Origin of the sequence: Brevundimonas balnearis (assembly GCF_042434805.1) — a bacterium.
In the GTDB taxonomy this organism is placed as follows: Bacteria; Pseudomonadota; Alphaproteobacteria; order Caulobacterales; family Caulobacteraceae; genus Brevundimonas; species Brevundimonas balnearis.
The window spans coordinates 109,798-334,020 of the sequence record NZ_JBHLSW010000005.1 but is presented as its reverse complement, the minus strand read 5'-3'; the positions used below and the strand labels follow the sequence as shown (position 1 = coordinate 334,020).

Annotated in this window: 204 protein-coding genes, 4 tRNA genes and 2 pseudogenes (2 of these 210 cut by a window edge); 118 read left to right on the top strand and 92 right to left on the bottom strand. The window is 70.5% G+C overall.

The genetic code is table 11. The features are described from left to right. Positions 1-267: the end of an isopenicillin N synthase family dioxygenase gene (locus tag ACFFGE_RS08730; RefSeq protein ID WP_376835926.1), read on the top strand. 696 nt of this gene lie to the left of the window's left edge; the window shows 267 of its 963 coding nt (coding positions 697-963); its start codon lies off the left edge, out of view; its stop codon occupies positions 265-267. On the opposite strand, the gene ACFFGE_RS08725 is transcribed toward ACFFGE_RS08730, so the two are convergent. The 4 genes from ACFFGE_RS08725 to ACFFGE_RS08710 form a co-directional block, all read right to left on the bottom strand. After that, positions 268-1,923, bottom strand: coding sequence for a pilus assembly protein TadG-related protein (locus ACFFGE_RS08725; RefSeq protein WP_376835925.1), 1,656 nt, complete (start codon positions 1,921-1,923; stop codon positions 268-270). 134 nt (positions 1,924-2,057) lie between these two features. After that, positions 2,058-2,804 (bottom strand): monofunctional biosynthetic peptidoglycan transglycosylase, encoded by a 747-nt coding sequence (gene mtgA, locus ACFFGE_RS08720; protein WP_376835924.1) that lies wholly within the window; start codon positions 2,802-2,804, stop codon positions 2,058-2,060. Positions 2,805-2,847: 43 nt separating this feature from the next. Further along, positions 2,848-3,759, bottom strand: coding sequence for a lipid A-modifier LpxR family protein (locus ACFFGE_RS08715; protein WP_376835923.1), 912 nt, complete (start codon positions 3,757-3,759; stop codon positions 2,848-2,850). A gap of 142 nt (positions 3,760-3,901) precedes the next feature. Continuing rightward, complete coding sequence (locus ACFFGE_RS08710; RefSeq protein WP_376835922.1) at positions 3,902-5,788, bottom strand: ribonucleoside-diphosphate reductase subunit alpha; 1,887 nt, start codon at positions 5,786-5,788, stop codon at positions 3,902-3,904. A gap of 275 nt (positions 5,789-6,063) precedes the next feature. Between ACFFGE_RS08710 and ACFFGE_RS08705 the strand changes: the two are divergent. Then, a pseudogene (locus ACFFGE_RS08705) lies at positions 6,064-6,905 on the top strand (oxygenase MpaB family protein). A gap of 129 nt (positions 6,906-7,034) precedes the next feature. Here ACFFGE_RS08705 and ACFFGE_RS08700 read toward each other — a convergent pair. Further along, positions 7,035-8,336 (bottom strand): PQQ-dependent sugar dehydrogenase, encoded by a 1,302-nt coding sequence (locus ACFFGE_RS08700; RefSeq protein ID WP_446680617.1) that lies wholly within the window; start codon positions 8,334-8,336, stop codon positions 7,035-7,037. Between the two features lie 11 nt (positions 8,337-8,347). Then, complete coding sequence (locus ACFFGE_RS08695) at positions 8,348-8,809, bottom strand: DUF2231 domain-containing protein (protein WP_376835920.1); 462 nt, start codon at positions 8,807-8,809, stop codon at positions 8,348-8,350. 66 nt (positions 8,810-8,875) lie between these two features. Here ACFFGE_RS08695 and ACFFGE_RS08690 point away from each other — a divergent pair, with 66 nt between their 5' ends. Both ACFFGE_RS08690 and ACFFGE_RS08685 read left to right on the top strand, forming a co-directional pair. Next, entirely contained in the window at positions 8,876-9,049 is a 174-nt protein-coding gene (locus ACFFGE_RS08690) for a hypothetical protein (protein ID WP_376835919.1), read from the top strand. Positions 9,050-9,108: 59 nt separating this feature from the next. Next, positions 9,109-10,134: a sugar kinase gene (locus ACFFGE_RS08685; RefSeq protein WP_376835918.1), complete on the top strand. Its 1,026-nt coding sequence runs from the start codon at positions 9,109-9,111 to the stop codon at positions 10,132-10,134. A 2-nt stretch (positions 10,135-10,136) separates the two neighbouring features. On the opposite strand, the gene ACFFGE_RS08680 is transcribed toward ACFFGE_RS08685, so the two are convergent. Further along, the gene (locus ACFFGE_RS08680) at positions 10,137-11,432 is read right to left on the bottom strand and encodes an SLC13 family permease (RefSeq protein WP_376835917.1); all 1,296 of its coding nucleotides are present in this window, start codon (positions 11,430-11,432) and stop codon (positions 10,137-10,139) included. Positions 11,433-11,502: 70 nt separating this feature from the next. On the opposite strand from ACFFGE_RS08680, the gene ACFFGE_RS08675 reads away from it, so the two are divergent. Continuing rightward, positions 11,503-12,321, top strand: a complete 819-nt coding sequence (locus ACFFGE_RS08675; protein WP_376835916.1) for a hypothetical protein — start codon at positions 11,503-11,505, stop codon at positions 12,319-12,321. Here the strand turns inward: ACFFGE_RS08675 and ACFFGE_RS08670 are convergent. Then, a complete protein-coding gene (locus tag ACFFGE_RS08670) occupies positions 12,302-12,763 on the bottom strand; it encodes a MarR family winged helix-turn-helix transcriptional regulator (RefSeq protein ID WP_376835915.1) in 462 nt (153 codons plus the stop codon). The two genes, ACFFGE_RS08675 and ACFFGE_RS08670, sit on opposite strands and share 20 nt — an antisense overlap. A gap of 125 nt (positions 12,764-12,888) precedes the next feature. Here ACFFGE_RS08670 and ACFFGE_RS08665 point away from each other — a divergent pair, with 125 nt between their 5' ends. From ACFFGE_RS08665 to ACFFGE_RS08655, 3 genes are read left to right on the top strand one after another with little or no spacing between them, the layout of a single operon-like run. Then, positions 12,889-14,664 (top strand): N-acetylglutaminylglutamine amidotransferase, encoded by a 1,776-nt coding sequence (locus tag ACFFGE_RS08665; protein WP_376835914.1) that lies wholly within the window; start codon positions 12,889-12,891, stop codon positions 14,662-14,664. Next, positions 14,654-16,423, top strand: coding sequence for an N-acetylglutaminylglutamine synthetase (ngg, locus tag ACFFGE_RS08660; RefSeq protein WP_376835913.1), 1,770 nt, complete (start codon positions 14,654-14,656; stop codon positions 16,421-16,423). Before ACFFGE_RS08665 ends, ngg begins: the two co-directional genes overlap by 11 nt. Before the next feature lie 8 nt (positions 16,424-16,431). Further along, on the top strand, positions 16,432-17,565 hold the full coding sequence (locus tag ACFFGE_RS08655) for an osmoprotectant NAGGN system M42 family peptidase (protein WP_376835912.1): 1,134 nt from the start codon (positions 16,432-16,434) through the stop codon (positions 17,563-17,565). A gap of 339 nt (positions 17,566-17,904) precedes the next feature. Here the strand turns inward: ACFFGE_RS08655 and ACFFGE_RS08650 are convergent. Next, positions 17,905-17,981 (bottom strand) — tRNA-Arg (locus ACFFGE_RS08650). Between the two features lie 79 nt (positions 17,982-18,060). Then, positions 18,061-18,582: a hypothetical protein gene (locus tag ACFFGE_RS08645; RefSeq protein ID WP_376835911.1), complete on the bottom strand. Its 522-nt coding sequence runs from the start codon at positions 18,580-18,582 to the stop codon at positions 18,061-18,063. A 192-nt stretch (positions 18,583-18,774) separates the two neighbouring features. Between ACFFGE_RS08645 and ACFFGE_RS08640 the strand changes: the two genes are divergently transcribed. After that, positions 18,775-20,508 carry a gamma-glutamyltransferase family protein gene (locus tag ACFFGE_RS08640; RefSeq protein WP_376835910.1) on the top strand — a complete coding sequence of 578 codons (1,734 nt, stop codon included), beginning with the start codon at positions 18,775-18,777 and terminating at the stop codon, positions 20,506-20,508. Between the two features lies 1 nt (position 20,509). On the opposite strand, the gene ACFFGE_RS08635 is transcribed toward ACFFGE_RS08640, so the two are convergent. Both ACFFGE_RS08635 and ACFFGE_RS08630 read right to left on the bottom strand, forming a co-directional pair. After that, positions 20,510-21,955, bottom strand: coding sequence for a sensor histidine kinase (locus ACFFGE_RS08635; RefSeq protein ID WP_376835909.1), 1,446 nt, complete (start codon positions 21,953-21,955; stop codon positions 20,510-20,512). After that, positions 21,952-22,674: a TVP38/TMEM64 family protein gene (locus tag ACFFGE_RS08630; protein ID WP_376835908.1), complete on the bottom strand. Its 723-nt coding sequence runs from the start codon at positions 22,672-22,674 to the stop codon at positions 21,952-21,954. The genes ACFFGE_RS08635 and ACFFGE_RS08630 overlap by 4 nt, the downstream gene beginning before the upstream one ends. A 116-nt stretch (positions 22,675-22,790) precedes the next feature. On the opposite strand from ACFFGE_RS08630, the gene rpmH reads away from it, so the two are divergent. From rpmH to ACFFGE_RS08590, 8 genes are read left to right on the top strand one after another with little or no spacing between them, the layout of a single operon-like run. After that, the gene (rpmH, locus tag ACFFGE_RS08625) at positions 22,791-22,925 is read left to right on the top strand and encodes a 50S ribosomal protein L34 (RefSeq protein ID WP_122465063.1); all 135 of its coding nucleotides are present in this window, start codon (positions 22,791-22,793) and stop codon (positions 22,923-22,925) included. A gap of 33 nt (positions 22,926-22,958) precedes the next feature. Continuing rightward, positions 22,959-23,363: a ribonuclease P protein component gene (rnpA, locus tag ACFFGE_RS08620; protein WP_376835907.1), complete on the top strand. Its 405-nt coding sequence runs from the start codon at positions 22,959-22,961 to the stop codon at positions 23,361-23,363. Continuing rightward, complete coding sequence (yidC, locus tag ACFFGE_RS08615; RefSeq protein ID WP_376835906.1) at positions 23,360-25,180, top strand: membrane protein insertase YidC; 1,821 nt, start codon at positions 23,360-23,362, stop codon at positions 25,178-25,180. The genes rnpA and yidC overlap by 4 nt, the downstream gene beginning before the upstream one ends. Beyond that, positions 25,177-25,818 (top strand): ribosome biogenesis GTP-binding protein YihA/YsxC, encoded by a 642-nt coding sequence (gene yihA / locus ACFFGE_RS08610; protein ID WP_376835905.1) that lies wholly within the window; start codon positions 25,177-25,179, stop codon positions 25,816-25,818. Before yidC ends, yihA begins: the two co-directional genes overlap by 4 nt. A gap of 48 nt (positions 25,819-25,866) precedes the next feature. After that, positions 25,867-26,796 carry an acetylglutamate kinase gene (gene argB, locus ACFFGE_RS08605; RefSeq protein ID WP_376835904.1) on the top strand — a complete coding sequence of 310 codons (930 nt, stop codon included), beginning with the start codon at positions 25,867-25,869 and terminating at the stop codon, positions 26,794-26,796. Next, positions 26,793-27,461, top strand: coding sequence for a pyrimidine 5'-nucleotidase (locus ACFFGE_RS08600; protein ID WP_376835903.1), 669 nt, complete (start codon positions 26,793-26,795; stop codon positions 27,459-27,461). Before argB ends, ACFFGE_RS08600 begins: the two co-directional genes overlap by 4 nt. Next, on the top strand, positions 27,458-28,312 hold the full coding sequence (dapD, locus tag ACFFGE_RS08595; RefSeq protein WP_376835902.1) for a 2,3,4,5-tetrahydropyridine-2,6-dicarboxylate N-succinyltransferase: 855 nt from the start codon (positions 27,458-27,460) through the stop codon (positions 28,310-28,312). Before ACFFGE_RS08600 ends, dapD begins: the two co-directional genes overlap by 4 nt. Beyond that, on the top strand, positions 28,309-29,055 hold the full coding sequence (locus tag ACFFGE_RS08590) for a prepilin peptidase (protein ID WP_376835901.1): 747 nt from the start codon (positions 28,309-28,311) through the stop codon (positions 29,053-29,055). Before dapD ends, ACFFGE_RS08590 begins: the two co-directional genes overlap by 4 nt. A gap of 1 nt (position 29,056) precedes the next feature. Here ACFFGE_RS08590 and ACFFGE_RS08585 read toward each other — a convergent pair whose 3' ends face one another. From ACFFGE_RS08585 to ACFFGE_RS08555, 7 genes are all read right to left on the bottom strand, one after another. Next, positions 29,057-29,524, bottom strand: a complete 468-nt coding sequence (locus ACFFGE_RS08585; RefSeq protein ID WP_376835900.1) for a type II secretion system protein M — start codon at positions 29,522-29,524, stop codon at positions 29,057-29,059. Further along, complete coding sequence (gene gspL, locus ACFFGE_RS08580) at positions 29,521-30,618, bottom strand: type II secretion system protein GspL (protein ID WP_376835899.1); 1,098 nt, start codon at positions 30,616-30,618, stop codon at positions 29,521-29,523. Before gspL ends, ACFFGE_RS08585 begins: the two co-directional genes overlap by 4 nt. 10 nt (positions 30,619-30,628) lie before the next feature. After that, on the bottom strand, positions 30,629-31,078 hold the full coding sequence (gspG, locus tag ACFFGE_RS08575; RefSeq protein ID WP_376835898.1) for a type II secretion system major pseudopilin GspG: 450 nt from the start codon (positions 31,076-31,078) through the stop codon (positions 30,629-30,631). Positions 31,079-31,087: 9 nt separating this feature from the next. Then, positions 31,088-32,302, bottom strand: a complete 1,215-nt coding sequence (gene gspF / locus ACFFGE_RS08570; RefSeq protein ID WP_376835897.1) for a type II secretion system inner membrane protein GspF — start codon at positions 32,300-32,302, stop codon at positions 31,088-31,090. After that, positions 32,299-33,795 (bottom strand): type II secretion system ATPase GspE, encoded by a 1,497-nt coding sequence (gspE, locus tag ACFFGE_RS08565; RefSeq protein ID WP_376835896.1) that lies wholly within the window; start codon positions 33,793-33,795, stop codon positions 32,299-32,301. Before gspE ends, gspF begins: the two co-directional genes overlap by 4 nt. Continuing rightward, positions 33,792-35,882, bottom strand: a complete 2,091-nt coding sequence (gspD, locus tag ACFFGE_RS08560; protein ID WP_376835895.1) for a type II secretion system secretin GspD — start codon at positions 35,880-35,882, stop codon at positions 33,792-33,794. Before gspD ends, gspE begins: the two co-directional genes overlap by 4 nt. Positions 35,883-36,068: 186 nt before the next feature. After that, complete coding sequence (locus tag ACFFGE_RS08555) at positions 36,069-36,899, bottom strand: tetratricopeptide repeat protein (RefSeq protein ID WP_376835894.1); 831 nt, start codon at positions 36,897-36,899, stop codon at positions 36,069-36,071. Between the two features lie 101 nt (positions 36,900-37,000). Between ACFFGE_RS08555 and ACFFGE_RS08550 the strand changes: the two genes are divergently transcribed. Both ACFFGE_RS08550 and ACFFGE_RS08545 read left to right on the top strand, forming a co-directional pair. Next, positions 37,001-38,392, top strand: a complete 1,392-nt coding sequence (locus ACFFGE_RS08550) for a leucyl aminopeptidase family protein (protein ID WP_376835893.1) — start codon at positions 37,001-37,003, stop codon at positions 38,390-38,392. A 71-nt stretch (positions 38,393-38,463) separates the two neighbouring features. After that, positions 38,464-39,297, top strand: coding sequence for a C40 family peptidase (locus ACFFGE_RS08545; protein ID WP_376835892.1), 834 nt, complete (start codon positions 38,464-38,466; stop codon positions 39,295-39,297). A gap of 84 nt (positions 39,298-39,381) precedes the next feature. On the opposite strand, the gene ACFFGE_RS08540 is transcribed toward ACFFGE_RS08545, so the two are convergent. Then, positions 39,382-40,125 carry a c-type cytochrome gene (locus ACFFGE_RS08540; protein WP_376835891.1) on the bottom strand — a complete coding sequence of 248 codons (744 nt, stop codon included), beginning with the start codon at positions 40,123-40,125 and terminating at the stop codon, positions 39,382-39,384. Between the two features lie 152 nt (positions 40,126-40,277). On the opposite strand from ACFFGE_RS08540, the gene ACFFGE_RS08535 reads away from it, so the two are divergent. Continuing rightward, positions 40,278-40,997 (top strand): 3-deoxy-manno-octulosonate cytidylyltransferase, encoded by a 720-nt coding sequence (locus tag ACFFGE_RS08535; RefSeq protein ID WP_376835890.1) that lies wholly within the window; start codon positions 40,278-40,280, stop codon positions 40,995-40,997. Here the strand turns inward: ACFFGE_RS08535 and ACFFGE_RS08530 are convergent. Both ACFFGE_RS08530 and ACFFGE_RS08525 read right to left on the bottom strand, forming a co-directional pair. Then, a complete protein-coding gene (locus tag ACFFGE_RS08530; RefSeq protein ID WP_376835889.1) occupies positions 40,994-42,037 on the bottom strand; it encodes a ribonucleotide-diphosphate reductase subunit beta in 1,044 nt (347 codons plus the stop codon). The two genes, ACFFGE_RS08535 and ACFFGE_RS08530, sit on opposite strands and share 4 nt — an antisense overlap. Before the next feature lie 128 nt (positions 42,038-42,165). Then, positions 42,166-43,323, bottom strand: a complete 1,158-nt coding sequence (locus ACFFGE_RS08525; protein WP_376835888.1) for a serine hydrolase domain-containing protein — start codon at positions 43,321-43,323, stop codon at positions 42,166-42,168. A gap of 99 nt (positions 43,324-43,422) precedes the next feature. Here ACFFGE_RS08525 and ACFFGE_RS08520 point away from each other — a divergent pair, with 99 nt between their 5' ends. From ACFFGE_RS08520 to ACFFGE_RS08480, 8 genes are all read left to right on the top strand, one after another. Then, positions 43,423-44,202: a nucleotidyltransferase family protein gene (locus ACFFGE_RS08520; protein ID WP_376835887.1), complete on the top strand. Its 780-nt coding sequence runs from the start codon at positions 43,423-43,425 to the stop codon at positions 44,200-44,202. Beyond that, positions 44,186-44,962, top strand: coding sequence for a metallophosphoesterase family protein (locus ACFFGE_RS08515; protein WP_376835885.1), 777 nt, complete (start codon positions 44,186-44,188; stop codon positions 44,960-44,962). Before ACFFGE_RS08520 ends, ACFFGE_RS08515 begins: the two co-directional genes overlap by 17 nt. 35 nt (positions 44,963-44,997) lie before the next feature. Then, a complete protein-coding gene (locus ACFFGE_RS08510) occupies positions 44,998-45,273 on the top strand; it encodes a hypothetical protein (protein WP_376835884.1) in 276 nt (91 codons plus the stop codon). Between the two features lie 91 nt (positions 45,274-45,364). Continuing rightward, on the top strand, positions 45,365-46,555 hold the full coding sequence (gene sucC / locus ACFFGE_RS08505; RefSeq protein ID WP_376835883.1) for an ADP-forming succinate--CoA ligase subunit beta: 1,191 nt from the start codon (positions 45,365-45,367) through the stop codon (positions 46,553-46,555). Between the two features lie 29 nt (positions 46,556-46,584). Then, entirely contained in the window at positions 46,585-47,487 is a 903-nt protein-coding gene (gene sucD / locus ACFFGE_RS08500) for a succinate--CoA ligase subunit alpha (RefSeq protein ID WP_376835882.1), read from the top strand. A gap of 177 nt (positions 47,488-47,664) precedes the next feature. Then, the gene (locus ACFFGE_RS08495; RefSeq protein ID WP_376835881.1) at positions 47,665-50,661 is read left to right on the top strand and encodes a 2-oxoglutarate dehydrogenase E1 component; all 2,997 of its coding nucleotides are present in this window, start codon (positions 47,665-47,667) and stop codon (positions 50,659-50,661) included. A gap of 75 nt (positions 50,662-50,736) precedes the next feature. Further along, the gene (odhB, locus tag ACFFGE_RS08485; protein ID WP_446680616.1) at positions 50,737-52,281 is read left to right on the top strand and encodes a 2-oxoglutarate dehydrogenase complex dihydrolipoyllysine-residue succinyltransferase; all 1,545 of its coding nucleotides are present in this window, start codon (positions 50,737-50,739) and stop codon (positions 52,279-52,281) included. Positions 52,282-52,293: 12 nt separating this feature from the next. Further along, positions 52,294-52,695 carry a hypothetical protein gene (locus ACFFGE_RS08480; protein ID WP_376835880.1) on the top strand — a complete coding sequence of 134 codons (402 nt, stop codon included), beginning with the start codon at positions 52,294-52,296 and terminating at the stop codon, positions 52,693-52,695. Here the strand turns inward: ACFFGE_RS08480 and ACFFGE_RS08475 are convergent. Beyond that, positions 52,692-53,873, bottom strand: coding sequence for a CaiB/BaiF CoA transferase family protein (locus ACFFGE_RS08475; protein WP_376835879.1), 1,182 nt, complete (start codon positions 53,871-53,873; stop codon positions 52,692-52,694). The two genes, ACFFGE_RS08480 and ACFFGE_RS08475, sit on opposite strands and share 4 nt — an antisense overlap. 76 nt (positions 53,874-53,949) lie before the next feature. Between ACFFGE_RS08475 and ACFFGE_RS08470 the strand changes: the two genes are divergently transcribed. The 5 genes from ACFFGE_RS08470 (at position 53,950) to trmB (ending at position 57,744) form a co-directional block, all read left to right on the top strand. Further along, positions 53,950-54,579: a LuxR C-terminal-related transcriptional regulator gene (locus tag ACFFGE_RS08470; protein WP_376835878.1), complete on the top strand. Its 630-nt coding sequence runs from the start codon at positions 53,950-53,952 to the stop codon at positions 54,577-54,579. A gap of 127 nt (positions 54,580-54,706) precedes the next feature. Further along, entirely contained in the window at positions 54,707-55,537 is an 831-nt protein-coding gene (locus tag ACFFGE_RS08465; RefSeq protein WP_376835877.1) for a bacteriorhodopsin-like, read from the top strand. Positions 55,538-55,543: 6 nt separating this feature from the next. Beyond that, on the top strand, positions 55,544-56,464 hold the full coding sequence (locus tag ACFFGE_RS08460; protein ID WP_376835876.1) for a Brp/Blh family beta-carotene 15,15'-dioxygenase: 921 nt from the start codon (positions 55,544-55,546) through the stop codon (positions 56,462-56,464). A gap of 54 nt (positions 56,465-56,518) precedes the next feature. Beyond that, positions 56,519-57,007: an RNA pyrophosphohydrolase gene (locus ACFFGE_RS08455; protein ID WP_376835875.1), complete on the top strand. Its 489-nt coding sequence runs from the start codon at positions 56,519-56,521 to the stop codon at positions 57,005-57,007. 38 nt (positions 57,008-57,045) lie between these two features. After that, positions 57,046-57,744 (top strand): tRNA (guanosine(46)-N7)-methyltransferase TrmB, encoded by a 699-nt coding sequence (gene trmB / locus ACFFGE_RS08450; RefSeq protein WP_376835874.1) that lies wholly within the window; start codon positions 57,046-57,048, stop codon positions 57,742-57,744. On the opposite strand, the gene ACFFGE_RS08445 is transcribed toward trmB, so the two are convergent. Further along, positions 57,731-58,255 carry a biotin transporter BioY gene (locus tag ACFFGE_RS08445; protein WP_376835873.1) on the bottom strand — a complete coding sequence of 175 codons (525 nt, stop codon included), beginning with the start codon at positions 58,253-58,255 and terminating at the stop codon, positions 57,731-57,733. The two genes, trmB and ACFFGE_RS08445, sit on opposite strands and share 14 nt — an antisense overlap. Positions 58,256-58,434: 179 nt before the next feature. Here ACFFGE_RS08445 and rimP point away from each other — a divergent pair, with 179 nt between their 5' ends. The 11 genes from rimP to ACFFGE_RS08390 all read left to right on the top strand — a co-directional run bounded on the left by rimP (position 58,435) and on the right by ACFFGE_RS08390 (position 71,424). Next, positions 58,435-58,998: a ribosome maturation factor RimP gene (gene rimP, locus ACFFGE_RS08440; RefSeq protein WP_376835872.1), complete on the top strand. Its 564-nt coding sequence runs from the start codon at positions 58,435-58,437 to the stop codon at positions 58,996-58,998. A 10-nt stretch (positions 58,999-59,008) separates the two neighbouring features. Further along, positions 59,009-60,769 carry a transcription termination factor NusA gene (gene nusA / locus ACFFGE_RS08435; RefSeq protein WP_376835871.1) on the top strand — a complete coding sequence of 587 codons (1,761 nt, stop codon included), beginning with the start codon at positions 59,009-59,011 and terminating at the stop codon, positions 60,767-60,769. Between the two features lie 18 nt (positions 60,770-60,787). Further along, positions 60,788-61,465 (top strand): RNA-binding protein, encoded by a 678-nt coding sequence (locus ACFFGE_RS08430; protein WP_376835870.1) that lies wholly within the window; start codon positions 60,788-60,790, stop codon positions 61,463-61,465. Positions 61,466-61,557: 92 nt separating this feature from the next. Continuing rightward, the gene (gene infB, locus ACFFGE_RS08425; protein ID WP_376835869.1) at positions 61,558-64,530 is read left to right on the top strand and encodes a translation initiation factor IF-2; all 2,973 of its coding nucleotides are present in this window, start codon (positions 61,558-61,560) and stop codon (positions 64,528-64,530) included. 204 nt (positions 64,531-64,734) lie between these two features. Next, positions 64,735-65,802, top strand: a complete 1,068-nt coding sequence (gene obgE, locus ACFFGE_RS08420; protein WP_376835868.1) for a GTPase ObgE — start codon at positions 64,735-64,737, stop codon at positions 65,800-65,802. A 132-nt stretch (positions 65,803-65,934) separates the two neighbouring features. Beyond that, the gene (locus ACFFGE_RS08415) at positions 65,935-66,516 is read left to right on the top strand and encodes a nicotinate-nucleotide adenylyltransferase (RefSeq protein WP_376835867.1); all 582 of its coding nucleotides are present in this window, start codon (positions 65,935-65,937) and stop codon (positions 66,514-66,516) included. A gap of 134 nt (positions 66,517-66,650) precedes the next feature. Beyond that, positions 66,651-67,007, top strand: a complete 357-nt coding sequence (gene rsfS, locus ACFFGE_RS08410; protein WP_376835866.1) for a ribosome silencing factor — start codon at positions 66,651-66,653, stop codon at positions 67,005-67,007. A 4-nt stretch (positions 67,008-67,011) separates the two neighbouring features. After that, the gene (gene rlmH / locus ACFFGE_RS08405) at positions 67,012-67,476 is read left to right on the top strand and encodes a 23S rRNA (pseudouridine(1915)-N(3))-methyltransferase RlmH (protein WP_376835865.1); all 465 of its coding nucleotides are present in this window, start codon (positions 67,012-67,014) and stop codon (positions 67,474-67,476) included. After that, complete coding sequence (locus ACFFGE_RS08400; protein ID WP_376835864.1) at positions 67,476-68,543, top strand: murein hydrolase activator EnvC family protein; 1,068 nt, start codon at positions 67,476-67,478, stop codon at positions 68,541-68,543. The genes rlmH and ACFFGE_RS08400 overlap by 1 nt, the downstream gene beginning before the upstream one ends. A 150-nt stretch (positions 68,544-68,693) precedes the next feature. Beyond that, positions 68,694-70,133, top strand: a complete 1,440-nt coding sequence (locus ACFFGE_RS08395; protein WP_376835932.1) for a S41 family peptidase — start codon at positions 68,694-68,696, stop codon at positions 70,131-70,133. Between the two features lie 103 nt (positions 70,134-70,236). Beyond that, positions 70,237-71,424 carry a divergent polysaccharide deacetylase family protein gene (locus tag ACFFGE_RS08390; protein ID WP_376835863.1) on the top strand — a complete coding sequence of 396 codons (1,188 nt, stop codon included), beginning with the start codon at positions 70,237-70,239 and terminating at the stop codon, positions 71,422-71,424. Positions 71,425-71,486: 62 nt separating this feature from the next. Here the strand turns inward: ACFFGE_RS08390 and pnp are convergent, their stop codons facing one another. From pnp to glmS, 7 genes are all read right to left on the bottom strand, one after another. Next, positions 71,487-73,721 carry a polyribonucleotide nucleotidyltransferase gene (gene pnp / locus ACFFGE_RS08385; RefSeq protein ID WP_376835862.1) on the bottom strand — a complete coding sequence of 745 codons (2,235 nt, stop codon included), beginning with the start codon at positions 73,719-73,721 and terminating at the stop codon, positions 71,487-71,489. Positions 73,722-73,949: 228 nt separating this feature from the next. Further along, complete coding sequence (gene rpsO, locus ACFFGE_RS08380) at positions 73,950-74,219, bottom strand: 30S ribosomal protein S15 (RefSeq protein WP_327447107.1); 270 nt, start codon at positions 74,217-74,219, stop codon at positions 73,950-73,952. A 91-nt stretch (positions 74,220-74,310) separates the two neighbouring features. Beyond that, positions 74,311-75,243 carry a tRNA pseudouridine(55) synthase TruB gene (gene truB / locus ACFFGE_RS08375; protein ID WP_376835861.1) on the bottom strand — a complete coding sequence of 311 codons (933 nt, stop codon included), beginning with the start codon at positions 75,241-75,243 and terminating at the stop codon, positions 74,311-74,313. A 145-nt stretch (positions 75,244-75,388) separates the two neighbouring features. Then, positions 75,389-75,844: a 30S ribosome-binding factor RbfA gene (rbfA, locus tag ACFFGE_RS08370; RefSeq protein ID WP_376835860.1), complete on the bottom strand. Its 456-nt coding sequence runs from the start codon at positions 75,842-75,844 to the stop codon at positions 75,389-75,391. Positions 75,845-75,900: 56 nt separating this feature from the next. Further along, a complete protein-coding gene (locus tag ACFFGE_RS08365) occupies positions 75,901-76,566 on the bottom strand; it encodes a DUF2459 domain-containing protein (RefSeq protein WP_376835859.1) in 666 nt (221 codons plus the stop codon). A gap of 2 nt (positions 76,567-76,568) precedes the next feature. Continuing rightward, positions 76,569-77,093, bottom strand: a complete 525-nt coding sequence (locus ACFFGE_RS08360) for a hypothetical protein (protein ID WP_376835858.1) — start codon at positions 77,091-77,093, stop codon at positions 76,569-76,571. A 44-nt stretch (positions 77,094-77,137) separates the two neighbouring features. Further along, positions 77,138-78,970 carry a glutamine--fructose-6-phosphate transaminase (isomerizing) gene (gene glmS / locus ACFFGE_RS08355; protein WP_376835857.1) on the bottom strand — a complete coding sequence of 611 codons (1,833 nt, stop codon included), beginning with the start codon at positions 78,968-78,970 and terminating at the stop codon, positions 77,138-77,140. Positions 78,971-79,114: 144 nt separating this feature from the next. On the opposite strand from glmS, the gene glmM reads away from it, so the two are divergent. Beyond that, positions 79,115-80,479: a phosphoglucosamine mutase gene (gene glmM, locus ACFFGE_RS08350; protein WP_376835856.1), complete on the top strand. Its 1,365-nt coding sequence runs from the start codon at positions 79,115-79,117 to the stop codon at positions 80,477-80,479. Here the strand turns inward: glmM and ACFFGE_RS08345 are convergent. After that, a complete protein-coding gene (locus tag ACFFGE_RS08345; RefSeq protein WP_376835855.1) occupies positions 80,463-81,761 on the bottom strand; it encodes an FAD/NAD(P)-binding protein in 1,299 nt (432 codons plus the stop codon). The genes glmM and ACFFGE_RS08345 overlap by 17 nt on opposite strands. Positions 81,762-81,839: 78 nt before the next feature. Then, positions 81,840-83,339, bottom strand: a complete 1,500-nt coding sequence (locus ACFFGE_RS08340) for a phosphomannomutase/phosphoglucomutase (RefSeq protein ID WP_376835854.1) — start codon at positions 83,337-83,339, stop codon at positions 81,840-81,842. A gap of 156 nt (positions 83,340-83,495) precedes the next feature. On the opposite strand from ACFFGE_RS08340, the gene gpmA reads away from it, so the two are divergent. The 3 genes from gpmA to ACFFGE_RS08325 all read left to right on the top strand — a co-directional run bounded on the left by gpmA (position 83,496) and on the right by ACFFGE_RS08325 (position 86,195). Beyond that, on the top strand, positions 83,496-84,209 hold the full coding sequence (gene gpmA, locus ACFFGE_RS08335) for a 2,3-diphosphoglycerate-dependent phosphoglycerate mutase (protein ID WP_376835853.1): 714 nt from the start codon (positions 83,496-83,498) through the stop codon (positions 84,207-84,209). Further along, on the top strand, positions 84,206-84,826 hold the full coding sequence (locus ACFFGE_RS08330) for a bifunctional diaminohydroxyphosphoribosylaminopyrimidine deaminase/5-amino-6-(5-phosphoribosylamino)uracil reductase RibD (protein ID WP_376835852.1): 621 nt from the start codon (positions 84,206-84,208) through the stop codon (positions 84,824-84,826). Before gpmA ends, ACFFGE_RS08330 begins: the two co-directional genes overlap by 4 nt. Before the next feature lie 88 nt (positions 84,827-84,914). After that, positions 84,915-86,195, top strand: coding sequence for a pentapeptide repeat-containing protein (locus tag ACFFGE_RS08325; RefSeq protein WP_376835851.1), 1,281 nt, complete (start codon positions 84,915-84,917; stop codon positions 86,193-86,195). A 58-nt stretch (positions 86,196-86,253) separates the two neighbouring features. On the opposite strand, the gene ACFFGE_RS08320 is transcribed toward ACFFGE_RS08325, so the two are convergent. After that, positions 86,254-86,706 carry an Hsp20 family protein gene (locus ACFFGE_RS08320; RefSeq protein ID WP_376835850.1) on the bottom strand — a complete coding sequence of 151 codons (453 nt, stop codon included), beginning with the start codon at positions 86,704-86,706 and terminating at the stop codon, positions 86,254-86,256. 255 nt (positions 86,707-86,961) lie between these two features. Here ACFFGE_RS08320 and ACFFGE_RS08315 point away from each other — a divergent pair, with 255 nt between their 5' ends. The 3 genes from ACFFGE_RS08315 (at position 86,962) to ACFFGE_RS08305 (ending at position 89,765) form a co-directional block, all read left to right on the top strand. Beyond that, complete coding sequence (locus tag ACFFGE_RS08315; protein WP_376835849.1) at positions 86,962-87,711, top strand: class I SAM-dependent methyltransferase; 750 nt, start codon at positions 86,962-86,964, stop codon at positions 87,709-87,711. 117 nt (positions 87,712-87,828) lie between these two features. Further along, a complete protein-coding gene (locus ACFFGE_RS08310) occupies positions 87,829-88,755 on the top strand; it encodes a class I SAM-dependent methyltransferase (protein WP_376835848.1) in 927 nt (308 codons plus the stop codon). Then, the gene (locus ACFFGE_RS08305) at positions 88,752-89,765 is read left to right on the top strand and encodes an alpha/beta fold hydrolase (RefSeq protein ID WP_376835847.1); all 1,014 of its coding nucleotides are present in this window, start codon (positions 88,752-88,754) and stop codon (positions 89,763-89,765) included. The genes ACFFGE_RS08310 and ACFFGE_RS08305 overlap by 4 nt, the downstream gene beginning before the upstream one ends. A 13-nt stretch (positions 89,766-89,778) precedes the next feature. Here ACFFGE_RS08305 and hisN read toward each other — a convergent pair whose 3' ends face one another. Together hisN and ACFFGE_RS08295 are read right to left on the bottom strand one after the other, a co-directional pair. Continuing rightward, positions 89,779-90,564 carry a histidinol-phosphatase gene (gene hisN / locus ACFFGE_RS08300; RefSeq protein WP_376835846.1) on the bottom strand — a complete coding sequence of 262 codons (786 nt, stop codon included), beginning with the start codon at positions 90,562-90,564 and terminating at the stop codon, positions 89,779-89,781. A gap of 67 nt (positions 90,565-90,631) precedes the next feature. Then, complete coding sequence (locus ACFFGE_RS08295; protein WP_376835845.1) at positions 90,632-91,009, bottom strand: helix-turn-helix domain-containing protein; 378 nt, start codon at positions 91,007-91,009, stop codon at positions 90,632-90,634. A gap of 173 nt (positions 91,010-91,182) precedes the next feature. Between ACFFGE_RS08295 and ACFFGE_RS08290 the strand changes: the two genes are divergently transcribed. Further along, positions 91,183-94,032, top strand: coding sequence for a M16 family metallopeptidase (locus tag ACFFGE_RS08290; RefSeq protein WP_376835844.1), 2,850 nt, complete (start codon positions 91,183-91,185; stop codon positions 94,030-94,032). Positions 94,033-94,076: 44 nt separating this feature from the next. Here ACFFGE_RS08290 and ACFFGE_RS08285 read toward each other — a convergent pair. Together ACFFGE_RS08285 and ACFFGE_RS08280 are read right to left on the bottom strand one after the other, a co-directional pair. Then, positions 94,077-94,152, bottom strand: a tRNA-Ala gene (locus ACFFGE_RS08285). A 130-nt stretch (positions 94,153-94,282) separates the two neighbouring features. Next, positions 94,283-94,738, bottom strand: a complete 456-nt coding sequence (locus ACFFGE_RS08280; protein ID WP_376835843.1) for a TIGR02300 family protein — start codon at positions 94,736-94,738, stop codon at positions 94,283-94,285. Positions 94,739-94,883: 145 nt separating this feature from the next. Between ACFFGE_RS08280 and aroA the strand changes: the two genes are divergently transcribed. The 6 genes from aroA (at position 94,884) to mscL (ending at position 100,046) form a co-directional block, all read left to right on the top strand. Beyond that, a complete protein-coding gene (aroA, locus tag ACFFGE_RS08275; protein ID WP_376835842.1) occupies positions 94,884-96,194 on the top strand; it encodes a 3-phosphoshikimate 1-carboxyvinyltransferase in 1,311 nt (436 codons plus the stop codon). Beyond that, on the top strand, positions 96,191-96,841 hold the full coding sequence (cmk, locus tag ACFFGE_RS08270; RefSeq protein ID WP_376835841.1) for a (d)CMP kinase: 651 nt from the start codon (positions 96,191-96,193) through the stop codon (positions 96,839-96,841). Before aroA ends, cmk begins: the two co-directional genes overlap by 4 nt. Positions 96,842-96,995: 154 nt before the next feature. Then, positions 96,996-98,705, top strand: coding sequence for a 30S ribosomal protein S1 (gene rpsA, locus ACFFGE_RS08265; protein ID WP_376835840.1), 1,710 nt, complete (start codon positions 96,996-96,998; stop codon positions 98,703-98,705). A 122-nt stretch (positions 98,706-98,827) separates the two neighbouring features. Next, positions 98,828-99,118 carry an integration host factor subunit beta gene (locus ACFFGE_RS08260; protein ID WP_376835839.1) on the top strand — a complete coding sequence of 97 codons (291 nt, stop codon included), beginning with the start codon at positions 98,828-98,830 and terminating at the stop codon, positions 99,116-99,118. Then, positions 99,099-99,599 carry a GNAT family N-acetyltransferase gene (locus ACFFGE_RS08255; protein WP_376835838.1) on the top strand — a complete coding sequence of 167 codons (501 nt, stop codon included), beginning with the start codon at positions 99,099-99,101 and terminating at the stop codon, positions 99,597-99,599. The genes ACFFGE_RS08260 and ACFFGE_RS08255 overlap by 20 nt, the downstream gene beginning before the upstream one ends. Before the next feature lie 27 nt (positions 99,600-99,626). Beyond that, positions 99,627-100,046: a large-conductance mechanosensitive channel protein MscL gene (mscL, locus tag ACFFGE_RS08250; protein WP_376835837.1), complete on the top strand. Its 420-nt coding sequence runs from the start codon at positions 99,627-99,629 to the stop codon at positions 100,044-100,046. A 4-nt stretch (positions 100,047-100,050) separates the two neighbouring features. On the opposite strand, the gene ACFFGE_RS08245 is transcribed toward mscL, so the two are convergent. The 4 genes from ACFFGE_RS08245 to ACFFGE_RS08230 all read right to left on the bottom strand — a co-directional run bounded on the left by ACFFGE_RS08245 (position 100,051) and on the right by ACFFGE_RS08230 (position 104,532). Further along, the gene (locus tag ACFFGE_RS08245; protein ID WP_376835836.1) at positions 100,051-101,208 is read right to left on the bottom strand and encodes a GNAT family N-acetyltransferase; all 1,158 of its coding nucleotides are present in this window, start codon (positions 101,206-101,208) and stop codon (positions 100,051-100,053) included. 91 nt (positions 101,209-101,299) lie between these two features. Continuing rightward, positions 101,300-102,685, bottom strand: a complete 1,386-nt coding sequence (locus tag ACFFGE_RS08240; RefSeq protein WP_376835835.1) for a mechanosensitive ion channel — start codon at positions 102,683-102,685, stop codon at positions 101,300-101,302. 100 nt (positions 102,686-102,785) lie between these two features. Further along, entirely contained in the window at positions 102,786-104,078 is a 1,293-nt protein-coding gene (locus ACFFGE_RS08235) for an MFS transporter (RefSeq protein WP_376835834.1), read from the bottom strand. Further along, a complete protein-coding gene (locus ACFFGE_RS08230) occupies positions 104,062-104,532 on the bottom strand; it encodes a cupin domain-containing protein (protein ID WP_376835833.1) in 471 nt (156 codons plus the stop codon). Before ACFFGE_RS08230 ends, ACFFGE_RS08235 begins: the two co-directional genes overlap by 17 nt. A 41-nt stretch (positions 104,533-104,573) precedes the next feature. On the opposite strand from ACFFGE_RS08230, the gene dapE reads away from it, so the two are divergent. Continuing rightward, complete coding sequence (gene dapE / locus ACFFGE_RS08225) at positions 104,574-105,755, top strand: succinyl-diaminopimelate desuccinylase (protein ID WP_376835832.1); 1,182 nt, start codon at positions 104,574-104,576, stop codon at positions 105,753-105,755. Here the strand turns inward: dapE and ACFFGE_RS08220 are convergent. Further along, a complete protein-coding gene (locus tag ACFFGE_RS08220) occupies positions 105,752-107,083 on the bottom strand; it encodes a hypothetical protein (protein ID WP_376835831.1) in 1,332 nt (443 codons plus the stop codon). The genes dapE and ACFFGE_RS08220 overlap by 4 nt on opposite strands. Before the next feature lie 116 nt (positions 107,084-107,199). Here ACFFGE_RS08220 and ACFFGE_RS08215 point away from each other — a divergent pair. The 5 genes from ACFFGE_RS08215 (at position 107,200) to ACFFGE_RS08195 (ending at position 112,116) form a co-directional block, all read left to right on the top strand. Beyond that, positions 107,200-107,276 (top strand) — tRNA-Arg (locus ACFFGE_RS08215). 336 nt (positions 107,277-107,612) lie between these two features. After that, positions 107,613-108,602 (top strand): DNA-methyltransferase, encoded by a 990-nt coding sequence (locus ACFFGE_RS08210; protein ID WP_376835830.1) that lies wholly within the window; start codon positions 107,613-107,615, stop codon positions 108,600-108,602. Then, the gene (locus ACFFGE_RS08205; RefSeq protein WP_376835829.1) at positions 108,602-110,179 is read left to right on the top strand and encodes an ATP-binding protein; all 1,578 of its coding nucleotides are present in this window, start codon (positions 108,602-108,604) and stop codon (positions 110,177-110,179) included. The genes ACFFGE_RS08210 and ACFFGE_RS08205 overlap by 1 nt, the downstream gene beginning before the upstream one ends. Before the next feature lie 3 nt (positions 110,180-110,182). Further along, on the top strand, positions 110,183-111,331 hold the full coding sequence (locus ACFFGE_RS08200) for a DEAD/DEAH box helicase (RefSeq protein WP_376835828.1): 1,149 nt from the start codon (positions 110,183-110,185) through the stop codon (positions 111,329-111,331). After that, positions 111,328-112,116, top strand: coding sequence for a hypothetical protein (locus ACFFGE_RS08195; RefSeq protein WP_376835827.1), 789 nt, complete (start codon positions 111,328-111,330; stop codon positions 112,114-112,116). The genes ACFFGE_RS08200 and ACFFGE_RS08195 overlap by 4 nt, the downstream gene beginning before the upstream one ends. A gap of 278 nt (positions 112,117-112,394) precedes the next feature. Here the strand turns inward: ACFFGE_RS08195 and ACFFGE_RS08190 are convergent, their stop codons facing one another. Continuing rightward, positions 112,395-112,970, bottom strand: coding sequence for a hypothetical protein (locus tag ACFFGE_RS08190; protein ID WP_376835826.1), 576 nt, complete (start codon positions 112,968-112,970; stop codon positions 112,395-112,397). 63 nt (positions 112,971-113,033) lie between these two features. Here ACFFGE_RS08190 and ACFFGE_RS08185 point away from each other — a divergent pair, with 63 nt between their 5' ends. From ACFFGE_RS08185 to ACFFGE_RS08160, 6 genes and pseudogenes are all read left to right on the top strand, one after another. Then, complete coding sequence (locus ACFFGE_RS08185; protein WP_376835825.1) at positions 113,034-113,258, top strand: helix-turn-helix domain-containing protein; 225 nt, start codon at positions 113,034-113,036, stop codon at positions 113,256-113,258. An 81-nt stretch (positions 113,259-113,339) separates the two neighbouring features. Next, complete coding sequence (locus ACFFGE_RS08180) at positions 113,340-113,753, top strand: hypothetical protein (RefSeq protein ID WP_376835824.1); 414 nt, start codon at positions 113,340-113,342, stop codon at positions 113,751-113,753. A 141-nt stretch (positions 113,754-113,894) separates the two neighbouring features. Then, positions 113,895-114,500 carry a GIY-YIG nuclease family protein gene (locus tag ACFFGE_RS08175; RefSeq protein WP_376835823.1) on the top strand — a complete coding sequence of 202 codons (606 nt, stop codon included), beginning with the start codon at positions 113,895-113,897 and terminating at the stop codon, positions 114,498-114,500. A 68-nt stretch (positions 114,501-114,568) separates the two neighbouring features. After that, positions 114,569-114,727: pseudogene (locus ACFFGE_RS08170) on the top strand (excisionase family DNA-binding protein); the annotation flags it as partial. Positions 114,728-114,758: 31 nt separating this feature from the next. Next, positions 114,759-115,817, top strand: coding sequence for a site-specific integrase (locus tag ACFFGE_RS08165; RefSeq protein WP_376835822.1), 1,059 nt, complete (start codon positions 114,759-114,761; stop codon positions 115,815-115,817). 78 nt (positions 115,818-115,895) lie between these two features. After that, complete coding sequence (locus ACFFGE_RS08160; RefSeq protein WP_376835821.1) at positions 115,896-116,141, top strand: hypothetical protein; 246 nt, start codon at positions 115,896-115,898, stop codon at positions 116,139-116,141. A gap of 44 nt (positions 116,142-116,185) precedes the next feature. On the opposite strand, the gene ACFFGE_RS08155 is transcribed toward ACFFGE_RS08160, so the two are convergent. The 8 genes from ACFFGE_RS08155 to ACFFGE_RS08120 all read right to left on the bottom strand — a co-directional run bounded on the left by ACFFGE_RS08155 (position 116,186) and on the right by ACFFGE_RS08120 (position 129,580). Then, positions 116,186-117,595 carry an MFS transporter gene (locus tag ACFFGE_RS08155; protein ID WP_376835820.1) on the bottom strand — a complete coding sequence of 470 codons (1,410 nt, stop codon included), beginning with the start codon at positions 117,593-117,595 and terminating at the stop codon, positions 116,186-116,188. Next, positions 117,592-118,638 (bottom strand): LacI family DNA-binding transcriptional regulator, encoded by a 1,047-nt coding sequence (locus ACFFGE_RS08150; RefSeq protein WP_376835819.1) that lies wholly within the window; start codon positions 118,636-118,638, stop codon positions 117,592-117,594. Before ACFFGE_RS08150 ends, ACFFGE_RS08155 begins: the two co-directional genes overlap by 4 nt. A gap of 79 nt (positions 118,639-118,717) precedes the next feature. Then, the gene (locus ACFFGE_RS08145) at positions 118,718-120,247 is read right to left on the bottom strand and encodes a tryptophan halogenase family protein (RefSeq protein ID WP_376835818.1); all 1,530 of its coding nucleotides are present in this window, start codon (positions 120,245-120,247) and stop codon (positions 118,718-118,720) included. A gap of 2 nt (positions 120,248-120,249) precedes the next feature. Then, positions 120,250-121,764, bottom strand: a complete 1,515-nt coding sequence (locus tag ACFFGE_RS08140) for a tryptophan halogenase family protein (RefSeq protein ID WP_376835817.1) — start codon at positions 121,762-121,764, stop codon at positions 120,250-120,252. Between the two features lie 83 nt (positions 121,765-121,847). After that, positions 121,848-124,979, bottom strand: a complete 3,132-nt coding sequence (locus ACFFGE_RS08135; protein WP_376835816.1) for a TonB-dependent receptor — start codon at positions 124,977-124,979, stop codon at positions 121,848-121,850. Between the two features lie 267 nt (positions 124,980-125,246). After that, entirely contained in the window at positions 125,247-127,733 is a 2,487-nt protein-coding gene (locus ACFFGE_RS08130) for a glycoside hydrolase family 3 protein (protein WP_376835815.1), read from the bottom strand. Positions 127,734-127,928: 195 nt separating this feature from the next. Then, positions 127,929-128,654 carry an ABC transporter permease gene (locus tag ACFFGE_RS08125; protein ID WP_376835814.1) on the bottom strand — a complete coding sequence of 242 codons (726 nt, stop codon included), beginning with the start codon at positions 128,652-128,654 and terminating at the stop codon, positions 127,929-127,931. Further along, complete coding sequence (locus ACFFGE_RS08120) at positions 128,654-129,580, bottom strand: ABC transporter ATP-binding protein (protein ID WP_376835813.1); 927 nt, start codon at positions 129,578-129,580, stop codon at positions 128,654-128,656. The genes ACFFGE_RS08125 and ACFFGE_RS08120 overlap by 1 nt, the downstream gene beginning before the upstream one ends. Positions 129,581-129,666: 86 nt before the next feature. On the opposite strand from ACFFGE_RS08120, the gene ACFFGE_RS08115 reads away from it, so the two are divergent. After that, entirely contained in the window at positions 129,667-130,161 is a 495-nt protein-coding gene (locus tag ACFFGE_RS08115) for a DUF2975 domain-containing protein (protein ID WP_376835812.1), read from the top strand. After that, positions 130,161-130,400, top strand: coding sequence for a helix-turn-helix domain-containing protein (locus ACFFGE_RS08110; RefSeq protein ID WP_376835811.1), 240 nt, complete (start codon positions 130,161-130,163; stop codon positions 130,398-130,400). The genes ACFFGE_RS08115 and ACFFGE_RS08110 overlap by 1 nt, the downstream gene beginning before the upstream one ends. 7 nt (positions 130,401-130,407) lie before the next feature. Here ACFFGE_RS08110 and ACFFGE_RS08105 read toward each other — a convergent pair whose 3' ends face one another. Both ACFFGE_RS08105 and ACFFGE_RS08100 read right to left on the bottom strand, forming a co-directional pair. Beyond that, positions 130,408-131,079 carry a redoxin domain-containing protein gene (locus ACFFGE_RS08105; RefSeq protein WP_376835810.1) on the bottom strand — a complete coding sequence of 224 codons (672 nt, stop codon included), beginning with the start codon at positions 131,077-131,079 and terminating at the stop codon, positions 130,408-130,410. Positions 131,080-131,107: 28 nt separating this feature from the next. After that, a complete protein-coding gene (locus ACFFGE_RS08100; protein ID WP_376835809.1) occupies positions 131,108-133,231 on the bottom strand; it encodes a protein-disulfide reductase DsbD family protein in 2,124 nt (707 codons plus the stop codon). A 147-nt stretch (positions 133,232-133,378) separates the two neighbouring features. Here ACFFGE_RS08100 and ACFFGE_RS08095 point away from each other — a divergent pair, with 147 nt between their 5' ends. The 3 genes from ACFFGE_RS08095 to ACFFGE_RS08085 are packed head-to-tail and all read left to right on the top strand — an operon-like array spanning position 133,379 to position 138,943. After that, on the top strand, positions 133,379-134,161 hold the full coding sequence (locus tag ACFFGE_RS08095; RefSeq protein ID WP_376835808.1) for an ImuA family protein: 783 nt from the start codon (positions 133,379-133,381) through the stop codon (positions 134,159-134,161). Then, a complete protein-coding gene (locus ACFFGE_RS08090) occupies positions 134,055-135,617 on the top strand; it encodes a Y-family DNA polymerase (protein ID WP_376835807.1) in 1,563 nt (520 codons plus the stop codon). The genes ACFFGE_RS08095 and ACFFGE_RS08090 overlap by 107 nt, the downstream gene beginning before the upstream one ends. After that, entirely contained in the window at positions 135,614-138,943 is a 3,330-nt protein-coding gene (locus ACFFGE_RS08085; protein WP_376835806.1) for an error-prone DNA polymerase, read from the top strand. The genes ACFFGE_RS08090 and ACFFGE_RS08085 overlap by 4 nt, the downstream gene beginning before the upstream one ends. A gap of 4 nt (positions 138,944-138,947) precedes the next feature. On the opposite strand, the gene ACFFGE_RS08080 is transcribed toward ACFFGE_RS08085, so the two are convergent. Genes ACFFGE_RS08080 through tsaD form a run of 3 tightly spaced genes read right to left on the bottom strand, consistent with a single transcriptional unit; the run spans position 138,948 to position 141,471 of the window. After that, a complete protein-coding gene (locus tag ACFFGE_RS08080) occupies positions 138,948-139,328 on the bottom strand; it encodes a Rieske (2Fe-2S) protein (RefSeq protein WP_376835805.1) in 381 nt (126 codons plus the stop codon). Then, positions 139,325-140,326, bottom strand: coding sequence for an NAD(P)H-dependent glycerol-3-phosphate dehydrogenase (locus ACFFGE_RS08075; protein ID WP_376835804.1), 1,002 nt, complete (start codon positions 140,324-140,326; stop codon positions 139,325-139,327). Before ACFFGE_RS08075 ends, ACFFGE_RS08080 begins: the two co-directional genes overlap by 4 nt. Before the next feature lie 17 nt (positions 140,327-140,343). Next, entirely contained in the window at positions 140,344-141,471 is a 1,128-nt protein-coding gene (tsaD, locus tag ACFFGE_RS08070) for a tRNA (adenosine(37)-N6)-threonylcarbamoyltransferase complex transferase subunit TsaD (RefSeq protein ID WP_376835803.1), read from the bottom strand. A gap of 58 nt (positions 141,472-141,529) precedes the next feature. On the opposite strand from tsaD, the gene hemC reads away from it, so the two are divergent. The 3 genes from hemC to ACFFGE_RS08055 all read left to right on the top strand — a co-directional run bounded on the left by hemC (position 141,530) and on the right by ACFFGE_RS08055 (position 143,249). Then, positions 141,530-142,465 (top strand): hydroxymethylbilane synthase, encoded by a 936-nt coding sequence (gene hemC / locus ACFFGE_RS08065; RefSeq protein ID WP_376835802.1) that lies wholly within the window; start codon positions 141,530-141,532, stop codon positions 142,463-142,465. Position 142,466: 1 nt separating this feature from the next. Continuing rightward, the gene (locus ACFFGE_RS08060) at positions 142,467-143,153 is read left to right on the top strand and encodes a uroporphyrinogen-III synthase (protein WP_376835801.1); all 687 of its coding nucleotides are present in this window, start codon (positions 142,467-142,469) and stop codon (positions 143,151-143,153) included. A 20-nt stretch (positions 143,154-143,173) separates the two neighbouring features. After that, positions 143,174-143,249: transfer RNA gene (locus tag ACFFGE_RS08055), tRNA-Thr, on the top strand. Positions 143,250-143,345: 96 nt separating this feature from the next. Here the strand turns inward: ACFFGE_RS08055 and ACFFGE_RS08050 are convergent. Beyond that, positions 143,346-144,263: an alpha/beta hydrolase gene (locus tag ACFFGE_RS08050; protein ID WP_376835800.1), complete on the bottom strand. Its 918-nt coding sequence runs from the start codon at positions 144,261-144,263 to the stop codon at positions 143,346-143,348. 103 nt (positions 144,264-144,366) lie between these two features. Here ACFFGE_RS08050 and ACFFGE_RS08045 point away from each other — a divergent pair, with 103 nt between their 5' ends. Together ACFFGE_RS08045 and metK are read left to right on the top strand one after the other, a co-directional pair. Beyond that, entirely contained in the window at positions 144,367-147,006 is a 2,640-nt protein-coding gene (locus ACFFGE_RS08045; RefSeq protein ID WP_376835799.1) for a glycoside hydrolase family 3 protein, read from the top strand. Positions 147,007-147,112: 106 nt separating this feature from the next. After that, positions 147,113-148,303 (top strand): methionine adenosyltransferase, encoded by a 1,191-nt coding sequence (gene metK, locus ACFFGE_RS08040; protein WP_376835798.1) that lies wholly within the window; start codon positions 147,113-147,115, stop codon positions 148,301-148,303. A gap of 440 nt (positions 148,304-148,743) precedes the next feature. Here the strand turns inward: metK and ACFFGE_RS08035 are convergent, their stop codons facing one another. From ACFFGE_RS08035 to ACFFGE_RS08015, 5 genes are read right to left on the bottom strand one after another with little or no spacing between them, the layout of a single operon-like run. Next, on the bottom strand, positions 148,744-149,010 hold the full coding sequence (locus ACFFGE_RS08035; protein ID WP_376835797.1) for an ATP synthase F1 subunit epsilon: 267 nt from the start codon (positions 149,008-149,010) through the stop codon (positions 148,744-148,746). Then, entirely contained in the window at positions 149,011-150,546 is a 1,536-nt protein-coding gene (gene atpD, locus ACFFGE_RS08030) for a F0F1 ATP synthase subunit beta (RefSeq protein WP_376835796.1), read from the bottom strand. It lies immediately after the preceding gene. Between the two features lie 43 nt (positions 150,547-150,589). Beyond that, positions 150,590-151,468: a F0F1 ATP synthase subunit gamma gene (locus ACFFGE_RS08025; RefSeq protein ID WP_376835795.1), complete on the bottom strand. Its 879-nt coding sequence runs from the start codon at positions 151,466-151,468 to the stop codon at positions 150,590-150,592. Positions 151,469-151,503: 35 nt separating this feature from the next. Continuing rightward, positions 151,504-153,036 (bottom strand): F0F1 ATP synthase subunit alpha, encoded by a 1,533-nt coding sequence (gene atpA / locus ACFFGE_RS08020; RefSeq protein ID WP_376835794.1) that lies wholly within the window; start codon positions 153,034-153,036, stop codon positions 151,504-151,506. A 53-nt stretch (positions 153,037-153,089) separates the two neighbouring features. Next, complete coding sequence (locus ACFFGE_RS08015; RefSeq protein ID WP_376835793.1) at positions 153,090-153,644, bottom strand: F0F1 ATP synthase subunit delta; 555 nt, start codon at positions 153,642-153,644, stop codon at positions 153,090-153,092. Positions 153,645-153,893: 249 nt separating this feature from the next. Between ACFFGE_RS08015 and ACFFGE_RS08010 the strand changes: the two genes are divergently transcribed. Further along, a complete protein-coding gene (locus tag ACFFGE_RS08010; RefSeq protein ID WP_376835792.1) occupies positions 153,894-154,697 on the top strand; it encodes a TerC family protein in 804 nt (267 codons plus the stop codon). A 48-nt stretch (positions 154,698-154,745) separates the two neighbouring features. Here ACFFGE_RS08010 and ACFFGE_RS08005 read toward each other — a convergent pair whose 3' ends face one another. Continuing rightward, complete coding sequence (locus ACFFGE_RS08005) at positions 154,746-155,321, bottom strand: hypothetical protein (RefSeq protein WP_376835791.1); 576 nt, start codon at positions 155,319-155,321, stop codon at positions 154,746-154,748. A gap of 203 nt (positions 155,322-155,524) precedes the next feature. Here ACFFGE_RS08005 and sdhC point away from each other — a divergent pair, with 203 nt between their 5' ends. The 4 genes from sdhC to ACFFGE_RS07985 are packed head-to-tail and all read left to right on the top strand — an operon-like array spanning position 155,525 to position 159,003. Next, positions 155,525-155,986: a succinate dehydrogenase, cytochrome b556 subunit gene (gene sdhC / locus ACFFGE_RS08000; RefSeq protein WP_376835790.1), complete on the top strand. Its 462-nt coding sequence runs from the start codon at positions 155,525-155,527 to the stop codon at positions 155,984-155,986. 35 nt (positions 155,987-156,021) lie between these two features. Continuing rightward, positions 156,022-156,390 (top strand): succinate dehydrogenase, hydrophobic membrane anchor protein, encoded by a 369-nt coding sequence (gene sdhD / locus ACFFGE_RS07995; protein ID WP_376835789.1) that lies wholly within the window; start codon positions 156,022-156,024, stop codon positions 156,388-156,390. Between the two features lie 8 nt (positions 156,391-156,398). Next, positions 156,399-158,186: a succinate dehydrogenase flavoprotein subunit gene (gene sdhA, locus ACFFGE_RS07990; RefSeq protein ID WP_376835788.1), complete on the top strand. Its 1,788-nt coding sequence runs from the start codon at positions 156,399-156,401 to the stop codon at positions 158,184-158,186. A gap of 13 nt (positions 158,187-158,199) precedes the next feature. Next, positions 158,200-159,003: a succinate dehydrogenase iron-sulfur subunit gene (locus tag ACFFGE_RS07985; RefSeq protein ID WP_376835787.1), complete on the top strand. Its 804-nt coding sequence runs from the start codon at positions 158,200-158,202 to the stop codon at positions 159,001-159,003. 1 nt (position 159,004) lies between these two features. Here ACFFGE_RS07985 and ACFFGE_RS07980 read toward each other — a convergent pair whose 3' ends face one another. From ACFFGE_RS07980 to ACFFGE_RS07970, 3 genes are all read right to left on the bottom strand, one after another. Next, positions 159,005-159,772 (bottom strand): dienelactone hydrolase family protein, encoded by a 768-nt coding sequence (locus ACFFGE_RS07980; protein ID WP_376835786.1) that lies wholly within the window; start codon positions 159,770-159,772, stop codon positions 159,005-159,007. A 40-nt stretch (positions 159,773-159,812) separates the two neighbouring features. Then, positions 159,813-162,194: a DNA translocase FtsK gene (locus tag ACFFGE_RS07975; RefSeq protein ID WP_376835785.1), complete on the bottom strand. Its 2,382-nt coding sequence runs from the start codon at positions 162,192-162,194 to the stop codon at positions 159,813-159,815. A gap of 97 nt (positions 162,195-162,291) precedes the next feature. Beyond that, a complete protein-coding gene (locus ACFFGE_RS07970) occupies positions 162,292-163,674 on the bottom strand; it encodes a M23 family metallopeptidase (RefSeq protein WP_376835784.1) in 1,383 nt (460 codons plus the stop codon). Positions 163,675-164,055: 381 nt separating this feature from the next. On the opposite strand from ACFFGE_RS07970, the gene ACFFGE_RS07965 reads away from it, so the two are divergent. From ACFFGE_RS07965 to ACFFGE_RS07930, 8 genes are all read left to right on the top strand, one after another. Beyond that, positions 164,056-167,163, top strand: a complete 3,108-nt coding sequence (locus ACFFGE_RS07965; RefSeq protein WP_376835783.1) for an intermembrane phospholipid transport protein YdbH family protein — start codon at positions 164,056-164,058, stop codon at positions 167,161-167,163. A 96-nt stretch (positions 167,164-167,259) separates the two neighbouring features. After that, a complete protein-coding gene (locus tag ACFFGE_RS07960; RefSeq protein WP_376835782.1) occupies positions 167,260-167,448 on the top strand; it encodes a YnbE family lipoprotein in 189 nt (62 codons plus the stop codon). A gap of 15 nt (positions 167,449-167,463) precedes the next feature. Continuing rightward, positions 167,464-167,823, top strand: coding sequence for a DUF1318 domain-containing protein (locus ACFFGE_RS07955; protein ID WP_376835781.1), 360 nt, complete (start codon positions 167,464-167,466; stop codon positions 167,821-167,823). A 13-nt stretch (positions 167,824-167,836) separates the two neighbouring features. Beyond that, positions 167,837-168,106, top strand: coding sequence for a hypothetical protein (locus ACFFGE_RS07950; RefSeq protein ID WP_376835780.1), 270 nt, complete (start codon positions 167,837-167,839; stop codon positions 168,104-168,106). Between the two features lie 50 nt (positions 168,107-168,156). Then, on the top strand, positions 168,157-168,603 hold the full coding sequence (locus ACFFGE_RS07945; RefSeq protein WP_376835779.1) for a COG3650 family protein: 447 nt from the start codon (positions 168,157-168,159) through the stop codon (positions 168,601-168,603). A gap of 36 nt (positions 168,604-168,639) precedes the next feature. Next, the gene (locus ACFFGE_RS07940; protein WP_376835778.1) at positions 168,640-169,752 is read left to right on the top strand and encodes an acyltransferase family protein; all 1,113 of its coding nucleotides are present in this window, start codon (positions 168,640-168,642) and stop codon (positions 169,750-169,752) included. Between the two features lie 56 nt (positions 169,753-169,808). Further along, complete coding sequence (locus ACFFGE_RS07935; RefSeq protein ID WP_376835777.1) at positions 169,809-170,312, top strand: CHAP domain-containing protein; 504 nt, start codon at positions 169,809-169,811, stop codon at positions 170,310-170,312. Positions 170,313-170,334: 22 nt separating this feature from the next. Then, positions 170,335-171,288 (top strand): magnesium transporter CorA family protein, encoded by a 954-nt coding sequence (locus ACFFGE_RS07930; protein ID WP_376835776.1) that lies wholly within the window; start codon positions 170,335-170,337, stop codon positions 171,286-171,288. Here the strand turns inward: ACFFGE_RS07930 and ACFFGE_RS07925 are convergent. After that, the gene (locus tag ACFFGE_RS07925; protein WP_376835775.1) at positions 171,285-172,166 is read right to left on the bottom strand and encodes an alpha/beta fold hydrolase; all 882 of its coding nucleotides are present in this window, start codon (positions 172,164-172,166) and stop codon (positions 171,285-171,287) included. The two genes, ACFFGE_RS07930 and ACFFGE_RS07925, sit on opposite strands and share 4 nt — an antisense overlap. A gap of 58 nt (positions 172,167-172,224) precedes the next feature. Continuing rightward, the gene (locus tag ACFFGE_RS07920) at positions 172,225-172,707 is read right to left on the bottom strand and encodes a Fur family transcriptional regulator (RefSeq protein WP_376835774.1); all 483 of its coding nucleotides are present in this window, start codon (positions 172,705-172,707) and stop codon (positions 172,225-172,227) included. Positions 172,708-172,807: 100 nt separating this feature from the next. Here ACFFGE_RS07920 and ACFFGE_RS07915 point away from each other — a divergent pair, with 100 nt between their 5' ends. Beyond that, positions 172,808-174,856 (top strand): TonB-dependent receptor, encoded by a 2,049-nt coding sequence (locus ACFFGE_RS07915; protein WP_376835773.1) that lies wholly within the window; start codon positions 172,808-172,810, stop codon positions 174,854-174,856. Positions 174,857-174,929: 73 nt separating this feature from the next. After that, on the top strand, positions 174,930-175,724 hold the full coding sequence (locus ACFFGE_RS07910) for a SapC family protein (protein WP_376835772.1): 795 nt from the start codon (positions 174,930-174,932) through the stop codon (positions 175,722-175,724). A gap of 4 nt (positions 175,725-175,728) precedes the next feature. Here the strand turns inward: ACFFGE_RS07910 and ACFFGE_RS07905 are convergent, their stop codons facing one another. Both ACFFGE_RS07905 and ACFFGE_RS07900 read right to left on the bottom strand, forming a co-directional pair. Further along, positions 175,729-176,157, bottom strand: coding sequence for an acyl dehydratase (locus ACFFGE_RS07905; protein ID WP_376835771.1), 429 nt, complete (start codon positions 176,155-176,157; stop codon positions 175,729-175,731). After that, positions 176,157-177,179, bottom strand: coding sequence for an NADP-dependent oxidoreductase (locus tag ACFFGE_RS07900; protein ID WP_376835770.1), 1,023 nt, complete (start codon positions 177,177-177,179; stop codon positions 176,157-176,159). Before ACFFGE_RS07900 ends, ACFFGE_RS07905 begins: the two co-directional genes overlap by 1 nt. Before the next feature lie 321 nt (positions 177,180-177,500). On the opposite strand from ACFFGE_RS07900, the gene ACFFGE_RS07895 reads away from it, so the two are divergent. Continuing rightward, positions 177,501-177,866 carry a hypothetical protein gene (locus ACFFGE_RS07895; protein ID WP_376835769.1) on the top strand — a complete coding sequence of 122 codons (366 nt, stop codon included), beginning with the start codon at positions 177,501-177,503 and terminating at the stop codon, positions 177,864-177,866. 27 nt (positions 177,867-177,893) lie between these two features. On the opposite strand, the gene phyR is transcribed toward ACFFGE_RS07895, so the two are convergent. Further along, complete coding sequence (gene phyR / locus ACFFGE_RS07890) at positions 177,894-178,685, bottom strand: anti-anti sigma factor/receiver protein PhyR (protein WP_376835768.1); 792 nt, start codon at positions 178,683-178,685, stop codon at positions 177,894-177,896. Between the two features lie 191 nt (positions 178,686-178,876). Here phyR and nepR point away from each other — a divergent pair, with 191 nt between their 5' ends. The 6 genes from nepR (at position 178,877) to ACFFGE_RS07860 (ending at position 184,903) form a co-directional block, all read left to right on the top strand. Further along, a complete protein-coding gene (gene nepR, locus ACFFGE_RS07885; protein WP_376835767.1) occupies positions 178,877-179,074 on the top strand; it encodes an anti-sigma T factor NepR in 198 nt (65 codons plus the stop codon). After that, a complete protein-coding gene (locus tag ACFFGE_RS07880) occupies positions 179,074-179,670 on the top strand; it encodes a sigma-70 family RNA polymerase sigma factor (RefSeq protein ID WP_376835766.1) in 597 nt (198 codons plus the stop codon). Before nepR ends, ACFFGE_RS07880 begins: the two co-directional genes overlap by 1 nt. A 1-nt stretch (position 179,671) precedes the next feature. Next, complete coding sequence (gene phyK, locus ACFFGE_RS07875) at positions 179,672-181,441, top strand: sensor histidine kinase PhyK (protein ID WP_376835765.1); 1,770 nt, start codon at positions 179,672-179,674, stop codon at positions 181,439-181,441. A gap of 72 nt (positions 181,442-181,513) precedes the next feature. Further along, positions 181,514-181,651: an entericidin A/B family lipoprotein gene (locus ACFFGE_RS07870; RefSeq protein ID WP_376835764.1), complete on the top strand. Its 138-nt coding sequence runs from the start codon at positions 181,514-181,516 to the stop codon at positions 181,649-181,651. A gap of 107 nt (positions 181,652-181,758) precedes the next feature. Continuing rightward, complete coding sequence (locus tag ACFFGE_RS07865) at positions 181,759-183,414, top strand: MFS transporter (protein WP_376835763.1); 1,656 nt, start codon at positions 181,759-181,761, stop codon at positions 183,412-183,414. A gap of 37 nt (positions 183,415-183,451) precedes the next feature. Further along, positions 183,452-184,903 carry an NAD-dependent succinate-semialdehyde dehydrogenase gene (locus ACFFGE_RS07860; protein WP_376835762.1) on the top strand — a complete coding sequence of 484 codons (1,452 nt, stop codon included), beginning with the start codon at positions 183,452-183,454 and terminating at the stop codon, positions 184,901-184,903. A 4-nt stretch (positions 184,904-184,907) separates the two neighbouring features. Here ACFFGE_RS07860 and ACFFGE_RS07855 read toward each other — a convergent pair whose 3' ends face one another. Further along, positions 184,908-185,909 carry an aldo/keto reductase gene (locus ACFFGE_RS07855; protein ID WP_376835761.1) on the bottom strand — a complete coding sequence of 334 codons (1,002 nt, stop codon included), beginning with the start codon at positions 185,907-185,909 and terminating at the stop codon, positions 184,908-184,910. Between the two features lie 97 nt (positions 185,910-186,006). Here ACFFGE_RS07855 and ACFFGE_RS07850 point away from each other — a divergent pair, with 97 nt between their 5' ends. Next, on the top strand, positions 186,007-186,906 hold the full coding sequence (locus ACFFGE_RS07850; RefSeq protein WP_376835760.1) for a LysR family transcriptional regulator: 900 nt from the start codon (positions 186,007-186,009) through the stop codon (positions 186,904-186,906). Here the strand turns inward: ACFFGE_RS07850 and ACFFGE_RS07845 are convergent. Further along, entirely contained in the window at positions 186,881-187,357 is a 477-nt protein-coding gene (locus ACFFGE_RS07845) for an Lrp/AsnC family transcriptional regulator (RefSeq protein ID WP_376835759.1), read from the bottom strand. The genes ACFFGE_RS07850 and ACFFGE_RS07845 overlap by 26 nt on opposite strands. A gap of 119 nt (positions 187,358-187,476) precedes the next feature. On the opposite strand from ACFFGE_RS07845, the gene ald reads away from it, so the two are divergent. The 4 genes from ald to ACFFGE_RS07825 all read left to right on the top strand — a co-directional run bounded on the left by ald (position 187,477) and on the right by ACFFGE_RS07825 (position 191,725). Continuing rightward, on the top strand, positions 187,477-188,595 hold the full coding sequence (gene ald, locus ACFFGE_RS07840; protein ID WP_376835758.1) for an alanine dehydrogenase: 1,119 nt from the start codon (positions 187,477-187,479) through the stop codon (positions 188,593-188,595). 76 nt (positions 188,596-188,671) lie between these two features. Beyond that, on the top strand, positions 188,672-189,550 hold the full coding sequence (galU, locus tag ACFFGE_RS07835) for a UTP--glucose-1-phosphate uridylyltransferase GalU (protein ID WP_376835757.1): 879 nt from the start codon (positions 188,672-188,674) through the stop codon (positions 189,548-189,550). 82 nt (positions 189,551-189,632) lie between these two features. Next, entirely contained in the window at positions 189,633-190,856 is a 1,224-nt protein-coding gene (locus tag ACFFGE_RS07830; RefSeq protein WP_376835756.1) for an NAD-dependent epimerase/dehydratase family protein, read from the top strand. A 5-nt stretch (positions 190,857-190,861) separates the two neighbouring features. Continuing rightward, complete coding sequence (locus tag ACFFGE_RS07825; RefSeq protein ID WP_376835755.1) at positions 190,862-191,725, top strand: Rossmann-fold NAD(P)-binding domain-containing protein; 864 nt, start codon at positions 190,862-190,864, stop codon at positions 191,723-191,725. Positions 191,726-191,815: 90 nt separating this feature from the next. Here the strand turns inward: ACFFGE_RS07825 and ACFFGE_RS07820 are convergent, their stop codons facing one another. The 7 genes from ACFFGE_RS07820 to ACFFGE_RS07790 form a co-directional block, all read right to left on the bottom strand. Further along, on the bottom strand, positions 191,816-192,424 hold the full coding sequence (locus tag ACFFGE_RS07820; RefSeq protein ID WP_376835754.1) for a DUF1134 domain-containing protein: 609 nt from the start codon (positions 192,422-192,424) through the stop codon (positions 191,816-191,818). A 117-nt stretch (positions 192,425-192,541) separates the two neighbouring features. Then, a complete protein-coding gene (pheT, locus tag ACFFGE_RS07815) occupies positions 192,542-194,953 on the bottom strand; it encodes a phenylalanine--tRNA ligase subunit beta (protein WP_376835753.1) in 2,412 nt (803 codons plus the stop codon). After that, entirely contained in the window at positions 194,950-195,339 is a 390-nt protein-coding gene (locus ACFFGE_RS07810) for a hypothetical protein (RefSeq protein WP_376835752.1), read from the bottom strand. The genes pheT and ACFFGE_RS07810 overlap by 4 nt, the downstream gene beginning before the upstream one ends. 8 nt (positions 195,340-195,347) lie before the next feature. Then, positions 195,348-196,463 carry a phenylalanine--tRNA ligase subunit alpha gene (gene pheS / locus ACFFGE_RS07805; protein WP_376835751.1) on the bottom strand — a complete coding sequence of 372 codons (1,116 nt, stop codon included), beginning with the start codon at positions 196,461-196,463 and terminating at the stop codon, positions 195,348-195,350. 88 nt (positions 196,464-196,551) lie between these two features. After that, the gene (gene rplT, locus ACFFGE_RS07800) at positions 196,552-196,905 is read right to left on the bottom strand and encodes a 50S ribosomal protein L20 (RefSeq protein ID WP_376835750.1); all 354 of its coding nucleotides are present in this window, start codon (positions 196,903-196,905) and stop codon (positions 196,552-196,554) included. Between the two features lie 109 nt (positions 196,906-197,014). After that, positions 197,015-197,212: a 50S ribosomal protein L35 gene (gene rpmI, locus ACFFGE_RS07795; protein WP_376835749.1), complete on the bottom strand. Its 198-nt coding sequence runs from the start codon at positions 197,210-197,212 to the stop codon at positions 197,015-197,017. A gap of 111 nt (positions 197,213-197,323) precedes the next feature. Next, positions 197,324-198,586, bottom strand: a complete 1,263-nt coding sequence (locus ACFFGE_RS07790; RefSeq protein WP_376835748.1) for an MFS transporter — start codon at positions 198,584-198,586, stop codon at positions 197,324-197,326. A gap of 174 nt (positions 198,587-198,760) precedes the next feature. Between ACFFGE_RS07790 and ACFFGE_RS07785 the strand changes: the two genes are divergently transcribed. Further along, positions 198,761-200,371, top strand: a complete 1,611-nt coding sequence (locus ACFFGE_RS07785) for an ATP-binding protein (protein ID WP_376835747.1) — start codon at positions 198,761-198,763, stop codon at positions 200,369-200,371. A gap of 7 nt (positions 200,372-200,378) precedes the next feature. On the opposite strand, the gene infC is transcribed toward ACFFGE_RS07785, so the two are convergent. Continuing rightward, positions 200,379-200,900: a translation initiation factor IF-3 gene (gene infC / locus ACFFGE_RS07780; RefSeq protein ID WP_376835746.1), complete on the bottom strand. Its 522-nt coding sequence runs from the start codon at positions 200,898-200,900 to the stop codon at positions 200,379-200,381. Positions 200,901-201,044: 144 nt separating this feature from the next. Further along, complete coding sequence (locus tag ACFFGE_RS07775) at positions 201,045-202,001, bottom strand: glycosyltransferase family 9 protein (RefSeq protein ID WP_376835745.1); 957 nt, start codon at positions 201,999-202,001, stop codon at positions 201,045-201,047. Positions 202,002-202,045: 44 nt separating this feature from the next. Between ACFFGE_RS07775 and ACFFGE_RS07770 the strand changes: the two genes are divergently transcribed. Together ACFFGE_RS07770 and ACFFGE_RS07765 are read left to right on the top strand one after the other, a co-directional pair. Further along, positions 202,046-202,810: an alpha/beta fold hydrolase gene (locus ACFFGE_RS07770; RefSeq protein WP_376835744.1), complete on the top strand. Its 765-nt coding sequence runs from the start codon at positions 202,046-202,048 to the stop codon at positions 202,808-202,810. A 17-nt stretch (positions 202,811-202,827) separates the two neighbouring features. Further along, the gene (locus tag ACFFGE_RS07765) at positions 202,828-204,090 is read left to right on the top strand and encodes a UbiH/UbiF/VisC/COQ6 family ubiquinone biosynthesis hydroxylase (RefSeq protein ID WP_376835743.1); all 1,263 of its coding nucleotides are present in this window, start codon (positions 202,828-202,830) and stop codon (positions 204,088-204,090) included. A 140-nt stretch (positions 204,091-204,230) separates the two neighbouring features. On the opposite strand, the gene ACFFGE_RS07760 is transcribed toward ACFFGE_RS07765, so the two are convergent. Then, on the bottom strand, positions 204,231-204,686 hold the full coding sequence (locus ACFFGE_RS07760; RefSeq protein ID WP_376835742.1) for a MaoC family dehydratase: 456 nt from the start codon (positions 204,684-204,686) through the stop codon (positions 204,231-204,233). Continuing rightward, positions 204,683-205,669, bottom strand: a complete 987-nt coding sequence (locus tag ACFFGE_RS07755; protein ID WP_376835741.1) for a threonine ammonia-lyase — start codon at positions 205,667-205,669, stop codon at positions 204,683-204,685. Before ACFFGE_RS07755 ends, ACFFGE_RS07760 begins: the two co-directional genes overlap by 4 nt. Before the next feature lie 44 nt (positions 205,670-205,713). Here ACFFGE_RS07755 and glpK point away from each other — a divergent pair, with 44 nt between their 5' ends. From glpK to lpdA, 6 genes are all read left to right on the top strand, one after another. Continuing rightward, positions 205,714-207,219 carry a glycerol kinase GlpK gene (gene glpK / locus ACFFGE_RS07750; RefSeq protein ID WP_376835740.1) on the top strand — a complete coding sequence of 502 codons (1,506 nt, stop codon included), beginning with the start codon at positions 205,714-205,716 and terminating at the stop codon, positions 207,217-207,219. Further along, the gene (locus tag ACFFGE_RS07745) at positions 207,216-208,292 is read left to right on the top strand and encodes a phosphotransferase family protein (RefSeq protein WP_376835739.1); all 1,077 of its coding nucleotides are present in this window, start codon (positions 207,216-207,218) and stop codon (positions 208,290-208,292) included. The genes glpK and ACFFGE_RS07745 overlap by 4 nt, the downstream gene beginning before the upstream one ends. A 148-nt stretch (positions 208,293-208,440) precedes the next feature. Continuing rightward, a complete protein-coding gene (locus ACFFGE_RS07740) occupies positions 208,441-210,678 on the top strand; it encodes a TonB-dependent receptor plug domain-containing protein (RefSeq protein ID WP_376835738.1) in 2,238 nt (745 codons plus the stop codon). A gap of 174 nt (positions 210,679-210,852) precedes the next feature. Further along, positions 210,853-212,601 carry a PAS domain-containing sensor histidine kinase gene (locus ACFFGE_RS07735; protein WP_376835737.1) on the top strand — a complete coding sequence of 583 codons (1,749 nt, stop codon included), beginning with the start codon at positions 210,853-210,855 and terminating at the stop codon, positions 212,599-212,601. A 62-nt stretch (positions 212,602-212,663) separates the two neighbouring features. Beyond that, complete coding sequence (locus tag ACFFGE_RS07730) at positions 212,664-213,140, top strand: hypothetical protein (protein WP_376835736.1); 477 nt, start codon at positions 212,664-212,666, stop codon at positions 213,138-213,140. A 148-nt stretch (positions 213,141-213,288) separates the two neighbouring features. After that, positions 213,289-214,698 carry a dihydrolipoyl dehydrogenase gene (gene lpdA / locus ACFFGE_RS07725; RefSeq protein WP_376835735.1) on the top strand — a complete coding sequence of 470 codons (1,410 nt, stop codon included), beginning with the start codon at positions 213,289-213,291 and terminating at the stop codon, positions 214,696-214,698. 127 nt (positions 214,699-214,825) lie between these two features. Here the strand turns inward: lpdA and ACFFGE_RS07720 are convergent, their stop codons facing one another. Both ACFFGE_RS07720 and ACFFGE_RS07715 read right to left on the bottom strand, forming a co-directional pair. After that, positions 214,826-215,851, bottom strand: a complete 1,026-nt coding sequence (locus tag ACFFGE_RS07720; protein WP_376835734.1) for a hypothetical protein — start codon at positions 215,849-215,851, stop codon at positions 214,826-214,828. Positions 215,852-215,888: 37 nt separating this feature from the next. Next, on the bottom strand, positions 215,889-217,565 hold the full coding sequence (locus ACFFGE_RS07715) for an FAD-dependent oxidoreductase (protein ID WP_376835733.1): 1,677 nt from the start codon (positions 217,563-217,565) through the stop codon (positions 215,889-215,891). 65 nt (positions 217,566-217,630) lie between these two features. Between ACFFGE_RS07715 and ACFFGE_RS07710 the strand changes: the two genes are divergently transcribed. Next, positions 217,631-217,990 (top strand): hypothetical protein, encoded by a 360-nt coding sequence (locus tag ACFFGE_RS07710; RefSeq protein WP_376835732.1) that lies wholly within the window; start codon positions 217,631-217,633, stop codon positions 217,988-217,990. A 1-nt stretch (position 217,991) separates the two neighbouring features. On the opposite strand, the gene ACFFGE_RS07705 is transcribed toward ACFFGE_RS07710, so the two are convergent. The 3 genes from ACFFGE_RS07705 to fsa form a co-directional block, all read right to left on the bottom strand. Then, positions 217,992-218,921, bottom strand: a complete 930-nt coding sequence (locus ACFFGE_RS07705; RefSeq protein ID WP_376835731.1) for a tyrosine recombinase XerC — start codon at positions 218,919-218,921, stop codon at positions 217,992-217,994. Next, positions 218,903-219,535, bottom strand: coding sequence for a DUF484 family protein (locus ACFFGE_RS07700; RefSeq protein ID WP_376835931.1), 633 nt, complete (start codon positions 219,533-219,535; stop codon positions 218,903-218,905). Before ACFFGE_RS07700 ends, ACFFGE_RS07705 begins: the two co-directional genes overlap by 19 nt. Before the next feature lie 89 nt (positions 219,536-219,624). Next, complete coding sequence (gene fsa, locus ACFFGE_RS07695; protein ID WP_376835730.1) at positions 219,625-220,278, bottom strand: fructose-6-phosphate aldolase; 654 nt, start codon at positions 220,276-220,278, stop codon at positions 219,625-219,627. 228 nt (positions 220,279-220,506) lie between these two features. Between fsa and ACFFGE_RS07690 the strand changes: the two genes are divergently transcribed. Further along, the gene (locus ACFFGE_RS07690) at positions 220,507-222,669 is read left to right on the top strand and encodes a primosomal protein N' (RefSeq protein ID WP_376835729.1); all 2,163 of its coding nucleotides are present in this window, start codon (positions 220,507-220,509) and stop codon (positions 222,667-222,669) included. A 203-nt stretch (positions 222,670-222,872) separates the two neighbouring features. Here ACFFGE_RS07690 and ACFFGE_RS07685 read toward each other — a convergent pair whose 3' ends face one another. Further along, positions 222,873-223,334, bottom strand: a complete 462-nt coding sequence (locus tag ACFFGE_RS07685; protein ID WP_376835728.1) for a YbjN domain-containing protein — start codon at positions 223,332-223,334, stop codon at positions 222,873-222,875. Positions 223,335-223,378: 44 nt separating this feature from the next. Further along, positions 223,379-224,223 carry the 3' portion of a cell division protein ZapE gene (gene zapE / locus ACFFGE_RS07680; protein WP_376835727.1) on the bottom strand. The gene runs 253 nt beyond the window's last position, so 845 of the gene's 1,098 nt are visible here — the last part of the coding sequence; its start codon lies off the right edge, out of view — the gene reads right to left on this strand; its stop codon occupies positions 223,379-223,381.

The following is a 224,223-nucleotide window of genomic DNA, read 5'->3' as shown; positions in this document are numbered from 1 at the left end:
GGCGCGCTGGTGGTCAACATCGGCGACATGCTGCAGCGGCTGACGAACCACGTCCTGCCGTCGACGACGCACCGGGTCGTCAATCCCGCGCCCGAGCGGCGAGGCTTCGCCCGTTATTCGACGCCCTTCTTCCTGCACTTCAACCCGGACTTCGAGATCGCGACCCTGCCGTCCTGCGTCAGCACCGACCGGCCGAACCGCTATCCGGAGCCGATCACGGCGCAGGACTACCTGTTGCAGCGGCTGCGCGAGATCCGACTGCTCTGATCAGCGGGTGATCCTGAGGTTCTCGATCGAGCCGGCGATGCGGTCGAAGGCGTCGCCGATCGCCGAGGCGCTGTTGACGTTGAAGTAGTGGTCGTCGGAGGTCGCGCAGCGACGCATCAAGGCCTGGGCCTGGGAGTCCACCTGCACCGCGACGGTGTAGATGATGATGCCCTGGGCCTTCATGTTGCCGCACAGGTCCTCGCGCCCGGCGGTCGGGTGATCGAGCCGATTGTCCAAAGCCGTTCGGCGCTGGGCATTGCTGCCGCCGGTGATCCCAAGCCGTCCCTGCCAGACGTAGCCCTGGGCGTTGTATGTGGAATCGTTCGGGTTGCTGGTGTCGCTAAGGACGTTCTCGCCGTCGGTCATCAGGATCATGATCTTCAGCAGCCGCTCCTCGCCATAGGGGCGGCCGTCGCTGAAGGGCGCGTTCGGCGACAGGGTGTGCCAGCCCCACATGGCGCCCAGCGGCACCTGGGTGTTGCCGGTCGCGGTCATGTTGTTCACGGCGGTGCGCAGCGCCGCGTAATCGTCCGTCAGACGGATCAGCGGCTGTAGATCGCAGCCCCGATTGGGGCCGAACGAGGTGGTCAGGGCCCCCCTCGGCGAGTTGTCGTACTTGTGGTGGTATTTCAGCCGGTTGAACCAGGCTTCCGTCCTGGCCGTGCTGTTGTTGAACTTGTCAGATCCGTTGTTGCTGACGCCGTCGTCGACATAGTCGTTGGCCTCGACGTTGCGCCAGTTCTTCCAGGTGTTGTCCTTGGAGTAGTCGTTGTCGGGAATGTCCGGCGCGAAGTACGGCACGAACATCGTGGCGAGGTTCGCCGTCGAGGGAGCCGTGTCGCGGATGTCGAAGGGCTGGGCCCGCGCCTCCACACAGCCGCCCCATCGGGTGCCCAGGTCGTCGAAAAGGTCGAACCGGCCGACCGCCCCGTTGAAGATGCCGTACTGACCATGCCCGCCGGTGTGGTTCCCGTCGTTGGTCATCCAGCTGGGCCGCGCGCCGTTATTTGTCGGCACACGGACGGTCATCGAAAAGGGTACGAGCGAGATGCGCACCGCGTCGTCCTCGACGGTGCGGGCGTCCGCCGCGGCCAGGCGATCGATCAGGTCGATCGCGGCGGCCTTGGTGTTGGTGAGCTTGGTGCCGGCCATGGAGCCGGTGTTGTCCAGCACCAGCGCCACCTCGACGCGGTTGTTGGACCTCATGACCTCGCTGCTCGCGGTGACCGGCAACTGGTCGTCCAGCACCTGGCCGTAGGGCGGCAGGACGATGTCGGCGATCACGGCGTCCACGTTGGCCTTGGCGCGGGCGGTGACCACCCCCTCTTCCGACAGGGTGAAGCTGGTCGCCGTCTCTTCGAGCGTCACACCCTCGAAATTCTGCATGTTGGCGCGCAACGAGGCCATCCCGACGCGGGTCACCCCTTCGGCGTCGATATACTGGGACCGCGCCGCCGCCAGGGCCGCCGCATCCAGGGCGTCCTGCAGACTGGCGCGAACGGTCGCGGCGCGGTGGATGTCCACGCCCGCGACGGTCATCATCATCAGCGGCGGCAGCGCCAGCCCGAACATCATGGCCACGCCGCCGTCCCGCGCCTTCGCCAGACGTCCTAGCAGGCCGCCGCGTCCGGCCCGATCCTTCGCCCTGCGAACCATCGTCCTCGTCCCCTTGAGCCGTCGGTGACGGGCGCACGACCACGCGCGCTCCGGCCCGGAGGAGGAGTTTGCCGACCCCACGCTTAAGGAATGACCAGCGAGGCGGGTTAATCCGGGTTTACCCCGGCGCGCCCTTACCGGAGCACGCAGGCGTCCAGGCCGTCGCGCGCCACAGTGTTCGCCGCCGCCTGGATCCGCCCGGCGCGGCGACGGACGTAGGGCCCCGGCCGGGCGGCGTCATAGCGGCGGGGGCTGGGCAGCACCGCGGCGAGCCGCGCGGCCTCGCGGGCGGTGAGTTCGTCGGCTGATTTGCCGAACCAGTGCCGGGCCGCCGCCTCGGCGCCGTAGACCCCCGGCGCGAACTCGGCGACGTTGAGATAGACCTCCATGATCCGCCGCTTCGGCCAGAAGGCCTCGATCAGCACCGTGTAGCCGGCCTCGAGCCCCTTTCGGACCCAGTCGCGGCCGGGCCACAGAAACAGGTTCTTGGCGGTCTGCTGGCTGATGGTGGAGCCGCCTCGCATCCGCCGACCGTCGGCGTTGGCGTCCAGCGCCTCGCGGATCGCCTCGAAGTCGAAGCCTTCATGGCGACAGAAGTTGGCGTCTTCGGCGGCGATGGCGGCGCGGACCAGACGGGGCGAGATCCGGTCCAGCGATCGCCAGCGATAATCCTGGGGACGCCCCTTGAAGGTCTGCTCGACCATCAGCACCGTCGTGAGGGGAGGCACGAAGCGGTGAACGACGACGCCCCCGAGCGGCAGGAAGACGGCCGCGGCCAGGGCGATCGACAGCCACCGCCGCAGGCCTGGGCGGCGGCGCGCGGGCGGTGGCGTTTCAGGACGCGGCTCGGGACGAACGTCGGGCGCTTCGGGCGCGGTCATGGTCAAGCTTTGGCGCGGCGACGCGCGCGAGGCAAGTCGGCCGCTATTCCGGCTTGATCGAGAACTGGAAGGCCAGCAGACCTTCGCTGACGTCCTTGTCGAAGCCCTCGCCGCGAAGCTCCGAGGCGTCGATCTCGCGATAGACCACGCCGACCGAGCTCTGCACCGCGCCTCGCCGCCAGGCCATGCCGATCGATGCGTCGCCGAGGAAGGCGCCCGAGTCGTGGCTGACGCCGGAGCGGGCGTAGTCGCCGTCGCGCGTGCGGGCCCAGTTGTAGCCCACGGCGCGGCCCGAGCCGGCGGCGTACAGATACCAGCGCGAGCGGTCCCCGAACGCCTCGCCGCCGTCGCGCACCATGTCGTCCAGGTTCTCGCCGATGCGCAGCGTGGCCCCGGCTTCCAGCGCGCCCTGCCCGTCGCTGAAGTCCACCCCGGCGTGGGGCGTCAGCGTCACCTCCAGGCCGGATGGGGTCTCGCCGCGCGCGGCGTCCCAGCCGCGACGATAGTTCAGCGCCACCCGCTCATCATCGATCGCGCCCGCGAATTGCGGCGTCGGCGGCAGGGGCGACCCGTCGGCCCGGCGGAAGGCGCCCTGGCTGGTCAGGCGCAGGCGATCGGTGAAGCCGTCGCCGCCCAGGAACACCTCGCGCGTGCGGGTCGCGGTCGCCAGGCCGTCCGATCGGGGGGTCATGGGCGACAGGGGTTCGATCGGGGCCCCGAACGGCGCTCCGGCGCGGGCGATGTAGGTCGGTTCGACGTCCAGCCGCACGATCAGGTCCGCGACCGGGTCGCCCGACGGGCGGGCCGGGCGGCGCGGCGCCCCGTCGTCGAAATCATTGCTGATCCGGGCCGCGCTTCCGAAATAAGGCCGTGCGCCGTCCGCGGACTGAGCCGCGGCGCCCGTCGCCGCCAGGGCGACGACCCCTCCCAGAACTGCCGTCCACACGGCGCGCATGCGGCCTCCCCAGTCCGATGGCGTCAGGTGATCCTAACCCGTTAATGGGCCGCCGTCATCTGACGCTTTCACGACAAGCTTTCACCGCATTCCGAACGTCGCGCCCGGCGGGGAGGTTCCGCGCGCGTCAAAACGGATCGGCCTACTGACAGGCGAGGCACTCGTCATAGTCGGTGCGGGCGACCGAGAAGAGGTCCGGCTGGTTCGGATCGACCTCGGGCTCGTCGCCCTTGGCGTCCGCGCCGGCGAAGGCCGCGCGCTGCACCGACTTGGACCGCAGGTAGTAGAGCGACTTCACGCCCTTCTCCCAGGCCGACCAGTGCAGCATGTGCAGATCCCACTTGTCGATGTCGCCCGGCAGGAAGACGTTGATCGACTGGGCCTGGCAGATCTCAGGCGTGCGATCCGCGGCGAGCTCGATGATCCAGCGCTGGTCCAGCTCGAAAGCGGTCTTGAAGAGCGCCTTCTCCTCGTCGTTGAGGAAGTCCAGGTGCTGGACCGACCCCTCGTGCTCCAGGATCGAGGACCAGACCACGTCGGTGTTCTGTCCCTTCTCGTCGAGCAGGCGCTCCAGATAGGGGTTCTTGACCGCGAAGGAGCCCGACAGGGTCTTGTGGGTGTAGATGTTGGCCGGGATCGGCTCGATGCCCGCCGAGGTGCCGCCGCAGATGATCGAGATCGAGGCCGTCGGCGCGATGGCCAGCTTGTGGCTGAACCGCTCCATGACGCCGCGCTCCTTGGCGTCCAGGCACGGCCCCTTCTCCTCGGCCAGCAGGCGGCTCGCCTTGTCGGCCTCGCGGCGCAGGTGCTTGAACAGGCGCATGTTCCAGCTCTTGGCCATGGCGCTCTCGAAGGCCACGCCCTGCTGCTGCAGGAACGAGTGGAAGCCCATCAGCCCCAGACCCACCGAACGCTCCCGCTGGGCCGAATAGACGGCGGCGCGCATCTCCGGCGGCGCCCGGCGGATGAAGTCCTCGAGCACATTGTCGAGGAAGCGCATCACGTCCTCGATGAAGCGCGGCTCCTCGCGCCACTCCAGGAAGGTCTCGGCGTTGACCGACGACAGGCAGCAGACGGCGGTGCGGTCGATGCCCAGGTGGTCGCGTCCGGTGTGCAGCATGATCTCCGAGCAGAGATTCGACTGCTTGACGCTGAGCCCCAGCTCGCGCTGGTGGGCGGGCATCTGGCGGTTCACCGTGTCGGAGAAGATCAGGTAGGGCTCGCCGGTCTGGAGGCGGATCTCGAGGATCTTCTGCCACAGGGTGCGGGCGTCCACGGTCTTCATCGTCTCGCCGGTCTTGGGCGAGACCAGCGCGAAGGGCTTGCCGTCGCGAACCGCCTCCATGAAGGCGTCGGTGATGTTGATGCCGTGGTGCAGGTTCAGGGACTTGCGGTTGAAGTCGCCCGAGGGCTTCCGGATCTCCAGGAACTCCTCGATCTCCGGATGGTGGACGTCCAGGTAGACCGCCGCCGAGCCCCGGCGCAGCGAGCCCTGGCTGATCGCCAGCGTCAGGGAGTCCATCACCCGGATGAAGGGGATGATGCCCGAGGTCTGGCCCGCGCCCTTGACCTTCTCGCCGATGGAGCGGACCCCGCCCCAGTAGGTGCCGATGCCGCCGCCGTTCGACGCCAGCGCCACGTTCTCGTTCCAGACCGACTGGATGCCTTCCAGGCTGTCGCCCACCGCGTTCAGGAAGCACGAGATCGGCAGGCCGCGGTTGGCGCCGCCGTTCGACAGCACCGGCGTCGCCGGCATGAACCACAGACGCGAGATATAGTCGTAGATCCGCTGCGCGTGGTCGGCGTCGTCCGAGAAGGCGGTGGCCACCCGGGCGAACATGTCCTGATAGCTCTCGCCCGGCAGCAGGTAGCGGTCCTCAAGCGTCTTCTTGCCGAAGTCCGTCAACAGCGCGTCGCGGCTGCGGTCGATCTGCACCGACCGAACCACCGCCAGATGCGGCCTTTCGGGGGCGAGCGCCTCGCGCTCCGTCCCGAATTCCACCGACTTCAAAGCCTCGCCGCCAGCCATGTTCGTCCCGATTCCTGAACTCAATCCGGTGATGATCCCCGCGCCGAAACCACATCATCTAGTGGCCGAAGCGCTGCCCGAGCCCACATATGGGGCGCAGATGGTGAACGGGGCGTCAACGGCTTGACGTTCGTTTTCCGGGCGAATCATCGTCGCGGCGGGGGATGAGCCTGTGGACAGGCCGTGACGGCCGCGCGACGCCCGATCTCACGAAGGCGTGATCCGCGACGACGGGGCAGCGGCGGGACGGCGGGGGACCGCCTATCCTCTCCGCCATGCTGGCCTCCGTGCGCCGCCGCCTGGCGGCCGAGATCGTCGCCGTCTTCAACGACTCCTCGCGGGGCGAGCGGCCTGTGGCGCGCCGGACCGACGGTCTGTTCGGCCCGGACTCCGTCGCCTGGAGGGTGCACGGCGACGTGGTCGCCATGTTGGCCGGCGGGGTCGCGGGCCTGTTGCTGCAGATGCTGCATCCGCAGGTGCTGGCCGGCGTGTGGGACCACTCCAACTTCCGCGAGGATCTGGCCGGACGACTGAGGCGCACCGCCCGCTTCATCGCCCTGACCACCTATGGCGGTCCGGAGGAGGCCGAGGCCGCGATCGCCCGGGTGCGGTCTATCCACGGGCGGGTGCGGGGTACGCTGCCGGACGGGAGCGCCTACGCCGCCGACCGGCCGGACCTGCTGGCCTGGGTGCACGTGACGGAGACGACCAGCTTTCTCGCCGCCTACCGCCGCCTGGTCGACCCGCGGCTCAGCGCCAACGATCAGGATCGCTATTTCGCCGAGATGGCGGAGGTGGGGCGCGGCTGGGCGCCGATCCCGTCCCTCGGTCCACAAGCGAGGCGCGGGCGCTGATCGCGACCCTGAAGCCGGCCCTGAGGGTGGACGAGCGTACCCGGGAGGTGGCGCGGCTGATCCTCGACCCGCCGCCCATGAAGCCCGCGCTGCGGCCCTTCCAGCGCCTGACGCTGGACGCGGGCGTGGACCTGCTGCCCGACTGGGCGCGGCGGATGCACGGGATCGCGCCGCCGGCGCTGACGCGACCAGGCACGCGGGCGGCGGCCATGGCCTTGGGAGGCGTGGTGCGCTGGGCTTTCGAACGACCCGACGCGGCCTGACCGTCAGGGCCTGATCGGCCTATGTGAGTCGCTTTGCGATTCCGCTTGAGGCGTGAATCAGGCTCTCGCTTGAAACTGGACCGAAATCCGAGCCCAGTTGGACCTGCGTCCAACTGAACCGATTTCGGTCTAGGGTCGCGCCGGCGCCTCCGGCGCGCGGGGGGCGACGCGCCAGACGGTGTTGGACAGGTCGTCCGCGACCAGCAGGATGCGCCGCTCCGGATCGAACAGCACGCCCACGGGGCGGCCGCGCGCCTGCCCGTCGTCCGTCAGGAATCCGGTCAGGAAATCGACCGGGTCGCCGTTCGGGCGGCCGGCCGAGAAGGGGACCCACGTCACCTTGTAGCCGGACAGATTCCGGCGGTTCCAGCTGCCATGCTCGCCGATGAAGGCGCCCTCGGCGAAGCGGCCGCCGAAGCCGCCGTCCCTTGCGAACGACAGGCCGAGCGCGGCGACGTGCGAGCCCAGGGCGTAGTCCGGCGTGATCGCGCGGGCGACCAGATCGGGTCTCCGGGGCCGGACGCGCGGGTCGACGTTCCGGCCCCAGTAGCTGTAGGGCCAGCCGTAGAAGCCGCCTTCGCGCACCGTGGTCAGGTAGTCGGGCGAGGCCTGCGGTCCGATCTCGTCGCGTTCGTTGACCACCGCCCACAGGGCGCTGGTCTGAGGCTCGATGGCCAGGGCGGTGGGATTGCGCAGCCCGCGCGCCACCGTGCGGTGGGCGCCCGTCGTCGGATCGACGGCCCAGACCACCGCGCGCTCCTCCTCAGCCGCCATGCCGCGCTCGCCCACATTGCTGTTCGAGCCGATGCCGACATAGAGCGTCAGCCCGTCGGCCGAGCGGGTCATGGCTTTAGTCCAGTGGTGATTGATCTCGGCGGGAAGCTTCGTGACCTCCTCGGCCGCCGCCGTGATGCGGGTCTGGCCGTCCTGGTACGGAAAGCGGACCACCGCGTCCTGATTGGCGACGTAGACATAGCCGTCGATGAAGGCGAGGCCGTAGGGCGCGTTCAGATTGTCGATGAAGACGGTGCGCACCTCCGGCCGACCGTCGTTGTTCGCGTCACGCAGCAGGGTGATGCGGTCCCCGCTCTCGACCTGGGTGGTCCCCCGCTTCTTGATCAGCCCGGCCAGAACGTCCTTGGGGCGGAGCGCGGGCGCATTCCCGCCGCGCCCCTCGGCGATCAGGATGTCGCCGTTGGGCAGCACCAGCATCTGGCGGGGGATCCGAAGATCCGTGGCCATGGCCGTGACGGTGAAGCCCTCCGGCGCGACGGGGGTCTGGTCGCCCCAGCCCGCCGGCCGGGCGATGTTCATCGACGGGACCAGACTTTCCCGGATGTCGGGGATGGTCGGGTTCGGCCCGGTCTCCACCAGCCTTTCCTCGCCGCCGCAGCCGGCAAGCATCAGGACCGCGCAGGCCGCCGGGATCATCGCCGCGCGGATCATCGGCCCGGCTCCCGCGCGCCGGGCGCCCAGAAGGCCAGAACCCCGGCGACGAGGGCCAGGAGCGCCGACAGGATGGACAGCATCAGGCCGAAGGCCTCGACCGAGCTCCAAGCGTCCTGGCTGTGCTTGAAGGCGTTGATCAGGCCGATCACGAACAGCAGAAGCAGCACGGCGGCGTAGACCAGACGCGCCCGACGCTCGGCTCCGCGCCAGCCTGCCGCCGCGGCGAGAAGCGCCCACGCCAGCGTCAGGCCGGTGAACAGCAGGCCGCCCGCGATCAGCCAGGACGAGAAGTTCGTCCACTGCACCTCGGCCGTCCGGAGATAGGCGATGTCCGTGGCGACCGCGCTGGTGAACAGGGCGATCGGAAAGGCGAGCAGGACGGCGTGGGCCGGATGGGGGCCGCGCGCGGTCACCACGTCCCGCAACGAGGCGGTGGCTGTCTGGAAGCTTGGCATGAGGGCCCAATCCGCTGGAGACGGATTGGTTGCCAGGGCGAAGCCTGCCCAGGTCCAGTGCGCACCTTGAGCTCGCCGCCGCTGGACCAGGCCCGACGCGTGGGGTCCTTCATCGGCGCCGTCCCGATGATCGAGACGATGAAATCGACCGGGTCGTTCTATCCCGCTTGCGTCGGCGCGCTTAAGCTGGTCGTGGTCATCCCCGAACTCTCGCTCCGGCCGCCCACGCTCCTGAAATGACCCTCTCGCTCCGCCCCGCAGACCTTTGCCGCTTCGACTGCGCGGCCCTGGGGGAGGTCATGCTCCGTCTTGACCCGGGCGAGGGCCGGATCCGTACGGCCCGGTCCTTCGAGGTCTGGGAGGGCGGCGGCGAGTACAATGTGGCGCGCGGGCTGAGGAAGACGTTCGGACGTCGCACAACCGTGGTCACGGCCCTGCCCCGGACTGAACTCGGGGCGCTCGCCGAAGACCTGATCCTGGCCGGCGGCGTCGATATCTCGAACATCCTGTGGCGCGAGGCGGACCCCATCGGCCGAGACGCGCGCATGGGACTGAACTTCACCGAGCGCGGCTTCGGCGTGCGCGGGGCGCTGGGCGTCTCGGACCGGGCGCGCTCGGCCGCCGCGCAGCTGGCGCCCGGGGAGGTCGACTGGGACCGGCTGTTCGACGAGGTCGGGGTCCGCTGGCTCCACACCGGCGGCATCTTCGCGGCCCTGTCGGAAGAGACGGCCGCGACGACCCTGGAGGCCGTCCGCGCCGCCAAACGACACGGCGTGGTCGTCAGTTATGACCTCAACTATCGCCACAGCCTGTGGGCCGCCCACCCGGATCCCGACGCCGGGCGTCGGGTCAACCGCGAGATCGCGGGCCTCGTCGACGTCCTGATCGGCGACGAGTACGCCTACGCCTCCTGCCTGGGACTGGACGCCGGCCCGGCGCGGACCCACCCGGCGGACCCGGCGCCCTTCGACGCCCTGGTGAAGCGGTTGACGGGTGAGCTTCCGAACATCTCAATCTTCGCGGCCACGATGCGCGATCCCCTGTCGGCCTCGCGAAACCGTTGGGGCGCGGTGGCGTGGAGCGACGGCGAGCGGGCCGAGGTCGAGGCGCGCGAGATCGACATCCTGGACCGCGTCGGCGGCGGCGACGGTTTCGCCGCGGGCCTGATCGAGGGCCTGATTGCGGGCTGGGACATCCATGCCGCCGTCCGTCTGGGCTGGGCCCACGGCGCGCTGGCCATGACCACGCCCGGCGACAACGCCATGACCACGGCCGCCGAGGTCCGCGCCCTCGCCGACGGCGGCTCGGCGGCGGCGATCCGCTGAACTCAGAACGGGAAGAAGACGGGGATCGCCAGGCCCGCCGCCACCCAGCTGATCAGGTTCAGCGGCACGCCGATCCTGAGGAAGTCCATGTAGGTGTAGCCGCCGGTCTCGTAGACCAGCACGTTCGTCTGATAGCCGAAGGGCGTGGCGAAGGCGGCGCTGGCCGCCATCATGATCGCGACCAGGAAGGGGCGGGGGTCGACCCCCAAACTCTCCGCCAAGGCCACCGCGATCGGCGTCAGCAGCACCGCCACCGCGGCGTTCGACAGGATCTCCGTGGCGAACAGGGTCACGCCGTAGAGGATGATCAGGGCCCCCAGCGGCCCCAGCGGCCGGATCACCTCGATCAGCGCCGAGGCTCCGGACTCCGCCAGCCCCGTCAGCTCGATCGACAGGCCCACAACCACCATGCCGGCGATCAGCAGAAGCACCTCCGGCCTCAGGCCCGCATAGGCCTCGTCCGGGGTGATGACCCCCACCAGGATCAACAGGACCGCGCCCGCGAAGGCGGCCGCCGCGATCGGCGCCCAGCCCATGGCGGCGGCGGTCACCACGGCGATGAACACCCCGACCGAGACCAGCGCCTTTCGCCGATCGAGCGGCTTGTCGACCTTGAACAGCTTCAGGTCGCCCAGAAGACCGTCTCCGGTCTGGACCCGGTTCGGCGTGGGGTGGGCGTCCTCGCTCGCCCGCGCCAGAAGTCGCCCGCCGAAGACGTAGAGATAAATCCCGCCGAACACGGCGATCACCAGCCCGACCGGGGTGATCTCGAACATGCCGAACACCGGCTGGCCCGCGCTTCTGGCCATGTCGTTGACCAGCAGGTTGGTCGAGGTGCCGATCAGGGTGCAGGCGCCGCCCATGATCGTGACGTAGGACAGCGGTATCAGGAACCGCTTCGGGTCCAGGTTCAGCGAGCTCGCCACATCCTTCACCACCGGCGCGGCCAGCACCACGATCGGGGTGTTGTTGAGGAACGCCGAGGCCCCGCCCGACAGGCCGATGACAAGCCACAGCCCCGCCGCGCCGATGCGCGCGCACAGCCGAGCTCCCATGCGGATCAGCAGGCCCAGAAACCCCGACAACTCGATGGCGTAGGCCAGGACGAAGAGGGATGCGAGGGCCACGATGGCCGGCGAGGCGAAGGCCTCCTGCACCTCCACCGGGCGCACCACGCCGGTCACCAGCAGCACGGCGGCGCCGGTCAGGGCCACGACGTCGGAGCGCAGCCGCCCCTGGATCAGCCCGAAGACCACCGCCGTGAGAACGCCAAGCGCAGCCATTTGCTCGAAAGTCATGCCCGATAGTCCGCGCGCCCGCGTCTTCGTCAACCGGTTCACACGAGGGCGCCACGTGTTAGGCTGGCGCATGCTCGCCTCACGGACCTCCGCCACGGCCGCTGTCGCCCTCGTTTCCACGCTCTCGCTCGCCGCCTGCGACCGGACGCCCGAAACCCCGCCCGAGCCCGAGCCCGTACCGGTCGAAACGCCGGAGCCGGCGCCCGCGCCGATCGTCCAGATCGCCCCAATGTCGCGCGCCGACCTCATTCGGGCCTTCGACCAGGCGGCGTCCGACTTCGCCGAGGGCCGGACCGAGGCCCCTTCCCCGCGCCTGGCCGGGCGACAGTTCACCCTGGTTCAGGCCTTCGGCTGCGGCGCGCCCGCCAGCGCGGCGTCGGCGCCTGGGCTGCCCGGCGTCACCCGCGCGGCCGACGGCGCCCTGACCCTGGCCCTCACCCCGGCCGATTGGGCCGAGACCGCGTTGATCCGTCAGGCGGCTCCGGACGCGGAGGCGGTGGAAGGCGTCTGGCTGACCCGGCCCTGGCTGCGGACGCCGGCCTGCCCGTCCGTGCGCCCCGATCCGCTGGCTCCGGCCGGCGCCAGTCCCCAGACCTACGGCCTGGCGGTGGTGTTTCCCGAGGGCGGATCGCGGGTGAACCGGCGCGAGGGCCGGGCCTACTCCCACGTCATCCGCGCCGAGGACGAGGACGCCGCGGCCCCGACCATCCCGGCGGCGGGTTATCGGCTGGTGGTGGCGGGCCGCCTGGCGAGCTTCGCCGACGGCCGGGCCATTCGCTGCTCGGCCTCGGGCCCCGACCAGCGGCCGACGTGCGTGGCGGCGGTGGAGATCGATCGCGTCGCCTTCACCGACGCCGCCGGCGCCACCCTCAGCGAGTGGCGGAGCTGACCGGCTCGACCGGCGGCGGCGCCATCAGCATCGCCACCCGGCTGACGGCCTCGGCCAGCGCCTGACGCTCGCCTTCGGGCAGGGCGCGGAAAGCCGCCATGAATCCCGGCTGAAGAAGGTCCGGCGCGGCCGCCAGCGCCTCTTCACCCGCCGCCGTCAGCCGCGCGTGCACGACCCGGCGGTCCTTCGTCGAGCGATAGCGCGCGATCAGCGCCTTGGCCTCCAGCTTGTCCAGCACCGCCACCACCGTGGGCGCCGACATCGCCGCCTCGCGCGAGATCTGCTGGGTCGTGACCTCGCCCAGGGTGCGGATCGCCTGCAGCACGATCAGCTGCGGCAGGGTCAGCCCGGTCAGCCGGGCGATCTCGCGTGAGCGCACGTCGATCGCCTGGGCGACCCGGCGCAGCGAGCGCAGCAGCGTCACCGAGGGATCGATCTGCACGGGCGTCCGTTCAGTTTCGGCGTGTTTTTCCACGGCGGCGGGCGAACCAGGCGCGACCATTCGGGTTGTAATCCTTAGTGTGCAAACTATTTGTGCACGCAACTTCCACAACACAAGGATGGCCTATGTGCGGCTTGAGCGGCGAGATCAATTTCGACGGCCGCGCGGCGGACGCCGGCGCGCTGCAACGTATGACGGATGCGCTCTCGCCGCGGGGACCTGACGGATCGGGCGTGGTGCTGCGCGGCCCCGTGGGCCTGGGTCACCGCCGCCTCAAGATCATCGACCTGTCGGAAAAGGCGCAGCAGCCCATGGTCGACGCCGACCTGGGTCTGACGGTCGCCTTCAACGGCTGCATCTACAACTATCCGGAGCTGCGCGAGGAGCTTCAGGCGCTCGGCCACCGCTTCTTCTCGCACGGCGACACCGAGGTGATCCTGAAGGCCTGGGCCCAGTGGGGCGACCGCTGCGTCGACCGCTTCATGGGCATGTTCGTTTTCGTCATCCACGAGCGCGACACCGGCCGCGTCGTGATCGCGCGCGACCGCTTCGGCATCAAGCCGCTCTACATGGCCGCGCAGGGCAAGCGGCTGCGCTTCGCCTCCAGCCTGCCGGCGCTGGTGAAGGCCGGCGACGTCGACACCTCGATCGATCCGATCGCGCTTCACCACTACATGAGCTTCCACGCCGTCGTGCCGCCGCCGCGCACGATCCTGAAGGGCGTGACCAAGTTCCCGCCGGCGACAATCCGCGTCTATGAGCCCGACGGTGCGTTCAAGGACCGGCTGTACTGGTCGCCGCCGCATGCGCGGGGGCCGGGCGATGCGCAGACCTCCTTCGAGGACTGGCGCGACCAGGTGCTGGACAGCCTGCGCATAGCGGTGAAGCGGCGCATGGTGGCCGACGTGCCGGTGGGCGTGCTCCTGTCCGGCGGCGTCGACTCCAGCCTGATCGTCGGCCTGCTGGCCGAACTGGGCCAGCACGAGCTGATGACCTTCTCCGTCGGCTTCGAGGCGGCCAACGGCGAGAAGGGGGACGAGTTCGTCTATTCGGACCTGATCGCCAAGCACTACGGCACGCGGCACCACCAGATCTTCGTGCCCCACGACAGGCTGATGGAGGCCCTGCCCGGGACCATCGCGGCCATGTCCGAGCCGATGGTCTCCTATGACAACGTCGGCTTCTACCTGCTCAGCCAGGAAGTCTCGAAGCACATCAAGGTGGTGCAGTCCGGCCAGGGCGCCGACGAGGTGTTCGCCGGCTATCACTGGTACCCGCCCATGCAGGGCGCGAACGACGCGACCGAGACCTATTCGAAGGCTTTCTTCGACCGCTCGCACGCCACCCTGGCGACCCAGCTGAACCCCCGCTGGCTGGCCGACCACGACGCCAGCCGTGCGCTGGTCGAGGCCCATTTCGCCCGCCCCGGCGCCGAGACGCCGGTCGACAAGGCGCTGCGTCTCGACAGTCAGGTGATGCTGGTCGATGACCCGGTGAAGCGGGTCGACAACATGACCATGGCCTGGGGTCTGGAGGCCCGTGTGCCGTTCCTGGACCACGAGCTGGTCGAGTTGGCCGCCCGCATCCCGCCCGAGCACAAGCTGGCCCACGGCGGCAAGGGCGTGCTGAAGGAGGCGGCCCGCAAGGTCATCCCCGCCGAGGTCATCGACCGGCCCAAGGGCTACTTCCCCGTGCCGGCGCTGAAGCACATCGAGGGCCCTTACCTGGAGATGGCGCGCGACGCCCTGACCAGCCGGGCGGCCAAGGAGCGCGGCCTGTTCCAGGACGCTTGGCTGGACCGGCTGTTCGCCGACCCGAAGGCCCACATCACCCCCTTGCGCGGGTCGGAGCTTTGGCAGGTCGCGCTTCTCGAGATGTGGCTGCAGACCCATGGCCTCTGACGTCCGCCTCGGCCGGTCCAAGGCCCACCGCCTGAAACGCCTGCGCCACGAGGGGCTGAAGCCCGTCTTCGGCGGCGCCCCGAGGGTGGAGAACGCCACGCTCGACTGCGGCTGGGGGCGGCTGCTGTTCGCCCAGACCTTCCCCAAGGCCGAGCCCTTGATCGACGCCTTGCGCGCCGAGGGACCGGACCGGCGCGACATCGCCTTCTACGTCCGCAACCCGCACGTGCTTCTGGCGGGCGCGCCGCAGGAGGTGTTCCTCGATCCGTCCCACACCTTCCGGCTGGACCTCGCGACCTATCGCGCCAGCCGGCGCCAGCCGCGCGGCTTCCTGGTGCGGCGTCTGGTGTCGGAGGCCGACGCCCAGGCCATCAACGAGATCTACGCCAAGCGGCGCATGGTGCAGGCGCCGCCGGACTTCGTCTGGACCCACCGCGACGACCGCAGCCTCGTCTATCTGGTGGCCGAGGACTCAGCGACCGGCCGCATCATCGGGACCGTCACCGGCGTGAACCACGGCCGCGCCTTCGAGGACCCGGAACAGGGCTCCTCGCTCTGGTGTCTCGCCGTCGACCCCCAGGCCACCCAGCCGGGCGTCGGCGAAGCCCTGGTCCGGCGCCTGGCCGAACACTTCAAGACCCACGGGCTGGCGTTCATGGACCTGTCGGTCATGCACGACAACGACCAGGCCATCGCGCTCTATGAAAAGCTCGGCTTCCGGCGGGTCAGCTTCTTCGCGGTCAAGCGCAAGAACCCGATCAACGAGGCGCTGTTCGTCGGTCCGGCCGACGACGCAGGCCTGAACCCCTATGCCCGCATCATCGTCGACGAGGCGCGCCGGCGCGGCATCCACACCGAGATCATCGACGCCGAGGGCGGCCTGTTCCGCCTAAGCTGGGGCGGCCGTTCGATCCGCTGCCGCGAGAGCCTGTCGGAGCTGACCTCGGCCGTGGCCCTTTCGATCTGCGACGACAAGCGCATGACCCGCCGCATGGTCGAGGCGGCGGGCGTGGCCGTGCCCGAGCGCATCGACCCGGAGGACGAGGGGGCGCTGAAGGCCGCGCTCGACCGCCACGGCGCCCTGGTGGTCAAGCCCGCGCGCGGGGAGCAGGGCAAGGGCGTCTTCGTCGGCCTCACCACGCTCGAGGCCGTCGCCGACGCCATCGACGCCGCCCGCGCCCTGTGCCCCGAGGTGCTGGTCGAACAGCAGGTGAAGGGCGACGACCTGCGTCTGGTCGTCATCGACTTCAAGGTGGTCGCGGCCGCGCTGCGTCGTCCGCCCCGCGTGATCGGCGACGGCCGCTCCACGCTCCGCGCCCTGATCGAGCACCAGAGCCGCCGCCGCGCCGCCGCGACCGGCGGCGAATCCCGCATCCCCGTCGACGCCGAGACCGAACGCACCCTCGCCGAGGCGGGCTACACGCTGGACGACGTCGCGCCCGAGGGCGAGGAGATCCAGGTCAGGAAGGCCGCCAACCTGCACCTCGGCGGCACCATCCACGACGTGACGGACGAAGTTCATCCCGCCCTGATCCGCGCCGCCGTCGCCGCCGCCCGCGCCATCGACATCTCCGTCACCGGCATCGACCTGATGGTCAGGCACCCGCGGGAGCCCGACTACGCCTTCATCGAGGCCAACGAGCGCCCAGGCCTCGCCAACCACGAGCCGCAGCCCACGGCCGAGCGCTTCATCGACCTGTTGTTTCCCCTGTCCATACCCACCTCGGCCCGCGCCGCCGTCCAGAACCGCGACACCTGACGAGACATATGCCGCTGCCCCCGATCGACCCCGACTACCTGACCGACCAGCTGAAGGCGCTGCTCGCGATCGCCAGTCCCACCGGCTACACCGACGAGGCCGTCTGGAGCCTGTGCCGGGAGCTGAACGCGCTCGGCGTGGACTATGAGCTGACCCGTCGGGGCGCCATCCGTGCACGGATCAAAGGAGAGACCCAGGGCTCCGCCCGCGCGCTCGTGGCCCACGTCGACACCCTCGGCGCCCAGGTCAAGCGCATCAAGCAAACCGGGCGACTTGAGCTCGTGCCCATCGGCCACTGGTCGTCCCGCTTCGCCGAGGGCGCCCGCGTCACCGTCTTCGGCGAGGAGACGCGGGTGCGCGGCACCATCCTGCCTCTCAAGGCGTCCGGCCACACCTTCAACGAGGAGGTGGACGCCCAGCCCGTCGCCTGGACCCAGGTCGAGCTGCGCCTGGACGCCCCCGTCTTCAGCCGCGACGACGTGCTCAAGCTCGGCCTCGACGTCGGCGACATCGTCGCGATCGACCCCCAGCCGGAGTTCATCGACAACGGCTTCATCGTCTCGCGCCACCTGGACGACAAGGCGGGCGTCGCCAGCCTGATGGCCGCGCTCAAGGCGCTGAAGACCCATGAGGTCAACGGCCGCCCGCCGGTCGATCTCTATTTCCTCATCACCATCGCCGAGGAAGTGGGCCTGGGCGCCTCGTCGGTGCTCGTGCCCGACGTCGCCTCGATGGTGACCATCGACAACGGCACGACCGCGCCCGGCCAGAACTCGTCGGAGTTCGGCGTCACCCTGGCCATGGCCGACCAGACGGGTCCCTTCGACTGGCACCTGACGAACAAGCTCGCGCGGCTGGCGCGCGAGCAAGACATCCCGTTCCAGAAGGACGTGTTCCGCTACTACCGCTCCGACTCCGCCTCGGCGCTGGAAGCCGGAGCGGACATCCGCACGGCCCTGATCACCTTCGGCGTCGACGCCAGCCACGGCTATGAGCGCGTTCACCTCGACGCCCTGGTCTCGGTGGCCCGTCTCGCCGTCGCCTACGCCCTCAGCCCGGTCGAGATCGAACGGGACCGCGAACCCGTCTCCGGCCCCGAGGGCTTCACTCACCAGCCCCTGGACGACAGCGGCCCCGAGTGACCATCCCGCCCGACCGGCCGGCGGCCGCGGGAACGGTCCTCCGCGCCGATCAGGCGACCGGCGGAAGCGTTAGCGTGTCCCCGGCTCACGCCGCCCACCGTGGAGGCGGTCAGCTCGTTCAGGGCGTTGAAGCCGTGGATCGCGCCGCGCCGCTGACGGCCGCCCCGCAATCCGGCCCCCGTCATGGACATGGGTCCCGCCGGCCGTGCCGGTCGTAGCGTAGAGCCGGCTCAGCGGATCATGGGCGAGAGTGATTGGTCGCCCGGCCGAGAGCGGACCCGACCCCCTCCCGAGCCGGGAGCTCCGCTGAGGGGACGGGACTGGCGGAGAGAAGATAGATGGCGCGCCCGGAACGATTCGAACGTCCGACCCTCAGATTCGTAGTCTGATGCTCTATCCAGCTGAGCTACGGGCGCGCACTGGCCTTGACGGCGAGGGCGGGTGCATAGCGGAGGGCGGCGGCGGGGGCAAGCCCCGAAAGCGGCGCGCTCGGCGTCATTGCGGAAGCAGGCCCGCGGGGGCCTCGCCGCCCGGCGGGATGGACGCCCAGGTTATGGCGATGACCCAGAACCGCCGACCGTCGTCATAAAGGTGGATGGCGTTGACGCCGCGATCGAACGGTTCGCCGTCCTCGGTCGCGCGGCTCTCGTAGCCGGACAGCAGCGCCACCACCGGGCCGATCCGCTCGCCGCGCCGCCCGGTCTCGGTCTCGAAGAAGCCCCGCTCGGTCAGGACCGGCCCATTGCGGGCGATATAGTCCTCCACCGTCATCGTCCGCGCGCGCGCCACGCCGTCCGGACCTCGTCCCGTGCCGGTGAGGACGGCCCCGGGGCGGAACAGGGAGCGGAAGCGATCCCAGTCCCGAACCTCGCCCGCCGGACCGGAGATGACGTCGTAGAGCGCCGCGATGATGGCGTCCTCGGAGCCGACGTCCGCGGGCGCCGCCTGTGGGGCCTCCGCGACGGGCGTCTGGGCCCGGGCGCCGCCGGGGGCGGCGGCGACGGCGGCGAGGCACAAGACGGCGAGGCATGGGGTCACGAGGCAGGGGGCCGCGAGAAGAGCGGACGGACGGCGAGCGCGCATGACATCTCCCTGGACGGTCCGCACAGCTTGTCGCGTCCCGGACCTTTCGTCGAGCGGCGCCAGCGTCCACATTGCCGGGTCCCGGTCCCTATTGCCGGGTCCCGGTCCCTCCCCCAAGGTCGATCCATGTCGAAGTTCGCCTCCGTGCGCCGCTGGGCGGCGCTCCCGTCGCTGATGATGACGCTGGCCCTGGCGGGCTGCGCCGCCCTCGGCATGACCGGCTCGGGCGGCGCCGTCCCGAGCCAGGCGGCGGCCCCCGCGCCGACGCCCGTGGCGCGGGGGCCGCTGGTCGCCGCCGCCAATCCCCTGGCGGTGGAGGCCGGGATGGAGGTGCTGCGTCGCGGAGGTTCGGCGGTCGACGCCGCCGTCGCGATCCAGGCGGTGCTGGGCCTGGTCGAGCCGCAGTCCTCGGGCCTCGGCGGCGGCGCCTTCATGATGCATTACGACGCCTCCACCGGAGAGGTGACCGCCTATGACGGGCGCGAGACCGCGCCGGCCGCCGCGTCCGCCGAACTGTTCTTCGAGGACGGGCGCCCGCTGGACTTCGCCGCCGCCGTGCTGTCGGGCCGGTCCACCGGCGCGCCGGGCGCCGTGCCGATGCTGGCGCTGGCGCAGGGCGAGCACGGCGAGCTGCCCTGGTCCGAGCTGTTCGGCGCGGCGGAACGGCTGGCCGAGGAGGGTTTCGTCGTCAGCCCGCGCCTGGCCGGCATGATCGCCGGCCGTTTCCCGCAGACGTCGACGCCGGACGCCCGCGCCTATTTCACCAAGGCCGACGGCGAGCGGCATCAGGCGGGCGACGTGCTCAGGAACCCCGCCTACGCCGAGACGGTGCGGCGCATCGCCGAGGGCGGCTCTGAAGCCTTCCAGACCGGGGCCATAGCCGAAGCCGTGGTGGCGGCGGTGCGGCGGGAGCCTCGCCCCGGCGCGCTGACGCTTGAGGACCTGGCCGCCTACGAGCCGATCGAGCGCGGGGCGCTGTGCCGGCCCTACCGGATCTATGTCGTGTGCGTGCCGCCGCCGCCGTCCAGCGGCGTGGCGGTGCTGCAGCTGCTGGCCATGGCGGAGCGGACCCCCGCGGTGCTGGAGGGGCCCGATGACGCGGACGCCTGGGTCGCCTTCGCCCAGCTGCAACGGCTGATGTACGCCGACCGCGACCGCTACGTCGGCGACCCGGCCTTCGTCGGCGTGCCCGTGCAGGGACTTCTGGACGAGGACTATGTGGCCGAGCGCGCGGCCCTGGCGCCCGGCCTGACCGGCGCCGCGGAGCCGGGCGCGCCGCCCGGCGGCCGCTTCACCGCGCCGGACGCCACCGCCGAGCCCGGCGGCACCTCGCACTTCGTGGTCGTGGACGCCGAGGGGAACGCGGTCAGCATGACCACCACGGTGGAGAGCATCTTCGGCTCCGGGCGTATGGCGGCGGGCTTCTTCCTGAACAACCAGCTGACCGACTTTTCGCGCAACGGCGAGGGCGCTAACGCGCCGGCGCCCGGCAAGCGGCCCCGCTCCTCGATGTCGCCGGTCCTGGTGCTGGACCGCGAGGGCCGCTTCATCGGCGCCTTCGGCTCGCCGGGCGGACCGTCGATCCTGGCCTACAACGCCAAGGCCCTGATCGCGGTTCTGGACTGGGGTCTGCCGGTCCAGACGGCGTTCGACCTGCCCAATCTGGTGGCGCGGGGCGACGGCTTCGGCGCGGACACCGAGCGCTTCTCGCCGGAGCTGCGCGAGGCGCTGGCGGCGCGCGGAGTCGCACTGGCCCCGAACGCGTCGGAGACCTCGGGCCTGCACGGCGCGATCTGGCGGAACGGGAGATGGGACGCCGGCGCCGACGACCGCCGCGAGGGCGTCGTGGCGACGCGATAGCTCAGTCCGGCAGACGCAGCTCGAAGGTCGCGCCCGGCCCGTCGGCGTCGAGCAGCCTGAGCTCCCCGCCGTGGGCCTCGGCCAGCTCGCGGGCGATGGCCAGGCCCAGGCCGGTGCCGTCCTTGGCGCCGGTGACGAACGGCTGGAACAGACGCTCGCGCAGGCGCGGCGGGATTCCCGGCCCGTCGTCGGCGAGGGTGACGACGCAGGTCTCCCCCTCCCTGCGGACCGAAACCTCCACCCGCCCGCGCCCGTCGCGCTCCGGGTCGTTCAGGATCGCCTGGCGGGCGTTGCGCATCAGGTTGACCAGGATGCGGTGCAGCTGGTCGGGGTCGGCCTGGACGGCAGCCCTGGCGGGGATGGTCGTGGCCAGCCGCACGCCGGCGGGGTCGAGATCGGCGTCCTCGCCCGCCGCCAGCACGGCGGCCTTGAGCGGCACACGACGCCGCTCCGGAGCCGGCTCCTCGCTCTTGCCGTAGTCCAGCACATTGGTCGCCAGCGTCGAGGCGCGGCTGAGCGCCCGCTCCAGCCGCGGCAGGGCGCGCGCCACCTGGGGATCGGCCGACGACGCCAGCCGGTCCGACGCCATCTGGGCCGAGGTCAGCATGTTCCTGAGGTCATGGTTGATCCGCGCCACCGCCTCGCCCAGCGCCACCAGCCTCTGGCGCGACTGCAGCGACTGTCGCACCTCGGTCTGCATGCGGGCGAGCTCGCGCTCCACCCGGCCGATCGCGTCCGCCCGGTCGCTGGGCGGTTCGGTGGGGCCGTGCGGATCCTCGGCGAAGCGCTCGATCGAGCGGGTCACCCGGCCCAGCGGGCGCAGCACCAGCATGGCGAGGGCGGCGTAGAGCAGACCGCCCGCCGCCGCGGAGATGACCAGCGAGAGCAGCAAGGTGTTCAGAAGATAGGTCCGCAGCTCCGCCTTCAGCGGTTCGGCCGAGGCCACGATCTCTATGTAGTCGCCCGAGCGGTAGCGAGGCGCCGCCCGCACGCGGATCGATCGGTCGGGATGGCCGACGAGGGTGCGCCAGGGGTCCAGCAGGCGCGCGCCGACACCCTGATTCCTCAGGTCGATGAAGTCCGGCGTGCGGGGCAGCTGCGGCGCCTGCAGCAGCAGGCGCAGCACGCCCTGGTCGCTGACCGCGACCGCCTGCACGCCGCCGATGGCCAGAAGCTGTTCGGCGGTCTCGGGCTCCACGGCGGAGTACGGCAGGGCCTCCACCCCGACCGAGGCCAGCTCAGCCGACTGGATGCGGTCGCGCAGCCAACGCTCGTGGAACGAGGCGGCGCTGGGCGCCAGGATCAGGATCTCCACCGCCGCGGTGAAGGCCACCGTCAGCATCAGCAGGCGCGTGGCGAGAAGGTCTGGCCCCTTCGCCGGCCGGGCCCCAGCGAGCCACGCGCGGAGCCGCGCCACGCCGTCACGGGCCCTTTCGACCGGACTCATGTCGACGACCGCCGGACCAGCGCCCGCTGGCCCCAGCGCATCAGGAAGGGCAGCACGACGGCCAGCACGAACACCCCCGCCATAGGGGCCCAGAACTGGTTGAAGAGCGCCTGCACGTCGGGCGTCGGATCGCTCTGCAACAACTCATCCAGCCGCGAACCGATCCAGCAGTAGATGATGTGCGCCGGCAGCAGGCCGATCACCGTGGCGAGGAGATAGGGCGGCAGCCTGACCGCCATGACGCCGGCCGCCACATTGATCATGTGGAACGGTACGACCACCGCCAGCCGGCTGGCCAGCACGTACCAGAAGGTGTCCCGGTCGATCGCCTCGCAGACCCTGGCGAGCAGACCCTGGTCGCGCGCCGCCCTGGCCCTGAGCGCCTCCCCCAGGGCGGTGCGCGCGACGCCGTAAACGGCCAGAGCGCCCAGCGTCGCCGCGATGGACGTGACGACGCCGCCCACCCAGGGGCCGAACAGATACCCCGCCGTGATCGTGACGAAGAAGACCCCCGGTACGACGCTGGCGGTCAGCAGCGCGAACACCGCCGCCAGGATCAGCAGCGCCAGCAGGGAGTTGGCCTGGGCGAAGGCCTGCAACGCCTCGCCGTGCCGCTGCAGCGTCTCCAGCGACAGATAACGGTTGAGGCCGGTCGCGAAGACGAGCACGAGGCCCCCCAGGACGAGGATCAGCGGCCAGACGCGCTTTAGTCGGTCCATTCTCGCTCCAGCGGCGGCTCCGCCCTTGACGGCGCGGGCCCTCGCCCGTATAGGCCCGCCCTTCCTGAGCGCCGGACCCGTCCGTCGCCTTAACGCCTAGCCAATCGGAGCCGACCGTGAAGCGGACCTATCAGCCGTCGCGACTCGTGCGCAAGCGCCGTCACGGCTTCCGCGCGCGCATGGCCACCAAGAACGGCCAGAAGATCGTCGCGCGTCGCCGCGCCAAGGGCCGTAAGAAGCTCACGGCCTGACGCCGTCTTCGCCTGCCCCTCGCGGGGAGGACAATGACGGACCCTGTCGATATTCAACGCCTGAAACGGCGGCCCCAGTTCCTGGCGGCCGCCAAAGGCCGTTCCGAGGCCCGGGGCGCGGTGGTCGTCCAGCGTCTGGAGCGCGGCGACGGCTCAGGCCACGTCGGCGCGGGCTTCACCGCCACGAGGAAGATCGGCGGGGCGGTGGTGCGGAACCGCGCCAAACGCCGCCTGCGCGAAGCCGCCAGGGCGCTGCTGCCGAGGCTGGGGCAGCCGGGCAGCGACTATGTCTTCGTGGCGCGCATGGGCACGGCGGATCGGCCGTGGGCGCGCTTGCTTGACGATGTCGCCTCGGCCCTTACAAGGCTCGCGACCCCCAGGGACCCGGCCTCTACGCCGCGCCGTCCCGACCCGGCCAGGACACCCGACGCCCCATGAACAAGAAGAACAACCGCAACACGATCTTCTTCGTGGTGATCACGGCGGCGATCCTGATCCTGTATCAGATTTTCTATCTCGGTCCCCAGGCGGAGCTTCGTCAAGCGGCCGAGGCCGAGCGCGCCAACCAGGCGGTGGCGGCGGGGCTGGCCAATCCCGAGGACGCCCCGGTCCAGGGCCGCGCCCCGATCGAGGACCGCACCGAGGCCCTGGCCGCGTCCGAACGCGTGCCGATCCAGACGCCGACGCTGAGCGGCTCGCTCTCGCTCCTCGGCGGCCGGATCGACGATCTTTTCCTGACCAACTACCGCCAGACGCTGGACCCGGACTCCCCGCCGGTCGAGCTGTTCCGGCCGCAGGGCATGGAGCACGCCTACTTCGCCCAGTTCGGCTGGACGGCCGAGAACATCCCCGGCGGCGTGCCCGGCCCGAACACCGTCTGGCGGCTGACCTCGGGCCAGCGCCTGACGCCGCAAACGCCGATCACCCTGACCTGGGACAACGGGGCGGGCCTGCGCTTCACCCGCGTGATCAGCGTGGACGACCAGTACGTCTTCACGGTCGCGGACACCGTGGCCAATCTGTCTGGCCAGGCCATCACGCTCGCCCCCTACGGCATGGTCGAGCGGGACGGCATCCCGGAGGACCTGGGACGGCAGTTCATCCTGCACGAGGGCGCGATCGGCACCTTCGTGGACGGCGGCGCCACCACGCGCCAGATCAAGTACGGCGACTGGGCCAAGCGCCCGCGCGAGGAATTCGAGTCCACAGGCGGCTGGCTCGGCATCACCGACAAATACTGGCTGGCGGCGGTGCTGCCGGAACAGTCCGAACAGGTCACCGGCCTGCTCACCGTGCGGGGCGAGGGCGCGGAGGCGATCTACCGCGCCCGCATGCAGGCCGAGGCCGTCACCATCAACCCCGGCCGCCAGATCACCGAGACCCAGCGCCTGTTCGCCGGGGCCAAGCGCGAGGAGATCCTCGCCGGCTATGAGGACGCGCTGGGCCTGCCGCGCTTCGTCTACGCCATCGACTGGGGGATGTTCTGGTTCCTGACCCGGCCGATCTTCCTGACGACGGAATTCTTCTTCGGCATCCTGGGCAACTTCGGCCTGGCGATCCTGGCCCTGACCGTGGTGGTCAAGCTGATCATGTTCCCGTTGGCCAACAAGGCCTACGAGAGCATGTCCAAGATGCGGACCCTCTCGCCCAAGCTCGAGGAGATCAAGAAGAAGCACGGGGCCGACCCGCAGAAGCAGCAGCAGGAGATGATGGCGCTGTATCAGCGGGAGAAGATCAATCCGCTGGCGGGCTGCCTGCCCATCCTGGTGCAGATCCCGGTCTTCTACGCCCTCTACAAGGTGCTGTTCGTCACCATCGAGATGCGGCACGCGCCCTTCTTCGGCTGGATCCAGGACCTGTCGGCGCGCGATCCGTCCAACATCTGGAACCTGTTCGGCCTGATCCCCTGGGATCCTGACTCCGCGCCGATCATCGGCGGCCTGATCGGCAGCGACGCGACCGGCGGCTTCACGCTGGGTCTGTCGGTGCTGGCGATCGTCTACGGCCTGACCATGTGGCTGCAGCAGGCGATGAACCCGCCGGCGCCCGATCCGGTGCAGCGCCAGATCTTCGCCTTCATGCCGATCCTGTTCACCTTCATCATGGCCCCGTTCGCGGCCGGCCTGCTGATCTACTGGACCTGGAACAACGTCCTCTCGATCCTGCAGCAGTACATCATCATGCACCGCTTCAAGGCCGAGAACCCGATCGACACCTTCATCGAGCGCCTCAAGGCCCGCGGCGCCAAGGCGTGAGCGAGGTCGACCCCGAGCATCTGGAGGCCGCCCGCGTCCTGTTCGCGCGCCAGGCGACCTTCATGCTCGGCTGCGCCAAGATCGAGCAGTTGCCCGAGCCGGACCTGCCGGAGATCGCCTTCGCGGGCCGGTCGAACGTCGGCAAGTCCAGCCTGATCAACGCGCTGGTCGGGATGAAGGGGCTGGCGCGCGCGTCCAACGAGCCGGGCCGCACGCGCGAGGTCAACTTCTTCGACCTCGACGGCAAGCTCCGGCTGGTCGACCTGCCGGGCTACGGCTGGGCCAAGGCGTCCAAGGGCGAGGTCAAGCGCTTCCAGAACCTGGGCCGCGACTACCTGCGCGGCCGGGTCACGCTGAAGCGGGTCTATCTGCTGATCGACGCCCGCCACGGGCTGAAGGCGGTGGATACGGAGGCCCTGGACGCGCTCGATCTCGCGGCCGTGTCCTACCAGATCGTCCTGACCAAGGCGGACAAGCTCAAGAAGGGCGAGGGCGAGCGCATGCGCGAGGCGACGCTGAAGGCCGTCTCCAAACGCCCGGCGGCCTTTCCCGAGGTCGCCCTGACGTCGTCGGAGGACGGCGACGGCATTCCCGAACTGCGTGCCGCGATCATGACCGCCACGGGCGTCGAGCCCTGACGGCCTGAAGGCGTGACAGGGGCGGGCGTCCCCTATATCTGCCCGCCCATGAGCGAAGAGAACCGCGCATCCGAAGAACGCGGCTGGGCCACCGCCCGGACGCTGGCCGAGGCCCTGCCCTATATCCAGGTCTATGACCGCGAGACCGTCGTCATCAAGTACGGCGGCCACGCCATGGGCGAGGAGTCCGTCGCCAGACAGTTCGCCGCCGACGTGGTGCTGCTGAAGCTCATGGGCGTGAACCCGGTCGTGGTGCACGGCGGCGGCCCCCAGATCAGCGCCATGCTGGACCGGGCCGGGGTGAAGTCGAACTTCGTCGACGGCCTGCGCGTCACCGACGCCGACACCATGCAGGTGGCCGAGATGGTCCTGTCCGGCGCGGTCAACAAGGAGATCGCCCACTGGATCACCATGGCGGGCAAGGAGGCGGACGTGCGCGGCGTCGGCCTGTCGGGCAAGGACGCCGGCCTGCTGACCGTCGAGAAGACCACCCGGACGAAGAAGGATCCCGACAGCCTGATCGAGCACGAGGTGGACCTGGGCTTCGTCGGCGAACCCACCAAGGTCGATTCCAAGCTGATCAAGGGCCTGATCGCCTCGGAGTCCGAGGACTGGGTGCCCGTGGTGGCCCCCATCGGGGTGGCGGCCGACGGCCGCACCTACAACGTCAACGCCGACACGGTGGCGGGCGCTCTGGCCGGATCGCTGAAGGCCAAGCGGATGCTGCTGCTGACCGACGTGCCCGGCGTCAAGGGCGCGGACGGCGAGATCATCCGCCAGATGACCGTCGGCGACGCCTCGCGCCTGATAGACGACGGCGTGGCCACCGGCGGCATGATCCCCAAGCTCCAGACCGCCATGGCCGCCGTGCGCGCCGGGGTCGAGGCCGTGGTCATCCTGGACGGCCGCCGCCCCCACGCCATGCTGGTGGAGCTGTTCACCGAGACCGGCGCCGGCACGATGGTGAAGGCGCGATGAGCCCGCGCCCGAACCTGTCGCACGTCGAGGCCTGGATCTTCGACATGGACGACACCCTCTATCCGCCCGAACAGGGGGTGATGCGACTGGTTCAGGAGCGGATCAACGCCTTCATGGTCGCCGCCGTCGGCCTGCCGACCGACGAGGCGCGCACGCTCCAGCGCCAGTTCCTGGACGAGCACGGCACGACCCTGGCCGGCCTGATGGCCAACTATCAGGTCGATCCCGAGGCCTTCCTGCGCGAGGTCCACGACGTGCCGCTGGACAGCCTGGAGCCGCATCCGGAGTTGGCCGAGGTGCTGAACGCGCTCCCCGGCCGCCGTTTCGTCCTGACCAACGGCGCGCGCTGCCACGCGGACCGGGTGCTCGGCCGGATCGGCGTCACCGACAGCTTCCACGGCGTCCACGCCATCGAGGACATGGAGCTGACGCCCAAGCCCGCGCCCTCGACCTTCCGCCGCTTTCTCGAACGCTTCGATATCGCGCCGCATCGGGCCGTGTTCTTCGAGGACACGCCGAGGAACCTCGAGCCCGCCAAGGCCCTGGGCATGACCACGGTCCTGGTCGGCGACGGGCGGGGCCACGAGGTCGGCGACTGGATCGACCACGTCACGCCCGACCTGATCTCATTCCTGACCCCGCACGCCCTTGAGGACGCCGCATGAGCCACGACCTTGTCTCCGTCATCGAGGCCGCCTGGGAAGACCGCGCCAACGTCTCCGCCGCGACTCATGGCGAGGTGCGCCAGGCCGTGGACGCCGCCCTGGATCAGCTGGATTCCGGCCAGGCCCGCGTGGCCGAACGCGACGCCGACGGGCGCTGGGTCACCCATCAGTGGCTGAAGAAGGCGGTGCTGCTGTCTTTCCGGCTGAACGACAACCAGATCCTGCGCGCCGGCGACCGGGGCATGAACAGTCCGGCGCCGGGCCTCGGGCCCTTCTGGGACAAGGTGCCCAACAAGTTCGGCGACATGACCGCGACCGAGTTCCAGACCGCCGGCTTCCGCGCCGTACCGGGGGCCATCGTTCGCCGGGGCGCCTTCATCGGCCGGAATGTCGTGCTGATGCCCAGCTTCGTGAACATCGGCGCCTGGGTCGGCGAAGGGACCATGGTCGACACCTGGGCCACGGTCGGCTCCTGCGCCCAGATCGGCAGGAACGTGCACCTGTCCGGCGGCGCCGGCATCGGCGGGGTGCTGGAGCCGCTCCAGGCCAATCCGACCATCATCGAGGACGGCTGCTTCATCGGCGCCCGCGCCGAGGTGGCCGAGGGCGTGATCGTGCGCGAGGGCGCGGTCCTGGCCATGGGCGTCTATCTGTCGGGTTCGACCAAGATCGTCGACCGCGCCACCGGCGAGGTGTTCCGGGGCGAGGTGCCGGCCTATTCGGTGGTGGTGCCCGGCGCCCTTCCCGACCCCAACGGCGGTCCGTCGCTGTACTGCGCCGTGATCGTCAAGCGCGTGGACGCCCAGACCCGGGCCAAGACCGGCGTCAACGAACTGCTGCGCGACGGATGACCGTCGCCCTGCTGCTCGCCGGGTTGGGACTGATCCTGGGCAGCTTCATCGGGCTGGTCGCGGACCGCTTGCCCAAAGGCGAGGACGTGGTGCTGGCGCCGTCGCGCTGCGACGCCTGCGGCGCGCGGCTGAAGCCGTGGAACCTGATCCCGGTGGTCAGCTGGGTCGTCCAGCGGGGCCGCGCGGCGGACTGCGGGGCCCGTCTGTCGCCCCGGCTGCCGCTGATAGAGCTGGCGGCGGCGGGGGTCGGGCTGTGGGCCGGACTGCATCACGCGGGCGAGCCGTGGCCCGCGCTGGCGACCGCCGTGCTCGGCTGGCAGCTCCTGCTGATCGCCGTCGTCGACGCCGAGAACTTCTGGCTGCCCGACATCCTCACCTGGCCCCTGGCGATCACGGGACTGGTCGCGGCCTGGCTGCTGGCGCCCGAGACGCTCGGCGGACGCGTCATCGGCGTCGCGGCGGGTTTCGTCCTGCTCTGGCTCGTCGGCTGGCTCTACGCCGTGGTCCGCCGGCGTCAGGGCCTGGGCGGCGGCGATCCGTTCCTGTTCGGCGCGGCCGGAGCCTGGGTCGGCTGGATCGGGCTGCCCAGCGTGCTGCTGTACGGGTCGCTCGCGGGATTGAGCCTGGTGCTGGCGCGCGTCGCTCTGCGCCGCCCGGTGGACATGGCCGACCGACTGCCGTTCGGGACTTTCCTGACCGCTGGAGTCTGGCTGACCTGGCTCTACGGGCCCCTGGGGCTTTAGCTCAGCCCAGGATCACGCCCTCGGCCTTGAGGGTCGCGTCGGCGTTCTCGGTGACGCCCAGTTCGCGCACGGTCAGGCCGTCCCGCTCCATCTGCGCCAGCCAGCTGAACAGCGGACCCGTGCGCGCGCCGGTCACGGCGAAGCGGACCGAACCGTCCTCCTCCGGCGTGAAGCTGGCCACGACGCCGGCGCCCGAGGCCCCCGCGCCCGCGACGTTCTGGATCTCGGCCGCCGAGCGCCCGCCGGCGTCGCCCGCGCCGCGCCCCGACAGGCTGGACAGCAGGGCGTGGTCCGCGCGTGCCCGAGCGAGATCGCGCGCGGCGTCGGCGCGGAAGTTCAGGATCGGCGCCGCGACGCCGAACCAGGCGACGAACAGGGCCAGCGCGATCGCCATCCCGGCCAGCATGCGCTGCTCGCGGACGGACCGCCCGGCGAACCAGCTCCGCGCGCGCGCGATCAGCCCCGTCATGAGGCTCCCCCGATGATGACGTCGGCGACGATCCGGCCGGAGCCGTCGTCCACATTCTCTTCGGTCAGGCCGTAGCCGCGCGCGGCGAGCCCCGCCCTGACCCGCTCCAGGTCGGTGGGCGAGGCGTAGGTCAGGGTCGCCCGGAGCGTGCCGGCCCGGTCGCTGACCAGGGCGTCGAGGTCCGCGTCGGACACCGCCTCCATGGCTCCGAACAGGGCGGCGGCGGCGGCGGCCGGTCCGCCGGGCGGCGGCAGCTCGGCGGCGCGACGTCCGGCCTCGGCGGCGGGATCGACCTCGGGCGGCAGCCCGGGGAACAGCGCCTCGGCCATCGCCCGCGTCTCCCGGTCCAGCCGCCGCGCCTCGGCCGCGTCGTCCAGCCCTTGCGCCAGGGCGATGACGAGGGGCGACGCGACCAGCGCCGCCGCGAGCGCGATCGGCAGCCGCCAGTCGCCCCTGGCCGCCGCGCGCGGCGCCGGGCCGGGCCTGAGGTTGAGCGGCGGGTTCAGCGCCGCGGCGATCAGCAGCCGCTCCACGTCCTCGGCCCGCTCGATCAACCGGACCTCGCGTCCGGCGGCGACCCAGTCGATCAGGTCAGGCTCGACCGAGGCGGCGAAGTCGCGGCCACGCAAGGCCACGCGCGGCCCGAAGCGGACGGCGTGCAGGACGCCCTCTTCCTCCGGCTCCGTCGGCACGAGACTGTCCGGAAGGATCACGTCGGCCGCCAGCCCCAGGTCCCCCGACCAGTCGATCCAGGTCTGCAGCGTCAGCGCCGCCGTCGCCGCCACCAGCCGGGGCGCCTCGTCGGCCCGTCCCAAAGCCGCGTTCAGCCGCTCCGGCTCCCCGGCCAGCTGGTCCTTGAGGTTCAGGAGGGCGACCGTGCGCGCCTGGGCGTCGGTGCGCGCCTCCAGCGCCAGTCGCCGCACCACGACCTCGCTGCCGGGGACGACCAGGACATTCCGCATCTCGCCGATCGGGGCGGGATCGCCGATGCCGATCTGGCCACGCTCCAGCACCCGGCCGTCGGCGTCGACGGCCAGCCACGGGGCGGGATCGCCCGCGACCGGCGGCAACAGGATCAGGCGGGTGCGGTCCATCCGGTTCGCCCTATTCGGCGGCCCAGTTGCCGATGTCGGCGTCGTTGCCCTCGCCGCCCTCGCGACCGTCCGCACCCCAGGACCAGACGTCGAACTGGCCACCGTGCGCCGAGGGGTGACGGTACTGGTAGGGGTTGCCCCACGGATCCTCCGGCAGCCGGCGGATGTAGCCGCCCTGGCGGTAGCGCTCCGGCTGGGCCAGGTCCGACGGCGCGCTGACCAGCGCCTGCAGCCCCTGCTGCGCCGTGGGGAAGGTCAGGTTGTCCAGGCGATAGGTCTCCACCGCCTGTTCCAGGGTCGCGATGTCGGCGCGGGCCTTGCCGACCATGGCGCGATCCTGGCTGGGCAGGACGTTGATGGCGACCACCGTGGCCAGAAGGCCGATGATGACGATCACCACCATCAGCTCCACCAGGGTGAAGCCGTCGCGGCGGGCGGGTCTTGGGGACGTTCGGAACATGACGCGTCTCTAGCCTAGGGTCAGGGTGTTGATCTGGAGGATCGGCAGCAGGATCGACAGCACGATCAGGGCGACGACGCCGCCCATCACCACGATCACGCCGGGCTCCAGAAAGCTCAGCATCACGGCGGTGAAGGTCTGGAACTCCCGCTCCAGATAGTCGGCCGCGCGGTCCAGCATGGTCTCCAGCCGACCGCTGCTCTCGCCCGAGGCCGTCATGTAGACCAGGATCGGCGGGAAGACGTCGGCGCGCCGCATGGCGGCGGACAGACCGCCCCCCTCCCGCACCGCCTCGGCCATGGCGTGGGTCGAGGCCTTCAGCACCGTGTTCGAGACCGTGCGCGCGGTGATGGTCAGGCCCTCCAGGATCGGCAGGCCGGACGCCAGCATGATCGACAGGGTGCGGGCCATGCGCGCGGCGTGAAGATCCCTCGTCAGGCGACCTACGACGGGCGCCTTCAGCACCCAGCCGTCGACCTTCAGGCGCGTGTCCGGGTTCCGCATCGCCACGGCGGCGGCGACGCCGCCCAGCGCCATCAGCAGGATCAGCAGCCAGCCCCAGTCACGCAGGCCCTCGGACAGGGCGATGACGATGCGGGTGAGCAAGGGCAGGCGCTGGCCCATGCTCTCGAACTGCTCGACCACGCGCGGTACGACGAAGGCCATCAGCACGCCGACGACGCCCAAAGCCACGATCGCCAGCACCGCCGGATAGACCAGCGCGGTGATCACCTTGCCCCGGATCATCTGCTGGCGCTCCAGAAGCTCGGCCAGCCGTTCCAGGATCGGCGACAGCGCCCCCGAACCCTCGCCCGCGGCCACCATCGCGCGGTAGAGCGGCGGAAAGGCCTTCGGCTCCCGCCCCATGGCGTCGGACAGGCGATAGCCCTCCAGCACGCCGGTGTGCACGTTCGACAGGATCGCCTTCAGCGCCGGTTTCTCGGTCTGGAGGGTGAGGGTGCGCAACGCCTCCTCGACCGGCGAGACGGTGACCAGGGTGGCCAGCTGGCGGGTGACCAGCGACAGGGCGCCTGTGCTCATGCGGCCGCCGCCCTTGCGGGCGCCCGCCGCGGCGGCGGCGCGGGCGGCCGGGGCGATCTCGACCGGCGTCAGCCGGCGGCGGCTCAGCTCGGCGCGGGCGGAGGTCTCGTCCGGGGCCGTGACGACGCCTGTGCGGGTGCGGCCCGCGACATCTACGGCGGTGAAGGCGAACCCCGTGCTCACGCCGCCGCCTCGCGCCCGTCGTCGGCGGTCTCCTGCCGCGAGACACGCACGGCCTCCTCGACGCTGGTGACGCCCTCGAGCACCAGCGCCCGCGCCTGGCCCGAGAGGCTTTCGCCCGGCTTCAGGGCGGCGGCGACCAGCGCGTCCTCGCCCGCGTCCTCGGCGATCAGACGACGCGCGGCGTCGTCGACCCGGATGACCTCATAGACCCCGATCCGGCCGACGTAGCCGGTCTGGTTGCACTCGGCGCAGCCCTGGGGCCGCCAGACGGTCTGACCCGTCTTCACGCCGATCAGCTTCGCCGTCGCCGCGTCGGCGGGCTCGGCCCGGCGACAGGTCGGGCACAGCCGCCGCACCAGCCGCTGGGCCGCGATCAGCCTGAGCGTGGAGGCCAAGAGGAACGGCTCCACCCCCATGTCGCGCAACCGCGTCACGGCGCCCGCCGCGTCGTTGGTGTGGACGGTCGACAGCACCAGATGGCCGGTCAGGGCCGCCTGCACGGCGATGCCGGCCGTCTCCGCGTCCCGGATCTCGCCGACCATCACCACATCCGGGTCCTGCCGGAGGATTGCGCGCAGGCCCGCGGCGAAGGTCATGCCGACCTTGGCGTTGACCTGGGTCTGGCCCACCCCGTCCACGGCGTATTCGACCGGATCCTCGACCGTCAGGATGTTGCGCTGACCGTCGTTCAGGCGCTGTAGGCCCGCATAGAGGCTGGTGGTCTTGCCCGAGCCGGTCGGCCCCGTGACCAGGATGATGCCGTTCGGCTCCCGGAGCGCGCCCTCGAAGGCCGACAGCGCCCGATCGCCCATGCCCAGGTCCTTCAGGCCCAGCCCCGCCTGGTCCTTGTCCAGGATCCGCAGCACGACCCGTTCGCCCGCCCGCGACGGCAGGGTGGAGACCCGCACGTCCAGCGTCTTGCCCCCCAGCGTCAGGGGGATGCGCCCGTCCTGGGGCACGCGCCGTTCGGCGATGTCCAGCCTGGCCATCACCTTGACCCGGCTGACCAGCAGCGGCGTCACGCGCGGATTGAGGTTCAGCACCTCGCGCAGCACGCCGTCGACGCGCAGCCGCACGACCAGCGCCTGCTCGTAGGGCTCGATGTGGATGTCGGACGCCCCGACGCGCACCGCCTCGGCGATGACGCCGTTGATCAGGCGGATGATCGGGGCGTCGTCGGTGGTGTCCAGAAGATCGGCGGCGGCGGGGATGTCGTCCACAAGACCGTCGAGGCCCGAGGGCATGTCCAGGTCATCGCCCCTGGAGAAGCCGTCGTCGGCGTAGACCTCCGACAGCCGCCGGTCGAAGGCCGCCCGCTCCAGCACCTCGATCGACAGCGGCCGGCCGATCACCCGGCGCGCCTCGACGACGGCCAGGGGATCGGCGCCCTGCCGCAGGGCCACGCGCGCCACGGCGTCGCCGGCGTCGATCAGGATCACGCCGTGCCGCTTGGCGAACCCATAGGGCAGGGTCGGATCGACCAGGGTGATCACGGGATCGAACGACCCTCGACGGGGGCGACTGGCGCCGTCGCCCCCTGCGGCGGGGCGTCGATCGTCGTCGGGGCGACGGGCGGCTGGGCGCGGATATAGTCCCTCAGCATCGCGTCGATCGACGGCTCGGCCTCGGGATCGATGGCCAGTTGCTGCCCGCGCAGATAGTCGTAGCGGTTCGCCGACACGCGGCGCGCGTCGGCCGGCGACCGCAGGATGGTCGGGCGGATGAAGATCACCAGATTGGTCCGCTCGTTCGACCTCGACGTGGAGCGGAACAGCACGCCCAGGCCGGGAATGTCGCCGAAGAACGGCACCCGGTCGGCGCTGATCGTCTCGGTCTGCGACAGGAGCCCGCCCGCGACCGCGATCTCGCCGTCGCCGATGACCAGGGTGTTCTCCAGCTCGCGCTTGTTCAGCACCAGATCGGTCGCCGAGGCGGTCAGCGACCGGTTGATGGAGGACACCTCCTGGCGGACGTTCAGGGTGATCGACCCCCCGGCGTTGATCTGGGGCCGGACCGTCAGCTTCACCCCGATGTCCTGGCGCTCGGTGGTGGTGAAGGGGTTGGACTGGCCGTCCAGGAGCGTCTGGCCGGTGGTGATCGGGATCTCCTGGCCGACCAGGATCTCCGCCTCCTCATTGTCCAGGGTCACCAGCGACGGGGTGGACAGGATGTTGGAGCCCGTGTCGGATTTCACCGCGTTGACGATGGCGCTCAGCAGCACGTCGCCGATCTGGACCCCGCCGCCGCCCGCGAAGCCGTTGAGGTTCAGGAGGCTGTTCAGCGCGGCTTCCTGGACGCCCTGGCGCACGGGATCATCCTCGTCCAGCTCGTTCGCGCCCACCGCGCCGCCGATCACCGTCAGGGGCGTGGACGAGTTGGCGTAGCTGGTGGCGAACAGGGGATTGCCGTCCTCGCCCGCCGCCGCCCACTGGACGCCGAGCTCGCGCAGCGCCTGGTCGGTCAGCTCGACCACGATGGCCTCGACCAGGACCTGCTGGCGCGGGCTGTCCAGGCGACGGATCACCTCGGCCAAAGTCCGCTGCATTTCCGGCGAGGCGGAGATGACGAGGGCGTTGGCGCCCGGCACCCGCGCGACGGTCGCGCGGCGCTCGCCGTTCGGGGCCTGGGGAGTCGCCGCGGCGACCACGGCCTGACCGCCCTGGCTCGCCGGCGTCTCGGCCGACACCGAGGACTCCCCGGCCCCGCGCTGGGTGACCGGCTGGCCCACGATCTCCTGCAACACGGGCAGCAGTTGCTGGGCGTCGGCGTTCTCCAGGAAGACCACCTGCACGTCCTGGGCGTTCGAGGCGCGCACGTCGAGGTCCCGGGCCAGCCCCGCCACCCGCGCCACCGCCGCCGGATCGCCGCGCAGAACGATCGAGTTGGAGCTGAGCACAGGCGTGATGTTGACCAGGCCCGGCGTGCCGCCCGGCCCCGCCATCGCCTCGTCCAGCACCCCCGCGATCTCGCGCGCGGAGGCGTTGTCCAGGGTGATGACCTCGAAGGCGGCGCGATCCACGTCGATGCGGCCGATCAGGGCGCGGATGCGCGCCAGGTTGTCGGCGAAGTCGGCGACCACCACGCTGTTGCCCGCGGGGTTGGCCAGCACCTGGCCCTGCGGCCCGACCAGCGGCCGGATGGTCTCGGCGGCCGAGGAGGCGTCGATGTGTCGAAGGGCGAAGACCTCGGTGGCGAACCGCTCCGCCCCGACCGTCGCCGGGCCCTGGGCCGCGCCCGCCGCCGGGCTGATGCGGTAGGCGCCGGACGAGGTCGGCGTCACCACCAGCCCATTGGCGCGCAGGGTCGACAGGAACACTTCGAACAATTCGCTCCTGGTCAGGGCCCGGTCGCTGGTGACCGTCACCGTTCCGGTCACCGCCGGATCGACGATGAAGGTGCGGCCGGTCGAGCGCGCGATGTCCTGAATGAAGGCGCGGATGTCGGCGCCCTGCACGTTCAGCGTCTGACGCGCCTGAACGAGGGCCAGGGCCGGGGCCGTGGACAGCGGCGCGGCGGCGGCGATCAGCGCGGCCATGCCGGCGGCCAGCGGGCGTCGGGCGGCGGTCGGGAGCTGGATCAAGGGCCGGTCCTTCTGCCGGCGCGCGACCCGTACGGTCAGCCGGTCTCTTCCGACTGCGGACGGATTCGCCGCCATGTCGCCCCCCATGGGCTGGAGCCGCTCATTAGCGCAGGCGCGGCGCAAGAGGCCTCACGGCCCGGTGACGGATCGGCGACAGAGATGTGACGCAGGCGCAGAAACCGGCGATCAACCGCCCTGCAACGAGTCCCAGGTACGCGGCCGCTGCGGTCCGGTCGCGCCGGTCTGGGCGCGGAGCCAGGCCAGGTTCGCGTCGGCCTGGTCGGGCGGCAGGTTGCGGCGCAGCAGCTGCTCCGCCTCGCCGGTCTTGCCCTGAAGGCCCAGGACCAGAGCCAGGTTCTGACTGACCTTGAGGCCGGCGCCCGGCTGGGCGACCGCGCGCCGCAACAGCGCCTCGGCCTCCACCGGATCCCCGGCCGTCAGCCGCGCCATGGCGACATTGGCCAGGAGCGTGGGATTGTCCGGCGCCAGAACGAGACCCTGCGCCCAGGCGGCCTCCGCGTCGGCGGAGCGCCGCACCTGCTGATAGGCCACGCCCAGAAGCGACCAGGCCCGCCAGTCCGACGGCTCCAGGTCCCGCGCGCGCTCCAGGGAGGCGACCCCGTAGAAGGCCTGGCCCCGGGCGATGTGGGCCCGGCCGGCCATCAACAGCAGATCCCGGTGGTTCGGCAGGGCCAGCAGGGCCGCGTCCGCGACGGCGGCGGCCTGCTCGGCCTGTCCCAGGGCGATCAGGGCGTCGGCCAGGTTCAGCGCCGCCTCGACGTCGGCCGGATTGGTCTCCAGCTCGCCGCGCCAGAACACCGAACGGGTCAGGGCGTCCGCGCGCTGCATCTCCGCGCGGCGCTCGGGCGACGCGGGCGCGGGCGGGACCCGGGGAGCGACGCCCGGCGCCTGAGGCGGAGCCGGGTCCTGAGCTTGGGCCTGGGCGACGCCGGGGGCCGCGAGGATCGCCACGGCGGCGACGAGGGTGGTTGCGGCGTTGACGGGGCTGCGCGACATGGGTTCCGCTCGGATCGGACGACGGCCGATGGTTCGTCGTCGAGAATCGCGCGCCGCCGTCAATCGACGGTTAACGGAACAGGTCTCGCCGATAGGACGCCATGCCCGCCCACGACCCCTTCGTCCCCTCGACCCCCGACGCCCGCCCGATCCGTCTCGTCGGTCCCGACGCGGCGTTGGACGGGACGCTGGCCGGGGCGACCGCCGTCTGGGCCGAGGCGAACGGCTTCAAGGGCAAGGCGGGGCAGCTGCTGATCGCGCCCGGCCCCGACGGCGCGCCCGTCGAGGCCCTGTTCGGGATCGGAGACCGGTTCGAGCCGGCGTCCTGCCGCGCCCTGGCCGCGCGACTGCCCGCGGGCCCCTGGCGTCTCGAGGGGCTGAAGGCCGCCGAAGCGACCCGGGCGGCGACCGCCTTCGCCCTCGGCGCCTATCGGTTCGATCGCTACAAGGCCCGGGCCGACGCCGCGGCTCCGCGGCTGGTCGCCCCGGACGGCGTGGACGCCGACGAGGTCCGGCGCGTCGCCGCCGCTGCGACCCTGGTGCGGGAGATGGTCGATACCCCGGCCGCCGACATGGGCCCGCTGCAGATCGAGACCATCGCCCTCGAGATCGCCGAGGCGCACGGCGCCGACTGTTCCGTCACGACGGGCGACGCCCTGCTGGAGGCGAACTATCCGGCGATCCACGCCGTCGGCCGCGCCGCCGACGCCCGACGGGCCCCGCGCCTGATCGAGATCGGCTGGCGGCTGGACCGGACCGAGCGTCCGCTGGTGGCGCTGGTCGGCAAGGGGGTGGTGTTCGACACCGGCGGCCTGGACATCAAGCCGGCCGCCGGCATGCGCAACATGAAGAAGGACATGGGCGGGGCCGCCCATGTGCTGGGCCTCGCCCGGCTGATCATGCAGGCCGACCTGCCCGTGCGACTCGTCGTGATCATCCCGGCCGTGGAGAACGCCATCTCCGGCGACGCCTTCCGGCCGGGCGACATCCTCGCCACCCGCCGGGGGCTGACGGTGGAGGTCGGCAACACCGACGCGGAAGGGCGCCTGATCCTGGCCGACGCCCTGACGCGGGCGGGCGAGCACGCGCCGGACCTGACGCTCGACTTCGCCACCTTGACCGGGGCGGCCCGCATCGCGCTCGGGCCCGAACTGCCGCCGCTCTACACCGACGACGAAGCCCTGGCGGCGGCGTTGCTGTCGGCGGCCGCTGAGGTCGATGATCCCGTGTGGCGCATGCCCCTGTGGCCGGGCTACCGCGCGGCGGTGGAGGCCGAGATCGCCGACCTGAGGAACGATCCGGCCGGCTGGGCCCAGGCCGGATCGGTGACCGCCGCCCTGTTCCTGCAGCGGTTCGCGCCGACGACCGGCGCCTGGGCGCACCTGGACGTCTTCGCCTGGAACCCGCGCGGGCGCCCCGGTTGGCCCGAGGGCGGCGAGGCGCAAGGGATGCGCGCGGCCTATCAGATGCTGAAGGCCCGTTATCCCCGCTGATCGGGGCGGCCGTTAACGCGCCCTTCGGCTTCGGCGCGTAGCAGGAGAGTCCGAGACCCCGAGCCGCGCCGTTGATCCCAGAGCCCATCCCCGACCCGGAGACGATCCTGGCCCGCGACGGCCTGGCCGCGCTCGAGCTGGAAGGCGTGCTGCCCGCGCAGGCCTATCGCGCGCCCGAAGCCATGCAGGCCTCCGTCGCCGCCGCCCCGGTGCGGGAGGCGCCCGAGGACGACGGTCGCCAGCGGGATCAGCTGATCTTCGGCGAGCTGTTCGACGTGCTGGAGGAGATCGACGGCTGGTGCTTCGGCCGCGCCCGTCGCGACGGCGTCGTCGGGTGGATCGAGGCCGCCGCCCTGTCCGCGCCCGTGATCGCCCCGACCCACCGCGTCGCCGCGATCCGCACCTACGCCTGGGCCGAGCCGGACGCGCGAAGCCAGCCGACGATGCTGCTCAGCCTCAACGCGCTCGTGACCGCGCGCGCCGAGGCCGGCGAGTTCATCGAGGTGGAACGGGCCGGGTTCATCGCCCGCGCGCACCTGAAGGACTTCCTCGAGTTCGAGCGCGACCCCGCCGAGGTGGCCGAGCGCTTCGTCGGGGCGCCCTATCAGTGGGGCGGGCGCGAGAGCCTGGGCCTCGACGACGCCGCCCTGGTTCAGCAGGCGCTCTACGCCTGCGGCTTGGGCTGTCCGCGACACGCCGAGGCGCAGGCGCGCGAGTTGGGCCGTGCGGTCCAGCGCGGCGACCTTCGGCGCGGCGACCTGATGTTCTGGAGCGGCCAGGCGGGCGTACTGGTCGACGGTGAGCGGGTGGCGCACGCCAGCCCCACGGCCCTGGCGGTCACCGTCGAACCGCTGGCGGGACTGCTGGGCGCGACGACCGAGGCGCCGGTCTTCCGACGCGTCTGACCCGCCTCCGCGTCAACCACGCGGCCACCTGAAAAGGGCGACCCGGTCGGATCGCCCTTCTGAACATCGGATTTTCAGAGCCGATCAGCCGCCGCGCGGGGCGCTGTCCGACGCCGGCGGCGCGACGTCCTGCTCGAGGGTCGGAGCCGCGCCCGGACCGGCGACCGGCGCCTGCGGGCCTGTGCCGGTGGTCGGCGCGCCGGCCTCGACCGCCGCGCCCTCGGCGGCGCCTTCCGCCGGGACCTCGCCCTCGGCCGGAGCGGCGCCGGGCTGGCGGCTGGGGTCGGGCGCCGGGATCGCATAGCCCGTCGAGCCCTGAGCCCGCAGGTAGGCGATCAGGTTGACGCGGGTTTCGGTGTCCCGAATGCCCGCGAAGGACATCTTGGTGCCCGAGATGTGCCGCTGCGGCGCGGTGATGAAGGCGTCGAGCTCGTCGTAGGTCCAAGTCGGAGCCTCGCCCCTGTGGGCCTGGAACGCGTCGGAATAGGCGAAGCCTGCGGCGTGCATGACCGGCCCGCCGACGACGCCATAGAGATTGGGGCCGATGCCGTTGGCGCCGCCCTGGTTGATCGTGTGGCACGCCTGGCAGCGCGCGAAGGCCGCTTCGCCTGCGGCGAGATCCGCGACCGGAAGCACCGTGCCCCAATCCGGCGGCAGCTCCTCTTCAGCGCCGCCCGCGGCCTCTTCCGGCGCGTCGATGAAGTAGCCCATCTTCTCGGGCGGCTCGGAGGCGTAGAGGGCGCTCGTGACCTGCTGCACGCCGACGATCGCGAGAGCCGTCGCCAGGCCCGCGCCGAAAATCTTGTTCCACTTCAGATCGCCGCTCATCCGCGTCGTCGCTTCCCGTCATGACTGATCCGGCCGGACGTTCCACGCGCGGCCTGTTGCGTGGGCGTCTGTTGCACGCTAGCGCGGCCTTCGCAACCGGTCGGAAGGCGCCCCGGCGCCGCACGCCCGGCCCCGCTCCTCCGGAGGTCCATATGAACCCCATCGTCGTGATCCCCGCGCGGATGGCGGCCACCCGTCTGCCGGGCAAGCCGCTCGCCGACATCGGCGGCAAGCCGATGATCCTGAGGGCCCATGAGCAGGCCGCCGCCTCCGGCCTGCGGGTCGCGGTCGCCGCCGGGGACGCCGAGATCGTCGAGGTCGTGCGCGCGGCGGGCGGCGAGGCTATCCTGACCGATCCCGCCCTGCCGTCCGGCTCGGACCGGGTCCGGGCGGCGCTCGACGCGCTGGACCCCGAACGCCGCCACGACGCCGTCGTGAACCTTCAGGGCGACATGCCGTTCGCCGATCCCTCGACCTCGACCCTGTGCGTGGAGCTGCTCGCCGAGGGCGGCGACATCGCCACCCTTGTCGCCGCCGAAGCCGATCCCTCGGACCGCGCGAACCCCGACGTGGTCAAGGCGGTGCTGGCCCTGCCGGAAGGCGCCGACCGCGGCCGCGCCCTCTATTTCACCCGATCGACGCTCTACGGCGACGGTCCGGTGTGGCGCCACATCGGGGTCTACGGCTACCGCCGCGAGGCGCTGGACCGTTTCTGCGCCGCCCCGCCCTCGCCGCTCGAGCGCCGCGAGAAGCTGGAGCAGCTGCGGGCGCTGGAGATGGGCCTGACGATCCGCGCCGCCGTCGTCGCCGACGCGCCCCTGTCCGTCGACAATCCCGCCGACCTGGAGGCGGCGCGGGGGTTGGTGGTTTAGGCCTCCGCCGTCTCCGCGCGCTTCTTCATCAGGGCGTCGAAGCTGTCCCACACGCCCTCGGCGCCGTGCCAGGCGCCCTTGGTGGCGGCCTTGGAGTATTCGGTCGCGCGGGCCTCGAAGAAGTTGGCGTGCTCGACGCCCGACAGCAGGGCCTGAAGCCAGGGCAGCGGGTTCTCGGTCACGCCGAACACCTCCGGCAGCTTCAGCTGGCGCAACCGCCAGTCGGCGATGAAGCGGATGTAGGCCTTGATGTCGTCCGGGGTCATGCCCTGCACCGGGCCCTGCTCGAAGGCCAGGTCGATGAACTTGTCCTCCATCGTGATGACGTGCTTGCAGCAGTCCACGATGTCGTCGGCCACGGCCTTGGTGACCGCGCCCGTCTCCTTGTTGAAGGCGTGGTAGAGCTTGATGATGCCCTCGCAGTGCAGGCTCTCGTCGCGCACCGACCAGCTGACGATCTGGCCCATGCCCTTCATCTTGTTGAAGCGCGGGAAGTTCATCAGCATGGCGAAGCTGGCGAACAGCTGAAGCCCCTCGGAGAAGCCGCCGAACATCGCCAGCGTCCGGCAGATGTCGGCCTCGGTCTCGACCCCGAACTGGCCCATGTAGTCGTGCTTGTCCTTCATGGCTTCGTATTCCATGAAGGCGCCGAACTCCGCCTCGGGCATGCCGATGGTCTCGAGCAGCAGGGCGTAGGCCGCGATGTGGATGGTCTCCATGTTGGCGAAGGCCGCCAGCATCATCTTGACCTCGGTCGGTTTGAACACCCGACCGTAGCGCTCCATGTAGTTGTCCTGGACCTCGATGTCGGCCTGGGTGAAGAAGCGGAAGATCTGGGTCAGCAGGTTGCGCTCGCCGTCGTCCAGCTTGGCCGCCCAGTCCTTGCAGTCCTCGCCCAGGGGCACCTCCTCGGGCATCCAGTGGACCTGCTGCTGCTTCTTCCACATGTCGAAGGCCCAGGGGTACCGGAACGGCTTGTAGGCGGCCGACGGCGTCAGCAGGCCGGGCAGGGCGGGCGTGATCGGGGTGATGGCGTTCATGGCTGGAACCGTGGCGAAGCGGGGACTCGGCCACTGAACCGCAAAACGCCGACTTTGGCTACAGGTAGATGTCGCCGCACCCACAGCATCAACATCTTGTGTCGATCTGGGGATAAGCCGAAGCCGGGTCAGTCGCCGGGCTGGGCGTCCAACGCCGCCTTCAGCTGGTCCAGGAACGCGGTCCGGGCCTCGGAACGCGCCGATCCGATCGCCGTCGGCCACGACGAGAGAAGCACCACCACCAGCCTGCGGTCCGGGTCCACGTGGATCATCTGGCCGAAGATGCCCACGGCCTCGAAGTCCCCGGCCCGCGTCCACCACTGGGCGCCGTAGCCCCGCTCGGAGTCCGGAAAATCGACCATCTCGGAGGTCGCGCGCTCGAACCAGCGGCGGCTGGCGATCTGGCCGCCGGGCACGGCCCCCTGCTCCAGCGCCATCTGCCCGACGCGGCCCCAGTCCCTGAGCGTGGCCGAGACGCAGCAGCCGCCCGACTCGCGACCCTGGGCGTCCAGCATCCAGAAGGCCGCGCTCTCCATGCCGGCGGGGTCCCAGATCTTGGCCTTGAGATACCGGGCCAAGGGCTGCCCGGTCGCTCGCGCCACCAGCACCCCGATCAGGTTCGTCTCGCCGGTGTTGTAGTGCCAGCGCTCGCCGACCGGATGGGCCCGCTCCAGCCCGCGCAGATAGGCGACCGTGGCGTCCATCTCGGCGGGGGGCGGCGTCAGATAGAAGCGGGCGATGTCGGACGTCGGGTCGGTGTAATCCTCGTTCCACCGCACGCCCGAGGTCATGGTCAGCACGCTGGCCAGGGGCACGCCCTCGTAGACGCTGCCCGCGAGCTCGGGGACATAGCGATCGATCGGATCGTAGGCGCTGTCGATGAAGCCGTCCTCGATGGCCGCGCCGACAAGGGTCGAGGTCAGCGACTTGGTCATGGAGAAGCTGTCCCAGACATCCTGGGGCGTCATGCCCAGTCCGTAGCGCTCCATCCGGATGCGACCATCCTGGAGCACCAGGAGCCCGGCCACCCGCTCGGCCTGCATGTAGGGCTCCGGATCGAAGTCCAGCGGCGCGCCCGGGGGCAGGGGCCGGGGAATGGGCGAGGGCTCGATCCGCGCGTGCGGAATCAGCTCGGGCATGCGCCGCAGGTCGCGCTCGCGCCGCTCGGCGGGCCAGAACAGCACCTGCATGTCCGCCGGGATGGCGGTCGGGGTCGTCTGGGCGAGCGCGGGGGCGGCCGACCACAGGCCGGCGGCGGCGGCGAGGGCGGCGAGGGGCGTGCGCATGGGGAGCGTCCTTCCGTCTGGCGGCCAAGCTGAAGCGGGGCGGAACCGGAGCGTCAAGCCGTCCGTTCCCGAACCCTTCCCGGAACAGAGACTTCACCGATGTCGGACGTGCTCGCGGACCCCACCTTCGAACCCCCGCCCGAGGCGCTCGACTTCTACGAAGAGTCCCTCCGCCTGCTGAAGGAGTCGGGCATTCCGTTCCTGCTGTCCGGCACCTATGCGGTGGCCGCCTACACCGGCATCCGGCGGCCGACGAAGGACCTGGACGTCTTCTGCAAGCCCGGGGACTACCCCCGCATCCTCGCCTTCTTCAAGGCGCGCGGGTACCGCACCGACGTCGAGGACGAGCGCTGGATCGCCAAGGTCTGGAAGGACGAGAAGCACTTCTTCGACGTCATCTTCGCCATGTCCAACGGCACCATCGCGGTCAACGACAGCTGGTTCGGCGGCGACCGGATCACCGTCTACGGCCATGAGGTCGAGATCACGCCGCCGACCGCGCTGATCCTGTCCAAGGCCTTCATCCAGGACCGCTATCGCTACGACGGCGCCGACGTGAACCACGTCATCCTGAAACAGGCGGAGTCGATCGACTGGAGGAGCCTGCTGAACCAGATGGACCTCTACTGGGAGGTGCTGATGGCGCACCTGCTGAACTTCCGCTTCGCCTATCCGACCGAGCGGGACCGGGTGCCCGGCTGGCTGATGACCGAGCTCGCGGAGCGGCTGGCCGCGCAGGTCGCCCTGCCGCCGCCCCGGGTCAAGGTCTGTCGCGGCCGGCTGTTCAGCCCGCGCGACTACATCGCCGACATCTCCGAATGGGGCTTCGGCGACGTGGTGGGCAAGGGGCTGGAGGAGCGCCATGACCCCGTCCACTGATCCCCAGACGCCCCAGCCGGGGCTGGGCGCCGGGCCGGACCGCAAGCTGCGCGTCGCCGCCGTCGGCGACCTTCACGTAGGCGAGGGCTCCGGGCCGCATCCCTTTCGCGACCTGTTCGAGCGGGTGCATGAGGACGCCGACGTGCTGTGCCTGTGCGGCGACCTGGTCAACTTCGGCAAGACCCGCGAGGTCGAGATCCTGGCCGAGGACATCCGCCGCTGCCGCATCCCGATGGTCGGCGTCATGGGCAACCACGAGCACGAGTGCGGCCAGCCTGAAGTGGTGATGGAGATGCTGTGCGAGGCGGGGGTGAGGATGATCGGCGACGGCCGCGCCCATGAGATCGAGGGGGTCGGGTTCGCCGGCGGCAAGGGCTTCGTCGGCGGCTTCGGCCGCTACATGCTGAGCGCCTTCGGAGAGTCCTCGATCAAGACCTTCGTCCAGGCGGCGGTCGAGGACGCCAACCAGATCGAGACCTCGATCCGGACGCTGCGGACGGAACGGGCCGTGGTCCTGCTTCACTACGCCCCGATCGCCGAAACGGTCATCGGCGAACCGCCCGAAATCCACGCCTTCCTGGGCTCGTCGAGGCTGGCGGAGACCATCGACCGCTACGACAACGTCAAGTTGGTGGTGCACGGCCACGCCCACCGCGGCGCCCCCGCCGGGACCACCAACCGCGGCGTGCCGGTTTATAATGTCGCCCTGCCGGTGCTGAGGACGCTGGGCGAAACCCCGTATCGCGTCTTCGAGGTCTGAGCGGAACCGGCCCCGCTCCGCGGGGTTCGAACAGGATGGCGAACCTCCTGACCGACAAGGACGATCACTGGCGCGACCGGCCGAACGCCGCCACGCCCGTCGCGGACCCGGGCCTGGCGCCCCTCGGGGTCGATGAAGAGGCGGGCGGAGCCTCCTCGCCGTCGCGCGCCGACCCGGGCGAGGGACGCCGCCCGCTGCCGACCCAGCCGGATTCCGGCGGCATCGGGGTGCGACTGACCCCCGCGGTCTGGTACGGCGTCGGGGCCGTGCTGCTCGTCGTCGTCCTGGTCGCGATCGGCGCCTCGCTCTGATCGGCGGCTGATCGACCGGCGGTGTTGCGTCGCCGAAGGCGCGCCGCCTATAAGCGCCCGCGACCTTCCTCCCCACGATCGGGCGACATCCATGAACATCCACGAGTACCAGGCCAAGCAGGTCCTGAAGGGCTATGGCGCGCCGGTGGCCCAGGGCGTGGCCATCACCTCCGTCGACGAGGCCGAGGCGGCCGCCCGTCAGCTTCCCGGACCGCTCTATGTGGTGAAGTCCCAGATTCACGCCGGCGGCCGCGGCAAGGGCAAGTTCAAGGAACTGGGCCCCGACGCCAAGGGCGGCGTGCGGCTGGCCAAGTCGATCGAGGAGGTCGTCGCCCACGCGAAGGACATGCTGGGCAACACGCTCGTGACCGCCCAGACCGGCGAGGCCGGCAAGCAGGTCAACCGCCTCTACATCGAGGACGGCGCCGACATCGCCCGGGAGCTGTACTGCTCGCTGCTGGTCGATCGTTCGGTCGGCCGCGTGGCCTTCGTCATCTCGACCGAGGGCGGCATGGACATCGAGGCGGTCGCCCACGACACGCCCGAGAAGATCGTCACCCTGGCCATCGACCCCGAAGCCGGCGTGACGGACGCCGATGTGGCTCAGATCGTCGCCGCCTACGGTCTGGACGGCGCGGCGGCCGAGGACGCGAAGTCGCTGTTCCCGGCGCTCTACAAGGCGTTCGTCGACACCGACATGAGCCTGCTGGAGGTCAATCCGCTGATCGTCATGACCGACGGCCATCTGCGGGTGCTGGACGCCAAGGTCTCGTTCGACGGCAACGCGCTGTTCCGCCACGACGACATCAAGACCCTGCGCGACGAGACCGAAGAGGACGCCAAGGAGATCGAGGCCTCGAAGTGGGACCTCGCCTATGTCGCGCTGGACGGCAACATCGGCTGCATGGTCAACGGCGCCGGCCTGGCCATGGCGACGATGGACATCATCAAGCTGTACGGCAAGGAGCCGGCCAACTTCTGCGACGTCGGCGGCGGCGCGTCGAAGGAGAAGGTCGCGGCGGCGTTCAAGATCATCACCGCCGACCCGCGCGTCGAGGGTATCCTGGTCAACATCTTCGGCGGCATCATGCGCTGCGACGTCATCGCCGAGGGCGTGGTCGCGGCGGTGAAGGAGGTCGGGCTGCAGGTGCCGCTGGTCGTACGCCTGGAGGGCACCAACGCCGAGCTGGGCAAGAAGATTCTGAACGAATCCGGCCTGCGCATCACCGCCGCCGACGACCTGGACGACGCGGCGCAGAAGATCGTCGCCGCCGTCGCCTGAGCCCAGACCAAGGAACCTGAGAACTCGACATGTCCATTCTCGTCGACAAGAACACCAAGGTCCTGGTCCAGGGCCTGACCGGCAAGACCGGCACCTTCCACACCGAACAGGCGCTGGCCTATCACGGCACGCAGATGGTCGGCGGCATCCACCCGAAGAAGGGCGGCGAGACCTGGACCGGCTCCAAGGGCGAGACCCTGCCGATCTTCGCCTCGGTCGCCGAGGGGCGCGAGAAGACCGGCGCGGACGCCTCGGTGATCTATGTGCCGCCGGCGGGCGCCGCGGACGCCATCATCGAGGCCATCGACGCCGAGATTCCCTTCATCGTCTGCATCACCGAGGGCATCCCGGTGCTGGACATGGTGCGGGTCAAGGCGCGCCTGGACCGCTCGAACTCGCGGCTGCTCGGCCCCAACTGCCCGGGCATCCTGACGCCGGACGAGTGCAAGATCGGCATCATGCCGGGCTCGATCTTCAAGAAGGGCAACGTCGGCATCGTGTCGCGCTCGGGCACCCTGACCTATGAGGCGGTGTTCCAGACCACCAACGAGGGCCTGGGCCAGACGACCGCCGTCGGCATCGGCGGCGACCCGGTCAAGGGCACCGAGTTCATCGACGTGCTGGAGATGTTCCTGGCCGACGACGCCACGGAATCCATCATCATGATCGGCGAGATCGGCGGCAGCGCCGAGGAAGACGCCGCCCAGTTCCTGATCGACGAGGCGAAGAAGGGCCGCAAGAAGCCGATGGCCGGCTTCATCGCGGGCCGTACGGCGCCCAAGGGCCGCACCATGGGCCACGCCGGCGCGGTGGTCTCGGGCGGCAAGGGTGACGCGGAGTCCAAGATCGCGGCCATGGAGGCGGCGGGCATTCGGGTCTCGCCCTCGCCCGCGCGCCTGGGCAAGACCCTGGTCGATGTGCTGAAGGGCTGAGACGAAGCCGCGCTCGCGGCTCAATTGTCAGACATTTGGGCCACAGCGCGGCTGGAACGTCGCAATTGGACGATTTCGCCTCCATTCGGTCATGACCCATAAGGAAACAGCGCCTATATGGGCCGGTCGCCTCCGCGCGGACGTGCGCGCGCGACCCGAAGGGACTGACGAAACAAGATGGCTGACGACGCCGGCCGGCTGAACCAGGTCTTCGCCGAGACCTCCTTCCTCTACGGCGCGAACGCCGCCTTCATCGAAGAGCTCCACGCCAAATGGGCCGACGATCCCGCGTCGGTCTCGGCGGAATGGCGCGCCTTCTTCGACCAGCTGCGCGACCACGCCGAGGTGGTGCGCCAGAACGCCCGCGCCGGCGCCTGGGGCCGCTCCACCGCGACCGAGCCGACCGAGGCCACCGCCGTGTTCGACGGCCGCTGGCCGCAGCCGCCCGCCCCCAAGGGCAAGCCCGCCAAGGCCGAGGCCGCCGCCGCCCCTCAGCCCCAGGGGCTGGGCGCCGCCGACGTGCGCGCCGCCGCGCACGACTCCATCCGGGCGCTGATGCTGATCCGCGCCTATCGCATCCGGGGGCATCTGCAGGCGAACCTCGACCCGCTGGGCATCGAGCCGCCGGTCCAGAACGCCGAGCTGACGCCGGAATTCTGGGGCTTCACCGCCGCCGATCTCGACCGCCCGATCTTCCTGGACGGCGTGCTGGGGCTGGAGACCGGCACCATCCGCGAGGTGCTGGAGATCCTGCGCCGCACCTACTGCGGCAACCTCGGCATCCAGTACATGCACATCGCCGAGCCGGAGGAGAAATCCTGGCTCCAGGAGCGGGTCGAGGGGCCGGACAAGCTCCAGGCCAACGCCTTCACCCGGGAAGGCAAGCTGGCCATCCTGAACAAGCTGATCGAGGCCGAGACCTTCGAGCGCTTCCTGCACAAGCGCTTTCCCGGCACCAAGCGCTTCGGCCTGGACGGCGGCGAGGCGATGGTTCCGGCGCTGGAGCAGGTCATCAAGCGCGGCGGCAACCTGGGCGTCGACGAGATCGTGCTCGGGATGGCTCACCGGGGCCGTCTGAACGTCCTGGCCGCGGTCATGGGCAAGCCCTACCGCGCCATCTTCCACGAATTCCAGGGCGGCTCGACCGTGCCGTCGGACATCGAGGGCTCGGGCGACGTCAAATATCACATGGGGGCCAGCTCGGACCGCACGTTCGACGAGAACAAGGTCCACCTGTCGCTGACCGCCAACCCGTCCCACCTGGAGATCGTCAATCCGGTGGTGCTCGGAAAGGCCCGCGCCAAGCAGGCCTTCGACATCCGCGAGGCCAATGCGGGCAAGCCGGAGGCCGAATGGGCGCTGGACCGTTCCAAGGTGCTGCCCCTGCTGATTCACGGCGACGCCGCCTTCGCGGGCCAGGGCGTGGTGGCCGAATGCTTCGCCCTGATGGGGCTGAAGGGCTACCGCACCGGCGGGACCCTGCACTTCGTCGTCAACAACCAGATCGGCTTCACCACCAGCCCCCGGAACAGCCGCTCCTCGCCCTATCCGTCGGACGTGGCCCTGATGGTCCAGGCGCCGATCTTCCACGTCAACGGCGACGATCCCGAGGCCGTGGTCTTCGCCGCCAAGGTGGCCACCGAGTTCCGCCAGAAGTTCAACAAGGACGTGGTGGTGGACATGTTCTGCTACCGCCGCTTCGGCCACAACGAGGGCGACGATCCCACGTTCACCCAGCCGATCATGTACGCCAAGATCAAGGCGCAGCCCTCGACACGCGAGATCTACGCCCAGCGCCTGATCGACGAGGGCGTGATCACCGCCGAGGAGGTGGAGGCCGAGGTTCAGCGCTTCGAGGCCTTCCTCGACGCCGAGTTCGACGCGGGCAAGACCTTCAAGGCCGACAAGGCCGACTGGCTTGACGGTAAGTGGCAGGGCCTCAGCCTGCCCGACAACGAGGAGCGCCGCGGCGACACCGCCGTGCCGCTGGCCAAGCTGAAGGACTACGGCAAGCGCCTGACGACCATTCCGAACGACGTCGATGTGCACAAGACCCTGAAGCGGGTCCTGGAAGGGCGTCGCGAGGCGATCGAGGCGGGCGAGGGCCTGGACTGGGCCACCGCGGAGAGCCTGGCCTTCGCCTCGCTGCTGGACGAGGGTTTCCCCGTCCGCCTGTCCGGTCAGGACTCGGTACGCGGCACCTTCAGCCAGCGCCACTCGGCCATCATCGACCAGACGACCGAGGCCCGCTACGTCCCGCTGAACAATCTGCGTGAGGGCCAGGCCCAGTTCGAGGTGATCGACTCCGCCCTGTCCGAAGAGGCGGTGCTGGGCTTCGAGTACGGCTACGCCCTGTCCGACCCGAACACGCTGGTCCTGTGGGAAGCCCAGTTCGGCGACTTCGTGAACGGCGCCCAGGTCGTGATCGACCAGTTCATCAGCTCCGGCGAGCGCAAGTGGCTGCGCATGTGCGGCCTGACCATGCTGCTGCCGCACGGCTATGAGGGACAGGGGCCGGAGCATTCGTCGGCGCGCCTCGAGCGGTTCCTGCAGGCCTGCGCCGAGGACAACATGCAGGTCGCCAACTGCACGACGCCGGCCAACTACTTCCACATCCTGCGTCGTCAGATGCACCGGCCGTTCAGGAAGCCGCTGGTCCTGATGACGCCGAAATCGCTGCTGCGTCACAAGAAGGCGGTGTCCACACTCGCCGACTTGGCCGAGGGCAGCTCGTTCCACCGGGTGCTGCACGACGACGCCCAGACCCGCCCCGAGGTCGCGGGCGTCCGCATCAAGGCCGACAAGGACATCCGCAAGGTCATCCTGTGCTCGGGCAAGGTCTATTACGACCTCCTGGACGCGCGGGAGAAGGCGGGGATCGACGACATCTACATCCTGCGGCTGGAGCAGTTCTATCCCTGGCCCATGAAGTCGATGATGACCGAGCTGGCCCGCTTCCCGAAGGCCGACCTAGTTTGGTGCCAGGAGGAGCCCAAGAACATGGGCGGGTGGACCTTCGTCGATCCGTGGCTGGAGCTGACGCTCGAGAAGATGGACCTCAAGGCCAAGCGCGCCCGCTACGTCGGCCGCCCCGCCTCGGCGTCCACGGCGGCCGGCCTGATGAGCCGCCACCTGAAGGAGCTCGAGGCCTTCCTCGCCGAGGCCATGAGCTGAGCCCGCCGGGCTTGACGTGACTGACACACCCGCCGACTAGACCTGCCGAACGCCACAGCTGAACCGGACCGCGACATGGCCGACATCCTGACCCCGACCCTCGGTGAATCCGTCACCGAGGCCACCATCGCCAAGTGGACCAAGAAAGTCGGCGATCCGGTCAAGAAGGACGAGATCCTGGTGGAGCTGGAGACGGACAAGGTCTCGCTGGAAGTGGCCGCCCCCGCCGACGGCGTGCTGTCCGAGATCAAGGCCGCCGCCGGCGACACGGTCACGCCCGGCGCCGTGCTGGGCGTGGTCGGCCAAGGCGCCTCGGCGCCGGCCTCGACTCCGGCCCCCGCCGCCAAGGCCGCGCCCGAGCCGGTGAAGGCCGCCGCCCCGGTCGCCTCGGGCTCGGGCGGCGACAGCCTGCCGATCGCCGTGCCGACGATGGGCGAGAGCGTGGCCGAGGGCACGATCGGCAAGTGGCTGAAGAAGGCCGGCGATCCGGTGAAGAAGGACGAGGTCCTGGTCGAGATCGAGACCGACAAGGTGGCCGTCGAGGTGGCCTCGCCCGCCGACGGCGTGCTGACCGAGATCAAGGCCGACAGCGGCGCGACCGTCACGCCGGGTCAGGAGATCGGCCGGGTCAGCGGCTCGGCCGCCGCCGCGTCGTCTCCGGCGGCCCAGGCCCCCGCCCCCGAGGCGGCGCCCGCCAACTCCGGTTCGGCCCAGATCCCGCTGTCGCCCTCGGTCCAGCGCATCGTCGCCGAGAACAACCTCGATCCGGCCCGGATCCAGGGCTCGGGCAAGGACGGCCGCATCCTCAAGGGCGACGCCCTGGCGGCCGCCTCGGCCCCGGCGCCGCAAGCGGCCGCGGCGGCCCCGGCCGCTCAGCCCGCCGTCGCGCCCCAGTCTCCCGCCGCCCCCCGGGCCGTCGGCCCGCGCGAGGAGCGGGTGAAGATGACGCGCCTGCGCCAGACCATCGCGCGCCGGCTGAAGGAATCCCAGAACACCGCCGCCCAGCTGACCACCTTCAACGAGGCGGACATGTCGGCGGTCATGGCGCTCCGCGCCCAGTACAAGGACGCGTTCGAGAAGCGCCACGGGATCAAGCTGGGCTTCATGTCCTTCTTCGTGAAGGCGGTGGTCGCCGCCCTGAAGGAGATCCCCGCCGTCAACGCCGAGATCGACGGCACCGACATCATCTACAAGAACCACTACGACATCGGCGTGGCCGTCGGCACCGACAAGGGCCTGGTCGTGCCCGTGCTGCGTGACGCCGATGCGCTGTCGCTGGCCGCGATCGAGAAGGGCATCGCCGACCTGGGCAAGGCCGCCCGCGACGGCGACCTGACGCTGGACCAGCTGCAGGGCGGCACCTTCACCATCACCAACGGCGGCATCTACGGCTCGCTGATGTCGACGCCGATCCTGAACATGCCGCAGTCCGGCATCCTGGGCATGCACAACATCGTCCAGCGGCCGGTCGCGCTGGACGGCCAGGTGGTGATCCGGCCGATGATGTACCTGGCGCTCAGCTACGACCACCGCATCGTCGACGGCAAGGAGGCCGTGACCTTCCTCGTGCGCATCAAGGAGCACCTGGAGGACCCGCAGCGGTTCCTGCTGGATTTGTGATCGAGATCGCCGATGCGCGACGAACTGGAGGTCGCGCGCTTCTCCACCCTGCCCGAGGGTGAACTGGCGGTCGCGCTGCTGCGCAATCACGGTGTGGCCGCCCGCCTGCCCGACCGCGACATGGCGACCATGAACCCGGACCTGCTGATCGCCATCGGCGGTGTCCGCGTGGTCGCGCCCGATCACCAGATCGTCGAGGCCCGGCGGCTGGTTGAGCGGATACGGGCGGGCGAGTTCATCGACGACAGCGACGACTGGGCGATCGACGCCGTTCCGGGCCGCATCGGTGAAATGGACGAGGCCGAGGTCGCCGGCGTCATGAAGTGGGCGAAAAAGGCCGGAGCCGTCATCATCGTGCTGGCCTTCGTGGTCTTCCCGCTCGCCGGCTGCGTTTTCGACCTAGCGCGCGTCTAACCGTCCCGTCCGCCCAGCACCGCCTGCGTGTCCGCCCCCAGCGCGGGCGGGGGGCGGTCGTAGGCGACCGGGGTCTTCGACAGGCGGATCGGGCTGGCGACGGTGCGGACGGGCGCCGACAGGTCCTCGCGGGTCTGTTCGACCTGAAGCCCCCGCGCAAGCGCCTGCGGTTCGGCGAAGACCTGATCCACCGTGTTGACCGGGCCGCAGGGCACGCCCGCCGCCTCTAGCACACTCATGAGCCCGGCCATGTCGTGCCCGACGGTCAGGGCGGACAGCTCGGCGCTCAGGGCCGCGCGGTTCGCGATCCGGTCGGCGTTGGTGGCGAAGCGCGGGTCCATCCCCATACCCGGCGCGCCCAGCGCCGCGCACAGCTGGCGGAACTGGCCGTCGTTGCCGACCGCGATGACGACCATGCCGTCCGTGCAGGGAAAGGGCTGATAGGGAGCCAGGTTGGGGTGCGCGTTGCCCATGCGCGTCGGCGCCTGGCCCGACACGAACCAGTTGCTGGCCTGATTGGCCAGCATCGCCGCCTGAACGTCGAACAGGGCGATGTCCACGTGCTGCCCCTCGCCGGTCGCGCGGGCGTGCATCAGCGCCGCCAGGATGCCGTTCGCGGCGTAAAGGCCGGTGAACAGGTCCGCCACCGCCACCCCGACCTTCATCGGCTCGGCGCCCGGCGCGCCGTCCGGCTGTCCGGTGATCGACATCAGCCCGCCCATGGCCTGGATCATGTAATCGTAGCCCGCCTGGGCCGCGCGCGGTCCGGTCTGGCCGAAGCCGGTGATCGAGCAATAGACCAGCCGTGGATTGACCGCCGCCAGGCTGTCGTAGTCCAGCCGGTACTTCTTCAGGCCTCCGACCTTGAAGTTCTCCACCAGCACGTCGCAATGGGCCGCCAGCCGCCGCACCATCTCGGCGCCCTCAGGCGTCGCGATGTCCAGCTCGACCGATTTCTTGCCCCGGTTGGCGCACAGGAAATAGGCCGCGTCGCCGCGCGAGCCGTCGGTCCTGGTGGTGAACGGTGGGCCCCACAGGCGGGTGTCGTCGCCCACGCCGGGCCGCTCGACCTTGATCACCTCGGCGCCCAGATCCGCCAGGGTCTGGGTCGCCCACGGTCCGGCCAGCACCCGCGACAGGTCGAGAACACGCACGCCGGACAGAGGGCCCTGGGACATCGGCCCCGCCTACCCTCTGGGGGGCGCGCCGTGAAGCCGCTTTGACATCGCCCGGGCGCGGAGTCAGCCTGCGATCATGCGTAGCGACCCGGACGTCGAGCATGACCTGACCGGCGCCAGGCTGCTGGAATCGATCCTGTGCAGCCCCATCGCGTCGGTCGTCAGCGACCCGCGGCTGCCCGACAATCCTCTGGTGGCGGTCAACGAGGCCTTCTGCGCCCTCACCGGCTATGCGCGAGAGGAGATCGTCGGGCGCAACTGCCGCTTCCTGGCCGGGCCGGCCACCGAGCCCTGGCTGACGGAGCGCATCCGCGAGGGCACGCGGGCCCACCGTCCGGTGCTGGTCGAGATCCTGAACTACAAGAAGGACGGCACCCCGTTCCGCAACGCCGTCCTGGTGGCGCCCTTGTTCGACGCGGAGGGCGAACTGGAGTTCTTCGTGGGCACCCAGGTGGAGCTGATGGACGACGACCCGGCGCCGGGCTCCAACCGTCGCCATCAGGCCGTGGAGCTGGTCAAGCAGTTGTCACCCCGTCAGCGCGAGGTGCTGCAACAGATCGCCGCAGGACTCCGCAGCAAACAGATCTCGCACCGCCTCAATCTCAGCGAGAAGACGGTCAAGATGCACAGGTCGTTGATCCTCAGCAAACTGGGCACCTCCAATGTCGCGGACGCCATTCGCGTGGCGGTTCAGGCCGGACTTTGAACCGATACCTGCGGCGTCCGACCACGGCCCAAAGGCCGTATGGCGAACACTGATGCTCGGGCCCTAACTTCCCGCCCCGGCTACGACCGAAGCCGGTCCAAGAGCTTGAGGAGCCCAGGAAATGACAATGACCAGCGAAGCCGCCTCGGGTGCGGCCGCAGCCGTCGCCCAGTCGGGCGGAGAAGCGACGCTCAGCGTCTTCCAGTATCTGCTTGTCTACAACGCGTTTTCTTTCACCTTCGCCACCATGGCCGCCGCCACCCTGTTCCTGTGGCTGGGCCGCTCGCAGGTCGCGCCCGCCTACCGCACGGCGCTGACGATCTCGGGCTTGGTGACCGCCATCGCCGCCTATCACTACTGGCGGATCTTCGAGAGCTGGGAACAGGCCTACTCGCTCCAGAACGGCGTCCTGACCGTCACCGGCTACGCCTTCAACGACGCCTATCGCTACGTCGACTGGCTGTTGACGGTCCCGCTGCTGCTGATCGAACTGGTGCTTGTGATGCGCCTGTCGCAGCGGGAGACGACGTCCAAGTCCATCACCCTGGGCTTCGCCGCCGCGCTCATGATCGTCTTGGGCTACCCGGGCGAGATCGCCGACGACAACACCACCCGCGCCATCTGGGGCACCCTGTCGACGATCCCCTTCCTGTACATCGTCTGGCAGCTGTTCGTCGGCCTGGGCAAGTCGATCGACAACCAGCCCGAGAGCGTGCGCGGCCTGATCAAGCAGGCGCGTCTGCTGACGTTCGCGTCTTGGGGCTTCTATCCGATCGTCTACATGATCCCCTACACCAGCCTGGGCGGGGGCGCCGTCGAGACGGGCGTGCAGGTCGGCTACACCATCGCCGACATCATCGCCAAGGCGGGCGTGGGCGTCCTGATCTACGTGATCGCGGTGCGCAAGTCGCAGGCGGAGTATGGCTCGACCTACGGCGGCGAACCGGCCAGGGCCTGACGCCCCATGACGCGAACGGCGTCGACTCCGGTCTATTCCGCCGCGTCGGCGGCCGCCCCGGTCCTCGCGACCGGGGCGGCGCTCGCCGTTCTCGCCCTGGGTCTGCCCTTGGCGGGCCCGGCGGCGACGCTCGGGGCCTGCGCCGCCATCCTGCTGTTCGGCCTGCCGCATGGGGCCCTCGACCTGCGCCTGCTCACGCAGAAGGCGCCCGTGGCGCGGCTGGCGCTCTATCTCGGCCTCGCGACGGCGATGCTGCTTGTCTGGCGCGCCGCGCCGGTGATGGCGCTGGTCCTCTTTCTGGTCATGGCGGTCGTTCATTTCGCCGAGGACTGGGCCGCGCTTGACGAACCCTTCCTCGCCCACGGCTTGGCCGGCGGTCTCCTGGCGGCGCCGGGTCTTCTGCATCTGGACGAGCTGCATGGACTGTTCGCCGCGCTCGCGGGCGAGGCTGAAGCCGCCCTGCTGGGCGATGCGCTCCGACTGGCGGCGCCGGTCGGACTGGCGCTGGCGCTGGTCGGACTGGCCGCCCTCGTCCGACGCGGCGAACAGGCGCTGGCCGCGGCCACGGGCGCGGCGCTCACGGGCCTGGTCGTCCTGCCGCCGGCCGTCGGCTTCGCCCTCTACTTCGGCCTGCTGCACTCTCCGCTGCACCTGGCCGCCGAGATGCCGGGCGAGGCGGCCGCGCGCCGGCGGGTCTGGATGGGGGCGATCCTGCCCATGACGGGTCTTTCTCTGTTGATCGCGCTGGCCCTGGCCAGGCTGGAGACGCGGCCGACGGTCGGCGAGACCGCGATCGCCGCCACCTTCATGGTGCTGTCGATCCTGACCACGCCCCACATGCTGGCCCCGCGCCTGATCGCGCGCCTGGAGGTTCTGCGCCCGAAGCTCGGCGGCGATACCCCGCTGGTCCGGCGCACCAGACGCTGAACGCCGCCGACGCCCCCCCTGATCCCTTGGCCCGGGTCATGCTAAGGCGCGGCCATGACCACGCGGGACCTCAGCCTGTATCGCCCCAACGTCGGGGTCGTCCTGTTCCATCCGGACGGCCGGGTCTGGCTGGGGCGCCGCGTCGGCGCGTCCGAGCCCTTCTGCTGGCAGTTTCCGCAAGGGGGCGTCGATCCTGGCGAGGACCTGGAAGCCGCCGCCCGGCGTGAGTTGCTGGAGGAGACCGGCGTCGTCTCCGTCGAACCGCTGGAGCGCACCGACGCGCCCATCGTCTACGACTTCCCGCCCGAGGTGCTGGCCCAGGACGCCGCGCGCGGTCGCAAGGGCTGGCGCGGCCAGCGCCAGACCTGGTTCGCCTATCGCTTCACCGGCGACGAGGCCGAGATCGATCTCGCGGCGCACGGCGAGGTGGAGTTCGAGGCCTGGCGCTGGGCGACGCTGGATGAGGCGCTGGAGCTGATCGTGCCCTTCAAGCGCGAGGCCTACGCCCAGGTCGTCGCGGCTTTCCGCCACCTGGCGGCCTGACCTTCCCGACACCCCTTCGACCGGCTAGACCGCGCGCCATGTCGACCCCTGTTCCGCCCCCGACCTGGGGCCCGTTGCGCAGCTTCGGGCGCATCAAGTCCCGCACGTTGAAGCCGCGCCAGGCCGCGCTGTTCGACAGCCTGCTGCCGACCATCGCCGTGCCCGATCCGGCCGAGGGTCCGTTCGACCCGCGCGCCCTGGCGCCCGACGGCGCGGAGATCTGGCTGGAGATCGGCTTCGGCGGGGGGGAGCATCTGGCCGAACAGGCGGCGCGACGACCCGACGCCCTGATGATCGGGTGCGAGCCCTTCCTGAACGGCGTGGGCTCGGCGCTGCGGCATATCGAGGAGCGGGGCCTGAAGAACGTGCGCCTCCACGCCGGCGACGCCCGCGAGGTGATGGCCGCCATGCCGGACGCCGCGCTGGACCGCGTCATGATCCTGTTTCCCGACCCCTGGCCCAAGGCGCGCCACGCCAAGCGCCGGCTGGTCCAGGCCGATACCGCCGCCGAATTCGCCCGCCTGCTGAAGCCCGGCGGGCGTCTGCGCTTCGTCACCGACTGGAAGGACTACGCCGACTGGGCGCTGGAGCGGTTTCTCAAGACGCCGGGCCTCGCCTGGCGGGCCGAAGCGGCCGACGACTGGCGCGTCGCACCGTCCGACCACGTCACCACCCGCTACGAGGAGAAGAAGCTCGGCGACACCGCCCCGGTGTTCCTGGAGTTCAGCCGCCTCTGAGCCACGACGGCCACAGCCGCCAGGCGGCGAGGACCAGCAGCGACTTGACCGCCGCACCGACCAGGAAGGGCTCGACCCCGACGGTCCAGGCGTCCGCCGCCCCGATCTCCAGGGCGAGCCAGGCGCCGCCCACGCCCAGCAGCAGGAGGTGCAGACCGAACAGGGCGGCCGCGCCGCCCCCCCAATGAGACAGGACGCCCCGACGCGCGGCCAGGCCGGCCCCGGCGGCGGCGAGGGGGAAGGCGAACAGATACCCCGCCGTCGGGCCCAGGAAGGGCTCGGCCCCGCCGGCCCCCTCCGCCAGAACCGGCAGCCCCAGAAGCGCCAGGCCCAGATAGAACAACACCGCCGCCGCGCCCCGGACCGACCCCAGCACCGCCCCGGACAGAAGCACCGCGAAACTCTGCATGGTCATGGGCACGGGCCGCATCGGGACGTCGATCTGGGCCCCGACCGCCGTGAGGGCGGCGAAGGCGAGGACCAGCAGCGGGGTGCGGAGACTAGGACTCATGGATCCCGCCCAACCACGCCGCCAACGGCGCCGCAAGGACCGACCGCCGAAACGGGGCTGACAAGCCCGATCACATGGCCTATATGGCCGCCCACATCGTTATCGACGGGGCGTCGGACGGCGCCTCGAAGAGGCGGCGGCCGGCAGGCCCGCCGCCTTTGTCTTTTCCGGAGCCACCCGTGCGGGCCAAGACCGCCGAGGATCGTCAGCTGCTCGAGCTCATCGAGCCCGTGGCCGAGAGCCTGGGCCTCGACGTCGTGCGCGTGCGCCTGATGGGCGGGACCCAGCGCCGCCGCCTGCAGATCATGGCCGAGCGCGCCGCCGACCACGACATCTCGGTCGAGGAATGCGCCCGCCTGTCGCGCGCGGTGTCGGAGGTGTTCGACGCCGCCGACCCCATCGCCGGAGAGTATCTGCTGGAGGTGTCGTCCCCCGGCATCGACCGGCCGCTGACCCGCCTGACCGACTTCGACCTGTTCGAGGGCCATGAGGCGAGGCTGGAGACCGACCGGCTGGTCGAGGGCCGCCGCCGTTTCCGCGGTCTGATCGCCGGGACCGAGGACGCCAATGTGCTGATCGACCTCGAGGGCGAGGACGAGACCGCGCTGATCCCCTTCGACTGGCTGGCCGACGCCAAGCTGGTCCTGACCGACGCCCTGATGAAGCGAGGCGCCGAGCTGCGCGCGCAACGCGGCGAACCTTCCGACGACGGCCTTCCGGCCGAACAAGACCCCAACGACTGAGGACCCGACCATGGCCGCCACCGGCGTTTCCGCCAACCGCCTCGAGCTTCTCCAGATCGCCGACGCCGTCGCGCGCGAGAAGAACATCGAGAAGGAGATCGTGATCGAGGCGATCGAGGAGGCGATCCAGAAGGGGGCCAAGTCCCGCTACGGCGCCCACCACGACATCCGCGCCAAGATCGACCCCAAGACCGGCGAGCTGGCCCTGACGCGCCACGTCACTGTCGTCGAGGACGACTGGCGGCCGGAAGACGAGCTCGAGGAGTTCAACGATTCCGCGCTGGTCCGGCTGAAGGACGCCTCGAAGCGGGACCCCGAGGCCTTCGTCGGCAAGGAGTACATCGAGGAGCTGCCGCCGTTCGAGTTCGGCCGCGTCCAGACCCAGATGGCCCGCCAGGTCGTGATGGGGAAGGTCCGCGAGGCCGAGCGCGAGCGCCAGTACGAGGAGTTCAAGGACCGCGTCGGCGAGATCGTCAACGGCACCGTCAAGCGCGTCGAATACGGCAACGTCATCGTCGATCTGGGCCGGGGCGAGGGCATCATGCGCCGCGACCAGTCGATCCCGCGCGAGATCTTCAACATCGGCGACCGCATCCGGACCTACATCTACGACGTCCGGCCCGAGGCGAAGGGCCCGCAGGTGATGCTCAGCCGCGCCCACCCCGGCTTCATGGCCAAGCTGTTCGCCCAGGAGGTGCCCGAGGTCTATGACGGCGTCATCGAGATCCGCGCCGCCGCCCGGGACGCCGGCTCGCGCGCGAAGATGGCGGTGCTGTCGAACGACTCCTCGATCGATCCCGTGGGCGCCTGCGTCGGCATGCGCGGCTCGCGCGTCCAGGCGGTGGTCGCCGAGCTGCAGGGCGAGAAGATCGACATCATCCAGTGGAACAACGACGAGCCGACCTTCATCGTCAACGCGCTCGCCCCGGCCGAGGTGTCGAAGGTGGTGCTGGACGAGGAGGCCGACCGCGTCGAGGTGGTGGTGCCCGACGAGCAGCTGTCGCTGGCCATCGGCCGTCGAGGCCAGAACGTGCGCCTGGCCTCCCAGCTGACCGGCTGGCAGATCGACATCATCACCGAGAGCCAGGACTCCGAGCGTCGCCAGAAGGAGTTCGCCGAGCGGACCCAGCTGTTCCAGGACGCCCTGGACGTCGACGAGGTGATCGCCCAGCTGCTGGTCACCGAAGGCTTCGCCACGGTCGAGGACCTGGCCTATGTCGAGGCCTACGAAATCTCCGACATCGAGGGCTTCGACGAGGAAACGGCCGAAGAGCTCCAGGCGCGGGCCCGCGACTTCCTGGACCGTCAGGCGGCCGAGCAGGACGCCAAGCGCAAGGAGCTGGGCGTCGAGGACGGCGTGCTGGAGGTTCCCGGCGTGACCCTGCCGATGGCGGTGGCGCTCGGCGAGGGCGGCGTGAAGACGGTCGAGGATCTGGCCGATCTCGCGACCGACGAGGTGCGCGGCGGCTTCGAGGTGCGGAACGGCGAGCGCGTGCGCGTGCCGGGCGTGCTGGAAAGCTTCAACCTGAGCCAGGAGGACGCCGAGATGCTGATCCTCCAGGCCCGCGTGGCCGCCGGCTGGATCGACGCCTCGGAACTGCCGCAGCCCGAGCCGGAGGAGGCCTATGAGGAGGGCTTCGAGGGCGAGGACTACATGGCCGAGGCCGAGCAGCTGTTCGAAGGCTCGAGCGACGCCGGGGCCGAAGCCGCCGACGACGCGTCCGACGCCTCCGGCGAAGAGGCGGACGACGCCTCGGCCGAAGACCGGTGATGGAGGACCGCGCCGCCCATGGGAGCCTTCGCGGCCGCGGATAGGGAACGTCGGGACCTGGTCACCCGCCAGGTCATGGATGAATCCTGCCTGATCCGCTTCGTCGCCGGCCCCGACGGCTCGGTCGTTCCTGATCTCGCCCGCAATCTTCCCGGCCGCGGCCTGTGGGTCGCGGCCGATCGCGCCTCCGTCTCCGAGGCCGCGGCGAAGAACCTGTTCGCGCGGGCGGCCAAGGCGCCCCTGAGGGCCCCGTCCGACCTCGCGGATCTGGTGGAGCGGCTTCTGGTTCGGCGGGTTCTAGACCAGCTTGGACTTGCCCGGCGCGAAGGCGTGCTTATCTCCGGCTTCGACAGTTGCGCCGATGCGATCCGGGGTGGACGCGTCGCCTGGATGATCGAGGCGGCGGACGGTTCCGCCGACGGCCGCGACAAGCTTCTTCGCCTCGCCCGCCATCAGACGCCCGTCCCGCCGGTCTGCGGCGCGTTCGGCGCCGACGATTTGGGTTTGGCCCTGGGGCTGGAAAATGCGATACACGCCGTCCTGCTCAAGGGCGGGCGCGCCGAACGATGGGGCCAGGAGGTCCGGCGTCTGGCGGGATTTCGACCGATCGCACCCGACGGCTGGGGCCTGCCCCCCGTGGCCGGGCGCGACCGGGGACCTACGGCAGAGGCCGACGGGCGGGGGCCTGCTCCCTGATCAGGGGGCGGGGCCGCGCGCGGCTTTTTGCGTTTTGACGACGACACGACGACCATGGCGGGATAGGCCCGCCGGACCAGTAAAGCGACCGGATGACCGACGAGAACGACAAGACCCAGGACGGCCAGAAGAGCGGCGGAACCCCCTCGCAGACGGGACCGCGCGCGCCGCTCAGCCTGAAGCCTCGCCAGACGGGCTCGGTTTCGACCGGCACCGTGCGCCAGAGCTTCAGCCACGGCCGGACCAAGACGGTCGTGGTGGAGACCAAGCGCCGGGTCGGCTCGCCGCCGGCCGGCGGCCACCAGCGCCCTCAGGGCTTCGACGTCGCTCGTCCGCGTCCTGAGTCCGCTCCGGCGCCCCAGGCCCCGCGCCCGGCCCAGCCGCGCGGCGCCGGCGGTCTGTCGAACGAGGAGCAGGAGGCGCGTCGTCGCGCCATCGAACTGGCCACCCGCCAGCAGGCCGAACGCGAGCGCCAGGCCGCCGAGGAGCGCGCCCGTCGGGACGCCGCCCAGCGCGAACAGGCCGCCAAGGCCGCCGAAGCCGCGAGGGCCGCCGAAAACGAGGCCGCCGCGGCCCGCGCCGCCGCCGAGGCCGCGCGCCAGCAGGCGTCCAAGCTGGGCGCGCCCGCCACGCCGGCCGCCGCCAAGCCGGCGGAGACCAGGCCCGTCGCCGAGGCGCCGCGCGCCGCCGAGCCGGCTCCGACTCCCGTTCCGCCCCCCCGCCCGGCCGCGCCCGCGCGCCCGCAGGTCAACTTCGGCCAGCGCGCGCCGCGTCAGCCTTCGGGCCGCGCGCCGATCGAGCGTCCGGCCTTCGGCGGCCGCTCCGCGCGCGAGCAGGCGCTGGAAGGCGGTCCGCGCGGCCGCGACGGCGACCGTCCGCAAGGTGATCGTCCGCAGCGCCCGACCCGTCCGGGCGAAACCGTCCGCTACTCGGCCCTGGCCCCACGCCCGGCGCCCGGCGCCGCGCGTCCCGGCGGCCCCCGCACCGGCCTCGGCGCGCGTCCCGCCCCGAACCAGCCGCCGGCCCAGCCCGAGGTGGCCCGACCCAGCCGCGCCGGCTTCGGCCGTCCCGGCGGCAGCCGCGCCGAGGAGGATCGTGATCGCCGCTTCTCCGACGCCGGTCCCGGCAAGGCCGTCAGCCGCACGCGCGGCGAACCCAAGCGGCGCGAAGGCCGCCTGACCATCCAGGCCGTGGCCGGGGGCGACGAGGACGCCGCCGAACGGATGCGCTCGCTCGCCTCGGTCCGCCGGGCCCGGGAGCGCGAGAAGGAGAAGCGCAAGGGCGGCTCGACCGAGACCCCGAACCGCCCGCGCGAGGTGGTCATCCCCGACGTCATCACCGTCGGCGACCTGGCCAACCGGATGGCCGTGCGCGGCGTCGACATCATCAAGTTCCTGATGCGTCAGGGCATGATGATGAAGATCAACGACGTGATCGATTCCGACACCGCCGAGCTGGTGGCCGACGAGTACGGCATGAGCGTGCGCCGGGTGTCGGAGTCCGACATCGAGACCGGCTTCCTGGCCGAGGCGGACGACGCCGACGCCACCACGCCGCGCGCGCCGGTCGTGGCCGTCATGGGCCACGTCGACCACGGCAAGACCAGCCTGCTCGACGCCCTTCGCACCACCGACGTGGCGGCGGCGGAGGCCGGCGGCATCACCCAGCACATCGGCGCCTATCAGGTGCGCCTGAAGGACGGCCAGCGCGTCACCTTCCTGGACACGCCCGGCCACGCGGCCTTCAGCGCCATGCGCGCCCGCGGCGCCAACGTCACCGACATCGTCATCCTGGTGGTGGCGGCCGACGACGGCGTGATGCCCCAGACGGTCGAGGCCATCCAGCACGCCAAGGCGGCGGGCGCGCCCCTGATCGTGGCGGTCAACAAGATCGACAAGCCGGACGCCAATCCGCAAAAGGTCGTCAACGAGCTCTTGCAGCATGAGGTGATCGCCGAGAGCCTGGGCGGCGACACCCAGGTGATCGAGGTCTCGGCCAAGGCCCGCACCAACCTCGACGGCCTGCTCGACGCCATCCTGCTGCAGGCGGAGGTCATGGACCTGCGCGCCAATCCGGACCGGTCGGCCGAGGGCGTGGTCATCGAGGCCAAGCTGGACAAGGGCCGCGGCCCGGTCGGCACCGTGCTGGTCAAGCGCGGCACCCTGCGTCGCGGCGACATCGTCGTGGCCGGCTCCGCCTGGGGCAAGGTCCGCGCCCTGCTCGACGAGCGCAACGCCCAGCTGGAGGAGGCCGGCCCCGCCATGCCGGTCGAGATCCTCGGGCTGGACGAACCGCCGTCGCCCGGCGAGGTCTTCGCCGTCGTGGACAGCGAGGCCCGCGCACGGGAGCTGACCGAATACCGTCATCGCGTGAAGCGCGAGAAGACCCAGGCCGCCGGCGGCGCCGTTTCGCTCGCCGACATGATGGCCAAGCTCCAGACCAAGAAGGTCAACGAGCTGCCGGTCGTCATCAAGGCCGACGTCCAGGGTTCGGCCGAGGCCATCGTCGGCTCGCTCGACAAGATGGGCAACGACGAGGTGCGCGCCCGCACGGTCTATTCCGGCGCCGGCGGCATCACCGAGTCGGACGTCAACCTGGCCAAGTCGGCCGGCGCGCCGATCCTCGGCTTCAACGTCCGCGCCTCGAAGCAGGCCCGCGACCTGGCCGAGCGCGAGGGCGTGGAGATCCGCTACTACTCGATCATCTACGACCTTCTGGATGACATGAAGGGCGTGCTCTCGGGCATGCTGGCGCCTCTGCAGCGCGAAACCTTCCTGGGCAACGCACAGGTTCTCCAGGTCTTCGACATCACCAAGGTGGGCAAGGTCGCCGGCTGCCGCGTCACCGAGGGCGTGGTCCGGAAGGGCGCGCGCGTCCGCATCGTCCGCGACGACGTCGTGGTGCTGGAGCTGGGCGTGCTCAACACGCTCAAGCGCTTCAAGGACGAGGTCAACGAGGTGCCCTCCGGCCAGGAATGCGGCATGCAGTTCCAAGGCTTCCAGGACATCAAGGAAGGCGATTACATCGAGTGCTTCACCGTCGAAGAGGTCAAGCGCACCCTCTAGAGCCTGATCGCCTCATGCGGAGTCGCTTCGCGATTCCACATGAGGCGTGAATCAGGCTCTCACTTGAAACGAGACCGAAATCCGAGCCCAGGCGGACGTGCGTCCAACTGAACCGATTTCGGTCTAGGATGTGCTCGCCCTCGGCGGCGGGGAGTGCGGCTCGACCTCCCCTCTGCCCGCCCCAGCACGGCGCAAGAACACGCGATGAAGTTCCTCGACCAGGCCAAGATCTACATCCGCTCCGGCAACGGCGGCGGCGGCTCCGTGTCGTTCCGGCGTGAGAAGTTCATCCCGCAGGGCGGGCCGGACGGCGGCGACGGCGGCCGCGGCGGCGACGTCTGGATCGAGGCGGTCGAGGGGCTGAACACCCTGATCGACTACCGCTACCAGCAGCACTTCCGCGCCCAGACCGGCCATCACGGCCAGGGCCGCCAGATGCACGGCGGCAAGGGCGACGACGTGGTGCTGAAGGTCCCGGTCGGCACCCAGGTGCTGGACGAGGACAAGGAGACGGTGGTCGTTGACATGGACCACCCCGGCAAGCGCGTGCGCCTGCTCGCCGGCGGCAACGGCGGCTGGGGCAACACCCGCTTCAAGGGGCCGGTCAACCAGGCGCCGACCCACGCCAATCCCGGTCAGGAAGGCGAGGAGCGCTGGATCTGGCTTCGGCTGAAGCTGATCGCCGACGTCGGTCTGGCGGGCCTGCCGAACGCGGGCAAGTCGACCTTCCTGTCGGCGGTGTCGGCGGCCCGGCCCAAGGTCGCGGACTATCCCTTCACCACCCTGACGCCCAACCTCGGGGTGGTCGATCTGAGTTCGACCGAACGGTTCGTCATCGCCGACATTCCCGGCCTGATCGAGGGCGCCAGCGAAGGCGCCGGGCTGGGGACGCGCTTCCTCGGGCACGTGGAGCGGACCGGCTGTCTGATCCACCTGATCGACGCGACGCAGGACGACGTGGCCGAGGCCTGGCGCATCATCCGGGGCGAACTGGAGGCCTATGGCGAGGGCCTGGGCGAGAAGCCGGAAATCCTGGCGCTCAACAAGATCGACGCCCTGACGCCCGAGCTGCGGGACGAGAAGGCCGAGGCGCTGGCCGCCGTGGCCGGCCGCCGCCCCCTGCTGGTGTCCGGCGTGTCCGGCGAAGGCGTGACCGAGGTCCTGCGCGCCGCCTGGGCCGAGGTGCGGCGCCAGAGGGGCGAGCTCGACGTCGATGCGCTGGACGCCGAGGACGAGACGGTCGTCGAGACGCCCGGCGGCTGGTCCCCCTGAGGATCGCGTGTTAGGGCGCTGCTGAGCAAAAGCCCCGGGACCTCTCGCTTGCCCCTGTTTCACGCCGGTCCCGCGCCCCGCCGCTCTGGTCCCCGCCCCGGGTCTCTGAAGGGCCTGCCGCTCGCGCCCGGCATGCGGGTCGGTCTCCTGGGGGGCTCGTTCAACCCCGCCCACGAGGGGCATCTGCACGTCGCCGAGACCGCGATGAGGCGCATGGACCTCGACCGCGTCGTCTGGCTGGTCTCGCCGCAGAACCCGCTGAAGGACGCCGCCCAGACCGCGCCGCTGGACCAGCGGATGGCCGGGGCTCGGGCGATCGCCGCCTCGCCCTCCATGTTGATCTCGGACTTCGAGACCCGCGCCGGGACGCGCTGGACCGTCGATACGCTGAGGGCGCTGAAGGCGCGGCACCCGGCCGTGGACTTCGTCTGGCTGATGGGGTCCGACAACCTGGCGGGCTTTCATCGCTGGCGGGGCTGGACCGACATCTTCCGCCTGATGCCGATCGCTGTGGTCGCGCGCCCCGGCTCGTTGCTGGAGAGCCGCACGGCGCCGGCGGCCGCGCGCTTCGCCACCTTTCGCGTCCCCAGCCGGAAGGCGCGGTTGATGCCGGGAGGGGCGACACCCGCCTGGACCTATCTGCGGGCTCCGCTGAACCCCGAGAGCTCCACCGCCCTGAGGGCCGCGCGGGCGGGCCACGACGCCGCCCCGTGACGCCCGCGGCCCCCGATGCTATAGGAGACGGCCTATATGGTTTCCGCTGGAGTGCTCCGCTGACCCCCTCGCCCGCGTCCGACGCGCCGTTTGAAGACCAGGACCCTTCGAGTCCCTCCGTCGCCGCCTCGCCCATGCCCGTCGGCGGCACCCCCGTCGAGGAGGCGCTGCTCGCCAAGCTCGACGACGACAAGGCCCAGGACGTCGTGCTGATCGACCTGCGCGGCAAGAGCTCCATGGCCGACAGCATGATCATCGCGTCGGGCCGCTCCCACCGCCACGTGGGCGCCATCGCCGACCACCTGCTGCGCACGCTGAAGGACCTCGGACTGGGCAAGGCCCGCGTCGAGGGGTTGCCGCACTGCGACTGGGTGCTGATCGACGCCGGCGACGTGATCGTGCACCTGTTCCGGCCCGAGGTGCGCAGCTTCTACAACATCGAGAAGATCTGGTCGGTGGACTCCGGCGGCCACCGCGCCGCCAGCCACTGACCCCGTGCGCCTGGCGATCGCCGCCATCGGCAAGCCGGGGCGGGGGCCGGAAGCGCAGCTCGCCGACGACTACGCCCGCCGCGCCACCCTCGCGGGGCGTCCGCTGGGGCTGGGCCCGGTCGAGCTGGTTGATCTGGACCCGAAGAAGCCTGGCATGGGGGCCGAGGCCGAGCTGATCCTTTCGGCGGCCGAGGGCGCGCATCTGATCGCCTGCGACGAGCGGGGCCGCGCCTTCGCGTCGCGGGACTTCGCCGCCCACCTCGCCGAGCTGAGGGACCGGGGCGAGCGGCGCCTGGTCTTCGCCATCGGCGGCGCGGACGGGCTGGACCCCAGCGTGCGACGGGCGGCGCGGTCCACCCTGGCCTTCGGGCCCCAGACCTGGCCGCACGCCCTGGCGCGCGCCATGCTGGCCGAGCAGGTCTATCGAGCGGTGACGATCCTGGCCGGATCGCCCTATCACCGCGACTGATGCGCCGGCTCCTTCCGCCCCTGCTGATCCTCCTAGCCGTCGCCGCGGGGCCCGCGGTCTCGCGTCAGGAGCCTCCATCCCCCGACGCGGCGAGGCTTCAAGCCGAGCAGAGGGACGCCCAGGTGCGCGCGCGGCGGCTGCGGGCGGACGCCGCCCAGGCGCGCGGCGAACTCGCGGCGCTGGAACGTCGCCTCGCCGCGCTCAACGCCGAGACCGGAGCCGAGGACGCCCGCATCGAGGGCCAGCGCGCCCGTCTGCGGGCGCTCAACGCGCGAGAAGCCGCCCTCGCCGCCCGCATGGCCGAGGCCCGAGGGGCCCAGGGCCGGGTCCTGTCCAGCCTCGTGCGGCTCAGCCGCGACCCGCCCCCGGCCCTGCTGATCCCCGCCGAAGAGGCCATAGACACCACCCGCGCGGCCATCCTGCTCAAGGCCATGGCGCCTGAGCTCGAGCGCCGCGCCGCCGCCGTCGGCGCCCGGCAGCGGGAGCTGGCGCGGGTGCGCCGCCTCGCCGCCCTCTCCAGCGCCGAGCTCTTCGCGCTGGAAAGCCGTCGCGTGGATCGTCGCGCAGAGATCGACGCCATGAGCGCTCGACGCCTGCAACTCGTCGCCGTGCTCGACGCCGAGGCCGCGGAGGCGGAGCGCGCCGTTCGCGCCCTGTCGGCCAGGCTTCGGACCCTGGGGGTCGAGCCCCTGCCCGTCGAGACGGCCGAGCCGATCTCTCGACTGCCCGCCGGTCGCGAGCGGCTGGCCGCCCCGCTGGCCGAGGCGCCCATCGCCCGCTACAGCGCGCGCGCCCCCGGCTGGCGCTGGGCGGCCGACGGGGCCGAGGCGTCGAGCCCGGCGCCGGCGACGGTCGCCTTCGTCGGCGAGGTCGACGGCTTCGGCCCGGTGATCGTTCTGGATCTGGGCCCCGGCTGGCGCGCGATCGTCGGCGGCGTCACCGATCCGGCTGTCGCGGAGGGCGCTCGCGTTCAGGCGGGTCAGGCCCTGGGCCGCGCGGATCAGGACCTCTATCTGGAGCTGAGGCGTGACGAGCGGCCGGTCGATCCGGCGCCCTGGCTGGAGTGACGTGCGCTCGCCCCGCACGCGCGGGCCTTTGCACCGGCGGCGGGGCCTGCTCATATCGTCGCGGGGCGTCGCCTCGTCACGGTTTGGCCGTGGGCGGGCGCCAGACCTCGTGTGAGCATCAGGCTCTGGAAGGACGACGACGTGACGGGTATTCGCAGACTTCTGGCGGTGGGCGTGGGCGCGCTGGCGATCGGCGCGGGCGGCGCGACCATGGTCGTCAGCCAGACGCCGCGCGGCGAGACCTTCCGGATGCTCGAGCTGTTCGGCGACGTCCTGTCGATCGTCGAGCAGGCCTATGTGGTGCCCACCGACAACCAGAAGCTCATCGAGGCCGCGCTCGACGGGATGATGACGGCGCTGGACCCGCACTCGAACTATCTCGCGCCCAGCGACTTCGACGACCTGCAGGAGCGGACCGAGGGCCAGTATTCCGGCATCGGCCTGACGATCACCTCCGAGGGCGGGCTGATCAAGGTGATCTCCCCCATGGACGGCGGCCCCGCCGCCCGCGCGGGCGTGCAGGCGGGCGACGTCATCTCCTCCATCGAGGGACAGAGCACCGGCGGCATGAGCGTCTCGGACGTGTCGGACCGGCTGAAGGGCGCGGTCGGCACCGAGGTGAAGGTCACCTTCCTGCGCGACGGCGAGGAGCCGCGCGAGGTCGTCCTGACCCGCGAGATCATCCGCATCGAGGCGGTCACGGCGCGCATGGAGGGCGATTTCGGCTATCTGCGCATCTCCACCTTCAACGAGAACACCGGCCGCGAACTGCGCGAGGGCATCGAACGGCTGAAGCGCGAGAACCCGAACATCCAGGGCTATGTCCTGGACCTGAGGAACAACGGCGGCGGGCTTCTGACGGCCGCGATCGAGGTCTCCGACGCCTTCCTCGAGCGCGGCGAGATCGTCAGCCAGCGCGGCCGCCGCCCGGATCAGATCGAGCCCTATTTCGCCCAGGCGGGCGATCTGACGGACGGCCTGCCGCTGGCGGTGCTGATCAACTACGGGTCCGCCTCCGCCTCCGAGATCGTGGCCGGCGCGCTGAAGGACCACCAGCGGGCGACGATCGTCGGCCTGACCAGCTTCGGCAAGGGGTCGGTCCAGACCGTGATCCCGCTTCGCGGCGGTCGCGACGGCGCGTTGTCGATCACCACCGCGCGCTACTACACGCCGTCGGGCGGCTCCATCCAGAAGATCGGCATCGAGCCGGACCTGGAGGTCGCGCGCTCGGCCGCCGAGGCGCGGATCGTGTCGCGCTCGAACTTCATCTATTCCGAGGCCGCCTACTCCAACGCGCTGGACGCCTCGATCGGGACCGAACGCAGAGGCCCGCACACGCCCTTCGAGGCGCCCGGCGAGGCGTATGACGCCGAGGCGGACTACCAGCTGCAGCGGGCTCTGGACGTGCTGCGCGCGCGGGGCGACCTGACGCAGCTGGCGGCGGCGCCGGAAGGGATCGTCACGACGCCGCCCGGGACCGAGCTGGCCGAAGCGGCCACCCCGCCTCGGATCGAGGTGACCTCGCCGGAGGATGACGCGCCTCGCATGGGGCCGGAGATCACGCCGGACAACGTGCCGGACGCCGACTGAGGATCATGGCTAACGGGCCGTTAGGGTTTCTTAACCGGCCCGGGCGAAGCTGAGCGCGAAGGAGTCCGCCCCGGGCTCCGCTGAAGCGTCCGTTCATTTTCGCATGTTCGCCAAACGCCAGTCCGCGCTCGCCGCCTCCGCCGGCCAGGCGCCCAAGGCCGGAGGGGTCCGGCCGAACCTGAAGCCCGTCGCGGCCCTGCTGCGCCGTCCCGCCGTCGCCGTCGGCGCGGCCGGGCTTCTGACGCTGGCCGCCGGGGCCCTCTTCGTCACGGTGTTGGGCGACCCGCGCGCGGGCGTGCCTTCCGCCCGGGTGGCCCTGAAGCGGGAACCGGTCGCCGAGGCCCCGGCGCCGACCGGCTTCGACGCCTTCTCCTCGGACGCCTTCGGCGTCTATCAGGACCTCGCCGCGCCCGGCGAGGGGCTCGCGCCCGACGCCGCCATCATCACCCTGCCGGACGGGACCCAGGCCGCGGGCGGCGCGGGCGTCACCGCGCCGCGTCTGGCGGCCCAGCCGCTGACGCCCGCCCCCATCGCCGGCCTGTTCCAGCAGGGTCCCGAGGGCCCCCTGCCGGTGATCGCGCCGGACGGCCGCACGCCGGCGGTGGCCTACGCCCGCCCGTTCCGGGCCGATGGACGTCCGCGCGTGGCCCTGATCGTCGGCGGGCTGGGCCTCAACGCCGCCACCACGCGCGCCGCCATCGAGCGGCTGCCGGCCGAGGTCACCCTGAGCTTCGTCCCCTACGCCGAGGGTCTTCAGGGCTGGATCGACCTGGCCCGCGCCCAGGGGCACGAGGTGCTGATCGAGATCCCGATGGAGCCGACCGGCTATCCGGACAACGATCCCGGCCCCTACACGCTGCTCGCTTCCGAGGGGCCCGAGGACGTCCAGGCCAAGATGGGCTGGCTGCTGTCGCGCGCCCAGGGCTACTTCGGCGTGACCAACTATCTGGGCGACCGCTTCACCGGTTCGGATGCGGCGACCGGCGCCTTTCTGCAGATCCTGCGCCAGCGCGGCCTCGCCTTCATCGACGACGGCGCGCTGGCCCGCCGGCCCGGCGCCTTCACCCGCGCCACCGCGAACACGGTGATCGACGAGACCCAGACGCCGGCCGCCATCATCGGACGGCTGAACGCGCTGGAAGCCGCCGCCAAGACGCGCGGTCAGGCGCTTGGGACCGGCTTCTCCTATCCCGTGACGGTCGAGGCGGCCGCCCGCTGGGCCGCCGGCCTCAACGCGCGCGGCGTGCAGCTGGCCCCCGCCAGCGCCATGGCCCAGCGACCGGGCCGGTAGCGGCGACCCATGAAAAAAGGCCCCGGAGCGAACCCCGGGGCCTTGTTCAGCTCTCAGCCGGATCAGTCGCGGCGGCGACGGCCGCGATCCCGCCCACCGCCGTCGCCGTCCCGCTTCGGACGGCCGCCGGTGTCGTCCGACAGGGGCGGCTCGCCCCGCTCGGCGCGCTCGGCGTTGATCTTGTCGGTCAGGTCCTCGCCCGTGGTCTGGTCGACGACCTTCATCGACAGCTTGGTCTTGCCGCGATCGTCGAAGCCCAGGAACTTGACCTTCACTTCCTGACCCTCGGACACGACGTCGGCGGGGTTGGCGACCCGCTCCAGCGCCATCTGCGAGACGTGCACAAGGCCGTCGCGCGCGCCGAAGAAGTTCACGAAGGCGCCGAAGTCGACGACCTTCACCACCTTGCCGGTGTAGATCGTGCCCACTTCCGGCTCCGCGGCGATGGAGTTGATCCAGGCCTTGGCGGCTTCGATCTTCTCCTGCTCGTTGGCGGCGATCTTGATGGTGCCGTCGTCCTGGATGTCGACCTTGGCGCCGGTCTTCTCGACGATCTCGCGGATCACCTTGCCGCCCGAGCCGATCACTTCACGGATCTTGTCGACCGGGATCTTGATGGCCTCGATCTTGGGCGCGAACTCGCCGAGCTCGGTGCGCGGCGCGTCCATGGCCTTGGACATCTCGTCGAGGATGTGCAGGCGACCGGCCGAAGCCTGGGTCAGGGCCTTGCGCATGATCTCCTCGGTGATGCCGGGGACCTTGATGTCCATCTGCAGCGAGGTGATGCCCTCGCTGGTGCCGGCGACCTTGAAGTCCATGTCGCCCAGGTGGTCCTCGTCGCCCAGGATGTCCGACAGGATCGCGAACTCGCCCGTCGGCTCCAGGATCAGGCCCATGGCGATGCCCGACACGGGACGGGCCAGCGGCACGCCCGCGTCCATCAGCGCCAGCGACGAACCGCACACGGTGGCCATCGACGAAGAGCCGTTGGACTCGGTGATCTCCGACACCAGACGGATGGTGTAGGGGAACTCCTCCTTGGTCGGCAGCATCGGCCGGATCGCGCGCCAAGCCAGCTTGCCGTGGCCGATCTCGCGACGGCCGGGCGAGCCCATGCGGCCCGCCTCACCCACCGAGTAGGGGGGGAAGTTGTAGTGCAGCAGGAAGCTTTCCTTGTAGGTGCCCTGCAGGCTGTCGATGTACTGCTCGTCCTCGCCCGTGCCCAGGGTGGCGACGACCAGCGCCTGGGTCTCGCCGCGGGTGAACAGGGCCGAGCCGTGGGTGCGCGGCAGGACGCCGACCTCCGAGACGATGGCCCGGACCTTGTCGAGCGCGCGGCCGTCGACGCGATGGCCGTTCTCGATGATGTCGCGGCGCAGGACCTCGGCCTCGCACTCCTTGAAGGCCGTGCCGAACTTGGTGGCGTCGAAGCCGTCGGGGTTGGCCTCGGAGACGACCAGCTTTTCGGCGGCCTTCTTCTTGGCGGCGACCACGGCGTCGCGGCGGTCGTGCTTGCCGGTCAGGGCGTAGGCGGCCTTGATGTCCTCGCCGACCAGACCCTTGATGGCGGCCACGGCGTCCGAGACGTCCTCGGGCTGGAAATCGAACGGCTCCTTGGCGGCGTGCTCGGCCAGCTCGATGATCGCGTCGATCACCGGCTGCATGCCCTGGTGCGCGAACATCAGCGCGCCCAGCATCTTGTCCTCCGACAGCTCCTTGGCTTCGGACTCGACCATCATCAGGGCGTCCTGGGTGCCGGCCACGACCAGGTCGAGGTCGGACCCCTCCATCTGCGCGAGGGTCGGGTTCAGCACGTACTCGCCGTCGATCACGCCGACGCGGGCGCCGCCGATCGGGCCCATGAACGGCACGCCCGAGATGGTCAGGGCGGCCGAGGCGCCGACCATGGCGACGATGTCGGGGTCGTTCTCCATGTCGTGCTGCAGCACGGTGACGACGACCTGGACCTCGTTCTTGAAGCCCTTGACGAACAGCGGACGGATCGGACGGTCGATCAGGCGGCTGACCAGCGTCTCCTTCTCGGTCGGCCGGCCTTCACGCTTGAAGTAGCCGCCCGGGATCTTGCCGGCGGCGAAGGTCTTTTCCTGATAGTTGACCGTCAGCGGGAAGAAGTCCTGACCGGGCTTCGGCTGACGGGCGTAGACGACGGTGGCCAGGACCACGGTCTCGCCGTAGGTGGCCAGCACCGACCCGTCGGCCTGGCGGGCCATGCGGCCGGTCTCGAGCGTCAGCGGCCGTCCGGCCCACTCGATCGTCTTTCTCTTGATGTCGAACATGATGTCTTTCTCTCGTCCCGCGGCCGGATTGCCTGCGGGGGCGGGCGGTCAGGGGGTCTTACGTCCTTCGGTCCCAGATAGGCGACGCGTCCGGATGACGTGCCGCCGGCGTGTGTGGAGACCGGTTTCGGCCCCCGTGCGGTTCGCGTCTTCAAACGCCCGGACGCGGTCGGGCCGATAAGGCAAGGGGCCCCCGTTCCGGAGGCCCCTGCCCGAAGCTGGCGGCGCTTAGCGGCGCAGGCCCAGCTTTTCGATGAGCGCGGCGTAGCGCGGCTCGTCGGATTTCTTCAGGTGGTCCAGAAGGCTCCGGCGCTGCGAGACCAGCTTGAGCAGGCCGCGGCGGGAGTGGTTGTCCTTCTTGTGGGTCTTGAAGTGCTCGGTGAGGTTCGAGATGCGCTCCGAAAGGATCGCGACCTGGACCTCGGCCGAACCGGTGTCGCCCTCGGAACGGGCGTTGTCGGCGATGACCTGAGCCTTGCGCTCGGCGGTGATCGACATCGTAAGTACCTTTCTTGCCCTACCGCTCGGCCTGCGAGGCCTCGCTGCTTGAGGGCGTTGGGCGCTCCGTCCGGGTCGCCTTGGCGACGCGTCAGGAGAGGTTGAAAACGCGGTCGGGTTCGAGTCGACCGGCCCGCAACTGACAGAGCGCGACGAGCGTCCCGTCCGCGACGGCGGAAACGGTTCGCGAACCCTCCCGGAGGCGGGCCTTGAGCGTTTCGACCTGTCGGGGAAGCAGAACGATCGGCCGTCCCTGCCGAAGCAAGAAGGCGTCTTGATCCGTCACGGCCAGGTCCGGGATGTCGTCCAGAGCGGTCGCGACGGGAAGCAAGCCTTCCGAGGCGCGGCCCCTATGCACCAGATCGGCCAGAAAATCCAGCGTCACCGCAGTCTCGAGGCTGAACGGCCCGACCCGCTCCCGTCGCAGCGCCGAGACGTGCCCTTCGGCGCCCAGTTCGGCGGCCAGGTCGCGGGCGAGCGAGCGGATATACACGCCCTTGCCGGTGCGCACCGTGATCTCGACATGGTCGGCGTCGGGCGCCGCGGTGACCGCCGCCTCGTGGATCGTCACCGGCCGGGCCTTCAACTCCACGACCTCGCCGTCGCGGGCCAGGTCATAGGCCCGCTGGCCGTCGACCCGGATGGCGGAGAAGGCCGGCGGAACCTGTTCGATCGCGCCGACGAAGCGCGGCAGCGCCGCCTCCACCGCCTCGACCGACGGGCGCACGTCCGACGTCGCCACGACCTCCCCCTCCGCGTCCTGGGTCGTGGTCGAGGCGCCCCAGCGTAGCGTGAAGCGATAGACCTTCTCTGCGTCCATCAGGTGCGGGACGGTCTTGGTCGCCTCGCCCAGCGCGATGGGCAGGATGCCCGTCGCCAAAGGGTCCAGGGTGCCCGCATGCCCGGCTTTCTGGGCGTCGAACAGACGACGCACCCGGGTGACGGCCTCGGTCGAGCCGACCTCGTAGCCCTTGTCCAGGCAGACCCAGCCGTGGATCGCCTGACCGCGCTTGCGGCGGCTCATGGCATGCTCCTCCCCCGCGCGCGGGGGAGGGGGACCACGCGCAGCGTGGTGGAGGTGGCAAGGGACAAAGCGCGGCGTTTGAACACGCCCCCTCCACCGCTTCGCGGTCCCCCTCCCCCGTTCGCTTCGCTCCAGGGGAGGAGCGTCATTCTTCGCCCTCGTCCCGCTCCAGGTCGGCGCGGACGCGGGGGTCGTTGAACAGCCGGTCCATGCGACTGGCGGCGTCGAAGCTCTCGTCGTGGCGGAAGCGCAGGTCCGGCGTGAACTTCATGTCGATGTGGCGGCCCAGGAGCCCGCGCAGGAAGCGCGCGTGGTCGTTCAGCGCCCGGACCACCTCGGCCTCGTGACCGGCCGTGGGCGCGGAGGCGACGCCCGCCCCCAGCGGCTCCACGAAGCATGTGGCGTGCTTCAGGTCCGGGCTGAGCCGCACCTCGGTGACGGTGACCGACACCCCCTCCATGGCCGGATCGTGAATTTCTTCCTCGCGCAGGATCTCTACGAGCGCGTGGCGGATGAGCTCTCCGGCGCGCAGCTGGCGCTGGGAGGGCCCCGGAGACCCGCCATGGGAGGCGGCGGAACGGTGGTTCGGCTTGCGGCTCATGGCCTGCTCCTCGGCGCGCCGGGATCGGACCGGCGGATCGGCGAAAGGCGCGCGGTCTAGTCCCGCACGGCTCGGCTGTCCACCCGTGCGGCGGCCAGCACCTGGCCCGACAGGATGGACGCGGCGGGCCGGATCGTCACCCCGCCCGCGCTCAGGACCTCCGCGGTCCAGTGGTTGCAGAGCCGGAGGACGGAAAAGGTTTCCCGCCCGGCGTAGAACCGCGCGCCCGCGCCGGGGCGGGCCTGGGTCAGCCGCGCCCGACCGTCGCTCAGGGCCAGCGCCCCCTCGACCCGGGCGGCCAGGGCGTCGAAGGCGGCGTCGGACAGCGCGAGGGTGACCCGCCGATCGGCGTAGCGGCGCGGATCGACGTCCTCCGGGTCCAGCATGACCACCGACGGATTGCCCGGGGCGAAAAAGGCCCGCGCCCCGTCGGGCAGCCGCTCGTGGATCGGGCTCTGGTCGACGAAGAAGCGCGCGTCGCCCCAGCCCAGACGGACCCAGCGCCCCGGCGGCAGGGTGCGGACCGCGTCCGCCAGCGGTCCCGTCCGCGCCTCCAGCGCGTCGCGGCGCACCGCCAGATCGGTATGGAAGCCGTTGTCGAGCACATGCACCTCGACCGCGGGCGGGCCGTCGAAGGCCCCGCCCGGCCGGACCCAGGTCCACACCCCCGCGGCCAGACCCAGCACGGCGGCCAGGGTCAGTCGGATCAGCCCCCCAGCCATGATCAGGGCTCCGTCATCGGCGCGGCGGGCAAGGCGGACCACTCGCCCCGGAACGTCCAGCTCAGCTGGGCGCACTCGCGGAACCGCCCGTCGCTCCAGCGGCCGACGGCGCGGGCGGTCACGGGTCGCGCGGCCCGGATGGGCGCGAAGACCAGCCAGGCCTCGTCCGACCCCGGGCACAGCGCCCGGCCCAGCGGTCGGCCCTGACCCTCGGGGCGGATGGCGTAGACCGAGGTCTCCGCCGCCTCCGGACCCAGGGTGCGGCGCACCTCGGCCGGTCCTCCCGACCTGACGTCGGCATAGCCGGTGCGGGAGGTCGAATAGATGCGCCGCAACGTCGTGCGGCCGAACAGGCCGAGATCGACCTGAAAGGTCAGCCCGCCCGTCAGCGCGCGCGTCAGCCGGTCCGCCGGGTCGTAGGAGAAGAAGCGGGTCTCCGCGCTCGCCGGCGTGGCCGCGGCGAGGAACAGGGCGGCGAGACCCGGCATGGCGAGTCTCGGGGCGGCGAGGAGGGCGGTCAGGCGCATCGGGTCATCCCTCGCCGCTCAAGCGGGCGAAAACGCGGCGAGGATCACTCCACGGTCACGGACTTGGCCAGGTTGCGCGGCTGATCCACGTCCGTGCCCTTCTGGACGGCGGTGTAATAGGCCAGGAGCTGCATCGGCACGGCGTAGACAAGCGGCGCGATCAGCGGATCGCAGTCCGGCGCCGCGATGCGCGTCATCGCCGCGCCGTGGGGCGTTTCAGCCGCCTCGGGCGCGATCATCACCACCGGCCCGCCCCGGGCGGCGACCTCCTGAAGGTTCGACGCGGTCTTCTCGAACACGTCGTCGAGGGGGGCCAGGGCGATCACCGGCGTCGCCTCGTCGATCAGGGCGATGGGGCCGTGCTTCAGCTCGCCAGCGGCATAGCCCTCTGCGTGGATGTAGCTGATCTCCTTCAGCTTCAGCGCGCCCTCCAGAGCCAGGGGGAACATGGCGCCCCGGCCGAGGAACAGCACGTCGGTCGCCCTGGCGATGTCGTGAACCACCGACTGGATGGCGTGACCCATGTTCAGGGCCTCGGCGATCAGGCGCGGCGCCTCGAACAGGGCCTTCACCAGACGGGCCTCTTCTTCGCGGTCGATCCGCCCGCGCTGGACCCCGGCGGCGACGGCGAGCGCGAGCAACGCCGCGACCTGGGCGGTGAAGGCCTTGGTGGAGGCGACGCCGATCTCCGGGCCGGCGTGCGTGGGCAGCAGGTGATCCGCCTCGCGCGCCATGGACGAGGAGTGGACGTTGACGACCGCGGCGGTCCTGAAGCCCTCGGCCTTGCACCACTTCAGGCTGGCCAGGGTGTCGGCGGTCTCGCCCGACTGGCTGACGGCGACCGCCAGCGTGCCCGGCATCAGCGCGGGCGAGCGATAGCGGAACTCCGAAGCGATCTCGACGTCGCAGGGCAGGCCGGCGACGCGCTCGAAGGCGTAACGGCCGATCATCCCGGCGTAGTAGGCGGTGCCGCAGGCCACGATCTGCAGACGGCTGATCTCGGCGAAATCCAGGCCTTCGGGGGGCCGGGCGCGCGCGTTCACGAGGTCCAGATAGGCCGTCAGGGTGTTTCGCACGCTGTCGGGCTGCTCGTGAATCTCCTTTTCCATGAAGTGGCGGAACTCGCCCTTTTCGACCAGGGCGGCGGAAGCCGACACCTGCACCACGGGCCGGTTGGCGCGGCGCCCGGCGGTGTCGAAGATGGTCGCGCCGGAACGGTCGATGCGGACGTAGTCGCCGTCCTCCAGATAGCTGATCTTCTGGGTGAAGGGGCCGACCGCCAGCGCGTCCGAACCCAGATACATCTCGCCCTCGCCCCAGCCGACCACCAGAGGGCTGCCGTGGCGGGCGCCCAGGATGACCCCGTCCTCGCCCTCGATCAGCACCGCCAGGGCATAGGCGCCGCGAAGCCGATCCAGCACCGCCTTGAAGGCGTCCAGCGGCTCCCGCCCGTCGTTCAGTCCCTGGTCGATCAGGTGCGCGACCACCTCGGTGTCGGTCTGGCTCTCGAAGGCGTGGCCCGCCGCCTGGAGCTCGGCCTTCAGCTCGGCGAAGTTCTCGATGATGCCGTTGTGAACCAGGGTGACGCGCCCGGCCTTGTGCGGGTGGGCGTTCTCGGTGTTCGGGGCTCCGTGGGTGGCCCAGCGGGTGTGGCCGATGCCGACCGTCGGCTGCCCGCTTTCACCCCGCAGAGGGTGATCCAGCAGCACGGTCTCCAGCTCGACGATCTTGCCCTTGGCGCGCCTGCGCTCGGTCCTGCCGTCCACCGTCGCGGCCACGCCGGCGGAGTCGTAGCCGCGGTACTCCAGCCGCTTCAGACTGTCGATCAGGCGAGGAACCGCCGGTCCCTGACCGGTGATGCCGATGATCCCGCACATGGATGGATGCTCTCCGCTTTGCGCGCGCCCGCGTTCGGGGCTAAGCCGAGCTCGCGCTCTAGGGGAAGTTTAAGGCCCGGGCAGCTAAAAAGGGGTTTCGCCGGATTACAGCGGCGGTTCGTCCCCATACGGAGGATCACGGGCATGACGGCGAAGGGCGAGGTCAAGCGGCGCTATTTCGGAACCGACGGCATCCGGGGCCGGGCCAACACGCGGCCCATGACCGCCGAGGTCGCCCTGCGCGTCGGCCTGGCGGCGGGGCGCTTCTTCATGTCGGCGGACGACCGGCGTCACCTGGTGGTCATCGGCAAGGACACGCGGTTGTCGGGCTACATGATCGAGCCGGCGCTGGTTGCCGGCTTCGCCTCGGTCGGCATGGACGTGCGCACCTTCGGCCCGATCCCGACGCCGGGCGTCGCCATGATGACCCGCTCCATGCGCGCCGACCTGGGGGTGATGATCTCGGCCTCCCACAACGACTATGCGGACAACGGCATCAAGCTGTTCGGGCCCGACGGCTACAAGCTGTCCGACGAGATCGAGAGCCGGATCGAGGCGATGATGGACCGCGATTTGGCGGAGGACCTGGCCGCGCCGGATCGGCTGGGCCGGGTCAAGCGCATCGACGACGCCCAGGCCCGCTATGTCGAGATCGCCAAGAAGGCCTTCCCGAAACGGCTGAGCCTCAAGGGCCTGCGGGTCGCGGTCGATTGCGCCAACGGGGCCGCCTACAAGGTCGCGCCGACCACGCTCTACGAACTCGGCGCCGAGGTCTTCACCGTGGGCGTCCAGCCCAACGGCATGAACATCAACCAGGAATGCGGCTCCACCCATCCGCAGAAGCTCATCGAGGCGGTGAGGACCTATCGCGCCGACATCGGCATCGCCCTGGACGGCGACGCGGACCGGCTGATCGTCGTGGATGAGAAGGGCCAGATCGTCGACGGCGATCAGATCATGGCGCTGATCGCGCTCGACTGGGCCGCGCACGGCCTGCTGGCGGGTGGGGGCGTGGTCGCGACCGTCATGTCGAACCTGGGCCTGGAACGCCGCCTTCAGGCCGAGGGGCTAACGCTGGAGCGCACCAAGGTGGGCGACCGCTACGTCATGGAGCGGATGCGGGAAGGCGGCTTCAACCTGGGCGGCGAGCAGTCCGGGCACCTGATCCTGCACGACCACGCCACCACCGGCGACGGCCTGATGGCGGCGCTTCAGGTGCTGGCGGTGCTGGTGGACTCGGGCCGGCCCATGAGCGAGCTGGCGCGCCAGTTCGATCCGGTCCCCCAGCGGCTGGAGAACGTCCGTTTCACCACAGGCAGCCCGCTCGACAGCGCCAAGGTCACGGCCGCCATCGCCGAGGGCGAGCGGGCGCTGGCCGGTTCAGGCCGCGTGTTGGTGCGCCCGTCCGGCACCGAGAAGCTGATCCGCGTCATGGCCGAGGGCGACGACGCGGCTCTGGTGAAACGGGTGGTGTCCGAGATCGCTGAGGCGGTCAGGACGGCGGGCTGAGCGCCCGCGCCATCGCCTCGATCCGCTCGCGGATGTCCGGCACGGCGATGGTCTCCCAGAAGGCGGCGCGGGCCGGCGGGCCGAGCACGTACAGATCAGGATGCGCGAGGCCCTGGGCGTTCAGCACCCTTCCGAAAGGATCCAGGTCGAGGCCTAGACCGTTGGCGTGGAGCCGCGCCGCGCCGGCGGCGATCAGCGGGCCGGTCAGCGGGTCCTTGCGCGGATCGTGCCCCGGCCCAGAGCAGTCGATCAGCCAGTCGGTGACCAGCTTCGCCTCGCGCGTCTGGCTGCGCGGGCGGAAGCTCAGCTCGATCCGACCGGCGGCGGGACGCGCGGTCAGCAGCCGACCGGCCATCACGCTCAGGCGATCCTGCCGGATCAGGCTGTCGATGCGGGCCGCGACCTCCGGCGCCAGCCGATGGCGGTGCACGTCCCACCAGGGGCGCAGGTGACGCAGCAGACGGCGCTGGCCGCGGGCGTCGAGAGAGGCCCACAGCTCGGCGGTGATCGGACGATAGGCCTCCATCAGGGACCGCCAGCCGTCGCCGGGCGGGGCGGCGTCTCGGGCGGCCTTGACCGAGCCTGCGAGGCTGCGACCGACCCCGGGCGCCGGCTCCAGCCTCGGGTCCGGACGCGGCCCATGACTGCGGGGAAGAAGACCCCGGCGCGACAGGGCGAAGGCGCGGCCGAACCAGCCGCGCCGCTCCAGGGTCGCCAGCACATCCACCATCGTCAGACCCGTGCCGATCAGCACGACGTCGTCCGATGGCCGCACGCCCTCCAGCGCCCCGAGCGCCCAGGGGTCGGCGACGGCCCCGGGCAAAGCGGACGCGGCCGCGGGCGGCGGATTGCCGGTCGACAGCACCACCGCCCGGCCCTGCAGACGACGGCCGTCGGCCAGGTCGACGCCGTCGCCCCCGATCGCCGTGGCGACGCCGGACATGGCTTCGATCGCCTGCGGGCGCTCGCGCCGGATACGGTTGAGCCGATCCTGAACATAGCGGCCGAACACCACGCGCGGGGCGAACCCGTGCGGATCGGAATGCTCCGGCGCATGGAGCCGCAACCAGTCCACGAAATCGTCCGGCCGGTCCGCGACCGCGCTCATCCGGGCCGAACGGACGTTCAGCAGGTGCCAGGGTTCCGCCGCACCATAGGCGACCCCCAGACCGAAGCGGTCATCGCGGTTGATCAGCGTCGAGGCGGCGCCGCGCTCGGCCAGGCGGGCCGCCAGCATGGCCCCGGAAAATCCGCCGCCGATGATCAGAACCCGATCGGACACGCAAAGCCCCCGCGGCGGGAGCCGCGAGGCCTTATTCGCCTGACGCGCGCATTCGTCAAACGCCCCGGAGGGCGTTCATCAGATTTCCTGGTTGTACGCGCCGACCTCGGGATGGGCCGCCAAGCGCGGCTTGACCTCCTGGCGGAACAGGGCGCGCATGTCGTCTTCCGACACTTGGCTTTCGACCACCACCACCAGCTCCGGCTTGTTCGAGGAGGCGCGCACGAGCACCCAGGAGCCGTCCTCCAGATGAACCCTGGCGCCGTTCACGGTGATGACCTCGACGATCCTGCGCCCCAGGATCGATCCGCCGGAGGCGGCCAGGTCCTCGTACTCCCTCACGACCTTGGCCAGCACATCGTACTTCAGCTCATCGTCGCAGTGCGGGCTCATGGTCAGGCTGGTGTAGGCGTTGGGCAACGCCCGCTTGAGCTCGGACAGGGACTTGTCCGGATTGCGATCCAGCATGGCCAGGACCGCGCCCGCCGCCACGATCCCGTCGTCATAGCCGCGCCCGATCGGGGCGTTGAAGAAGAAGTGGCCGGACTTCTCGAAGCCCGCCAGGGCCTTGAGCTCGGCGGTCTTGCGCTTGATGTAGCTGTGGCCGGTCTTCCAGTAGACGGTCTCGGCGCCGTTGGCCTTCAGCACCTCGTCGGTCTTGTAGAGCCCCGTCGACTTCACATCGACGACGAAGGTGGCGTTCGGATGCAGCGCCGACAGGTCGCGGGCCAGCATCAGACCGATCTTGTCGGCGAAGATCTCCTCGCCCGTCTCGTCCACCACGCCGCAGCGGTCGCCGTCGCCGTCGAAGCCGAGCGCCAGGTCGGCGCCGGTTTCCTTCACCCGCGCCGCCATCTGCTTGAGCATGGCGTGGTCTTCCGGGTTCGGATTGTATTTCGGGAAGGTGAAGTCGAGCTCGGCGTCCATCTCGATCACCTCGGCGCCCATGCGGCGCAGCGCCTCCGGCGCGAAGGCGCCGGCGGTGCCGTTGCCGGTGGCGCAGACCACCTTCAGCGGCCGCGTGAGCCTCACGGGCGCGCTGACCTCCTCCAGATAGCGCTCGCGGAAGTTCTCGACCCGCTCCAGCCGTCCTCCCGGCCGAGCGACGCCCTGGCCGCCCAGCACGATCTCCTTCAGACGGCCCATCTCGTCGGGGCCGAAGGTGAGCGGCGCCTGGGCGCCCATCTTCACACCGGTCCAGCCGTTCTCATTGTGGCTGGCGGTGACCATGGCGACACAGGCGGCGTCCAGCGCGAACTGGCCGAAATAGGCCATCGGCGACAGGGCCAGTCCGACGTCGAGCACCTCCATGCCGCCTTCCAGCAGGCCCAGGATCAGCGCCTGTTTCACGCTCAGCGAATAGGAGCGGAAGTCATGGCCGGTGACGATCCGCGGCCTGACCCCGATCTCGTGGACGTAGGTGGCCAGACCCAGCCCGAGCGCCTGCACGCCCAGAAGGTTGATCTCCTTCTCCAGGATCCAGCGGGCGTCGTACTCGCGGAACCCCGTCGGCTTGACCAGCGGGATGGTCTCGTACTCGGGCGAGTTCGGCCGGATGTCCTGGCGGGGCGTCTGCATGGCGGTCCTGAAGGTTGGGTGCGGGTGGCGACTTGAAGGCTATAGGGCGCCCCCAAGGTTCCTCACAATCTCGGAACGGCGGTATTTGTGCGGACGCGAACGCTTGACCCTGGAGGGCGCCGGTCCTACCCCGGAAGTCTGTCTTCGGAGCTTTCGATGCCGCGTCTGATCCTGCTGCGCCACGGCCAGAGCCAGTGGAACCTCGAGAACCGTTTCACCGGCTGGGTCGACGTCGACCTGACCGAAAAGGGCGAGGCCGAGGCCGACAAGGCGGGGATGCTGCTGGCCGAGGCCGGCTTCCATCCGGCGGTGATGTTCACCTCGGTGCTGAGGCGCGCCCAGCGGACCGGGGCGGCGGCGCTCGAGGCGGCGGGGCTGTCGGACGTGCCCGTCATCGCCGACTGGCGGCTGAACGAGCGGCACTACGGCGGGCTGACGGGCCTGAACAAGGCGGAGACGGCCGAGAAACACGGCGACGAACAGGTGCTGATCTGGCGGCGCAGCTACGACGTGCCGCCGCCGCCGCTGGCGCCCGGGGGCGAGTACGACTTCACCGCCGATCCGCGCTACGCGGGGCAGCCGATCCCCGATACCGAAAGCCTCAAGACCACGCTGGACCGGGTTCAACCCTACTGGGACGCCGAGATCGCGCCGCGTCTGAGGGCGGGCGAGGACGTTCTGATCGCCGCCCACGGCAACTCGCTCCGCGCCATCGTCAAGCTCCTGTTCGCGGTGCCGGACGACCAGATCGTCGGCGTCGAGATCCCGACCGGCAACCCGCTGGAGATCGAGCTGGACGGCGATCTGAGGCCGACCGCCGCCCGCTATCTCGACGCCGCGCGCGCCGAGGCCCTTCCGGCGCTGCCGTGAGCGACGACGCCCGCCACATGCGACGCGCCATCGACCTGGCGCTTCGGGCCATGGGCTCGACCTGGCCCAATCCGGCGGTGGCCTGCGTGATCGTGAAGGACGGCGTCGTGCTGTCCGAGGCGGCCACGGCTCCGGGGGGACGCCCCCACGCCGAGGAGCAGGCGGCGCCGGAGGCCGGCGAGGCCGCGCGGGGCGCGACGGCCTATGTCACGCTCGAGCCGTGCGGCGCCCGCTCGTCCGGGCGCAAGTCCTGTTCGCATTTCCTGGTCGAGGCCGGCGTGGCGCGGGTGGTCATCGCGGCCCTGGACCCCTCGCCCTTCGCCTCGGGTCGCGGCGTCGAGCGTCTGCGCCAGGCCGGGCTGGAGGTGGTGACGGGCCTGCTCGCCGACGACGCGCGGGTGCTCTACGAAGGGTATCTGCATCGGCTGGAGACCGGCCGGCCCATGGTGCGGGTGTCCGAGACCGGCGAGGGCTTCGACGCCCGGTTCGCGGCCTCGCCCCGAGCCGATCTGAAGGGCGAGCTGACCCGCCTGGGCGAAGCCGGGTACACGCGCCTGTGGACCGCGCCCGGCGAGCTGGCCGACGCGCTGCGCGAGCAGGGGCTGCTGACCGTCTGATGTCGGTCTGACCCTCGGCGCTGCGCACGCGGGGCGGGCGCGGCGCGAGAGAACTTCCTTAATCGACGGTCTTTAACGTTCGCGGACCATGACCGCGGCCGAGGTTCACGCCAGCGACAACCCCCAGCCGATCCGGCGCAAACTGGATCAGGCCGAGGTCGACGCTGTCTGCGCCCGGCACGAGCGACTGTTTCGCTGCATCAACGGCGGCGCTCGGGCGGTGTTCGCCTGGTGCGACCTGTCGGGCCTGTCGCTGAAGGGCCGGCATCTGGCCGACGCGGACTTCGCCGGCGCCTTTCTGACCGGCTGCGACCTGACCGGGGCCCGGCTGGACAACGCCAATCTGTTCGGAGCCGATCTGACCGACGCCGTTCTGGAGGAGGCGAGCCTGAGGCGGGCGGATTTGCGCGGGGCGAGCCTGCGCGGGGCGGACCTGACCGGCGCGGACCTGTTCGAGGCCGACCTGCGGGAGGGGACCCTGGCGGCGGCGGACGCGCGACTGGGCTTCCGGATCATCGAGCCGCGCGCGGCATACGACACCGACGCCGTCGGCGCGAACCTTTCCGGCGCGAACCTGCAGCGCTCGCGCCTGTCCGGCGTCATCGCCATCGCGGCGGACTTCTCCGACGCCGTCATGAAGGACTGCAAGCTGGTTCGCGCCAACCTGAAACAGGCGAACTTCCGGGGCGCGGACCTGGCGGGGGCGGACCTGTCCGGCGCGGACCTGACGGGCGCGGATCTGCGCGACGCGGTGCTGGTGGGCGCCCAGACGACGATGTGGCGAGCCGACGGAGCGGATATGGAGGGCGCGCTGACCGACAACCGCTCGCCCGGCCAGGCCATGAGCCAGATGCCCGCCGCAGAGATGCTGCGCGACCATGCGCGCTGGTGCGAGACCGGCGGCGCCGAGGGCAAGCCCTCGGTGTTCGACGGCGTCGACCTGCGGCCGCTGAAGTCCATCGTCGGCCTGAACCTGACGGCCCTGTCGGCGAAGCGGGCGGTGTTCTACGGCCTGGACATGGACGGGGTGCAGCTACAGGGCGCCCATCTGGAGGGCGCGGACCTGCGGTCCTGCCGGCTCAGACGCGCGGACCTGCGCGGGGCCCGGCTGAGGGGGGCGCGGATGGGGGGCGCCGACCTGCGCGAGGCGCAGCTCGGACCCTTGCTGATCGGGCCCGACCGCCTGCTGCCGGCGGACCTGTCGGGCGCGAAGCTGAGGGGCGCGGACCTGTCGGGCGCGGACCTGAGCCGCGCCAACCTTTCGGGCGCGGATCTGACGCGGGCGCGTCTGCACGGGGCGCAGACCCGGAACGCGGAACTCGCCGGCGCGGTGGTGACCGCGGCGCTCGGTCTGCCTTGGTCGAGCTGACGCGAAAAGGGGCGACGCTCGCGCGCCGCCCCCCGAAGTCACCCGCGATCCGAGACGATCAGGCCGCCTTGCCTTCGATCAGGCCGGCCGGCGTGGCGATCTCGATCCGCCGCGGCTTCAGCGCCTCGGGCAGCTCGCGCTTCAGCTCGATCGACAGCAGGCCGTTCTCCAGCTTGGCGCTGGTCACGACGACATAGTCGGCCAGCTGGAAGCGGCGCTCGAAGTCGCGCTCGGCCAGGCCGCGATGCAGGTAGTTGCGCTGGGCGTCGTCATTGGCGGTCTTGCGGCCGGTGACGGTGAGCAGGTTCTCCTTCACCTCGACATTGAGCTCGTCGGGGGTGAAGCCCGCCACCGCGATTTCGACCCGATAGGCGTTCTCGCCGGTCGTTTCGATGTTGTAGGGCGGCCAGCCGCCGCTTTCGCTGGTGCGCGCGGCGCTCTCCAGCAGGGTGGCCAGACGGTCGAAGCCGACGGCCGAACGGTAGAGCGGCGAGAAGTCGATGGTACGCATGTCAATCCTCCTGACATCAGCAAGGTTGAGCCGCCCCAGCGGTTTGCCCGGGACGGTGGGGATCGAGGCGGCGGTCCCCGTGGGGCCCCGAAGCCTCGCGAGACGCCCTGTCGGCGCGTCTCGAGCCGGGAGATCGTGAGCGGCGCCCTCGGCGTCAAGAGGTCGCTTCCCGACAAGGCGGCTTGCGGTCCGGGGGGCCGCCGGGCCAGATGTCGCGGCCCGCGCAGACGGGCGAACAGGGAGATCTCGACGACCATGCGCACTCCGCTCCTCGCCGCCGCCCTTCTGGCCTTCGCCGCGCCCGCCGGGGCCGAACCCGCGCCACGCGTCGCCGCCGTTCAGCAGGCGGACGCCGCCTTGCGGGCGGCGATCGCGTCCGACGCGCGCCCCGAGGCGGACCGGGCCCGCGATCAGTATCGGCATCCGTATGAATCGCTGACCTTCTGGGGGCTCGCGCCCGGCATGACGGTCGTCGAGATTCAGCCGGGCCAGGCCGGCTGGTGGTCGAACATCCTGCAGCCGTATCTGGCTCAGAGCGAAGGGACCTACGTGGCGGCCAACAACGGTCAGCAACTGTCCGGCGTGGCCGACGGTTCGGCCGACATGGTGCTGGTGGCGCGCGCCTTCCACAACTGGCACCGCGGCGGCCAGACCGACGCCTTGATGGGACAGTTCGCGCGCGTGCTGAAGCCGGGCGGCGTGCTGGCGGTCGAGCAACACCGCGCCCCGGAAGGCTCCGATCCGGACCAGACCGCCCCGACAGGCTACGTCTCCGAAGCCTATGTGATCGCGGCGGCCGAGCGCGCCGGTCTGGTGCTGGACGGCCGTTCGGAGATCAACGCCAACGCCCGGGACGATCGCGATCACCCGTTCGGAGTCTGGACGCTGCCGCCGGTGCGGCGGTCGGAACAGAATGGCCGCAGCCTCACGGCCGAAGAGCGCGCCCAGTTCGACGCGGTCGGGGAGAGCGACCGCATGACGCTGCGTTTCCGCAAGCCGGCCTGAGGCCGCGGCAGGGCGACGACAGACGCCCGGTTCGGCTTTGACGCCCGCGGGGAACACCGTTAATCCCGAACCGCCGCGGCGCCCCGGCATCGAGCGGGCGCCGCCTCGGGAGCGTTCATGTCCGACCGGCCGCCGGTATCCCTGGTCCTGACCTCGCGCCGTCGTCTGCTGGCGGCGGGCGGCGCGCTCGCGTCCGTCGTGTCGCTCGCGGCTTGCGGCCGGCCGGACGCCGCGCCCGAGACCGACGCGCCGACCGAGGACCCGGCCGTGGGTCCTCCGGAGGGCTCTCTGGAATGGGCGATCGAGGGGCCCTGGCGCGCGGGCGACCGGGCCCGCGACGAATGGCGCCATCCGCTGGAGACCCTGCGCTTCTTCGGCCTGCAGCCGAACATGCGCGTCGTCGAGTTCTGGCCCGGCAGCGGCTGGTACACCGAGATCCTGGCGCCCTATCTGGCGCGGGGCGGCGGCAAGCTCTACGCCGCCGGCTTCCCCGTGGGGCCCGGATCGGACCCGGCCCAAGCCGCGCTGAACACCGCCTACCAGAGCCGCTTCTCGGCGGACCGGCGCCTGTACGGCGAGATCGAGTTCACCAGCTTCGGCCCGAGCAGCGGTCCCGTGGCTCCCGCCGGAACCGCGGACCTGGTTCTGTTCATGCGCACCATCCACGCCTGGATGGCGGCGGGCATCGTGGAGAAGGCGTTCGCCGACGCCTTCGCCGCGCTCCGGCCCGGCGGCGTCCTGGGCGTCGAACAGCACCGCCTGTCGCCGGACGCCGACCAGGATCCGGCCGCCGCCAACGGCTATGTGCAGGAGGCCTTTGTTCAACAGGTCGCCGCCGAAGCGGGTTTCGCCTTCGTCGCGGCCTCGGACGTCAACGCCAATGAGCGGGACACCAAGGATCACCCGTTCGGCGTCGACACCCTGCCGCCCATCAGCCTGACCGCCCGGCCCGGCGAGCCGCCGGATCCGACCTTCGACCGCGCCCGCTATCTCGCCATCGGCGAGAGCGACCGCATGACCCTCAGATTCAGGAAGCCCGAGTGAACCGCGCCGCCGCCTTCGCCGCCCAGGCCCCGCTGATGGGCGTGCCCGGGGCCGCCGCGCCGCCCGGCGGCGTGGGCGAGTGGTTCCGTGGCGCCGGCGGCCTGCGTCTGCGCGCCGCCTTCTGGACGCCGTCCAACCTGATCGCACCGACGCCCCGCGGGACGGTCATCGTCAGTCCGGGGCGGACCGAGCCGATCGAGAAGTATTTCGAGGTGATCGGAAACTTTCTGGCGCGGGGGTTCTGCGTCCTGGCCCACGACTGGCGCGGCCAGGGGCTGTCCGCACGGCTTCTGCCGGACCGGCTGAAGGGGCACGCCCGCGCCGTCGAAGAGTTCCTGGACGACTATGCGCGCCTGCTGGAGGCTTTCGAGGGGCGCGCGCCCAAGCCCTGGATCGCGGTCGGCCACTCGATGGGCGGGGCGCTGAACCTGCTGACGCTGCAACAGGGCGAGGCGCGGATCGCCGGAGCCCTGTTGTCCAGCCCGATGCTGCGCATCCGCACCGGCAAGCGGTCGATGTGGTCGGTCAAGCTGGCGGTGCGCTGGAACCTGCGCCACGGCCGGGCCGGCGATTATGTCCTGGGCGACATGGACGATCCCTTCGAGCACACCTTCGAGGATGACGCCCTGACCACCGACGAGACTCGCTATGAGCTCTGGCGGCAACAGCTGTACGCCTGCCCGCACCTGGCGGTGGGCGGACCGACCTGGGGCTGGCTCGCCTTCGCCCTGGAGGTGGGGGAGCGCGCGCTGAAGCCGAGGGCGCTCAAGTCGGTCGGCGTGCCCGTGGCGATCGTCCAGGCCGACGACGACGACCGGGTGTGGAAGCAGACCAGCCGCTGGGCCGCCAAGCGGCTGGGCCGAGGCCGCTACGTCGAGGTTCCGGGGGCCAAGCACGAGGTGATCATGGAGACCGACGACCGCCGTGCGGTGTTCCTGTCTGAGTTCGACGCCCTGACCGACTACCTGGCTCCGCCAGGCGCTGCGCCGACGGTCGAGAACGTCGCCTAGAGCCGGATCCGGTCTAGATCGCCGAACGCCTCAGGGTGACCAACGCCTGCTCGATCAGGGCCACGTCGCCCACCGCGAGCACCTGACCGCCGGCGTCCGGCGCCTCGCCCCGCCAATTGACGAAGCCGCCGCCGGCGGCCCGCACGACCGGCGCCAGGGCGGTCCAGTCCCAGGGCTTCAGGCCGGACTCCACCACGATGTCGATCCGGCCCGCCGCCACCATGGCGTAGGCGTAGGCGTCGCAGCCCAGCCGGGTGAGCCGCGCGGCGGCCCTGACCTGGGTGAAGGCGCCCAGTTCGGCGCCGGTGAAGATGTCGGGATCGGTCGTGGCGAGCACGGCGTCGGTCAGCCGCTCGCAGGGCCGGCTGCGCAGGGTCGTCTCGCCGCCGCTCCACAGCAGCCGCGCGCCGGAGGGGCCGCCCGCGAAGACCTCGTTCAGATAGGGCTGTCCGATGGCGCCGACCTCGGGCCGTCCCTCCACGGTCAGTCCCACGAGACAGGTCCAGAGCGGCAGGCCCGCCACGAAGGCGCGGGTGCCGTCGATCGGGTCCAGAACCCAGACATGCTCCGCGTCCGGACGATCCTCGCCGTACTCCTCGCCGATCACGCCGTGATGCGGGTAGCGCTCGCCGATCAGCCGGCGCATCGCCGCCTCCGCCGCGCGGTCGGCCTTGGTGACCGGATCATAGGCGCCGGCGGCGCCCTTGTCCTCGATGGCGTAGGCGCCCCGGAAGTAGGGCAAGGCCGCCGCGCCGCCCGTGCGGGCCAGCTCGACGGCGAAGGATTCGAGATCGGTCATGGCCCAGGCCTATAGCCCAGGCCTCGCACCGCCCTAAACCCCGTTCCTCGCATCCTGCATGCGGAATTCAGGCCGCGTCGCCCTCGGCGTGCAGGGACTTCGCCAGGTCCAGCAGGCGGCGGCGCGGACGCTCGCCGAGCTGGTAGTAGGCCTGGATCAGGTCCAGCGTCTCCTTGCGCGAGAACACCTCGCCGGATCCCGAACCGGAATCGCGGCGATCCAGCGCCTCGGTCAGACCATCGTAGAAGTAGCTGACCGGGGTCTCCAGCGCCTCCGCCAGCTGCCACAGGCGGGCGGCGGAGATGCGGTTGGCGCCGCACTCGTACTTCTGGATTTGCTGAAAGCGGATGCCGACCTGCACGGCCAGTTGCTGCTGCGTCAGGCCGAGCAGCCGCCGACGACGGCGCAGGCGACGGCCCAGGTGAAGATCGATATCTGAGGCCATGGCCTTGAAGTCCCCTTCTTCAACGCCGTCCCGAAACGGAACAGCTCGCCCGTCTCGACGCAAGCACCATGCCCGGATCGCGTGACGGGCGAGCGACGAAGGTTAACGACCCTTAATCTTGCGGCGCCGCGCTTCGGTGCTAGCGTCGCGGCCTGTCTTCAGGGGGTCGCCACATGTCGCTTCGCAAACTTCTGCTCGCCGGCGCCGCCGGGCTCGTACTCGCCGCCGGTGCGGCCGGCCCCATCCTGGCCCAGGACGTCGACCCGCCGACGCGGGTCCGGACCACCGAGGGCCTGATCCCGACCCAGGAGTATGTTCTCGACAACGGCTTGCGGGTCATCTTCCACATCGACCGGTCCGACCCCGTCACCGCCGTGGTGCTGGCCGCCCGCGTCGGGTCGGCGCGCGAGGAGCCGGGCCGCACCGGCTTCGCGCACCTGTTCGAGCACCTGTTCTTCCTGGACTCCGAGAACCTGGGGCCGGGCGGCCTGGACCGGATGAGCGCGCGCATCGGGGGCTCCGGGGCGAACGGCTCCACCAGCTTCGACCTGACGGACTATCTGCAGACCGTCCCGAACGACGCGCTCGAGAAGATGATCTGGGCCGAGGCGGACAAGCTGGGCTACTTCATCAACACCGTCACCGACGCCGTGCTCGCCAAGGAGAAGCAGGTCGTCAAGAACGAGAAGCGCCAGTCCGTCGACAACCGGCCATATGGCCACACCTACGGCGTCATCCTCGAGAACATGTTCCCCGAGGGGCACCCCTACAGCTGGCCGGTGATCGGGTCGCTGGCCGACCTGGACGCGGCGACGCTTCAGGATGTCCAAAACTTCTATCGCCGCTGGTACACGCCGAACAACTCGACCCTCGTGATCGCCGGCGACTTCGATCCGGAACAGGCGCTGGGGTGGGTCCAGCGCTATTTCGGCGAGATTCCGCGCGGCGCGGAGGCGCCGGATGTCCAGCCGCAGTCGGCGAACCTGACCGCCACGCGTCGCCTGATGCACGAGGACAACTACGCCCGGCTGCCGCAGCTGACGCTGGCCTTCCCCACGGTGGCGCGGGGCCATCCCGACGAGGCGGCGCTGGACGCCCTGTTCATCCTGCTGACCGCCGGACGCGACGCGCCCCTGACCCAGGTGCTGGTCGACGAGTTGCAGGTCACCGACGAGGTGGCGGGCTTCAACCAGTCCCAGCAGATCGCGGGGCTGGGCATGATCCAGGCGACCGCCTTCGACGGCGTGGATCTGGACCGGGTGCAGGCGGGCGTCACCCAGGCGCTGGAGCGGTTCGAGGCCGAAGGCGTCGACGCCGCAGCGCTCGAGCGCGTCAAGACCCAGGCCGAGGCCGAGTTCTACAATGGCCTGGGCAGCGTGCTGGGCAAGGGCTCGGCGCTGGCGCGCTACGACCTCTACGGCACGACGGCGGACGCCGATCTGGCGGCGCTGCGGGCGCTCACGCCCGACGACCTGATGCGGGTCTACCGCGCCTACATCAAGGACCGGCCGCACGTGGCGACCAGCTTCGTGCCGCGCGGTCAGGCCGGACTGGCGCTGGAGGGCTCCGAGGTCGCCGAGGTCGTGGTCGAGCCGATCGTCCAGGGCGCCGAGGCGCCCGTCGATCCGCGCGCGGGCGATGTGGCGTACCAGCGCACGCCGTCGTCCTTCGACCGGACGGTGGAGCCCCCCTACGGCGAAGCGCCGGTGATCACGCCGCCGACGATCTGGAATGCGGAGCTGGGCAACGGGCTGGACGTCTCCGGCATCCAGAACGATGAGCTGCCGGTGGTGGCCTTCGAGCTGTCGGTCGACGGCGGGCGTCTGTTCGACGATCCCGAGCGGCCGGGGGCGGCGAACCTCCTCGCGCGGATGATGAGCCGGGGCACCCGGACCAAGACGCCGGCCGAGCTCGAGAACGCCTTCAAGGCCCTCGGCGCCCAGGTGAACGTCCAGGCCGGCGACGAGCGGTTCATCGTCTCGGGCACGACCCTGTCACGCAACCTGACCGCCACGCTCGACCTGGTCGAGGAGATGCTGTTCGAGCCGCGCTGGGACGAAGGCGAGCTGACCCTGGCCAAGGCGGCGGTGACCGCGCAGATCCAGGGCCTGCGGGCCCAGCCGACGGCCATCGCCGCGCTGCTGTACGACGCCGTGGCCTATGGCGAGGATCACATCCTGTCGGCCTCCCCCTTGGGCACCGAAGAGGCGGTGGCGGCTCTGAGCATGGCCGATCTGCAAGCCATGCTGGCGCGCTGGTCGCCGGCGAACGCCCGCTTCCGCGTCGTGGGCGATGTCGATCAGGCCGAGGCCCTCGCCGCGCTGGACGGCATGGGCACGCGCTGGTCGGACCGGGAGGTGGAGATCCCCGCCTATCCGCGCCCACGGCGGCCGGAACAGGCGCGGGTCTATTTCTACGACGTGCCCGGCGCGGCCCAGTCGGTGTTCAACTTCGGCTATCCGGCGCTGACCCGCGACGATCCGGCCTACTATCCGTCCGTGGCCATGAACTACCGGCTGGGCGGGGGCGGCTTCGCCTCACGCCTGACCCAGCAGCTGCGCGAGGGCCAGGGCTACACCTACGGCGTCTTCACCAGCTTCTCGGGCGGCGAGACCTTCGGCGACTTCAACCTGGGCAGCTCGGTGCGCTCGAACGTGACACTGGAGGCCGCGACCCTGGCCCGCGACATCCTGCGCGACTACGGCGCGACCTTCACCGAGGAGGACCTGGAGGTGACCCGCAGCGCCCTGTCCAAGAGCCGGGCGCGCGCGTTCGAAACCGCGGGGGCCAAGCTGGACGTGCTGGAGGCCATCGGCGACTACGGACTGCCCGCCGACTACCTCGCTCGGGAGTCCGCCGTGATCGAGGGGCTGACGGTGGACCAGGTCCGTCGCCTGGCGGCCGAGCGGATCGACACCGATGCGTTGATCTATGTGGTGGTGGGCGACGCGGCCACGCAGGAGGCCCGGCTGGAGGCGCTGGGCTACGGCGCGCCGATCCGCGCCAACGACCTGCTGGACTGAGACGAAGAAAAAGGGCCCGGCGTCGCCGCCGGGCCCTTCGAAACTGGTGGAGCTAAGCGGAGTCGAACCGCTGACCTCTTGAATGCCATTCAAGCGCTCTACCAACTGAGCTATAGCCCCGAGCCTTTCGGCCGGATCGCGTCCTGGCCGGGTGGCCGGTCGCGAGGCGGCGGAACCTATGTCAGCCCCGACCGGCGATCAAGCGGGCGGCGAAGATTTTTTCCGCCGTCCCGCATGACCTTGAAAACAATCAGTCTTCGTCCTTTTCAGGCTTCAGGATCTCGTCCTCGAAGCTGTCGTCGTCCTCGTCCTCGATGAAGGGAACGGAGTCGTCGTCATCGTCGCTGACATCGTCGTCGCCGTCGGTTGTGCCGATGCCGGCGTCGTCGCCCGAGGTGTCGTCGTCATCGTCGTCAGGCGTGAGGATCGGCTCGTGACCTTCCTGGTCGATTTCGGGCGCGGAGACCTCCTCCTCGTCCTCGTCGTCACCCTCGGCCTTGCCCTTGACCTGGTCCTCGACCTCCTCGTCGTCGCCGGGCGCATAGCCCGCGCCGACGCGACCGCGGCCGCGACGGTTCTTCAGCGCGTCCTCGGGATCGAACTCGGTGCCGCACTTGGGGCAGTGCGCCGGACGGCGGTTCAGGTCGTAGAATTTCGCCTGGCAGTTCGGACAGATCTGCTTGGCGCCCAGTTCGGGATTGGCCACGGTTCGTATGCCTTCGCGCGTGGGGGGGAAATCGGGCGGCTCCCTTGCCACCACGGAACGCCGCTGTCAAAACCGTTCGATGCGCCCGCCTACCCGGCCGCGCGATCCCCGAGACCACGGAGGCTTTTCGCGGGTGACATCGTCCGTGCCGCAGAGCCTGACCGCCCGCCCCTCCGGGCCGCTGCACGGCCGCGCGCGGGCGCCCGGCGACAAGTCCATGTCGCACCGCTCGCTGATCCTCGGCGCGATGGCCGAGGGGGTGACCGAGATCGAGGGCCTGCTCGAGGGCCACGACATCCTGGCCACCGCCCGCGCGGCGGCCGCGTTCGGCGCGAAGGTCGAGCGGCTGGGCGAAGGGCGCTGGCGGATCGAGGGGCGTGGCGGCTTTCAGACCCCGGCCGACGTCATCGACTGCGGCAACGCCGGCACGGGCGTACGCCTGCTGATGGGCGCGGCGGCGGGCTATCCGATCCAGGCGACCTTCGACGGCGACGCCTCCCTGAGGAAGCGGCCGATGAAACGGGTCACGGCGCCGCTGGGGCTGATGGGCGCGCGCTTCGATTGGGGCGGGTCGGAGGACCGGCTGCCGGTGCGGGTGTCCGGCGGCGCCCTGCAGGGCATCGACTACGCCCAGACCGTCGCCTCGGCTCAGGTGAAGTCGGCGATCCTGCTGGCGGGGCTGAACGCCCGTGGCGAGACCTTCGTGCGCGAGCCCGAGAAAAGCCGGGACCATACCGAGCGGATGCTGACGGCCTTCGGCGCCGAGGTGAAAGTCGAGCCGGACGGCGACGGCTGGATCATCCGTCTGGCGGGCGGTCAGCGGCTGACGGGAACCGCCGTCGCCGTGCCGGGCGACCCCTCTTCGGCGGCCTTCCCCCTGGCCGCGGCCCTGATCGTCCCAGGCTCGGACGTGACGGTCGAGGGCGTCATGCTGAACCCGCTGCGCACGGGTCTGTTCGACACCTGGCGCGAGATGGGCGCCGACCTGACCATCTCGAACCGCCGGACGTCCGGCGGCGAGGAGGTGGGCGACGTCACCGCGCGGCATTCGGCGCTGACGGGCGTGATCGTGCCCGAAGGCCGGGCCGCCTCGATGATCGACGAGTACCCGATCCTCGCCGCCACCGCCGCCTTCGCCGAGGGCCGGACGGTGATGCGCGGGGTCGGAGAGATGCGCGTCAAGGAAAGCGACCGCATCCGCCTGATGGTCGATGGCCTGCGCGCCTGCGGCGCGGCGGTCGATGAAGAGCCCGACGGCTTCACCGTCGCCGGCGGTCCGGTAGCCGGCGGCGCGGTCGTTGACACCGCTCATGACCACCGCATCGCCATGAGCCACCTGGTGCTGGGCCTTGCGGCCGAGGCGCCGGTTTCGGTCCGCGACCCCGAGATGATCGCGACCAGCTTCCCCGGATTCGTGCGCATGATGCGCGAGCTCGGCGGGGAGATCGCATCATGAGCGGGTCGCTCATCATCGCCGTCGACGGCCCGGCCGCCTCGGGCAAGGGAACGATCGCGTCCCGGCTCGCGGCGCACTACGGCCTGCCCTACCTCGACACTGGTCTGCTCTATCGGGCGGTCGGACGCGGAGTCATCGCCGCGCGCGGGTCGCTGGAGGACGCCGGCCTGGCGGAGGAGGTGGCGCGGGCGCTCAACGCCGAGGCGGTGGTCGCCAGCGACGACCTGACCGGCCGGGGGGCGGGCGAGGCGGCCAGCCGCGTGGCGGGCCACCCGGGCGTGCGCGCCGCGCTGCTGGACCTTCAGCGGGCGTTCGCGGCCCAGCCCGGCGGCGCCGTTCTGGACGGCCGCGACATCGGCACGGTGATCGCGCCGGACGCAGCGGCGAAACTCTTCGTCACCGCCTCGCCCGAGGTCAGGGCGCGCCGCCGCTGGCTGCAGCTCACCTCGCGCGGCGAGGCGATCGCCTTCGACGAGATGCTCGAGGACATCCTGCGCCGGGACGCCCGGGACGCCGGCCGAGGCGCCGCGCCGATGGTGCAGGCGGCGGACGCGGTCTTGCTGGACACCAGCGATCTGGATATAGAGGCCGCCTTCGATGCGGCCCGCCGCATCGTCGAGGCGGCGCGCGTCCGATCCGGGGTCTGAACCCCTAAAGGACAAATCCAACGCGCCGGGCTCGATCGCCGCGGGCTTTCAGGATCAGCGGTCCCGCATCCCGACGACCTCGACATCCACCTTAAACCCGGCCTGTCCGGCGTGGTTCGCCCGCGCGCGTTCGGCCTTTCGACAAAGACCCTTCATGACCGATACCCAGACCCTCAACCCCACGCGCGACGATTTCGCCGCCCTGCTCGACGAGAAGCTGTCGGGCCGCGACCTCGGCGAAGGCCAGGTCGTCCACGGCCGCGTCGTCGGCATCGAAAAGGACATCGTCATCATCGACGTGGGCCTGAAGACCGAAGGGCGCATCGCCATGCGCGAATTCGGCCAGGGCGAGGGCGCCGTGCTGCCGAAGGTCGGCGATACGGTCGAGGTCTATCTGGAGCGCGTCGAGAACGCGATGGGCGAGGCGGTCATCAGCCGCGACAAGGCCCGCCGCGAGGAAGCCTGGACCCGCCTTGAAAGCGTGTTCGCCGACGGCCAGCCGGTCAACGGCGTGATCGTGGGCCGCGTCAAGGGCGGCTTCACCGTCGATCTGGGCGGCGCCTCGGCCTTCCTGCCGGGCAGCCAGGTGGACATCCGTCCGGTGCGCGACGTCGCCCCACTGATGGGCAAGGAGCAGCCCTTCGCGATCCTGAAGATGGACCGCCCGCGCGGCAACATCGTCGTCTCGCGCCGCGCCATCCTGGAAGAGGCCCGCGCCGAGCAGCGCACCGAGCTGGTCGGCCAGCTGGCCGAGGGCGAAGTCCGCGAGGGCGTCGTCAAGAACATCACGGACTACGGCGCGTTCGTGGACCTTGGCGGCATCGACGGCCTGCTGCACGTCACCGACATGAGCTGGAAGCGCGTGTCGCACCCGAGCCAGGTCCTGGCCGTCGGCGACACCGTCAAGGTGCAGATCGTCAAGATCAACCCGGACACCCAGCGCATCAGCCTGGGCATGAAGCAGCTGCAGGCCGACCCCTGGGACGGCGTGGAGGCCAAGTATCCGGTCGGCGCCAAGTACACCGGCCGCATCACCAACATCACCGACTACGGCGCCTTCGTGGAGCTGGAGGCCGGGGTCGAGGGCCTGGTCCACGTCTCGGAGATGTCCTGGACCAAGAAGAACGTCCACCCGGGCAAGATCGTCTCCACCTCTCAGGAAGTGGACGTCATCGTCCTGGACGTCGACTCGTCCAAGCGCCGGATCTCGCTGGGCCTGAAGCAGGCGCAGGACAACCCGTGGGACGCCTTCGTGGCCGCCCATCCGATCGGCTCGACGGTCGAGGGCGAGGTCAAGAACGCCACCGAGTTCGGCCTGTTCATCGGCCTGGAGAACGACATCGACGGCATGGTGCACCTGTCGGACCTCGATTGGTCGGTGTCGGGCGAGGAGGCCATCCAGCGCTACCGCAAGGGCGACACCGTCAAGGCCAAGGTGCTGGACGTCGACGTGGAGAAGGAACGCATCTCGCTGGGCATCAAGCAGTTGGGCGGCGATCCGATCGGCGAAGGCGACACCTATCGCAAGGGCCAGCAGGTCACCGTCACCGTGACGGCGATCGAGTCCGGCGGCATCGAGGTGAAGTTCGGCGAGGATGACGCCCCGGTCACCAGCTTCATCCGCAAGTCGGACCTGTCGCGCGACCGCAACGAGCAGCGCCCGGAGCGTTTCTCGGTCGGGGATCGCATCGACGCCATGGTCACCAACGTCGACAAGGCCTCGCGCCGCATCTCGGTGTCGGTCAAGGCGCTGGAGATGAAGGACGAGCAGGAGGCCATCGAGCAGTTCGGCTCATCGGACTCGGGCGCCTCTCTGGGCGACATCCTGGGCGCGGCGCTGCGCGAGCGGTCCGGCAAGGAGTGATCGAGGGCCGGTAATGTCGGCTTAACGACGAAAAGCCCCGGTCGAGCATCGGCCGGGGCTTTTTCGTGCGCCGCGCGAAGGTTAGGGTGGTTCTCGGGCTTCAAGCTGGGCGGGACCACCACGTGATCAAATCGCAACTGATTGAGAAGCTTGCCGCCGAGAACCTGCACCTGACCCACGCGGAGGTGGAGCGGGTGGTGAACATCGTGCTCGACCGCATGACGGACTCCCTGTCCCAGGGCGGGCGGGTCGAGCTGCGCGGTTTCGGGGCCTTCTCCGTGCGGTCCCGTCCGGCGCGCTCCGGCCGCAACCCCCGCACCGGAGAGACGGTGGAGGTCCCGGCCAAGTCGGTGCCCTTCTTCAAGAGCGGCAAGGAGCTGCGCGAGCGGCTGAATGCGTCCGGCGACGCCTGAGGCCCGCTTGGCCGCCCAGGCGCGGATCGTCGCGGCGGACTTCGAGGACCATAAGGTCCGCGAGCTGCTGGCGCTGCATTTCGCCCAGATGCGGGACCAGTCGCCGGCCGACGCCTGTCACGTCCTGAGTATCGACAGCCTCAAGGCCCCGGACATCTCGCTCTTCTCGCTCTGGGAGGAGGACGACCTGCTGGGCGTCGGCGCGCTGAAGGCGCTCGGCGACGCGACGGGCGAGATCAAGTCGATGCGGACACACCCGGACGCGATCGGTCGCGGCGTCGGCGGCCGGATCCTCGAACACCTCATCGCGGAGGCGACCCGGCGCGGCTATCGCCGCCTGAGCCTGGAGACCGGCTCGGGCCCCGCCTTCGAGGCGGCGCTGGCGCTCTATCGCCGCCGGGGCTTCGTCGAGGGCGAGCCGTTCGGCGGCTATCCCCCGACCGACTTCACCGTCTTTCTGCATCTGGACCTGCCCGCCTGAGCGCGGGCCATAAACACGGAGGCCGCCATGGGTCTGTTTCAGGAGTTCAAGGAGTTCGCCGCGCGGGGCAATGTCGTCGATCTGGCGGTCGGCGTGATCATCGGCGCCGCCTTCGGCAAGATCGTCACGAGCCTGGTCGAACAGGTGGTGATGCCGCCGATCGGACTGGTGCTCGGCCGCGTCGACTTCTCGGAACTGGAGTGGGTGCTCGCCCCCGAGGATCCGGCCACCGAGGCGATCGAGAAGGTGGCCATCCAGTACGGCGCCTTCATCAATACGGTGATCCAGTTCCTGATCGTCGCCTTCGTCGTGTTCCTGCTGGTCAAGGGGATCAACAATCTGCGCCGCAAGGAGGCCGAGAGCCCCGCGCCGCCCGCCGCCCCCACGCCGACGGAGGCGCTGCTGGCGGAAATCCGGGACGAACTGAAGGCCCGACCGAAGGTCTGACCGGTCAGGCCCGGCGCGCGGCGACGGCGCCCCGCGCGGCGCCGGCCGCGCGGACGGACGCGACGCCCCTTGGCGCCGGACGCAGGCAGAAGCCGTAGTCGCCGTCGAAGGCCGTCGGGCGCCATAAGGCCCGGCGCGGGTCGGCGGGGTCCGCCCAGCGCTCGAACCCATGTCCCCACCCGCCCTCGCGCCGAGCGCGCTCGGCCCAGGGCCCCAGGGCGTCCAGTACGCCGGGGCCGACCACGGACAGTCGCATCTTGGCCGCGCCCTGGGCTCGACCGATCGCCGTGAGCGCCGCCATCAACCGGGGAAAGGCGTCCACCGCTTCGCCTTGCAGCGCCTGGAGGTCGAGAATCTCCAGCACGGCAGGATCGACGGGCCTCTGCTTGGCGAGGAGCGCGATCGCCACCGCCGCCAGGTCACGCCCGCGCCACGCGCCGAGGAGGATCGGTCGACGGGTCAGGTCAGGGTCGGCCAGCCGCCAGCGGATGACCTCGGGGCCGCGGTCGGCGATGAGCTCGCTGCGCGCCTGCAAGGCCGACCAGAACCGGCCGTAGGCGCCGTCGTCGGAGAGATCGAGCACAGGCTTCACGCCGGCCGGGAGGGTCGGCAGGTCCTCCCGGCGCAGGCGCGACGAGGCCAGCCACTCTCGCCCGTCGGCGAACAGGGCGGGCGCCGCCTCCGCCGCGATCCTCAGGGCGCGGGCCGCGACCGCCGCCACCGGATCCAATCGCCAGGACAGCTTCAGGCGGAACACGGGCTCGCGCACCGGTTCGAAGCCGAGGCGCGGATAGATGGGCGACGACAGGCGGTTGGCGTTCAGCGTCGTGACGAACGCGACGCCGGGCTGGTCCAGCAGCGCTCGCACCAGCGGCCGAGCGGCCCCCTTGGCGTGCGGCGAGACGATCAGCGAGAAGCCGTTGAGGAAGCTCGCGGGCCCGGCCGCGCCCTTCAATCTCTGGTGGAAGGCGCCGAGGAAGGCCTGGGGTCGCCCGTCGGGCCCGTCGATGACCCAGCCCAGCGGCGAGCTGTCGCTCGGGCGGGCCGGGTTCTCCTCCAGCCAGCGCCAACCGCCGAACGACCGGTCGGGCCAGCCGACGGACCTGTGCAGCGCGTTGACCGCCTCCTGGTCGGCGCGGGTGAAGGGGCGAGGCGTCGCCATGATCGTCTCATTCCGGGAGCCTTGAACGGCTCACGGGGGATGCGCGTGCATCCCCCGTGCCAGAGACAACCATAAGTTGGTGCGCTTTGCGTTAAATCCCGTCAGACGGGGGCGCGGCGTTGAACGGCCGGGGTTCAGGCTCGACGCCGCCGACCCCGCGACCGCGCTGGGCCCGGCTGGGCTGCACGTCGCCGCTCGCCGAGACGGCGCGCTGAGGCGTCAAGCGCTCCAGCATCCGGCCCGCCCACTCGCGGCCGCCGAGGCCGAAAGCCAGCGCGGCGGCGACGGCGGCCGAACCCAGGATCAGGCCGAACGCCAGGGTCACGATCTCGTCGGCGATGCCCATGAAGCTGAGCCCCATGGCGGTGGCCAGGGCGATGGTGGCCCACCGGACCAGCGTCGAGGCGAACCGGTCCGCGCCGCGTGTCGACCGATCGATCAGATTGGCCAGGACGTCGGCCAGCAGAACCCCCACCGTGATGATGATCCCGCCGACCAGCACCTGGCCCGCCAGGGTGACCACGCCCGTCAGGATTGCGGCGAAGGCCCCGAACTCGACCAGCCGGGCCGCCTCGATGGCGGTGAACAGGATGATGGCGGTCATGGCGATGTAGCCGACGACCCGCGACGGCGTCAGCGGAGCGACGGCGGCGGGGGCCTCCGCGGAGGCCTGGGCGGCGTAGGCCGTATCCACCCCCGCCGGGGGCTGGGCCGAGGCCGTGGGCCGCATCGAGCTGAGACCGACCAGGCTCGAGATCGAGCGGTCGAAGCCGGTGGCCGGCAGGATCCGCTCGATCAGGTTGGCGACCCACTTGCCGATGAAGACGCCGATGGCCAGCACGATGCCCGCGGCGATGATGCGCGGCAGGGCGTCGAACACGGTCGACAGCACCGCCACGGCCGGCTCGGTGATCACCGAGATGTCCAGCTTCTCGAGCGCCGCGATGGTCACGGGAATGAGGATCAGGACGAAGACGAGGGTGCCCAGCGCGTCGGAGACGCCCGTGGCCCCGGTCGACCGGGACACGCCCGCCCGGTTCAGCCAGCCGTCGGCGTTCGCCGCCTGCAGCGCCGTCGCGGTCACCCGGCGCGCCAGGGTCGCGACGATGAAGCCGACGAAGAAGATCAGGGCCGCGGCGACGATGTCGGGCACCGCGCCCGCCACCTGGGTCAGCAGCGAATTCAACGGCTGGACCGCGCCGCCGAGGTTCAGCACGCCCAGCGCCGCCACCACGCCGAAGAGAAGCACGGCCCAGTGAGCCACCTCGCCGATGCGGGCGCCCACGGTCTGACGGCGTTCCAGACCCTCGTTGTGCTTCTCCGCGCCGGGCAGCTTGTCGACGCTCTTGGCGATGGCCCATTTCACCGCCCGGCCGATGAACCAGGCGGCGATCAGGATGATGGCGGCGCCCACGACCCGGGGCAGCCAGACCTGCAACAGGGCTTCCCACCCGATGAACTCATATCCCGGCGACATCGACGCTCCTCCGTTTCAGACCGGCGCCGCGAAAGCGGCGCTTCGGCCCGGCAACGCAAGGGGCGCGCCGATGTTCCCGTGACGCTCCGTCGCGGTCGGCTTAGGCCAGACGGTCGGCCTTTCTCAGGCCGGGAAAGGCGCGAGCCCAGACGCCGGTGGCGACCAGGGCCCCGATCCCGCCGAACACCGCCGCCCCGATCGGCCCGAGGATGCGGACCATCACGCCGGAATAGGCCTCGCCCAGCTCGTTCGAGGCGCCGATGAACAGCATGGAGACGGAGCTGACCCGGCCGCGCATCTCGTCCGGCGTGGCGATCTGGATGAGCGTCTGACGGATGTTCACGCTGATCATGTCGGCCGCCCCGCCGATGAACAGCATGACCGCAGAGAGCCAGACGATCTTCGACAGGCCGAAGACCAGGGTGCAGACGCCGAACACCGCCACGGCCGCGAACATCCAGGTCCCGCCGTGGCGCAGGATCGGAAAGCGGGCCAGGTAGAGCGCCATGGCCAGCGCGCCCGCCCCGAAGGCGGCGCGCAGGAAGCCGAATCCCTGCGGGCCCACGTCCAGCACGCCGGCGGCGAAGACCGGAACCAGCAGCGCCACCCCCGCCAGCATGACGACGACGAGGTCCAGCGAGATGGCGCCGATCACCACCTTGGTGGTCCAGACATAGGCCAGCCCCTCCTTCACCGCCGCCCAGCGGCTCTGGACCGCGCGGAGGCGGGGGCGGCCGTCGGTGCGGATCAGCAGGAAACAGGTCAGGCCGGTCAGGAACAACACCAGCGAAGCCCCGTAGGCGAAGGGAGTCGAGACCGCGAGCAGCAGGCCGCCCACCGTGGGCCCGGCGATGGCCCCGGTCTGGAACGCCAGGCTCTGGGCCACGATGGCGCGCGGCAGGGCCTTCATGCCCACCACCATCGGCAGCAGCGCCTGGCTGGCCGGCGCCAGGAAGGCGCGACAGGCCCCGAACAGGGCCGCGACCGCCAGCAGCGCCCACAACGGAGGATGCCCGATCAGCGCCAGCGACAGGAAGGCGGCGGCGCAAACCAGTTCGCCGCCGATGCAGGCCGCGACCGTCAGCTTGCGGTTTCGCCGGTCGGCCATCTCTCCGGCGGGCAGGGTCAGCAGCAGCAGGGGGATGAACTGCACCAGCCCGACCATGCCGGCGTAGAGGCTGGCCTGTTCGATCGGATGGTCGCGCCGGGCGATCTCCAGCACCTGCCAGACCAGGGCGGTGGACTGGATCTGGATGGCCAGGACAGCCGTCAGCCGCCCGACCCACAGCAGGCGGAAGTCGCGCAGCCGCCAGGGATTGCTCCCGTGGGCGTCCAGCGCCGCCTCGGCGACGGGCGGGGTGACGGGCGGCGGCGCCTCAGGTGCGTCGGTCATGCTTTGGGTACGGCGTCCCGTCCTTGTGGGAGAAGACCCCCGAGGCGAAGGTCATGTCGATGTCCGGGTACTCGCCCCTGTCGCCGCCGGGTTTGCGGGTTCCGACTTCCAGCAGAACGGCCTCGGCGTCCGAGCGGTTCTGAAGGCAGTGGCCGTTTCGCACGCCGGCCTTCCAGCCCGCGCAGTCGCCGGCGCGAAGCACGGTTTCCCCTTCGTCCTCGACCAGCACGACCTCGCCTTTCAGCACCCAGACGAACTCGTCCTCGCCCTCGTGCCAGTGACGCTGGCTGGACCAGGCGCCGGCGGGCAGACGCAGCAGATTGACCCCGAACTGGTCAAGGCCGACCGCGTCGCCCAGCCGCCAGCGGCGCCGCGCCTTGCAGGGATCGGCGTAGGGGTCCGGATAGCTGGTCCCGTGACCCGTTGGCGCGCTGTCGATGTCGATCTTCGGCATGGGCTTCTCCGGCGCTTCGCCAGCCCCTAAAGCACGAGTCCATGAGCGCCGCGAACCCCCGCATCATCGATCCCGTCGAGCTGACCCGCGAGCTGATCGCGCGGCCCTCGGTCACGCCCGCCGACGAGGGCGCGATGGACGCGCTTCAGCGTCGTCTGACGGCGCTCGGCTTCACCTGCCGCCGCCTCGCCTTCGAGGGACCGGGCGGAGAAGGCGTGCACTCGCGGATCGAGAACCTCTACGCCCGGCGCGGGACCGAGGGGCCCAACCTCTGCTTCGCCGGACACACCGACGTGGTGCCGACAGGCCGGGCCGAGGCCTGGTCGTCGGGCCCGTTCGACGCCGAGGTGAAGGACGGGGTGCTGTACGGCCGGGGCGCGGTGGACATGAAGGGCGGGATCGCCGCCTGGGTCGCCGCCGTCTCCCGCATCCTGGCCGAGGGCGAACCGAAGGGGTCGCTCAGCTTCCTGATCACCGGGGACGAGGAGGGCCCGGCGCTGCACGGCACCAAGCGGGTCGTCGAGACCCTGATGGCCGAGGGCGAGGTCATCGACGCCTGCGTGGTCGGCGAGCCGTCCTCGCAGCAGGCGCTGGGCGACACCATCAAGATCGGCCGGCGCGGCTCCCTGAACAGCTGGATCACCGTGCACGGCAAGCAGGGCCACGTCGCCTATCCCCACCGCGCCGCCAATCCGGTCCCGGTGCTGGTCCGGCTGCTGTCCCGGCTGGACGGCCACGTGCTGGACGACGGGTACGAGGCCTTCCAGCCGTCGAACCTGGAGCTGACCACCATCGACGTCGACAATCCGGCCTCCAACGTCATCCCGGCCGAGGCGAAGGCGCGGCTGAACATCCGCTTCAACCCCGCCCAGACCGGCGACGGCCTGATCGACTGGCTGAACCGCGAGGCGGGCGCGGTGCAGGCCGAGACGGGGCTGCGGATCACGCTCGAACATCTCTGCTCGGGCGAGGCCTTCCTGACGCCCGAGGGCGACTTCACCCGTGCGGTGCAGGACGCGGTCGAAGCCGTGACCGGCCGCAGGCCCGAGGCGTCCACCACCGGCGGCACCTCCGACGCCCGCTTCATCCGCGCCCTGTGCCCGGTGCTGGAGCTCGGCCTCGTGGGCCAGACCATGCACCAGATCGACGAGCGTGTGCCGGTCTCGGAGCTTCAGGCCCTGACCGACGTCTATGTCGAGGTGATCCGGCGGGTGCTGGTCTAGAACAGGTCCGCGGGCAGGATCTGGCTGCCCAGCAGCCGCTCCGTGGTCGCCCAGCGGTCGGGACCCTGCGCCTCCACCCAGGCCTGCACCGTGTCGCGGCCCAGGCCGTAGTTGATGATGTAGCTGCGGTAGGTCTCGATGAAGCTGAGCCGCTGCCGGGCCCGCGCCCGGTCTGACAGCCCGTAGGTCTGCAGCCGGTCCAGCGTCGTCTCCCGATCCACGCGGCCGGACAGGAAGTCGTCGGCGATGACGTACTCCGCCCGCGCCAGCCGGCGGGTCAGGGCTAGGAGCTCGGCGTTGGCCTCGGCCTGGGCGGGCTCCAGCCCCGCCAGGGGATAGAGCGCCCCAGCCTCCCAGGCCGCGCGGGTTTCGCCCGGGAACGCCAAGTCGATGCCGTAGTTGGCGCTGCCCTCGGCGATGAAGGACATGGGGCTGTACAGCGGATAGACGCTCATCTCGACCCAGCCCCGGTCGACCACGAAGGTCTTCTCCAGCAGAGCGTTGTAGACGTGGTGGCCGGGATAGCCCTCGTGGCAGCCCAGATCGACGGCCCGGTCGATGTAGATCGGCAGGTCGGTGTTGATCTGGATCAGGCTGTTCGCGCCGCCCTGGAAATAGTTGTAGCCCGACCACGGCTTGTCGTTGACGAACTCCAGCGTGAAGGTCTCGCCGGCCGGCAGGTCGATGTGGCGCACGGTCCGCGCCCGGCATTCGGCGATGGCGGCGCGCATCACCGCGTCCAGCCGGTCGGTCGGGATGATCGAGCGGGCGCGGAAGGCGGCGACCCGCTCATGCAGGGGCCCCTCCCCGGGCACGAGGGCGTCGATCCGGGCCAGGACGGGGGCGTAGGTCTCAAGCGGCGCCATCTCCGGCCGCACGCCGAACAGGGCGTGGGCCTCGTCGGCGAAGGACATTCGTTCGCCGCCCAGCATACTCAGCCGCGCCCTGGCGGCCGAGGTGTGAGCCAGCAGGTACCGGACGCGACGGGCGCGATCCTCGTCCAGCCCGGCGGTCGGGACCGCGTTCAGGCGCGCCGTGAGCGCGTCCGCCTGGGCGATCAGCGCCGCGCGCGAGGGCGCGGCGGCCTTCACCTCCGCCGGCCAGGCCTCGGGGCCGTAGTAGGCGTCGACATAGCCGGGCTCCAGCTCCCCCACGCCCAGGATCAGCCGGACGTAGTCCTCGGCGATGGCGTTCAGGGCCGGATCGACGGCCTCGTCCCCGGCGGTTGCGACCGCCCCGTGGACGCGCGACGGCTCGCCCACCGACGCGGCGCAGCCGGCGAGGGCGAGCGGCAGGGCGAGGGCGGCGGAGAGGATCAGAGTTCTCATGCGTGCGGGCTCCGGAGACCGGGCCGGAGGCTAGGCGGCCCCGGCCGTCTCCACAATCGGGATTGAGACCCCCGCCCCGATGCGCTAAGCACGCCGGCCTGCCGCAGAGGCCGCAAGCACCCGTAGCTCAGCTGGATAGAGCGTTGCCCTCCGAAGGCAAAGGTCACACGTTCGAATCGTGTCGGGTGCGCCATTTTTCTCCCTGTAGTCAGAAGCTTGCTGCGCGCCCTCTGCAAGGCGTCCTTGCGCGTCCGTGTATCCGTCCGCGTATGGCAACTTTTAGAGTTCTTGATCTAGCCGCCGCAAAGCATCGTGCGGCGGTGTCTCGTGCCCGGGCCATTCCCCAATGGACAGTTGGCTCAGTCCTGTTGCGCAGTGGGATGTAGCTTAATTGGCGTATGCTGCCGCAGCATCACTCAGAGGTTGACTGAGCGTTTGCGACCGCCAGAGTCGACGGTGCAGTTTTCGAATCGCGCGCGCGCCTTGGTCTTACCGAGGAACACCGCTGGGGGCCGGAGTACAAACGGGTATGCAACCTCAACAGAGGCGCCAGCCGCTGCCTGACAAGGTGGTGAAGGCTTACCGCACGAAACGCGGCAAGATGCTGGTCGGCAAAATCGAGGACGCGCTCGAAACCTCGACAGTGCAAAGCGTGGCCGGGAAGGTGAACCTCATCATCACCTCACCGCCGTTCCCGCTGGTCCGCAAGAAGCAGTACGGGAACTCCACCGGCGAAGAGTACCTGAAATGGCTCGAAGGGCTCGCGCCCAAGCTCGCTGGCCTGCTGGCGGATGACGGCTCCATCGTAATCGAGATTGGCAACGCTTGGGAGCAGGGCCGCCCGGAGATGTCCACGCTGCCGCTTGAAGCGCTCCTGGCGTTCAAGAAGGCCGCCAAGCTGCACCTCTGCCAGCATGTGATCTGCCACAACCCGGCGCGTCTACCGGGGCCGGCCGCCTGGGTGACGGTGAAGCGGCTTCGGCTGAAGGATTCCTACACGCACGTCTGGTGGCTCTCTAAGACGGCCAACCCCAAGGCGGACAATCGCAAAGTCCTGTTGCCCTACGGCAAGGACATGAAATCACTGCTCAAGTCCAAGACCTACAATGCGGGCAGGCGCCCGTCTGGGCATGTGATCTCCGAGACCGGCTTCCTCACCAATCACGGCGGCGCGATCTCCTCCAATGTCATTGACCTTGAAGGCGCACAGCATGTGCCGAGCGCGCTGCTGAAGTACGCCAACACGGCATGGGACACGAAGTACCGAGCCTACTGTGAGGAACATAAGCTCGACCCGCACCCGGCACGAATGCAGACCGATCTCGTCGCTTTCTTCCTACAGTTCCTGACCGACAAGGGCGATCTCGTGTTCGACCCGTTTGGCGGCTCGAACACCACCGGGGCCGTGGCGGAGGCCATGCGCCGCAAGTGGATCGCCGTCGAGGCGGACCCCAAATACGTCGAAGGGTCGGTGGGCCGCTTCGAAGAGGTCGAACGCTATCAGCGGCAGGAGCGCTAATGTCCGAGGCCGAACCTCTCTCGACTGACTTTGAGATCGGCCCGCAGGCCATCGCGAACTACAGCCGCATGAGCTACACGATGTGGCATGCGCTGGGTGAGTTCATCGACAACTCGACCCAATCCCGCCTGAACCACGGCGGCATCATCGACCAAGTGCTTGAGGAAGAGGGCACGCCCTTAATTGTTGAGATTGTGCATGATCGCATCCAGCGACAGATCACGATCAAGGACAACTCCATCGGGATGACGCGCGAAAAGCTGGAAGCGGCTCTGCGCATTGCGATGCCGACCTCCGACAGTGTGGGCCGGTCCAAGTTCGGGATGGGAATGAAGACGGCTGCCTGCTGGATCGGGAGCAACTGGAAGGTCGTTACCTGCGAATGGGGCAGCGGCGAGGAATGGACGGCTGAAGTCGATGTTCAGGCCATCGCTTTTAGGGGTGCCAAAGTGCCCCTAACGAAGAAGGACGTGGGCACCGACGATCACTATACCCACATCATTATCAGCGGCCTGCACCGCAACATCCAGCAGCGCACTGAAGAGACGATTCGGGGCTACCTCGGGTCGATGTACCAGTTCGATATCCGCAGTGGGAAACTCAAGCTGTTCTACAACGGCGACGAAATCCCAGCACCTGATGACTACGATTTTGACACGGACCCGGAAGGCCGCACTATGCGGATGGACCTTCCCGAGAAGGTCATTGGCGGCAAGAAGGTGACGGGCTGGATCGGTGTTCTGCGCAAGGGCGGCCGGAAGTTTGGCGGCTTCTCGCTCTTCCAGAATGAGCGGCAGATTCAGGGTTTCCCCAACGCCTGGAAGCCACGCCGCATCTTTGGTGGCGTGGACGACGAAGGCGCGAACAACCTCGTCTCCCAGCGCCTCACCGGCATGATCAATCTCGACGGCTTTCACGTCTCGCACACCAAGGACGCGATCCTCTTTGAAGGGGATGAGGAAGAAGAGCTGGAAGATTTCCTCGCCGCGATCTCGGACGACTACCGCAAGTACGCGACCAAGCGACGGGGCACCCGCGCTCAGCCTTGGAACCGCGAGAAAATCCGCGACCTTGTTGAGGAAATGCGCAACGAGTTCGCTAACCCGGAGATGGGCGATGCGGTCAATACGTCGCTCCTGCCGCCCATCGAGACGCTGCAACAGAACGAAGAGCGCCAAGCCGCTTCGGTCACGGAAGAGGACCGCCTCGCCACGTTCCAGGTGAGCGGCGACCTGACCGTCATAGTCTCGCTGAAAGAGATCAGCGAGTACGAGCCCCACCTGTCGATTGCGGCAAGCGCGACGCCTGGCACGGTCCACGTCGTCATTAACGGCCTACACCCGTATTACATGGACCTCGAAGCGACCGAGGCCATCGACGAGTGCATCCGGCAATACATCTACGATGCCATTGCCGAGTATCGCGCGGGCAAGCTTACCGGGCGTGTGAATCCCAACAGCGTGCGGCGCCTCAAGGATGACCTGCTGCGGGTGAAGGCGGTGCGGGTTGAAAACGCTGCCTCCGATCTTCAAGCCAGTGATCTGACCGTAGCGGTCACCCCGGCCAGCGCGAGCTAGGTCATGGCCGGCGTCTCTCTGCGCCGCTGGCAGAGCGAGGCCCTTGAGGTCTGGGAGCAGAACCGGCGAAAGGGCATCGTCGGGGCAGTTACAGGCGGCGGCAAGACCGTCTTTGCTCTCAGCGCCATCGCCCGTGCGAAGCTCGAAACCACGCTGATAGTGGTGCCGACGGTCGCGCTGCTGGACCAGTGGTGGGACGAGACGGCGGCGTTCTTCAACGTGCGCCTGGACGATATCAACGTCATTCGCGGCAAGCCACGCATCCGGGCGGGCACCATCAATCTGGCGGTGATGAACACGGCAACGAAGATTCCGCCGGTCTCAAGCCATCTCTTTCTCGTCGTTGATGAGTGCCACAAGGCTGCAAGCCCAAAGCTGCGAGCTGTGCTTGATCTTCCTAAGCACGCGGCCCTTGGTCTGTCGGCGACGCCAGAGAGGCCTTACGATGAGGGGCTCGAAGAGGTGCTTGTCCCCGCCCTTGGGCCTGTCCTCTACCGCTACACCTATCGTGAGGCGCTGGCGGACGGCGTGATCGTGCCGTTCTATCTCAGGAACGTAGTGTTTGAACTCGAACCTGAGAGCCAGGCCGAGTACGACAAGCTGACGCGGGCGATTGCGCGGACCATCGACCGGTTTGGCCCGGAGGCCCCGGAATCGGTGGCGCTCATGTTGCGTCGGGCGCGAGTTCTAAACCTGAGCATGGCGCGGGTGCGGCTAACACTCCGCCTAGTTGCACGGCATCGGGGCCAGCGCATTTTGATTTTCCACGAGAGCGTGGAAGCCTGCATTCTCATCCACGCGGTTCTTATCGAGAACGGCGTGAAGGCCGGCATCTATCATTCGAAGATGGGCATGCGCGAACGCGCCGACATGCTCACGGCTTATCGCGCCGGCGAGATCGAGGTGCTTGTGACCTGTCGCGCGCTGGATGAGGGATTCAACGTTCCGGAAACCGAAATCGGGATCATCGCCGCGAGTACGGCCACCCGGCGGCAACGCATCCAGCGCCTGGGCCGCGTGCTTCGTCCGGCCGCGGGCAAGGACGGCGCGACGATCTACACCCTTGTTGCTACCAAGCCGGAGATCGACCGGCTACGCGCCGAGGAGATCGAACTGGAAGGCGTCGCCGAAGCGTCCTGGGTGCGCGCATGAAGACGCTGATGATCGGCGCGTGTGCGCCCGAGCGCGTCTACCGGCTGAAAGACCCGGATGCGCCTTATGAAAGCGAGTTGGAGGCGGCAGCGGTCAGGGTGCTTTCCTGCCTCTATCCCAGTTACCAATGCATCGTGTTTGGCGGCGGATTTGAGTATGAGGGCCGAGTTTCAAAGCCCGATCTCGCGCTGGTCGCACGCGACTATTCGCACTGGTTCGTCATCGAGGTCGAGCTGGTCTCGCACTCGCTCGCCGGGCATGTGCTGCCGCAGGTGACGGCCTTCCGGTACGGAACGCCGCAGCCGGACTGCGTGGGGATCTTCGAGCGCGAGCTGGACATCGCCCAGTCACAGGCGCGCACACTCATTGAGCACGTACCGCGCAGCGTAGTGGTGATCGCCAACCGCCGCGATCCAGTCTGGGAAACGTCGCTGGCGGCACACAACATCCAGTTTGGCGTAGTGTCGCTCTTCCTGACGAGCGAGGGCACCGAAGCCATTGAATGGGACGGCGCCCTTACGGTCTTAGAAGAAAACCTCGGTTTTGGCTTATATTCCGCCGTGGACTGTTCGCTGCGCTTCCCCTCGCAAGTCGCTCTCCCTGAAGGTGCCGTACAGATTGCGGACGCCAGCGGCGCTCCGGGTACGTGGCTTGTGAAGCGTGACGAGCGTTTCGCCTGGATTACCAAGGAGCGGGGAACACCCGCGATCACGGATGGTGCGTTCGTCCAGTTGCGGCGATCGTACGACGGCACGCTCTCTATAAAGGTTCCACACTGGCGCTAGCCAAAAAAGCAGGGCCAACACGATCCTAAACGCGGAAAACAGCTTCTCGATAGGTCAGGTCCTCCATGTTGCGCCGCACAAGCGGCCGGGAAAGTCGTTTGGAATCAACCACCGCCATGTCATAGTCTAGTGGCAGGGTGACAAGGGGTCAGGGCGCTTAGCGGCGCCGTTCGTTCTGCTCGCCTGACCTTGTCACCCTGCCACTAGACTATGACATGGCGGCACTTGAAAATTATGGTGTTGTTGCTCACGCTGCACTGCGTCATGACCAACTTTTGTTAGACCTCCAGCTCGAAGAGCCGCTCACCGTCCAAGCAGATGATCCGGAAGTAACGCTCGAAGTCTGGGTCGCCAGGATTGAAGACTTGCGCGCCCATCGCGGCGAAGGGTTGCTCCCCTACGTAGGCGCCGAAGCTGTTGCGGGCGTTGACGATGCCGCAAACGCCGACGCCGCCATCAAGTTCGCCTAGGCTGAACGACACCGCCCAGACATCTCTGAACCGGGCTGTATAAGGGTCGCGCAGGGAGGCCTTGAAGTTGGCGAGTGCTCGCTGGGCGGCCGAGAACTGAAACTCTTCCACGCTCGAACGTATAGCGGCGGGAGCCTCCAACTCGGCGGGCGGATGCAACGGCGCTGCCGCAGGAGCCTCCTGATCTGCTTGACGCGGCGCGTCGCTCGACGGTCGGTCGAGCGGGGCGCCGGGGGACGGGTCGCGAACGATGAGGCCCACGATGACCGACACCGCCGAGGGAACGACCAGGATCGCACCCCCGATAAGCAGCAGCCACCCCAAGGCCGTGCGAGGCAGGAAGCGACGCTCCGGTGCGGTCACATATCGGAAGGAGTTCTGCATCCCAATCTCCAGTAGTCACTATAGTGACTGGCTGTTGGTTGCGATTTCGTTGCGCTTCAGCCCATGCGGCTGGCGGAGACATTCGGGGAAAATGTGCGGAGGGTTCGGCTTCAGCACGGGCTTACGCAAGAGGCCCTGGCGGTCGATGTCGGCCTTGCTGTCACCTATGTCGGCCAGATCGAGCGCGGCCTGAGGAACCCGACCCTAGATGTGGTCGAACGGTTCGCGGAGGCGCTGAAGACCGAACCCTTGATCCTGCTGCAAAAGGCGACCTCACGGGAATCTTGACGTCCAGCCGGACCCAGGAGAGAATTCGTGAGCTGCTGGCGGGGTCGGCGGCGCTCCCTCACAACATGAAAGGACCCGGTGATGGCCGCAGGTCTATACGTGCTCGACGCGCGCGCTCCGGTGCAGAGTCAGGGCGCCCCTCTCCCCCATCTCGTCAGCATGTCCCTGTGTAGCGCGCCGCCCTCACCAGAGGGGAACTTCCGCGACGAGCTTTGCGAAGCGACCGGCTATCGTCGTCAGTTGGTCGAGTTTGGTCCGATGGACCGCCGCAAGACTACGCTGACCCGGTCGAGAACGCTACGAAATCGGGGACGCGTCGTCTTCGGACCCTTCGAAGGCGCAATACCGGAGCGGTTGTTCGCGGTGATGCTGGACGATAACGGTGCTCCCGTCGCGTGCGGCCGGTTGAAGCCGCTCCGCTCGCGAGCTGGCGGCGAAGTGATTCAGTTCGACGCCTCCAACATCCGGATGATGTCCGACCGGTTCAGGGGCTAGGGCGCGCTAGAGTGCGATCGTTCGATCGCACGCTTCCGCGAACTGCTCCGATCGTGCCGCCTTATCCCCGCGACGGCGTGAGGACGGCTTCTGCGTCTCCGCCAGGACGATCAGCGTCCTGGTTTGACACAGGAGACCATCATGCAGACTCTCTTCGACGCTTGGAGTGACTTCCGCTTCATCCCGGCCGCAGATTTCGCAGACGACGCGCGCGCGGTTCCGGACCACGAGGGCCTTTACCTCCTCTGCTTCAGCGAGAGCAGTGGACTCCCGGCTCGGGCTCGTGAGGTGGCCGGGAGGCACTCCGAACAACCCGAGGAACGTAGCGTCGTCTACATCGGATGCTCGAACTCCAACATCCGCGCTCGCCTGGACTGCCACCTCCTCAACACCGCGTGGGTTTCCTGCTTCCGCAAGACGACAGGGCTCTTGATGCGCGACGCGCTGGGTCTTCAACCCCGCTCCGGAGCGGACGGCGGTCGCAACTGGGCGTTTGGATATGAGGGGGAGGCGATCCTCACCGACTGGATGCTGTCGGATGCGCTGATCGGCTTTCGAATTTCCGACGACCCACTTGGCGAGGAGCGGGAGCTGATCCAGCGGGTCGATCCGATCCTGAACATCGAAGGCCGCCGTCGAACTGCGGAAGGACGCCGGCTGATCTCCCTGCTCCAGACGGCTCGGGCTCCCCGGATCAAGCGCCGCCCGAACCGGGTCGGGCTCCGCTCCTTGTCCGGCGAGTGTTGACATAAGATGTTGAACTGGAATGATATCTTGACGACACCTGCGAATCTTCAGCAGGTGCCATCAGCACTATGGAAGTGCTCGATTCCCTCCCCCGTCTGATTTCGATCTCGGAAGTCGCCCAGCAGCTCGGCGTCTCCGATGGTGCGGTCCGCAACCTGATCGCGGACCGCCGGATCGAATACGTCCAGATCGGCAAGCGGCGCATGGTCCCGCGCCAGGCAATCGACCGCTTCGTCTCCTCACTGTGGAGCCTGTCCCATGCCCCGCGCCGGAGCCGGTCCGCGCCTTGTCCCCTTCGCCAAGCGCGGCGGGACCTTCTACATCGTCTGGTCCGAGAAGGGACGCTCGCGAGAGCGGAGCACTGGCACGCGCGATCGCAGAGAGGCTGAAATCGCCCTTGCCCAGTTCCTCCTCTCTCGCCCGGGGATCGGCCCCGTTGAGCCAGATCGCTATCTGATCACGGACGCGCTCGCTGAATACGCCCTGGATCGGGCGGACAAGGTGATGGATCGGATCAGGCTGGCCGGAGCGGTCCTGAAGTTGACGGACTTCTTTGAGGGTCGCCGTGTGTCGGAGGTCAGTCCCTCCAGTTGCCGCGCCTATGTGAAGTGGAGAAACCGGGCCGCCGGGACGGCACGTCGCGAGCTGACCGTCCTGCGGGCCGCCATCAATCACGCCCATGGCACTGGACGCCTGACCCGCATGGTGCCGGTTGAACTCCCGGCGCCGCCACCAAGCCGGACCCGTTGGCTCAAGAGGGAAGAAGCGGCGCGCCTTCTGAAGGCGGCCTGTGCGAGTCCGAAGGCGCGGCTTCACCTCCCGCTTTTCATCCTGATTGGCCTCTACAGCGGGCAGCGAAAGGAGGCGATCCTGTCGCTGCGCTGGTCGCAGATCGATCTCAAGAACGGGCTGATGGATTTCCGCACGCCCGGCCGGAAGGAGACGAAGAAAAAGCGCTCCTACACGCAGATTCCGCCTCGGCTGCTCTGCCATCTTCGTAACGCTAGAAAGCGGGGCTCGGCGGACGGACCGGTGATCCACATCGGAGGCAAGCCGGTCGCGGACATCAAGACGGCGTTCCGGGCGGCCTGCCGTCGGGCTGGCCTCAATGGCGTCACGCCGCACACGCTTAGGCACACCAGTGCGACCTGGCTGATGCAGGCTGGCGTTCCCAAGTGGGAAGCCGCTGGTTTCCTCGCGATGTCGCTAGAGACCCTCGAAAAGACCTACGGGCATCACCACCCGGACCATCACGCTTTGGCGGCGATCAGCTTCTCGCGAAAGGAAGGCAGCAACACCCCGAGGAATGCCGCGTAGTTCGTCTCGGACCGCCGCCACAGTTCCGGGTGGCGCAGATCATAACAAGCACTATGATCCTCCCAGTTGGAGGGCGGCATGGACGGAGATATCCGGAAGAGCGACCGGGGCGGCAACACCGCCTATCTGAACATCGGCGCGTGGTATGAGGAGGCCACCGGCCAGATTCACCTCACCCTGCCCCGTTCGGGATGGTTCCACACCACGGTCAATGCCCAGGCCGGCAGCATCCGCTGTCACAAGAATCTCTATGACAAACTCGCTCGGGCTCTGCGCGAGGCCGGTGTTCCCGCGCCTCCGGAAGCCGACCCGGAAGAGTCATAGGGCTGTCCGCGCCTTGTCCGCGCAAACCCTCGGAACTTTCGATTTCATCGGCGGTGCAAGCCCCGTTGAACTAGCGAAAAGCCAGCCAGATCAACGAACGTCGGATGCACCACCTTCCTCCGAAGGCAAAGGTCACACGTTCGAATCGTGTCGGGTGCGCCATTTCTCCATACGCCTCCATGAGCCCGCGTCGTCGGATGACCGTCGGGCGGGCGACGTCGCTCAGGCGGACGTGTCGGTGGGAACCGCCCCCCCCCCGACGGCTCCGCCTCCCTCACGAGGCTCATCAGCAGGCCGGCGCTGATCGCGAGGCCGGCGAGGATGAACATCAGCAGGCCGTATCCGCCGTAGGTGATCACGCCGTACGCCAGCGCGGGCCCGACGATCGACGGCAGGGTGTTTGTCAGGTTGAGCACGCCCAGATCACGGCCCCGGCGCGTCGGGGACGGCAGCAGACGCATCACATAGGTCTGTTGCAGCGCCAGGAAGACGGCCTGGACCACGACGAACAGTACATAGCCGGGCGCGGCGACGCGCCACGACGGCGCGAGGGCCATGATCAGCAGCGCCAGGGTCGCCGCGGCCGCCAGGGCCTGGAGCACTGTCCTGCGCGCCTTGAACCGGTCGCTGATCACCCCCAGGGCGATCGAGGTCGGCGCCGTCAGGACAGCGGCGACGCCGAGGATCGTCGCCAGTCTCGCCGCCACCGCCTCGGCCGGCAGCGGTCCGCCGCCCGAGTTCAGGGTTTCGAAATAGTAGAGGGCGAAGGCGAACAACACCCCGCCCGCGATCTGGACGAAGAAGCGCGCCAGCCAGACGGCTACGAGGTTGCCGCGGTCGTGCGGGCGGGCGGCGCGGGCGGCCGCCTCGTCCACGGCGGCCGGCGCGGGCCTGGCGAACAGGAGGAAGGGCGTGATCGTCACGGCGGCGGCGAGGAACGCGGTGATGAAGCGGGCCCCGCCCTCGGGCGCGGCGATGACCAGAACGCCCGACAGCGCGCCGAGGGGATAGGCGGCGCCCATCAGTCCGCCCAGCCGCCCCTTCTGCGCGTCCGGCGCCTCGTCCGCCGCGAGCGCGGCCAGGGGCGAGAGCATGAGATTGAGCGCGGCCTGGAAGGCCATCACGGCGAGGAGGGTCTGAAGCAGCGTGTGGCTGGCCGCGACGCCGGCGTAGGCGGCGCCCGTGGCCAGAAGACCGGCCCAGATGAGGGGGCGCCGGCCCCAGCGTGGGTGGCGCCATCGGTCGCTGAGATGACCGGCCAGGATGTTGGCCGCGCTGGCCGTCACCGCGCCGACGACGGTCACCAGGCTGAGCGCGGCGACCTTCTGCCCCGGATCAAGCCCCAGTTTGAGCGGCAGCAGGAGGGTCAGCAGCGGGGTGTAGGCGATGACGCCGCCGCCCCAGGCGAGGGCGTAAAGGATCAGCCACAGGTGTGAGCGCGACGACGTCGTCACGAGCGCGGCGGCGCGGACGAGCCGCGCACCGCCAGGCCGAACGGCACGACCACCGAGGTCGGCAGGTGATCGACGTTGGCCGTGGCGCGGATCAGCAGATCCGCGGCGGCGCGCGTCATCTCGGCGATGGGTTGGACCACAGCGGTCATGGGAGGGCGGCTGAACCGCACCACGGGGGTGTCGTCGAAGCTGACGATCGACAGATCGTGCGGGACCTGCAGCCCCCGCGCCGCCGCCACGGTCTGCGCGGCGAGCGCCATCTGATCGTTGCTGGCCAAGATCGCCGTCGGCGGCTCGGCCAGAGCCAGCAGCGTCGCCGTGGCGCGCTCGCCGGACTCGAAGGTGAAGTCGCCGTCGCCCTCCAGCGCGGGGTCCAGCGGCAGCCCCCGATCCTCGTGCGCCCGCCGCCAGCCTTCGCGTCGCACCGCCGAGACCGCGTATTCGTCGCTGCCGGTGATGAAGCCGATCCGCCTGTGGCCCAGGTCGAGCAGGTGCTCCACGGCCACCTGGGCGGCCAGCGCCTCGTTCATGGATATCGCGAAGCCGTCGCCCGGCGTCTCCGAACACAGGCGCGCGAACGGCAAGCCCAGCCGGACCAGGAGCCCGGTGATCTGGGGATTGTCCGAATGCGGCGGCGTCAGGATCAGGCCGTCGGGCCTGAGCGCGGAGATGGCGGCCTGCACCTCGCGCTCCACATGCGCGGAGTGGGTGTCGATCAGTTCGAAGATCATGTGGTAGCCGGATTCCGCGCAGCGCAGCATTCCGCCCATCAGCATCTGATCGACCCAGTCGGCGCCCTGCCCCGACGTCCAGGCCTCGATGGTCCGGTCCCGGTCGTTCAGGGCCATCAGCAGGAAGGAGCGGTTGCCGCCCATGCGGCGCGCGGCGAGACTGGGCACATAGCCCAGCTTGGCGACGGCGGCCTCGACGCGCTCGATCACCGCCGGCCGGACGTTTGGCCCCTTGTTGATGACACGGGACACGGTCTGGAGCGAGACGCCGGCCTCGGCGGCCACATGCTTGATGGTGACGGCGCGACGCACGACCTGTTCAGCCCCCGCAATGAGCTCGCATTCTGTCAGGCTCGGCCGTTCGTCGGCAAGCCGACATGTCCCCGGCGGCTCATGCGACCCGCGCCGGCGGGGCCGGCGGGGCCGCGGCGCAGTGCCGGGCGATGAAGTCGCCGTGCGAACCCAGTCGCGCGACCAGCTCCGCCAGGCCGGCGCGGGCGCGGTCCAGCTCGCCGGGCACGCGCTCGAACGGCAGCCGGTCCACGAGCGGATGCCAGCCCCGCGGCGTCACCCCCATGCCGTCCAGGACCGACTGCCAGTTCACGTCGCGGAACAGGGCGTCCAGCCCCTCGACGAGGGCGCCGTTGACCTTGAAGAGATCGATCTTGCGCTGCAGCTCCGGCGGCAGCTCCATCGTTCGCACGGTCCGCCAGAAGTCGGTGTCGTCCCGCCGCGTGGTGCAGTAGTGCAGGATGATGAAGTCGCGGATCTCCTCGTAATCCGCGCGCATGCGGCGGTTGTACTCCTCCGCCAGCGCAGGGTCGCAGTCGGCGTCGGGCAGGTAGCGGAAGAAGAAGTCCATGCCACGATAGATCAGATGGATCGCGGTCGACTCCAGCGGCTCGATGAAGCCCGCGGCCAGACCGATCGACAGCACGTTCCTGTCCCAGATGCGCTCTCGCACGCCGGTCTTGAACGGCACGGTCATGGGCTGGGTGACCAGCGGCCCCTCGACCTGGGAGAGCAGGACGGCCGTGGCCTCGTCGTCCGACATATGGGCGCTGGAGAAGACGTGGCCGTTGCCCGCCCGGTGCTGCAGCGGGATGCGCCAGCGCCAGCCGCAGGCCTGGGCATGGGCCAGGGTGTAGGGCGGCGGCGGCCCGACGTTCTCGGTCTGCACCGCGATCGCCCGGTCGCACAGCAGCCAGTGGGACCAGTCCTCGAAACCGACGCCCAGAGCCTTGCCGATCAGCAGGGCGCGAAAGCCCGAACAGTCGATGAAGAAGTCGGCCTCCACGGTCCTGCCGTCCCTGAGGCGCAGCCGCTCGACGAATCCGTCCGGTCGGGTCTGGACCTCCTCCACGACGCCCTCCGTGCGCCTGACGCCGCGCGCCTCGGCGAAGGCGCGAAGGAACCGGGCGACCAGCTTGGCGTCGACGTGCAGGGCGTAGCTGGCGACCGACAAGGGGGTGTTCGGCGCCTTGTGCGGCAGGGTGAACCGGCCCTCACGCGCCATGACGCTGGCGGGGCCGAAATCCTGGAACGGGTGGGCGTAGCCGTGGGCCCGCGCCTTCAGCCAGACCTGGTAGAAATCCGACAGGCCGACCGGCGCCCCGACCTCGCCGAAGGGGTGGAAGTAGCGCTCGCCCTTCTCGGACCAGTCCCGGAACTCGATGCCCAGCTTGAAGCTGGCCTGCGTCTCGCGAACGAACTCCTGCTCGTTGACGCCCAGCTTGGCCAGAAGCTGCAGGAACGGCGGCACGGTGGACTCGCCGACGCCGATGGTGCCGATGTCGTCGGACTCCACCAGCTCGATGTCGAAGAGCCGGCCCTTGAAATGCTCGGCCATGACCGCGGCGGCGATCCAGCCCGCCGTGCCGCCGCCGACCACGCAGACCTTCTTGAGGGGACGTCGCTCCATCGTCATGCCGCCGTCTGGTTGTCGAGGGGGTCTAGAAACGCCGCGTGCGGCGGGGCGGTGGAGACCGCCCGGGCCACGGTCGCGCGAAGGGCCGTGAGGCTGGCCGAGAGACGGTCCGGATCGATGCCGTCCACGGCCGGATCGATCGCGCGGGGATAGCGGCCCATGCCGTCGTAGATCGCCAGCCAGCTCGCCGGATGGAACATCTCCCAGCGGTAGCGCACGAACTCTCCCCGGGCGTCCCATACCCCGAGCTTCCGCAACAGGGTCTCCGGCGGTTCGACGGCGCGGGCGTCGCGCCAGAACGGCTCGTCGCGACGGTTCAGCAGATAGTGCAACACGATGAAGTCGCGCACGCGCTCCATCTCCTCCGCTGTCTGGTCATTGAACTCGTCGCGCAGCGCCGGGTCGATCACCCGGTCCGGAAAGACGCTCGCCAGCCGCTCGATCGCCGTCTCGATCAGGGCGATGGAGGTCGATTCCAAGGGCTCCAGGAAGCCGGCCGACAGACCCACGGCGACGCAGTTGCCGACCCAGGCCCTGCGGCGGCGGCCGGGCCTGAACCCGATGCGCCGGGGCTCGGCGAGGGGCTCCCCGGGGAGCTCGCGCATCAGGTCGGCGCGGGCGTCCTCGTCCGACTGATGCCGGCTGGAGAAGACCAGACCATTGCCCGCGCGGTGGCGCAGCGGGATGCCCCAACGCCAGCCGGCGGCGCGCGCCGTCACGCGCGTATAGGGGACGGGCGCCCGGCCCGCCGCGTTCCGGGTCTGGACGGCATAGGCCGCGTCGCACAGCAGCCACCGGCCCCAGTCCTCGTAGGGCTCGCCCAGCGCCTCGCTGATCACCAGACCCCGGAAGCCGGAGCAGTCGATGAAGAGGTCGCCGTCGATCTCTCGCCCGTCCGCCAGGGCGAGACCGCGGACGTCGCCCTCGGGCGTGAGGCGGACCTGGGCGATACGGGCGTCGACGCGTTCGCAGCCGCCGGCCTCCGCGAAGGCGCGCAGGTGCTGGGCGAACAGGCTCGCATCCAGGTGCAGCGCCCAGTCGAACACCGACAGGCTGGACGGCGGATTGGGCGACGGCAGGGTGAAGCGACCGGCTTCCGCCATGGACGCGCCGAGGCTGTAGGCCGCGAGCGGCGCGTCCGAACCCCGGGCCCGATCCGCCAGCCAGAAGTGGTGGAAACCGACGCCGTCGAGGTCCTGTCCGTAGAGACCGAAGGGATGCAGGAAGGCGGCCCCGTCGCCGGTCCAGCCCTCGAAGCGGATGCCGAGCTTGCAGGTCGCCTGGGTGGCGCGCATCACCTCGGCGTCGCTCATGCCGAGACGCGCATAGAAGCGGCGGATGGTGGGGATCGTCGCCTCCCCCACCCCGATCGTGCCGATGTCGGAGGACTCCACCAGGGTGATGCGCATCGGCGCGCCGCGGAAGCGCCGCGTCAGGGCGGCGGCCGTCATCCACCCGGCGGTGCCCCCGCCGACGATGACCACCCGTCCGATACGCGCCTCAGCCGACATGGGCCCACTCTGCACCGCCCGGCCCTCCCGAAAAAGTCGGCCGGCGGAGCGAACCCCGCCGGCCAGTCGCTCAGGAAGGTGATCTAGAAGCGGGCGCGAACGCCCACCGAGTAACGGGGCTCGAACTGGTTGCGCGAGTGGAACTGCTCCGCCCCCTCTTCGAACTCGAGGTAGTACTCCTCGATCTCGCCCAGCACGTTGGAGCCGTTGAAGTAGACCGCCACGTCCTCGGTCAGCTCATAGGTGACGTTGACGTCCAGGTACTGCGCCGTGTCCTGATAGATCGGGATCTGGCCGAAGGTGCTCGACAGGCGCGGCGTGCGGTAGTTGTAGGCCAGGCGCGCCTGCAGCCGGTCGTCCTGGTACCAGACGGCGGCGTTGAACGAATACTTCGAGTTGTCCTGGAACGGCAGGTCCTCGCCCGACAGGTTCTGGGCGTTCTGCGAGCTGTCCGAATAGGTGAAGCTGCCGTCGAAGCCGAAGTTGGACCAGAGGCCGCCGTCGATCAGGAAGTCGCTGAGCGCGATCTTGGCCCCGACCTCGACGCCCTGCAGCTCGCCGCCGTCGCCCTGGACTGGACGGTTGACCGGCACCGTCCGGCGGATCACGCCGTCCTGGTCGGGGAACTGGCCGTCCAGCACGGTGGCGCGGGTGACGAAGCTGTCGATGTTCAGGCGGAACAGCGCCACGTTGAACAGCGTCCCCTGGCCCAGATAGTACTCCAGGCTGAGGTCGTAGTTGTCCGACCGCCACGGATCGAGGTCCGGGTTGCCGTTGGCGGTGGCGCCGGTCACCTGGCGCACCCCGACCGGCGAGGCGTTGGGATTGTCCGGCGTCGGCCCGACCGAGTCCGCAGTCTGGATCGTCACGCCGCCGCCGTAGTTGCCGAGATCCAGCGGGATCATCGTCTTGGCGAAGGCGAAGCGCAGCCGAAGCCGGTCGTTGAAGTCATACGCCAGGTTCACCGACGGCAGATAGTCGTAGTAGCTGCGCGTGGCGAAGGTGTCGCCGACGTCCTGGTTGGTGTCGCCATAGTTGCGGGTCTCGCCCGTCAGGTTCTGACGCACGTCCAGCTCGGTGCGGATGACCTTCAGCCCGATGTCGCCGCTGAGGGCGCCGAAGCCGATGTTGGAGTTCAGGTAGAAGCTGCTCTCCTGCAGGCCGACGTCGTAGGTGTTGCCCGGAATGATGACCCGGTAGGCGCTGCCGAACACCCGTTCCTGGAACGCCACCACGTCGTCGAAATCACGCGGATCGACGACCCAGACCCCCGGGAGGCCCTGGGTGATCGAGCCGTAGTCGTCGAGGAAATAGACGTTGTTGTGGTCGGTCAGCTTGGTTGGGCGGTTGACGGTATAGCCCTGGAAGCAGGTCGGGGTGTTCGCCGCCGCGCCGTCGCCGCAGTTGCCGGGCGTCGTCCCGACCGGCAGGGCCGGATTGAAGGCGGGGTTCGAGACGAACTCGCCGGCGCGGCACTGGTTCTGGTTCATGACCACGTCGATGGCCTTCCACTGAACCGAACAACCGTTGGCGTCTGACGCCCCGTTGCCGCCGTAGAAGTCCGAGAACAGGTGGAAGTTCTCGATCTCGACCTCTCGGTTCGAGAAGCGGCCGCCGACGTCGATGCGGTTGATGAAGCCGAGCATCGGCGCCTCGAACTCGTAGGACCCGTCAAGCCGCGCCACGTCCAGCGTGGACTCGTTCGCCTGGTTGCCTTCCGACGAGAAGGCCGCGACCGCGTAACTGTCGAGGTTGGCCATGTAGTCGGTCAGCGTCGCCCCGGCGCCGAGGCCGCCCGAGATCGGACGGTCGAACTGGCTCCACACCGTCCTCGAACCGCCGATGTTCAGATGGACCAGCGGGTCCTCGCCGTAGCCCAGCGGGTTCGGGTTGACGTAGCGGCCGCCGTTGGAGCCGACGACCCCGTTCGAATACTGTCCCGGATACATCGCGGCGATGTTGGCGGGGTAGAACGGGCCGCGCGTGCGGTCGTTGGGGTCGCGGAACAGGGTGAACTGCCGGTCCGGGGAGTACTGCCAGTTCGACAGGTCGCCCTGCACCTGGCCGTTCATGCTGAGCAGAGACGCGTCGGCGTGGATCGCCCGCACCGAGAAGCTGAACGGGCCGCCCTTGTCGTATTCCAGCTCGAGGTTGACGTTGGTCGACTCATTCTCGGTCGCGCGGTTCACGGTGAACGAGTTCATCCACCAGACGTCGAGATCGTATTCGGTGACGTCGAGCCAGGGCTGGCCGTTGGAGCCGTTCACGCCCGTCTCGGTAAAGGCGGTCGGCGTCGTCCATCCCAGCGCGCTCCAGCGGTTGGAGATGTTCAGGCCGGCGGCTCGGTTGTACTCTTCCTGCTTGGTGTAGAAGACCTCGGCCGTCAGGGTCAGCCCGTCCTCGATGTCCCACTGGAAGGCGCCGTTGACGCCGAGGCGCTGACGCTCCACCACCCGGTTGAAGCTCTCGTAGCCGTGCGGCGCGATCCAGTTCGGCCCGCCGCCGCCCCAGTCGTTGTTGCCGAAGACGCCGCCGCCGACGCCGGAATAGTTGTTGCCGAGGTTGGACTCGCTGACCACGGCCGCGGCCATCACGCCGAAGCGCTCGCCGCGCCAGTTGGCCAGGGCGTTGAACAGATAGTCGTCCTCACGGGTCCGCTCGCCGGTCGCGTACTCCGTGGTGGTCGCCAGGGTGGTCCCGTAGCCGAAGTCGAACGGCCGGCGGGTGCGCAGGTCGATCGTGCCCGAAATGCCCGACAGCGCGTTGCGCGGGTCCATCGACTTGAACACGACCAGCGAGTTCATCAGCTGGGAGGGCACGTCGTTGAGGTTCGGCTGGGCCGAGCCCAGGTTGCCGGGACTCAGATACTGCTCGCCGTTCAGCAGGGTGACGACCTGGGGCAGGCTTCGGATGTTGACGGTGGCGCCCTCGCCCGCGTTGCGCTGGATCTGGATGCCGGCGATGCGCTGCAGCGCATCGGCCACGGTCACGTCCGGCAGCTTGCCGATGTCCTCGGCCGAGATCGCGTCGACGATGGCGACGGTGTCGCGCTTGATGTCGATCGCCTGCTCCTGCGAGGCGCGGATGCCGGTGATGACGATCTCCTCGACCTCGGTCGCCGGATCCTGCGCCCAGGCCGGGGCCGCCAGGGCGGCCGACGCCAGCGCCGTGGTCGCCAGCAGGGCGCGGGCACGAGCGATGCGATGCATGGTCATTTGGTCTTCTCCCTCCCTTTGCGCCGTCGTGCGACGCGTCCCCGGGCGGGGAACGATCAGGATCGGAGCGCCGGCCGCACGGGCGCGGACGCGCGTCGCCGAGGCGAAACGCGTGTGCGGATCTCGGATGAGACGCCGCGACCTGGACTCCTACCCTGAAGGTCTTTCCGCCTTCTCATTGTAACTCAGCACGATTTGAGAGCGTTCACAATAACGTTCTCAACCTTTTCCGCCCCGTCCGCCGTCGCGGAGCGAACACCATTTGTTTCACTGGGCCGGACAGACGCGGGGGCCGGTGTCCGGCCCCAGCTGGATTTCCGCGAGCGACACGGTCGCCGGGGCGGTCGCGGCCAGGCTGAACGGCGTCTCCAACGCGTCGGAAGGTTCCGCGGTCAGGCAGTTCAGCCGCACCCGGTACTCGCGCCATTCACCGACCGGCCCGGCCCCCAGCGCGTCGGTCGCGTCCCAGCGGGCGCGACCGTAGCCGAGCGTGAGCCGCCCCTGCGGTCGCGCGTCGATGCGGTAGCGGAAGGTCAGCGCCAGATCGCCATTGACCTCGCGCCGCAGATCGACCGGCGGCCCCCAGATGGAGGCCGTCGCCGGACCCGCGAAGACGAACTGGCGAGCGCTTTCCTGGGCCCGGTCGTCGACCGGGGCCACGACCACGCCGTTCCGGGGGCTGGCCCCGCGCGAGGCGTCCTCGCCCAGGCGTTGCTGACCCCCTTCATCCTGCAGGATCAGCGACCAGGGCGACGGCACGCGGCCGTTGACCAGATAGGCGTCGGCGCCCCCGGCGGCCGAGGCCACGCCGGACTCCTCCGACAGGGGGCCCACCTCGCCCGGCGCCGCGTAGCTCAGCCCGTAACCATAGGCGAACAGCGGATCGTAAACCGGCTGGCCGACGTTCAGCGGTTCGCCCGTGGCGTCCTTGGGCCAGCTGAAGGACAGCACGCCCTTGAAATCGTGGCGCGGCGCGCCCGCCGCGTCGCCGATCAGCACGTCGGCGATTCCCCCGCCCTCGGTGCCCGGCAACCAGGCGGCCACGAAGGCGTCCGACGCGTTGATCTCCGGGTTCACCCACATGGGCCGGCCGGACAGGAACACCGACACGGTCGGGATTCCTTCGGCCTGAAGTCGGCGCAGGATCGCCAGCGGCTCCTCCGGCTCGAAGTCGACGGTGCGGAGATCACCCAGGAACTCCGCATAGGGCTGCTCGCCGAAGACCACGATGGCGACGTCCGGCTTGGTCCCGTAGGTTCCGTCAGCGCTGAGCTCGGCGGATCCCCCGGCTTCCGTCACCGCCGCGTTGAGGCCCGCCCAGATCGACTGGCCGTTGGGGAAGTCGGCGTTGGTGTTGCCGGTGCCTTGCCAGCTGAGCGTCCAGCCGCCGGCCGCCTGGCCGATGTCGTCCGCCGCCGCGCCGGCGACCAGCACACGCGCCCCGCCGGCGATCGGCAGGACGCCGCCCTCGTTCTTGAGGAGGACCAGGCTTTCGCGCACCGCCTGGCGGGCGAGGGCGCGGTGCTCGGGCGAACCGAGCAGCTCCATGCGTCCTTCGACGGGCCGTGCCTCGCGGAAGACGCCGGCCTTGACCTTGGCGCGCAGGATGCGCCGCACGGCGTCGTCCAGTCGCGCCATGCTGATCTCGCCCGAACGCACCTGGGCGAGCGTGTTCTCGTAGAGCGGTCGCCAGCTGTCCGGAGCCATGAACATGTCGATGCCGGCGTTGAAGGCCAGCGCGCAGCTTTCGTTGGTGCAGCCCGGCAGCTGACCGTGGGCGTTCCAGTCGGACACGACGAACCCATCGAAGCCCAGCGGCCCGTGCAGGACGTCGCGCAACAGCGTCGGATTGCCCGAGTGCTTGACGCCGTTCCAGCTGGAGAAGCTGGCCATGATCGACAGCACCCCGGCGTCAATCGCCTGGATGTAGCCGCCCAGATGGACGTCGATCAGCTCCCGCTCGGTCCCGGTGAAATCGCCCTGGTCCCGCCCGCCCTCGGTGCCCCCGTCCGCCAGATAGTGTTTGGCCGAGCCGGCGATGCGCCCGGGCGCCAGGGGGCCGTCGGCGCTGAGCTCGCCCTGAAGGCCGAGGGTCAGAGGGCCCGCGTAGGCGCGCTGCACCTCAGGATCCTCGGAATAGCCCTCATAAGCGCGGCCCCAGCGATCGTCCCGCGGAACCGCGAGCGTCGGGCCGAACGTCCAGTCAGCGCCCGTCGCCGCCACTTCCAGCGCCGTGGCCACGCCGATGCGGTGGATCAGTTCCGGATTGCGGGTCGCGCCCAAACCGATGTTGTGCGGGAAGATGGTGGCCCCGACCGCGTTGTTGTGCCCGTGGACGGCGTCGATGCCGAAGATCAGCGGCACCTTGGCGCCCGGGCGCGCCTGGACCGCCGCGCGGAACTCGCGCGCCAGCCGCACCCACTCCATCGGGTCCCCGCGCTCCTCGCCGTAGGGTCCGGAGTTGCCGCCGGCGAGCACGGAGCCCAGCGGATAGGTGAGCAGGTCCTGCGGCGAGATCGAGCCGATATCGGCCTGGATGGTCTGCCCGACCTTCTCCTCGACCGTCATGCGGCTCATCAGCTCGGTGACGAAGGCCTCGGTCTCCGCATCGCTCATCGCGTCCGGCGAGGCGGCGCGGGGCCAATTCGCCGGGTCCGCGCGGGCCGCCTCGGGAATCTCGATCGACTGGGCGAAGGCCGGGGCGCAGAGCGCCGCCGCGAGAACTAGGGCGAGGGCCGAGGTCGAAGCACGCATGGATATCTCCGCGACAGGATCGCGGGCGCGAGCGCGAGGCGAGACGCCGCCCCGATCAAGGATCACGGGCTTGGCCAGACCTGGGTCGTCGGCGTTTCATCCTCGAGGTCTACGCCCCTTGAAGACGACCTAAGCACGGCTTGAGAGCGTTCACAACCGCCTGGCGCCGAGATCGGCGATCCGAGGCCTCCCGGCTCATCGCACCTCGCGCGCGCTCAGGTGCGCCACCGCGAGCAGCAGCGCCACCACTCCGAGACCGGCCCCGAGCCCCAGCGCGGTCTGAACGCGCCAGGCCTCCGTGGCGAGCATGTTGATCGGCATCTGCCAGGGAAAGAACACCCCTGCCCGCGCTGTCGTGGCGACGACGGAGAAGAAGGTTCCCCCGATTCCCACCGCGAGGGCGGGCACGAAGCTGGAGAAACGCAGGGCGATCCAGAACTGGATGGCTACCAGCAGCAGGCCCGCCAGCCAGATCTTGCCGACCGTGACGAGCTGCGCCGTGACGCTGAGGTCGCCGCTCGCCGCGACGACGGACTTGACCTCGCCGGCCAGGATCACCGCCCCGACGCTGACCGCCAGGTTGAGCACGCTCATCAGGGCGACGAGTCCGAGCACACAGATCGCCTTCGCGGCGTAGATGGTCCAGCGCGGGCGCGGCAGGGCGCGCAGATGGTCCCAGGCCTTGGGGCCGTGCTCCATGTGAGCCACGAGCGCGGTCAGGGCGGTGACGCTCATCGGCAGCATGAAGAAAGCCCAGATGGCCGAGGCCCCGCTTAGCCACATGTCCCACGGCATGGGGGCTCTGCCCCGGAGCATGTTGAAGAAGGTGAAGATGCCGATCAGCGTCGGCGCGGCGATCGCGAGCAGAAGCGCCAGCGAGCGGTTGAGCTTGCGGATTTCCACGTACAGCGCGGCGAGCATCAGACGATCTCCTCGCGGTCGGACGCCGCCGCCCGCCGATAGATTCCCTCGAGCGAGGCCGCACGGGCCCCGATGGCGAAGACGCCGATGGCGGCCGCGACCAGAGCCCGGGTCAGTTCGGCCGTCGTCCGGTCGTGATCCGCTCCAGGTCGAAGGCCGGCGACCAGGCCTTCGGCCCCGTCGGACACCGTGAGGTCGTGACGCCGGAGGATCTCGGCCGCCCGGACCGGATCGTCGACCCGCAGCGCGATCTCCGGCGCCTGGTCGGCCTTCAGACGCGCGAGATCGCCCTCAAGCACGAGCCGCCCTCGATGCACGACGCCCACGTGGGTGGCGGTCTGTTCGATCTCGCCCAGCAGATGGCTGGAAAGCAGCACCGTCGCGCCCGTTCTCTCCGGCAGCGACTTGAGGAACCGCCGCATGTCGGCGATGCCGTCCGGGTCCAGGCCGTTGGTGGGCTCGTCGAGGATCAGCACCGGGGGCGCGCCCAGCATCGCTCGCGCCAGTCCCAGCCGCTGCCGCATGCCGAGCGAATAGTCCGAGACCCGACGCCGGGCGTCCCCGGCCATATCGACCACCTCCAGCACCCGATCGATCTCGGTCCTCGGCAGATCGAGCAGGATGCGCGTGAGCTCCAGATTCTCGCGCCCCGAAAGGTTGCCGTAGAAGCCGTGCGCCTCCAGCAGAGCCCCGACCCTGCGCGCGGCCGCCAGACGGTCCGCGGCCACATCCACCCCGTCGATCACGGCCCGGCCCGACGTCGGCCTGAGAAGGCCGAGCAGCATTTTGAGCGTCGTGGTCTTGCCCGCCCCATTGGGCCCGAGGAAGCCGTACACGGCGCCTGTCGGAGCCGTGAGCGACACGCCGTCGACGGCTGCTCGCGCGCCGAACCGCCGCGTCAGTCCCTGCGTCTCGATCGCCGCCATCGCCGCCTCTTGTTTAACTCTTATATAAAGCTTGCGGTCGCGGTTGCTTTAAGTCAAGATTAAAGAAAAGACATCTCGGAAACCCCATGAGCCAAAGCGACCTCGCCCGTTTCCGCATCCTGTGCGGCCAGTTCCGAAGGCTGGCGATCTTCATGGTCATCAGCGTCGGAGCGCTGCTGGCGCTGGTGCATCTGGTGTTTCCCGCCATGATGACGGTCCGCGAGGGCGCGCCTCCAGCGGGATGGCTGGGCGGCGTGCTGTTCGCATCCCCGGCCGTCTTCTATCTCTTCGGCGTCTGGTCGATCGGGCGGGCCATGGGTGAGCTGGCGCGCGGCCGCCTGATCCAGCCCACGCTGTCGGGCGCGCTGCGCAGGGTCGGACTGGCGCTCGGGATCGGCGGCGTGACCAGCGTCTTCGTCGTCACCAACCTGACCCGCCTGATCGAGGGCGGACGCGGCGGCTTTCTGCACTTCGACGTGGCCGGCATGACGCTCGGCATGATCGGCGGCGCCCTCTTCCTGCTTGGGCGTGTGATGGACCAGGCGGGCCGGGTCCAGGCCGAGCTGGACGAGATGATCTGATGCCCGTTCGCGTGACCCTGGACGCCCTCATCACGCGCAAGGGCCTGAAGGCCAAGGACCTGGCCCAGACCGTCGGCCTGTCGGAGACCCAGCTGTCGCTGTTCAGGTCCGGCAAGGTGAAGGGCATCCGCTTCCGCACGCTCGCGCGCCTGTGCGCCGCCCTCGACTGCAAGCCGGGAGACCTTCTCGACTACGACTTCGACGCGGACGACCTCCGGGCGGATCAGGAGGTCGACTAGAGATGGCTCAGGCCGCCGCCTCGCCCTGTTCGTCGGCGTATTTGATCGAGCAGCCGTAGGGCTGGGCGAAGGGCGTGGCCACCGGACGGCCGGCGGCGTGATCGGCCAGCGCCGCGCGCACGAAGTTGGTGGCGCCTTCCAGATCCTCCGGCCGGTTCGTCGGGCGGTCGTCGATGCCGCCGGTGAAGATGATCCGGCCCTCCTCGTCGATCACCCGCATGTCGGGCGTCGTCACCGCGCCATAGGCCCGGCCGGTCTCTCCGGTGGGATCGAGCAGCAGGTGGGTGAAGCCGGCGGAGTACTCGTCCTTCCAGCCGGTGGCGTCCGCGCCCTCGACATAGCCCTGCTGACCCGGCGCGGAGGAGATGATGGTCAGCCAGACGACCCCGTCCTCGACCGCCTCGCGCTGCAGGGCCTGCATGGCGCCCGCGCCATAGTGCTTTCGCACATAGGGGCAGTCTTCGTTGGTCCACTCCAGCACCACCACGCGCCCGCGGAAATCCGACAGAGAGACCTCCTGGCCTTCGGCGTTGACCAGGGTGAACTCCGGAGCGGCCTGGGCTTGGCTCTGCCCGGCCTCGGCGGTCTCGGTCGGCTCGGCGGGCTGTTCCGCCGGCTGGCCGCAGGCGGCGAGGGCGAAGGTGGAGGCGGCGATCAGGCAAAAGGCGCGAAGTCTCATGGTCGGTCTCCTGTGCTGAAGGCGGAACTCAGGCGGCGGGCGTGGCCTCTCTCAGGGCGTCGGCGACCACGCCGGGGGTGAGCAGCTGGGGCAGGATGCGCGGCTCGGTCTCTCCTGGCGCGTAGAGCAGATAGAGCGGAACGCCGCTGCGGCCGTGACGCTCCAGTTCGCGCGCGATGACGTCGTCACGCAGCGTCCAGTCGCCGACCATGTAGACGGCGTCCGCCTCGGCCAGGGCGTCCCGGGTGGAGGCCGTCGCCAGGGCGACGCGCTCGTTGATCTTGCAGGTGACGCACCAGTCGGCTGTGAAATTGACCAGCACCGGCCGTCCTTCCGCGAGGGCGGCCTGGACGGCCTCCGGCGACCAGGGCTGGGAAGCCAGGGCGCCCGATGTGGGATCCGCACCGGGGAGGACGGGCGCCTGGGCCGCGCGCACGGCGGCTACGCCGAGCCCCGCCGCGAGAAGGAGGGCGAGGCCGGCCGCGACCGCCGACGAAAAGGCGCCCCGCCCCTCCATCCGGGCGGCCTGGCGCCAGCCCCACAGCAGGGCGGCGAGCGCCAGCAGCAGGGCGGCGACGAACAGCAGGCCCAGCGCGTCCAGCCCCGCCTGACGGGCGAACACCCAGGCCAGCCAGCCGGCGGCGCCGTACATGGGCAGGGCCAGGATGGCCTTGAGCCGGCCCATCCACGGGCCGGGGCGCGGCAGGCGGCTCAGCAGTCCCGGCGACAGGCTGACCGCCAGATAGGGCAGCGCCAGACCCAGCCCCAGCATCAGGAACACCGCCGCCGCCATCGGCGCGGGCATGACCAGCGCGGCGCCCAGGGCCACGGCCATGAAGGGCGCGGTGCAGGGCGCGGCCACCACCACCGCCAGCACGCCGGTGAAGAAGGCTCCCGCCCCGCCCGGCAGGCGCGACAGCCGTCCGCCGGCGCCTTGCGCGGCGAGGCCCACCTCGAACAGGCCCGACAGGTTCAGCGCCACCGCCAGCATCAGCAGGGCCAGCGTCGCGATCACAGCCGGCGACTGCAGCTGGAACCCCCAGCCGATCGCCTGGCCCGCCGCCCGGAGCGCGATCAGGACCAGCGCGAGGATCAGGAAGGTCGCCAGCACCCCGGCCAGGAAGGCCAGCCCGTCGCGTCGCGCCTCGACCCGGTCATGGGCGGCCGCCGACAGGGACGCCGCCTTCATCGCCAGCACAGGGAAGACGCAGGGCATCAGGTTCAGGATCAGCCCGCCCAGGAGCGCGAACAGCGCCGCCTGGAGGAACGCCGCGATCCCCCCCTCTGACGGCAGGGCGGCCCCGGTCACCCCGGCGAGCGGCTCGCCCACCTCGGCCGTGATCTGCCAGGCGCCGTCGGGCGTGGCGAGAACGCCTGCAATCGGACCGGTCAGTCCGCCGGCCAGGATCGCGCGCCCGGCGGGAATGGTCAGGCCCAGACCCGCCTCGCCGCGCGTCAGGGTCTGCTCGGCCGGATGGTCGATCACCCCGCCCTCGAACGGAAAGAAATAGACGTCGCGCCCGCCCAGCGCCTCGACCTCGGCGCCCGTCACGGTCAAGAGCAGCGCCTCGCCTTGGCGCGTGACTCGCGCCTGGAGGTCGGCGGGCCGCGGGGCCTGTTCGACCACCCTCTGGATGGCGGCGCCGTGCCGGGCGTCCAGCGGCGGCTGATCGGCGGCCACCGGCAGGGCCAGGGTCAACGTCATCTCGTCGGGGACGCACATCTCGTCGCTGCAGACCATGAACAGGGCGTCCACGGACAGGCGCAGAATCTCGCCGGGCGCGACGGCCGCCGGCACCTCGATCGGCACGGGCAGATAGACCTCGTCCGAATAGCCGTAGTTCATGAGGTCCTGCAGCCGCTGCCGCTCCGGCAGGGGCCAGACGATGTCGCCCGCCGACAGCCCGTCCGGCAGGGTCCAGTCCAGGGTGGTGGGCCCGCCGGAATCGCCGGGATTGCGCCAATAGGTATGCCAGCCGGGCTTGATGTCCTGGCGCACCGCCACGATGACGGTGGAGCCGGGCGTGGCCCAGGCGGTCATCGGGGTGAGTTCGGCGGCGATCCGCTCGGTCCGCTGGATTTGCGCCGCCGCGCCGAACGCGGTCGCCAGCCAGGCGATGAGGATGAGGACGAGGCTCGACAGCGGACGCACGGGCGGGCGGGTCTCCCGACGGAAAGCGGAGGCGGACCCTAGCGACTGAGGGGCGGGGCGCAAGCCGGAGGCGAACCGGTGCGACTCCGTCACGCTCGCATGCAGGCCCTTGACTCCAGCTTAGAGCGGAGTCCGTTATGAGAACAAATGTGGAACAAAAGGGACGAGCTGGAACGCCTGCGCGACCGTCTTTCGGCGGCGCCGTCGCGCGCGGGCGCGCCGGGTCGGCGCCTGTCGCTCGGCTGGGCGGAGATCGACGGGCATCTGGGCGGCGGACTGAAGCGCGGCGCGGTGCATGAGATCTTCGCCGAGGCGGGCGGGGAGGCCCAGAGCGCGGACGGTTTCGCCCTGGGCCTGGCGCTTCGGCTTCAGGCGCCCGCCCTGGTGTGGGCGGTGGAGCGTCGCGCCCTGCCCGAGACCGGCCTGCCCTATGGCGCCGGCCTGAAGGACTGGGGCCTGGACCCGGCCGCCCTGATCCTGGTCCAGGTCCGGGACGCGAGCCAGCTGCTGGCCGCCGGCGAGGAGGCGCTGGCCAGCGGCGCGGCGCCCGCCGTGATCCTCAGCGGCTGGGGCGAGGCGAAGGCCCTGACCCTGACCGCCAGCCGACGCCTGGCCTTCGCGGCGCAGAAAGGACGCGCCACCTGTTTTTTCGTGCGCGCCGGGGTGGACCCGGCGCCCAGCGCGGCCGAGACCCGGTGGTCGGTGGCCGCCGCACCGTCCCAGCCGCTGGACGCCCGCGCCCCCGGCCGCCCCGCCTTCACGGCGTCGCTCCAGCGCAGCCGGGCCGGCGCCCCGCCCCGCAGCTGGATCCTGGAGTGGGATCGTGAGACGCGATCGTTCGCCCCGCCGGCGGCATCTGGCGGTCTGGTTTCCCTTCCTCGCCACAGACCGGCTGGCGCGGGAGCGGGCGGCGTCGAGCGCGCCGCCTGACCCGGCCGGCCCGCCTGTCGTCCTGATCGACAAGGATCGCGGCGCGCTGAGGATCGCCGCCGCCGACGCCGCCGCCCTGGCGCTGGGCCTGGGGCCGGGCGTGACCCTGGCCGACGCCCGCGCCCGCGTGCCAGAGCTGGACGCACGGCCGCTGGACGCGAACGCCGACGCGGCCCTGCTGAAGACGCTCCTGATCGACTTCGGCCGCTTCACGCCGATGATCGCGCCCGATCCGCCCTGGGGGCTGAGCCTGGACGTGACCGGCTGCACCCATCTGTTCGGCGGCGAGGCGGGGCTGGTCACGGCGGTGAAGGCGCGCGCCGAAGCCTTTGGGCTGACCGCCCGCGTCGCCATGGCCCGCACGCCGGAGACGGCCCGCGCGCTCTGCCGCTTCGGTCCCGGCGGGATCACGCCCGAAGGCAAGGACGCCGAGGTCGCCGGCCGCCTGCCCGTCGCGGCGCTGGAGCTGAAAGCAACCGATCACCAGGCGATCCGCCGCGCGGGCCTGGTCACGGTGGCGGAGGTGGACGCCCGCGCCCGCGACGCGCTGGCCGCCCGGTTCGGCGCGGACTTCCCCGACCGGCTGGACCGGCTGATGGGCCGTATCGACGTCAGGATCAGCCCGGCGCGCCCGGCCCCGCCCGTGCGGGTCGACCGGGTCCTGTTCGAGCCCATCACCGAAGCCGAACAGGTCGAGACGGTGCTGGCGGACCTGCTGACCGATCTGGAGCGGGCGCTGGAGGCGCGCGGCCTGGGCGCCCGGCGTCTGGTCCTGACGCTGTATCGCGTGGACGGCGCGGCGCGGCGGGTGGCGCTGACGACCGCCCGCGCCGCGAGGAAGGCGGGCCCCTTCCTGAAGCTGTGGCGCGAGCGGCTGGCGGCCCTGTCGCGACCGCTGGACCCCGGCTTCGGCTACGACCACCTCAGGCTCGCGGCCGAGGCGACCGAGCCCCTGTCGCCGGAGCAGGCGGGGCTGGACCGGCCGCCGGATCACGCCGCGGACCTGTCGGACCTGATCGACCGGCTGAGCGCGCGGCTGGGACCGGACGCGGTGCTGCGGGTCGAGCCGGTGGCGTCCCACCTGCCTGAGCGCGCCTGTCGCCTGACGCCCGCGCAAGGCGGCGGGGCGACCGACGAGACCTGGCCCGATCCGCCCGAGGACGGCGGCCCTCCGGCCCGGCCGCTGCACCTGTTCGACCCGCCCCAGCCGATCGAGGCCATCGCCCTGGCTCCCGACAGCCCGCCCGCGCGCTTCCGCTGGCGCCGGGTGGACCACCGTGTCGCCCGCGCCGAGGGGCCCGAGCGGATCGAGGCGGAGTGGTGGCGACGTCGCGAGCGGGTGCGCGACTATTACCGCGTCGAGGACGAGCAGGGCCGCCGCTTCTGGCTGTTCCGGGCCGGCGGCTACGGCGGCGATCCCCCGCCGCGCTGGTATCTGCACGGCCTGTTCGCATGAGCGCGCCCGACTATGCGGAGCTGGTGGCGGCCTCGAACTTCTCGTTCCTGAGGGGCTGCTCCCACCCCAAGACCATGGTGCTGACCGCCGTCCTGCGCGGCCATGTCGGGCTGGGGCTGGCGGACCGGAACACGGTGGCGGGCGTGGTCAGGGCCTGGAGCGCGCTCCGGCAGCTGCGCGAGGACGGCTGGTCGCCGCCCGAGAAGGTGAGGGACGGCGGCTCGCCCGGCGAGATCGCCTGGCGCGAGGACCCGCTGAACGATCCGGCCCTGTCGGACCTGGTCAAGGCCCGCGCCAAGGCCTTTCGCCTTCTGACCGGGGCGCGGCTGGTGTTCGAGGACGGGGCGCCGGACGTGGTGGCCTATCCTGAGGACCGGGCTGGATGGGGGCGGCTGACCCGTCTGCTGACGCTGGGCAATCGCCGGGCGAAGAAGGGCGAGTGCCGTCTCAGGTTCGACGACCTGATCGCCCACGCCGACGACCTGTTGCTGATCGTCGTTCCGCCCCGGCGGCTGGAGGGGCTTCAGGCGCGGCTGAGGACGCTGCACGCCGCCCGGCCGGGCGCGGTCTGGCTGGGCGCGGCCATGCACCGGCGGGGCGACGACCGGCGGCGGCTGGCCGGGCTGAAGCGGATGGCGGAGGCCGCGGGGACGCCGCTTCTGGCCATGAACGACGCCCTCTATCACGACCCGGCCGAGCGCGACCTCCAGGACGTTCTGACCTGCATCCGCGAGGGGGTGAGCATCGACCGGGCGGGCCGACGCCTGCTCGCCAACGCCGAGCGCCACCTGAAGTCCCCCGAGGAGATGGCGCGCCTGTTCGCCGACGCGCCCGAGGCGATCGCGGAGACCCGGAACCTGCTCGCCCGCTCCATCTTCGACCTGGACCAGCTGCGCTATGAGTATCCCGAGGAGCCGATCCCGCCGGGCGAGACGCCGCAGGGCTGGCTTGAGACCCTGGTCGCCCAGCACGCGCCGGTCCGCTATCCCGACGGGGTGCCCGCCAGGGTCCAGGCGACGCTCGACAAGGAGCTGGCCTTCATCGCCGAGCGCAACCTGGCCCCCTACTTCCTGACCATCCACGACATCGTCCGGGTGGCCGAGGACAAGCGCATCCTGTGCCAGGGACGCGGCTCGGCGGCCAATTCGGCGGTCTGTTTCGTGCTGGGCATCACCAGCGTGGACCCGGCCGCCCACGACCTCCTGTTCGAGCGCTTCCTGTCGGCGGACCGCAACGAGCCGCCCGACATCGACGTCGACTTCGAGCACGAGCGGCGCGAGGAGATCATCCAGCACATCTATGACCGCTATGGCCGCGAACGGGCGGGCATCGCCGCCACGGTGATCCGCTATCGGCCCCGCAGCGCCATCCGCGAGGTCGGCAAGGCGCTGGGCCTGACCGAGGACGTCACCGCGCGGCTGGCCTCGACCCAGTGGGGCAGCTGGGGCGCCTCCATCCCCGACGTCCTGATCGAACAGGCGGGCATGGACCCGAACAACCCCATGATCCGCCGCGCGCTGGACATGGCCGGACGCATCCTCGGTTTCCCGCGCCACCTCTCCCAGCACGTGGGCGGCTTCATCCTGACGCGCGGGCGGCTGGACGAGCTGGTCCCGGTCGGCAACGCCGCCATGCCGGACCGCACCTTCATCGAGTGGGACAAGGACGACATCGACGAGCTGGGCCTGATGAAGGTCGATGTGCTGGCGTTGGGCATGCTGACCTGCATCCGGAAGGCGCTGGACCTGATGCGGGACCATCAGGGCGTCGACCTTCAGCTGCACACTGTCCCGGCCGAGCAGGCCGATGTCTACGACATGCTGTGCAAGGGCGACTCCATCGGCGTCTTCCAGGTGGAGAGCCGGGCCCAGATCAACATGCTGCCGCGCCTGAGGCCGCGCGAGTTCTACGATCTGGTGATCCAGGTGGCGATCGTCCGGCCGGGGCCGATCCAGGGCGACATGGTCCACCCCTATCTGCGCCGCCGCTCGGGCAAGGAGGAGGTGGTCTACGCCAGACCCGGCCCGCCGCACGACCCGGACGAGCTGAAGAAGGTGCTGCACCGGACGCTGGGGGTGCCTCTGTTCCAGGAGCAGGCGATGAAGGTCGCCATGGTGGCCGCGGAGTTCAGCGACCGGGAGGCGAACGGCCTGCGGAAGGCCATGGGCACCTTCCGGGGCGACGGAACGCTGCACACCTACGAGGACCGCATGGTCGGCCGCATGATCGCGCGGGGCTACGACCCCGACTTCGCCCGGCGCTGCTTCGAACAGATCAAGGGCTTCGGCTCCTATGGTTTCCCCGAGAGCCACGCGGCCAGCTTCGGGCGACTGGTCTATGTGTCCAGCTACATCAAGCGCCGGCACCCGGCGGCGTTCGCCTGCGCGCTCCTGAACAGCCAGCCGATGGGCTTCTACGCCCCGGCCCAGATCGTGCGGGACGCCCAGGAGCACGGGGTCGAGGTCCGCGCCATCGACGTCAACCTGTCAGGCTGGGACAACAGGCTGGAAGGTCCCGCCGACGCGCCCGAGCTCAGGCTCGGCTTTCGCCAGATCGACGGTTTCCGCCAGGACTGGGCCGAGGCCCTGGTCGCGGCCCGAACCCGCGCCTTCGACACGGTGGAGGGCCTGATGCGCCGCGCGCGCCTGCCGGTCGCGGCCCTGAGAAAGCTGGCCGACGCCGACGCCTTCCGCTCCCTGGGGCTGGATCGGCGCGACGCCCTGTGGGCCGTCCGGCGGCTGCCCGACGACGACCCCCTGCCCCTGTTCGCCGCCGCCGACGCGCGCGAGCTGGGAGAGGAGGCGGACGCGGAGCTGCCGAAGATGGCCCTGGGCGAACATGTGGCGGCCGACTACCAGACCACGCGCCTCAGCCTGAAGGGGCACCCCATGGGCATGCTCCGGCCCGTGTTCCGCGCCGAGGGGTTCCTCAGCTGCGCCGAGATGTCGGCGAAGCGGTCGGGCGCGCGGGTGCGCACCGCGGGCGTGGCCCTGGTCCGTCAGCGACCCGGCAACGGCAAGGCCATCTTCATCACCATCGAGGACGAGACCGGGGTGGCCAACCTGGTCCTGTGGGTCCCGACCTTCGAGGCGCACCGCCGCGTGGTCATGGCCGCCCGCGTGCTGGCGGTCGAAGGCGTCGTTGAAAAGAGCCCCGAGGGCGTCGTCCACCTGATGGCCCAGCGCCTGTGGGACCGCACCGACGAGCTGAACCGCCTGTCGCCGGACCACACGCCGGTGATCCAGCTGTCGGGCGCCGACGAGTTCATCAAGCCCCAGCATCCCCGGAACCTGCGCGTCCTGCCCGGCTCCCGGGACTTTCACTGAGGGCTCAGGCCGTTCGGACGATCCCGCTAACGACCTCGACCGGCCAGGGGGTCAGTCGCCCGCCCGCGCACGGCCCCGCCACACAGGCCCCGGTCAGGGGCTCGAACGCCGCCCCGTGCCAGCCGCACAGGATCAGCTGGCCGTCCCGGGTCAGATAGCGGTCCGGCTCGATGGCGATCGGATTGCCCGCGTGAGGACAGCGATCGACCCAGCCCGCGACCTGGCCGTCCTTCCTGACCACGAAGCCGTGGAACCAGTTGTCGCCGATCTGCAGCACGAAACCGCGCGCGCCGGGATCGGCCAGGTCCCCTTCCGCGCACAGGGCGACGCCCGCGGGCGTAGTCCAGACGCGCGGCCGGACGGCGGGAATCTCGTCCTCGGTCACGCCCGCTCGCTCTTCAGCGGACGCGACAGCAGCGCGTCGATGACCTGATCCACCGTGGTCTCGCCGGCCAGCACGCCGGCGACGGCCTGACAGATCGGCATCTCGACCCCCAACCCTTTCGCCAGATCCCGTACGGCGGGCGCGCTCTCATAGCCTTCGGCCACCGAGCGCTTCCCGGCCAGGGCCTCGGCCACCGTCTGGCCCTCGCCCAGCGCCAGGCCCAGGCTCATGTTCCGCGACTGCGGGCTGGAGCAGGTCAGGACCAGATCGCCCAGGCCGCAGAGCCCCGCCATGGTCTCGGCCCGGCCGCCCAGCCGAACCCCCAGCCGGGTCATTTCGGCGAAGCCGCGCGTGATGATCGCCGCGTGGGCGCTGCGGCCCAGCTTGCGTCCCTCGACGATGCCGCAGGCGATGGCCAGCACGTTCTTGACCGCCCCGCCCGCCTCGGCCCCGATCAGGTCGTCGACCAGATAGGGCCGAAAGCCCGGCGCCGACAGCGTCCACATCAGGTCCTCGCCCAGCGTCGCGTCGGCGCAGGCCAGCGTGACCGCGCTGGGCAGGCCGCGGGCCACCTCGCCGGCGAAACTGGGGCCAGACAGGACCGCGGGCGGCGCGTCCGGCAGGGTCTCGGCCAGCACGTCCGTCATCAGCTTCAGCGAGCCGCGCTCGATCCCCTTGGAGCACAGCACCATGGGCGCGCCCGCCCGCGCGTGCGGCCGGAACGCCTCCAGGGTCGCGCGCAGGTGCTGGGCCGGCGGCACGGCCAGGATCAGGTCGCAGGACGAGAGGTCGGACAGGTCCGCCGTCGCCGTGATCCGCTCGCTCAACGTCACGCCGGGCAGGAAGGCCTCGTTCTCGCGCCGGGCGCGGATGGACTCAACCACCTCCGCTTCCCGCGCCTGAAGCGTGACGTCCAGCCCCGCCGCCGCGCAGACCTGGGCCAGGGCCGTGCCCCAGGCGCCGCCGCCGATCACGCCCGCGCGCCTGAATTCGTGCATCGTTCCTCCGGAGGTGTTCACGCCTTGGCGCCCTTGCGGCCGTACGCGTGGCTGGGCGCGGCCAGCGCCGCCGCCTCGTCCAAGGGCCAGCGCGGCCGGGCGACCGCGTCGATGTCGGACCGCTCGCCGCGCGCAAGACGCTCGGCGCCCGCCTGGGCGATCATGGCGGCGTTGTCCGTGCAGAAGGCCAAGGGCGGGGCGGTGAAGCGGAATCCGTGACGTCCCGCCGCCGCCTCGAGCCGCGCCCGGATGGTCCGGTTGGCGGCCACCCCGCCCGCCACGACGAGCAGCCGGTGATCGTGCCGCTGGGCGTAGTCGGCCATGGCCCGCTCGGTGCGTTCGGTCAGCTGGCGCGCGATCGCGGCCTGGACGGCGGCGGCGAGGTCCGCCCGATCCTGATCGGTTTCACAGGTCTCCACCAGCCGGAAGGCGGCGGTCTTCAGGCCCGAGAACGAGAAGTCCATGTCCTTGCGGCCGAGCAGCGCCCTGGGCAGCTCGAACCGCGCGGGATCGCCGCCCTCCGCCAGCCGCTCCAGCGCCGGCCCGCCCGGGTAGCCGAGCCCCAGCGCCTTGGCGATCTTGTCGAAGGCCTCGCCCGCCGCGTCGTCGATGGTGGCGCCCAGCCGCGTGACCTCCCCGACCCCGCGCACCTCCAGGAGCTGGCAGTGGCCCCCCGACACCAGCAGCAGCAGGAAAGGATAGGGCGCCTCCGCCCCCAGCCGGGCCGAGACCGCATGACCCTCCAGGTGGTTGACCGCGATCAGCGGCAGGCCCCGCGCCAGGGCCGCCGCCTTGCCGAAGCTCAGGCCCACCATCACGCCGCCGACCAGGCCCGGCCCGGCGGTGGCGGCGACGCCGGTGATCCCGTCCCAGCCGACCCCGGCGTCCGCCAGCGCGCGCTCCACGGTCGGGGCGATGGTCTCCACATGGCTCCGCGCCGCGATCTCGGGCACCACCCCGCCGAACGGCGCATGATCCTCGGTCTGGCTGTGCACCACCGAGGACAGCACCTCGGAACGACCGTCGCGCCCCAGTCGCACGACGGCCGCGGCGGTCTCGTCGCAGCTGGTCTCGATGCCCAGGACGATCAGCTCGCCTTTGGTTGCCGCCGACGCGGCCGTGCGATAGTCCGCGTGCGAACTCATGGCGCGTCAGGTAGCCCCCGCGCCGCGCCCGCGCAATCGTCGCCGACCCAAGGCCCTCATGCCGCTTCTCCGCATCGGAACCCGCCGCTCACGTTTGGCGCTCGCCCAGTCCGGCATGATGCAGCGCGCCATCGGCCGGGCGCTGGGCGTGCCCGAGGCCGACATTACGGCCGAGGTTCCGCTGGTGGAGATCGTCACCACCGGGGACCGCATCCAGGATCGCCGCCTGCTCGAGGTGGGCGGCAAGGCGCTGTTCACCAAGGAAATCGAGGCCGCGCTGCTGGAGGGCGAGATCGACGTCGCCGTTCATTCCATGAAGGACGTGCCGGCCGAGACGCCGGACGGCCTGGTCATCGCCGCCACGCCCGAGCGCGAGGATGCGCGCGACGCCTTCCTGAGCACCATCGCGGCGTCGTTCGCCGACCTGCCGCACGGAGCGCGGCTGGGCACCGCCAGTCTGAGACGCCAGGCCCAGGCCCTGGCGCTGCGGCCGGACCTGAAGGTCGAGATGCTGCGCGGCAATGTCGACACCCGGATCGGGCGGCTGACGGCCGGCGACTTCGACGCCATCCTGCTGGCGGTGTCCGGCCTCAACCGTCTCGGCTTTTCGGGCGAGATCGTCGAGCGGCTGGACGCCGACGCCTTCCTGCCCGCGCCGGGCCAGGGCGCCTTGGCGCTGCAGACGCGGGCGGAGGATGTCGGCGCCGATTGGGCCAAGGCGCTGAACCACGCCGAGACCTCGACCTGCGTCCTCGCCGAGCGCGGCGCCATGCGGGCGCTGGAAGGGTCGTGCCGTACGGCCGTCGGGGCCCACGCCGTGATCGCGGGAGGGCGGCTGGTCCTGACCGCCGAGATCCTGGCGCCCGACGGCTCGGCCCGCTGGCGTCGCCGGGGCGAGCTCGACCTGGCCGCCGCGCCCGACGTCGACGCCTTCGGCGAGGCCCTCGGCCGCGATGTTCGAGACGCGGCGGGCGATCAGGCGATCGCGATCTGACATGGGCGCGCGCGGCCTGATTTGGGTGACGCGCAGCGAGCCCGGCGCGACCGCGACGGGACAGGCGCTGATCCGGCGCGGATACGCGCCTCTGATCGACCCGGTCATCGAGGTCGTCGTGCGAGCCGCGACCGTCGATCTGGACCGCTTCGCCGCCGTCGCCCTCACCAGCGCCCACGGCGCACGGGCGCTCGCAACGCTCACGTCTCGCCGTGACCGGCCGGTTTTCACCGTCGGCGACGCCACCGCTGAAGCGGCGCGACAGGCGGGGTTCGGCGACGTGCGCTCCGCCTCGGCCGACGGCGCCGCGCTGGCGACGATCCTGTCGCACGCGCCGCCCGATGGGCCTGTGCTCTGGGTCCGAGGCCGGGACGCCGCCTTCGACCTGGTCTCGGCCCTCGCCGGGATTGTCGAGGTGAAACCCCTTGTCGCCTACGCCGCCGAGCCCCGACGGCCGGACGCGGCCCTTCTCGCCGCCGAGGAGGGTCGCATCGCCACCGTCCTGATCCATTCGCCGCGCGGCGCCCGCCTTGCCGTCGAAGCCCTGGGCGACCGCCCCTGCCCGCCTGCCGTCTGCCTGTCCGACGCCGCCGCCGACGCCTGGCCCGGCCCCATCCTCGCCGTCGCCGCCACCCCTGACGAACCGGCCCTGCTGGACGCGCTTGGCAAGGCCCGCCCGCCGGTGTAGGGAACGCGCCTCCTTTCCGGGCCGCTTTAGCTCAGCCGGTAGAGCACCTCATTCGTAATGAGGGGGTCGCGTGTTCGAGTCACGCAAGCGGCACCACTCCCCCCTGATCTTTTGCTGAAGCGGCTGGCTCGCAGGGCAGCTCTGAAGGTTGCGACGTGGGCCTGAACGATCACGATCAGCGACCATCAAGTCTCAGAAGGCGTTCAGCTCGATCCAGCGCTCGAAGACGTCGAACCAGCCGTTGCTGGTCTTGCCGGGATTGCCGAGCCCGAACCCGTGGCCGCCGTTCTGGTACAGATGGAACTCGAGCGGGCGGCCGGCGGCGCGCCATGCTTCGACCAGCCCGAAGCCGCTGTGGGCGAACAGGGGATCGTCCGCGGCCAGGGCCACGAACATCGGCGGCGCGTCGGCCGGAACCTCCACGGCCGTCAACGGTCCATAGATCAGCCCGATGAATGCGGGATCGGCGCTCGGCGACGCCAGGGTCGTCGCCAGGGTCGTCATGGCGCCGGCGGAAAAGCCGACCATGCCGACGCGGTCGGGATCCACACACCATTCCTCGGCCCGGGCGCGCACCAGGGCGAAGGCGGCGGTCGCGTCCGCCACCTGATCGGCGAAGGGACTGTCGACGGCCTGGGCCGTGGGCGCCGGTGGTCGCGCCGCTCCGGCGAACATCGCATTGACCGCCGCCTCGAACGCCGCGGGGTCCTGCGGCGTCGGTCGGGTGCGGTACTTGAGCACGAAGGCGGCGACGCCCCGGTCGGCGAGCGCCCGGGCGACCTCCCACCCCTCGTTGCCCATCGACAGGAACATGAAGCCGCCGCCGGGGGCCACGATGACGGCGGCGCCGGTGGCCTTTCCCGGTTCAGGCAGCACGGGCGTCAAGGTCGCGAGCGTGACGTTGCGGACGAAGGGATCGCCCCATTGCTCGAACCAGACTTCCGGTCCGGTCGACCCCGCCACGTCGCCGGTGTTCAGGGCGATGGCGCCCGGCTCGGGCGGGGCCGCCAGGGGCCTCATCGGCGCCTCCTGGCTCCACGCCGTCGATCCCGTCGCCACGGCCGAACAGGCCAGGGCCAGCGCGATGAGCCTTAGACTCGACGGGCGCATGCGGCGTCTCCACGGTGAGCGGGCGAAGGGGCGGTCGGTCGCGGTCAGGCTAGGCAGATGCGAAACCGCGCGCAATAGTCAGACAATTGATCAGGGGGGTCGGATGGGTGTTCGGGCGGGCGGCCGGGTATCGGCCGGGATTCTGGCGGCGGTGCTGGTGCTTTGCGGCGCGGCGACCGCGCGGGCTCAGCTCCCGGGGGCGCAGCTTCCGTCCTATCAGGACCCTTCTCAGCCGCCGGAACGGCGAGCCGCCGACCTCGTCGCGCGCATGACGCTGGAGGAGAAGGCCTCGCAGCTGCTGAATGACGCCCCCGCCATCCCTCGCCTGAACATCCGCGAATACAACTGGTGGAACGAGGGGCTGCACGGCGTGGCCGCCGCCGGGCACGCCACGGTCTTCCCTCAGGCGATCGGCCTGGCCGCCACCTTCGACGAACCCCTGATGCGTCAGGTCGCGGACCTCATCGGCATCGAGTTCCGGGCCAAGCACCTGGACGCGCGCCACCGTTTCGGCGGCTCCGACTGGTTCGAGGGGCTCACCGTCTGGTCGCCCAACATCAACATCTTCCGCGATCCGCGGTGGGGTCGGGGCCAGGAGACCTATGGCGAGGACCCCTATCTGACGGCGCGGCTCGGCGTCGCCTTCGTGCAAGGACTGCAGGGGGACGATCCGGACTACGCCCTGACCATAGCCACGCCCAAGCATTTCGCGGTCCACTCCGGGCCCGAGGCCAGCCGCCACCGCGACGACATCCGTCCCACGGCCCGCGATCTGGAGGACACCTATCTGCCCGCCTTCCGCGCGGCGATCATCGAGGGCGGCGCGGGCTCTTTGATGTGCGCCTACAACGCCGTCGACGGGGCCCCGGCCTGCGCCAACGAACGGCTGCTCGGCCACTATCTGCGGGACGCCTGGGGCTTCGACGGCTTCGTCGTCTCGGACTGCGGGGCGGTGACCGACATCCACAGCCCGGATCGCCACGCCTACGTCGCCACGCCCGAGGCGGCGGTGACCGTCGCCTTTCGCGCGGGGATGGACTTGATCTGCGGCGGGCCCGAGGACGGCGAGGCGGTCGTCCGGGCCGTGCGCGACGGCGCGCTCGACGAGGCCGTGGTCGATCGCTCGCTGGTGCGTCTGTTCACCGCCCGGATGAGGCTGGGCCAGTTCGACGAGCCGTCCCGCGTCTTCCCCGACATCACCGCCGCCGACTTCGACACGGCCGAGGGCCGCGCCCTGGCGCAGACCGCCGCTGAGAAGGGGATCGTCCTGCTGAAGAACGACGGCCTGCTGCCGCTCGGAGAGGCGCCCGGACGCATCGCGGTGATCGGCCCCAACGCCGACAGTCTCGCCGCGCTGGTCGGCAACTACAACGGCGACCCCTCTCACCCTGTGACGATCCTCGAGGGCGTCCGCCGCCGCTGGCCGGACGCGCAGGTGACCCACGTCCAGGGCTCCGGACTGATCGACCGCGCGCTGGTCCCGCTGCCCGCCGGGGCGCTGTGCCTGGACGCCGCGTGTCGCACGCCGGGGGTCCGGGTTGAGCGGTTCGCCGGTCGGGACCTGTCCGCCGCGCCGGTGCAGACCGGCCAGGCGGACGGCGTCGCGCACGCCTGGTCCGGACGGCTGGAGAGCGGCGCATTACGTTATTCCGGCTATCTGACGGCGCCGGAGGACGGCGACTATGTCTTCCGCTACGACGCGAACGGCGGCTACCGCGTCTTCATCGACGATGCGCCGGTGGTGGACGCCTGGAACATCGACTGGCGCCCCTCCATCGCGGCCGGCGCCGTGCGTCTCGAGCGCGGGCGGACCTACCGGTTGCGGGTCGAGGCCTTCCAGCGCGCCACATCCGGGGACGAACGGCTGTTGTGGAGCCCCCCGTCCGACCCGGGCGGCGCCCAGGCCGAAGCGGCCGCCCGCGAGGCCGACCTGGTCCTGTTCGTGGGCGGGCTGACGGCCCAGCTGGAGGGCGAGGAGCTGCCGCTCTCGACGCCGGGGTTCGCGGGCGGCGACCGCACCAGCCTGGATCTGCCCCCCGCGCAGCAGCGGTTGCTGGAGAGACTTCACGCCACCGGCACGCCCGTGGTGCTGGTCCTGGTCAGCGGCAGCGCGATCAGCGTCAACTGGGCCGATCGGAACGTGGCCGCGATTCTGCAGGCCTGGTACCCCGGCGGACAAGGGGGCGACGCGGTGGCCCGCATCCTGGCCGGCGACGTCAATCCATCCGGCCGCCTGCCGGTCACCTTCTATCGATCGGTCGATGATCTTCCGGCCTTCACCGACTATCGGATGCGAGGACGCACCTACCGCTACCACGCCGGGCCGGTGCTCTACCCGTTCGGTCACGGCCTGTCCTACACGCGGTTCGACTATGCCGACGTCCGAACCGGCCGCGCCACGGTTCGCGCGGACCAGCCGCTGGAGGTCAGCGTGCTGGTCTCCAACGTGGGGGCCCGGCAGGGCGAGGAGGTGGTTCAGCTTTACGTCCGGCGCCCGGACGTCGAGGGCGCGCCGCTGCGCTCCCTCGCGGGGGTCCGGCGCGTGGCGCTGGCGCCGGGCGAGCGACGTCGCGTGAGCTTCACGGTCGATCCGCGCAGCCTCAGCGTCGTGGATGACGCCGGCGTCCGCCGCATCACGCCGGGCCCGGTCGAGCTGTGGGTCGGCGGCGGGCAGCCGGGGGGCATGGCGCCGGGGCGAGCCGCCGCGGTTCGGGTGACCGGCGCCGCCGAGCTTCCGCGATGACACTCGCCCCGCTCGATCTTCGCCCGAGCTTGAAGCGGCGCGTCTCGCTTGAAGATATAAGCATATCTTTATATGGCTGGCCGCCATCGCAGCCGAGGAGTCTCTCGTGAGCCGTACGTCCTTCGTCTTCACCTCCGAAAGCGTGTCCGAGGGACACCCGGACAAGGTGGCCGACCGCATCTCCGACACCGTGGTCGACTTCTTCCTGGCGAAGGATCCCGAGGCGCGCGTGGCGTGCGAGACGCTGACGACAACGAACCGGGTGGTGTTGGCCGGCGAGATCCGCGGCAAGGGCATCTGGGAGAACGACGCCTGGGCGCCCGGTGTGGAGGACGAGATCGAGCGGCTGGTCCGAGCCGCGGTCAAGGACATCGGCTACGAGCAGGACGGCTTCCACTGGGAGACGTTCGAGTTCCAGAACTATCTGCACGGCCAGTCGGCGGACATCGCCGTCGGCGTCGACGCCACGGACACCAAGGACGAAGGCGCGGGCGACCAGGGGATCATGTTCGGCTACGCCTCGAACGAGACGCCCGAGCTGATGCCGGCGACGCTGCAGTACAGCCACAACATCCTGAGAAAGCTGGCGGAGCTGCGCCACGCGGGCGGCTCGATCCTGGAGCCCGACGCCAAGAGCCAGGTGTCGCTGTTCTACGAGAACGGCCGGCCGGCGCGCGCCACCTCGATCGTCGTCTCGACCCAGCACGCCAAGGGCGCGTCGCAGGCGGACGTGGCCGCCGTGGTGAAGCCGGTGGTCGAGGGCGTGCTGCCGCAAGGCTTCATCACCAACGAGACCGTCTGGCACATCAATCCGACCGGCATCTTCGAGATCGGCGGGCCGGACGGCGATTCCGGCCTGACGGGTCGCAAGATCATCGTCGACACCTACGGCGGCGCCTCGCCCCACGGCGGCGGGGCCTTCTCAGGCAAGGACCCGACCAAGGTCGACCGTTCGGCCGCCTATGCGGCGCGCTATCTGGCCAAGAACGTCGTCGCCGCCGGCCTCGCGGACCGCTGCACCATCCAGCTCAGCTACGCCATCGGCGTGGCCGAGCCCCAGTCGGTTCACGTCGACCTGCACGGCACCGGCCGCATCGATGAAGCGACGCTGGAGCGCGAGCTGCCCAAGATGATCGGCGGCGCCACCCCGCGCGCGATCCGCAAGCACCTGGGGCTGAACAAGCCGATCTACGCCCGCACCACGGCCTACGGCCACTTCGGCCGCGAGCCCGAGGCCGACGGCGGCTTCAGCTGGGAGCGCACCGACCTGGTGGAGGCGCTGAAGGCGCTGGCGTGACGGTCTGATCCCCTTCTCCCCCTGCGGGAGAAGGTGGGCCGCGGAGCGGCTCGGATGAGGGGTGTGTGCGCCGACGCCGAATGGCCGTCCTGACCGTTGCTGGTTCATCACGGAGGGCGCCGAGACACACAAGCTTACACCACGGTGCCTGTGCGGCGGCGCGCGAAGCGCCCCCTTCCGCTTACCGACGAACTTCCGGAGCACCTGCGGTCCAACTTGCTCTACGCCGCCGTGCTCTCCGTGCCTTCCTCCGTGCCCTCTGTGATGACCCTGCCCCGGCGAGGACTCTCGCCCCGCGTCCGCGTTGACACCCCTCATCCGTCATGCTCCGCATGACACCTTCTCCCGCAAGGGGAGAAGGAACGCAGTTCCCGGACGCGAAAAGGGCGCGGACCGCGTCGCCGCGACCCGCGCCCTGATGTTTCAGCCGACGCCGCGCCTTAGGCGCTGATCTCGGTCGCCTCTTCGGCCAGGATCGTCAGGCCCTGCGCGTTGACGTCGGCGAAGCCGCCCTTGACCTCGAACACGCGCCGCTTGGCCCCGTCGATGACCGTGACCGCGCCTTCGCGCAGCGCCGTCATGAAGGGCGCGTGCGCCGGCAGGACGCCGAAGTCGCCCTCGACGCCGGGCGCGTCGACCTGATCCACGAGGCCGGAGAAGACCTCGCGCTCAGGGGCGACCAGGGAGAAGGAGAGCTTGCCGGCCACTTACGCCGCCTCGGCCAGCTTCTGGGCCTTCTCGACGGCCTCTTCGATGGCGCCGACCATGTAGAAGGCGGCTTCCGGCAGGTGGTCGTACTCGCCGTCGCAGATGGCCTTGAACGAGCGGATCGTGTCCTTCAGCTCGACGAACTTGCCGGGCTGGTTGGTGAACTGCTCGGCCACGAAGAAGGGCTGCGACAGGAAGCGCTGGATCTTGCGGGCGCGGGCGACGATCAGCTTGTCGTCTTCCGACAGCTCGTCCATGCCCAGGATGGCGATGATGTCCTTCAGCGCCTTGTACTGCTGCAGGATCTCCTGGACGCGACGGGCGACGGTGTAGTGCTCCTCGCCGATCACCAGCGGGTCCATGATCCGCGAGGTGGAGTCCAGCGGGTCCACGGCCGGGAAGATGGCCTGGGCGGCGATGTCACGCGACAGCACGGTCGTGGCGTCCAGGTGGGCGAACGAGGTCGCCGGCGCCGGGTCGGTCAGGTCGTCGGCGGGCACGTAGATGGCCTGGACCGAGGTGATCGAGCCCTTCTTGGTCGAGGTGATCCGCTCCTGCAGGTTGCCCATTTCGGTGGCCAGCGTCGGCTGATAGCCCACGGCCGAGGGGATGCGGCCCAACAGCGCCGACACTTCCGAGCCGGCCTGGGTGAAGCGGAAGATGTTGTCGACGAACAGCAGCACGTCCTTGCCTTCCTCGTCGCGGAAGTATTCCGCGATGGACAGGCCGGTCAGGGCGACGCGGGCGCGGGCGCCCGGCGGCTCGTTCATCTGGCCGTAGACCAGGGCGCACTTGGAGCCTTCGGTCGAGCCGTTGTTCTTGGCCGGGTCCACGTTCACGTTGGACTCGATCATCTCGTGATAGAGGTCGTTGCCCTCGCGCGTGCGCTCGCCCACGCCGGCCAGCACGGAGTAGCCGCCGTAGGCCTTGGCGATGTTGTTGATCAGCTCCTGCATCGTCACGGTCTTGCCGACGCCGGCGCCGCCGAACAGGCCGATCTTGCCGCCCTTGGTGTAGGGGCACATCAGGTCGATGACCTTGATGCCGGTGACCAGGATCTCGGCCGAGGTCGACTGCTCCTCGAAGCTCGGGGCTTCCTTGTGGATCGGACGATAGAGCGAGGTCTGGATCGGACCGGCCTCGTCGATCGGGTCGCCGACGACGTTCATGATGCGGCCCAGCGTGCCCGGGCCGACCGGCGCCAGGATCGACTTGCCGGTGTCGGTCACCGGCTGGCCGCGGACCAGACCCTCGGTCGTGTCCATGGCGATGGTGCGGACCATGTTCTCACCCAGGTGCTGGGCGACTTCCAACACCAGGCGGAACTCGGCGCCCGTGCGCTGGTCGGTGTTGGAGGTCTCCAGCGCGTTCAGGATCGCCGGCAGGTGGCCTTCGAACTCCACGTCCACGACAGCGCCGATCACCTGGGCGATGCGGCCGGTGGCGACCGCGGCGGTCGGCGCGGCGGCGGGCGCGGCCTTCTTGGCGGCGGGCTTGCGGGTCGTGGTCTTCTTGGGGGCGACGGTGTCGGTCATCGGGGTCTTCCGTTCGGAAAGTCGTGTCGGGTGTCAGGTCGGATCAGAGGGCTTCGGCGCCGGAGATGATCTCGATCAGCTCCTTGGTGATCTGGGCCTGGCGGGAGCGGTTGTATTGAAGGGTCAGGGCGTTGATGAGCTCGCCGGCGTTGCGGGTGGCGTTGTCCATCGCCGCCATCTGCGAGCCGAAGAAGCCGGCCTGGTTCTCATAGAGCGCGGCCAGCACCTGGGTCGTCAGGTTGCGCGGCAAAAGCGTCTCGAGGATGGCCTCTTCCGAAGGTTCGTACTCATAGACCGCGCCGTTCAGGTCGATGGGGGCGGCGCCTTCCTCGACCGTGGTCGGGGCCAGCTGCTTGGGCGTGGGGACCTGGCTGATCACCGACTTGAAGCGGCTGTAGAACAGGGTGACCACGTCGGCGCGGCCTTCCTCGAACTCCTCGGCGATCATCTCGGCGATCGGCTGGGCGGCGTGCAGGCCCAGCGTCTTGTGCGCGCTGAGCTCGAAGGTGTGGATCACCCGCTCGCCGTAGAAGCGACGCAGCTGGTCGCGCGACTTGCGGCCGACGGCCACGATGCGGACATCCTTGCCCTGCGCGATCAGGCTGTTGATCCGCTCGCGCGCGGCCCGGACCACGTTGGTCGAGAAGCCGCCGGCCAGGCCCTTGTCCGCGGTCGCGACCACGATCAGGTGCTTCTGGTCCGAGCCGGTTCCGGCCAGCAGCCTGGGCGCGTCGGCGCCGGAGACGCCGGCGGCCAGATTGGCGATGACCGAGGCCATGCGCTCGGCATAGGGGCGCGCGGCCAGGGCCTGGTCCTGCGCCCGCCGAAGCTTGGCGGCCGCGACCATCTGCATGGCCTTCGTGATCTTCTGCGTGGCCTTCACGCTTCCGATCCGATTGCGCATTTCCTTGAGGCTGGCCATCCGGCGTCGTCTCTCTCGCTATCCGGGGGTCGGGCTCAGGCGAAGGTCTTGGCGAAGGCGTCCAGCACCGACTTCAGCTCGGCCTCGAGCTCGGCGGTCAGGTCCTTCTTGGTGCGGATGCCTTCCAGAAGGCCCGGCTTGTCCGACTTGATGCGGGCCAGAAGCTCGCGCTCGAAGCGGCCGATCGCCGAGACCGGAATGGCGTCCAGGTAGCCGCGCGTGCCGGCGTAGACCGACACCACCTGCTCCTCCATCGCCAGCGGTGCGTATTGCGGCTGCTTCAGCAGCTCGGTCAGGCGCTCGCCACGGGCCAGCAGGCGCTGGGTCGTGGCGTCCAGGTCCGAGCCGAACTTCGCGAAGGCGGCCATCTCCCGGTACTGGGCCAGCTCGCCCTTGATGGTGCCCGCGACCTTCTTCATCGCCTTGGTCTGGGCCGAGGAGCCCACGCGCGACACCGAGATGCCGACGTTCACGGCCGGGCGGATGCCCTGATAGAACAGGTCGGATTCCAGGAAGATCTGGCCGTCGGTGATCGAGATCACGTTGGTCGGGATATAGGCCGACACGTCGTTCGCCTGGGTCTCGATGATCGGCAGCGCCGTCAGCGAGCCCGAGCCGTAGTCGCCGTTCAGCTTGGCGGCGCGCTCCAGCAGGCGCGAGTGCAGGTAGAAGACGTCGCCCGGATAGGCTTCGCGGCCCGGCGGGCGGCGCAGCAGCAGCGACATCTGGCGATAGGCCACGGCCTGCTTGGACAGGTCGTCATAGATGATCAGGCCGTGCATGCCGTTGTCGCGGAACCACTCGCCCATGGCGCAGCCGGCGAACGGGGCCAGGAACTGCAGCGGGGCCGGCTCCGACGCGGTCGCGGCGACCACGATCGTGTACTCCAGCGCGCCGGACTCCTCGAGGGTCTTCACGATCTGGGCCACGGTCGAGCGCTTCTGACCGATGGCGACGTAGATGCAGTACAGCTTGGCGGACTCGTCGTCGCCGGCGTTGACGCTCTTCTGGTTCAGGATGGCGTCGACGGCCACGGCGGTCTTGCCCACCTGACGGTCGCCGATGATCAGCTCGCGCTGGCCGCGGCCGATCGGGATCAGGGTGTCGATCGCCTTCAGGCCGGTCTGCATCGGCTCGTGCACCGACTTGCGGGGGATGATGCCCGGCGCCTTCACGTCCACGCGGCGGCGCTCGGTGAACTGGATCGGGCCCTTGCCGTCGATCGGCTCGCCCAGCGGGTTGACCACGCGGCCGAGCAGGCCCTTGCCGACCGGCACGTCCACGATCTCGCCCAGGCGGCGGACCTCGTCGCCCTCGGCGATCTGGGCGTCGGCGCCGAAGATCACCGCGCCGACGTTGTCGCGCTCAAGGTTCAGGGCCATGCCCTTCACCCCGGCCTTGGGGAACTCGATCATCTCGCCGGCCTGAACCTTGTCCAGCCCGTGGATGCGCGCGATGCCGTCGCCGACCGACAGCACGGTGCCCACGTCCGACACGTCGGCCTCGACGCCGAAGTTGGCGATCTGGGACTTCAGGATGGCCGAGATTTCAGCGGCGCGGATGTCCATGAGGGTCTCTTTCGTCTTCGTCTTTCGGTGCGCCGGTCAGGCGCCGTGTTGGATCAGGCCCGCTTGAGGGCGAACTTCATCTGGTCGAGCTTGGTCTTCAGCGAGGCGTCGAACAGCTTCGAGCCCACCTTGACCTTCAGGCCGCCGAGGATCGACGGGTCGACCCGGGCGGTCAGTTCCGGGTCCTTGCCCAGGGCCTGGCGCAGGCCGGCCTGGATCGAGTTCAGCTGGGCGGCGCTCAGCGTCACGGCCGACACCACCTCGGCCGACACGACGCCGGCGTGCTTGGCGTAGAGCGCCTCGAAGGCGGCGATCGCGCCCGACACGTCGCGGGCGCGGCCGTTCTGGGTCATCAGGCCAAGGAAGTTGCGGGTCGTCTGATGGAAGCGGGCGGCGTCGGCCACCGCGCCCAGGCCCCTGGCCTGATCGTCGGCGGACAGCAGCGGCGAGGTCAGCAGGCGGCGCAGGTCGGCGCTGTCCAGATAGGCGGCCTTCAGCGACTTCAGGTCGGCGCGCACGGCGTCCAGGGCGCCGGTCTCCAGCGCCAGATCGAACAGCGCCTGCGCGTAGCGCTCGCCGACTTCGGTCGTCCTGAACTCGTCCGCCACCTGAATCCGATCCGCTGATGCGTTTGCGACGATGCCGGAGACGAGGCGACCCGCTCCGGCGAAAGGCTTGATAATGCTTGAAGAAAGCACGCTGGGGACGCGATCCGGAGACCCCGCCCTTGCAAGCCGGGCGCCTGATAGCACTTGTGCCCCGCCCCCGCAACACAGGCGGGACGCCGCAGGTTTCCCTTGTCGGCGCATGCGCTTGGGCTACAGAGGGCGGCCTCTTCTCATCGAACTGGACCCCAGATGTTCGACTATCTCGCCGGCCTTCTGAGCGATCCTGCGGCGTGGGCCGCCCTGGTCACCCTCGTGGTGATGGAGGTGGTGCTCGGCATCGACAACCTGATCTTCATCTCGATCCTGTCGAACAAGCTGCCCGAGCATCAGCGCCAGCGGGTGCGCCGCATCGGCATCGGCCTGGCGCTGATCATGCGCCTGGCGCTCTTGTCCATCATCGCCTGGCTGGTCGGGCTGACCGCCACGGTGGTCGATCTCGGCATCGTCGGCCCCGTGGGGGAACACGGCGAGCCGGCGTTCGAGACCGCCTTCAGCTGGAAGGATCTGATCCTGATCGCGGGCGGCCTGTTCCTGGTGTGGAAGGCGACCAAGGAGATCCACCACACCGTCGATCCGACCCCCACCCATGACGTGCTCGACAAGAAGGCGGTGGTCATCAACAACGCGGGCGCGGCGATCTTCCAGATCATCCTGCTGGACCTGGTGTTCTCTATCGACTCCATCCTGACCGCCATCGGCATGACCGATCACCTGCCGATCATGGTCGTGGCCGTGCTGGCCGCGATCGCGGTGATGCTGCTGGCTGCGGACCCGCTGGCCGACTTCATCGCCAAGAACCCGACGGTGGTCATGCTGGCGTTGGGCTTCCTGCTGATGATCGGCATGGTGCTGATCGCCGACGGCTTCGGGGTCCATGTGCCCAAGGGCTACATCTACGCGGCCATGGCCTTCTCGGCGCTCGTCGAGGGCCTGAACATGCTGTCCCGGCGGTCGGCGGCGAAGAGGGCGACGGCCCCCGACCCTCACATCTGACGGCGGTCAGGCGCGGCCCGTCAGCGTTCGCGGGTCAGCATTCGCGGATCAGGGGCGTCTGAGGCTGACGGACCTTTCTCCGCCGGGGCCGCTCAAGCGACCGCGCCATCCGCCCTCGGCCCAGTCCAGCGTCAAAACCCAAGCCCCCGCCTCGATCCGAGCCGTCGTCCCGGTGCGGACGATCGAGCCCAGCGGGCCGCCGTCGGCGGCGGGCGGCGCGTCCTCGTCGAGCCAGGCGCCCTGCACGGGGGTCGAGCCGCCCGCGTCGGCCAGCGCCAGGGTCAGGATCACCTCGCCTTCGGCGCCGACGACGCGCCATAGACCGTCCAGCGGGCCCATGGCCCCGTCGACCTGGAGTTCGGCGGCGGCGACGCCCTGCGCATATGCCAGTTCGGCTTCCGACGGCGTCGCTTCGTACTGGCCGGCGTACTCCTCGACCGAGAAACTGCGGTCGATCGGCCGTCGCACGAACACGCGGCCGTCGCCCTCCACCGGCTGTCGCTCGGCGTTGATGGCGAAGTCGGACGGCGGCTCGAACGGCCGGATGCGCGGCGGCTGATAGGCCTCCAGGCTCGAGGGGTCCTGGAGCAGCACGAGGGACGACAACACGGCGGCGGCGATCATGGGTTCCAGCCTGCCAAAACAATTCGCCGTCTGGCCAGTCCGTTCGGCCCTGGCGCGAGCCGGCTGGAGGAATTGTGATCGCCGAGTGTGACGCACCGTCGCTGTTCGGGCGCCCGTTCGTTGACCCGCGCGGGGCCGCTCACTAAAGCCAGTGTGCGCCGCAACGGCCGTTGAATTTACTTCTCTTTTTGAGAATGGTTCGCATGAACAAGCCCTATTCGTCCGCGGACGCGGCGGAGGACCAGACCGGTCGCTTCGTGGTCCAGCCCAACGGCCGGGTGCGGCCCCTGTCGCCGCATCTGCAGGTCTGGCGCTGGCACGTGACCATGCTGGCGTCGATCCTGACCCGGATGACCGGCGGCGCGCTCTACGCCGGCGCCCTGCTGGTGGCGGCCTGGCTGTTGGCGCTGGCCTTCGGGCCCGAGGCCTACGCGACCTTCGCCAGGCTGGCGGCGTCGCCGATCGGGCTCGTCGTGTGGATCGGCCTCAGCTTCTCGCTGTTCTACCACCTCGCGGCCGGGGTCCGGCACCTGATCTGGGACACGGGCGCGGCGCTGACGCCCAGGGCGGCGACGTCGCTGGCCTGGTGGTCGATCGGCTTCGGCGTGGTGGCGACCGCCGTGTTCTGGGTCGCCCTGTTCGCGACCGGGAGGGTTTCGCTGTGAGCCGTCATCCAAAAGCCTTCCGTAACGGCGTGAAAGTGTCCGAGCGCGAGGGCGCCGGGGAATGGACCGCCGAGCGGCTGTCATCGCTGATCCTCGCGCCCCTGTCGCTCTGGGGCGTCTGGGCCGGTTTCGAGCTGGCGGGCGGGGGCTATGAGGGCGCGCTGGCCTGGATGGCCCAGCCGGTCAATGCGACATTGCTGGGTCTGACCCTGCTGGTCAGCTTCTGGCACATGAACATGGGCTTCAAGGTCATCGTGGAGGACTATATCCACCGCGACGGCACCAAGGGGCTGCTGCTTGGCCTGTCGGCGCTGATCTGCCTGGCGCTGTCGGCGGCGAGCGTCTTCTTCATCGTGCGGCTGGCGCTGGGCTCGGCGCCGCTGCCGGCCGGCTTCGGAGTCTGATTCTAAAGATGGCTTCCTACGAATTCGTCGATCACGCCTATGACGTCGTGGTGGTAGGCGCCGGGGGCTCGGGCCTGCGCGCGGCGCTCGGCGCGGCCCAGCAGGGGCTGAAGGTCGCCTGCGTCACCAAGGTGTTCCCGACCCGCTCCCACACGGTGGCGGCCCAGGGCGGCATCTCGGCCTCCCTCGGCAACATGGGCGAGGATCGCTGGCAGTGGCACATGTACGACACCGTCAAGGGGTCGGACTGGCTCGGCGACCAGGACGCCATCGAGTATCTGGTGCGCGAGGCCCCCAAGGCCGTCTATGAGCTGGAGCACTGGGGCGTGCCGTTCAGCCGCACCGAGGACGGCAAGATCTACCAGCGCGCCTTCGGCGGCATGACGAAGAACTTCGGCGAGGGCCCGGTGCAGCGCACCTGCGCCGCGGCCGACCGCACCGGCCACGCCATCCTGCACACCCTGTACGGCCAGTCGGTCCGTCGTGAGGTGAAGTTCTTCATCGAGTTCTTCGCCCTGGACCTGATCATGCAGGACGGCGCCTGCACCGGCGTCACCGCCTGGAAGCTGGATGACGGCACGCTCCACCGCTTCCGCGCCAAGCTGGTGATCCTGGCCACAGGCGGTTACGGCCGCGCCTATTTCTCGGCCACCAGCGCCCACACCTGCACCGGCGACGGCAACGCCATGGTGCTCCGCGCCGGCCTGCCGCTGCAGGACATGGAGTTCGTGCAGTTCCACCCGACCGGCATCTACGGCGCGGGCTGCCTGATCACCGAGGGCGCGCGCGGCGAGGGCGGATACCTGACCAACTCCGAGGGCGAGCGCTTCATGGAGCGCTACGCCCCCAACGCCAAGGACCTGGCCAGCCGCGACGTGGTCAGCCGCTCCATGACCATCGAGATCCGCGAGGGGCGCGGCGTCGGTCCGAACAAGGACCACATCTTCCTGCACCTCGATCACCTCGACCCGAAGGTGCTGCACGAGCGCCTGCCCGGCATCTCGGAGTCGGCCAAGATCTTCGCGGGCGTCGACGTCACCAAGGCGCCGATCCCGGTCCTGCCGACCGTCCACTACAACATGGGCGGCATCCCCACGAACTATCACGGCGAGGTGCTGACCAAGGCGGGCGGGAATCCCGACGCGGTGGTGCCGGGCCTGATGGCCGTGGGCGAGGCGGCCTGCGTGTCGGTCCACGGCGCCAACCGGCTGGGCTCCAACTCCCTGATCGACCTCGTGGTGTTCGGCCGCGCGGCCGGCCTGCGCGCCGGCGAGATCGTCGACAGGGCATCGGCCGTGCCCGACGCGCCGGCCTCCGCGACCGAGGCGCACCTGTCGCGCCTGGACCGCTTCCGCAACGCCTCGGGCTCCACTCCGACCGCGGAGCTGCGCCTGAAGATGCAGCGCGCCATGCAGGAGGACGCCGCCGTCTTCCGCACCGGCGAGACCCTGGAGAGCGGCGTGCGTCGCCTGAAGGAGGTTCACGCCGGCGGCGCCGACATCAAGACCACCGACCGCGGCCTGATCTGGAACACCGACCTGGTCGAGACGCTGGAGTACGACAACATGATCGGCCAGGCGCTGGTCACCGTCGAAGGCGCGCTGAACCGCAAGGAAAGCCGCGGCGCCCACGCCCGTGAGGACTTCCCCGACCGTGACGATGTGAACTGGATGAAGCACACCCTCGCCTGGTTCGACGACGCGACCGGCCAGACCCGCCTCGACGACCGGCCGGTGCACAACTACACCCTGACCGAAGAAATCGAGTACATCGCGCCCAAGGCGCGGGTGTACTGAGGACGGCGAACAGATGGTCCAGCTCACCCTCCCCAAAGGCTCCAAGCCCGCCAAGGGCAAGGTCCACAAGGCTCCCAAGGGCGCCAAGAACGTCAAGACCTACAAGGTCTATCGCTACGACCCCGAGGTCGACGCGGGCCCCCGCTGGGACGTCTTCGAGGTGTCGGCCGACGACCATGGGCCGATGCTCCTGGACGCCCTGATCCACATCAAGAACACCATCGACCCGACCCTGACGTTCCGGCGCTCTTGCCGCGAGGGCATCTGCGGCTCCTGCTCGATGAACATCGACGGGCGCAACACGCTGGCCTGCACCAAGGGCTGGGACGACTGCGCCTCGTCCACCATCGCCATCGCGCCCCTGCCGCACCAGCCGGTGGTCAAGGACCTGGTGACGGACCTGAGCCTGTTCTACGCCCAGTACGACTCCATCCAGCCCTACCTCCAGTCCGACACGCCCGATCCGGAAAAGGAGCGGCTGCAGTCGCCCGCCGACCGCGAGAAGCTGGACGGCCTCTACGAATGCATCCTGTGCGCCTGCTGCTCGACCTCGTGCCCCAGCTACTGGTGGAACCAGACCGAGTACCTGGGTCCGGCGGCGCTGCTCCAGGCCTATCGCTGGATCGCCGACAGCCGCGACGACGCGACGGACAAGCGGCTCGACGACCTCGAGGACCCGTTCAAACTCTATCGCTGCCACACCATCATGAACTGCGCCCAGGTGTGTCCGAAGGGCCTGAACCCGGCCAAGGCCATCGCCGAGACCAAGAAGCTGATGGTCTCGCCGAGCCGGAAGAAGACCCCGGCCGCCGCCTGAGTCAGGCGGGGCCCCGCAGGGGCCTGACCGGCGCCAAGTCCTCCAGCAGGCGGCCGAAGCGGTCCAGCGCCTCAGCCGTCAGATTCTCGTCGTAGCGCATCGGCGGGGCCGACATGGGCTCGTCGAAGCTGTGGGTGCCCTCGGCCATCCAGGTCTCGACCTCCGCGCCGCAGCGGCGGACCATTTCGTGCACCCGCTCGGCGTTCCTGACCGTGGTCAGGTGGTCGCGCCGGGCGACCACCGCCAGAATCCTGGGGCAGTGCCGCCAGGGCCGCATGCGGTTGACCGCCACCAGGCCGACGTAGGGGTAGGCCAGATAGGCGCCCCTCACCCCGCCGAGATCGACCGAGCCCGGGTCGGCGACGCCCAGCGCGCCCGGCCGACGATCGGCGCTCATCGCCTCCATGATTCCCCAGCCGCCATGGCTCCAGCCGCCGACGAGCAGGGTGGAGGCGTCGACGTCGGCCCGCGCCGACACGCCGGCGATCGAGGCCAGCACGTCGCCCGCCCGCCGGTCGCCACGGAACATCAGACCGGTGCAGACCGTCGCCATGGCGAACTCTCGGCTCCAGCCGCGCGGGGCATACGAATCGACGATGGCCGCGCGCCAGCCCTTCGCCTTCGCCGCCTCCGCATAGCGCGGCAGATGCGCGCGGATGCCGCCGCAGCCGTGGAACAGCAGCGCCGTGGGCCGAGGCAGATCGTCCTCGGGGCCGATGAAGGTCGCGTGGGGGCTGAGGCGGTCCCAGCGCTGAAGCAGCGTGTCCATGGCGGCGACCTTAACCCCTCCGGCCGACCGGTGAAGCGCCTTACGGCGGCGGGCCGACCAGGACGTCGCGCTTGCCCGCGTGATTGGCGGGGCTGACCACCCCTTCCTGCTCCATGCGCTCGATCAGGGACGCGGCGCGGTTGTAGCCGATCTGCAGGCGGCGCTGGACGTAGCTGGTCGAGGCCTTGCGGTCGCGCGTGACCACGGCCACGGCGCGGTCGTAGAGATCGTCGGAGCCCTCGCCGCCGCCCGAGCCGAAGTCGCCGGCGCCGCCGTCCTCCTCGTCGTCGCCGTCGGTGATGGCCTCGAGATATTCCGGCTCGCCCTGGGCGCGGAGGTGCTTGCAGACCTCCTCCACCTCCTGGTCCGTGACGAACGGGCCGTGCAGGCGGGTGATGCGGCCGCCGCCGGCCATGTAGAGCATGTCGCCCTGGCCCAGCAGCTGCTCGCCGCCCTGCTCGCCCAGGATTGTGCGGCTGTCGATCTTCGACGTGACCTGGAAGCTGATCCGGGTCGGGAAGTTGGCCTTGATGGTGCCGGTGATGACGTCGACCGACGGACGCTGGGTGGCCATGATCAGGTGGATGCCGGCGGCGCGCGCCATCTGGGCCAGGCGCTGGACCGCGCCCTCCACGTCCTTGCCGGCGACCAGCATCAGGTCGGCCATCTCGTCCATGACCACGACCAGATAGGGCATGGGCTCGGGCCGGATCTTCTCGGACTCGTAGACCGGGCGGCCCTGCTCGTCGAAGCCGGTCTGGACGGTGCGTTCGAAGTGCTCGCCCTTCTCCACCGCCTCGCGGGCGCGTTCGTTGTAGGAGGCGATGTTGCGCACGCCCAGCTTGGACATGCGGCGGTAGCGGTCCTCCATCTCGCGCACGGTCCACTTCAGCGCCACGACCGCCTTCTTCGGGTCGGTGACGACGGGGCTCAGCAGGTGCGGGATGCCGTCATAGACGCTGAGCTCCAGCATCTTCGGGTCGATCATGATGAAGCGGCACTCGGCGGGCGAGTGGCGATACAGGATCGACAGGATCATGGCGTTGACCCCGACCGACTTGCCCGAGCCGGTGGTGCCGGCGATCAGCAGGTGCGGCATGCGCGCCAGGTCGGCGACATAGGGCTCCCCGCCGATGGTCTCGCCCAGCGCCAGGGGCAGCAGGTGGCCCGGCTTGGCGTATTCCGACGACGCCAGCAGGTCCCTGAGATAGACCGTCTCGCGCTTGGCGTTCGGCAGCTCGATGCCGATGGCGTTGCGGCCCTGGACCACGCTGATGCGGCAGGCGCGGGCGGACATGGAGCGGGCGATGTCGTCGGCCAGCGCCACGACCCGGCCGTGCTTGATCCCGGGCGCGGGCACCAGTTCGTAAAGCGTCACGACCGGTCCCGGCCGGATCTGGTCGATGACGCCGCGCACGCCGAACTCCTGGAGCACGCCCTCCAGCATCTGGGCGTTGGCTTTCAGCGCCGCCTCGTCGACGGCGCCGACCCGCTTGGTCGGCTTGGCCAGCATGGCCAGGGGCGGCAGGTCGAAGCCGGTCGAGGCCTTGGCGAAGTCGAAGGCCTGCTGGGCGTCGTCGACGTCACGACGCGCGGACTTGGGCGCCTTGACCGCCGCGACGCGGGGCTCGGTCGGCGCGGTCGCGCGGGCCGCCGCCGGGGCCGGCGCCTCCCATGGCGGGGCGGGCGCCTCGTCGTCCGACGTCAGGTCGAGGGGAGGACGAGGGCGGGCGATCTCCGCCCTGGCCCGTCGCTTGGGCGAGGGCTGCGCCGGCGTCGCGCGCGGGGACCCGGGCGCCGGCGAGGCGCGGCGCTGCCCCAGCCAGGCCAGGGCCTCGGTGAAATCCCGACCACTCAGCCCGACGGCCCAGCCGAGCGCCCAGAGCGCGAGCGGCAGCGCCAGGACGCCGGCGACGATGCGGCCGCCCCTCAACCCGAGGGCGTCGACGCCGACCTGGAACAATCCCGCCACGGCGTCGCCCAGGAGGCCGCCCATGCCCGCCGCCAGCCGCCAGTCGGCGGGCGCGGGGAGCGAGGACAGGGTGGTGGCGAGCGCCAGGACGCCGCCGGCGGCGGCCGCGGCTCGAGCCGGCGTCGCCTTCAGCCGGGTGCGCACGGTGTCGGCCAGGGCCGCCGCCGCGCCGAAGGCCGTCAGCAGCAGCGCGGCCGGCCAGGCGGCGAGGCCGAGGGTCTGCATGAACAGGTCGGCGAAGACGGCCCCGTTGTGGCCGAGCCAGTTGGTCGGCGCGGCGGCGGCGGCGGCGTTCAGGCTCGGGTCGGCGGGGTTCCAGGACACGAGCGCGACCAGCAGCAGCGCGGACAGCAGCGCCTGCAGAACGCCGCGGAAGCGGGCGACGAGCGGCGCGCTCCAGACCAGGCGGACGCTTTCGACGGCGCGCAGGCTGAGGTCGACGGCGGTCATGACGGGGTCGCGGCTCCAGACCTTTCGGCGTGAAGCCCGGTTATCGCCCCGTCAGGGTTAAGCGCCTGTTTACCCCGGCCCGGCCCGGCGGGATCGATCAGCTTTCGGCGGTTTCCGCCGCCTGGACCGGGCGCAGGCCGCGCACGGTGGCCTGGAGCACTTCCGGACGGCGCTCGCCGCCGGCGGCGATGATGCGGTCGATCCGGGCCTTTTCGGCGCGGAAGGCGGCAAGATCGGCGCCCGTCAGGACGGTGCCTTCCTCGACACGGATGCTGGAGGGGTTGATGCGCTGGCCGCGCCGCCAGATCTCGTAGTGAAGGTGCGGGCCGGTCGAGGCCCCGGTCGAGCCGACATAGGCAACCACCTGGCCCTGCCGGACCCGCTGCCCGGCGCGGATGCCGGAGGCGTAGCGCGACAGGTGACCGTAGCCGGATTCCAGCCCGTTGGAGTGACGGATACGCAGCCAGTTCCCGTAACCGCCCCAGCGGCGGGCCTCCACGACCACCCCATCGGCGGGAGCCACCACGGGCGTCCCCGTCGGCGCGGCGAAGTCGATGCCCTGGTGCATGCGGCGATAGCCCGAGATCGGGTGACGGCGCATGCCGAAGCTGGAGCTGATCCGGGCGCGCACGATCGGAGTGCGCATGAAGGCCGAACGGGTGTTCTTGCCCGTGGCGTCGAAGTACTGGACCTCGCGCGAGCCGGGAACCTGGAAGCGGTAGAAGACCTGGCCCTTGATCTGGGCGTAGAGCAACTCGCCGGTCTCGATCGTGCGGCCGTTCTCGGTGACGGCCCGGTCGAACACCAGGGTGAAGTCGTCGCCGCGGCGGATGTCGCGGTCCATGTCGAACTTGTGGGCGAAGATCTGGGACAGCCGGCGCGTGATCGCCGCGCTGGCGCCGACGCGGCGCGCCGAGGCCGAGAGCGAGCCCGACACCTCGCCCGTCGCGACCAGGGTCTCGCGCGTGACCTTCTCGTCCAGCGAGCGGACCTTCAAGGCGCCGTCGAAGCTGCGCGACACCGTCAGCTGGCTCGCCGGGCCGGTGCGCATGGTCATGCCGATCAGACGCGCCGAGCCCCGGCCGGCGCGCGGCTTGGCGATGGCGGTCTCGAACCGCAGGCCGGGCTCGATACGGGACACGTCGAAGGCGTTGGAGATGGTCTGGACCAGGGCGCGGGCCTCGGACTCGTCGACGCCGGTCCGCAGCACCGCGTCCTCGAAAGTCTCGCCGCGACGCACCTCGACCGGGATCGCCTCGGGCGCGGTCATGCCCGCGGGCGCGCCGGCGGCGACGAAGGCCTGGGCCTCGAGCGAGTCGACCTGTTCGTCGGTGAGCTGGATCAGGCCGGCCTCTTCGGCGGCGGCCACGGCGGGCTGGTACACGCGACCGGCGAGCAGGGCGACGCTCACGGCGGCGACGGCGGTGAACACATGCGGAGCCAGACGCATCGGCTGGCGGCGCGGATCAAACTGAGCCATCGGTCCCCGACATTCGACGGCGCGGCGTGCGCCTGATTACTGTACGCGACACTCTTGCAGGTTCGGCGCCAAGTCCCCGGACGCCGAAGACAGCGGCTATAGCCCGCAGCAGGCAGTTTGGGAAGACGGAGGTTACAACTGGTTAACCGGCGGAGGCCTCGATCGATGAAATTCGCGGCTCCACGGCTCAGTTTGAGATGAAGCGGCGTTATTCAACGTCGATGTTGAAGTCGAGGCCACGCAATAGCCCCGCTGTTCGCGTGATCTCCTGTCAGTGGCGCCCGCGCCACGCTTATGTGTCTGAGAGAGCACGCGCGAGTGGCTGGAGCTGATCTGAAACCGCACACCGATCCACGCGGGACCGGGCGGCGGAACGCCCTCGTGCGTCGGCTCGCGGTGGGGGCCGCCGTCGGCGCGCTGGTTCTGGCGACGGGCGCCGGCGTGGCCTGGCTGAACCGGCGGCCGATCGCGGAGCGGGTGCTGCTGGGCTGGCTCGAACGCGAGGGTGTGGACGCGGACATCCGGTTCGAACGGGTGGACGCCGACGGCGCCGTCGGCCGGGTGCGCGTCGGGCCGCGAGACGCACCGGTGGCGACGGTGGAGCGGATCGAGGTGGACTACGCCGTCGTCGCCCCCTGGGCGGGAGGCCTTGGCCTGCGACCCAGCCGCGTCCGGCTGGTTCGGCCGAAGCTCAGCGCGGCTTTCGAGGACGGCCGGCTGACGTTGGGGACGCTCGACCCCCTCATCCGGCGGCTGTCGGACCGGCCGTCCGACCCCGAGGCCCCTTCGCCCCTGATCCTGATCGAGCGGGGCGAGGCGATCATCGCCACGCCCTATGGCCCGGTGCGCGCCTGGGTCGACGCCTGGATCGAGGAGGGCCGGCTGCGGCGCATGTCCCTGACCCTGCCCCGCACCGTCGCCGCCGGCGAAGCGGGACGGCTGAACCTGGCGGGCGCGCGGATCGGCGCGGCGCGGGTCGGCGACCGGCTGGCGATCCGGGCGATTCTGGACCGCCTGGAGGCCTCGGGCCCCGATCGGTCGCTGAGCGCCGCCGGCGGCGTCCTGGACGTCGGCGTCGCCTATCCCGAGGCGCTGGACCGGATGGCCCAGGGCCCGGCGACCTTCACGCTGGCGCTCGAGGACGCCGACGTGGCGACAGGGCGGCTGTCCGCGTCCGGAACGGCGGTGAGCCTCGCGGGGGACGGCCGGTTGTCGGGCGGGTTGGCGGAGGCCGGCTTCGAGGGGCGGATCGACGCCGATCTCCGGGCGGACTCGGCCCGACTGGGCGATATCCGGCTGACGTCGGCGGCGCTCGCCGCCGAAGGACGGATGACGGCTCGCGGAGACGACGAGCCCATCTGGCGCTTCGACGGGCCTGCGACCCTGTCCGTCGCGCGGCTGACCGGGCCGGCGCTCGATCTGCGGCGCCTGTCGGCGGGGTCGGCCGAATTGACTCTCGGCGGCAGGAACTCCGCCTTCGAAGCCACGGGCCCCGTCGCGCTCCGCGCCACACGGCTCGAGACCGGCGACCTGGGCCTCGACGGAGCCGAGGCTCGCGGCCGTCTCGACATCGTCAGTCGCGACGCGACCGCCGCGGCGCTGGACCTCGCGGTCACGGCTCAGGGCGGCTGGCGAGGCTTCGGACCGATCGCCGCCGACGACCCGCCGGAGATCGCCGCGCTCAAGCGCGCCCTGGCCGACTTCCGGCTTGCGGCGCCCGATGTGCGGATCACCGCCGGCGCCCCGGGGCTGGCCGTCCGGCTGGATCGCCCCCTCACGGCCAGGCCCGGAACGGGCGGCGAGATCACGGTCGCCGCTCGTCCGGGCTCGCCCCTCTTCGGTGACGATGATCAAGGCGGGGGCTTCACGGCCCGGGCTGACGGCGGCGGGCTGCCGACGCTGGATCTCGACGCCCCGGCCTGGCGCCTGACCGGCGGCGGCTTCACCGTCGATCTGACCGGCGCGGCGTCGCTGGATTTCGCGCCGGCCGAGAACCTGCGGATCGCGGGCGGGGGGCGGCTGGCTTCGGGGGGCGGACGCACGACCTTCGCGCCGGCCGGCTGCCTCGCCGTGACGGCCGCGAGGCTGGAGCTGGGCGAGAACGACGCCGAGGCCGTTTCCGGCGACCTCTGCCCGGCGGGCGGGACGTTCCTGAGCATCGCCCGCGGCAGCTGGCGGCTGTCCGGCCGTGTCAGCGACGGAGCCGCGCGACTGCCCGGTTTCCAGGCGCGGGCCGACGGGGTCGCCGGTCCCGTGACGGCGACCGGCGGCGAGGCGCTGGGGCTCGACGCGGCGATCGAGCGCGCGACCCTGTCGGATCTCGCCGAGCCGAGGCGCTTCGAGCCGATGATCGCGCGCGGCCGGGCCGGGCTGGCGGACGAGGTGTGGACCGGCGGCTTCGACCTGTCGCCCCGCGCGCGGCCCGATGCGGCGCTGGCGCGGGCGGAGCTGCGCCACGACGGCCGCTCCGGCGTCGGCGCCCTGACCGTCCAGGCGCCCGAGGTGCGTTTCGTCGAGGGCGGGCTGCAGCCGGACGACATCTCGCCGATCGGTTCGGACCTCATGAAGGGCCCCGTGACCGGCCAGGCCGCCTTCGAAGGACGCTTCGACTGGTCCGCCGACGTCGCGACCAGCCGGGGCGAGGCGCGGGTCGCCGACCTAGACTTCCTCAGTCCACTGGGTCCGGTGACCAACCTGCGGACCGAGGTGACGTTCGACAGCCTGGCCCCGCTGACCACGGCGCAGGGCCAGAGGCTGACCGCCCAGGCCGTCGCCGCCTTCGCCCCGCTGGACGACCTGAACCTGACCTTTTCCCTGGAGCCTGACGCCCTGGTTATCGAAGGCGGCCGGGTCACCGCGGCCGGCGGCGTGATCCGCGCGGAGCCGTTCCGCGCGCCGCTGACGCCCGACCAGCCCCTGACCGGCGCCCTGACTTTCGACGGCGTGGAGCTGGGTCAGATCCTGCGCACCCTCGGCCTCGGCGAGGACATCGCCATCCAGGCGAGGGTCTCGGGCCGTCTACCGTTCCAGCGCCTGTCGGACGGCCGTCTGCGCATCCAGAACGGGACGCTGGGCGCGGTTCAGCCGGGCCGGGTCTCGATTCCGCGCACGGCGCTGGATGACGTCGCGGCGGGTGGCGGCGGGCCGGAGACGCCGCCGAACATGGTCCAGGACCTCGCCTATCAGGCGATGGAGAATCTCGCCTACGACAGTCTGACGGCCGAGCTCAACAGCACGGATGACGGGCGCATGCTGGTGCGCTTCCAGATCAAGGGCCGCCACGACCCTCCGGAGCGGCAGGAGATCCGGCTGTCGATCCTGAACCTGATCCGACGCCGCTTCCTGGAGGAGACCCTTCCGCTGCCGTCCGGGACCGAGATCGACCTGACGCTAGACCTCAACTTCAACGCGGATCAGCTGTTCGGCGACCTGATCGCGCTGGATCAGGCGCGACGCGGTCAGGCGCCGACCAGACCGGCGACGCCGTGACGCCTCGACAGCCGCGTCGCCGGCGTTCAGAACCCGTTCACGCGGCTGAGCGTTACAACTGACGCCGACGTTCTTCGCCAGCCGAAAGGCCTTCTCATGACCGCCAAGCGCGCCCGTCTCCTGATCGTCGGCCTGGTTCTCGCCGGGACCGCGAGCGCCTGCACCCCGACGGTGCGGCTGCAGGTCGATCCGATCCAGATCTACGCCCGGCTGGACGCCGACGTGCGCGTGCGGCTGGACCAGGAGCTCCGCGACCTGCTGGCCGAGAACCCCAACCTGTTCTGATCGGAGGGATCAGCCATGAATTTCCGCAAGACCTTCGTCGTCGGGGCCGCGCTGGTGGCCCTGGCCGTCGCGGCGGCCCCGGTCATCGCCCAGACCGCCGAACAGAAGGCGCGCATCGACCGGGCCAAGGCCGAGGGCGTCGTGGGCGAGCAGGCCGACGGCTATCTCGGCATCCGCACCAGCGCCGACGCGCCGCTGCAGGAGGCGGTGCGGGTCACGAACGAGGGCCGCCAGCGCGCCTACGAGCGCAGCGCGGCTCAGGCCGGCACCACCGCCGCCGTCGCCGGCGCCCGCATGTTTGAGCTGAACCTGCTTCCGCGCATCTCCACCGGCGAGTGGTATCGCAACGCCCAGGGCCGGTGGGTCCAGCGATGAGGCCTGTCGGGTCGTGAACCGGTTCGCCCGATTCAGCCTGGTGCTGCTGCTGTCGCTGATGACGGCGGCGTTCTGCACCTGGGCGCTGGGGGCGACCTGGACCGCGATCGGCGGCGGCGAGATGTCGTTCCACGGCTGGACGGCGCTGGCGCTGGGCATTCTGGGCACCTTCGGACTGACCTGGGGCCTGATGGCGCTGGCCTTCAAGTCGCATCGCGAAGGGTGGGACGATCAGGTGGACAACACCTTCGATCCGGGCCGCAGGGACGGCGAAGGCCGTTGACCGGGGGCCCGCCGCCGGGCCAAAGCTCGCCCGGTTTCCGGGAGACCGCCATGCGTTCGTCGATCCTGTGCGCCCTCGCCCTCGCGCTCGCCGCCTGCGACAGCCAGCCGGAAGTGGCGGCCGGTCCTCCGGCCGGCGCGCCCGAACCGTCGCCGGCCGTGCTGGGCGACATCGATCTGAATCAGCCGATCAGGGCGCTCGGGACCGAGCCGTTCTGGGGCGTCGACGTCACGCCGGGCGCCCTGACCCTGACGGGCGTGGACATTCCCGAACAGCGCTTCGAAACCGACGGGCCGGAGGTCATGGGCACCACCGCCGTCTGGCGGGGGACGGACGGTCAGGGTCAGGATCTGACCCTGACCTTGATCGCCACGGAATGTTCGGACGGCATGAGCGATCGGCTTTACCCGCTCACCGCGCGGATCGAAGCGGGCGAGCGTGAGCTGACCGGCTGCGCCGACCTGACCTCCCGCATCCTGTCGGGCGAGGGCGCGTAAACCTTTTCTAGACCGGCCTGCGCTATCGACGGTTGAATGACCCCCGTCGCGCCTCCCGCCGACCTTCGCGCCCTGACCACCCTGCGGTTCGTCGCCGCCATGTGGGTGGTGCTCTACACCTTCTGGAAGAACCTGGACGTCGGCTTCACGCCGGTCCTCGCGACCAAGGGCTATCTCGGGGTCGAACTGTTCTTCGTCCTGTCGGGCTTCATTCTCAGCCACGTCTATCTGGAAGCGGCCGGCGAGAAGCGTTTCCGTTACGGCGGCTTCCTGTGGGCGCGGCTGGCCCGGGTCTATCCCTTGCACCTGTTCACCCTGGTCGGCGTGGGGGCCCTGGCCTTGGCGGCAGGCCTCGCCGGCATCGCGGTGGACGCCAGCCTGCTGAGCTGGGAGTCGCTGCCGGCCAACCTTCTGCTGGTCCACGCCTGGGGCTTCGCGCCCGAGGCGGGCTGGAACCACCCGTCCTGGTCGATCTCGGCGGAGTGGTTCGCCTATCTGCTGTTCCCGGCCTTCGCCTTCGTGGCCTGGCGGCTGAGATCCAGACCCCTGGTCGCCACCCTGCTGGCCGGGGCGGGGCTGCTGGCGCTCTACGCCGTGTTCCAGCGGCTGGCGGGCTTTCCGCTGACCGAGGCGACGATCCGCTGGGGTGCGCTGCGCATCGTTCCGTGCTTCGCCTTCGGGTGCGCGCTCTATCTCCTGCATCGAAGGGCGTCCGCGCCGTTCGCCGGCTGGATGGCCGCGGGCTCGGCGCTGGCGATCGTGGCCGCCGCCAGCGTTCCGATGTGGGACGGCGTCATCGTGCTGCTGTTCGGCCCGCTGATCCTGGGGTTGGCCGGCCTGTCGAACGAAAGGGCCGGCGCCCTGTCGTCCCGCGCCGGGGTCTACCTCGGGGAGATCAGCTATTCGATCTACATGATCGCCGCGCCGTGGCAGATCCTGGCGGTCAATGTGGCGGCGCGCCTGGTGGGCTCGGAGGACAAGCAGCTGCCGGTCTGGCTGTGGCTCGTCGTCCTGATCGGCCTGCCCGTCGCGGCGGCGATCTCCTACCACCTGGTCGAGCACCCGGCCCGACGCTGGATGCGCGGACTGGCGGAACGGCGCGCCCAGAGCGCACCGGCCGGCGAAATCGCGTCTAAAGCGACGCTTTGAAAGCCGCGCACGATCGGTTAGGGGAGATTCTCCCCTCCACGGCGAACAGGTCAGGCATGTCTCAACGGCTCAAAGCCGTCGCGGTTGCGGCGACCCTCGGGATTTTCGCGGCGGCGACGCCGATGCAGGTCCGGGCGGATGAGCCCTACTGGCAGTGCGTGACCTTCGCCCGCATGTTTTCGGGCATCCAGATCTTCGGCGACGCCTGGACCTGGTGGAACCAGGCCCTGGAGCGCTTCAACACCGGTCGTCGGCCCCAGACGGGCTCGGTCCTGGTTTTCCGGCCCCACGGCCGCATGTCGCGCGGCCACGTGGCGGTGGTGTCCAACGTCCTGACTGATCGGGTCATCCAGGTGACGCACGCCAACTGGGGCGGCAGCCGCGGCCGGGTCGAGGAGAACGTCACCGTCGTGGATGTGTCCGATCGCGGCGACTGGAGCGCGGTCAAGGTCTGGTACAACCCGATCAACGACCTCGGCACGACGGTCTATCCGACCTACGGCTTCGTCTACAACGCCGCGCGACAGGCGGGCGCCGCCATCGCCGGCGGGTCGAACTGACACCCCCGCCAGGCTCCACGCGATGATCCGCATCCATCGCGCCGGCGGCCTAAAGCCCATGACGCCTCGGCCCGGCTGGCGGCCCGAGGCGGACGTCGTCTGGATCGACCTCTTCCAGCCCTCCCGAGAGGAGGAGCTGATCGTCGAGGCCGCGCTGGGACTGCAGATCCCGACCCGTGAGGAGATGGCCGCGCTCGAGGAATCGAGCCGTCTGTATCGCTCGAACGGAGCGACGTTCGTGGTCGCCGATCTGCTCAAGAACGGAGACGACGAGGCCCCGGAACTGGAGGGCGTCACCTGCGTCCTGACCAAGGGACCGGTGATCACCATCCGCTATTTCGATCCCAAGCCTGTCCAGGCGGTTTGGGACCGGCTCCTCGCCGAGCCCGCCGCCTGCGTCCACGGCTCCGACGTGTTCCTCGCCATCATGGAGGCCGCGATCGACCGGCTGTCGGCTGTGCTGCGGCGCGTCGACGACCGCGTCGAGGGCATCGCGCAGGAGATCTTCTCCGGCGGCCGCACCGGCGGTTTCGCGGGCCTGATCGCCCGGCTGGGCAGGGCCCACATCGCCACGGCCCGGATCGAGGAGAGCCTGGCGGGCCTGTCGCGCATCTTCGTCTATGTGGGGCTGGACGGCGGCATGGACCGGAATCGGGCGGTGCGGGAGCATCTGCGGTCCCTGCGCGGCGACGCCGAGAGCCTGAACGCCCACGCGGAGGCCGTCGCGGCCAACATCGAGTTTCAGCTGAACGCCGCGCTGGGCCTGATCAATGTGGAGCAGTCGGCCATCATCAAGATCTTCTCGGTGGCGGCCGCCGCCTTCCTGCCGCCGACGCTGATCGCCTCGATCTACGGCATGAACTTCGAGCACATGCCGGAACTGTCGCGACCGTGGGCCTACCCGGCGGCGCTGCTGGCCATGGTCGCCTCGGCGGTGCTGCCGCTGCTGTGGTTCCGCAGGAAGGGCTGGATCTAGACCGCCGCGTCGAACAGGGCGTCGCGCGCCACGTCCGCCCGCGTCATGGGGAAGAAGTGTCCCCCCTCCACGGTCTCGACCGTCACGCCCGGTCGCGTGGGCTTCAGCACATGGCAGGTGCTGTCGCGCGCCGCCCGCAGGATCCGCACCGGTCGGTCCACCCGGGCCAGGGCGCGCCAGGGGTCATGCGCCTGGGCCGCATAATTCGACGCCTCCCACTCCGGCGCGCAGGTCAGGCGCACGTGATCGCCCTCCTCGACGAACCCTTCGGCGACGTAGTCGGCCAGGACCGCGTCCGGCCAGCCCTTGAAGGCGCCGCGTCCGCGATAGGCCGCCAGGGCCTCCTGACGATCCCTGAACATGCGGCGTCGCCGCAGCGCGCCCCTCACCAGCGGAATCCGGCCCGCCAGCCTCCGCGACAGCGGCAGGTTCAGCATCAGGGTGGCCGGTCGCGGCCAGATCACCGGGTCCAGCAGGACCAGGCTGGAGACGCGTCCGGGGCGCTCGGCCGCTCCGAGCAGGCCGGCCGTTCCGCCCATCGAATGACCCGCCACCACCACCGGCGGGCCGTCGAGCCGGTCCAGAACGGCGGCGATGTCCGCCGTGAAATCGGCCCAGTTGCGCCGACCGGCCGGCTCGGCGCTCAGCCGCGTGCGGCCGTGGCCGCGCAGGTCCAGCGCGAGGACGCGCAGCGCGCCGCCCAATGGGGCGAGCAGCTGGCGATAGGTCCCGGCGTTGAACCCGTTGGCGTGCAGGAAAACGAGGTCGACCGGACGATCGACGGGCCCGATCTCGAGCGCGGCCACGGCCCCGCCCGCCTCCCGTTCCGGCACGGGAATCTCCAGGCGACGGGGCGTGGTCAGCCGTGCGGCGTCCATCCGATTTAGGTAGGCCCTCGCGCGCACTCGCGCCATAGCCGTGGAGAGGTTGCGGCTATCAGCCCTCGCGACAGGCCGAACAGCGCCCGTGGGCCTCGATCGTCACCCGCTCCAGCACATAGCCGTGCTGGGACGCCGCAGCCGCCAGCCCGGCTCCGGCCGGAGGTTCGAACTCCCGCGCCTCGCCGCAACAGTCGCAGATCAGGAAGGCGGCGGCGTGATCGCCCGCGTCGTGGGCGCAGGCGACATAGGCGGACAGGGACGAAATCCGGTGGGCGAGGCCGCGCCGCTCCAGGAACTCCAGCGCGCGGTACACCGTCGGCGGCTTGGCGGCCTGTCCATCCGGGCCGTAACGGCCGATGAGGTCATAGGCCTTGACCGGCTCGCCGGCCTCCAGAAGCAGCTCCAGAACCCGCCGACGGGGCTCGGTCATACGCTCGCCATCGGCCCGACAGGCTTGCTCAGCCGCGTCCAGGGCGTGGGCGAGCGCCCTCGCCTTCAGCCCCGCATGCGGCTCGTGATGTCGGCAACCCTCGGCCATGGCCCTCAGCTAATCGCCTTCGTGCGACCTCGCAACGGCGCTTGACGATCTGCGACGTTATCTCATAACACACGTCACCTCGTCTTCCCCGGAGTTCGCCATGCGCCACGTCGTATCCACCGCCGCCCTCGTCCTCGCGGCGGGTCTCGCCGGAGCCGCCGCCGCCCAGGAGCGCCGGGTCGTCACCGTCGAGGAGGTCGTGATCACCGCCGCGCCCTATGGCGTGACCGCCGACGCGACGACCATCGCGGTGGACGTCCTTGACGAGGAGGACCTGCTGACGGCCCCGTCGGCCGGCCTCGGCGACGTGCTGAACGGCCTGCCCGGCGTCCGGTCCACCAGCTTCGCGGCGGGCGCCAGCCGACCGGTCATCCGGGGCCTGGCGGGTCCCCGGGTGCAGGTGCTGACCAACGGGGTGGGCCTGATCGACGCCTCGGCCCTGTCGCCGGATCACCAGGTGGCGGCGGATCCGGGCGAGGCGACGCGCATCGAGGTGCTGCGGGGCCCGCAGACGCTGGCGTTCGGTGGGTCCGCCATCGGCGGGGTCGTCAACGTGATCGACGGCCGCATCCCCGAGGAAATCCCGGAAGGCGGGATCGACGGCCGCGTCTCCGCCCAGTCGTCCAGCGTGGACGACGGCTACAAGATCGGCGGCGGGGTCAGCTTCGCCGCCGGGCCGCTGGTGTTCACGCTCGACGCCCTGCGCCGCGAGAGCGAGGACTACGATATTCCCGCGCCCGCCGAGTCGCGCCGCCAGCTGGAGGCCGAGGGCGAGGACTACGAGGACACGGGCGAGACCACGCTCGAGAACAGTTTCGTCAATCTCGACGCCTACGGCGCCGGCGTCTCCTACGTCGGCGGCTGGGGCTTCGTCGGCCTGTCGGTCAAGCGGACGGAGACCGACTACGGCGTGCCGGGCCACGCTCACGAGCATGAGCACGAGGAGGGCGAAGACGAGGACCACGACGAGGATCACGAGGAGGAGGAAGAGGTCGTCACGATCGGTCTGGAACAGACCCGCTACGACCTGAGCGGGGCGTACGAATTCGTCGCCGGCCCCCTGTCCCAGGTGCGCTTCGCCGGAGGCTACGCCGACTATACCCACACCGAGTTCGAGGGCGAGGAGACGGGCACCGTCTTCACCTCCGAAGGCTATGAAGGGCGGGTCGAGTTCGTTCAGCGTCGTCGCGGCGGCTGGGACGGGGCGTTCGGCGTGCAGGCGCTGAGCCGGGACTTCAACGCCATCGGCGACGAGGCCTATGTGCCCCAGACCGACATCACCGAGTTCGGCGCCTATACGCTACAGCGCCTGGATCGCGGGACGTGGGGCCTGGAAGGCGGGCTGCGTGTCGATACGCGCGATCTGGACAGCGTGGCCGCGTCGGAGAGCTTCACCAACGTCTCCGGCTCCGTCGGCGTCTTCGCCAAGCCCGCCGACGGCTGGTTCGTCGGCCTGTCGGTCTCGCGCAACGGCCGGGCGCCGACTGAGGCCGAGCTGTTCGCCGAGGGGCCGCACATCGCCACCCGCGCCTTCGAGATCGGCGATCCGACGCTCGACAACGAGGAGGTGACCTCGCTGGAGGCGGCGCTGCACTATGAGGACGAGGGCCTGTTCGAGGCGGACCTGCACCTGTTCCACGCCACCTACGACGGCTTCATCGACCTTCGCCCCACCGGCGCCGAGGAAGACGAGCTGCCGGTGTTCCAGTACGTCCAGACCGACGCGGAGTTCTACGGCGCCGAGGCCGAGGCCCGGGTCACCGCCTGGGAAGGCGCGAACGGGAGCCTCGCCCTCACGGGCGGATTCGACATCGTGCGGGGGTCCACCGACCTGGGCGCGCCGGCGCGCATTCCGCCATTCTCGCTGACGGCTGGGGTGGAGGGCGAGTTCGGCCCCCTGGTCGCGCGCTTCAAGGCCCGGCGCGTGGGGTCGCAGGACCGGGTGGCGGAGTTCGAGCTGCCGACCGACGCCTACACCCGCTACGACGCCTTCCTCGGCTGGCGTCCGGCGGCCCTGCCCGGCGCCATGGTCTTCGTCGAGGGGCAGAACCTCTCCGACGAGGAGATCCGCGAGCACGCCTCCTTCCTGAAGGACCTCGCGCCCTCGCCCGGCCGCAATGTGCGGGTGGGCGTCTCCTACGCCTTCTAGACGAGCGTGGTTTGCCGGGGCGCGGCGCTTCCGCTAAGACGCCGCGTCCCAATCCTTCAGGCGCTTGCTCTCCATGACCGACCAGACCGTATCGACGTCCGCCCAGCTGACCGGCAACGTCCTTTTCTACCAGAAGCCCGAGCCGCTCAGCCCCGAGCTGCACGGCGCGCTGGGCGTCAACCCGGTGGACCGGCCCTGGGGCTTCCTGGCGTCCACCCACGTGGTGCCGCTGACGGTCACCGAGTTCGCGCCGGCGGCGCTGAGCTATCCGGTCATCTTCGTGGGCGAGCAGAAGCAGCCGGTGGCGGTGATGGGGCTGCGCCAGGGCGACAATCTGTTCGTCGACGCGTCCGGCGACATTCGTCCCGAGGCCTATCTGCCGGCCTTCGCGCGCCGTTATCCGTTCGTCTACGCCAATGACGAAGCCCAGAACCGGCTGATCCTGTGCGTCGATCGCGGGGCCGACTTCGTCCGCGAGAACGCGGCCATCCCGTTCTTCGAGGACGGCAAGCCCAGCGCCTACACCCAGCAGGCGCTCGATTTCTGCAACAGCTTCGAACAGGAGCGCGCCCGCACCGACGCCTTCGTGAAGCTGCTGAACGACCTGGACCTGTTCGAGGTCAAGGAGGCGATGTTCACCCCGCGCCTGCCGGACGGCTCGACCGGCGAGCCCCAGCGCATCGCCGAATACACGGCGGTGTCGGAGGACAAGCTGAAGGGCCTCTCGCCCGAGAAGCTGGTGGAGCTGCGCGACAACGGCGCCCTCGGCCAGATCTACGCCCATCTGGTGTCGCTGCTGGGATGGGAACGGCTGATCTCCATGACCTTCCAGCGCCAGGCCCAGCAGCCGGTCGCGGCGAACGCCTGAGGTCTCAGCGCCGCGCGAACAGGGTGCGGGTCAGGCAGGAGAAGACCAGCCGGCCCGCCTCGTCCAGAAGATCGTGCTGGGCGATGACGATGCCCTTCTCGTCGCCCACCGGATCCTTGCCCATCACGGTCATGCGCCCGCGAAGCAGCTCGCCGGCGGGCGGATTGCGGGAATAGCGGACGGCGTCGACGGCCAGCACCTTGGCGCGGGCCCAGCCCCGCGCCCGTTCGCCCGCCATTCGGGACCATAGGGCGTAGACCATGGCCTCCGGCGCGCCCTCCTCCACCGCATGGCCCGGCGCGAACCGTTCGGCGAACAGGGCGAGCGCGTCGGGATCGACGGCGCAGGCCCCCAGGGCGGAGACCTGGCCGACCTCCCAGTCCTCGAAATGGACCAGCAGCGGCTCGGCCGGGGCTCCAGGCGGGGTGCTCATCAGGCGGCGGGCTCCTCGGACACCTTGACCAGCAACTTGCCGTCATGGTCGCCGGTGAACAGGCGGTTGAGCGAGGCGACGGCGCCCTCCAGCCCCTCGTCGACGTGAACCTTCCATTTGACCCGACCGTCGGCGAGCCAGGGCCCCATCTCCTGGACCATTTCGCGCGCGCGCGGCGCGTAGTCGAGCACCAGGAACCCGCGCACGTTCAGCCGGTGGGTGATGATCCGGGCGAAGTTCGGCGACGGCGGGGCCTTGGTGGCGTTGTAGGCCGAGATCAGCCCGCAGACCGCGATGCGGCCGAAGGTGTTCATGCGGTTCCAGACGGCGATCATGATGTCGCCGCCGACGTTCTCGAAGTTGAGATCCACGCCGTCCGGGGCGAGGCGGTCGAGCGCGGCGCCGACATCCTCGGCCTTGTAGTCGATGGCGGCGTCGAACCCGAGCTCGTCGGTCAGCCAGGCGCATTTCTTCTCGCCGCCGGCGATGCCGATGACCCGCGCGCCCTTCTGCTTGGCGATCTGGCCGGCGATCGAGCCCACCGCGCCCGCGGCGGCCGACACGACCATGGTCTGGCCGGGCTTGGGATCGAGCACGTCGGTGACGCCGGCCCAGGCCGTCAGCCCGGTCATGCCCAGGACGCTGAGATTGGCGGTCAGCGGCATGCCCGGCGCCCTGTGAACGGGACGGAGCCCGGTCTCGTGCACCACCGCATACTCCGCCCAGCCGCCGTTCAGGGGCGTGACCACGTCGCCGGTCTTGAACCGGTCGGAGCGGCTGTCCTCCACGACGCCGAGGGTGAGGCCGCGCATGACGTCGCCCAGGCCGACCGGCGGCAGATAGCCTTCCGCGTCGTTCATCCAGGTGCGGTTCGTCGGATCGAGCGACAGATAGACGGTGCGGACCAGGGCCTCGCCCTCCGCCAGGTCGGGGATCGGCGACTCCACGAGTTCGAGGTCGGCGTCCGTGACCAGCCCCCTCGGTCGCTGGCGCAGCACCCACTGTCGGTTCATGCGGGCCATGGCGATCCTCCTCGGTCTTGAATGAGGACGCAGGTGTGCCGCGCCCGGGCGGACGTGTCGAGCACGAAAAAGGGCGGGTCCCGAAGGTCCCGCCCGGAGTTCGCATCATCGAGAATGAGGCGCGGAGGCGACAGATCGACAGGCGTCGATCTCAAGTCGGGGGGGCGTCGCCGCCTCCGCAAGTGGCAAACGGGGTTCGGCGGCTTCGGTTGCGTGACCCGCGCGATTTTTTCGCGCTGAGGGCGACCGCTGCGCTTTGGCGCGCACCGGAACGCCTGCGCGACAGCCCGCGTTGATCCCGAAACGTCACAGGAGAACCGCATGACCCACCAGGATCCGCACAGCAAGGCCGCCGACGCCGTCCACGAAGGCCGCCCGGTCGAGGCCCAGTACGTGCGCCAGGGGCGCGGCGGCGCACGCATCCTGCTGGTCCTGCTGGGAGGCCTGGCCCTGGTGACGATCGCGTTCGGCGTGATCTATCTGGCGTCCAGCGGGCCTTTATCCGAAACCAACCCGAACGACGGAGACCAGGCGGTCGACGCGGCGGCCTTCCAGGGACCGGCCAACCGCGACGAGGTTCCGGCCGCCGACGCGCCCACCACGTCCGAAGGCGAGCCGACCGCGCCGCCCACCGGCGTCGCGCCCAACGTCAACGCCCCCACGGTGTCGGCTCAGCCCGGGGGCTGAGCCGTGGCCCCGTAAGCGCCGCCTTGATCAGGCGGCTTCCTTCTGGCGAGCGGGGTGGAAGAACAGCGCCTGACTGATCGCGGCCTTCACCGTTTCGGGCTGGAACGGCTTGGTGATCAGGAAGGTCGGCTCCGGGCGCTCGCCGGTCAGCAGGCGCTCCGGGAAGGCGGTGATGAAGATCACCGGCACGTCGTGCTGCCCGAGGATGTCCTTGACCGCGTCGATCCCGGACGACCCGTCCGCCAGCTGGATGTCCGCAAGGACGAGGCCCGGCCGATGCCGGGCCACCGCCTCCACCGCCTCGTCACGGGTCGTGGCGGTGGCGCTGACGTCATGGCCGAGCTCGCGCACCAGGCTCTCGATGTCGGCCGAGATGATGGCCTCGTCCTCAATGATGAGGACGTCGGTCGCCAGTTCGGCGTCGATGTCCGACTGCGCCTCGGCGATCAGCCCCTCGACGTCGCTCACCGGGGCGTCGAGGATCTGCGCGGCCTCCGAGGGGGTGAAGCCCTCCAGCGCCGTCAGCAGGAAGGCCTGCCGCGAGCGGGGCGCCATGCGCATCAGACGGGACGCCGGATCGCCGCCGCCGGCCTCCGCGCCGGTCTCGAGCTGGGCGCCCGTCGACGACCAGATGGCGTGGAACACATGATACAGCGCGACCCGGGGCGTCATCGACGGCGGCAGTTGACGCTCGCCCGCGGCCACCGCCTCGAGCGCGACGCGGACATAGTTGTCGCCGGTCGCCTGATCGCCGGTGAGGGCGCGGGCATAGCGCCGCACATAGGGAAGGTGCGGCGCGAGTCTGGCCAGAAGGCTCATGATGGAGGGTCCCCGACTAACGTTTCTACGGCGCACGCTCCGGCGGCCGGTTCCGTCCACAACGTCGCAATCCGGCAACGGTTCCAACGCCGTCGAGCGAGGTTAACGCGATTTAAGGCCAAGCCTGGGAACTCCCCGGGTGTGATGACGTTTCGGCGTCTCAGTCGGAAAAAAGGGCGGCGTAGTCCTCAATGATCGATTCATCCAAGTCGCCCGGGAAGAAGCCCCGAGCGGCCGCATCATCGCCCGCGCTGGACGAGGCGCGGCTGAGGCAGCAGGCCATCGGGGTGCGCCTGCGCCACATGTTCGATCAGGTGGTGAACGAGCCGGTTCCGGACGAGTTTCTGGAGATCCTGCGTCGCGCCGACGACAAGGGCTCCAAGTCCTGATGGCCGCGCCCAAGCCCCCCTCGAGCGACGACGGCGCCTTCCGCGACCAGCTGGTCACCCTGATCCCGCACCTGCGGGCCTTCGCGCGCACCCTGACCGGCGATCCCACCGCCGCCGACGATCTCGCCCAGGACGCCATGATGAAGGCCTGGGACGCGCGGGCGAGCTATCAGATGGGCACGAACATGAAGGCCTGGACCTTCATGATCCTGCGCAATCAGTTCTATTCCGAGAAGCGCCGGTCCTGGCGTCAGTCCCAGCTGGACCAGGAAGCCGCCGAACGCACCCTGGTGGCCGTCGACGATCCGGAAGCGCCGGTCGCGCTGGACGAGCTGCGCCAGGCCCTGGCGACCCTGCCGGAGGAACAGCGCGAGGCGCTCATCCTGGTCGGCGCGGGCGGTTTCGCCTACGAGGAGGCCGCCGCGATCTGCGACTGCGCCGTCGGCACCGTGAAGAGCCGGGTCAGCCGGGCGCGCCGCGCGCTGCAAAGCGTCCTCGAGCAGGGCGGTTACGCCCGCGACGGTCGGGCGGCCGGCGACGCCATGCGCTCGATCCTGGCCGACGCGGACAGGCTCAGCGGAGCCCGGCAGGGCTGAGATGGCCCGCCGCTGGCGGTCCTTCGGCCGATCATTCGGATCCGCCCTCGGCGGCAAGGCCGGGCGCTTCTCCGGCATCCGGTTCCGGCTGGGCGTGGCCTTGGCCATTGCCCTGGCGCCGATCCTCGTGCTCGGGGCCATCCAGGCCGAGGCGGACTTCACCGCCCAGGCGGCGCAGCGGCGCGACGCCCTGCGGCTGGCCTCCGAACGCGCGGCCGCGACCAGCAAGGCCCGGCTGGACGGCGCCGTCGTTCTGCTGGAGACCCTGCGGCCGGACGCGGTGGGGGAGTACTGCACCCCCCGTCTCGCGGCGCTCGCGGATCGCCTGCGCGGCTATGAGGCGATCTTGAGGGTGCGCGCCGACGGCACGGTCGGCTGCGGGACATTGGAGGCCGGTCGAACACGTTCGGTCGCGGGGCAGACCTGGTTCGAGCAACTGCGTATGGGCCAGACCTCGGTCGCCCTCAGGGCCCCGTCCGCCCTGGCGGCGGAGCCCGCGCTGGTCGTCGCCGTCCGCGCGGAGCGGCCGTTGGGTGGCTTCGACGGGGCCCTGGCCGCCGTGGTGTCCCTCGAGGAGTTGCGGCCCGACGTCTCGGATCCCGCCCTGCCCGAGGGCGCGGAGGCGGCGCTCACCGATCGCGAGGGCCGCATTCTTGTGGCCACCGACCCTGCCGCCTTCGCCATCGAGGGCGCGCCCCTTAGCGGATGGGTGACGCGGGCTAGGGCGTCGGCCTCCGAACTGTTCACGGGCGTGGACGCGAACGGTCGCCGCCGGATCTACGCGGGCGCGGCGCTCGCGGGCGAGGATGTCTATGTGGTCCTGGCCGCCCGCGATCCCGGCCTTTGGTCCTGGGCGCGCCTCAATCCGATCGGCGCCCTGGTCCTGCCCCTGTTGGCCTGGCTCGCGGCCTTCGTCGCGGTGATGTGGGTGAGCGAGCGCATCGTGGTGCGCTGGCTGGATTATCTCGAGCGGGTCGCCGCCATCTACGCCCGCGGACGCTTCGGCATACGGCCGGTCCAGGCCGCCGCCGCGCCCTCGGAGATCCGCCTCCTGGCCGGAACCCTGGGCGAGATGGCGGAGCACATCACCGAGCGGGACCTGTCCCTGACCAACTCCCTGGCGGAGAAGGACGCGCTGCTGCGGGAGGTCCACCACCGGGTGAAGAACAACCTGCAGATCATCTCCTCGCTGTTGTCCTTGCAGCAGCGGGCGCTGGACGATCCCGCCGCCAAGGCGGCCCTTCGCGATACGCGCCAGCGGATCTCCGCCCTGTCGCTGATCTATCGGACGCTCTACCAGAGCGCGGACATCCGCCGGGCCGATCTCAGCGAGTTCCTGAACGATCTGGTGGGCCAGCTGGTGGCGTCCGAGACCGGGCGCGGGCCGGTGGTGACCAGCGAGGTCCGGGCCGACTCCCTCGTCGCCGACCCGGACAAGCTCGCCCCCCTGGCGCTCTGGCTGGTGGAGGCGGTGACCAACGCCCAGAAACACGCCTTCGCCGACCGGGGCGGTCATCTGGCGGTGCGCTTCAAGGTGTCCGGCCAGACGAGCCTGCTCGAGGTCGAGGACGACGGGCCGGGGGCGGACGAGGACCGCGTGGGCTCCGGCGTCGGCTCCACCCTGATGCAGGCGTTCGCCCGTCAGCTGCGCGGCGAGACGACCCTGGCGGCGGCCCAGCCCCAGGGTCTCGTGGCGCGCCTGGTCTTTCCCACGCCCGAGGCCCTGAGGCCGGTCGATCCCCGCGATGTCGAGGGCGGAACCGGGGGCTGAGCGGGACGTTCAGTGCGGGTCGAAGAACGCACAGGCCGCCAGCCCCCGTCGGCCGCCACCCAGGAGCCCAAGATGCGCAAGATTTTCGTTTTCGCCGCCGCCGCCGCCGCCCTGGCCGTGGCCGCCTGCAACACCGTCGCCGGCGTCGGCGAGGATGTGGAGGCCGTCGGCGAAGCCACCACCGAAGCGGCCCGCGAAGCTCAGGACTGAGAGCTTCCTCCCGGAAGACGAAGCCCCGCCGGCGACCGCCGGCGGGGCTTTTCCATGCCCGGGCCCGCCGCTAGGCTCGTCCCCAAAACCTGTGGGGGAGGAAACCGATGGCGCAGACCGATGCGGTCGAAGGACCGAGCCAGCGTACGGTGGTGGCGGCCTCGGCGGCCGGCACCGCCTTCGAATGGTACGACTTCTTCATCTTCGGCTCGCTGACGGCGGTCATCGCCCGGCACTTCTACGCGGAGGTCGGGGAGGCGACGTCCTACATCCTGGCGCTGCTGACCTTCGGCGTCGGCTTCGTCGTGCGGCCCCTGGGCGCGCTCGTGTTCGGCTGGTTCGGGGACCGGACGGGGCGCAAGACCACCTTCCTGGTGACGATCACCCTGATGGGCGTCGCGACGGTGGCGATCGGCCTCCTGCCCGACTACGGCCAGATCGGCGTGGCGGCGCCGATCCTCCTGATCTTCCTGCGCATCCTCCAGGGTTTCGCCCTGGGCGGCGAGTACGGCGGCGCGGCCATCTACGTCGCCGAGCATTCGCCGAACCACAAGCGCGGCTACCTGACCGGCTGGATCCAGACGACGGCCGCCCTCGGCCTGATCGGCGCCCTCAGCGTCATCCTGATCACGCGCCAGATCGTTGGGGCCGAGGCCTTCGACGAGTGGGGCTGGCGCATTCCCTTCCTGCTGTCGGCCTTCCTCCTGGCCATCTCGCTGTGGATCCGCCTCAAGCTGAACGAGAGCCCGGCCTACAGGAAGATGGAAGCCGAGGGCGGCGAGCGGCGCGCCCCCTACCGCGAGTCCTTCCTGACGTGGAGGAACGGCCGCTTCGTGCTTCTGGCCCTGTTCGGGATCATGATCGCCCAGGGCGCGGTCTGGTATTGCGGCTATTTCTACACCCGCTTCTTCATGGAGCGGGTGCTGAAGGTCGAGGTCGCGCTCGTCGACCAGCTGGTCCTCGCCATCACCGTGGCCTCGGCGTTCTTGTACGTCTTCTTCGGCTGGCTGTCGGACAAGGTGGGACGCAAGCCGGTCATGCTGGGCGGCATGGTCCTGGCGCTGATCGCCTTCTTCCCGGGCTTCCACGCCTTGACCCGGGCGGCGAACCCGGCGCTCGCCGAAGCCCAGGCCCGCGCCCCCGTCGTGGTCGTGGCCGACCCGGCCACCTGCGCCGTCCAGTTCGACCCCGTCGGCAAGGCGGCCTTCGCCAGCTCGTGCGACATCGCCAAGAGCGTGCTGTCCAACGCCGGCGTCTCCTACACCAACGAGGCGGCGTCCGCCGGGACGGTCGCGCGCGTGCGCGTCGGCAACGTCGAGGTCGCGTCCGCCGAGGGCGAGGCCCTGGCGCCCGCCCGGCTCGTCGAGACGCGGGCCGAGGTCCAGGGCCGTATCCAGGCCGCCCTCGCCGCCGCCGGCTACCCAGACCGCGCGGATCCAGCGCGGATCGATCTGGTGCAGGTGTTCCTGATCCTGATGGTGTTCATCGTCGCCGCGACCGCCCTCTACGGGCCCCAGGCCGCCGCCCTGGTGGAGCTGTTCCCCACCCGCGTCCGCTACACGGCGATGAGCCTGCCCTACAACATCGGCACCGGCTGGGTGGGGGGGCTTCTGCCGGCGACCAGCTTCGCGCTGGTGGCGGCGTCCGGCGACATCTATTTCGGGCTCTGGTACGCCGTCGCCTTCACCGCCGTGGCGGTGGTGGTCAGTCTGATCTGGCTGCCCGAGACCAAGGGTCGCGACCTGAACGACATCCAGACCTGACGCGTTCGAGCCAGGTCCCCACAGTCTGGAGCCTTCCATGTCCGCTTCGCGCGACGCCGGCCTGAAGCTCATTCGCGAGCACGCCCTGATCGACGGCAAGCCGGTGACCGGCGCCGCCTGGATCGACGTCGACGATCCGGCGACCGGGGAGGTCATGGGACGCATCCCCGACCTCGGCGCCGCCGAGACCGAGCGGGCCGTCGCGGCGGCGACGCGCGAGTTCCCCGCCTGGTCGCGGGAGGACCCGCACAGGCGCGCCGCCATCCTGCGCGACTGGGCCCGGCTCATCGACGAGAACACCGAGGCGCTCGGCGCCCTCATGGCCATCGAGAACGGCAAGCCCTTCGAGGAGGCCAAGGGCGAGGTCGCCTACGCCAACGGCTTCATCAAATGGTTCGCCGGCGAGGCCGAGCGTCTCATCGGCGACACCCAGGACAGCCCGCTGGGGCACACGTTGGTGACCTTCCGCCAGGCGATCGGCCCCTGCGCCTTGATCACGCCCTGGAACTTCCCCGCCGCCATGCTGACGCGCAAGCTCGGCCCCGCCTTCGCCGCCGGCTGCACCGCCGTGGTCAAGCCGGCCAGCCAGACACCGTTCACGGCCATCGCCCTGGTGGAGTTGGCCTACAGGGCCGGCGTGCCCGGCGGCGCGCTGAACCTGGTGACCGGCGACGCGGCGACCATCGGCGGGGTCCTGACCGCGTCGCCGGACATCCGCAAGCTCAGCTTCACCGGCTCGACCCCCGTCGGCCGCAAGCTGATGGAGCAGTCGGCGCCCACCCTGAAGCGACTGTCGATGGAGCTGGGCGGCGCGGCCCCTCTGATCGTCTTCGCCGACGCCGATCTGGACCACGCCGCCGAGGAGACGGTGAAGGGCAAGTTCCGCAACTCGGGCCAGACCTGCGTCTGCCCGAACCGGGTCTATGTCGAGACCCCGGTCGCCGAGGCCTTCGCCGCCCGGCTGGCCGACAGGGTTGCGGCGCTGAAGGTCGGGCCGGCCTTCGAGACCGGCGTGAAGGTGGGCCCCCTGATCGAGCCGAAGGCGCTCGACAAGGTGCGCCGGCACCTGGACCACGTGCGGTCGACCGGCGGCCGGGTCCTGACCGGCGGCGAGGATCACCCCCTGGGCGGCCGCTTCTTCCAGCCGACCGTGACCCTGGGCGGCGAGGAAAGCCTGTTCCGCGAGGAGGAGACCTTCGGACCACTCATCCCGGTCTTCCCTTTCGCCGATGAAGCCGAGGCGATCCGGCTGGCCAACGGGTCGGAATTCGGGCTGGCCTCCTACCTCTTCACCCGCGACCTGGATCGCGCCTTCCGGGTCGGCCGCGCCATCGAGGCGGGCATGTGCGGCGTGAACACCGGCCTGATGTCCACCGCCGTGGCCCCCTTCGGCGGGGTCAAATCCTCCGGCTACGGCCGCGAGGGATCGACCCACGGCATCGACGAGTATGTGGACATCAAGACCCTGACGCTGGCGCTGCGTCGCTGACCGATCAGGCGCGCTCGCTGTCCATGAACCTGAGCTGCGCTTCCGGATAGCGCCCGCCCGCCGCCGAGCCGGGCGGGACGGCCGCGTCGATCGCCGCCAGTTCGTCCGGCGTCAGGACCACGTCGACGGCGCCGAGCGCCTCCGACAACCGCTCGCGCCGCCGCGCCCCGACCAGCGGCACGACGTCCTCGCCCCGCGCCAGCGCCCAGGCGATCGCCACCTGCGCCACCGTCGCGCTTCGGGCCTCGGCGAGCGCGCGAAGCCGCTCCACGAGCGAGAGGTTGTGATCCAGGTTCTCGCCCTGGAAGCGCGGGCTCGCGGCGCGGAAGTCCTGGGTCTGGCGATCGCGGGTCCAGTGGCCGCTGATCAGCCCCCGCCCGAGCACGCCGTAGGCGGTGATCCCGATCCCCAGCTCGCGACAGGTCGGGACGATCTCCACCTCCAGCCCCCGCGACAGGATGGACCATTCGATCTGCAGGTCGCAGATGGGGTGCACCGCCGCCGCCCGCCGGATCGTCCCTGGACCCACCTCCGACAGGCCGATGTGGCGCACATGACCCTGCTGGACCAGCTCGGCGATGGCCCCGATCGTGTCCTCGATCGGCACGGCCGGGTCCAGCCGCGAGGGCCGGTAGATGTCGATGTGGTCGACGCCCAGGCGCTTCAGCGAATAGGTGACGAAGTTGCGCACCGAGTCCGGACGGCAGTCGTAGCCGCGAAAGCCCATCGCCGGATCGCGCAGGGCGCCGAACTTCACGCTGATCACCGCCTGGTCGCGACGGCCCCTCAGCGCCTCGCCCAGCAGCATCTCGTTGTGGCCCATGCCGTAGAAGTCGCCCGTGTCGAACAGGGTGATCCCGGCGTCGAGCGCGGCGTGGATCGTGGCCAGGCTCTCGTCCCGGTCGGCCGGTCCGTAGAAGTCGGACATGCCCATGCAGCCCAGGCCCAGGGCGGCGACCTCGGGTCCGGTGCGGCCCAGGCGGCGGGTGTGAAGGGTGGCGGTCATGGCGGTCTCCCGGTTCAGCGACGCCGCGACTTATGCCAGCCGCCGGTGTGTGCGATAATCCGGCAATGTCGCAACGGGCCGTACGGATTTCCGGACAATGAAGCCGTCGCTGGATGATCTTGAGCTGTTGATGCGGGTGGTCCGACGAGGCGGCTTTCGCGCGGCGGCCCAGGAACTGGGGACCTCGCCCTCTCGCGTGTCGGACCGCATCCGCGCCTTGGAGGACGCGGTCGGCGCCCGCCTGGTCAACCGCACCACGCGGTCGGTCAGCGCCACCGAGGCGGGCGAGGCGCTGCTGGCGCGGGCGGGGCCGCTGCTGGACGATCTGGCCGAGGCTGTGGCGGCGGTGGGCCTTCAGCCCGACGCGCCGGTGGGGCGACTGCGGATCAACGCGCCGGGCGCCGCCGCCATCGCGCTCGGTCCGCTGCTCGGGCCCTTCCTGAAGGCCCACCCGGGAATCCGCATGGAGGTGACGGTCGAAGACGCCTTCTCCGACGTGATCGGCCAGGGCTTCGACGCCGGCGTGCGCTATGGCGAGCGGCTGGCCAAGGACATGATCGCCGTCCCGCTGGGGCCGCCCGAACGCTATGTGCTGGTCGCCGCGCCGGCCTTGATCGAGCGCACCGGGGTCCCCCGGCGGCCAGACGACGCCCGCGACCTGCCGGCCGTGCTGACACGCCTTCCCGGCGGCGTCGTGCCCTGGGAGTTCGAGCGGAACGGCGCCCTTGTCCGCTTCGTGCCCGAAGCCCGCCTGACGGTGACCGGATCACCGCTGGGCCTCGCCGCCGCGCGCGACGGCCTGGGCTTCTACATGACCTTCGAGGCCTGGGCCGAGCCGGACATCCGGGCCGGTCGCCTGGCGACGGTGCTGGACGACTGGCTTCCGCCCTTCCCCGGCCCCTTCCTCTACTATCCCTCGCGCCGTCATCCGCCGCCGGCGCTGAGGGCGTTCCTGGACTGGCTGCGCGCCGTCAAACCGGCAGCGCGGCGCGCTTGACCACCGTCCGCATCGCGACCGAGGACGACACCCGGTTCACCCCCGGCAAGCGGGTCAGGGCCTTGGCGTGCAGCCGCTCCAGATCGTCCACGTCGCGCACCACCAGCCTGAGCAGGTAGTCGGACCCGCCGGTCATCAGATAGCACTCCATCACCTCCGGGACGGCCGCGACGGCCTGTTCGAAGGCGGTCAGGGCGGCTTCGGCCTGGGACGCCAGGGTGACGGTGACGAAGACGCTGATCGGCAGCCCCACCGCGCGTTCGTTGATGACGGCGGCGTAGCGGCCGATGACCTGGGCCGCCTCCAGCGCCTTCAGCCGCCTTAGGCAGGCGCTCTCGGACAGGGCCACCTGACGCGCCAGGTCGGCGTTCGTCATGCGCCCTTCCGCCTGCAGCAGCCGCAGCATCTTGCGGTCGATCCCGTCCAGTTCCACGGCGGAAACTGTCTTCATTGCGCCATTCCCTCGCAGACAGTGCGAAGATAGCCGCCCTGACAGGCCGAAAGAAGCACGAAGCGCCGCCGGACCGGCGATATCCTGCCCCTAACGAAAACACCCAAGGGAAGAGCGTCATGCGCGTCGGCGTACCGAAGGAGATCAAGACCAACGAGCACCGGGTCGGCCTGACCCCGACGGCGGTGCGCGAATATGTGGCCGCGGGCCATCAGGTGGCGGTGGAGACCGGCGCGGGCCTGGGCGCGGGCTATACCGACGAGGACTTCACCCGCGCGGGGGCGACGATCTCGCCGGACGCCGCGACGGTCTTCGCCGAGGCCGAGATGATCGTGAAGGTGAAGGAGCCCCAGCCGTCGGAGTGGGTGCGGCTGCGCAAGGACCAGATCCTGTTCACCTACCTCCACCTGGCGCCCGATCCCGAACAGACCAAGGGATTGATGGCGTCCGGCTGCGCGGCGGTCGCCTATGAGACCGTCACCGACGCCAAGGGCGGGCTGCCGTTGCTGGCGCCGATGTCGGAGGTCGCGGGGCGGATCGCCGTCTTCTCGGCCGCCGAGACGCTTTTGAAGCACAACGGCGGCATGGGTCTGCTGTTCTGCGGCGTGCCCGGCGTGGCCCCGGCGCGGGTGCTGGTCCTGGGCGGCGGCGTGGTCGGCCTGAACGCCGCGCGCATGGCGGCCGGTCTGGGCGCCGAGGTCGTGGTGATGGAGCGCTCCATCCCGCGCATGGCCTACATCGACGAGGTCACCGGCGGCCGGGTCATCACCCGCTACTCCTCGATCGGCGCGATCGACGAGGAGGTGGTCAAGGCCGACGTGGTCATCGGGGCGGTCCTGGTTCCGGGCGCGGAGGCGCCCAAGCTGGTCAAGCGTGAGCATCTGAAGCGGATGAAGCCCGGCTCGGTGCTGGTCGACGTCGCCATCGACCAGGGCGGCTGCTTCGAGACCAGCCGCGCCACCACCCACGAGGACCCGACCTACACGGTCGACGGCGTGGTGCATTACTGCGTCGCCAACATGCCGGGCGCGGCGCCGCGCACCAGCTCGGAAGCGCTGAACAACGCCACCCTGCCGTTCGGCCTGGCGCTGGCGAAGGATGGGCTGGAGGCGCTGCGCAAGAACCCGCACCTGGCGCGCGGGCTGAACGTGCTGAACGGCCAGATCACCTATCCGGCGGTGGCCGAGGCCATGGGCCTGGACTGGACCGACCCGTTCGGCGTCTGGCCGCACGGCTGACCTCGCGTCGGAGGGGGCGACGAAACGGCCGCTCATGCGTTAAGCTTCGCCGCCTCCCCGACCTGTCAGGACCGCCATGACCCAATCGCCCCCCCGCGTCCGCAAGGCCGTGCTGCCCGTCGCCGGCCTCGGCACCCGCGTGCTGCCCGGCACCAAGACCACGCCGAAGGAACTGCTGAACGTCGTCGACCGGCCGATCCTCAGCTACATCGTGGCCGAGGCGCGCGAAGCCGGGATCGAGCACATCGTCTTCGTCACCGGCCGCTTCAAACAGGCGATCGAGGACTATTTCGACCACCAGGTGGAGCTGGAGGCCCAGCTCAAGGCCAAGGGCAAGACCGACATCCTGGACCAGCTGACCGGCGAGCTGCCGGTCCCGGGCGAGATGAGCTTCACCCGCCAGATGTCGCCCCAGGGGCTGGGTCATGCGGTCTGGTGCGCCCGCGACATTGTCGGCCGCGAACCCTTCGCGGTGCTGCTGCCGGACGTCATCGTGGACGCCGAACCCGGCGCTCTGAAACAGCTGCTCGACGCCTATCGGGACGTCGGCGGCAACGTCATCGGCGTCGAGGCGGTGCCCGAGGACCAGACCCACAAATACGGCATCGTCGATCCCGAGAGCCGCGACGGCGTGCGCATCCGGATGAAGGGCATGGTCGAGAAGCCCAAGGCGGGCACGGCGCCGTCCAACCTCTCCATCGCGGGCCGATATGTGCTGCAGCCGGAGATCTTCGACCTGCTGGCCGATCAGGACCCCGGCGCCGGCGGCGAGATCCAGCTGACCGACGCCATGGCCCGGCTGATGGCGTCCCAGACCTTCACGGCGGTGGAGTACGAAGGCGTCACCCACGACTGCGGCGACAAGATCGGACTGCTCAAGGCCAATGTCGCGCTGGCGCTGAAGCGGCCGGACCTCGGCGAGGCCGCTCGCGCCGCTGTATCCGGCCTGCTCTAGGCCCTTCTGACGCGGCCGGGCGGGTTCCGCCCCGCCGCCGCTTCGGCTAGGCAGGGAAAGAGTTCGGCGAGGAAACGAAAAGATGCGCGTACTGATCCTGGGCGGCGACGGATTCTGCGGCTGGCCCACGGCGCTTCACCTGTCGGCCCGCGGTTGGGACGTCACCATCGTCGACAACCTCAGCCGTCGGAACATCGACAACGAGCTGGAGGTGCAGTCGCTCACCCCCATCCGGCCGATGGGCGAGCGCATCGCCGCCTGGAAGGAGGTCTCGGGCCGCGAGATCGGCTTCGTCAACATGACGGTGGGCAAGGAGTTCGACCGCCTGGTCGAGCTGATCCGCACAGAACGGCCCGACAGCGTCGTCCACTTCGCCGAACAGCGGGCCGCGCCCTATTCGATGAAGTCGGCCCGGCACAAGCTCTACACCGTCGACAACAACCTGAACGCCACCAACCACCTGCTGGCGGCGATCGTCGAGAGCGGGCTGGACGTGCACCTGGCGCACCTCGGCACCATGGGGGTCTACGGCTACACCACCGCCGGCCTGCGCATCCCCGAGGGCTATCTGAAGGTCACGGTCGACACGGACCATGGACCGACCGAGCAGGAGATCCTGTTCCCGCCGAACCCGGGCTCGATCTACCACATGACCAAGACCCAGGACGCGCTGCTGTTCCAGTTCTACGCCAAGAACGACGGCCTGCGGATCACCGACCTGCACCAGGGCATCGTCTGGGGCGCCCAGACCGAGGAAACCAAGAAGGACGAGCGGCTTATCAACCGCTTCGACTATGACGGCGACTACGGCACGGTGCTGAACCGCTTCCTGATGCAGGCGGCGGTCGGCTACCCCCTGACGGTGCACGGCTCGGGCGGCCAGACGCGGGCCTTCATCCACATCCAGGACACGGTGCGCTGCGTCGAGCTCGCCCTGAAGAACCCGCCGAGGCGCGGCGACCGGGTCAAGATCCTGAACCAGATGACCGAGAGCCGGCGCGTGCGCGACCTGGCCCGGATGGTCGCCGACCTGACCGGCGCCGAGGTTCACAATGTGCCGAACCCCCGCCAGGAGGCCGACGAGAACGAGCTCGTCGTGGCCAACGACCAGTTCCGCGATCTGGGCCTGAAGCCGATCACCCTGGCCGAGGGGCTGATGGCGGACGTGACCGAAATCGCCCGGCGCTACGCCGACCGCGCGGACCTGACGAAGGTGCCCTGCGTCTCGCACTGGAACGCCGCGCGCGCGGCGGCGGCGGACGCCCCCGCCACGGTGGCCTCCACGCCCGCCCGCAAGGCCAGCTGAGGCGCATGCCGAGCCTTCTGGTCTTCGGCGCCGGCTATCTCGGGCTCGAGACCCTCAATCTGGCGCGGGCGCGGAGTCATTCGACCACGGGGGGCTCCCGGTCGGCGAGCCGTCGCGCCGAGATCGAGGCGGCGGGTCATGCCGCCGTGGACACCGGCGACCCGGACGCCCTGCGCGCGGCCGTCGCGGGGACCTCCGCCATCCTCATCACCGCGCCGCCGGACGCCGAGGGCTGTCCCGGCGCCCGCGCCCTGCTGCCCGCCCTGGCGCAGGCGCAGGCCTTCCCGGACTGGATCGGCTACGTCTCCACCACCGGCGTGTATGGCGACCGGAACGGCGGCTGGGCCTTCGAGGACGACGCCCTGAACGCCGCTACGCTGGAGGCCGCGCGCCGGGTCAAGGCCGAGCGGGAGTGGCTGGACGCCGGCCAGGGCATGGGGCTGACGGTCCAGATCTTCCGGCTGCCGGCCATCTACGGTCCGGGGCGATCGCCGGTGGAGCGTCTGAGGGACGGCTCGGCCCGGCTGGTCAGAAAGCCCGGCCAGGTCTTCAACCGCATCTTCGTGACCGACGCCGCAGAGGGAATCCTGGCGTCGATGGCGCGGCCAAATCCGGGCCGGGCCTACAACCTCGTGGACGACGCCCCCGCCCCCGCCGACGTCGTTCTGGAATGGACCGCGCGGCGCCTCGGCCTGCCGCTCCCGCCGGAGGTCGACTGGACCGACCCGTCGGTATCGGATGCCATGCGGCGCTTCTATCTGGACTCCAAGCGCGTCTCGAACGCCCGCGCCAAGGCCGAGCTCGGCTGGCGCCCCGCCCACCCGACCTGGCGCGAAGGGGCGGAGGCGGTGCTGCGGGGCGAGGGGTGAGTGGCGCCAGTGAGCATGGGGTGAGCAGGGCGTGCGCAGGCGATGGCTCAGCGGCTCACCCCTCGCTCACCAGGACTCTTCACACAGTGATCAGAACGGAAGCAGGTTCCGCTGGCGGCTGTAGCTCATGGTGCCCACGTTGGCGCCGAGCCGGAGGCCCACGCCGGTGCGGATGGGCGCCAGGATGATGCCGTCGGCCTGCTGGTAGTTCACGCCCAGGCCCGCCACCAGATAGGCCGAGCCCTCCACGCCGGGGTAGCGGCGGTAGATCATGTCCGGATGGTACAGGCCGTAGACCAGGGTGAAGACGCGCGACGCGTTCCCGCCGATGTCCCAGCCCACCGAGGCGCCTTGCCAGAACACCTCCTGCGAGGCGCTGAGGTCCTTCATGTGCAGGGCGCCGCGGCCGTAGCGGGCCCCGATCACCGCGGCGCCGGAGGCTTCCTCGCCGGCGATATAGGCGGTCGGCCGGTCGCCCTGGTCGGCGAAGATGCGCTCGATGGCGCCGCCCACGGCCTCCGCCGCGATGCCGAGCTCGCGCGAACCGGCGGCGATCAGTTCATCGGCGGTGTAGGCGGGGGCGGTGCGATCCGAGGAGATCGGATAGTTGGGGTCCTGCGCCGGGCGGCTGGCGCACGCCCCCATGGCGAAGGCGGGGCCGGCGGCGAGGCCGGTCAGGATCAGCTGGCGACGGTGCATGGCGGGACCTTTGGGACGGCGACCTGGGCGCGAGGAGGACGGCCGAGAGCCTCCGCCGCCTTTGCGGCAGCCTTGGGACCATAGGGTTAACCGGACCTTACGGCCGCGCGCCGGACGTCAGCCTCTGAGCGTCGCCCCGACCTTCGCCGCCGCCGCGGTGATCTTGCCGGTCAGCGCCTCGATCTCCGCATCGGTCAGGGTCGCCTCGCGCGGCTGGATCACGACCTCGAGCGCGAGCGAGACCTGACCGTCCGGCACGCCCTGGCCCCGATAGACGTCGAACACCCGCACGTCCTCGATCAGCGCCTTGTCGGCGGCGGCGACCGCCCGGACCAGCTCGGCGGCCGGTTTCGCCGCGTCGATCAGGAAGGCGAAGTCGCGGGTGAGCGGCATCAGGTTCGGCAGGTCCAGCGCCGGACGGGCCTTGCCGCCCTTTCCGGCGCGCGGCTCGGGGATGGCGTCCAGATCGATCTCGAAGGCCAGCATGGGCGCCGACGCGTCCAGCGCCTTCAGCGTCCGCGGATGCAGCGCCCCGAACTCGGCGACGACGGTCTTCGGGCCGAGCTGCAGGCGCGCCGACTGACCGGGCCGCCACCAGTCGCGGTTCTGGCCCTCGACCAGCTGCAGCGACCCGACCGGCGCGCCCAGCGTCTCCAGAAGCGCGTAGAGCTCGGCCTTCAGGGCGAACAGCGGGTGCTCGCCCGCGCCCGACCAGTGACGCGGCGCGTGCGGCGCGATCAGGGCGGTGATGGTCGTGCGCTGATCCTGCGGCCGGTCGCCGAGATAGATGGGGCCGATCTCGAACAGGGCCGCGTCGGCGTGGCCGCGCGCGGCGTTCCGAGCCGCCGCCTGGATCAGGTTCGGCAGGATCGAGGGCCGCATGCAGTCCAGGTCCGACGCGATCGGGTTCTCGAGCCTCAGCGCCTCGGCGCCGCCGCCGAACAGCTCGGCCGTGGCCTGGGCCGTGAAGGACCAGGTGACCGCCTCCTGGAACCCTTGCGCCGCCAGCGCCCGACGGGCGGTGCGCATGCGGGCCTGACGGGCGCTGAGCACGCCCCTCGGCGGGCGGGGTGCGTCGGGCAGCGGCGTGGACGGGAGGGCGTGGTAGCCGGCGATGCGGGCGACCTCCTCCACCAGATCAGCCGGCCCCTCCACGTCGCGGCGGAAGGACGGCGGCGTCACCCTCCAGGGGGAGCCGGTCGCCACCTGGAAGCCCAGCGCGGTCAGGATCTCGCCGATCCGGCCGTCCGAAAGCTCCAGCCCCGACAGCCGCTTCACGATCGCCGGGTCGAAATCGAACGCCGTCGGGTCCGCCGGCGCCTGACCCGCCACCGTGATCTCCGACGGCGCGCCGCCGCAGAGCTCCAGGATCAGCTTCGTCGCCAGCTCCAGCCCAGGGATCACCGACGCCGGATCGACCCCGCGCGCGAAGCGGTACTGGGCGTCGGAATGGATGCCGAGGTCGCGCCCGGTCTGGGCCGTCGCCAGCGGGTCGAACCAGGCGCTCTCGATGAAGACGTCGGTCGTGGCCTCGTCGCAGCCGGTGGACTCCCCGCCCATGACGCCGCCCAGGCCGATCGGCCGCTCGCCCGCCGCGTCGGCGATGACGCACATCTGCGGCTCCGCCGCATAGGTCTTGCCGTCCAGCGCGATCAGGTGCTCGGGCTCTCCGGTATCGTTCGCCGTCTGCCCGCCCCGCGCGACGATCTCGGTCCCGACCAGCTTGGCCATGTCGTAGACATGCAGCGGCCGCGCCCGGTCATACGAGATCAGATTGGTCACATCGACCAGGGCGTTGATCGAGCGCAGCCCGATTGCCGTCAACCGTTGCTTCAGCCAGTCCGGCGACGGGCCGTTCCGGACGCCCCGGATCACCCGGCCCGCGAACACGGGACACAGGCCGGGCGCCTCAAGCCGGACCGTCACCGGGCACGGATAGCGGCCGGGAACCGCCGTGATCTCCGGCGTGGTCAGCCGTCCGACGCCCGCGGCGGCCAGGTCCCGCGCGATCCCCGCGACGCCCAGCCAGTCGGGCCGGTTCGGCGTCACCTCGAAGTCGATCACCGGCTCGGCGCCGAACACGCCGGCGGCGGGCGTGCCGACCCGCAGGTCGTCGGGCAGCTCCAGGATGCCGTCGGACTCGTCCGAGAGCTCGAGCTCGGACGCCGAACACAGCATGCCGTTCGACACCACGCCGCGCACGGGCTTCTCGACCAGGGTCACGCCGAGGCCCGGCACATAGGCGCCGATGGGCGCATAGATGGTGGTCAGGCCCGCGCGGGCGTTCGGGGCGCCGCAGACGATCTCCTTCATGCCGTCGACGGTCTCGACCTGACAGACCTGCAGCCGGTCGGCGTTCGGGTGGCGCTCGGCCGAGAGGATCCTCGCCACCGTGAAGGGCGCCAGCGCCGCGATCGGATCGTGGACCTCCTCGACCTCCAGCCCGGCCATGGTCATGGCCTCGGCGATGGCGTCGACCTCGGCGGACGTGTCGAGGTGTTCCTTGAGCCAGGACAGGGTGAACTTCATCGCGGCGCTCCACCCAGACCGAGCGCGAGCACCTCGCTGATGAAGGCGTCCGAGCCGGTGAAGCCGACGCCGTAGAATTCGCAGCCTTCGAAGGTGGAGCCGCGAACCGGCACCGTGCCGACCGCGCGCGGCCCTTCCGGCCGGAGCACCAGATTGCGGATGTCTCCGCGCGCGTCGCCGAAGTTGGTGGCCGAGAAGACCACGTCCTCGCCGACCAGCACGATGGCGGGGCCCTGCAGCCGGCAGCGGCGGAAGGTGCGTCCCTGGATCAGCGGCGTTCCGCTGGACGAGGCGGCGAGCAGCAGTTCCGGCAGGCTGATGTCCACATCCTCGAAGAGGGTCGCGGACAGGTCGTCGGGCGGCGTGACGGGGCGTTGGATCGTCATGGGCGGGATCAGCTCAGGCCGGTGGCCAGGTTGGGCGCGGCGAAGGGCGAGAAGCCGTAGTGGGCGAGCCACCGCGTGTCGCCCTCGAACATGGGGCGCAGGTCGGGGATGCCGTACTTCAGCATGGCCAGGCGATCCACGCCCATGCCGAAGGCGAACCCCTGCCATTCGGACGGGTCCAGGCCGCAGGCGCGCAGCACGTTCGGATGCACCATCCCGCAGCCCAGGATCTCCATCCAGTCGTCGCCCGCGTTGAGCCTGAGCGTGCCCCCCGAACGGTCGCAGCGGATGTCCATCTCGGCGGACGGCTCGGTGAAGGGGAAGTGGTGCGGCCGGAAGCGGGCGTCGATCGCGTCCATCTCGAAGAAGCGCGCGACGAAGGTCTGAAGCGTCCACTTCAGGTGGCCCATGTGGATGTCGCGGTCGATCACCAGGCCCTCGACCTGGTGGAACATCGGCGTGTGGGTGGCGTCGGAGTCCTTCCGGAAGGTCCGGCCCGGCGCGATGATGCGGATCGGCGGCTCCCGGCCCGCCGCGATCCAGCTCGCCGGCGGCTTGTCGTTCGTCACGCGCATCGTCCGGACCTGCACCGGGCTGGTGTGGGTCCGCAGCACCTTGCGCTCGCCCGTCTCCGGGTCGGGTCTGAGGAAGAAGGTGTCGTGCATCTCCCGCGCCGGGTGCTTGGGCGGGAAGTTCAGCGCCGTGAAGTTGTGGAAGTCGTCCTCGATGTCGGGGCCCTCGGCGACCGAAAAGCCCATCTCGGCGAACAGGGCGGTGATCTCGTCCATCACCTGCATCGTCGGGTGAACCGAGCCTCGACGGCGTGGGGCCGGCGGCAGGGTCAGGTCGATCCGTTCGGCCAGCAGCCTGGCGTCCAGCTCGGCGGCCTCCAGCTCGGCCTTGCGAGCCGCCAGGGCGGCGCCGACCCGATCGCGCAGGCCGTTGATCATCGGCCCCTTCTCGCGCCGCTCGTCCGGGCTCATCGCGCCCATGCCCTTGAGCAGGCCCGAGATCGTGCCCGTCTTGCCGAGCGCGGCCACGCGGACGGCCTCGACCTCGGCGGAGGTGGCGGCCGCCCCGATGGCGTTGATCAGGTCGAGTTCAAGCTGGGCGAGATCGGTCATGGGAGCGTCGTCTAGCGGCTGGGGATGAAAGCAAAAAGCCCCCCGGCGCTGGCCGGGGGGCTTTTGGGCGTTCCGAGTGTCGGAATACTTAAGCCAGGGCCGCGCGGACCTTGTCGGCGACGGCCTTGAAGCCGGTCGGGTCGGCGGCGATGGCGGCCAGCACCTTGCGGTCAAGCATCACGCCGGCCTTGTTCAGGCCGTTGATGAACTGGCTGTAGGTGAAGCCCTCGGCGCGGGCCGCGGCGTTGATACGCTGGATCCACAGGGCGCGGAACGAGCGCTTCTTGTTGCGGCGGTCGCGGTAGGCGTACTGACCGGCCTTGTCCACCGCGGCCTTGGCGGCGCGGATGGTGTTCTTGCGGCGGCCGTGGAAGCCCTTGGCCTGCTCCAGAACCTTCTTGTGCTTGGCGTGGGAGGTGACCCCCCGTTTGACGCGAGCCATGATGTTTTTCCTTCGGAAGTCCCCTACCGCTCGGCCCGCGGGGCCTCGCTGCTTGAGGGGATCATTTCAAACTGAGTGACGGTTGAAGTTCGATCCTGCCGCGCGCCGATCAGGCGTAGGGCATGTAGGACTTGATCTTCTTGGCGTCCGCGTCGCTCATCACCGAGGTGCCGCGGTTCTGGCGGATGTACTTGGCGTTGTGGCTGATCAGGCGGTGGCGCTTGCCCGCCACGCCGGCCTTCACCTTTCCAGTCGCCGTCAGTTTGAAGCGCTTCTTGGCGCCCGACTTCGTCTTCAGTTTCGGCATTTTCCGTTCCTTTTCAGTCGGCGGGACGGACCCGCCGCCGGTTCTGAGGACCGCCCAGGCATGCCTGTTCGCCCGGCGGTCCGGTTACGCGAAGGCGCGGCTTCTAAGCGATCAGGCCCGCGAAGGCAAGTCGGCCGGCGATGCGGCCGACGCTTCCGCCTCGATCCGGCGCGCCACCCGCCCGGCGTTGATGGCCATGACGGCCGCCGGCACGGTGAAGGCGGCGCCGATCAGGAAGGGCCAGTCGTGGCCGACGCCGGAGAAGACGGCGCCCGCCGCGATGGGGCCGAGAATGCGCGCCGAGGAGCTCGCGGCCATGTTCAGGCCCAGCATCGCCCCCTGTTCGTCCGGCGAGGTGGCCCGGCTGATCATGGCGGAGATGTTGGGCATGGTCATCGCCATGCCGAAGGCCCCCAGACCCATGAAGACCACCACCAGCGCCTCCGTCGGCGACAGCACCTGAAGCACCAGCCCGGTCCCGAAGGTCAGACAGCCGAACGCCAGCACCCGGCTTTCGCCGAACACCCTGGCCAGCCGCCCGGCGAGAACCCCCTGCGTGACCACCGAGACGACGCCGACGACCATGAAGGCCAGCCCGACCTCGCGCGCGTCCCAGCCATATCGGGCGGCGGTCCAGAAACCGAACGTCGATTCCATGCCCGAGAAGCCCGCCATGTAGATCAGGGTGACGAGCAGCACCCTCGACACCACCGGATTGGCCCGCGCCCGTTTCAGGCCGGCCAGGAACGGTGGGCGCTTCGCATCCGGGGCCGAGCGGGCGCGACTCTCGCGCAGCAGGACCCAGACGCCGATGAAGGCCGCCAGGGCGAGCCCCGCGGCCGCGAAGATGGGAATCTGGTAGCCCAGCCGCCCCAGCTCGGGGCGGGCCAGGAGACTGCCCAGGCCCGGACCGACGATGAAGCCGGCGCCGAAGGCCGCGCCGATCAGACCCATGCGCCCCGCCCGCCGCTCCGGCGGGGTCACGTCGGCCACATAACCCTGGACCGTCGAGATGTTGCCGGCGCCCACGCCCGTGAACAGCCGGATCGCGATCGCAGTCCAGATGTTGGGCGCGAAGGCCAGCGCAAGATAGCCGACGGCGTTGGCCAGGAGGGTGATCATCAGCACCGGCTTGCGCCCGATCCGGTCCGACAGCCGGCCGAGGATCGGCTCGCCGAAGAACTGACCCAGCGAATAGGCCGAGAACATCAGCGTCACCTGCCAGGTCGGGGCGCCCAGGCTCTCGCCGAAGAACGGCAGGAGCGGAATGACCAGGCCGAAGCCGACGAGGTTCAGAAAGACGATGGCGAACAGCACTGCGAGCGCGGACGCCTTCGGGCCATTCGGAGCCTGATCGGATATCGCGGCGCTCATGCGCCGCTTCTAGGCTCAAGCCGGGCTGTGGGAAAGCCGCGAGCCCCGCGACCTATCCGCTCCGTCCGTAGGCGGAATGAAATCCAAAATTGCGTCGTAAAAACTTGATGTTGGGTCAAGCTGATCTTAAGCGCCCCGGCTCAGCTTGCGGCTGTCCTCTCCCCGGGAACAGCCATGGCCGTCATTGGTGACTTCGTCGAACGGATCAAGCCCATCGCTCCGGACGCCCGGGGCGCCGAGGTCTTCGACCGTTTTCAGGCCGAGCCCGACGTCCTCGCCCTGGCCGTGGTGGACGGCGACGGCCGCCCCCTGGGGCTGGTCGAACGCAACGCCTTCTTTCTCAAGATGGGGGCGGAGTACGGACGCGCCCTCTACGCCCGCCGGCCGGTTCAGGCCCTGATGGACGCCGACGCGCCGCGCGCCGAGGCCTCCACGCCCGCCGACGCCTTCTTCCGCCAGGCGGGGGCCGCGAACATGAGCGCCCTGCTGCGCGGGTTCATCGTCACCGACCAGGGCCGGTACGTCGGCGTCGGCACGGCGCTTCACCTGATGCAGGCCGGATCGGCCCTCTATCGCCAGCGCGCGGATCAGATGACCGCGCTCGCCGCCGACCTGTCGCGCGCCGAGGCCGAGGCGCGCGCCTCCAGCCGGGCCAAGTCCGAGTTCCTGGCGGTCATGAGCCACGAGATCCGCACGCCGCTCAACGGGGTGCTGGGCGTCGCGGAACTGATCGACCGCAAGCTCGAGCAGCCCGAGCTCAAGCCCTATGTCGCGACGATCCTGGACTCCGGGCGCACGCTGCTGCGCCTGTTGACCGACGCGCTGGACATGTCGCGCGCCGAAGCGGGCCTCTTGACCCTGGAGCCCCAATCGCTCCGCCTTTCGGGCCTGGCCCGCGACGTCGAGATGCTGTGGCGACCTCGCGCCGAGGAGCGCGCCATTCGGCTGGAGGTCGACGCGTCCGAGGTGGAGACCGCCTGGGTTCGCGCCGACGGCATGCGGATGAAGCAGGTGCTCAACAACCTGATCGGCAACGCCCTGAAGTTCACGCCCGTCGGCGGGCGGGTGACCGTGCGCCTGACCGGCTCCGGCGCGGGCGATCCCCTGCGCCTGCGGGCCGAGGTCGAGGACACCGGGCCCGGCGTGCCGGAGAGCGCCGCCGCCACCATCTTCGAGCCGTTCAACACCGGACAGGCGGGCCGCGAGGGCGCCGGCGCCGGTCTGGGCCTCGCCATCTGTCGTCAGATCGTGGACCGCATGGGCGGGGTGATCGGACTGGAGACGGGCGCCGGCGGGGGCGCGCGCTTCTGGTTCGAGCTGCCGCTGGAACGATCCGATCCGGACATCGCCGCCGCCGAGGCCGAGATCGCGCCGCCGACGCCGCATGAGACGCTGCACGTCCTGATCGCGGACGACAACGCCACCAACCGCTTCGTGGCCGGCAAGCTCTTGGAGACCTTCGGCTGCACCCACGCCGCCGTTGAGGACGGAGCCCAGGCCGTGCGGGCGGTTCAGCAGGAGCGCTTCGATCTCGTCCTGATGGACATCAAGATGCCGGTGATGGACGGGCTGCAGGCCACCGCCGCGATCCGGGCGACGCCGGGGCTCGACCGCGATCCGCCGATCATCGCCCTGACCGCGAACGCCGATCCGCGCGACGCCGAGGTCTATCGCGCGGCGGGCATGGCGGCGGTGGTGGAGAAGCCGATCCGCCCCGACGCCCTGCTGGACGCGATGCGTCGGGTTTTGTCGACGGCCGAGCCGGACGCCGTCATGGCGGCCTGATCGAAGCCTACTTCGGCGCCAGGATCATGATCATCTGGCGGCCCTCCATGCGGGGGGCGTACTCGACCTTGGCGACCTCGTCGAAGTCGGCCTGAACCTTGTTGAGCAGCTTCATGCCCAGCTCGGGGTGCGCCATTTCACGACCCCGGAAGCGCAGGGTCACCTTGACCTTGTCGCCCTCCTCGAAGAACCGGTGCATGGCCTTGGCCTTCACCTCGTAGTCGTGGGTGTCGATGTTGGGCCGGAGCTTGATCTCCTTCAGCTCGACGACCTTCTGCCGCTTGCGCGCCTCGGCCTTCTTCTTCTGCTCCTGGAACCGGAACTTGCCGTAGTCCAGGATCTTGCAGACGGGCGGATCGGCGGTGGCGACGATCTCGACCAGGTCCATGCCGGCTTCCTCGGCGGCCTCCAGCGCGGCGGAGATGGGCATGACGCCCTGCTTCTCGCCGTTCTGATCGATCAGCAGAACGCGGGCGGCGCGGATTTCCTGGTTCGTGCGCGGACCGTCCTTGACGGGCGGCGCTTGCATGGGACGGCGAATGGGCGTCGTTTCCTTATGTGGTCGATGAAGGGTGTCGTCGTCGGGCGAGCGAAACCGCGCGCCTGCGCACGGTCCCTCCCAAGGCGTCAGATATGCCCGCCGCGGCCCGTGATTTCAAGGCGGCAGGGCGGATCAGCGGCGAATGTGCGCGTCGTGCAGCCGGATCACGGCCTCGAAGACGTGCTGCACCGTCAGGTCCTCGATCGGCGCGAACTGACCGCGCGTCTCATTGGAGGCGACCGTCGCCGTCCTCGGGCCCCAGGGGCCGTAGAGCCACCATTCCGTCGGGCCGAACAGGCCCAGCGTCGGTCGTCCCAGCGCCGCCGAGACATGCATCAGCCCGGAGTCGTTGCCGACGAACAGGTCCGCCCGGTCGATGGCGGCGGCCGAGGCCAGGATGTCCCCCTTGCCGACGAAATCGATCCCGCGCGGCCCGGCCGCCTCAAGCGCCGGCGTCGCCGGCGGCCGATCGCCCGGCCCGCCCACGGCCATGAAGCGCCAGCCGTCGAAGCGCGGCTCGACCTTCAGCCGCTCGACCAGCGCCCCCCACCGATCGGCCGGCCAGCTCTTGCCGGGCTGGTGGGCGATGGGCGCCAGGGCGAGGATCGGTCCCGACCCGGCGCCTCCCGCCAGTTGCGGATCGATGACGGCGGCCGCCTCGGAGCGCGCGCGGTCATCGAGGAAGATCTCCGGATCCAGGTCGCGGTCCGCGCCCATCATGGCCGAGACCATCTGGACCTTTCTCAGGCCCGTCTCGAGCTTTCGCGAATAGACGATCCGGCGGCGCGCGTTCAGCAGCCAGGCCAGGCCCGAGCCCCGGATGTCGACGACCATCTCCCAGCGGGTCGCCCGCGCCTGTCGCCACAGGTCCAGCCAGTGGCCGGACAGCTTTTTCTTGTCGAGCGGGATGACCTTCACCACCCCCGGCGCCGAACGGAAGAAGGGCGCGGGCGGCCGCCCGCACGCCACGGTGATCTCCGCGCCCGCAACCTGCCGCGCGATCTCGCGGATCACGCCGGACGAGATCACGCAGTCGCCGATGCGGTTGGAGGTGACGAACAGGACTTGGGGGGCGTTTCCGTCGGCCATCCGGTTTGGCTATCAGGCGCGGAGGCTTTGCGCGAGAGGGCGACATGGACGCGATCGAACGGCTGGACACCCAGGGCGGCCACGCCCTCGCCTATCGCCGTGTCGAAGGCGCCGGGCCGACGGTCCTGTGGATCGGAGGGTTCCGCTCGGACATGGAGGGGACCAAGGCCCTGGCTTTGGACGCCGCCGCGCGCGAGCGGGACTGGGCCTATGTCCGCTACGACCACTTCGCCCACGGCCAGAGCTCGGGCGCCTGGACGGACGCCACGATCGGCCGCTGGCGCGAGGACGCCCTGGCCCTGATCGACCACATCGGCGGCCCGGTGATCCCGGTCGGGTCGTCCATGGGCGGCTGGGTGGCGCTGCACGCCGCCCTGGCCCGGCCGCAGGCGGTCGCCGGCCTCGTGCTGATCAACCCCGCGCAGGACTTCACCGAACGACTGATGTGGCCCTCGCTTCAGGATCACGAGCGCCAGGCCATCCTGCGCGACGGCCAGGCGACGATCGCCGACCCAGGGCTGGGCGACTATGTGCTGACCCGGCGCTTCTTCGAGGAGGCGCGCGACTGGCTGCTGCTGGACCGGCCGATCCGGCTCGAGGCGCCCGCCCACATCCTGCAGGGTCTGCGCGACGACGTCGTGCCGTGGCGCCATCAGGTCGAGTTGATCGAGCGGCTGACCGGCGCGGACGTCACCCTTGAGCGGATCGAGCACGGCGACCACCGGCTGTCCGACCCGCCTCAGATCGCGCGGCTGATCGCGGCGGTCGAGGCCATGCGACGCCGTCAGCGCTGGACGAGCCCGGCCTAGGGCGCGATGAAGCGGCCATGACCGAGCCCTCCGCGCCCCTTCGTCCCGATGTGCTGATCGTCGGCGGCGGGTTGGCCGGCGCGACCCTGGCGCTGGCGCTCAAGCGGCACGGGCTGGAGCCGCTGGTGGTCGACGCCCAGGCGCCGGCCGAGCGCCTGGCCCCGACCTACGACGGCCGCGCGACCGCCATCGCCTTCTCCACCTTCCGCATGTTGAAGGCGCTGGGCATGGGCGAGGCGCTGGAGCCTCACGCCTGCCGCATGGACCGCATCCTGGTGACCGATGGCCGACGTCCCGGGGCCGCATCGCCCCCGCCGTCGCCCGCCTTCCTGCGGTTCGACGCCGATGAGATCGCCGAGCGCACCCAGGGCGAGCCGCTGGGTTATCTGGTCGAGAACCGGCGCATCCGCCTGGCCCAGGCCGAGGCGCTGAAGCGCGACGGCGTGGCCCTGCTGGCGCCCGTGCGGACCGACGATCTCGGGATCGAGCGCGACGGCGTGCGCGCGCGACTTCAGGACGGGACGGGGATCCAGGCCCCGCTGGTGGTCGCCGCCGACGGGCGCGGCTCGCGGGTGCGTCAGGCCGCGGGGATCGGGGCCGTCGCATGGCGTTACCGCCAGAGCGGGGTGGTGGCCACGGTGCGGCTGGAGCGGGATCACGGCAACGTGGCGCACGAGTACTTTCTGCCGGACGGGCCCTTCGCCATCCTGCCCTTGACCGAGCGCCGCGCCAGCCTCGTCTGGACCGAGTCGACGCGTCGGGCCGAGGCGCTGCGGGACGCGTCCGACGCCGCCTTCCTGTCCCACCTGCGCCGCCGCTTCGGCGAGTTCCTGGGCGAGGTCACGATCGAGGGGCCGCGCTTCGTCTATCCGTTGGCGCTCGAACTGGCCGAGGCGCTGACCGCGCCCCGCGTCGCCCTGGTCGGGGACTCCGCCCACGGGGTGCATCCGGTGGCGGGCCAGGGGCTCAACATGGGGCTGAAGGATGTGGCGGCGCTGACCGAGGTTCTGGTCGAGGCCGCCCGGCGCGGCGAGGACCTGGGCTCGGAAGCCGTGCTCGACCGCTATGCGCGGTGGCGCCGGTTCGACAATGTGGCGCTGACGGCCGGCTTCGACGGATTCGTGCGGCTGTTCTCGAACGACCTGGCGCCGATCCGGCTGGCCCGCGACCTCGGCATGGCGGCGGTCAACCGCATCGCCCCGCTCAGACGCGCCTTCATGCAGGAGGCGGGCGGCGGCGCCGGCGACCTGCCGAAACTGCTGCGCGGGGAGCCGGTTTAGCCCTCTCCTCCCCCGCGAGCGGGGGAGGGGGACCGCGAAGCGGTGGAGGGGGCGACCGAGAGCGCCGGTGCTTGAACTCGCCCCCTCCACCACTCTTCGGGCGGTCCCCCTCCCCCATCAGGATGGAGGAGGAGCGAAGGTCAGCCGCCGACCATCTGCATGCCCAGCCATTCGGCGATCAGGGCGGGCTTGTCGGCGCCCTCGATCTCGACGGTGAGTTCGTGCTTCAGGAGCCAGCGCCCGCCGCCCTTGTCCTCGGCCGAGAGCAGCTTGAACCGCCCCCGCACCCGCGATCCGGCCGGCACCGGCGCGAGGAACCGCAGCTTGTCGAAGCCGTAGTTGACGCCCATCACCACGCCCTCCAGCGGCTTGACCGCGTCGTACGACATGGCCGACGCGAGGCTCAGCGTCAGGAAGCCGTGGGCGATCGTGCCGCCGAACGGGGTCGCCTTCGCGGCCTCCGGGTCGATGTGGATGAACTGGCGGTCCTCGGTGATGTCGGCGAAGGCGTCGATGCGCGCCTGGTCCACCTCGATCCAGCGGCTGACGCCGACCTCCTGGCCGATCAGGGACGACAGGTCGGACGGTCTGGTCATGCGGCTCTCCCGGGGAAGCGGTCTTCGATGATGGCCGAAAACAGCGCCGGATCAATGTTGCCGCCCGACAGCACCGCGACCGTCGTCAGCCCCTTCGCCTGGACCTTGCCCGCCAGCAGCGCCGCCAGGGACACCGCCCCGCCGGGCTCGACCACCAGCTTCAATTGACGGAAGGCGAAGCGGACCGCCTCGGCCGCCTCGTCGTCGGTGACGGTCTCGACCCGGTCCAGTCGACGGTTGATCGGAAACGTCAGCTCGCCCGGCCGATCGGTCATCAGGGCGTCGCAGATGGTCGGTCCCGAGGCCGGCGGGTGGGTCATGCGCTCGCCCGCCGCCAGCGACCGGCGGGTGTCGTCGTAGCCGGCGGGCTCCACCCCGATCACCCGAGTGTCGGGCCAGCGCGCCGCCATGGCCAGGTTGATGCCGGCGATCAGCCCCCCGCCCGAGGCGCCGCACACCAGCTGATCGGCGGGCGCGTCCGCCTGTTCGGTGATCTCGAGCCCCGCCGTACCCTGGCCCTCGATGATGAAGGGGTCGTCGAACGGCTTGACCAGCACCGAGCCTCGCTCACGCGCGATCTCGGCCCCGATGGCCTCGCGACTCTCCCGATAGCGGTCGTAGCTGCGCACCTCGCCGCCGAAGCCCAGCACGCCCTCGACCTTCACCTTCGGGCTGTCGGCCGGCATGACGATCAGGGCGCGGGTCCCCATCAGCTGGGCCGCCCGGGCCACGGCCTGGGCGTGATTGCCGGAGGAATAGGCCACCACCCCGCGCTTCAGCTCATCTGGGCTAAGCCTGCTGATACGGTTGTAGGCGCCCCGGAACTTGAAGGCCCCGGCCACCTGGAAGGTCTCGCACTTCAACAGCACCCGGCCGCCGAGGCGTTCGTTCAGCGCCGGGTGCTCGATCAGCGGCGTGCGGACGGCGACCGGGGCGATCTGACGGGCGGCGTCGAGAACGCCGTCGAAGGAGGGAGTGCGCATGAGGCCCCTTAACCTGACCGCGGCGCTTTGCGTAGAGTGCCGCAATGGACCCGCTGATCCTCAGCCTCGACCAGGGCACGACCTCGACCCGGGCGGTGGCGTTCGCCCTGACCGGCGGGGGAAGCCTGACCCCGGTCGCGGTCAGCCAGATCGAGCTGGCCCAGCACTATCCGCATCCCGGCTGGGTCGAGCACGACGCCGCCGAAATCTGGGCCGCGGCGCTTCAGACCTGCCGCGAAGTGGTCGACAAGGCCGGGGGCGTCGCCCGCTTCGCCGCGATGGGTCTGACCAACCAGCGAGAGACGGCCGTGGTGTGGGACGCTGCGACCGGCGAACCCCTGCACAGGGCGATCGTCTGGCAGGACCGCCGCACCGCCGAGACGACCCGGGCGCTGGCCGCCGCAGGGCATGAACCGAAGGTCCAGGCCGCCACCGGCCTCATCCTCGACCCCTACTTCTCCGCGACCAAGTTCGCCTGGTTGCTGGACGCGGTGCCCGGCGCGCGGGCGCGGGCGGCGAGGGGCGAGATCCGGCTGGGCACCGTCGACGCCTGGCTGATCGACCGGCTCAGCGGCGGCCGCGCCCACGTCACCGACGCCACCAACGCCGCGCGCACCAGCCTGATGGATCTCGACACCCTGGCCTGGCGCGGCGACCTGTGCGAGCTGTTCGGCGTCCCGGAGCCGGCCCTGCCGCGCATCCACGCTTGCGCCGGACCGCTGGCGACCACCGCCGCCGAGATCTTCGGCAAGGCCTTGCCCGTCACCGGCGCGGCGGGCGACCAGCAGGCGGCGCTGGTCGGTCACGGCGCGCTGAAGGCCGGCGACGCCAAGATCACCTACGGCACCGGCGCCTTTCTGGTGGCCAATGTCGGCGATCGCCCGGTCCCGTCTTCGGCGCGCCTTCTGGGCACGCTCGGCTATGTCGCCGACGGCGCGCGCGCCTACGCCCTTGAAGGCTCGATCTTCTCTGCCGGCTCGGCGATCCAGTGGCTGCGGGACGGGCTGAAGGTGATCGACGAGAGCCGCCAGTCCGAGGCTTTGGCCAAAAGCCTTCCCGACAACGGCGGCGTCTATCTGGTCCCCGGCTTCACCGGCCTGGGCGCCCCCTGGTGGGCGCCGGACGCGCGCGGCGCCCTGACCGGCCTGACCCGCGACGCCGGCCCCGCCCACTTCGTCCGCGCGGCGCTGGAGAGCCTGGCCTATCAGACCCACGACCTGCTGGACGCCCTGAAGCAGGACGGCGCGCCGCAGCTGTCGGTGCTTAAGGTCGACGGCGGCGTCACCGCCAACGCCTGGGCCATGCAGTTCGTGGCCGACATCTGCGAGGTCGTGGTCGAGCGGCCGGCCTATCAGGAGATGACGGCGCTGGGGGCGGCGCGTCTCGCCGCCTTCGGGGCGGGCCTGATCGACGATCTCGAGGCGCGCGAGGACGCCGCCCCGGCCCGCTGGATCCCACGCATGGACGACGCTGAGCGAGGGCGGCTGCTCAGGGGCTGGCGCGCCGCGGTGCGCGCCGCCATGATCGCGGCCGATCCGGAGACCGCATGACCCAAGACCCCAGCCTGGACCCGCAGGACGCCTTCTCCGGCACCCGCGACGTCGACCCCCGCCATGCGCTGGACGCCGCCGCCCTCGACCTCTGGATGCGCGATCACGTCGACGGCTACGCCGGCCCCCTGACGATCCGGCAGTTCAAGGGCGGGCAGTCCAACCCGACCTACGAACTCACGACCCCGACCGCCGCCTACGTCCTGCGCCGAAAGCCGCCCGGGACGCTGCTGGCCAGCGCCCACGCCGTGGACCGCGAATTCCAGGTCATCTCGGCCCTGCATGCCCAGGGCTTCCCCGTCGCTCGGCCCTACGCCCTGTGCGCCGACGACGCCGTCATCGGCTCGATGTTCTATGTCATGGCCAGGGTCGAGGGCCGGGTCCTGTGGGACCTCAAGCTTCCCGGGCTCGAACCCGCCCAGCGCCGCGCCATCTACGAGGCGCAGGTCCGGACGCTGGCCCAGCTGCACGCCTACGACCCGGCCGCCATGGGCCTTTCGGACTACGGCAAGCCCGGCAACTACTTCGCCCGCCAGGTCGGCCGCTGGTCCAAGCAGTACCGGGCGTCCGAGACCGATCCCATCCCGGCCATGGACCGGCTGATCGACTGGCTGCCCCAGACCCTGCCCCCCGAGGGGCCGGCGCGGGTGGTCCACGGCGACTACCGGCTCGACAACCTGATCCTGGCGCCCGACGCGCCGGAAGTCCGAGCCGTGCTGGACTGGGAGCTGTCGACGCTCGGCGACCCCATGGCGGACTTTTCCTACTTCCTGATCGCCTGGGCCATTCCGGCGTCCCTCAGGAACGGCCTCGCGGGGGCCGATCTCGAGGCTCTGGGGATCCCGAGCGTCGAGGAGATGGTCGAACTGTACGCCGGCCTGACCGGCCTTCGCCCCGCCGACCTCGACTGGCTCTACGCCTACAACCTGTTCCGGCTGGCGGCGATCTGCCAGGGCATCGCCGGGCGGGTGCGCGACGGCACCGCGACCTCCGCCCACGCCCGACAGATGGCCGCCCAGGCCCTGCCCCTCGCGGAGGCCGCCTGGGCCTTCGCCCGCAAAGCTGGCGCCTGATCTGATCCGCCCGCGGAGGGATTGACACATGGACGCCGTGCAAGCGTCGCCGAACGATGATTGGCGCGCCGGGCGGCGGCGAAGCTAGAGCCGACACCCGAGCGGTCGATCGTGGGGCTGAACCCGCGCGCCGCGTCGGGGAACCCTCATGAAAGCCTCTCTGTGGATGAGCGCGGCGCTGACGCCGCTCCTCTTCGGCCTCGCCCAGCCCGTCGCGGCCCAGGACGCCGACGACCAGCCGACGCAGGTGTCGGAGATCATCATCACCGGCCAGCCCGTCTTCCGGAACCGTACTGAGGACGTCGCGCCGACCCTGAGTTACGACCTGGAGTACTTCCAGCGCTTCGAGCCCCTGACCGTCGGCGACGCCCTGAAGCGCGTGCCCTCGGTGGCCTTCCTGTCAGACGTGCTCGAGTCGGACGGCGTCCGCCTGCGCGGCCTGGACCCGGGCTATACCCAGATCCTGATCAACGGCGAACGCGTCCCGGGCGCCGGCGTCGATCGCTCCTTCTTCGTGGACCGCATCCCCGCCGAGCTGATCGAGCGGGTCGAGGTGGTGCGCTCCTCCTCGGCCAATCGCTCGGGCGACGCCGTCGCCGGCGCCATCAACATCGTGCTGCGTGACGCCTACACCCTGGACGGCGGCTATGTCCGCGCCGGCGCCATGCGCTTCGACGACGGCGAGTTCCGCTACACCGGCGGCCTCACTTTCGGGGGCGAGGTCGGCCCGGGCCGCCTGCTGCTCGGCGCGAACGTGCAGGACCGCTATAACCCGAAGGAAAAGTTCAGCATCCGCTATGACGAGCCGGGCGGGTCGATCGACAACGTCGAGGTCCAGACCGACGTGCGCGACGGCACCGACTATGCGCTGAACGCCGCCTATGAGGTCCCCTTCGCCGGCGGCGAGCTGGCCCTGACGGGCCTGTTCGTGCGCACCGAGCGCACCGAGAGCGAGAACTCGATCGAATACGCCGACGGGATCATCTCCAACGCCGAGCTCGAGACGATCAACGACAACGTCAACGACATCGAGACCGACAACTGGTCGCTCGGCGCGCGCCTGGAGCGGGAGTGGGCCTACGGCGAAACGACGCTTCGTATCGGCTACGCCGCCATCACCGACAACCAGTTCGAGTTCGAGGACGAGACCGCCTACGACCCGTTCCCGAGCGTGGACGAGTTCGAGAGCGCCCAGCTCGACACCGAGATCGAGGACACCGAGTTCTCGGCCTCGTTCGCCCATGAAATCGACCTGTCGGACGCGCTGGAGCTGGAGTTCGGCGTGCAGTACGTCGACAAGCAGCGCGACACCCTGATCCTGGAGCGCGAGAGCGACACGCCGGGCGTCTATCCCGATCCGTTCGAGGCCATCACCGGCGGCGACAACGCCATCGAAGAGACCCGCATCGACCCCTACGTCATGCTGGAAGGCGAAGGCGGCCGCCTGAGCTGGGAGGTCGGCCTGCGCTACGAAACCACCGACGTCACCATCGTCGACGAGACGGCCGATCCGGCCGACCGCGTGTCGGAGACGGACTACGCCGAGCTGCTGCCGTCGGCGAGCCTGAGGTTCGCGCTGAACGACACCGATCGCCTGATCTTCTCGGCCGCGCGGACCGTGCGCCGCCCGAACTTCAACTTCCTGTCGCCGGCGCTGCTGGAGGAGGAGGTCGGCGACAGCGACTTCATCGGCAATCCGGACCTCGAGCCCGAGACCTCCGTCGGCTTCGACATCGGCTTCGAGCGTCGTCTGGGCCGTCGCGGCGTCGTGGGCGTCAACGCCTTCTACCGCGACGTCACCGACCTGATCGAGAACGTGGTGGTCACCGATGCGTCCGGCACGCCGCTCGAGGGCAGCGAGGGTCCGGGGACCTTCGTCTACTCGGTGGAGAATGTGGGCGACGGCGAGGTCTACGGGGTGGAGTTCGACCTCTCGACGCCGCTGGACGTCGTCGGCCTGGAGAACACCGGCGTCTACCTGAATTACTCCTGGCTCGACAGCTCGGTGGAGGATTTCCTCGGCGACCGCCGCTTCAACAGCCAGTCGGACTACATCGTGAGCGCCGGCTTCACCCACGACATCCCGACCTGGGGCGCCGCCTTCGGCGCAAGCTACCGCAAGCAGGGCGACGCCTTCGAGCGCGTGCTGGCCGAGGAGGTCACCACCTCCTACGGCGAGGACCTGGAGATCTTCGTCGAGAAGACCTTCGGCGAGAACGTCGTCGTGCGTCTGACCGGCTCGAACCTGCTCAACGCCTCCAAGGACGAGATCTTCGACAAGTTCGACAACCTCGAAGACCAGATCGACCGCGACTACGACGAGTTCGAGCTCGAGACCGAGGAAGCCGGTCCCGTGTGGCAGCTGATCGCCCGCGTCGCCTTCTGATCCGACGACGCGCCTGAACCTGAGGGCCGGTCCTTCGCGGGACCGGCCCTTTCGTTTGCGTCAATTCGGGATGGCGACGTTCCGTCGGCTCGCGCGGCCCGCCCGTCTGCGCTAAGCCCGCCCCGGCCCGTCCCTTGCAGTTGAGTGGGTCGAGTACGAAAGCGGGACGCGACGATGTTTCTGGAAGGTCAGGTCGATTGGGTGCTGGTGCTGGCGATCGTCGCCGGGGTCAGCCTGGTCCTCGCCCTGGTCGCCTCTTGGTACGCCGTGACCCGCGGCGCGCGTCACGTGGACGCCAGCGACGAGCTGCAGGCGGCGCGGCGCGCCGCCGCCCTGGCCGAGCGGCGCCTGTTCGAGATCCTGAACGCCATCCCCGTCGCCCTGGTCGAGACCGACCCTCAGGGCAAGTTCGTGTTCGCCAACCGCGCGGCGCACCAGCTGCTCGGCCGTCGGGACGCGGAGCTTCTGGGCCTGCGCTTCCACTCCGCCACCTGGGGCATCACCTATCCGGACGGCCGGCCGATCCCGCCGGACCTCCTGCCCAGCGCCCGGGCGCTACGCGGCCAGACGGTCAAGGGCTTTCAGCACATCCTCGCCAATCCGGCGAACCGCAAGAAGATGCTGGTCTCGGTCACGGCCATGCCGATCGAGGACGAGATGGGCCGGATCATCGGCTCCACCGCCGCGATCGTCGAGACCGAGGGCCTGACCACGCCCGAGGCCGCGCCGCCCGAACCCGTCGTCGTCCAGGCTCCGCCCGCCCGCGACCTGACACGCCGCGTGTTCGAGGCCGCCGCCTCCGCGCTCGTGGTGATCGGCCCCGACGGCCGCGTCCTCGAAGCCAATCCTCAGGCCCGCGCGCTGAGGGCCGAGAGCCTGGACGGCGCCGATTTCGCCGAGCTTTTCCTGCCTGAGGACGGGCGCCTGGCGGGACGACAGGTCCTGCGCGCCGTCCTGACGGGCGCCGAGGATGCCGAGCCCCTCCTGTCGCCTCAGCTCGGCGACGGCGGCGTCGTGTGGCGCGCCCTGCCGCTCGCCGACGCCGAGGGCCGGATCGAGGCCGTTCTGCTGGCTGGCGAACGGGCCCCCGAGCCGGACCTCGAGCCCGAGCTGGAGGTCGAGGGCCCGGTTGAGAGCCAGGCGGACAACGAGGCCGCCGTCGCCGCCCGCGCCGAAGCCGAGCGCCTGGCCGGCGAGCTGGCCGAGACCCGCGCGCGCCTGGCGACGCTCGAACGATTGTCGGAGACCGAACGCGTGACGGGTCGCCGGCTCGAGACGGTCGGCCGCCTGACCGGCGGCGTGGCCCAGGACTTCTCCAGCCTGCTCGGCGTCATGACCAGTGCGCTCGACCTGATGCTGCGACAGGCCGACGATCCGGCCCGCGTGCGGCGCCTCGGCCAGGCGGCGCTCGCCGCAGGACAGAAGGGCGAGGTGCTGACGCGGCGCCTGTCCGCCTTCTCCCAGGGCGACGACGTCCCGGCGGCCCAGACGCTGGACGCCTCGACGCTGCTGCGCGGCCTGGAGACGCGCTTGCGGCGCGTGGCCGGCGACGGGGTCGACCTGCTGATCGAGGCGCCGGTCGAGCCGCTGATGTTGACGCTCGACCCCTCGGGACTTGAGGCCGCGCTGTCCGCCCTCGTCCGCAACGCGGTCGAGGCCGGGGGCGAGCCGCCGCTGTCTGTCGCCGTGCGCCTTGCGGCCGCGGATCAGGGCGGGACCTTCAGCGTGCGCGACAACGGCCCCGGCATGCCGCCCGATGTTCGGGAACGGGCGCTCGAGCCCTTCTTCACCACCCGCCCGGGCGCGGCGGGGCTCGGCCTCAGCGAAGCGCACGCCTTCGCCCGCCAGTCCGGCGGAACCCTGACGCTGGGCGACGCCCCCGGCGGCGGAACCGAAGTGCGGATCACCCTGCCCGGCGCCTGACGGCTGCCGCATCCGTCGCCACCTGTGCTATAGGTTAATGGCGGGAGAGAGGGAGTTCGACCATGCGGGCCTTGCAGGTGATCCTGGCGCTGGCGGTTCTGGCCTACGCCGGCTGGCTGGCGTGGCCCTTCGTGTCTCCGTTCCTCGAGGGCGCCTCGCCCGAGATCGCCGCCACCCGGGCCGAGGCGGCGCTGCCCGTCGCCCTGCCGGTCGCCGCCTTCTGGATCGGGGCCGTCGTCCTCTACGTCGTCGCCGCCCTTATGCTGGGCGCGGGCAATCCGCGCGCGGCCGTCGCCTACTTCATCGGCTTCCTGGCCGACGCGGCCCTGAGGCTCGCCATCGACCGCTCCGGCGACTCCGCGGCGCCGGAGATCGCGGCCCGCTCGACCGAGCTCGCCCCCTATGCGGAGCCGATGACCCGGGCGGGCGTCGACCCCGTCTGGATCGTGCTCGGCGCGCTGTTCGTCCTGGGCCTCCTGATCGCGGCGGTGTCGCGACGGAGGCGGCGACGGCGCATCCCCGGACAGCTCGGGGCCTGAACCGGTCCGCGACTCCCCTGCCGCCCCGCACCGCCTATATGAGAGCGTGACGCCGCCCGCGGTTGACCCGGCGGCGCCTGACGCTAGTTTCCGCCCGCTTTCCGCACCTGGCGCGCCCTCCCCGCGCGCCCCCGCTTCCGAGGATCCCATGGCCGAAGCCGCCCAACCCTATGACGTCATCATCATCGGCGGGGGTCCGGGCGGCTACAACGCCGCGATCCGCGCCGGTCAGCTGGGCCTGAAGGTCGCCTGTGTGGAGATGCGCGAGACGCTGGGCGGCACCTGCCTGAACGTCGGCTGCATGCCGTCCAAGGCGCTGCTGCACGCCTCGGAGCTGTTCGAGCTGGCGGCCAAGGACTTCGCCGGCCTCGGCATCGAGGTGCCGGCCCCCAAGCTGAACCTGCCCCAGATGATGAAACAGAAGGGCGAGAGCGTCACCGCCCTGACCAAGGGCATCGAGTTCCTGTTCAAGAAGAACAAGGTCGACTGGTTGAAGGGCCGCGGCCGCATCGACGGGCCCGGCAAGGTCGTGGTCGAGGGCGCCGACGGCTCCAGGACCTACGAGACGAGGAACATCGTCATCGCCACGGGCTCCGAGCCGACGCCCCTGCCCGGCGTGGCCTTCGAGGACGGCAAGGTGGTGGACTCCACCGGCGCCCTGTCGCTTCCGGCCGTGCCGAAGCACCTGGTCGTGGTGGGCGCGGGCATCATCGGGCTTGAGCTGGGCTCGGTCTGGCGCCGGCTTGGCGCGCAGGTGACCGTCATCGAGTTCCTGGACCGGATCACGCCCGGCATGGACACCGACCTGGCCACCGCCTTCCAGCGCACCCTGACCAAGCAGGGCATGACCTTCCGTCTCGGCCAGAAGGTCACCGCCGCCAAGACCACCAAGGACGGCGTGGAGCTGACGGTCGAGCCCGCCGCCGCCGGCGCGGCCGAGACGGTCAAGGGCGACGTCGTGCTGGTCGCCATCGGCCGTCGTCCCTATACGCAGGGCCTGGGCCTCGAGACGGTCGGGATCGAGCTCGACAAGCGCGGCTTCGTCGCCAACGACCACTTCCGCACCGGCAAGGACGGGATCTGGGTGATCGGCGACGTGACCCACGGCCCCATGCTGGCCCACAAGGCCGAGGAGGACGCGGTCGCGGCCATCGAGACCATCGCGGGCAAGGCCGGCCACGTCGATTACAACCTGATCCCCAGCGTCGTTTACACCTATCCGGAGGTCGCCTGGGTCGGGAAGACCGAGGACGAGCTGAAGGCCGCGGGCGTCGCCTACAAGACCGGCAAGTTCCCCTTCACCGCCAACTCGCGCGCCAAGATCAACCACGAGACCGACGGCTTCGCGAAGGTTCTCGCGGACGCGGCGACCGACCGCATCCTGGGCGTCCACATCATGGGGCCGCAGGCCGGCGAGCTGATCGGCGAGGCCTGCATGGCCATGGCCTTCGGCGGCGCGTCCGAGGACATCGCCCGCACCAGCCACCCCCACCCGACCCGCTCCGAAGCCGTCCGCCAGGCCGCCATGGGCGTCGAGGGCTGGACCATGCAGGCGTAAGAACTATATTAGCGAATCGGGAGTTGACTCCCGCATGGAATCGCCGGGAGCCCAAGCATGATCGCCAAGATGACCTATCGGAAGGTTCGCATGCCGGGCAGCGGCGCCGGCTGATCCAGACGTCGCCTCAGCCGCCGAGGCGACGCACCTTGAAGCTGTATCTCTTGTTGTTCATGGGCAACGCTGCGGCCTTGTAGGTCCAGATCTGACGTTCGTGAGCCAGACCCTGATGTCTCGCCGACAACTCGCCGGGCTGAGTCGGGTCGCCCTTGTCGAAGGCCAGGCGTCCCAGTCCGCTTGAGAACGAGAACTCCATGTCCGTCTCGGCGACATCGTTCTCTTCCGCCGACGCGAACTCAAAGAAGAACTCGGACGCGCCCTTCGCCGGAAGATCGCCAACGAACTTTTTCCAGGTGTGCTTCACGCGAAAACGTCGGGTGTCTCCAGCCTTTATGGGCGGCACGAAGATCAGAGCGAACGTTTTCACCAGCGGCCCATTTTCCACGACGGCCCATTCCACCTCGGTCCCCTCATCCACGGATCTGGCCGAGAAATCGATGTCGCTTGGGAATTCGGCCGGCGTCGCGGTGGGGTCGGCGGCGATGGTGACCTTGAACCCGATCACCTGCTTGACCGCCTCGATGGTGTAGGTCCGCGTCGAGGTGGTGGTGCCGTCGGCTTCGACCTCATAGATCTCCTCCACCCGGCGATATCTCCAGGTGTCGTTGTCGTCCGCGTCCGCGCGCCACCCCTGCAGCGCCCGCCGAAGCGCGCTCATGGATTGATCCAGGGTCGCCGACGCGCTGCGTTCCTTGGACAGGGCGGCGGACAGGCGCCGTCTGAACCGTTCGGTCTGAACGACCCAGGCGATCCCTCTGCGGGCGCTCAAATAGGCGGTGATCGCCACGCCGGAGATGATCAGCAGCGCCGAGAACCAGAAGCCGAAGCGGAGTCGCGCCGTTCCCTCCGTCGGATCGACGCTCACGAACCATTCGGTCGGCACGTGAGGGTAGCTGTCGCTGGCGAAGGCCAGGACGGCGGCGACGAAGGACACGATGCCGAAGAATACGGCAAGGACGGCCGCGATGGACGCCTGACCCAACCGCGCTCGAACCAGTCTTTCGTCATTATCCTCGGCGTCCATGACAACCATGAGGCGTGCGGCGCCTCCGACTGTCAAGCTTGGCCCCTCAATCCGCCACCGGGTCCAGGAACCTGTGCACCGCCTGGACCGCGACGGAGCCTTCGCCCACGGCTGACGCCACCCGCTTGACCGAGCCGGAGCGCACGTCGCCGACGGCGAACACGCCGGGGCGGCTTGTCGAATAGGGCGAGGCCGGATCGCCGCAGACGATGAAGCCCTTGGCGTCCAGGTCCAGACAGCCGTCCAGCCAGCCGGTGTTGGGCTGGGCCCCGATCATGACGAAGACGTTGCCAATTTCCTTGGTCTCGCTCTCGCCGGTCTGGCGATGGCGCCAGGTCACCCGCTCCAGCGCCGGGTCGCCCTCCAGCGCCGTGATCTCGGTGTGGGCGTGGAGCGTGATGCGCGACGAGGCGTCGATCCGCTCGATCAGATAGCGGCTCATGGTCGCCGCCAGACCCTCGCCGCGCACCAGCACGTGGACATGCCCGGCCGAGCGCGACAGGAACACCGCCGCCTGGCCCGCCGAGTTGCCGCCCCCCACGACGATCACCTCTTCCGACCGGCACAGGCGCGCCTCCACGGCGGTCGCGGCGTAGTGCAGGCCCCGTCCGTCGAACCGCTCGGACCCCTCGATCTCCAGTCGCCGATAGCGGGCGCCGGTCGCGACCACCACCGCCCGCGCCGAAACCCGACGACCGTCGTCCAGCTCGACCCGGTAGGGACTCTGGTCGCAGTGCAGGCGTTTGACCGAGCGCGACACCGCCACCCGCGCGCCGAACTTCTGCGCCTGGGTCAGGGCGCGTCCCGCCAGCGCCTGACCGGAGATGCCCGTCGGGAAGCCGAGATAGTTCTCGATCTTGGAGCTGGTTCCCGCCTGACCGCCCGGCGCGAAGGTCTCCAGCACGATGGTGTCCAGCCCTTCCGACGCCGCATAGACCGCCGCCGCCAGCCCGCCCGGCCCGCCGCCGACCACCGCCACGTCGTGCACATGCTCCGGATCGATCTCGATCGAGATGCCCAGCCGGTCGGCCAGCTCGGCGTCGGACGGATTGAACAGCAGCTGGCCGTCCGCCAGCACCACCGGGAGCTGTTCGGCCTTCAGGTGAAAGCCCTCCAGAAAGCTGGAGGCGTCCGCGTCCGTTTCCCGGTCGATCAGCCTCAGGGGATAGCCGTTGCGTTCGAGGAAGCTCTGGATGCGGCTGGTCTCGCCGTCGTGGCCGGAGCCGACCAGTACGACGCCGCCCTGCGCGTGCCGCATCAGGCCGACACGCCTCAGGATGAAGGCCCGCATCAGGATCTCGCCGATGTCGGCCTCGGCCGCGATCATCCGGCGGAACACGTCGCGCTTCAGCCGCACCACCCGCGTGGCGCCGCGCGTTCGGCCCGAGACCAGGATCTGGCGGTCGTTGAACAGGTCCACCTCGCCGGTGAACTGGCGCGGCCCGTGCACGGTGAAGACATGCGGCTGCCCGCGCTCGTCGAGGTCATAGATTTCAATCGCCCCGTCCAGCACGAGGAAGAAGTCGACCGACCGCTGGCCCCGCTCGAACACCAGGGTCCCATCGTCCAGGGTCTCCGGAGCGCCGTAGGACGCGATCCGTTCAGCCATCTCCTCGGGCAGGACCGGAAAGGTCTGGGCCTCCCGCGCATAGGGGTCGGCGGCGTCCAGCGGCTCGGTCGCCTGATCGGTCATGGTCGCCTCGCTGCGGGTCCGTTTCGCCATACCCGCGATCTTTTCGCCTGTCTCGCGCGTTAACCCTTCAGGCGGGGCTTGGAAGGGAGACGGACATGAAGACCATCCACACCACCGCGCTGGCCGTTTGCTCGGCGCTCGCGCTCGGCGCCTGCGCCAGCGATCCCTACGGCTATGGACCGCGCGACAGCTGGGGCCCCTACTGGGACCCCTACACCAGCGGCGATCGCTACTATCGCATGCGTGATCAGCGGTACGGCTTCGCGCTGCGCAGCGACGGCTACTGGTACAATCGCGACCTCGGCTACTATCACCCCGGCCACGGCTGGTGGGACGCCGAGAGCCGGTGCTGGCGCGGCCGCGATTGGACCCCCGGCCGGACCTATGGGGCCACCGTGGCCATCGACCCGCCCGCTCCTATCGGCGGGCGCGGTCCGATCCGCTGTCCGCGGTAGGTCAGGCTCGAGGATGGGCGGCGGCGTAGGCGCCCAGCAGCCGCTCGGCGTCGACGCCGGTGTATTTCTGCGTGGTCGACAGGCTCGCGTGGCCCAGGAGCTCCTGAAGGCTCCTAAGGTCCGCCCCGGCGCCGAGCAGATGGGTCGCGAAGCTGTGCCTCAAGGCATGCGGCGTGGCGCTGTCGGGCAGCCCGAGCCGCCCGCGCAGGCGCTGCACCGTCGCCTGGACATGGCGGGCGCTCAAGGGTCCGCCCCGCCGCGCGCGGAACAGCGCGTCGGTCGGCGCCAGCGGGAACGGCGACAGGCGCAGATATTCGGCCGCGGCCTCGGCCACCTGCGGCAGGATCGGCACGAGCCGCGTCTTCGCGCCCTTGCCCATGATGCGCAGCGTCTCGGGCAGGGGCGCGTCGGCCCGCCTCAGCGACAGCGCCTCGGATATCCGCAAGCCCGCGCCGTAGAGCAGGCTCAGCACCGCCCGGTCCCGCGCGGCCTCCCACGGCTCCGCGTCCGGGTCGGCGCCCGGCTCCTGCAACAGGCCGATCGCCTGATCCTGGCTGACCGGGCGGGGCAGGGACGCCTTGACGCGCGGCCCCCGCACCAGCGCGATCTGCGGATTGGGCAGGTCCAGCCGCCGGTCCAGAAATCCGTGGAAACCGCGGATGGCCGACAGGGTCTGCACCAGCGAGCGCGCCGACAGGCCCGCCTCGCCCCCTCGGCGGTCCGCCAGGTGCGCCCGCACCTCCGCGGCCGTCACCGTCGCCAGGTCGGCCGCCGACGGGACCTCGCCCCGATGCTGTTGCAGGAAAGCCAGATACAGCCGGCCGATGTGGCCATAGGCCTCCAGCGTGCGCGGCGAGAGCCGCCGCTCATGCGCCAGATGCTCCAGCCAGGCGTGAAGCGCCTGATCCGCGCTCAGTCCAGGATGGGCCATCGCTCGGCCGTGCGCTCGACCACCCGCGCCACGAAGGCCACGAGCTCGCAGCCCATGTCGCGCGTGAAGCCCTCCGCCTCGCCCGAGCCGAAGGCGCACAGGGCCGTGCGGTGAGGGGTGAACGGCGCCATGCGGATCAGCGCCACGGACTTCACCTGATCCTCGGTCGGGCCGAACAGGCTCAGCCCGTCGAAGTTCGGCCCCAGCCAGTGCAGCCCGTCCTCGCCCAGCAGCTGGTCCACTCGGCCCGGCTCCAGCGCGCGCCAGCCGAACGGCACGCCGCCGGGCTTCTCCAGCGCCGCCGCGGCCGCGACCAGGCCGAAGCGGGCCTGCGCCGCCGCGTCCAGCCGCCGGGCCAGATCGGCGTGGTTTCTCGCCTCCATCAGGTCCAGCGCGGTCACATGGGTCTGGGTCTGGGCCGCGAAGTTCGCCCGCGCCACCGCCTCGATGCGCTGGCGAGCCCCGGTCTCGCGCTCGATCACGGCCTCGAGCCGCGTCAGGGCCGCCTTGCCGAACTCCACGACATTGCGGCCCGTCGCCTTCAGGCCCAGCTCCTCGAGCAGCGTCCGGTCCTCCACCAGGGTTTCGGGATGCGCCTTCAGCCAGTCGCGCACGCGCGGCCAGTGCAGGTCGTCGGCGTCATCGGCGGGAAAGAGGTCGAGCGAGCCGTTGGACAAGGACCTCTCCGAGGGGAAGGCGACGGTTACAGGATCGACTGGCCGGTCTTGCCCCAGTCGGCCAGGAAGGCATCCAACCCCTTGTCGGTTAACGGGTGCTTGACCAGGGCCCTGAACACGTCCGCCGGCAGGGTCGCCGCGTCCGCGCCCGCCAGCGCCGCCGCCGACACGTGGCCGGGGTTGCGCAGGGACGCCGCCAGCACCTCGGTCTCGAAGCCGTGGATGTCGTAAAGGGTGCGGATCTCCTCCAGCAGACCGACGCCGTCCGCGCCGTGGTCCTCCAGCCGGCCGACGAAGGGCGAGATGAAGGTCGCGCCGGCCTTGGCCGCCAGCATCGCCTGGGCGGCGGAGAAGCACAGGGTGACGTTGGTCTTCACGCCTTTGTCCGAGAAGGCGCGGCAGGCCCTGAGGCCATCCCAGGTCAGCGGCAGCTTCACCACCACGTTTGGCGCGATGGCGGCCAGCTTGTCGCCCTCCTTGACCATGGTCTCGAAGTCGGTGGCCACGGCCTCGGCCGAGATCGGCCCCTCGACGAGGGCGCAAATCTCGGCGATGACCTCGGCGATGTTTCGGCCGGACTTCGCGATCAGGGACGGGTTGGTGGTCACGCCGTCCACCATGCCGGTGGGGACCATGTCCTGGATGACGGCGACGTCGGCGGTGTCGAGGAAGAGCTTCATGGGCGCGGGGTTTAGCCGCACGCGCGTCGCCCGTCGATGCCCGGCATTCAATATCTCGCGGAGCCCTCCCCTTCGATGGGGCAGGGTTGGGTGGGGGTGCGCACGCGCTGTTTCCGGCGAAGCTCCAGAGGCGCCGGTCCAACCTCGCCTCTCGCGCCACACGATTTACCGACGCGCCCCCACCCCCATCCCCGACCCTTCCCCCATCGAGGGGGAAGGGGGGCATTCATGAAGGTCGCCTCCGTCCTGATTCCGCTGCCGGTGCCCGAGGCGTTCGACTACGAGGTCCCCGGGCCCATCGAGGTCGTACGCGGCGACCAGGTGGCCGTGCCGCTCGGCCCCCGGCTCCTGCGCGGCGTCGTCACCGAAGTGCGCGAGACCACCGGCTCCAACCGGCGGCTGAAGGCGATCGAGGCGGCGCTGGACGATCCGCCCCTCCCGGACCGCACCGTCGACTTCATCGAATGGGCCGCCCGCTGGACCCTGTCGGCGCCCGGCGAGATGGCTCAGACGGCGCTTAAGGGTCTGCGCAACCCCGCGCCCCGCCCCGAGCGGCGCGTCCGCCGCGTCGAAGGGCGGTCTCCGGCCCGATCGACGCCCGCGCGCGAGGCGGTGCTGGCCGCGTTGGGAGACCGTTCGACGCCGGGGCCCCAGCTGGCGCGCGCGGCGGGCGTCTCCTCCGGCGTCATCAAGGGGCTGATCGACGAAGGCGTGCTGGAGGTCGTCGAGATCGCCGCCGTCGCCGCCTTCGACCCCCCGCGACCGGACCATGCCCGCGCCGACCTGAACCCGGACCAGGCCGCCGCCGCGACCGCCATCGCGGACGGCGCGGCGACCAAGGCCTTTTCGCCCTTCCTGCTGGACGGCGTCACGGGCTCCGGCAAGACCGAGGCCTATCTGGAGGCGGTCGCGCGGCTGCTGGCGGCCGAGCCGGACGCGCAGATCCTGATCCTGCTGCCCGAGATCGCCCTGACCCAGGCCCTGATCGAGCGGATCGCCGCCCGCTTCGGCGCCACGCCCGCGGAATGGCATTCCGGCGTCGCCCCGCCCGCGCGCAGGAAGGTGTGGGAGGCGGTGATCGCGGGACGCTGCAATCTGGTGGTCGGAGCCCGCTCGGCCCTGTTCCTGCCCTTCGCCAACCTGCGCCTGGTCGTGGTGGACGAAGAGCACGACGCCTCGTTCAAGCAGGAAGACGGACTGGTCTATCACGGTCGCGACCTGGCCGTGGCCCGCGCCCGCATCGAAGGGGCGACGGTGGTGCTGGCCTCGGCCACGCCCTCGCTCGAGACGCTGTGGAACGCCCATCAGGGCCGCTACGGCTGGCTGAAGCTGAAAGCGCGCCACGGCGCGGCGGTCCTGCCCGACATCGCCCTCATCGATCTGCGTCAGACGCCGCCGGAGCGGGACCAGTGGCTGTCGGCGCCGCTTCGCGAGGCGATGGCGCGGACGCTCGAGCGGCGCGAGCAGGTGCTGCTGTTCCTCAACCGCCGGGGCTATGCGCCGGTGGTTCTGTGCCGCGCCTGCGGCCATCGCCTGACGGCGCCGGACACGGATTCCTGGCTGGTCGAGCATCGCTACACCGGGCGGCTGGTGTGCCATCTGACCGGCTTTTCCATGCCCCGGCCGAAAGCCTGTCCCCACTGCGGCGCGGAGGATTCGCTGGTGCCTGTCGGCCCGGGAGTCGAGCGGGTCGAGGAGGAGGCGAAAAGCCTGTTCCCCCACGCCCGCACCGCCGTCTTCAGCTCCGACACCGCGCCCGACGGCCGCTCGGCCCGCGCCCTCATCGAGGCGATGGCGGCGGGCGAGATCGACATCCTGGTGGCCACCCAGGCGGCCGCCAAGGGCCACAACTTCCCCGGCCTGACGCTGGTCGGGGTGGTGGACGCCGACCTCGGCCTGCGCGGCGGCGACCTGCGCGCGGCCGAGCGCACCTTCCAGCTGTTGACCCAGGCGACCGGGCGGGCCGGACGCGCCGACCGACCCGGCCGCGCGCTGCTGCAGACCTGGACGCCCGAACACCCGGTGCTTCAGGCGCTGGCGGCCGGCGACCGCGACGCCTTCGTCGAGGCCGAGATGGCCGAGCGCGAGCTCGCGTCCCTCCCCCCCTTCGGCCGGCTGGCGGCGCTGATCCTGTCCAGCGAGAACCCGGATGCGCTCGAGAAGACGGCCCGGGCGCTGGCGGAAGCCATTCCCAACGCCGAGCGGCTGGAGGTGTACGGGCCCGCCGACGCGCCGCTGGCCCTGGTTCGCGGCCGCAGGCGCAAGCGGCTGCTGGTCCGAGCCGACCGCGACGTGGATCTGCAGGGCTTCCTGCGCGCCTGGCTGGCGCGGGTGAAGGTTCCCGGGTCGGTCCGCCTCAGCGTCGACGTGGACCCCTACAGTTTCCTCTGACCTCTCCTCCCCCGCGCGCGGGGGAGGGGGACCGCGCGCAGCGTGGTGGAGGGGGCGAGGTCAAGCGCCGGCGGCGCAGGGGTCCGCCGCCGTCGTGTTCGTTGTGATGAACCTGGGCCGTCAGGCCATGCGCCGCCGCTCGCCGTCGCCCCCTCCACCTCTTCGCGGTCCCCCTCCCCCTCTGCGAGGGGGAGGAGACGTCCCTATTCCCCCCGCGCGTAGCCGATGCGCACTGCGAAGTTCCTGACCCCCTCGATCCAGACGAGCGCGGGGGCGGACAGCTGGTCCTGGGGCGTTCCGGCGTTGAGAACCAGATCATACTGAACCGTCGCCGACCCGTCGGCGGCGAAGGCCTTGAGAAAGCGCTGATCCCGGTTCCAGTCGTTGACGGCCTCGAGCGTGGCGCCCGGCGCCGTGAACCGCGCCGCGAACTGGGCGTCGCCGCACACGGCCGTCTGGCAGCCGGGAAACCGCAGGGACCAGCTCAAGGGGCCGTCCGTCACGTCCAGCCGCGTGCCGTCGCTGTCCACGACAGGTTCCGCCACCTGGGCTCCGGCCCCGATCAGCCACGCGCGGGTGTCCGCCACGGAGACCCCTTCGGGCGCCTGGGCCACGGCCGACGAGGCGATGAGGGCGAGGGCGGCGACGAGGGCGGGCGTCTTCATGATCGGCGTTCCATCACGGGATCGGGGCGAAGCTGGGGCGGGCCTCAGTCGGACTTCAGCCAGTCGGGCCGGCTCATCTGGTTCAGGCGAGAGACGGTGCGCTCGAACTCGAACGCGCCCTGGCCCTTCGGATACAGCGCCTCCGGCATGGCTTCGGCCAGCGTCACCAGCCGGACCTTGGCCTCGTAAAGCGCGTCGATCAGGGTCACGAACCGCCGGGCCTCGCCATAGCGGCTCTCGTCGAGCGCCGGCACGTCCTCCAGGAACAGGGTGTGGAAGCGTTCAGCGAGCGCCAGATAGTCGTGCGGCCCCAGCGGCCGGGCGCACAGGGCCTCGAAGCTGGATCGCGCCATGCCGCCCACCGTTCTGTCGATCACCACGCGCCGGCCGTCGACCTTGAGCACCGTCGGCTCCTCGGGCTCCTCGCCGCGCAGATCCTCCCACAGATGGTCGAACGCGATGCGGCGGCCCATGTCGTCCGACGGCGCGTACCAGACGCGCGAGACCCCGAACCGATCCACCCGCCAGTCGCGGGGGCCCGCGACCTCGACCACCTCGCAGCGCGCGCGGATCAGGTCGATGAAGGGGATGAACAGCTGGCGGTTGATGCCGTCCTTGTACAGCTCGCCCGGCTCGCGATTGGAGGTGACGGCCAGCACCACCTTCTTCGCGAACAACGCCTCGAACAGCCGGCCCAGGATCATGGCGTCTGCGATGTCGGTGACCTGCAGCTCGTCGAAGCACAGCAGCCGCGCCTCCGACGCGATCAGGTCGGCGACCGGTCCGATCGGGTCGTCGCCCCTGTGCCGGCCGAAGACCCGACGCCTCTCGCCCGCGTCGCCCTCGCGCCACTGACGGATCAGGTCGTGGACCCGGGCCATGAAGGCGT

Excerpts from the sequence above, each read along its gene's own strand:
- ACFFGE_RS07910 (WP_376835772.1), top strand. The coding sequence starts at position 174,930 with ATGACCGACCAGACCGTATCGACGTCCGCCCAGCTGACCGGCAACGTC.
- ACFFGE_RS08115 (WP_376835812.1), top strand. The coding sequence starts at position 129,667 with ATGAGCCAAAGCGACCTCGCCCGTTTCCGCATCCTGTGCGGCCAGTTC.
- ACFFGE_RS07870 (WP_376835764.1), top strand. The coding sequence starts at position 181,514 with ATGCGCAAGATTTTCGTTTTCGCCGCCGCCGCCGCCGCCCTGGCCGTG.
- ACFFGE_RS08725 (WP_376835925.1), bottom strand. The coding sequence starts at position 1,923 with ATGGTTCGCAGGGCGAAGGATCGGGCCGGACGCGGCGGCCTGCTAGGA.
- ACFFGE_RS08480 (WP_376835880.1), top strand. The coding sequence starts at position 52,294 with ATGCGCGACGAACTGGAGGTCGCGCGCTTCTCCACCCTGCCCGAGGGT.
- ACFFGE_RS08325 (WP_376835851.1), top strand. The coding sequence starts at position 84,915 with ATGACCGCGGCCGAGGTTCACGCCAGCGACAACCCCCAGCCGATCCGG.
- infB (WP_376835869.1), top strand. The coding sequence starts at position 61,558 with ATGACCGACGAGAACGACAAGACCCAGGACGGCCAGAAGAGCGGCGGA.
- ACFFGE_RS08525 (WP_376835888.1), bottom strand. The coding sequence starts at position 43,323 with ATGCGCACGCCCCTCGCCGCCCTCGCCGCCGCCGCCGGCCTGTGGTCG.
- tsaD (WP_376835803.1), bottom strand. The coding sequence starts at position 141,471 with ATGAGTTCGCACGCGGACTATCGCACGGCCGCGTCGGCGGCAACCAAA.
- ACFFGE_RS08535 (WP_376835890.1), top strand. The coding sequence starts at position 40,278 with ATGAACCCCATCGTCGTGATCCCCGCGCGGATGGCGGCCACCCGTCTG.
- ACFFGE_RS07760 (WP_376835742.1), bottom strand. The coding sequence starts at position 204,686 with ATGACCAGACCGTCCGACCTGTCGTCCCTGATCGGCCAGGAGGTCGGC.
- ACFFGE_RS08590 (WP_376835901.1), top strand. The coding sequence starts at position 28,309 with ATGACCGTCGCCCTGCTGCTCGCCGGGTTGGGACTGATCCTGGGCAGC.
- sdhC (WP_376835790.1), top strand. The coding sequence starts at position 155,525 with ATGAACAAGCCCTATTCGTCCGCGGACGCGGCGGAGGACCAGACCGGT.
- ACFFGE_RS07975 (WP_376835785.1), bottom strand. The coding sequence starts at position 162,194 with ATGACCGCCGTCGACCTCAGCCTGCGCGCCGTCGAAAGCGTCCGCCTG.
- ACFFGE_RS08240 (WP_376835835.1), bottom strand. The coding sequence starts at position 102,685 with ATGTCGCCGGGATATGAGTTCATCGGGTGGGAAGCCCTGTTGCAGGTC.
- ACFFGE_RS08540 (WP_376835891.1), bottom strand. The coding sequence starts at position 40,125 with ATGAGCGGCGATCTGAAGTGGAACAAGATTTTCGGCGCGGGCCTGGCG.
- ACFFGE_RS08630 (WP_376835908.1), bottom strand. The coding sequence starts at position 22,674 with ATGGACCGACTAAAGCGCGTCTGGCCGCTGATCCTCGTCCTGGGGGGC.
- trmB (WP_376835874.1), top strand. The coding sequence starts at position 57,046 with ATGTCGACCCCTGTTCCGCCCCCGACCTGGGGCCCGTTGCGCAGCTTC.
- ACFFGE_RS08075 (WP_376835804.1), bottom strand. The coding sequence starts at position 140,326 with ATGCACGAATTCAGGCGCGCGGGCGTGATCGGCGGCGGCGCCTGGGGC.
- ACFFGE_RS08050 (WP_376835800.1), bottom strand. The coding sequence starts at position 144,263 with ATGCGCCCGTCGAGTCTAAGGCTCATCGCGCTGGCCCTGGCCTGTTCG.
- ACFFGE_RS07740 (WP_376835738.1), top strand. The coding sequence starts at position 208,441 with ATGAAAGCCTCTCTGTGGATGAGCGCGGCGCTGACGCCGCTCCTCTTC.
- gspG (WP_376835898.1), bottom strand. The coding sequence starts at position 31,078 with ATGTTCCGAACGTCCCCAAGACCCGCCCGCCGCGACGGCTTCACCCTG.
- ACFFGE_RS08320 (WP_376835850.1), bottom strand. The coding sequence starts at position 86,706 with ATGCGTACCATCGACTTCTCGCCGCTCTACCGTTCGGCCGTCGGCTTC.
- ACFFGE_RS08145 (WP_376835818.1), bottom strand. The coding sequence starts at position 120,247 with ATGGAGCGACGTCCCCTCAAGAAGGTCTGCGTGGTCGGCGGCGGCACG.
- ACFFGE_RS08095 (WP_376835808.1), top strand. The coding sequence starts at position 133,379 with ATGTGGAACAAAAGGGACGAGCTGGAACGCCTGCGCGACCGTCTTTCG.
- yidC (WP_376835906.1), top strand. The coding sequence starts at position 23,360 with ATGAACAAGAAGAACAACCGCAACACGATCTTCTTCGTGGTGATCACG.
- rnpA (WP_376835907.1), top strand. The coding sequence starts at position 22,959 with ATGACGGACCCTGTCGATATTCAACGCCTGAAACGGCGGCCCCAGTTC.
- ACFFGE_RS08415 (WP_376835867.1), top strand. The coding sequence starts at position 65,935 with ATGCGGGTCGGTCTCCTGGGGGGCTCGTTCAACCCCGCCCACGAGGGG.
- ACFFGE_RS08160 (WP_376835821.1), top strand. The coding sequence starts at position 115,896 with ATGGACGGAGATATCCGGAAGAGCGACCGGGGCGGCAACACCGCCTAT.
- ACFFGE_RS08190 (WP_376835826.1), bottom strand. The coding sequence starts at position 112,970 with ATGCAGAACTCCTTCCGATATGTGACCGCACCGGAGCGTCGCTTCCTG.
- ACFFGE_RS08085 (WP_376835806.1), top strand. The coding sequence starts at position 135,614 with ATGAGCGCGCCCGACTATGCGGAGCTGGTGGCGGCCTCGAACTTCTCG.
- pheS (WP_376835751.1), bottom strand. The coding sequence starts at position 196,463 with ATGACCGATCTCGCCCAGCTTGAACTCGACCTGATCAACGCCATCGGG.
- ACFFGE_RS08520 (WP_376835887.1), top strand. The coding sequence starts at position 43,423 with ATGTCGGACGTGCTCGCGGACCCCACCTTCGAACCCCCGCCCGAGGCG.
- ACFFGE_RS08685 (WP_376835918.1), top strand. The coding sequence starts at position 9,109 with ATGCTCCGTCTTGACCCGGGCGAGGGCCGGATCCGTACGGCCCGGTCC.
- mscL (WP_376835837.1), top strand. The coding sequence starts at position 99,627 with ATGGGTCTGTTTCAGGAGTTCAAGGAGTTCGCCGCGCGGGGCAATGTC.
- ACFFGE_RS07745 (WP_376835739.1), top strand. The coding sequence starts at position 207,216 with ATGACCCAAGACCCCAGCCTGGACCCGCAGGACGCCTTCTCCGGCACC.
- ACFFGE_RS07715 (WP_376835733.1), bottom strand. The coding sequence starts at position 217,565 with ATGGCGAAACGGACCCGCAGCGAGGCGACCATGACCGATCAGGCGACC.
- ACFFGE_RS08185 (WP_376835825.1), top strand. The coding sequence starts at position 113,034 with ATGCGGCTGGCGGAGACATTCGGGGAAAATGTGCGGAGGGTTCGGCTT.
- ACFFGE_RS08360 (WP_376835858.1), bottom strand. The coding sequence starts at position 77,093 with ATGCGCCTGACCGCCCTCCTCGCCGCCCCGAGACTCGCCATGCCGGGT.
- ACFFGE_RS08010 (WP_376835792.1), top strand. The coding sequence starts at position 153,894 with ATGTTCGACTATCTCGCCGGCCTTCTGAGCGATCCTGCGGCGTGGGCC.
- ACFFGE_RS07865 (WP_376835763.1), top strand. The coding sequence starts at position 181,759 with ATGGCGCAGACCGATGCGGTCGAAGGACCGAGCCAGCGTACGGTGGTG.
- ACFFGE_RS07820 (WP_376835754.1), bottom strand. The coding sequence starts at position 192,424 with ATGCACCGTCGCCAGCTGATCCTGACCGGCCTCGCCGCCGGCCCCGCC.
- nepR (WP_376835767.1), top strand. The coding sequence starts at position 178,877 with ATGATCGATTCATCCAAGTCGCCCGGGAAGAAGCCCCGAGCGGCCGCA.
- ACFFGE_RS07850 (WP_376835760.1), top strand. The coding sequence starts at position 186,007 with ATGAAGCCGTCGCTGGATGATCTTGAGCTGTTGATGCGGGTGGTCCGA.
- nusA (WP_376835871.1), top strand. The coding sequence starts at position 59,009 with ATGGCCGCCACCGGCGTTTCCGCCAACCGCCTCGAGCTTCTCCAGATC.
- atpA (WP_376835794.1), bottom strand. The coding sequence starts at position 153,036 with ATGGACATCCGCGCCGCTGAAATCTCGGCCATCCTGAAGTCCCAGATC.
- ACFFGE_RS08680 (WP_376835917.1), bottom strand. The coding sequence starts at position 11,432 with ATGACTTTCGAGCAAATGGCTGCGCTTGGCGTTCTCACGGCGGTGGTC.
- ACFFGE_RS07770 (WP_376835744.1), top strand. The coding sequence starts at position 202,046 with ATGGACGCGATCGAACGGCTGGACACCCAGGGCGGCCACGCCCTCGCC.
- cmk (WP_376835841.1), top strand. The coding sequence starts at position 96,191 with ATGAGCGGGTCGCTCATCATCGCCGTCGACGGCCCGGCCGCCTCGGGC.
- ACFFGE_RS07905 (WP_376835771.1), bottom strand. The coding sequence starts at position 176,157 with ATGAGCACCCCGCCTGGAGCCCCGGCCGAGCCGCTGCTGGTCCATTTC.
- ACFFGE_RS08715 (WP_376835923.1), bottom strand. The coding sequence starts at position 3,759 with ATGCGCGCCGTGTGGACGGCAGTTCTGGGAGGGGTCGTCGCCCTGGCG.
- ACFFGE_RS08165 (WP_376835822.1), top strand. The coding sequence starts at position 114,759 with ATGCCCCGCGCCGGAGCCGGTCCGCGCCTTGTCCCCTTCGCCAAGCGC.
- rplT (WP_376835750.1), bottom strand. The coding sequence starts at position 196,905 with ATGGCTCGCGTCAAACGGGGGGTCACCTCCCACGCCAAGCACAAGAAG.
- ACFFGE_RS07860 (WP_376835762.1), top strand. The coding sequence starts at position 183,452 with ATGTCCGCTTCGCGCGACGCCGGCCTGAAGCTCATTCGCGAGCACGCC.
- ACFFGE_RS08460 (WP_376835876.1), top strand. The coding sequence starts at position 55,544 with ATGACGCGAACGGCGTCGACTCCGGTCTATTCCGCCGCGTCGGCGGCC.
- ACFFGE_RS08005 (WP_376835791.1), bottom strand. The coding sequence starts at position 155,321 with ATGATCGCCGCCGCCGTGTTGTCGTCCCTCGTGCTGCTCCAGGACCCC.
- ACFFGE_RS07690 (WP_376835729.1), top strand. The coding sequence starts at position 220,507 with ATGAAGGTCGCCTCCGTCCTGATTCCGCTGCCGGTGCCCGAGGCGTTC.
- ACFFGE_RS08675 (WP_376835916.1), top strand. The coding sequence starts at position 11,503 with ATGCTCGCCTCACGGACCTCCGCCACGGCCGCTGTCGCCCTCGTTTCC.
- ACFFGE_RS08470 (WP_376835878.1), top strand. The coding sequence starts at position 53,950 with ATGCGTAGCGACCCGGACGTCGAGCATGACCTGACCGGCGCCAGGCTG.
- ACFFGE_RS08105 (WP_376835810.1), bottom strand. The coding sequence starts at position 131,079 with ATGAGACTTCGCGCCTTTTGCCTGATCGCCGCCTCCACCTTCGCCCTC.
- ACFFGE_RS07920 (WP_376835774.1), bottom strand. The coding sequence starts at position 172,707 with ATGGCCGAGGGTTGCCGACATCACGAGCCGCATGCGGGGCTGAAGGCG.
- ACFFGE_RS08430 (WP_376835870.1), top strand. The coding sequence starts at position 60,788 with ATGGGAGCCTTCGCGGCCGCGGATAGGGAACGTCGGGACCTGGTCACC.
- ACFFGE_RS07730 (WP_376835736.1), top strand. The coding sequence starts at position 212,664 with ATGCGGGCCTTGCAGGTGATCCTGGCGCTGGCGGTTCTGGCCTACGCC.
- ACFFGE_RS08710 (WP_376835922.1), bottom strand. The coding sequence starts at position 5,788 with ATGGCTGGCGGCGAGGCTTTGAAGTCGGTGGAATTCGGGACGGAGCGC.
- ACFFGE_RS08230 (WP_376835833.1), bottom strand. The coding sequence starts at position 104,532 with ATGCCGAAGATCGACATCGACAGCGCGCCAACGGGTCACGGGACCAGC.
- ACFFGE_RS07955 (WP_376835781.1), top strand. The coding sequence starts at position 167,464 with ATGAATTTCCGCAAGACCTTCGTCGTCGGGGCCGCGCTGGTGGCCCTG.
- ACFFGE_RS08475 (WP_376835879.1), bottom strand. The coding sequence starts at position 53,873 with ATGTCCCAGGGCCCTCTGTCCGGCGTGCGTGTTCTCGACCTGTCGCGG.
- ACFFGE_RS08555 (WP_376835894.1), bottom strand. The coding sequence starts at position 36,899 with ATGTCGCGCAGCCCCGTCAACGCCGCAACCACCCTCGTCGCCGCCGTG.
- ACFFGE_RS07735 (WP_376835737.1), top strand. The coding sequence starts at position 210,853 with ATGTTTCTGGAAGGTCAGGTCGATTGGGTGCTGGTGCTGGCGATCGTC.
- ACFFGE_RS08600 (WP_376835903.1), top strand. The coding sequence starts at position 26,793 with ATGAGCCCGCGCCCGAACCTGTCGCACGTCGAGGCCTGGATCTTCGAC.
- ACFFGE_RS07790 (WP_376835748.1), bottom strand. The coding sequence starts at position 198,586 with ATGAGCGCCGCGATATCCGATCAGGCTCCGAATGGCCCGAAGGCGTCC.
- sdhA (WP_376835788.1), top strand. The coding sequence starts at position 156,399 with ATGGCTTCCTACGAATTCGTCGATCACGCCTATGACGTCGTGGTGGTA.
- ACFFGE_RS08665 (WP_376835914.1), top strand. The coding sequence starts at position 12,889 with ATGTGCGGCTTGAGCGGCGAGATCAATTTCGACGGCCGCGCGGCGGAC.
- galU (WP_376835757.1), top strand. The coding sequence starts at position 188,672 with ATGACCCAATCGCCCCCCCGCGTCCGCAAGGCCGTGCTGCCCGTCGCC.
- truB (WP_376835861.1), bottom strand. The coding sequence starts at position 75,243 with ATGAGCCGCCGCAAGCGCGGTCAGGCGATCCACGGCTGGGTCTGCCTG.
- ACFFGE_RS08515 (WP_376835885.1), top strand. The coding sequence starts at position 44,186 with ATGACCCCGTCCACTGATCCCCAGACGCCCCAGCCGGGGCTGGGCGCC.
- phyR (WP_376835768.1), bottom strand. The coding sequence starts at position 178,685 with ATGAGCCTTCTGGCCAGACTCGCGCCGCACCTTCCCTATGTGCGGCGC.
- lpdA (WP_376835735.1), top strand. The coding sequence starts at position 213,289 with ATGGCCGAAGCCGCCCAACCCTATGACGTCATCATCATCGGCGGGGGT.
- obgE (WP_376835868.1), top strand. The coding sequence starts at position 64,735 with ATGAAGTTCCTCGACCAGGCCAAGATCTACATCCGCTCCGGCAACGGC.
- ACFFGE_RS08495 (WP_376835881.1), top strand. The coding sequence starts at position 47,665 with ATGGCTGACGACGCCGGCCGGCTGAACCAGGTCTTCGCCGAGACCTCC.
- ACFFGE_RS08125 (WP_376835814.1), bottom strand. The coding sequence starts at position 128,654 with ATGCTCGCCGCGCTGTACGTGGAAATCCGCAAGCTCAACCGCTCGCTG.
- ACFFGE_RS08390 (WP_376835863.1), top strand. The coding sequence starts at position 70,237 with ATGTTCGCCAAACGCCAGTCCGCGCTCGCCGCCTCCGCCGGCCAGGCG.
- hemC (WP_376835802.1), top strand. The coding sequence starts at position 141,530 with ATGCCGCTTCTCCGCATCGGAACCCGCCGCTCACGTTTGGCGCTCGCC.
- ald (WP_376835758.1), top strand. The coding sequence starts at position 187,477 with ATGCGCGTCGGCGTACCGAAGGAGATCAAGACCAACGAGCACCGGGTC.
- ACFFGE_RS07930 (WP_376835776.1), top strand. The coding sequence starts at position 170,335 with ATGATCCGCATCCATCGCGCCGGCGGCCTAAAGCCCATGACGCCTCGG.
- ACFFGE_RS08315 (WP_376835849.1), top strand. The coding sequence starts at position 86,962 with ATGCGCACTCCGCTCCTCGCCGCCGCCCTTCTGGCCTTCGCCGCGCCC.
- ACFFGE_RS07940 (WP_376835778.1), top strand. The coding sequence starts at position 168,640 with ATGACCCCCGTCGCGCCTCCCGCCGACCTTCGCGCCCTGACCACCCTG.
- ACFFGE_RS07960 (WP_376835782.1), top strand. The coding sequence starts at position 167,260 with ATGACCGCCAAGCGCGCCCGTCTCCTGATCGTCGGCCTGGTTCTCGCC.
- ACFFGE_RS07845 (WP_376835759.1), bottom strand. The coding sequence starts at position 187,357 with ATGAAGACAGTTTCCGCCGTGGAACTGGACGGGATCGACCGCAAGATG.
- ACFFGE_RS08655 (WP_376835912.1), top strand. The coding sequence starts at position 16,432 with ATGCCGCTGCCCCCGATCGACCCCGACTACCTGACCGACCAGCTGAAG.
- odhB (WP_446680616.1), top strand. The coding sequence starts at position 50,737 with ATGGCCGACATCCTGACCCCGACCCTCGGTGAATCCGTCACCGAGGCC.
- ACFFGE_RS08465 (WP_376835877.1), top strand. The coding sequence starts at position 54,707 with ATGACCAGCGAAGCCGCCTCGGGTGCGGCCGCAGCCGTCGCCCAGTCG.
- ACFFGE_RS08340 (WP_376835854.1), bottom strand. The coding sequence starts at position 83,339 with ATGCAGACGCCCCGCCAGGACATCCGGCCGAACTCGCCCGAGTACGAG.
- atpD (WP_376835796.1), bottom strand. The coding sequence starts at position 150,546 with ATGACCGACACCGTCGCCCCCAAGAAGACCACGACCCGCAAGCCCGCC.
- ACFFGE_RS07710 (WP_376835732.1), top strand. The coding sequence starts at position 217,631 with ATGAAGACCATCCACACCACCGCGCTGGCCGTTTGCTCGGCGCTCGCG.
- pnp (WP_376835862.1), bottom strand. The coding sequence starts at position 73,721 with ATGTTCGACATCAAGAGAAAGACGATCGAGTGGGCCGGACGGCCGCTG.
- ACFFGE_RS08195 (WP_376835827.1), top strand. The coding sequence starts at position 111,328 with ATGAAGACGCTGATGATCGGCGCGTGTGCGCCCGAGCGCGTCTACCGG.
- ACFFGE_RS07705 (WP_376835731.1), bottom strand. The coding sequence starts at position 218,921 with ATGGCCCATCCTGGACTGAGCGCGGATCAGGCGCTTCACGCCTGGCTG.
- ACFFGE_RS08175 (WP_376835823.1), top strand. The coding sequence starts at position 113,895 with ATGCAGACTCTCTTCGACGCTTGGAGTGACTTCCGCTTCATCCCGGCC.
- ACFFGE_RS08110 (WP_376835811.1), top strand. The coding sequence starts at position 130,161 with ATGCCCGTTCGCGTGACCCTGGACGCCCTCATCACGCGCAAGGGCCTG.
- ACFFGE_RS07720 (WP_376835734.1), bottom strand. The coding sequence starts at position 215,851 with ATGGTTGTCATGGACGCCGAGGATAATGACGAAAGACTGGTTCGAGCG.
- rsfS (WP_376835866.1), top strand. The coding sequence starts at position 66,651 with ATGCCCGTCGGCGGCACCCCCGTCGAGGAGGCGCTGCTCGCCAAGCTC.
- gspL (WP_376835899.1), bottom strand. The coding sequence starts at position 30,618 with ATGGACCGCACCCGCCTGATCCTGTTGCCGCCGGTCGCGGGCGATCCC.
- ACFFGE_RS07945 (WP_376835779.1), top strand. The coding sequence starts at position 168,157 with ATGCGTTCGTCGATCCTGTGCGCCCTCGCCCTCGCGCTCGCCGCCTGC.
- ACFFGE_RS08025 (WP_376835795.1), bottom strand. The coding sequence starts at position 151,468 with ATGGCCAGCCTCAAGGAAATGCGCAATCGGATCGGAAGCGTGAAGGCC.
- ACFFGE_RS07900 (WP_376835770.1), bottom strand. The coding sequence starts at position 177,179 with ATGGCCCGCATGAACCGACAGTGGGTGCTGCGCCAGCGACCGAGGGGG.
- ACFFGE_RS08135 (WP_376835816.1), bottom strand. The coding sequence starts at position 124,979 with ATGACCATGCATCGCATCGCTCGTGCCCGCGCCCTGCTGGCGACCACG.
- rpsA (WP_376835840.1), top strand. The coding sequence starts at position 96,996 with ATGACCGATACCCAGACCCTCAACCCCACGCGCGACGATTTCGCCGCC.
- ACFFGE_RS08365 (WP_376835859.1), bottom strand. The coding sequence starts at position 76,566 with ATGGCTGGGGGGCTGATCCGACTGACCCTGGCCGCCGTGCTGGGTCTG.
- ACFFGE_RS07915 (WP_376835773.1), top strand. The coding sequence starts at position 172,808 with ATGCGCCACGTCGTATCCACCGCCGCCCTCGTCCTCGCGGCGGGTCTC.
- ACFFGE_RS08140 (WP_376835817.1), bottom strand. The coding sequence starts at position 121,764 with ATGTCGGCTGAGGCGCGTATCGGACGGGTGGTCATCGTCGGCGGGGGC.
- ACFFGE_RS08400 (WP_376835864.1), top strand. The coding sequence starts at position 67,476 with ATGCGCCGGCTCCTTCCGCCCCTGCTGATCCTCCTAGCCGTCGCCGCG.
- ACFFGE_RS07980 (WP_376835786.1), bottom strand. The coding sequence starts at position 159,772 with ATGGACACGCTGCTTCAGCGCTGGGACCGCCTCAGCCCCCACGCGACC.
- ACFFGE_RS08310 (WP_376835848.1), top strand. The coding sequence starts at position 87,829 with ATGTCCGACCGGCCGCCGGTATCCCTGGTCCTGACCTCGCGCCGTCGT.
- ACFFGE_RS08210 (WP_376835830.1), top strand. The coding sequence starts at position 107,613 with ATGCAACCTCAACAGAGGCGCCAGCCGCTGCCTGACAAGGTGGTGAAG.
- ACFFGE_RS07880 (WP_376835766.1), top strand. The coding sequence starts at position 179,074 with ATGGCCGCGCCCAAGCCCCCCTCGAGCGACGACGGCGCCTTCCGCGAC.
- ACFFGE_RS08245 (WP_376835836.1), bottom strand. The coding sequence starts at position 101,208 with ATGGCGACGCCTCGCCCCTTCACCCGCGCCGACCAGGAGGCGGTCAAC.
- ACFFGE_RS08200 (WP_376835828.1), top strand. The coding sequence starts at position 110,183 with ATGGCCGGCGTCTCTCTGCGCCGCTGGCAGAGCGAGGCCCTTGAGGTC.
- ACFFGE_RS08205 (WP_376835829.1), top strand. The coding sequence starts at position 108,602 with ATGTCCGAGGCCGAACCTCTCTCGACTGACTTTGAGATCGGCCCGCAG.
- ngg (WP_376835913.1), top strand. The coding sequence starts at position 14,654 with ATGGCCTCTGACGTCCGCCTCGGCCGGTCCAAGGCCCACCGCCTGAAA.
- ACFFGE_RS08255 (WP_376835838.1), top strand. The coding sequence starts at position 99,099 with ATGCGTCCGGCGACGCCTGAGGCCCGCTTGGCCGCCCAGGCGCGGATC.
- hisN (WP_376835846.1), bottom strand. The coding sequence starts at position 90,564 with ATGACCGATCTCGAATCCTTCGCCGTCGAGCTGGCCCGCACGGGCGGC.
- ACFFGE_RS07765 (WP_376835743.1), top strand. The coding sequence starts at position 202,828 with ATGACCGAGCCCTCCGCGCCCCTTCGTCCCGATGTGCTGATCGTCGGC.
- ACFFGE_RS08585 (WP_376835900.1), bottom strand. The coding sequence starts at position 29,524 with ATGACGGGGCTGATCGCGCGCGCGCGGAGCTGGTTCGCCGGGCGGTCC.
- ACFFGE_RS08180 (WP_376835824.1), top strand. The coding sequence starts at position 113,340 with ATGGCCGCAGGTCTATACGTGCTCGACGCGCGCGCTCCGGTGCAGAGT.
- ACFFGE_RS08695 (WP_376835920.1), bottom strand. The coding sequence starts at position 8,809 with ATGCCAAGCTTCCAGACAGCCACCGCCTCGTTGCGGGACGTGGTGACC.
- glmS (WP_376835857.1), bottom strand. The coding sequence starts at position 78,970 with ATGTGCGGGATCATCGGCATCACCGGTCAGGGACCGGCGGTTCCTCGC.
- ACFFGE_RS08700 (WP_446680617.1), bottom strand. The coding sequence starts at position 8,336 with ATGATCCCGGCGGCCTGCGCGGTCCTGATGCTTGCCGGCTGCGGCGGC.
- ACFFGE_RS08060 (WP_376835801.1), top strand. The coding sequence starts at position 142,467 with ATGGGCGCGCGCGGCCTGATTTGGGTGACGCGCAGCGAGCCCGGCGCG.
- ACFFGE_RS07825 (WP_376835755.1), top strand. The coding sequence starts at position 190,862 with ATGCCGAGCCTTCTGGTCTTCGGCGCCGGCTATCTCGGGCTCGAGACC.
- ACFFGE_RS07895 (WP_376835769.1), top strand. The coding sequence starts at position 177,501 with ATGACCCACCAGGATCCGCACAGCAAGGCCGCCGACGCCGTCCACGAA.
- ACFFGE_RS08510 (WP_376835884.1), top strand. The coding sequence starts at position 44,998 with ATGGCGAACCTCCTGACCGACAAGGACGATCACTGGCGCGACCGGCCG.
- ACFFGE_RS07935 (WP_376835777.1), top strand. The coding sequence starts at position 169,809 with ATGTCTCAACGGCTCAAAGCCGTCGCGGTTGCGGCGACCCTCGGGATT.
- phyK (WP_376835765.1), top strand. The coding sequence starts at position 179,672 with ATGGCCCGCCGCTGGCGGTCCTTCGGCCGATCATTCGGATCCGCCCTC.
- ACFFGE_RS08455 (WP_376835875.1), top strand. The coding sequence starts at position 56,519 with ATGACCACGCGGGACCTCAGCCTGTATCGCCCCAACGTCGGGGTCGTC.
- ACFFGE_RS08295 (WP_376835845.1), bottom strand. The coding sequence starts at position 91,009 with ATGGCCTCAGATATCGATCTTCACCTGGGCCGTCGCCTGCGCCGTCGT.
- sucC (WP_376835883.1), top strand. The coding sequence starts at position 45,365 with ATGAACATCCACGAGTACCAGGCCAAGCAGGTCCTGAAGGGCTATGGC.
- ACFFGE_RS07985 (WP_376835787.1), top strand. The coding sequence starts at position 158,200 with ATGGTCCAGCTCACCCTCCCCAAAGGCTCCAAGCCCGCCAAGGGCAAG.
- ACFFGE_RS08045 (WP_376835799.1), top strand. The coding sequence starts at position 144,367 with ATGGGTGTTCGGGCGGGCGGCCGGGTATCGGCCGGGATTCTGGCGGCG.
- ACFFGE_RS07925 (WP_376835775.1), bottom strand. The coding sequence starts at position 172,166 with ATGGACGCCGCACGGCTGACCACGCCCCGTCGCCTGGAGATTCCCGTG.
- ACFFGE_RS08120 (WP_376835813.1), bottom strand. The coding sequence starts at position 129,580 with ATGGCGGCGATCGAGACGCAGGGACTGACGCGGCGGTTCGGCGCGCGA.
- ACFFGE_RS08445 (WP_376835873.1), bottom strand. The coding sequence starts at position 58,255 with ATGAGTCCTAGTCTCCGCACCCCGCTGCTGGTCCTCGCCTTCGCCGCC.
- ACFFGE_RS07970 (WP_376835784.1), bottom strand. The coding sequence starts at position 163,674 with ATGGCTCAGTTTGATCCGCGCCGCCAGCCGATGCGTCTGGCTCCGCAT.
- glpK (WP_376835740.1), top strand. The coding sequence starts at position 205,714 with ATGGACCCGCTGATCCTCAGCCTCGACCAGGGCACGACCTCGACCCGG.
- rpsO (WP_327447107.1), bottom strand. The coding sequence starts at position 74,219 with ATGTCGATCACCGCCGAGCGCAAGGCTCAGGTCATCGCCGACAACGCC.
- ACFFGE_RS07785 (WP_376835747.1), top strand. The coding sequence starts at position 198,761 with ATGGCCGTCATTGGTGACTTCGTCGAACGGATCAAGCCCATCGCTCCG.
- ACFFGE_RS08220 (WP_376835831.1), bottom strand. The coding sequence starts at position 107,083 with ATGAGAACTCTGATCCTCTCCGCCGCCCTCGCCCTGCCGCTCGCCCTC.
- ACFFGE_RS08290 (WP_376835844.1), top strand. The coding sequence starts at position 91,183 with ATGTCGCTTCGCAAACTTCTGCTCGCCGGCGCCGCCGGGCTCGTACTC.
- ACFFGE_RS08530 (WP_376835889.1), bottom strand. The coding sequence starts at position 42,037 with ATGAACGCCATCACCCCGATCACGCCCGCCCTGCCCGGCCTGCTGACG.
- ACFFGE_RS07755 (WP_376835741.1), bottom strand. The coding sequence starts at position 205,669 with ATGCGCACTCCCTCCTTCGACGGCGTTCTCGACGCCGCCCGTCAGATC.
- ACFFGE_RS08235 (WP_376835834.1), bottom strand. The coding sequence starts at position 104,078 with ATGACCGACGCACCTGAGGCGCCGCCGCCCGTCACCCCGCCCGTCGCC.
- ACFFGE_RS08640 (WP_376835910.1), top strand. The coding sequence starts at position 18,775 with ATGTCGAAGTTCGCCTCCGTGCGCCGCTGGGCGGCGCTCCCGTCGCTG.
- infC (WP_376835746.1), bottom strand. The coding sequence starts at position 200,900 with ATGCAAGCGCCGCCCGTCAAGGACGGTCCGCGCACGAACCAGGAAATC.
- argB (WP_376835904.1), top strand. The coding sequence starts at position 25,867 with ATGAGCGAAGAGAACCGCGCATCCGAAGAACGCGGCTGGGCCACCGCC.
- fsa (WP_376835730.1), bottom strand. The coding sequence starts at position 220,278 with ATGAAGCTCTTCCTCGACACCGCCGACGTCGCCGTCATCCAGGACATG.
- pheT (WP_376835753.1), bottom strand. The coding sequence starts at position 194,953 with ATGAAGTTCACCCTGTCCTGGCTCAAGGAACACCTCGACACGTCCGCC.
- ACFFGE_RS08130 (WP_376835815.1), bottom strand. The coding sequence starts at position 127,733 with ATGCGTGCTTCGACCTCGGCCCTCGCCCTAGTTCTCGCGGCGGCGCTC.
- ACFFGE_RS07685 (WP_376835728.1), bottom strand. The coding sequence starts at position 223,334 with ATGAAGACGCCCGCCCTCGTCGCCGCCCTCGCCCTCATCGCCTCGTCG.
- gpmA (WP_376835853.1), top strand. The coding sequence starts at position 83,496 with ATGCCGCGTCTGATCCTGCTGCGCCACGGCCAGAGCCAGTGGAACCTC.
- dapD (WP_376835902.1), top strand. The coding sequence starts at position 27,458 with ATGAGCCACGACCTTGTCTCCGTCATCGAGGCCGCCTGGGAAGACCGC.
- ACFFGE_RS07830 (WP_376835756.1), top strand. The coding sequence starts at position 189,633 with ATGCGCGTACTGATCCTGGGCGGCGACGGATTCTGCGGCTGGCCCACG.
- ACFFGE_RS07855 (WP_376835761.1), bottom strand. The coding sequence starts at position 185,909 with ATGACCGCCACCCTTCACACCCGCCGCCTGGGCCGCACCGGACCCGAG.
- ACFFGE_RS07775 (WP_376835745.1), bottom strand. The coding sequence starts at position 202,001 with ATGGCCGACGGAAACGCCCCCCAAGTCCTGTTCGTCACCTCCAACCGC.
- rbfA (WP_376835860.1), bottom strand. The coding sequence starts at position 75,844 with ATGAGCCGCAAGCCGAACCACCGTTCCGCCGCCTCCCATGGCGGGTCT.
- sucD (WP_376835882.1), top strand. The coding sequence starts at position 46,585 with ATGTCCATTCTCGTCGACAAGAACACCAAGGTCCTGGTCCAGGGCCTG.
- dapE (WP_376835832.1), top strand. The coding sequence starts at position 104,574 with ATGAGCGCCGCGAACCCCCGCATCATCGATCCCGTCGAGCTGACCCGC.
- mtgA (WP_376835924.1), bottom strand. The coding sequence starts at position 2,804 with ATGACCGCGCCCGAAGCGCCCGACGTTCGTCCCGAGCCGCGTCCTGAA.
- ACFFGE_RS08550 (WP_376835893.1), top strand. The coding sequence starts at position 37,001 with ATGCCCGCCCACGACCCCTTCGTCCCCTCGACCCCCGACGCCCGCCCG.
- ACFFGE_RS08635 (WP_376835909.1), bottom strand. The coding sequence starts at position 21,955 with ATGAGTCCGGTCGAAAGGGCCCGTGACGGCGTGGCGCGGCTCCGCGCG.
- glmM (WP_376835856.1), top strand. The coding sequence starts at position 79,115 with ATGACGGCGAAGGGCGAGGTCAAGCGGCGCTATTTCGGAACCGACGGC.
- ACFFGE_RS07810 (WP_376835752.1), bottom strand. The coding sequence starts at position 195,339 with ATGACGATCCAACGCCCCGTCACGCCGCCCGACGACCTGTCCGCGACC.
- rpmI (WP_376835749.1), bottom strand. The coding sequence starts at position 197,212 with ATGCCGAAACTGAAGACGAAGTCGGGCGCCAAGAAGCGCTTCAAACTG.